Annotated in this window: 151 protein-coding genes and 2 pseudogenes (1 of these 153 cut by a window edge); 66 read left to right on the top strand and 87 right to left on the bottom strand. The window is 74.7% G+C overall.

The genetic code is table 11. The features are described from left to right. Positions 1-1235: the 3' portion of a DUF2252 domain-containing protein gene (locus tag ACIPLC_RS10820; protein ID WP_400472690.1), read on the top strand. It extends 205 nt beyond the left edge of the window; the window shows 1235 of its 1440 coding nt (coding positions 206-1440); its start codon lies off the left edge, out of view; its stop codon occupies positions 1233-1235. A 57-nt stretch (positions 1236-1292) separates the two neighbouring features. Here the strand turns inward: ACIPLC_RS10820 and ACIPLC_RS10815 are convergent, their stop codons facing one another. From ACIPLC_RS10815 to ACIPLC_RS10805, 3 genes are read right to left on the bottom strand one after another with little or no spacing between them, the layout of a single operon-like run. Further along, positions 1293-1979: an alpha/beta fold hydrolase gene (locus ACIPLC_RS10815; RefSeq protein WP_400472612.1), complete on the bottom strand. Its 687-nt coding sequence runs from the start codon at positions 1977-1979 to the stop codon at positions 1293-1295. A 27-nt stretch (positions 1980-2006) separates the two neighbouring features. After that, positions 2007-3485: an MFS transporter gene (locus ACIPLC_RS10810; RefSeq protein ID WP_400472611.1), complete on the bottom strand. Its 1479-nt coding sequence runs from the start codon at positions 3483-3485 to the stop codon at positions 2007-2009. Beyond that, complete coding sequence (locus ACIPLC_RS10805; RefSeq protein ID WP_400472610.1) at positions 3482-4045, bottom strand: helix-turn-helix domain-containing protein; 564 nt, start codon at positions 4043-4045, stop codon at positions 3482-3484. The genes ACIPLC_RS10810 and ACIPLC_RS10805 overlap by 4 nt, the downstream gene beginning before the upstream one ends. Before the next feature lie 268 nt (positions 4046-4313). Here ACIPLC_RS10805 and ACIPLC_RS10800 point away from each other — a divergent pair, with 268 nt between their 5' ends. Next, positions 4314-5633: a DUF5685 family protein gene (locus ACIPLC_RS10800; protein WP_400472609.1), complete on the top strand. Its 1320-nt coding sequence runs from the start codon at positions 4314-4316 to the stop codon at positions 5631-5633. 12 nt (positions 5634-5645) lie between these two features. Here ACIPLC_RS10800 and ACIPLC_RS10795 read toward each other — a convergent pair whose 3' ends face one another. Both ACIPLC_RS10795 and ACIPLC_RS10790 read right to left on the bottom strand, forming a co-directional pair. Continuing rightward, positions 5646-5831: a hypothetical protein gene (locus tag ACIPLC_RS10795; protein WP_400472608.1), complete on the bottom strand. Its 186-nt coding sequence runs from the start codon at positions 5829-5831 to the stop codon at positions 5646-5648. Further along, positions 5824-6015 carry a hypothetical protein gene (locus ACIPLC_RS10790; RefSeq protein WP_400472607.1) on the bottom strand — a complete coding sequence of 64 codons (192 nt, stop codon included), beginning with the start codon at positions 6013-6015 and terminating at the stop codon, positions 5824-5826. Before ACIPLC_RS10790 ends, ACIPLC_RS10795 begins: the two co-directional genes overlap by 8 nt. Before the next feature lie 187 nt (positions 6016-6202). On the opposite strand from ACIPLC_RS10790, the gene ACIPLC_RS10785 reads away from it, so the two are divergent. Continuing rightward, on the top strand, positions 6203-7408 hold the full coding sequence (locus ACIPLC_RS10785) for an alginate lyase family protein (protein WP_400472606.1): 1206 nt from the start codon (positions 6203-6205) through the stop codon (positions 7406-7408). Positions 7409-7567: 159 nt separating this feature from the next. Here ACIPLC_RS10785 and ACIPLC_RS10780 read toward each other — a convergent pair whose 3' ends face one another. After that, on the bottom strand, positions 7568-8407 hold the full coding sequence (locus ACIPLC_RS10780; protein ID WP_400472605.1) for an HAD family hydrolase: 840 nt from the start codon (positions 8405-8407) through the stop codon (positions 7568-7570). Positions 8408-8840: 433 nt separating this feature from the next. Between ACIPLC_RS10780 and ACIPLC_RS10775 the strand changes: the two genes are divergently transcribed. Beyond that, positions 8841-9722, top strand: coding sequence for a chitosanase (locus ACIPLC_RS10775; protein ID WP_400472604.1), 882 nt, complete (start codon positions 8841-8843; stop codon positions 9720-9722). Between the two features lie 242 nt (positions 9723-9964). Next, a complete protein-coding gene (locus ACIPLC_RS10770) occupies positions 9965-11209 on the top strand; it encodes an ROK family protein (protein WP_400472603.1) in 1245 nt (414 codons plus the stop codon). A gap of 23 nt (positions 11210-11232) precedes the next feature. Here the strand turns inward: ACIPLC_RS10770 and ACIPLC_RS10765 are convergent, their stop codons facing one another. Further along, on the bottom strand, positions 11233-11802 hold the full coding sequence (locus tag ACIPLC_RS10765) for a TetR/AcrR family transcriptional regulator (protein WP_400472602.1): 570 nt from the start codon (positions 11800-11802) through the stop codon (positions 11233-11235). Positions 11803-11904: 102 nt separating this feature from the next. Between ACIPLC_RS10765 and ACIPLC_RS10760 the strand changes: the two genes are divergently transcribed. The 3 genes from ACIPLC_RS10760 (at position 11905) to ACIPLC_RS10750 (ending at position 14475) form a co-directional block, all read left to right on the top strand. Then, entirely contained in the window at positions 11905-12375 is a 471-nt protein-coding gene (locus tag ACIPLC_RS10760; RefSeq protein WP_400472601.1) for a DUF1348 family protein, read from the top strand. Positions 12376-12400: 25 nt separating this feature from the next. After that, positions 12401-12955, top strand: a complete 555-nt coding sequence (locus ACIPLC_RS10755) for a hypothetical protein (RefSeq protein ID WP_400472600.1) — start codon at positions 12401-12403, stop codon at positions 12953-12955. 323 nt (positions 12956-13278) lie between these two features. Further along, the gene (locus ACIPLC_RS10750) at positions 13279-14475 is read left to right on the top strand and encodes a hypothetical protein (RefSeq protein WP_400472599.1); all 1197 of its coding nucleotides are present in this window, start codon (positions 13279-13281) and stop codon (positions 14473-14475) included. 82 nt (positions 14476-14557) lie between these two features. Here ACIPLC_RS10750 and ACIPLC_RS10745 read toward each other — a convergent pair whose 3' ends face one another. From ACIPLC_RS10745 to ACIPLC_RS10735, 3 genes are all read right to left on the bottom strand, one after another. Further along, positions 14558-15547, bottom strand: a complete 990-nt coding sequence (locus ACIPLC_RS10745; RefSeq protein ID WP_400472598.1) for a phospholipase — start codon at positions 15545-15547, stop codon at positions 14558-14560. Positions 15548-15922: 375 nt separating this feature from the next. Further along, on the bottom strand, positions 15923-16807 hold the full coding sequence (locus tag ACIPLC_RS10740; RefSeq protein ID WP_400472597.1) for an alkaline phosphatase family protein: 885 nt from the start codon (positions 16805-16807) through the stop codon (positions 15923-15925). Positions 16808-16872: 65 nt separating this feature from the next. Beyond that, a complete protein-coding gene (locus ACIPLC_RS10735) occupies positions 16873-17862 on the bottom strand; it encodes a phospholipase D-like domain-containing protein (protein ID WP_400472596.1) in 990 nt (329 codons plus the stop codon). 250 nt (positions 17863-18112) lie between these two features. Here ACIPLC_RS10735 and ACIPLC_RS10730 point away from each other — a divergent pair, with 250 nt between their 5' ends. Continuing rightward, the gene (locus tag ACIPLC_RS10730) at positions 18113-19381 is read left to right on the top strand and encodes a serine hydrolase domain-containing protein (protein ID WP_400472595.1); all 1269 of its coding nucleotides are present in this window, start codon (positions 18113-18115) and stop codon (positions 19379-19381) included. 96 nt (positions 19382-19477) lie between these two features. Here the strand turns inward: ACIPLC_RS10730 and ACIPLC_RS10725 are convergent, their stop codons facing one another. Beyond that, a complete protein-coding gene (locus tag ACIPLC_RS10725) occupies positions 19478-21871 on the bottom strand; it encodes an ATP-binding protein (RefSeq protein WP_400472594.1) in 2394 nt (797 codons plus the stop codon). Between the two features lie 335 nt (positions 21872-22206). Continuing rightward, on the bottom strand, positions 22207-25005 hold the full coding sequence (locus ACIPLC_RS10720; RefSeq protein ID WP_400472593.1) for a BTAD domain-containing putative transcriptional regulator: 2799 nt from the start codon (positions 25003-25005) through the stop codon (positions 22207-22209). Between the two features lie 352 nt (positions 25006-25357). On the opposite strand from ACIPLC_RS10720, the gene ACIPLC_RS10715 reads away from it, so the two are divergent. After that, a complete protein-coding gene (locus tag ACIPLC_RS10715) occupies positions 25358-28186 on the top strand; it encodes a BTAD domain-containing putative transcriptional regulator (RefSeq protein WP_400472592.1) in 2829 nt (942 codons plus the stop codon). Between the two features lie 67 nt (positions 28187-28253). Here ACIPLC_RS10715 and ACIPLC_RS10710 read toward each other — a convergent pair whose 3' ends face one another. Together ACIPLC_RS10710 and ACIPLC_RS10705 are read right to left on the bottom strand one after the other, a co-directional pair. Then, positions 28254-28952: a sigma-70 family RNA polymerase sigma factor gene (locus tag ACIPLC_RS10710; protein WP_400472591.1), complete on the bottom strand. Its 699-nt coding sequence runs from the start codon at positions 28950-28952 to the stop codon at positions 28254-28256. 206 nt (positions 28953-29158) lie between these two features. After that, a complete protein-coding gene (locus tag ACIPLC_RS10705; protein WP_400472590.1) occupies positions 29159-29509 on the bottom strand; it encodes a hypothetical protein in 351 nt (116 codons plus the stop codon). 572 nt (positions 29510-30081) lie between these two features. Between ACIPLC_RS10705 and ACIPLC_RS10700 the strand changes: the two genes are divergently transcribed. Beyond that, entirely contained in the window at positions 30082-31071 is a 990-nt protein-coding gene (locus tag ACIPLC_RS10700) for a MinD/ParA family protein (protein WP_400472589.1), read from the top strand. A 397-nt stretch (positions 31072-31468) separates the two neighbouring features. Here ACIPLC_RS10700 and ACIPLC_RS10695 read toward each other — a convergent pair whose 3' ends face one another. The 6 genes from ACIPLC_RS10695 to eccCa all read right to left on the bottom strand — a co-directional run bounded on the left by ACIPLC_RS10695 (position 31469) and on the right by eccCa (position 45012). Further along, entirely contained in the window at positions 31469-32698 is a 1230-nt protein-coding gene (locus ACIPLC_RS10695) for a S8 family serine peptidase (protein ID WP_400472588.1), read from the bottom strand. After that, the gene (locus ACIPLC_RS10690) at positions 32695-36054 is read right to left on the bottom strand and encodes a right-handed parallel beta-helix repeat-containing protein (RefSeq protein WP_400472587.1); all 3360 of its coding nucleotides are present in this window, start codon (positions 36052-36054) and stop codon (positions 32695-32697) included. The genes ACIPLC_RS10695 and ACIPLC_RS10690 overlap by 4 nt, the downstream gene beginning before the upstream one ends. 63 nt (positions 36055-36117) lie before the next feature. After that, on the bottom strand, positions 36118-37608 hold the full coding sequence (locus ACIPLC_RS10685; protein ID WP_400472586.1) for a hypothetical protein: 1491 nt from the start codon (positions 37606-37608) through the stop codon (positions 36118-36120). A 67-nt stretch (positions 37609-37675) separates the two neighbouring features. Beyond that, positions 37676-38113 (bottom strand): hypothetical protein, encoded by a 438-nt coding sequence (locus ACIPLC_RS10680; RefSeq protein ID WP_400472585.1) that lies wholly within the window; start codon positions 38111-38113, stop codon positions 37676-37678. A gap of 177 nt (positions 38114-38290) precedes the next feature. After that, positions 38291-41089: a hypothetical protein gene (locus tag ACIPLC_RS10675; RefSeq protein ID WP_400472584.1), complete on the bottom strand. Its 2799-nt coding sequence runs from the start codon at positions 41087-41089 to the stop codon at positions 38291-38293. Next, positions 41086-45012 (bottom strand): type VII secretion protein EccCa, encoded by a 3927-nt coding sequence (eccCa, locus tag ACIPLC_RS10670; RefSeq protein ID WP_400472689.1) that lies wholly within the window; start codon positions 45010-45012, stop codon positions 41086-41088. Before eccCa ends, ACIPLC_RS10675 begins: the two co-directional genes overlap by 4 nt. Positions 45013-45213: 201 nt before the next feature. On the opposite strand from eccCa, the gene eccD reads away from it, so the two are divergent. Next, positions 45214-46596, top strand: a complete 1383-nt coding sequence (gene eccD / locus ACIPLC_RS10665; RefSeq protein ID WP_363631973.1) for a type VII secretion integral membrane protein EccD — start codon at positions 45214-45216, stop codon at positions 46594-46596. Positions 46597-46630: 34 nt separating this feature from the next. Here the strand turns inward: eccD and ACIPLC_RS10660 are convergent, their stop codons facing one another. The 8 genes from ACIPLC_RS10660 to eccB form a co-directional block, all read right to left on the bottom strand. After that, the gene (locus ACIPLC_RS10660) at positions 46631-67828 is read right to left on the bottom strand and encodes a hypothetical protein (RefSeq protein ID WP_400472583.1); all 21198 of its coding nucleotides are present in this window, start codon (positions 67826-67828) and stop codon (positions 46631-46633) included. 67 nt (positions 67829-67895) lie between these two features. Then, positions 67896-68198, bottom strand: a complete 303-nt coding sequence (locus tag ACIPLC_RS10655; RefSeq protein WP_363587577.1) for a hypothetical protein — start codon at positions 68196-68198, stop codon at positions 67896-67898. Further along, complete coding sequence (locus ACIPLC_RS10650) at positions 68191-68643, bottom strand: YbaB/EbfC family nucleoid-associated protein (protein WP_363587575.1); 453 nt, start codon at positions 68641-68643, stop codon at positions 68191-68193. Before ACIPLC_RS10650 ends, ACIPLC_RS10655 begins: the two co-directional genes overlap by 8 nt. A 146-nt stretch (positions 68644-68789) precedes the next feature. After that, positions 68790-71195, bottom strand: coding sequence for a hypothetical protein (locus ACIPLC_RS10645; protein ID WP_400472582.1), 2406 nt, complete (start codon positions 71193-71195; stop codon positions 68790-68792). Between the two features lie 89 nt (positions 71196-71284). Next, positions 71285-71650, bottom strand: a complete 366-nt coding sequence (locus ACIPLC_RS10640) for a hypothetical protein (protein WP_363587571.1) — start codon at positions 71648-71650, stop codon at positions 71285-71287. A gap of 21 nt (positions 71651-71671) precedes the next feature. Further along, complete coding sequence (locus ACIPLC_RS10635; protein WP_363587569.1) at positions 71672-71968, bottom strand: hypothetical protein; 297 nt, start codon at positions 71966-71968, stop codon at positions 71672-71674. Positions 71969-72009: 41 nt separating this feature from the next. Next, complete coding sequence (locus ACIPLC_RS10630) at positions 72010-72321, bottom strand: hypothetical protein (RefSeq protein WP_400472581.1); 312 nt, start codon at positions 72319-72321, stop codon at positions 72010-72012. Between the two features lie 105 nt (positions 72322-72426). Next, positions 72427-73905 (bottom strand): type VII secretion protein EccB, encoded by a 1479-nt coding sequence (gene eccB, locus ACIPLC_RS10625; protein ID WP_400472580.1) that lies wholly within the window; start codon positions 73903-73905, stop codon positions 72427-72429. Positions 73906-74172: 267 nt separating this feature from the next. Between eccB and ACIPLC_RS10620 the strand changes: the two genes are divergently transcribed. Next, a complete protein-coding gene (locus tag ACIPLC_RS10620; RefSeq protein WP_400472579.1) occupies positions 74173-77292 on the top strand; it encodes a phosphocholine-specific phospholipase C in 3120 nt (1039 codons plus the stop codon). A gap of 63 nt (positions 77293-77355) precedes the next feature. Here the strand turns inward: ACIPLC_RS10620 and ACIPLC_RS10615 are convergent, their stop codons facing one another. From ACIPLC_RS10615 to ACIPLC_RS10605, 3 genes are all read right to left on the bottom strand, one after another. Next, entirely contained in the window at positions 77356-78576 is a 1221-nt protein-coding gene (locus tag ACIPLC_RS10615) for an agmatine deiminase family protein (protein ID WP_400472578.1), read from the bottom strand. A gap of 223 nt (positions 78577-78799) precedes the next feature. Next, complete coding sequence (locus tag ACIPLC_RS10610) at positions 78800-79924, bottom strand: agmatine/peptidylarginine deiminase (protein WP_400472577.1); 1125 nt, start codon at positions 79922-79924, stop codon at positions 78800-78802. Between the two features lie 220 nt (positions 79925-80144). Then, on the bottom strand, positions 80145-80723 hold the full coding sequence (locus tag ACIPLC_RS10605; RefSeq protein ID WP_400472576.1) for a TetR/AcrR family transcriptional regulator: 579 nt from the start codon (positions 80721-80723) through the stop codon (positions 80145-80147). 219 nt (positions 80724-80942) lie between these two features. Between ACIPLC_RS10605 and ACIPLC_RS10600 the strand changes: the two genes are divergently transcribed. The 3 genes from ACIPLC_RS10600 to ACIPLC_RS10590 all read left to right on the top strand — a co-directional run bounded on the left by ACIPLC_RS10600 (position 80943) and on the right by ACIPLC_RS10590 (position 84085). After that, positions 80943-82613 carry a serine/threonine-protein kinase gene (locus ACIPLC_RS10600; protein WP_400472575.1) on the top strand — a complete coding sequence of 557 codons (1671 nt, stop codon included), beginning with the start codon at positions 80943-80945 and terminating at the stop codon, positions 82611-82613. Then, a complete protein-coding gene (locus tag ACIPLC_RS10595) occupies positions 82522-83046 on the top strand; it encodes a DinB family protein (RefSeq protein ID WP_400472574.1) in 525 nt (174 codons plus the stop codon). Before ACIPLC_RS10600 ends, ACIPLC_RS10595 begins: the two co-directional genes overlap by 92 nt. Before the next feature lie 130 nt (positions 83047-83176). Beyond that, a complete protein-coding gene (locus ACIPLC_RS10590; protein WP_400472573.1) occupies positions 83177-84085 on the top strand; it encodes a phosphotransferase in 909 nt (302 codons plus the stop codon). Positions 84086-84106: 21 nt separating this feature from the next. Here ACIPLC_RS10590 and ACIPLC_RS10585 read toward each other — a convergent pair whose 3' ends face one another. The 3 genes from ACIPLC_RS10585 to ACIPLC_RS10575 are packed head-to-tail and all read right to left on the bottom strand — an operon-like array spanning position 84107 to position 86281. After that, positions 84107-84508, bottom strand: a complete 402-nt coding sequence (locus ACIPLC_RS10585) for a pyridoxamine 5'-phosphate oxidase family protein (RefSeq protein WP_400472572.1) — start codon at positions 84506-84508, stop codon at positions 84107-84109. Between the two features lie 55 nt (positions 84509-84563). Beyond that, positions 84564-85199 carry an MBL fold metallo-hydrolase gene (locus ACIPLC_RS10580; RefSeq protein WP_400472571.1) on the bottom strand — a complete coding sequence of 212 codons (636 nt, stop codon included), beginning with the start codon at positions 85197-85199 and terminating at the stop codon, positions 84564-84566. Continuing rightward, a complete protein-coding gene (locus ACIPLC_RS10575) occupies positions 85196-86281 on the bottom strand; it encodes an S-(hydroxymethyl)mycothiol dehydrogenase (RefSeq protein WP_400472570.1) in 1086 nt (361 codons plus the stop codon). The genes ACIPLC_RS10580 and ACIPLC_RS10575 overlap by 4 nt, the downstream gene beginning before the upstream one ends. Positions 86282-86902: 621 nt before the next feature. Here ACIPLC_RS10575 and ACIPLC_RS10570 point away from each other — a divergent pair. The 3 genes from ACIPLC_RS10570 to ACIPLC_RS10560 all read left to right on the top strand — a co-directional run bounded on the left by ACIPLC_RS10570 (position 86903) and on the right by ACIPLC_RS10560 (position 89691). Continuing rightward, positions 86903-88120: a cytochrome P450 gene (locus ACIPLC_RS10570; RefSeq protein ID WP_400472569.1), complete on the top strand. Its 1218-nt coding sequence runs from the start codon at positions 86903-86905 to the stop codon at positions 88118-88120. Further along, entirely contained in the window at positions 88117-88380 is a 264-nt protein-coding gene (locus tag ACIPLC_RS10565) for a ferredoxin (protein WP_400472568.1), read from the top strand. Before ACIPLC_RS10570 ends, ACIPLC_RS10565 begins: the two co-directional genes overlap by 4 nt. A gap of 126 nt (positions 88381-88506) precedes the next feature. Further along, positions 88507-89691 carry an MFS transporter gene (locus ACIPLC_RS10560; protein WP_400472567.1) on the top strand — a complete coding sequence of 395 codons (1185 nt, stop codon included), beginning with the start codon at positions 88507-88509 and terminating at the stop codon, positions 89689-89691. On the opposite strand, the gene ACIPLC_RS10555 is transcribed toward ACIPLC_RS10560, so the two are convergent. The 4 genes from ACIPLC_RS10555 to ACIPLC_RS10540 all read right to left on the bottom strand — a co-directional run bounded on the left by ACIPLC_RS10555 (position 89672) and on the right by ACIPLC_RS10540 (position 93964). Continuing rightward, complete coding sequence (locus tag ACIPLC_RS10555; RefSeq protein WP_400472566.1) at positions 89672-90580, bottom strand: LysR family transcriptional regulator; 909 nt, start codon at positions 90578-90580, stop codon at positions 89672-89674. The genes ACIPLC_RS10560 and ACIPLC_RS10555 overlap by 20 nt on opposite strands. Before the next feature lie 9 nt (positions 90581-90589). Then, on the bottom strand, positions 90590-91873 hold the full coding sequence (locus ACIPLC_RS10550; protein ID WP_400472565.1) for a phosphotransferase family protein: 1284 nt from the start codon (positions 91871-91873) through the stop codon (positions 90590-90592). Between the two features lie 83 nt (positions 91874-91956). Further along, positions 91957-92814, bottom strand: a complete 858-nt coding sequence (locus tag ACIPLC_RS10545) for a PhzF family phenazine biosynthesis protein (protein ID WP_400472564.1) — start codon at positions 92812-92814, stop codon at positions 91957-91959. Between the two features lie 52 nt (positions 92815-92866). Continuing rightward, positions 92867-93964, bottom strand: a complete 1098-nt coding sequence (locus ACIPLC_RS10540) for a DUF5937 family protein (protein WP_400472563.1) — start codon at positions 93962-93964, stop codon at positions 92867-92869. Between the two features lie 169 nt (positions 93965-94133). Between ACIPLC_RS10540 and ACIPLC_RS10535 the strand changes: the two genes are divergently transcribed. The 4 genes from ACIPLC_RS10535 to ACIPLC_RS10520 all read left to right on the top strand — a co-directional run bounded on the left by ACIPLC_RS10535 (position 94134) and on the right by ACIPLC_RS10520 (position 98197). Then, positions 94134-95420 carry an MFS transporter gene (locus ACIPLC_RS10535; RefSeq protein ID WP_400472562.1) on the top strand — a complete coding sequence of 429 codons (1287 nt, stop codon included), beginning with the start codon at positions 94134-94136 and terminating at the stop codon, positions 95418-95420. A gap of 117 nt (positions 95421-95537) precedes the next feature. Continuing rightward, on the top strand, positions 95538-96341 hold the full coding sequence (locus ACIPLC_RS10530; RefSeq protein WP_400472561.1) for an MBL fold metallo-hydrolase: 804 nt from the start codon (positions 95538-95540) through the stop codon (positions 96339-96341). A 6-nt stretch (positions 96342-96347) separates the two neighbouring features. After that, on the top strand, positions 96348-96779 hold the full coding sequence (locus ACIPLC_RS10525; protein ID WP_400472560.1) for a nuclear transport factor 2 family protein: 432 nt from the start codon (positions 96348-96350) through the stop codon (positions 96777-96779). A gap of 146 nt (positions 96780-96925) precedes the next feature. Next, positions 96926-98197, top strand: a complete 1272-nt coding sequence (locus tag ACIPLC_RS10520) for an NAD(P)/FAD-dependent oxidoreductase (RefSeq protein ID WP_400472559.1) — start codon at positions 96926-96928, stop codon at positions 98195-98197. A gap of 193 nt (positions 98198-98390) precedes the next feature. On the opposite strand, the gene ACIPLC_RS10515 is transcribed toward ACIPLC_RS10520, so the two are convergent. Then, a complete protein-coding gene (locus ACIPLC_RS10515; RefSeq protein WP_363631946.1) occupies positions 98391-98828 on the bottom strand; it encodes a hypothetical protein in 438 nt (145 codons plus the stop codon). A 403-nt stretch (positions 98829-99231) separates the two neighbouring features. Here ACIPLC_RS10515 and ACIPLC_RS10510 point away from each other — a divergent pair, with 403 nt between their 5' ends. Together ACIPLC_RS10510 and ACIPLC_RS10505 are read left to right on the top strand one after the other, a co-directional pair. After that, positions 99232-99429 carry a DUF397 domain-containing protein gene (locus ACIPLC_RS10510; protein ID WP_400472558.1) on the top strand — a complete coding sequence of 66 codons (198 nt, stop codon included), beginning with the start codon at positions 99232-99234 and terminating at the stop codon, positions 99427-99429. A gap of 145 nt (positions 99430-99574) precedes the next feature. Beyond that, positions 99575-99991 (top strand): DUF3592 domain-containing protein, encoded by a 417-nt coding sequence (locus tag ACIPLC_RS10505; protein ID WP_400472557.1) that lies wholly within the window; start codon positions 99575-99577, stop codon positions 99989-99991. Between the two features lie 527 nt (positions 99992-100518). Here ACIPLC_RS10505 and ACIPLC_RS10500 read toward each other — a convergent pair. Next, on the bottom strand, positions 100519-100884 hold the full coding sequence (locus ACIPLC_RS10500) for a hypothetical protein (protein WP_363587517.1): 366 nt from the start codon (positions 100882-100884) through the stop codon (positions 100519-100521). Between the two features lie 141 nt (positions 100885-101025). On the opposite strand from ACIPLC_RS10500, the gene ACIPLC_RS10495 reads away from it, so the two are divergent. Genes ACIPLC_RS10495 through ACIPLC_RS10485 form a run of 3 tightly spaced genes read left to right on the top strand, consistent with a single transcriptional unit; the run spans position 101026 to position 102790 of the window. Next, the gene (locus tag ACIPLC_RS10495; protein ID WP_363587515.1) at positions 101026-101385 is read left to right on the top strand and encodes a hypothetical protein; all 360 of its coding nucleotides are present in this window, start codon (positions 101026-101028) and stop codon (positions 101383-101385) included. After that, a complete protein-coding gene (locus ACIPLC_RS10490) occupies positions 101382-102404 on the top strand; it encodes a hypothetical protein (RefSeq protein ID WP_400472556.1) in 1023 nt (340 codons plus the stop codon). Before ACIPLC_RS10495 ends, ACIPLC_RS10490 begins: the two co-directional genes overlap by 4 nt. Then, on the top strand, positions 102401-102790 hold the full coding sequence (locus ACIPLC_RS10485) for a roadblock/LC7 domain-containing protein (protein ID WP_400472555.1): 390 nt from the start codon (positions 102401-102403) through the stop codon (positions 102788-102790). Before ACIPLC_RS10490 ends, ACIPLC_RS10485 begins: the two co-directional genes overlap by 4 nt. A gap of 190 nt (positions 102791-102980) precedes the next feature. Here ACIPLC_RS10485 and ACIPLC_RS10480 read toward each other — a convergent pair whose 3' ends face one another. From ACIPLC_RS10480 to ACIPLC_RS10465, 4 genes are all read right to left on the bottom strand, one after another. Continuing rightward, entirely contained in the window at positions 102981-104039 is a 1059-nt protein-coding gene (locus tag ACIPLC_RS10480; protein ID WP_400472554.1) for a Clp protease N-terminal domain-containing protein, read from the bottom strand. Positions 104040-104154: 115 nt separating this feature from the next. Continuing rightward, positions 104155-105726, bottom strand: coding sequence for an APC family permease (locus ACIPLC_RS10475; protein WP_400472553.1), 1572 nt, complete (start codon positions 105724-105726; stop codon positions 104155-104157). Positions 105727-106073: 347 nt separating this feature from the next. Then, entirely contained in the window at positions 106074-106490 is a 417-nt protein-coding gene (locus ACIPLC_RS10470) for a hypothetical protein (protein WP_400472552.1), read from the bottom strand. A 3-nt stretch (positions 106491-106493) separates the two neighbouring features. Continuing rightward, complete coding sequence (locus tag ACIPLC_RS10465; protein ID WP_400472551.1) at positions 106494-107048, bottom strand: universal stress protein; 555 nt, start codon at positions 107046-107048, stop codon at positions 106494-106496. 43 nt (positions 107049-107091) lie between these two features. Between ACIPLC_RS10465 and ACIPLC_RS10460 the strand changes: the two genes are divergently transcribed. Continuing rightward, positions 107092-107445: a hypothetical protein gene (locus ACIPLC_RS10460; RefSeq protein ID WP_400472550.1), complete on the top strand. Its 354-nt coding sequence runs from the start codon at positions 107092-107094 to the stop codon at positions 107443-107445. Here the strand turns inward: ACIPLC_RS10460 and ACIPLC_RS10455 are convergent. Further along, a complete protein-coding gene (locus ACIPLC_RS10455) occupies positions 107406-109799 on the bottom strand; it encodes a DUF4118 domain-containing protein (protein ID WP_400472549.1) in 2394 nt (797 codons plus the stop codon). The two genes, ACIPLC_RS10460 and ACIPLC_RS10455, sit on opposite strands and share 40 nt — an antisense overlap. Before the next feature lie 103 nt (positions 109800-109902). On the opposite strand from ACIPLC_RS10455, the gene ACIPLC_RS10450 reads away from it, so the two are divergent. The 4 genes from ACIPLC_RS10450 to ACIPLC_RS10435 all read left to right on the top strand — a co-directional run bounded on the left by ACIPLC_RS10450 (position 109903) and on the right by ACIPLC_RS10435 (position 113135). Beyond that, positions 109903-110250: a GntR family transcriptional regulator gene (locus tag ACIPLC_RS10450; protein ID WP_400472548.1), complete on the top strand. Its 348-nt coding sequence runs from the start codon at positions 109903-109905 to the stop codon at positions 110248-110250. Beyond that, positions 110247-111260, top strand: coding sequence for a DUF1648 domain-containing protein (locus ACIPLC_RS10445; protein ID WP_400472547.1), 1014 nt, complete (start codon positions 110247-110249; stop codon positions 111258-111260). The genes ACIPLC_RS10450 and ACIPLC_RS10445 overlap by 4 nt, the downstream gene beginning before the upstream one ends. Positions 111261-111392: 132 nt before the next feature. Continuing rightward, positions 111393-112154, top strand: a complete 762-nt coding sequence (locus ACIPLC_RS10440) for a hypothetical protein (RefSeq protein ID WP_400472546.1) — start codon at positions 111393-111395, stop codon at positions 112152-112154. A gap of 141 nt (positions 112155-112295) precedes the next feature. Then, positions 112296-113135 (top strand): SAM-dependent methyltransferase, encoded by an 840-nt coding sequence (locus ACIPLC_RS10435; protein WP_400472545.1) that lies wholly within the window; start codon positions 112296-112298, stop codon positions 113133-113135. A gap of 11 nt (positions 113136-113146) precedes the next feature. Here the strand turns inward: ACIPLC_RS10435 and ACIPLC_RS10430 are convergent, their stop codons facing one another. Both ACIPLC_RS10430 and ACIPLC_RS10425 read right to left on the bottom strand, forming a co-directional pair. Continuing rightward, positions 113147-113839: a response regulator gene (locus ACIPLC_RS10430; RefSeq protein ID WP_400472544.1), complete on the bottom strand. Its 693-nt coding sequence runs from the start codon at positions 113837-113839 to the stop codon at positions 113147-113149. Next, positions 113836-115098, bottom strand: a complete 1263-nt coding sequence (locus tag ACIPLC_RS10425) for a sensor histidine kinase (RefSeq protein WP_400472543.1) — start codon at positions 115096-115098, stop codon at positions 113836-113838. Before ACIPLC_RS10425 ends, ACIPLC_RS10430 begins: the two co-directional genes overlap by 4 nt. Before the next feature lie 132 nt (positions 115099-115230). Here ACIPLC_RS10425 and ACIPLC_RS10420 point away from each other — a divergent pair, with 132 nt between their 5' ends. Continuing rightward, positions 115231-116142, top strand: a complete 912-nt coding sequence (locus tag ACIPLC_RS10420) for an ABC transporter ATP-binding protein (protein ID WP_400472542.1) — start codon at positions 115231-115233, stop codon at positions 116140-116142. Beyond that, positions 116139-116999 (top strand): ABC transporter permease, encoded by an 861-nt coding sequence (locus ACIPLC_RS10415; protein ID WP_400472541.1) that lies wholly within the window; start codon positions 116139-116141, stop codon positions 116997-116999. Before ACIPLC_RS10420 ends, ACIPLC_RS10415 begins: the two co-directional genes overlap by 4 nt. A 34-nt stretch (positions 117000-117033) precedes the next feature. On the opposite strand, the gene ACIPLC_RS10410 is transcribed toward ACIPLC_RS10415, so the two are convergent. Continuing rightward, positions 117034-118503, bottom strand: a complete 1470-nt coding sequence (locus ACIPLC_RS10410) for an MFS transporter (RefSeq protein WP_400472540.1) — start codon at positions 118501-118503, stop codon at positions 117034-117036. 319 nt (positions 118504-118822) lie between these two features. On the opposite strand from ACIPLC_RS10410, the gene ACIPLC_RS10405 reads away from it, so the two are divergent. Further along, positions 118823-120889, top strand: a complete 2067-nt coding sequence (locus tag ACIPLC_RS10405) for an MDR family MFS transporter (RefSeq protein ID WP_400472539.1) — start codon at positions 118823-118825, stop codon at positions 120887-120889. A 21-nt stretch (positions 120890-120910) separates the two neighbouring features. Here ACIPLC_RS10405 and ACIPLC_RS10400 read toward each other — a convergent pair whose 3' ends face one another. Both ACIPLC_RS10400 and ACIPLC_RS10395 read right to left on the bottom strand, forming a co-directional pair. Beyond that, on the bottom strand, positions 120911-121432 hold the full coding sequence (locus tag ACIPLC_RS10400) for a GNAT family N-acetyltransferase (protein WP_400472538.1): 522 nt from the start codon (positions 121430-121432) through the stop codon (positions 120911-120913). A gap of 51 nt (positions 121433-121483) precedes the next feature. After that, the gene (locus ACIPLC_RS10395) at positions 121484-122521 is read right to left on the bottom strand and encodes an aldo/keto reductase (protein WP_400472688.1); all 1038 of its coding nucleotides are present in this window, start codon (positions 122519-122521) and stop codon (positions 121484-121486) included. 147 nt (positions 122522-122668) lie between these two features. On the opposite strand from ACIPLC_RS10395, the gene ACIPLC_RS10390 reads away from it, so the two are divergent. Next, on the top strand, positions 122669-123331 hold the full coding sequence (locus ACIPLC_RS10390) for a TetR/AcrR family transcriptional regulator C-terminal ligand-binding domain-containing protein (RefSeq protein WP_400472537.1): 663 nt from the start codon (positions 122669-122671) through the stop codon (positions 123329-123331). Positions 123332-123966: 635 nt separating this feature from the next. On the opposite strand, the pseudogene ACIPLC_RS10385 reads toward ACIPLC_RS10390, so the two are convergent. Further along, positions 123967-124518, bottom strand: a pseudogene (locus tag ACIPLC_RS10385) (TerD family protein); the annotation flags it as partial. 207 nt (positions 124519-124725) lie between these two features. On the opposite strand from ACIPLC_RS10385, the gene ACIPLC_RS10380 reads away from it, so the two are divergent. Further along, complete coding sequence (locus ACIPLC_RS10380) at positions 124726-125985, top strand: pyroglutamyl peptidase (protein ID WP_400472536.1); 1260 nt, start codon at positions 124726-124728, stop codon at positions 125983-125985. A 26-nt stretch (positions 125986-126011) separates the two neighbouring features. On the opposite strand, the gene ACIPLC_RS10375 is transcribed toward ACIPLC_RS10380, so the two are convergent. Then, positions 126012-126512 carry an inorganic diphosphatase gene (locus ACIPLC_RS10375; RefSeq protein ID WP_400472535.1) on the bottom strand — a complete coding sequence of 167 codons (501 nt, stop codon included), beginning with the start codon at positions 126510-126512 and terminating at the stop codon, positions 126012-126014. A gap of 107 nt (positions 126513-126619) precedes the next feature. Here ACIPLC_RS10375 and ACIPLC_RS10370 point away from each other — a divergent pair, with 107 nt between their 5' ends. From ACIPLC_RS10370 to ACIPLC_RS10355, 4 genes are all read left to right on the top strand, one after another. After that, positions 126620-127438, top strand: a complete 819-nt coding sequence (locus ACIPLC_RS10370) for a hypothetical protein (RefSeq protein WP_400472534.1) — start codon at positions 126620-126622, stop codon at positions 127436-127438. Between the two features lie 194 nt (positions 127439-127632). Further along, on the top strand, positions 127633-127842 hold the full coding sequence (locus ACIPLC_RS10365; RefSeq protein ID WP_400472533.1) for a ferredoxin: 210 nt from the start codon (positions 127633-127635) through the stop codon (positions 127840-127842). After that, complete coding sequence (locus ACIPLC_RS10360; protein ID WP_400472532.1) at positions 127832-129199, top strand: NAD(P)/FAD-dependent oxidoreductase; 1368 nt, start codon at positions 127832-127834, stop codon at positions 129197-129199. The genes ACIPLC_RS10365 and ACIPLC_RS10360 overlap by 11 nt, the downstream gene beginning before the upstream one ends. A 102-nt stretch (positions 129200-129301) precedes the next feature. Continuing rightward, on the top strand, positions 129302-130519 hold the full coding sequence (locus ACIPLC_RS10355; protein ID WP_400472531.1) for a cytochrome P450: 1218 nt from the start codon (positions 129302-129304) through the stop codon (positions 130517-130519). Positions 130520-130576: 57 nt separating this feature from the next. Here ACIPLC_RS10355 and ACIPLC_RS10350 read toward each other — a convergent pair whose 3' ends face one another. The 4 genes from ACIPLC_RS10350 to ACIPLC_RS10335 all read right to left on the bottom strand — a co-directional run bounded on the left by ACIPLC_RS10350 (position 130577) and on the right by ACIPLC_RS10335 (position 134286). Further along, complete coding sequence (locus tag ACIPLC_RS10350; protein WP_400472530.1) at positions 130577-132457, bottom strand: CocE/NonD family hydrolase; 1881 nt, start codon at positions 132455-132457, stop codon at positions 130577-130579. Further along, positions 132454-132879 (bottom strand): cupin domain-containing protein, encoded by a 426-nt coding sequence (locus ACIPLC_RS10345; protein WP_400472529.1) that lies wholly within the window; start codon positions 132877-132879, stop codon positions 132454-132456. Before ACIPLC_RS10345 ends, ACIPLC_RS10350 begins: the two co-directional genes overlap by 4 nt. Positions 132880-133005: 126 nt before the next feature. After that, positions 133006-133740, bottom strand: coding sequence for a Mut7-C RNAse domain-containing protein (locus ACIPLC_RS10340; protein ID WP_400472528.1), 735 nt, complete (start codon positions 133738-133740; stop codon positions 133006-133008). Positions 133741-133944: 204 nt separating this feature from the next. Next, positions 133945-134286, bottom strand: a complete 342-nt coding sequence (locus tag ACIPLC_RS10335) for a hypothetical protein (protein WP_400472527.1) — start codon at positions 134284-134286, stop codon at positions 133945-133947. A gap of 410 nt (positions 134287-134696) precedes the next feature. Here ACIPLC_RS10335 and ACIPLC_RS10330 point away from each other — a divergent pair, with 410 nt between their 5' ends. Continuing rightward, complete coding sequence (locus ACIPLC_RS10330) at positions 134697-137060, top strand: molybdopterin cofactor-binding domain-containing protein (RefSeq protein WP_400472526.1); 2364 nt, start codon at positions 134697-134699, stop codon at positions 137058-137060. Positions 137061-137089: 29 nt separating this feature from the next. Beyond that, a complete protein-coding gene (locus ACIPLC_RS10325; protein WP_400472525.1) occupies positions 137090-137554 on the top strand; it encodes a (2Fe-2S)-binding protein in 465 nt (154 codons plus the stop codon). Between the two features lie 53 nt (positions 137555-137607). Here the strand turns inward: ACIPLC_RS10325 and ACIPLC_RS10320 are convergent, their stop codons facing one another. Then, positions 137608-138000: a hypothetical protein gene (locus tag ACIPLC_RS10320; protein WP_400472524.1), complete on the bottom strand. Its 393-nt coding sequence runs from the start codon at positions 137998-138000 to the stop codon at positions 137608-137610. Positions 138001-138265: 265 nt separating this feature from the next. On the opposite strand from ACIPLC_RS10320, the gene ACIPLC_RS10315 reads away from it, so the two are divergent. Beyond that, entirely contained in the window at positions 138266-139525 is a 1260-nt protein-coding gene (locus ACIPLC_RS10315) for a hypothetical protein (RefSeq protein WP_400472523.1), read from the top strand. Positions 139526-139721: 196 nt separating this feature from the next. On the opposite strand, the gene ACIPLC_RS10310 is transcribed toward ACIPLC_RS10315, so the two are convergent. Beyond that, complete coding sequence (locus ACIPLC_RS10310) at positions 139722-140294, bottom strand: hypothetical protein (protein ID WP_400472522.1); 573 nt, start codon at positions 140292-140294, stop codon at positions 139722-139724. A gap of 70 nt (positions 140295-140364) precedes the next feature. Between ACIPLC_RS10310 and ACIPLC_RS10305 the strand changes: the two genes are divergently transcribed. Further along, positions 140365-140817, top strand: coding sequence for a hypothetical protein (locus tag ACIPLC_RS10305; protein WP_400472521.1), 453 nt, complete (start codon positions 140365-140367; stop codon positions 140815-140817). A gap of 28 nt (positions 140818-140845) precedes the next feature. Here ACIPLC_RS10305 and ACIPLC_RS10300 read toward each other — a convergent pair whose 3' ends face one another. The 10 genes from ACIPLC_RS10300 to ACIPLC_RS10255 all read right to left on the bottom strand — a co-directional run bounded on the left by ACIPLC_RS10300 (position 140846) and on the right by ACIPLC_RS10255 (position 153190). Then, positions 140846-141892: a hypothetical protein gene (locus ACIPLC_RS10300; protein WP_400472520.1), complete on the bottom strand. Its 1047-nt coding sequence runs from the start codon at positions 141890-141892 to the stop codon at positions 140846-140848. Then, positions 141889-142851 (bottom strand): ABC transporter ATP-binding protein, encoded by a 963-nt coding sequence (locus ACIPLC_RS10295; RefSeq protein ID WP_400472519.1) that lies wholly within the window; start codon positions 142849-142851, stop codon positions 141889-141891. Before ACIPLC_RS10295 ends, ACIPLC_RS10300 begins: the two co-directional genes overlap by 4 nt. Before the next feature lie 30 nt (positions 142852-142881). After that, positions 142882-143289 (bottom strand): GntR family transcriptional regulator, encoded by a 408-nt coding sequence (locus tag ACIPLC_RS10290; protein WP_400472518.1) that lies wholly within the window; start codon positions 143287-143289, stop codon positions 142882-142884. Between the two features lie 99 nt (positions 143290-143388). After that, on the bottom strand, positions 143389-144771 hold the full coding sequence (locus tag ACIPLC_RS10285) for a DUF2079 domain-containing protein (RefSeq protein WP_400472517.1): 1383 nt from the start codon (positions 144769-144771) through the stop codon (positions 143389-143391). Between the two features lie 170 nt (positions 144772-144941). Beyond that, a complete protein-coding gene (locus ACIPLC_RS10280) occupies positions 144942-145544 on the bottom strand; it encodes a TIGR03086 family metal-binding protein (RefSeq protein WP_400472516.1) in 603 nt (200 codons plus the stop codon). A gap of 207 nt (positions 145545-145751) precedes the next feature. Then, positions 145752-146507 (bottom strand): SDR family NAD(P)-dependent oxidoreductase, encoded by a 756-nt coding sequence (locus tag ACIPLC_RS10275; protein ID WP_400472515.1) that lies wholly within the window; start codon positions 146505-146507, stop codon positions 145752-145754. Between the two features lie 342 nt (positions 146508-146849). Then, a complete protein-coding gene (locus tag ACIPLC_RS10270) occupies positions 146850-147620 on the bottom strand; it encodes a transglycosylase family protein (protein ID WP_400472514.1) in 771 nt (256 codons plus the stop codon). A 552-nt stretch (positions 147621-148172) separates the two neighbouring features. After that, positions 148173-148841: a response regulator gene (locus ACIPLC_RS10265; protein ID WP_400472513.1), complete on the bottom strand. Its 669-nt coding sequence runs from the start codon at positions 148839-148841 to the stop codon at positions 148173-148175. A gap of 78 nt (positions 148842-148919) precedes the next feature. Next, positions 148920-150572 (bottom strand): sensor histidine kinase, encoded by a 1653-nt coding sequence (locus ACIPLC_RS10260; protein ID WP_400472687.1) that lies wholly within the window; start codon positions 150570-150572, stop codon positions 148920-148922. A 104-nt stretch (positions 150573-150676) separates the two neighbouring features. Continuing rightward, positions 150677-153190 carry a SpoIIE family protein phosphatase gene (locus ACIPLC_RS10255; RefSeq protein WP_400472512.1) on the bottom strand — a complete coding sequence of 838 codons (2514 nt, stop codon included), beginning with the start codon at positions 153188-153190 and terminating at the stop codon, positions 150677-150679. Between the two features lie 91 nt (positions 153191-153281). Here ACIPLC_RS10255 and ACIPLC_RS10250 point away from each other — a divergent pair, with 91 nt between their 5' ends. From ACIPLC_RS10250 to ACIPLC_RS10240, 3 genes are all read left to right on the top strand, one after another. Next, positions 153282-153611 carry a DUF4326 domain-containing protein gene (locus tag ACIPLC_RS10250; protein WP_400472511.1) on the top strand — a complete coding sequence of 110 codons (330 nt, stop codon included), beginning with the start codon at positions 153282-153284 and terminating at the stop codon, positions 153609-153611. A 199-nt stretch (positions 153612-153810) separates the two neighbouring features. Then, positions 153811-155106: a PQQ-binding-like beta-propeller repeat protein gene (locus tag ACIPLC_RS10245; protein ID WP_400472510.1), complete on the top strand. Its 1296-nt coding sequence runs from the start codon at positions 153811-153813 to the stop codon at positions 155104-155106. Between the two features lie 78 nt (positions 155107-155184). After that, positions 155185-155820 carry a uridine kinase gene (locus ACIPLC_RS10240; RefSeq protein WP_400472509.1) on the top strand — a complete coding sequence of 212 codons (636 nt, stop codon included), beginning with the start codon at positions 155185-155187 and terminating at the stop codon, positions 155818-155820. On the opposite strand, the gene ACIPLC_RS10235 is transcribed toward ACIPLC_RS10240, so the two are convergent. Beyond that, positions 155768-156625 (bottom strand): DNA-formamidopyrimidine glycosylase family protein, encoded by an 858-nt coding sequence (locus ACIPLC_RS10235; protein ID WP_400472508.1) that lies wholly within the window; start codon positions 156623-156625, stop codon positions 155768-155770. The genes ACIPLC_RS10240 and ACIPLC_RS10235 overlap by 53 nt on opposite strands. Before the next feature lie 42 nt (positions 156626-156667). Beyond that, positions 156668-157123: a universal stress protein gene (locus ACIPLC_RS10230; protein WP_400472507.1), complete on the bottom strand. Its 456-nt coding sequence runs from the start codon at positions 157121-157123 to the stop codon at positions 156668-156670. A gap of 160 nt (positions 157124-157283) precedes the next feature. Here ACIPLC_RS10230 and ACIPLC_RS10225 point away from each other — a divergent pair, with 160 nt between their 5' ends. After that, the gene (locus tag ACIPLC_RS10225) at positions 157284-157682 is read left to right on the top strand and encodes a hypothetical protein (protein ID WP_400472506.1); all 399 of its coding nucleotides are present in this window, start codon (positions 157284-157286) and stop codon (positions 157680-157682) included. 1 nt (position 157683) lies between these two features. Here ACIPLC_RS10225 and ACIPLC_RS10220 read toward each other — a convergent pair whose 3' ends face one another. From ACIPLC_RS10220 to ACIPLC_RS10210, 3 genes are all read right to left on the bottom strand, one after another. Then, a complete protein-coding gene (locus ACIPLC_RS10220; RefSeq protein WP_400472505.1) occupies positions 157684-158664 on the bottom strand; it encodes a zinc metalloprotease in 981 nt (326 codons plus the stop codon). Positions 158665-158741: 77 nt separating this feature from the next. Next, positions 158742-159398 (bottom strand): AAA family ATPase, encoded by a 657-nt coding sequence (locus ACIPLC_RS10215; protein ID WP_400472504.1) that lies wholly within the window; start codon positions 159396-159398, stop codon positions 158742-158744. A gap of 119 nt (positions 159399-159517) precedes the next feature. Then, complete coding sequence (locus ACIPLC_RS10210; RefSeq protein ID WP_400472503.1) at positions 159518-160444, bottom strand: LLM class F420-dependent oxidoreductase; 927 nt, start codon at positions 160442-160444, stop codon at positions 159518-159520. 166 nt (positions 160445-160610) lie between these two features. On the opposite strand from ACIPLC_RS10210, the gene ACIPLC_RS10205 reads away from it, so the two are divergent. Next, positions 160611-160964 (top strand): DUF6401 family natural product biosynthesis protein, encoded by a 354-nt coding sequence (locus ACIPLC_RS10205; protein ID WP_400472502.1) that lies wholly within the window; start codon positions 160611-160613, stop codon positions 160962-160964. Positions 160965-160976: 12 nt separating this feature from the next. On the opposite strand, the gene ACIPLC_RS10200 is transcribed toward ACIPLC_RS10205, so the two are convergent. Beyond that, a complete protein-coding gene (locus ACIPLC_RS10200) occupies positions 160977-161795 on the bottom strand; it encodes a hypothetical protein (RefSeq protein WP_400472501.1) in 819 nt (272 codons plus the stop codon). A gap of 201 nt (positions 161796-161996) precedes the next feature. Here ACIPLC_RS10200 and ACIPLC_RS10195 point away from each other — a divergent pair, with 201 nt between their 5' ends. Next, positions 161997-162770, top strand: a complete 774-nt coding sequence (locus ACIPLC_RS10195; RefSeq protein ID WP_400472500.1) for an alpha/beta hydrolase — start codon at positions 161997-161999, stop codon at positions 162768-162770. Positions 162771-162840: 70 nt separating this feature from the next. Here ACIPLC_RS10195 and ACIPLC_RS10190 read toward each other — a convergent pair whose 3' ends face one another. Genes ACIPLC_RS10190 through ACIPLC_RS10180 form a run of 3 tightly spaced genes read right to left on the bottom strand, consistent with a single transcriptional unit; the run spans position 162841 to position 165123 of the window. Further along, the gene (locus ACIPLC_RS10190; RefSeq protein WP_400472499.1) at positions 162841-163746 is read right to left on the bottom strand and encodes an ABC transporter permease; all 906 of its coding nucleotides are present in this window, start codon (positions 163744-163746) and stop codon (positions 162841-162843) included. Then, positions 163706-164575 (bottom strand): ABC transporter ATP-binding protein, encoded by an 870-nt coding sequence (locus ACIPLC_RS10185; protein ID WP_400472498.1) that lies wholly within the window; start codon positions 164573-164575, stop codon positions 163706-163708. Before ACIPLC_RS10185 ends, ACIPLC_RS10190 begins: the two co-directional genes overlap by 41 nt. After that, positions 164575-165123 carry a MarR family winged helix-turn-helix transcriptional regulator gene (locus tag ACIPLC_RS10180; protein ID WP_400472497.1) on the bottom strand — a complete coding sequence of 183 codons (549 nt, stop codon included), beginning with the start codon at positions 165121-165123 and terminating at the stop codon, positions 164575-164577. The genes ACIPLC_RS10185 and ACIPLC_RS10180 overlap by 1 nt, the downstream gene beginning before the upstream one ends. A gap of 170 nt (positions 165124-165293) precedes the next feature. Here ACIPLC_RS10180 and ACIPLC_RS10175 point away from each other — a divergent pair, with 170 nt between their 5' ends. Next, complete coding sequence (locus ACIPLC_RS10175) at positions 165294-167306, top strand: glycoside hydrolase family 5 protein (protein ID WP_400472496.1); 2013 nt, start codon at positions 165294-165296, stop codon at positions 167304-167306. A gap of 46 nt (positions 167307-167352) precedes the next feature. Here the strand turns inward: ACIPLC_RS10175 and ACIPLC_RS10170 are convergent, their stop codons facing one another. Beyond that, a complete protein-coding gene (locus ACIPLC_RS10170; RefSeq protein ID WP_400472495.1) occupies positions 167353-167943 on the bottom strand; it encodes an isochorismatase family protein in 591 nt (196 codons plus the stop codon). A 165-nt stretch (positions 167944-168108) separates the two neighbouring features. On the opposite strand from ACIPLC_RS10170, the gene ACIPLC_RS10165 reads away from it, so the two are divergent. Beyond that, complete coding sequence (locus ACIPLC_RS10165; RefSeq protein WP_400472494.1) at positions 168109-169104, top strand: GlxA family transcriptional regulator; 996 nt, start codon at positions 168109-168111, stop codon at positions 169102-169104. A gap of 11 nt (positions 169105-169115) precedes the next feature. On the opposite strand, the gene ACIPLC_RS10160 is transcribed toward ACIPLC_RS10165, so the two are convergent. Then, positions 169116-170630 carry a sensor histidine kinase gene (locus ACIPLC_RS10160; protein ID WP_400472493.1) on the bottom strand — a complete coding sequence of 505 codons (1515 nt, stop codon included), beginning with the start codon at positions 170628-170630 and terminating at the stop codon, positions 169116-169118. After that, entirely contained in the window at positions 170627-171355 is a 729-nt protein-coding gene (locus tag ACIPLC_RS10155) for a response regulator transcription factor (RefSeq protein ID WP_400472492.1), read from the bottom strand. Before ACIPLC_RS10155 ends, ACIPLC_RS10160 begins: the two co-directional genes overlap by 4 nt. 229 nt (positions 171356-171584) lie before the next feature. Between ACIPLC_RS10155 and ACIPLC_RS10150 the strand changes: the two genes are divergently transcribed. From ACIPLC_RS10150 to ACIPLC_RS10100, 11 genes are all read left to right on the top strand, one after another. Beyond that, entirely contained in the window at positions 171585-172940 is a 1356-nt protein-coding gene (locus ACIPLC_RS10150) for a ferric reductase-like transmembrane domain-containing protein (RefSeq protein ID WP_400472491.1), read from the top strand. A gap of 97 nt (positions 172941-173037) precedes the next feature. Next, on the top strand, positions 173038-173580 hold the full coding sequence (locus ACIPLC_RS10145) for an FMN-binding protein (RefSeq protein WP_400472490.1): 543 nt from the start codon (positions 173038-173040) through the stop codon (positions 173578-173580). 30 nt (positions 173581-173610) lie between these two features. Beyond that, positions 173611-174411 (top strand): FAD:protein FMN transferase, encoded by an 801-nt coding sequence (locus tag ACIPLC_RS10140; RefSeq protein ID WP_400472686.1) that lies wholly within the window; start codon positions 173611-173613, stop codon positions 174409-174411. A gap of 153 nt (positions 174412-174564) precedes the next feature. Further along, on the top strand, positions 174565-175098 hold the full coding sequence (locus ACIPLC_RS10135; protein WP_400472489.1) for an EF-hand domain-containing protein: 534 nt from the start codon (positions 174565-174567) through the stop codon (positions 175096-175098). 360 nt (positions 175099-175458) lie between these two features. Continuing rightward, positions 175459-176346, top strand: coding sequence for an SAM-dependent methyltransferase (locus tag ACIPLC_RS10130; protein ID WP_400472488.1), 888 nt, complete (start codon positions 175459-175461; stop codon positions 176344-176346). Between the two features lie 49 nt (positions 176347-176395). Continuing rightward, the gene (locus ACIPLC_RS10125) at positions 176396-177154 is read left to right on the top strand and encodes a DeoR/GlpR family DNA-binding transcription regulator (protein ID WP_400472487.1); all 759 of its coding nucleotides are present in this window, start codon (positions 176396-176398) and stop codon (positions 177152-177154) included. A 219-nt stretch (positions 177155-177373) separates the two neighbouring features. Beyond that, positions 177374-178645 (top strand): extracellular solute-binding protein, encoded by a 1272-nt coding sequence (locus tag ACIPLC_RS10120; protein WP_400472486.1) that lies wholly within the window; start codon positions 177374-177376, stop codon positions 178643-178645. A gap of 43 nt (positions 178646-178688) precedes the next feature. Next, positions 178689-179618 carry a carbohydrate ABC transporter permease gene (locus ACIPLC_RS10115; RefSeq protein WP_400472485.1) on the top strand — a complete coding sequence of 310 codons (930 nt, stop codon included), beginning with the start codon at positions 178689-178691 and terminating at the stop codon, positions 179616-179618. After that, positions 179615-180478, top strand: a complete 864-nt coding sequence (locus ACIPLC_RS10110) for a carbohydrate ABC transporter permease (protein WP_400472484.1) — start codon at positions 179615-179617, stop codon at positions 180476-180478. Before ACIPLC_RS10115 ends, ACIPLC_RS10110 begins: the two co-directional genes overlap by 4 nt. A gap of 51 nt (positions 180479-180529) precedes the next feature. Next, on the top strand, positions 180530-181483 hold the full coding sequence (locus ACIPLC_RS10105) for an SIS domain-containing protein (RefSeq protein ID WP_400472483.1): 954 nt from the start codon (positions 180530-180532) through the stop codon (positions 181481-181483). A gap of 136 nt (positions 181484-181619) precedes the next feature. After that, on the top strand, positions 181620-184280 hold the full coding sequence (locus tag ACIPLC_RS10100; RefSeq protein ID WP_400472482.1) for a TIM-barrel domain-containing protein: 2661 nt from the start codon (positions 181620-181622) through the stop codon (positions 184278-184280). A 152-nt stretch (positions 184281-184432) separates the two neighbouring features. Here the strand turns inward: ACIPLC_RS10100 and ACIPLC_RS10095 are convergent, their stop codons facing one another. Then, positions 184433-185062 (bottom strand): SRPBCC family protein, encoded by a 630-nt coding sequence (locus ACIPLC_RS10095; RefSeq protein WP_400472481.1) that lies wholly within the window; start codon positions 185060-185062, stop codon positions 184433-184435. Between the two features lie 327 nt (positions 185063-185389). Here ACIPLC_RS10095 and ACIPLC_RS10090 point away from each other — a divergent pair. Next, a pseudogene (locus ACIPLC_RS10090) lies at positions 185390-185905 on the top strand (FAD/NAD(P)-binding protein); the annotation flags it as partial. Positions 185906-187162: 1257 nt separating this feature from the next. Here the strand turns inward: ACIPLC_RS10090 and ACIPLC_RS10085 are convergent. The 6 genes from ACIPLC_RS10085 to ACIPLC_RS10060 form a co-directional block, all read right to left on the bottom strand. Further along, complete coding sequence (locus tag ACIPLC_RS10085) at positions 187163-187675, bottom strand: GNAT family N-acetyltransferase (protein WP_400472480.1); 513 nt, start codon at positions 187673-187675, stop codon at positions 187163-187165. 98 nt (positions 187676-187773) lie between these two features. Then, positions 187774-187977, bottom strand: coding sequence for an MbtH family protein (locus tag ACIPLC_RS10080; RefSeq protein WP_400472479.1), 204 nt, complete (start codon positions 187975-187977; stop codon positions 187774-187776). Between the two features lie 76 nt (positions 187978-188053). Next, complete coding sequence (locus ACIPLC_RS10075) at positions 188054-208225, bottom strand: non-ribosomal peptide synthase/polyketide synthase (RefSeq protein ID WP_400472478.1); 20172 nt, start codon at positions 208223-208225, stop codon at positions 188054-188056. A 13-nt stretch (positions 208226-208238) separates the two neighbouring features. Beyond that, positions 208239-227222, bottom strand: coding sequence for a non-ribosomal peptide synthase/polyketide synthase (locus ACIPLC_RS10070; protein WP_400472477.1), 18984 nt, complete (start codon positions 227220-227222; stop codon positions 208239-208241). A 211-nt stretch (positions 227223-227433) separates the two neighbouring features. Next, positions 227434-228783 carry a serine hydrolase domain-containing protein gene (locus tag ACIPLC_RS10065; RefSeq protein ID WP_400472476.1) on the bottom strand — a complete coding sequence of 450 codons (1350 nt, stop codon included), beginning with the start codon at positions 228781-228783 and terminating at the stop codon, positions 227434-227436. A 1041-nt stretch (positions 228784-229824) separates the two neighbouring features. Then, the gene (locus ACIPLC_RS10060; protein WP_400472475.1) at positions 229825-230427 is read right to left on the bottom strand and encodes a hypothetical protein; all 603 of its coding nucleotides are present in this window, start codon (positions 230425-230427) and stop codon (positions 229825-229827) included. Between the last annotated feature and the right edge of the window lie 259 nt (positions 230428-230686).

Here is a 230686-nt window from a genome sequence, read left to right as displayed (position 1 = left end):
AGGCGTCCAACGCGGGCCGGATCGCCGCGTTGGTGCCGATCCGGGTGGGGCGGATGGCCGCCACGCCGTTCGCGTTCCTGCGCGGTTCGGCCGGACTGATGGCCGCCGACCTGGCGGGCACCCCGGCCACCGGGGTGGGCGCCCAGCTGTGCGGGGACGCGCACGCCGCCAACTTCGGGCTGTACGGCGACGCCCGCGGGCAACTGGTGATGGACATCAACGACTTCGACGAGACCGTGCCCGGCCCGTGGGAGTGGGACCTCAAGCGGCTGGCCGCGAGCCTGGTGCTGGCCGGCCGGGAGACCGGGGCCGACGAGACCACCGCCCGGGAGGCCGCCCAGCACGCGGCCGGCTCCTACCGCCGGACGATGCGCACGCTCGCCAAGCTGCCGGCGCTGGACGCCTGGAACGCCGTCGCGGACGAGCAGTTGGTCTCCTTCACCGAGGCGCACGACCTGGCCGAGGTGCTGCGCAAGGTCGGCGCGAAGGCCCTGGGCAACACCAGTGCCAGGTTCGCCGCCCGCAGCACCGCCCGTACGGCGGACGGCGGTTGGCGGTTCACGGCCGCTCCGCCGGTGCTCACCGAGGTGACCGACGCGACCGCGCGGGCCGTCGCGCAGTCGCTCGGCCCGTACGTGGCGACGGTGCCCGCCGAGGTGCGCACCCTGCTGTCCCGCTACCGGGTGCAGGACGTGGCGTTCCGGGTGGTGGGCACCGGCAGCGTCGGCACCCGCTCGTACGTGGTGCTGCTCACCGACCACCGGGACCAGCCGCTGGTACTCCAGGTGAAGGAGGCCCGCCCGTCCGTGCTGCTGCCGCACCTGGAGCGCGCGGGCCACCCGGTGGCCGGTCAGGACGGCCACGAGGGCCGCCGGGTGGTGCTCGGGCAGAAGCACATGCAGGTGGTCAGCGACACGCTGCTGGGCTGGACGACGGTGGACGGACTCCCCTATCAGGTACGGCAGTTCCGCAACCGCAAGGGCAGCGTCGACCCGGCCGCGCTGCTGCCGGGCCAACTCGACGACTACGCCCGGATCACCGGCGCCCTGCTGGCCCGGGCGCACGCGCACACCGCCGACCCGGGCCTGCTGGCCGGCTACTGCGGCAGGAGCGAGGCGCTGGACGAGGCGGTCGCCGCCTTCGCGGTCGCGTACGCGGACCGGACCGAGGCCGACCACGCCGACCTGGTCGCGGCGGTGCGCGCCGGCCGTCTGCCGGCCGACCACGGCGTCTGACCAGGGCGTCTGAACCTGGCCGGACAAACCGGGCCGGACGAACCGGGAACGCCCGCGTCAGACGGACAGGAACGGCGCCACCGCGGCGACGAACTCGGCGGGCCGGGCACTGTGCACCAGGTGCCCGGCCTCGATGGTGACCATCCGGCAGTCCGGGATCAGCCGGGCCAGCTCGGCGAGCCGCTCCTGCGGCACATGGCTCGCCGAGCCGCCCGCGACCACCAGGGTGCGGGCGGTGATCCCGGCCATCCCCGCCAGCCAGGCCGGGTCGGGGGTGTCGACCTGCGCCTTGACGGCCTTCACCACGGCCCAGTCGAAGTGCACCGGCTCGTCCGGCGCGTCCGGCACCGCGCCGGCCGGTCGCGGGTGCGGTGCCGGGATGTCCTCCAGGACCAGGCGGCCGATCCGCTCCGGCCGGGCCTGGGCCACCAGGTAGCCGACCACGCCGCCCATCGAGTGGCCGAGCAGGTCGACCCGCGCCAGGCCGAGCGCGTCGAGGAAGGCGAGCACGTCGTCGCGCATCTCCTCCAGGCCGTACCGGGCGGTGCGGCCGCTGTCGCCGTGGCCGCGCAGGTCGAGCGCGTACACGCGGTGCCCGGGGGCGAGGGCGGGCAGCACGACGTCCCAGTCCGTGGCGCGCTCCCCGAGGGCGTGCAGCAGCACCAGCGCCGGGCCGTCCGGCGGGCCGCTCTCGCGGTAGGCGAGCGCCACCTCGGGCAGGTCCACGATCCGGTTCTCGGTCATGACCGCCACCGTACGTGCGGACTTCCGCTAGCGGACCGCTGTTCGCCCACGGCTCACCGCGACGGGCTCGCCGGTCGCCTCCCGGGCCGCCCGCCGGCCGGCGAACACCGAGGCCAGGACGGCGAGGGCGGCGACCGCCGAGCACACCACACTGGTGGCCAGGTAGGCGGAGCGGTGGTCACCGCCCCCGGCGGTCTGCCGCAGGTAGACGCCGGACAGCGCCGAGACCGCGACCGCCGCCGCGATCCGCTGCGCCATCTGCAGGATGGCCCCGCTCACCCCGGCCGCCTCGGCGGGCGCGTGGCGCAGCACGTACGCCTGGTTGGTGGCGCCCATCACGCCGACCGAGGCGCCGCCGAACAGTTGCAGCAGCGCCAGCAGCCAGGGCAGGACGGCGGCGGGCGCCCAGTGCGCGACCAGCCCGCTCACCAGCATCACCAGGGCGGAACCGGTCATGCCCGCGGTGACGGTGCGCCGGCCGAAGCGCTGCACCACCCGCCAGGCCAGCGCGGAGGCGACGCCCATGGCCACCGCCGAGGGCAGCGCGACCAGCGCCGCGCCCAGCGGGGAGAGGCCCAGGCCGTCCTGGAGGAACATGGTGAGCACCAGTCCGGCGGCGAGCGAGGAGCCGAACTGGGCCATCGCGGTCGCGGTGCCGAGCGCGTACGGCGCGGAGCGGGTGAGCGCCGGGTGGATCAGCGGGTGGCCGCCGGAGCGGGCGTAGCGGCGCTGCCACCAGGCGAGCGTGCCGAGCAGCAGGACGGCGGCGGCCGCGAAGGCCAGCCAGCCGGTCCAGCCGGGCGGTTGGACGAACGGCAGCATCAGGGCGAGGGTGAGCGCGGCGACCAGCAGCAGGCCGACCAGGTCGAGGTCGGCGTGCCGGGTGCTCGGGCGCGGCCGGGGCAGGTGACGCACCGCCAGCGCGACGGTGGCCAGGCCGAACGGCACATTGAGCAGGAAGGTCAGCCGCCAGCCGTGCTCCGGGCCGACGGCCGCCAGGACCGCGCCGCCGATCGGCGGGCCGAGCGCGAAGGCCAGCCCGCCCGTGACGGCGTACATGCCGAGGGCGCGGGCCCGCAGCTGGCCGTCGAACACGTCCTGGAGGGTGCCGATCATCTGCGAGTTGACCAGCCCGGCGCCCACGCCCTGGAGCAGCCGGGCGGCGATCAGCACCCCGGGCGCGGTGGCGGTCGCCGAGACCAGGCTGACCAGGGTGAACAGGGCGAGGCCGGTGACGAAGAACCACTTGCGGCCCTTGACGTCGCCCAGCCGCCCGCCGGGGATCAGCGCCAGGCCGAAGGCGAGCGAGTAACCGGCGACGATCCACTGCAGGTGGGCGGGCTGGGCGTGCAGGCTCTCACGCAGCGCCGGGATGGAGGTGTTGAGGACGGACTGGTCCAGCAGCGTGGTGAAGCCGCCGGCGACGCAGACCAGCAGGACGCGGCGCCCGGCGGCGTCGAAGCGCTCGCGGGGCCCGGCGGCTATCCGGACTTTCGGGCGCCTCACGGTTCCACCACCACCAGTGCGTACCGGGCGTCGTCCGGGCCGGGGGCGCGGAAGCGGCTCGTCCCGGAGACGTAGCGCAGGCAGTCGCCGGGGCCGAGCAGCTGCGGCTCGCCGTCGACGGTGAGCTCCAACGCCCCCTCGAACACCCACAGGTGGTGTTCCAGGTCCGCCACGCAGGGGCGGTCGTAGGCGATGTCGGCGCCGGCGGGCAGCCGGCCCTCGACGATCTCGGCGCGCAGCGAGCCGTGCGGCGGGGAGACGGAGCGGCGGACGAAGCCGGTGGTCTCGTCCCGCCAGATCCGCTGGTCCGCGGCCCGCACCAGCCGGGCCGGCGCCGACTCGACCTCGGCGAGCAGCCGGGACATGGTCCGCCCGTACACGGCGCAGAGCCGTCCGAGCAGCGCGGCGGTCGGACTGACCTCGGCCCGTTCGACCCGCGACAGCGTCGACCGGCTGACGTCCGCCAGCCGGGCCAGTTCCTCCAGCGTCCAGCCCCGCTCCAGCCTCAATTCGGCGAGCCGGTTGGCGAGCCGCTCGTCGGCGGCCGTCTCGATTCCCATATTCGCGATGCTATCCCGGATATGAGATCACTCCCAGGGGCGCGGGCCGCTGCGGCCGGGGCGTGGAGAAGGACGGGAGGCGTGGAGTCGACCGGGACGGCGTGCTGGGTTCCCGTGCGCGCCCCCGTCGACCCGTCGACCCGCTGACCCGTCGGCCCGTCGGTCCGCCAGTCCGCCAGTCCGTCGGTCCGCCAGTCCGGGAGGGGCGTTGATCATATGATGTGCGGCGGATCGGGGCCGGTCGATGGCCCACAGGCGAGGGGGAATCATGTTCGGCATCATCAGACCGTGCAAGCACCGGCTGTCCGAACGGCTCCAGGCGTCGTGGCTGGCGCACCTGTGCGGGCTCTGCCTCGCCCTGCGCGACGACCACGGCCAACTCGCCCGCACCGCCACCAACTACGACGGTCTGATCATCTCGGTGCTGGTCGAGGCCCAGGCCGCCCGCGAGGACGCCTCCTGGCGGCGCACCGCCGGGCCCTGCCCGCTGCGCGGCATGCGCACCGCCTCCGTCGCCCGGGGCGAGGGCGCCCGGCTCGCCGCCGCCGTCTCGCTCGCCCTCGCCTCGGTCAAGATCCGCGACCACGTCGAGGACCGCGACGGCGTGTTCGGCCGCCGCCCGGTCGCCGCCGGGGCCCGCGCGGTCACCCGGCGGTGGGACCGGCAGAGCGCCGGCAGCGCCTCGACGGTCGGCTTCGACACCGGGGTGCTGCTCGAAGCCGCCTCCCGACAGAGTGAGTTGGAGCGGTCGCTGCCGCCCGGCGGCTCCGTCCTGCTGGTCACCGAGCCCACCGAGACCGCCACCTCGGCCGCGTTCGCACACACCGCCGTCCTCGCCGGGCGCCCCGGCAACGCCGCCCCGCTCGCCGAGGCCGGCCGGCTCTTCGGCCGGCTCGCCCACCTCCTCGACGCCGCCGAGGACCAGGCCGCCGACGCCGACGCCGGCGCCTGGAACCCGCTGACCGCCACCGGCACCGACCGCGCCGAGGCCGAACGCCTCTGCCGCGACGCCGTCCACGGCATCCGGCTCGCGCTGCGCGAGGTCGAACTGACCGACCGGGCCCTGGTGCACCTGCTGCTCGCGCACGAGACCGGGCAGGCCGTCCAGCGGGTCTTCGGTCCGGCCGCCCACACCGCCGCCTCCCGCACCCGGAACGCCGGCCCCGCCGCCGACGGGTCCGCGCACGCCGCGAGCGACGGGTCCGCGCACGCCGCCGCCGGCGAGCACCCGCACGATGCGCCGCCGCGCCAGGCGCCGCCCGGGCAGACCCCTGGCCAGGACCCAGGTCAGGCCCCGCTCCCGCCGCGGGTGCCCCAGGGCCCCGGCTTCACCCCGATCGGCGGCAAGCCGCCGCGGCCGCGCAACCTGCTGGCCGGCTGCGCGGTGTGGGCGCTGATGGCCTGCACCTGCCAGCTGCTCTGCTGCGACCACGACGACCCGTTCAGCCGGGAGCGCCGGGACGGCTGGTGCGCGCGGCACGACTGCGAATGCCCGGACTGCTGTGACGGGTGCAACGGGTGCGACTGCTGCAACGGGTGCGACGGCTGCGACTGTTGCGGTGGCTGCGACTGCGGGTGCGACTGCTGACGTGCCGCACCGTCAGCAGTCCGGAGTCCACCGCGCCGCCGGCGGCAGCGGCGGCATCGACGACACCGCCACCTGATCGACCGCCACCGGCCCGGAGTGCCCCCGCGACACCCCGGGCCGGTCCGCCGCCCCGTACACCTCACCGCGCCGCCAGAGCGGCAGCACCACCACCGGGCGCCACTCCGGCCCGTCAGGCATCGGACCCGGCCGCCGCCCGGTCCGCCGCCCGGTCCGCCGCCCGATTCCCCGTTCGGCCCGCCATCCGGTCCGCCGCCAGCGAGTTCTCCAGCCGCGCCAGCAACTCCCGGAACCGCTCGGTGTCCTGCTCCGTCATCCGCCCCTCGGGCGCCGCCCCCGGCCACTCGGCCGTTCTCTCGTTCATGGGTCCGACGTTAGACCTCGACGATCAACAGACGATAAATGCGGAACGCGCGCCTACGCCTGCGGCGGTGGGCGGAGTCGATCCTCTTGGCGTGTGCGGGGGTTGGTGGTTCACTTCTGGCATTAGGAAACTTTCCTAACATGACATCAGCGCACGACCGCCTCCCCCACGAGAGGACCACCTCCCCATGGGCCGTAGCAGCACCAGGACACTGATCGCCGCGGCGGCACTCGCCGCCCTGCTCCCGCTCGCCTCCGCACCGGCCGGGGCCGCCGCACCTGCCGCACCCGCCGCCCGCAGCCCCAAGGCCGCCTTCCAGCACCCCGGCGTGCTGGTCAGCGGGCAGCAACTCGCCTTCCTCAAGGGCAAGCTGGACGCCGGGGCCGAACCCTGGACGTCCGCCTTCGCCGATCTCCGGTCGAGCAAGTACGCCTCGCTCGACTGGCAGCCCCGGCCGCGCGCCAACGTCGAGTGCGGGTCCAGCTCCCACCCCAACAACGGCTGTTCGGACGAGCGCGACGACGCGATGGCCGCCTACGCCCACGCCCTGCTGTGGACGCTCACCCGCGACCAGCGGTACGCCGACAAGGCGATCGCGATCATGGACGCCTGGTCGGCCGTGATCCAGGAGCACACCAACAGCAACGCCCCGTTGCAGACCGGCTGGTCGGGCAACAACTGGTCCCGGGCCGCCGAGTTGATCCGCTACTCCGGAGCGGGCTGGCCGGCCGCCTCGGTCGACCGCTTCGCCACCATGCTGCGCACCGTCTACGTGCCGCTGCTGTCGCCCGGCAGCCCGCGCAAGAACGGCAACTGGGAGCTGATCGAGACCGACGCCCTGATGGGCATCGCGGTCTTCCTCGACGACCGCGGCCTGTTCGACCAGGCCGCCGACATGTGGCGCAAGCGCCTGCCCGCCTACGTCTACCTGTCCTCCGACGGCGACCTGCCGGTACCGCCGCCCAAGGCCGGGATCGAGGGCGAGTCCGCGCTGGTGAAGTACTGGTCCGGCCAGTCGACCTTCGTGGACGGGCTGTCGCAGGAGACCTGCCGCGACTTCGGCCACACCGGCTGGGGCCTGGAGGCCGCCGCCCAGACCGCCGAGACCGCCCGGCTGCAGGGCCTCGACCTATGGAGCGAGGGGCGCGAACGGCTGGTCAAGGCCCTGGAGTTCCACACCGCCTACGACAACGGCGCGAACGTGCCGGACTGGCTCTGCGACGGCTCGGTGAAGACCGGCCTCGGCCCGGCCGTGCAGCTCGCGTACAACGAGTACCACCTGCGCGAGGGCGTGGCGATGCCGCAGACCGAGCGGTACGTGGCCGCGCACAGCCCGTTCGGGGCCAACTACTTCATCGGCTGGGAGACCCTGACCCACACCAGCGCGCCCTGACGGCACGGGCGGGGAACGGCGGTTCCGGGAGCGCGCCCGCCCGGAACCGCCGTTCCGGCTGCGCCCCTTCCCCGCCTGTGCCCCTTCCCCGGAGCGTCCGTTCCGGGAACAGGCCGGCCGGGAACGGGCGTTCCCGGGAACGCCCGTTCCGCGCGTGGCTCACCCCTCGGGGAACAGGCCCTCCAGGACGGCGGCCACCCCGTCCTCGTCGTTGCTGCCGATGACGTGGTCCACCGTGGCCAGCACCTCCGGGTGGGCGTTGGCGACGCCGTACGAGGTGCCCGCCCAGGCCATCATCGGCAGGTCGTTGGGCATGTCGCCGAACGCGACGGCCTGCTCACGGGTGATCCCGCGCCGCCGCGCCAGTTCGCCGAGCGCGGCGGCCTTGCTCACGCCCTTCGCGACGGCCTCGACCAGCCGCTCGCCGTTCGCGTGGTAGACCGTCACCAGCTCGCCCAGCACCGGGCGGGCCAGCGCCAGCAGCTCGTCCGCGGACAGTTCCGGGTGACGGCCGATCAGCTTGGGTGCCGGGCGGCCGAACAGCCGCGCGTCGTCGAGGCGTTGCACGGTGGTGTCGGCGTCCCAGGCGCCCGCCTCGTAGTGCGCGTCCCCGGCCAGCTCCTGGGCGTACTCGACGGCCAGCCCGATCCCCGGCACGGCCTCGCGCAGCCGCCGGGCGCTCTCGCCGAGCACGTCGACCGGGATCGGGTTCTCGGCGATCACCGCGCGGGTGCGCATGTCGTAGCCGAAGGCGCCGTTGGAGCAGATCGCGACGCCCCGGTGGCCGAAGGCGGCCGCGATCTCGCCCATCAGGCGCGGCGGGCGGCCGGTGACCAGGACGACGAGCCCGCCGGCCCGTTCGACCCGGGCGAGGGCGGCGACGGTGCGGGCCGAGACGGTGCGGTCGCCGCGCACGATCGTCCCGTCCAGGTCGGTGGCCACCAGGCGCGGCCGCCGGATCGGGGTGACGGTGGGTGGGGTGGTGCTCGGGAGGCTCATGGGTCGGTGCTCCGTGCTGGTCAGGGTTTCGGTCGGGGCGGCCGGGCGCGGGGGCGTGTGCGGTACACGCGCGTACGGCGCGGGCGGTGCGCACGCGGCGGGCACGCGGTGTGTGCGTGCGCGCGGGGCGCCCGGTTCGGCGGTGCAGGGAGCTCGCGGGCCGGGCCCCGGCGGTGGCCGGGCCGACGGTCGCCAGACGCTCGGACGGTACCACCGGCGTGGCCCGTTCGGCGACGACCGAGCACCGCCTCCGAGCACCGCCTCCGAGCCCTGAGCAATTTCATTAGGAAACTTTCCTTACCTTCTAGACCGCCGTCGGCCGCAGACCGTACTCTGCTGCCGCGAGCTCGCGCTGCAGCCCCCACAGCGACCGGCGCACCGTTCCTCCCCCCACTGCCTCCGGCGGCACCGCCCCGGAGATCGGAGCACACCCATGCGAGTTTCCCGAACCCGACGCCTCGCCACCGTCACCGCGGCGGCCGCCCTGGCCGCCGGCGCGGCCTGGACCGCCACCTCCGCCGCCACCTCCGCCGCGGCGGCCACCGCCCCCGCCCGGGCGACCGTCACGGCCGTGCAGCAGGCGTCCGCCGGCGGGCTGACCCCCGACCAGCACCGCCGGGCCGACCAGCTGATCAGCATCTTCGAGAACAGCACCACCGAACTCCAGTACGGCTACGCCGAGAACATCAACGACGGCCGCGGCGTCACCGCCGGCCGCGCCGGCTTCACCACCAACGACGGCGACGCGCTCAAGGTCGTCCGCGCCTACACCGGTGTCTCCCCCGACAACCCGCTGGCCCGCTTCATCCCCGAGCTGGAGCGCCTGGCCGCCGCCGGCAGCGGCGACACCAGCGGCCTACCCGAGAGCGACTACATCGCCGCCTGGAAGCAGGCCGCCCAGGACGCCGCCTTCCGGCAGGTCCAGGACGACCAGGTCGACCAGCGCTACTTCACCCCCGCCATGGACCAGGCCGACCGGCTCGGCCTCACCACCGCCCTCGCCCGCGCCGAGCTGTACGACGCCTCCATCCAGCACGGCAACGGCAGCGAGTACGACGCCCTGCCCGCGCTCATCGGCCGCACCAACGCCAAGGTCGGCTCACCGTCCAGCGCCGGCGAGAGCACCTGGCTGAACGCCTTCTTCGACGTCCGCGTCGACGACCTCACCAACCCCGCCAACTCCTCCACCGCCGCCGAGTGGAGCAAGTCCGTCGACCGGGTCGAGTGCCTGCGCCGGATCGCCGCCACCGGCAACTACAACCTGGACGGCCCGCTCAGCGTCACCGCCTTCGGCTCCGGCTACACCATCGACTGACCCACCCGCACCCGTCGAGCCCGGGGTCCGGTGGGTGGGACCGGACCCCGGCCCGGCGAAGCCCGCCCGCCCCCCGGACTCCCCGACCCCGGCGGAGCGCGGCCGCGCCGGGCGATCCGACCGCCGGTGGCAGCAGGGAGCCGGGGCTCCCCGCCGCCACCGGCGGTCCGCGCTTCCCCTCCGCCGATCCGCTCACCGCCCGTCCTCGTTCGTCGGCTGACGGGTGCCCTACGATCGACCGAATGAGCACAGCTGGACGGACTACGGCCACGGACGGGGCGCCGCAGCCCGTCACCCTCGCTCCACTGTCAGGACCTGGACAACAGCCGTGGAACCGGCAGCGGCTCCGGAGCAACAACGAGTGGCTCCTGCTGGAGCGGCTGCGCTGCCACGGCCCGCTCTCTCGGGCCCAACTCGCCCGCGACACCGGGCTGTCCAAGCCCACCGTCTCCACCGCGCTGGCCACCCTCGAACTCGCCGGGCTCGCCCGCGAGGCCGGCAGGTTCGCCCCCGAACGCGGCCGCACCGCCGTCCTGTACGAGACCGACCCGGGCGCCGGGCACGTCCTCGGGCTCGACATCGGCCGGGCCCGGCTGCGGGTCGCCGTCGCCGACCTGTCCGGGCGGGTCGTCGCCCGCCGCGACCTGCCCAACCGCGGCCGCTCGGCCGACGCCGTCGCCGACGCCGTGGTCGCGGCCGCCCGCGAGGCCATCGCCGAGGCGGGCCTGCCCGGCACCGCCGTCGCCCACACCGTGGCCGGCACGCCCGGGGTCTGGGACGAACGCAGACGCAGCGTCAGACTCGCCGCCAGCCTGCCCGGCTGGGGCCGCCCCGGCCTGTTCGACCGAATAGCCGACGGCCTGGGCACCACCGTCACCGTCGCCAACGACGCCAACCTCGCCGCCGTCGGCGAGTACACCTACGGAGCGGGCGCGGGCAGCCGACTCTTCGTCTACCTGCTGGTCGGCACCGGACTCGGCCTGGGCGTGGTCAAGGACGGCGAACTGCTGACGGGCGCGCACGGCGCGGCCGGCGAACTCGGACTGCTGCGACTGCCGGGCTGCACCTCCGCCACCGGCACCACCCTGGAGGAGACCGTCTCCGCCGACGCCGTGGTGCGCACCGCCCTCGACCTCGGGATGCGGCGGCCGCTCACCGCCGAGAAGGTGTTCGCCCGGGCCCGGCTCGACGAGCCCGCCGCGGTCGAGGCCGTCCGGCAGGAGGTGGACCGCCTCGGCTACGTGCTCGCCGTCGTGGCCGCGCTGCTCGACCCGGACGTGATCGTCCTCGGCGGCGGCATCGGGCGCAGCGCCGACCTGCTGCTGCGCCCGCTGGAGCAGGCCCTGCACGAGCGCTCCCCGCTGCGGCCCCGGCTGGAGCCGAGCCGGCTCGGCCAGGACGCCGTCCTGCTGGGCGCCGTCGCCACCGCCCTGGAGGCGGCCCGCCCCGAGGTCTTCGAGCGGCGCACGGCCCCCGTCCCGGGCTGACCGGCCGAGCAGCCGACCGGCGGTCAGGTGCGGGCGGGCAGGGCGGCGTCCAGCAGCACACGGGCGGCCGCCTTGGCGTCGGCGGCGGCGCTCGGGTCGCCGTGCACGGCGGCGGTGGTCATCGCCCCCTCGGCGAGCAGCGCCAGTTGGGCGGCGATGGCGGGCGGGGCTCCGGCAGCCTCGGCCAGACAGGCGAGGTAGGCGTTGAACTCCTCCTTGTGGTGCCGGGCGGTCGCCGCGACCGCCGGCGAGACGGCGCCCAGCTCGCCGAAGGAGTTGACGAACGCACAGCCGCGGAAGCCGGGTTCGGCGAACCAGCGGCCGAGCCAGTCGAAGACGGCGAGCAGCTGGTCGCGCGGCTGCACGGCGGCGCCCGCCACGTAGACGGCGAGGTTCGCGCGCCAACGCCCGTCCCGGCGCCGCAGGTACGCCTCGACCAGGTCGTCCTTGGACGGGAACTGCTGGTAGAGCCGGCGCATCGTCAGGCCGGAGGCCGCCCGGACGGCGTCCATGCCGACCGCCTGGATGCCCTGCCCGTAGAACAGTTCCTCGGCCGCGTCGAGGATCAGGCCCCGCGGGTCCTGGTGGTCCATCTGCCGTGCCCTTTGCGTGAGAACGATGGTTCTCCTAGGGTAGCCGCTACGGCGAGAACGACCGTTCTCGCCGTCGGCTCCGCCGTACCCGAGGAGACCCCCGTGACCGAACAGCGCCCTCCCCTGCCCCCGTTCACCCCGGAGACCGCCCGACGGAAGGTCCGCGCCGCCGAGGACGCCTGGAATACCCGCGACCCCCACCGCGTCGCCCTCGCCTACACGCCCGACAGCCGGTGGCGCAACCGCACCGAGTTCCTCACCGGACGCGAGCAGATCGCCGACTTCCTCACCCGCAAGTGGCACCGCGAACTCGACTACCGCCTCGTCAAGGAGCTGTGGGCGCACGACGGCGACCGCATCGCCGTCCGCTTCGCCTACGAGTGGCACGACGACGCCGGCCAGTGGTACCGCTCCTACGGCAACGAGAACTGGGAGTTCGACCGCGACGGCCTGATGGCCCACCGCCACGCCGCCATCAACGACCTGCCGATCACCGCCGCCGAACGCCTCTTCCACTGGCCGCCCGGCCGGCGCCCCGACGACCACCCCGGCCTCACCGACCTCGGGCTCTGACCGCCGCGTCAGGGGCCCCGTCCCGGTGTCGGCCGTCACCGTGACGGCAGCCTTTCCCGGGGGACCCGAGGAGGCCGCCCATGAGAAGGTCATGCGTGCGATCAACCGAAACGGCGACCAGAACCATGAGCTCGTACTGGTGGACGGCATGAGTCCTGCGGACGTCGTGCTCGCCCATCGCGCGGCGCTTCAGGTGCTGCGCCCGTGCATCGAATCGGCCTGCCTCGACGCCTACAGCGACGACGCCTGGCCGCCTGCGGTCCTGCACTCGTACGAGCGTGCGCTGTCCCTGGCCCGAGAGTCCGTGGCGGCGGGCATTCGCCCCCGACGCGCCGATCCCGGCATGGGGATCGAGATCGACGTTCGCGACGACGCACAGTTCGAGCTGCTGTTGGACTTGGCCGCCCACACCATCAACGCCGAAGGGTGGCGGGGGGACCAGTTGGTGTTCGGCGCCAGCGACTCGGGCACCTCGCTCTGGATCGCCGTGACAGCGGAACAACTCGCCGAGCTCCTGTCCCGGCTGGGCGCGCTGGGGATCCCGTCGACCGCGTTCACCGTCCAGTCCCGCGACCGCTGAGACGCCCCCACACCGCGGGCTCGCGGAGCCGGAGGACCAGGGACGACGCATGGCGGAGGGGAGTGCGGCAACTGCACCGCGCCCCCTCCATTGCCGGGTGCCCAGCAGGCTGTTCGCGGTGGAAGTGGCCCATTGAACCGGGACGGTCCGACCATCCGTCTTCACGAGGGACTTGAGGAATCGCCCGCGCGGGTTCGGGTCGGCGCCGAGCAGGCGTAAGGACGACGCAAGGGATGCGTATGAAACGAGACAAAGTGGCGTTTATCGGTCAACCGGAATGCCATATTTTGTCCCGCCCCATACGGAACTTGCAAGGAGAGCACGTGCGTTCGAGGAAGAAGTTGTCGGCCGTGGCCGCAGGGATGAGTGCCGTGGCCGTCCTCGGTCTGGCGGGGCCGGCGATGGCCGACGGCTCGTACGACCCGGCCCAGGAGAACTGCAACGCCGCCAACACGGTGACTCCCGGCTCGACCAGCCTGGTGTGGTGCATCCAGGCGGCGCAGCACACCTCGGAGGTCAAGAACCGGGCCCGCGGTGAGTTCGTCCAGGATCTGCTCGACAGCCTGATCAAGCAGTCCGGCGGCTTCTACAACGTCATGGTCTTCAACATCAAGGGCGACAACGCCTTCGGAGACCCCTGGTACGTCCACAACTACGAGCAGAACCTCCAGAACGTCGCCTTCACGTACGACGTCGACTACCACGACCAGACCTCGCGCGAGGACCAGACCTACCGGATCTGGATCTTCTCCGGCGGCGGCAGCTTCGCCAACGGCTTCGACGGCGGCTGGGGCAACTGGGGGTTCTACGGCCTCTTCAACCGGACCACCCGCGAGCACACCTGGACGTACCCGAGGGGCACGGGCAGCGCCGGCCAGCGGTACAACCACACCGACGGCGTCGTGAACTTCTCCCCGCGGACGATCCCGAGCGTGCCGGCGGACCCCGGCATCCCCGCGCCGAGCGGGCAGCCGGCCACCCAGATCATCCCCGCGATGCCGCAGGACCCCGGTGTGCCGTACGACCCCGGGGTGCCCGCCACGCCGGCCAAGCCCCCCCACACCGGCAAGCCCGGCGGTCCGGCCGAGCCCGGCACCAAGCCCGACCCCGGCACCCCCACCGGCTCCGGCCGGCCCGCGCTCAACACGCCCGTGCACCTGCGGACGGTCAACAACCTCGGCGCCGTCGCCACCGGCTCCGGCGAGGGCGCCTCGGTGATCGCCGGCAAGCCGGGCGACGCGGGCGGCACCTGGACGTTCCGCGACGCGGGCGGCGGCCGCTACCGGATCACCAACGCGCTCGGGCGGGACCTCACCGAGAACACCGGCACCTACTTCGCCAACACCAAGGCGTGGAAGGGCTCTTCGGAGCAGAAGTGGGAGGTGAGGAACGTCTCGGGCGACCGGTACGTGATCCGGATCAGCGACCAGGACTGCCTGACCTACCACGAGGACGGCAAGGAACTCGGGGTCTGGACCTGCGACGGCTCCGCCGAGCAGCAGTGGACCGTCACCCGCTAGCCGTCGCGTCGCGCCGTCCCGCCCGTCGGCCGCACAGGCGGCGGGCGGGCGGGAGCGGTACGGACCCGACCCGACCCCGGCGCTACCTGAACAGGCGGTCGCCGCTGGTGGCCATGCGGTGGGTGCCGCTGTGGCGGTTCACCCAGTCGCGGACGAGGTTGATGGCGTTGGCGCACTGCCAGCTGTTGTCGTACTCGCGCACGCCGGTGAAGGCGCCGTAGCCCGCGATGATGCCGTCCACGCCCGCATCACCGAGCAGTTTGTCGACGTACCACGGGTCGTTGTAGGTGGCCGTCCAGGACAGCGTGGCCGCGAGGCGTCCGGCGGCCCGGTCGCCCGCGCCCTTCTTCAGCTCCGCACACGTGTTGTAGGTGGCCTCCGTGCAGTTGCCGAAGCCCTTGGTGATGTCGGTGTCGCCGTAGTCCATCGCCCGGTGACCGGCCGGGAATCCGGACCCGGACCGGTTGAAGGCGCCCTGGACCTGGTCGCGGGTGCCGGTCGAGGTGATGCCCTCCAGCGGGCCGAGCTTGCCCTCCAGGCTCTGCCAGCCCCTGCCGCCGACGTCCGGGGTGTTGCCGCCGTGGTACTCGAAGAAGCCGTAGAGCACCTGGATCCCGGCGGCCGTCAGCCGCTGCGCCTTGTCGCGCAGCCCGGCGACGCTGCACGTGCGGTTCGGCTGCTCTCCGCAGTAGTTCGGGTCCTTGATGTCCAGCCAGACCAGCGACAGCCGGCGTCCGGCGTTGGCGTTGGCGAGGATGCGGTCGATCATGCTGTCGAAGCTGGGGCCCAGCCGGTTCTCGCCGGCCGAGGAACAGTCGTGGTAGGCGCGCCATTCGTTCGGGTTCCACCAGGCGCAGACATCAATCTCGATGGCGTTGGCGCCGTGGCCGAGCGCGGCGTCCACGCCGTCCAGGGTGTCGACCCGGTGCGCGATGGCGTAGATCGCGTGACGCGAGTCGGCTGCCGCCGCCGGGGTCGTACCGAGCGCGGTGAGGCCGACGATCCCGCACAGTGCCGCCAACAGCGCCAGCACCTTCCGCGCGCCGGTGCCGTGCCTGAGGTGAGTGGTCAAGAAAGGTGCTCCTTCATGTCGGCGCCCTGAAGCCGTCGCCGATGGACGACGCCCCCGACCCAGGACTGGCCATGTCCACCTCAGTCTGCCATTGGTTCGTGCCCGGTACGGGGAAACGGCGCAGATCCCCCGTTGAAGTCCGTCGCGCGAGGCCAACTCGGCCCGGAGCGCGGGCAACTGCTCCTCGGCGGACTCGTGCGGCAGGAACTCGACCGGGTCGAGGAGGCGGAACGGCACCCGGGTCATCGCACGCCCCATCCCGACCGGCCCGCGCGCCGCTGTCGAGCTCGGACGCGGCGGCCGCCCCACGCGGCGGGGCGCGGGGCGGCCGGGGGTCCGGGGGCAGCTCCTGACGGATGGTCCGGGCGGCGGGCCTCAGTTCCAGATGCCGGTGATGTCACCGGCGTTGGCCGCGTTGCCCGCGTGGGTGGTGGCGCCGGCGAGGTCCTCCAGGGTGCGCAGCACGTTGTAGTGGTTGTAGGTGGCGGCGGAGGTGCTGCCGGGGGTGACGTGGGCGCCGTAGAAGACGGTCGGGATGCGGTTGCCCGCGAGGCGGTTGTCCTCGTCGAAGGTGACCACGAGCAGGCTGTTGTGGCTCTTGGCCCAGGCGGCGTAGGCGCCGAGGTTGTTCTTGATCCAGGTGTCGCCGGTGCCGACCGAGCAGTCGTGCATGTCGCTGCAGAGGTTCGGCACGACGAACGAGACGTTCGGCAGGATGGTGTAGTCGGTCGGGAATTGGGCGAAGGTCTTGGCCGAGTTCAGCGGGACGTTGCCGAAGCCGAACCAGGGGTTGTGCTTCTGCGCGTACTTGCCGCTGCTGCACGCGGTGCTGCCCTGGGCGGGCAGGGTCTCGTTGTAGCTGGCCCAGGTCTTGCCTGCGGCGGTGACCTCGGAGGCCAGGTTGGGGCCCTGGAGGGCGCCGACCGAGACGCAGCTGTCGTCGGTGACGCCCTGGGTGGAGCCGGAGAACAGGGCGTAGTAGTTCGGCTGGCTGGGGTGGGTGATGCCGAACGACTGGGTGAGGCTGGCGCCGCCGGTGGCCAGGGAGTTGAGGTAGGGGGCACCGCTGCTGCCGATGACCTGGTTGTAGGCGTGGTTCTCCATCACCACGACGATGATGTGGTCGGGCGCGGGCAGGGCGGCGGCCTGCGCGGTGGAGGCGGTGACGGCCCAGAGGCCGGCGGAGGCCGCGACCAGGGCGGCCGCCGAGCCGAGGGCGGTGGCGGTGCGACGGGAGCCGGGCCTGGTGGACGAAGTCATGACAATTCCTCGGGTAGGGAGCCGCCTGGGCTCGGACGCTCGATCGGGCCGGGGAGGCGAACCGGCTAGTAGGGCGTGCCGTTGGCGAAGTCGTGGGCGACGGTGGACTCGACGGTGGTGAGCACGCCGGAGTCGGTGGTGATCAGGCCCAGCTCGCGGTTGTTGTTCAGCGAGTTGTCGGAGAAGTTCTCCGAACCGGCGAACACCTTGGCCGAGGGGGTGCCGTAGTCGGCGACGATCGCCTTGGCGTGGATGTACAGGCCCGTGGTGGAGGAGTAGGTGACCACCTTGCCGCCGGCCGCGACCACCTGGTCGAAGGAGCTGCCGTAGGACGAGGGGTTCATGCCGACCACGCGCACGGTGACGCCCCGGCCGGCAGCCGCGGCCACCGCGTCCACCAGGGCCGGGTCGCCGAACTCCAGCTGCTGCACGTCGAGCGTGCGCTGCGCGCCGTTGATCAGGTCCAGCAGGCGGGTCTGCGAGTCGGTGGGCGACCAGACCAGGTTGTCACCGTCGGAGGGGGTGATCGAGGTCTGGGCGTAGTCGGCGGCGAAGACCTGCTCGATCGCGGCGACATCGTTGGCGTCGGTGTCGACGACGCCGTAGTCGCGGCTGCTGGAGTAGTAGGTGGAGTCCAGGTTCCCGGTCAGGATGAGGGACTTGGCGCCGTCCACGGTGACGGTCTTCTGGTGGGTGTAGACGAACGCGGAGGAGGAGTACGTCACCCCGACGCCGGCGGCCCGCAGGGCCGAGTAGGCGGCGCCGTTGACCGAGGTGTGCTTGCCGTCGAGGATCACCCGGACCTTGACGCCGGCCTGCTGGCGGCCGATCAGGGCGCTGACGGCGGTGGTGTCGCGCAACTCGTACATCGTCACGTCGACGGAGCTCGTGGCGGAGTTGATGAGGTCGTAGACGACACCGTGGTCCTGGTCCGGAAACACGATCGGCGTGTACGTGGCGGCGGTGGCCGCCTGGGCGGTGCCGGACAGCGGTATCAGGCCGGCGGCGGCGAGCAGCAGCGCGCCGGTGCGGCGCGCGAGGGTGGCCAGGGGCATGCGGGACTCCACGATTGATGAGGTGGGGGGCCTGGGCGGAGGTGCGGGAGCACGCGCGAGGCGCCCGAACAGCATCGGGTGGATCGGTCGACGCGGGTAGACGACGGCAGGTAAAACCTTGACCCCGGGTCGGGAAACGGATGGTGCGGCCGATCGGGTTCACTTTGCCAGCCGCAGGCCCCTCCGGTGATAGTGGATCTTCGAGGACGTGGCCGGACGCCGCGTCAGCCGAGTGAGAGAACAGAGGATCATGGCGAAGATCAGCCTTCTGCGTCCGCTCGCGGTGGCGGCCGCGGGTGTCGTCCTGCTGGCGACCGGAGCCGCGCAGGCCGTGGCCGCCGACCAGGGCACCGGCGGTGCGCCCACCCCGGACACGGCCGCGGTGCGCGCTGCCCTCCAGGCGACCACCGACGCGGGCGCCCCGGGCGCCTTCGCGGTGATCCGCGACCACGGCGACGCCGAGTCCACCCGGTCGCTGACCGTCGGCAAGGCCGATCTCGACGGCACCCCGATGAACTCCTCGTGGAGGTTCCGGGTCGGCAGCAACAGCAAGATGTTCAACGCCGTTCTCGTGATGCAGCTGGCGGAGCAGGGCCTGATCGACCTCGACAAGCCGCTGCGCGACTACCTGCCGGCCGGCACCCTGCCGGACACCTGGACCATGACGGGCCGCCAGGTCATGGAGCACCGCGCCGGGATCTACGACCACACCAACGACCTGCTGGAGCAGGCCGGCGAGGAGACCACCAGCGCCTTCGAGGCGCGCATCCGGACCAACGTGTACGCGCCGCGCGACCTGGTGGCGATGTCCGTCAAGCACGGCCAGCAGTACACGCCCGGGAGCCGCTACTCCTACTCCAACACCGACTTCGTCCTGATGGGCCTCGCGGTCGAGCACCTCACCGGCCGCCCCTACGAGGACGTCCTGCGCGAGCGGATCATCGAGCCGCTGGGCCTGAGCAAGACCTCCTTCGTGGTGCCCGACCAGGAGATCCAGGGCGCGCACGTCACCGGCTACCTCACCAACGACGACCGCACCAAGCCGCTGCTGGACTCCACCGCGCAGACCGGCTCCTGGGTGTGGACGGCCGGCGCGGTCATCTCCGACGCCGCGGACCTCGACCACTTCCTCACCGCGCTGATGGCGGGCAGCTCCGGCGGGCTGGTCTCGGACGACTCGCTGAAGCAGATGACGGCCGCCCTGGCCACGCCCACCGCCAAGATCGGCTACGGCCTCGGGCTGCGCCGCATCTCGCTGTCCTGCGGCGACGTGTACGGCCACGGCGGCATCGTCCAGGGCTTCCAGACCCAGTCCTTCGCCACCCCGGACGGCAAGCGCTCCGTCGTCGTGTTCGCCAACGCCTCCAACAACGGCGCCGTGACGCAGGGCCTGATGAACGCGCTGGAGCCGGCCTTCTGCGGCAAGAAGCCGGCCGTCGCGCCGCGGACCGCGTTCGCCCCGAGCGCCTTCGCCGTGACCGACGCGCTGCTGCCCGTGGTGGAGGACACCCGGATCTGACCCGTCCGCACAGTCTGCCGCTCACGCGCCCGCACGGCCCACCCGCCGTGCGGGCGTGCGCACGTCGGGCCCCGGTGCCCCGCCCGGCGTCGGACCTCAGCCCGCCCGGCGCCGCCCCTGCCGGGGGCCGTCCGCGCTGAGGTCGGTGAGGGCCTCGGTGAGGAGTTCGCGGGCCTCGTCGGCGCGGCCCTGCTCGATCAGGGCGGTGCCGAGTTCGGTGAGGGTCTTGGTCATGCTGTCCGGCCGGCCGATCGCCTCGTAGTGGGTCAGGGCCTGCCGGTAGGCCTTCTCGGCGGCCGACCAGCGCTGCAACGCGGCGCGGTCCAGGCCGAGTTCGTGCGCCGTCATGGCCGCCATCAGGTGCATCAGCGGCGAGTCCCAGCGCTCCACGAGTTCCAGGGCGCCGGCCAGCGCGCGCCGCCGGGACTCCACCGCCTCCTCGGCCCGGCCCGAGTCGCGCAGGCAGTTGGCCGCGCCGCGCAGCGTGACCAGCCTGCCGATCAGGCCGGAGCGGCCGTCGACGGCGGCGAAGGCGTCCGCGGCCCGGTGGTAGGCCTCGATGGCCTCCCGGTGCCGGCGCAGGTGCCGAAGGCCCGCGGCGAGGTAGGTCAGCGCCCAGCCCTCCTGCTCCCGCGCGCCGATCCGGCGGGCCAGTTCCAGCCCCTCGTTGGCCAGGTCGATGCCGCGCTGGTACCGGTGCAGGCAGGTGACGTACGTCCACGCCAGGTAGTTGACGTGGACGGCCTCGGCGAGCCGGTCGCCGCAGGCGCGGGCCGCGTCGACCGACAGCTGGAAGACCTCGGCCCAAATGTCCCAGCTCAGCAGCCGGTCGGAGAACCAGTGCATGGCCTCGGCGGTGTCGATGACCTCCCGGTGCCGGCCGGCGGCGAAGGCCTGGTGGAGGGCGGCCAGCCACTCCGGGTGCTCCTCCTCCAGCCAGCGCGCCGCCTCGGTGAGCGGCACCGGGGGGCCGGTCCGGTCCGGGTCCGCGCCGGGGGCGGTGTCGGTGTCGATGTCGGCCGCCGCGTGGTCCGGGTCGAACCGCAGGCCGAACTCGGCCGCCCGGCTCAGCAGCCAGTCGCCGGCCCTGGCCCGGGCCTGCGCCACCGCCTCGGGGCCCTCGTCCGCGCCGAGCCGTTCGCCCGCGTAGAGCCGGACCAGGTCGTGCAGCCGGTAGCGCTCCGGGGTGGCGAGCTGCACCAGCCCGGCGTCGATCAGCTGCTCCAGGACGAGTTCGGTCCGGACGACCGGCAGGCCCGCGTAGGCGGCGGCGACGGCGGCGGTGAAGTCGTGCCCGGCGGTCAGTGCGGAGCGACGCAGCACCAGCTGGGATTCGGCCGGCAGTCGCCGGTAGGACAGCGCGAAGGCCGGGCGGACGGCCAGGTCTCCGGTCTCCAGCAGGTCCAACCGGTGCTCCTCGGCGGCCAGTTGGCGCACCAGGTGGCTGACCGGCTGCTGCGGGCGGGCCACCAGCCGCTGCCCGGCGATGCGCAGCGCGAGCGGCAGGTATCCGCAGAGCCGGGCCAGTTCGGCGGTGGCGTCGGGCGCCCCGTCGATCCGCTCGCGGCCGGCGATCCGGGCCAGCAGGTCGGCGGCCTCGCCGGGGGCGAGGGCGTCCAGCCGAAGCCGGAGCACCGACTCCAGTCCGGGCAGGGCGTTGCGGCTGGTCACGAGGGTCACGGCGGGCCCGGAGCCGGGCAGCAGCGGGCGCACCTGGCTCTCGTCGGCGGCGTTGTCCAGGACCAGGACGAGCCGGCGCTCCCGCACCAGGGCCCGGTAGAGACCGGCCCGCTCCTCCGTCCCGGCGGGCACCGCGTTGTCGGCGACGCCCAGGGCGCGCAGCACCTGGCCGAGCGCGTCGCGGGCGGAGAGCGGGGTGGCGGCCATGCCGCCGAGGTCGAGCGAGAGCTGCCCGTCGGGGAAGAACGGGGCCAGGGTGTGTGCGGCGTGCAGGGCGAAGGCGGTCTTGCCGAGGCCGGGCTGACCGCTGATCAGCACCACCCGGGGATGGGCGGGCCGGTCGTCATCGGCCAGCTCGGCCAGCAGGGCGAGGGCGTCCTCGCGGGCGGTGAAGTCGGCGATGTCACGGGGCAGCGCGAGGGCGCCGGGCGCGAGCGGGGCGGCGGGCGCGGCGGCCTCGGTCGGGGCCGGCCCGGCGGGGGCGGGTACGGCCGGCCCGCGGGCGGGGACGGCGGCGGTCTGGGCAGGCCTGGTCCCCCGGGGGCGGCCGCACTGCGCGGCCCGGTCCAGCGCGGCGGCCTGCACGTCGTCCAGGCCCAGCGCCTCGGCCAGGGCCCGGACGGTACGCCGCTGCGGCCCGCGGGTGCGGCCGCGCTCCATGTCGCCGACGGCGCGCAGGCTGACCCCGGCCGCCGCGGCGAGCTCCTCCTGGGTCAGCCCCGCCGCCACCCGGTGCCCGGCCAGCAGGCGGCCGAAGTCGCCGGCCCCCTCGGTGTCCGTGCCCGTTCCCGTACCGCTCACAGCCGTCATGTCCCGCCCCTGCTAGCACCGTTACTTCTGCCAGGCGTTGTGCCTGATCGACCGCCCCAGGCAGAAGTATGCCCGGGCAGAAGTATGCCTCGTGTCCACCCCTTTCCCAGCATCGAGGGCCCAGCTCAGGCACCGGGTGCCCCGGTGGAGGCTGCGGCGTCCCACCGGCTGGCGGGACGGTTGCGCGTACTGGTTCTGCCCATAGTTCCGCCGGTGGTTGTGCCGATCGGACGGGTCGGACGGGTTGGACGGGGCGGACTGGTCAGACGAGGCGGACGAGGCGGACTGGTCGGACGAGGCGAGCGGGGCGGACCCGGCGGCGGGTCGGCGCAGCATCAGCGCTCCCCCGCCGCCAGGGCCTGGGCCTGCCGTCTGGCCGCGGCGCCCTCGGTGGTGCGGCCCAGTTCGCACAGCAGGTCGGCCAGCAGGCCGTGGGTGCGGGACTCCAGCCCGGTGTCGCCGACCGTTCGGCCCAGGGCAACGGCGAGTTGGGCCGTCGACAGGGCGGCGTCGCGGCGCCCGAGGGCGTGCAGGGCGCGGGCCCGGCTCTGGGTGGCGAGGACGGCCTCGGCGCCGCCGGAGCGGGTGGTGGCCACCCGAACGGCCTCGTCGGCGTGGACCAGGGCCGGCCCCGGGGAGCCGGCCAGGACCAGCGCGTCGGCGAGGTCGGTGAGCGCGCGGACGAGCAGTTCACCGACGGCCGGGGTGCGGGCCGCGCTCACCAGGTCGGTCATCAGCGGCAGGGCCTGGTCGTAGCGGCCGGCCCGCAGCAGCGCGCCGGCCACCCGGGCGCGGCAGTGGTGGCGCAGCAGTTGGTCGCCGGCCCGGTCGGCGGCGGCCACGGCCCGGTCCAGCTGCTGGACGGCGGTGCGGTGGGCGGCGCGGTCGACGTGCAGGACGGCGAGGTCGGTGGCCAGCCGGGCGACGGCCGCCTGGTCCGCGCAGGTGTGGGCGGCGCGCAGGCCGGCCTCGGTGACGGCGCGCCAGTGCGTCCGGTCGTGGCCGGTGGTCTCGTACAGCAGGCTTATCCGGTGGGCGAGTTGCCAGGATTCGGCGGTGCGGCCGAACTGTTCGGCGCAGACCACCACCGCGCGCAGGGCGCTCTCCTCGCGGCGGAACCAGGCGGCCGCCTCCGCCGAGGCCGCGCCGCCGCCCCCGGGCGCCCGGGCGGCGGTGGTCCAGCCGCCGGTGGTCCAGGCGGCGGTGGTCCAGCCGCCGGTGGTCCAGCCGCCGGTGGTCCAGGCGGCGGTGACCGCGAGGTAGTGGGCGATCAGCCGGTCGAGGGCGACGAACCGGTCGTCGCAGGTGAGTTCGGCGGCCTGCCGGGCCGCGTAGCGCCGGACCAGCTCGCGCCGGGCGTAGCGGCCGGGCGTGGTCTCCTCCAGCAGGTGGACGGCGTCGAGGCGGGTCAGCAGGGTGCGGGTGGTGGCGGGCGGCAGGTCGGCGAGCGCGGCGGCGGTGGCGGTGTCGATCACCGCGCCGGGGTGCAGGCCGAGCAGGGTGAACAGCCGGGCGGGGGCGGGCGGGAGGGTCCGGTAGGTGTGGTCCAGGGCGGTGGTGACGCCGACCGGGCCACGGTCGGTGCCGGCCAGGGTGGCGAGGCCGGCCTGCTCGTCGGCGAGTTCCGCGGCCAGGTCGCCCAGGGACCAGCCGGGGCGGGTGGCCAGCCGGGCGGCGGCCAGGCGCAGGGCGAGCGGCAGGTGGTCGCAGGCCGCGGCGAGGTCGGCGGCCGCCTGCGGTTCGGCGGCGACCCGGGCCGGGCCGAGGGTCCGGGCGAGCAGTTCGGCCGCGTCCTCGGCGCCGAGCACGCCCAGCGGGAGCGGGATGCCGCCGTCACGGACCAGCAGGTCGCGCAGCCGGCTGCGGCTGGTGACGACGGCGACGGGGGTGTCGGCGCCCTGGCCCCCGGTCGGTCCGTCCCCCGGCGGGGGCGGGTCGGGCAGCAGCGGGGCGAGCTGCTCGTACGAGAACGCGTCGTCCAGCACGATCAGCACCCGGCGGCCGGCCAGGAGCTCCCGGTAGCGCTGCTCCCGCTCGTCGGGCGAGCCGGGCAGGGCGTCCGCCCGCTCGCCGAGGGCAAGCAGGAACCCGGCCAGCACGTCGGCGGGTTCGCGGGGCCCGGCCGGGTCGAAGCCGCCCAGCTCGGCGTGCAGGACGCCGCCGGGGAAGTGCTCGGCGGACCGCTGCACCCAGTGCTGGACGAGGCTGGTCTTGCCGACCCCGGCCGGTCCGGTGACCAGGATCGGGTGGCCAGTCCGGACGGCGGCGGCCAGGGCCTCGTCGAGCCGGTCGAGTTCGGCCGACCGGCCGGTGAACCTGCGGTCCGGCGCGCCGCGTCTGGGGAGCCGGGCCGGTCTGGGTGGCGCGGCCCGCTCAGGGCCGTCCGCCGGGCGTTCGCCGGCGCGGCGCAGCTCCGGGCCGGGCGGGCCGGAGAGCCGGGCCACCGACCGGTCGTACCAGTCCGCCGCCTCGTCCCGGCGCCCGGCCTGGTCCAGGCAGCGGACCAGCCGGGCGGCCAGCGTCTGCCGGCTCGGGTGGGCGGCGGCCGCCATGGCCAGTTCGCCGGCGAGCTCGCCGCCGCGGCCGGCGTCGAGGAGGCCCTCGGCGAGCCGGTCCAGGGCGCGCAACCGCAGATCGGTGATGTCCGGCAGGGCGCGTTCGCGCAGCAGGGCGGACCCGCAGTCGACGAGGGCGGGGCCGCGGAACAGGTCCAGGGCGGCGCGCAGCAGGGGCACGACCGGATCGTGCTGGTCGGGCTCCGCGCGCCCGGCGGACGCGGCCGGGGCCGGGGCGGGCCGCAGCACGCCCGCCTGGTCGCAGAGCCGGCGGAACTGCAGCAGGTCGACCCGGTCGGGGTCGCCGGCCAGCAGGTAGCCGGCGCCGCGGGTGTCCAGGGTGAGTCCGGGGCCGTCGAGCAGTTGGCGCAGCACCGCGACGTGCCCCTGGAGTGCGGCGCGGGCGGTGGGGGGCGCCGCGCCGTCCCAGACCAGCTCGATCAGCTCGTCGGTGCCCACCGTCTGGTTGAGCCGGATGGCCAGGGTGCTCAGCAGCGCGCGGCGTTTGGGGGCCGAGGGTGTGACCGCCGTCCCGTCGTCCCGTCGTACGGCGACCGGCCCGAGCAGGTCGATGTGCATGCGGCCTTCTCCTCCCCCTGTCGCCGGCCGGATCCGCCGCCGGTGACAACCGCCGGCGTCTTCCCGGCGTCGTCTGAGGATAGGCCTGGTCCGGTCGCGTGCACGCGGCCGGATGGGGTCTGCGCGGATCTTGTGGATCTTGTCGGGTCGGACGCGGACCCCGCAGGATCCGCGGGCCCCGCCCGCAACGTCCGTTCCACCGGGCGCCGTCACGCGGTGGCGCCCGGGGAACGGGCGTTCTGGCGCGAACAGGACACTTCAGGGCACTACACTGCTCCACCCCGGGGGACACCCCGGACGTCAATGGGGCGGGGGGACGCCCTGGCCATCGTGGGGTGAAGTGGGGGTACTGGTGCGGATTCGGCTCCTCGGCCCGGTGGAGCTGCGGACCGGGACGGACGGCTTCGCCTCTCTCCCGGGGGCGCAGCGCAGGGCGATCCTGGCGCTGCTCGCCCTGCGGCTGGGCCGGGTGGTCGGGGTGGACGGCTTCTGCGAGCTGCTGTGGGGCGAGCGGCCGCCGGCCAGCGCCCGGGCCGCCCTGCAGGGGCACGTGGCCGCGCTGCGCAAGGCGATCGCCGACACCCCGTTCGTGCTGCACACCCGTTCGTCCGGCTACCTGCTGGCCGGTCCGGCCGAGGCCGTGGACGCGCTGCGCTTCGAGGAGCTGACCGACCGGGCCGCCGAACAGGCCGGACTCGGCTGCGGCACGGCGGACGCGCAGGCCATCGCGCTGCTGGAGGAGGCGTTGCGGCTGTGGCGCGGCGAGGCCCTGGCCGACCTGCCCGACACCGCCATGCGCGTGGCCGTGGTCGACCAGCTGGACCAGGCCCGCACCGCCGCCGTGCTCAGCTGGGCCGGGCTGCGGCTGCGCCAGGGCAGCGGGGTGGCGGCGGTGCCGGCCCTGGAACGGCAGGTACGGACCGACGGGCTGCGCGAGGAGCTGGTGGCGCTGCTGATGCGCTGCCTGCACCAGGCCGGACGGCCGGCGGACGCACTGTCCGCCTACCACCAGGCCCGGGTGCGGCTGGACCGCGAACTGGGGATCCGGCCCGGCCCGGCGCTCCAGGCGGCGCTCGCCGAGGTGCTGTCCGGGAGCCTGGCCGGGCAGCCGGCCCCGGCCCGTTCGGCGCCCCCGGCGGGCCCTCCGGCCGCGCCGCGGGTGCCCCGTCAACTCCCGCGCCGCCCGGTCGACTTCGTCGGCCGGGACACTGAGGGCCGCTGGCTGGACGGCGAGTGCGGCCCGGACCGCGCCGGCGACGGCCTGGCGCTGGTGGTCGGACCGGCCGGGGCCGGTAAGAGCGCGCTGGTCACCGCCTGGGCGCACCGCCGCGCCCCGCACTTCCCGGACGGGCAGCTGTTCGCCGACCTGCGGGGCCTCGACCCGGCCGGCCCGGCCGCCCCGGAGGACGCCCTCGGCGGCTTCCTGCGGGCCCTCGGGGTCTCCGAGGGCGCCGTCCCCGAGGACCGGGACGAACGGGCCGCGCTCTACCGCGACCGGACCAGGGGGCGGCGCCTGCTGGTGGTCCTGGACGACGCCGCCGACGCCGACCAGGTCGCCGACCTGCTGCCGCAGGGGCCCGGCTGCGCCGCCGTGGTGACCAGCCGCGGCTCGATTGAGGGGCTGGTGGCCGCCGACGGCGCGGCCCTGCTGCGCCTGCCCCCGCTGCCCGGGGACGACTCCCTGCGGCTGCTGGAGCGCGCGCTCACCCCCGACCGGCTGCGGGCCGAACCGGCCGCCGCCGCCGAACTGGCCGGGCTCTGCGACCACCTGCCGCTGGCGCTGCGGATCGCCGCCGCCCGGCTGGCCACCCGGCCGGACTGGACGATCGCCGAGCTGGTCGCCGAACTCGCCGACGAGCAGACCAGGCTGCCCGTCCTGGACGCCGACGGCGCGACCGGCGTCACCACCGAACTGCTCCTGACGTACCGCCGCCTCTCCCCCGGCGCCGCCGAGCTGCTCACCCTGCTGGCCGCCCACCCGGGCCGGGAGGTGGACACCCTGACCAGTGCCGCCCTGCTCGGCGCCGACCCGGCCACCGCCCGCCAGGCGCTCGGCGAACTCGCCTCCCACCACCTGCTCACCGGTGCGGCGCCCGGGCGCTACGGCCGCGCCGAGCTGGTCCGGCTGTTCAGCGCCGGGCTGCTCGCCGAGCAGCCCGAGCCGCGCCGACGCCTCGCCCGGGAGCGGCTGCTGGACTACTACCAGGCGGCGCTGCGGCAGGGCGGCGAGTTCATCGAGCCGGGCCAGGACCGCTCCGAGACGCCCGTCCACCCGCCGCGGGCCCTGCCACCGACCGACGGCATCCGCGCGGCACTGGACTGGTTCCAGACCGAGGAGCCGGCGATCCGCGCGCTGATCACCGGCACCGCCACCGACCCCGACCGGGTCTGGCGGCTGGCCATGGCCGCCGGCCGGCTGTACTACGGCTCCAGCCGGTTCACCGACTGGCTGAGCTGCCTGCGCGCGGGCGTCCGGGCCGCCGAGCGGTGCGGCGACGAACTGGCCGCCACCCAACTGCACAGCGCCCTGGCGAACGCCCTGCTCGGGCTGGAACGCCGCCAGGAGGCGGCCGAGGCGGCGCGCCGGGCGGTGACCGCCGGCGAGTCCGCGGCCGGTCCCGCGGGCCGCGCCGGGTACGCCCGCGCGCTCGCCACCCAGGCGCTGATCACCGCGATCCTGGGCAGCGCCACCGAGGCGGCCCGGCTGGCGTCCAGCGCGGCCGCGCTGGCCGTGGAGTCCGGCGACCCCCGGCCGCTGGCCGTCGCCCTGGTCCACCACAGCTGGGTGAGCCTGCTGGCCGGGGACCGGCACGGCGCGCTCCGGCAGGCCCGGGAGGCCAGGGAGCTGCTGCCCGCCCGCCCGGTCACCTCGATCCACCTGTGGTCGATGCTGACCGAGGCGCACACCCTGCCCCCGCACGGGCGCAGCGAGGCCGTCGACCTGGCGTGGCACCGGCTGCTGGCCGGCTGCGAGGAGGCGGGCCTGCTCTACCTCCAGGCCATCGCCGAACAGTCGCACGCCGCCTACCTGCTGAGCCGGGGCCGCGAACCGGAGGCCCTGGACCGGCTGCGCTCGGCGCTCGACCGCTTCCGCAGCCACGATCGACTGGCCGGAGTGCGGAGCGAGTTCACCACCAGCCTGGAGGAGTCGCTGAACTCGCGCACACCACAGCGGCGCTGACCGACTAACGGGTACCGGGTACCGGACGGCGATCAGCGACCGCCGGTCAGCGGGACGCGGGAACGGGTCAGCGGGACGCGGCGGCACCCGAGCGGTCGAGCGCGGCCGCCTGCCCACGCCCGTCGACCGGGGCGTAGCCGTGCTCCGCCGCGAGGACCGGGCGCAGCGCCCGGATCGCGTAGAAGTTGCGGGACTTGACCGTCCCCGGCGGCACCCCGAGCCGGGCCGCCGCCTCCACCACCGAGCGGTCCCGCAGGTGCAGTTCGACCAGCACCTCGCGGTGGTGCTTCTGCACCCGGCGCAGGGCCAGCGCGATGTCGCGCGCGACGACCACCTGCTCGTACGGGTCCTCGGCGAGCGGGCGGTCCTCCAGCGGCTCGCCGATCACCTCCTTGGCGCGGGCGGCGGCCATCCGGTAGTGGTCGATCGCGATCCGCCGGGCCACCGTGAACAGCCAGGGGCGGCTCTGCTCGGCACCGGCCGCCAGCGCCTCGGGGTGCTGCCAGGCGCGCAGCAGGGTCTCCTGGAGGATGTCCTCGGCCTTGCCCCGGTCGCCGCCGGTGGCGCGCAGCAGCGCGCGCAGCAGGTAGCCGCCGTGCAGCCGGTGGATCTCGGCGAGCGTGTCCGGGTCGAGGGTCGGGCGGGCCGCCTTCGGCGTGGCCTGTGCAGGGGCGGATCCCGTGGTGGCCGACGGGTCCGTACCGGCCACCGGGCCGGCGGGCGGCTGGGCGACGGACGTGGGCTGGGCGACGGGCTGCTTCGACACGCGCGGCCTCTCAGATCGGGCAAGGGCAGGGCGACACACCGACCGGACGTCCCCGGCGGCTACGGCAGCAGACTGCCCGTGGCCGCCAAGGCCGCACCAACGATCCGCCAACGCCCCGGCCCCGCACGGCCGGGCCGCCGGTCGGAACACCGCACGGCAATTCGCCGGCCATCTCGCAGCCATCTCACGGCCACCCGGCCGCCCGCTCAGGCCTCGTTGAGCGCCCGCACCAGCTCCTGGACCCCGTCCTCCCCCCGGTGCTCGATCAGCACCGCGACCCAGGTCGCCAGCCGCTCCCGCTCCGGCGCCGACCAGCCCGGCGCCGACGGGTGCTCGTCGACCACCAGCGCCGCCGCCAGCTCCCGCAACCCCGGTGCGGGCTCCGGTCTCCACCGCTCGGTCGGCAGCGCCCGCAGGGCGAGCCGCCGGGCGGCGGCGGTCACCTCCTCGGCCGTGCCCTCGGGCACCTCCAGCGCGGGCGGCCCGGGCTGGCTCGGCTCCTCCTGCCGCACCAGCGCCGCGACGACCTCGCGCACGTCCGGCCCGTCCGATTCCATCGTTGCCCCTCCCCCCATCCCGTCGCACGGGACTCACGCCGGCTCCTCCTGCATGGCACTCGACGCGCACCGAGTGCCACCGAAGACGGTATCTACTGACAGCCGGTCCAGCAGAGGGTTTTCCGGTACCGCCGGGCGGCTGCCGCTCAGCTGCCGCCCGCGCGCCGTTTCGGTCGGCGGCGGGGCGCCCGGCCGGGCCGCCGCGCTTCGGGAGCACCGCGCACGCCGGGCGGGCGCCGGCCCCGCACGGCGACGCCGGCCCCGGCCGCCGCCGGAACCGGGCCGCCGCCGGCGTTCGCGCTGGTGGCGCGGGTCACACCGACCGGAAGACCGGCCGACAGCGGCGGACCGGCCGTCGTGACGGCGCGGCTCCTGGTGGCGCGCATGAGCTCCTCCGAGCAGGACGAGGGGCGCGAGGTGCGCCCTGTCCCGCTCAACGGACCTTCCGCCGGGGGCGGTTCACCGATGCGCAGGGTGACGCGCGGTGAACCGGAACGGGCCCCGCGCCCGTAGTCCCGACTGAACGCACCGACGGTCCGGCCCGGCGCACCGTGAACGCAGGAGATCACCCGATGGCTTTCTCCGACGGCACCCCCGACGAGGGGGCCGCCGCCGCCACGGAGCGGCCCGACTACACACCCGCCGCCTGGCCCGAGCCCGTCCCGCTGCTCCCCCGGCAGCCCCTCGACCCGCTCGGCACCGTCCTGATCCCGCCCACCGAACGGCGGCTGTTCGCCCGCACGCCGGCCCCGAAGGCGAAGCTGCCCGGTGCGCCCGCCCTCACGGCCGTACCCGCGGCGCCCGCTCTCGCCCCGGCCGCCGCCCCCGCCGCGCGCCAGGAAGGGGCGGCCCACCCGCGCGCCCTGCGGCTGCCCTTCGGCGGTGGCACGGAGGCCCGGCGCCGCCGCCTCGTGGAGCGGATCCGGACCCCGCTGCGCAGCTGCCACCGGATCGCCCTCCTGGGCAGGCCCGCCGAGGGCGTCCCGGTCACGCTCGGCGCCCTCCTGGCACAGCACCGGCCCGACCCGGTGATCGTCCTCGACCTCGCCGACGCCGCCCGCGTCTCGCACGCCGACCGGCGGATCCTCGACCGGAGCGCGGCCGGTCGGCTCGACATCCTCGCCGTCCGCCCGGACACCCCGGGCCCCGCGTTCCGGGACGCCCTGACCGACCTCAGCGGCCGCTACCCGATGATCCTCAGCGACACCACGGCCGCCGCGGGCGACGTCCAGCTCACGGCCGTCGAACTCGCCGACCAACTGGTCATCTGCGAACACGCCTCCGCCGACGGCGCCCGCAACGCCTCCGCGCTCATCGACCACCTGACCTCCCGAGGCCACGGCGACCTCGTCCGCGGCGGCACCGTCGTCTTCGCCCCCAGCCCGCCCACCGAGCGCCCCGTCGCCGACCACCAGCTCCTCGCGCACTTCCGCACCCTCTGCCGCGACGTCGTCCTCCTCCCCGCGCACACCCCCGGCGCCCCCGGCCGGCTCCGCCCCCACACCCACCTCGCCTACCTCGAACTCGCCGCCCTCGTCGGCGACGCCTTGGGACGTGTCTGACGGCTCCCGCCGGGCGCACGACGTCCGGGCACGCACCTCGCCGCGTCGGCGTCGGTCGCCGATGGCCCCCAGCCTCCGCCTTGCGATGCACGCACCCAAGTGCCGCACCCAGACGCCGCACCCAGACGCCGCACGCTGATCCGAGGCGAATGGTCGGACCCGCCCTCACCATCCGCCGCACCGCCTGAGGCCGCCCGCCCGCCCGCCCGCCCGTCGAGAACGGGTACGAGTGCTCGCCGGGCCGCCACGGCGCTGCCGCACGACCGCCACGGCGCCGACGGTCGAGGGCACGACGCCGCCACTCGGGGCCGCGGCAGGGGCCGACGGTCGAGGGAGCGGCGCCCACCGCCCGAGGAGCGGCACGCCGGTGAGGCGGGAGGACGGCCAGGCCGGCCTCTCACACCTGGCCGTCCTCCGGCCTCCCCGGGCGCCAACCGCGGGCGCGGGCACGCGGCGCGACGGCGCCGGTGGCGGCGACGAGGGCGATGACGGCCAGTGAGGCCAGCGAGATCACCGTGGCCTGGGTGGGGGCGGTGGAGGCGGGTGGGACGGGCGGCATGGCGAGGGCGGCCGGTGTCGCGGTGGGGGGCGCCTGGTCGGGGGCCGTGAGCTGGGTGACGGCGGCGACGGGGTCGACGGTGCCGTAGCCGACCTGCGGGTCGGGGGTGGTGACGGTGTGGTAGGCGGTGGTCTCCAGGCGCCGGATCAGCTGGTCGGCGGTGAGGTCCGGGTGGCTGGCGAGGGTGAGGGCGGCGGTGGCGGCGACGAAGGCGGCGGCGAAGCTCGGCCCGGCCGCGGTGTAGTTGCCGCCGGGGGCCGGGCCGGTGCCGGTGACGGCGTCGCCCGGGGCGGCGAGGTCGACCCGGCCGCCGACCGCGACGGCTCCGGCGCCCGAGGGCAGGGCACCACCGGGGGCGAGGTCGCGAACGGCGAGGACCTCGGCGTAGGCGGCCGGGTAGGCAGGCCCCGGTTTCCCCGAGCCCGGCTGGACGTCGGGGGCGGCGGGCGCGACGATGACCGCCCCCTTGCTCCGGGCCGACCGCACCGCGCCGGCGAGCGCGTCGTTGCCGGCCGGCAGCGCCGCCCCGACCGCGATGATCCGCGCGCCCCGCTCGCTCGCCGCCGTGATCCCCTGGGCGAGCAGGTCCGCCGTCGTGGCACCGCCGTCGTCGGTGACGGACACGGCGAGGATCCTGGCCCGCGGGGCGAGCCCGGCGAAGCCCGTCCCGTCGCGGCGGTCGGCGGCGATCAGGCCGGCCAGGAAGGTGCCGTGGCCGACGCAGTCACGGGCGGGGTCACCGCCTCCGGTGAGTTTGGGGGCGTAGTCGAGGCGGCCGGCGAGCAGTCCGGTGCCGTCGGTCACGCCGGAGCCGAGGACGGCGACGGTGACGCCGTCGCCCTGGCTGAGCGGCCAGACCCGGTCGGGGCGCAGGAAGGTCTGGGGCCAGGGCGTGAGCGGGGTGCGCTTGGTGGACGGGGGCAGGCAGCCGGCCGGCTTCCCGGCCGCGTCGCGCCGCAGCTGGGTGACGCCCGGGAGGCTGTCGTCGCCGGCGGGGGTGTCCGCGAGGGCCGTGCCCGCCGTCGGCAGCAGCAGTCCGACGGCGAGGAGGGCGGCCGCCGTCCTCACGCGAGGCTGCCGATCCGCCCGGCCGGGATGTCCTGGGGCAGCAGCAGGCTGAGTTCGTCCAGGTCCGCCACCTCCAGCCGGGAGAGCCGACCGGCCTGCCGGGTGATCATCGACTCCAGCACCTGCCGGGCGAAGCGCCCGTTCCCGAAGGACCGGTCGCGCGGGACGGTGCCGAAGAGTTCGCCGAGCGCCGCCAGCGTCTCCGGGGGGCAGTGGTACCCGGCGGTCTCCGCCTGGAGGCGGACGATGGTGACGAGTTCGTCGTCCGCGTAGTGGTCGAAGGTGATCTCGCGGGAGAAGCGGGAGGCCAGACCGGGGTTGGAGGAGAGGAAGCCGCGCATCTCCTCCTGGTAGCCGGCCACGATCACCACGACCTCGTCGCGGTGGTCCTCCATCAGCTTCATCAGGGTGTCGACGGCCTCCTGGCCGAAGTCGCCGCCGGTGCCGTTGCGGGGTGTCAGGGTGTAGGCCTCGTCGATGAAGAGCACGCCGCCGCGGGCGCGTTCGAAGGCGTCGCGGGTGAGCTGGGCGGTGTGGCCGATGTAGCGGCCGACGAGGTCGGCGCGGGCGGTCTCGATGAGCTGGCCGGCCGGCAGGACGTCGAGTTCGGCGAGGAGTTCGCCGTAGAGCCGGGCGACGGTGGTCTTGCCGGTGCCGGGCGGGCCGGAGAAGACCAGGTGGTGGCTGATGGTGGCGGCGGGCAGTCCGGCCTCGACGCGGCGGCGGGTCTGCCGGGTCAGGTTGACCAGGTCCTCGACCTGTTCCTTCGCGGCGGCGAGGCCGACCATGCCGCGCAGCCGGTCGAGCAGGCCGGGCTCCTCGGGCTCGTCGGCTCCGGCGGCGGCGCGGGCGACGGCGGCGGCGGCCTGCTCACCGACGTCGGCGGGGAACAGCCGGCTGAGGTCGGCGTTGTCGAAGTCCTCCAGTTCGGCGAGCCGGGAGGCCTGGCGGTCGACCATCTCCTCGAAGACCTTGCGGGCGGCGCGGCCGTTGCCGAAGTCGGCGCCCTTGGGCATCCGGTCGAAGTGGACGGCGAGGGCCTCGCGGGTGCCGTCGGCGAGTTCGTAGCCGTGGCCCGCGGCGGCGTGTTCGACGATGGTGGTGAGCTCGTCGACGCTGTAGTTCTGGAACTCGACGGTGCGGCTGAACCGCGAGGCGAGGCCCGGGTTGGAGGCCAGGAAGTCGCGGATCTCGTTCTCGTACCCGGCGACGATCACCACCAGGTCCTCGCGGTGGTCCTCCATCAGCTTGACGATGGTGTCGATGGCCTCGCGGCCGAAGTCCGGTCCCGTCCCGCCGGAGCCGGCCGACAGGGTGTACGCCTCGTCGATGAAGAGCACGCCGCCGAGCGCCTCCATGACGACCTCGGTGGTCTTGAGCGCGGTGCCGCCGATGATCGAGGCGACGAGGTCGGCGCGGGCGACCTCGACCAGGTGGCCGCTGCGCAGCACGCCGAGTTCGGCGAGGATGGCGCCGTAGAGCCGGGCGACGGTGGTCTTGCCGGTGCCGGGCGGCCCGGCGAACACCAGGTGGCGACTCATCGGGAGCGCGGGCAGCCCGGCCTGTTCGCGGCGCCGCGCCAGCTTGTTGAGGTTGACCAGGGTGGCGACCTGCTCCTTGACGCCCTCCAGGCCGACCAGGGTCTGCAGGACGGCCTGCGGGCCCTGCGGCCCGGGGGCGGCGGTGCCCTCCTTCGGGGTGCCGTCGGCGGACTCGTCCTCGTCCCCGGCGGCGGTCGCCGCGGCGGTGGCCGTGCCGTTCGCGTCGGGCGAGCGGTTGTCCCGGCTGTCGAGGTTCTCGACGGCGAGCCGGTCGGTGGGCTCGCTCTGCCGCAGCCCGGCGCCCTGGTTCTCGGCGGTGACGCAGTCGGTGAGCCGGACGGGTTCGGCGGACTCCGAGCGCAGGCCGTCCACCGTGTTGTCGGTCAGCTGGCAGCCGGTGAGGGTGGCGCGGGCGCCGGGCAGCAGGTGGAGCCCGTGGCGGCGGTTGGCCCGCAGCCTGGTCCTGGTCGCGGTGAGTTCGCCGCCGTGTTCGACGCTGGCGCCGTCGAACGCGTTGTCGGCGGACTCGACGTCGCGCAGGGTGGCGATGCCCTCGGCGCCGATCGAGATGCCGCAGGCCTTGCTGCCGCGCACCAGGCTGCCGCCGAGGTAGGTGTTGGCCCCGTCGGCGATCCGGATGCCGTTCTTGCCCGCGTCGAGCACGGTGGCGTCCTCGATCCGGCCGCGCCCGTCCCGCAGCACCTCGACGCCGTGGCCGCCGGCGTCCGTGACGGTGGCGCGGCGCAGCAGCGGGTTGGCACCGTCGCGGATGACGATGCCGACGCCGGCCGCGTCGCGCACCTCCAGCCGGTCGAACTCGGCGGCGCTCTCCCCGGTGAGTTCGACGCCGTCGGTCTCGCTGTCGCGCACCACGGCCCGCACCAGGCTGGGGCTGGCCGATTCGTCGACGTGGATGCCGGCCTGCGCGGCGGCGGTGACCTCGCAGTCCTCGAAGGTGCCGCGGGCGCGGTCGGCGATGTGCAGGCCGTGGCCCTGGCTGCGGACGGCGCGGCAGCGGCGCAGCAGCGGGTCCGTGCCGTTGGTGAGGACGTAGCCGTGGCCGCGCACGGCGGTGACGGTGCACTCCTCCAGCACGACCCGGGCGGTGGAGCCGAGGAAGACGCCGACCGCGCTGTCGCGGACCTCGGTGCGCAGCAGACGGGTGGTGCTCTGCTCCTCCAGGGCCACGGCGGGTTTGTCGGTGGCGGAGATCTCGCAGTCCTCGATGACGCCGCGCGCCTCCCCGTTGGCGCAGATGCCGTTGCCGCGCGCGTCGCGCAGGACGCAGCGCCGCACGGTGGGGTTGGCCCGTTCGCCGATCACCAGGGCGGAGGTGCCGAGGTGCTCGATGACGCTGTCCTCGATGACGCTGGCGCCGGTGGAGGTCTCGACCAGCCCGGCGCCGGCGGTGTTGACCACCCGGCAGCCGCGCATGGCCAGTTCGCCCTGCTGGCGGGTGAGGACGGCCGTCCAGGCGTTGCCGATCACTTCGCAGTCCTGTAGCGCGAGCTGGCCGCGCGGGACGTCGACGGCGGGCAGGTCGTCGTCCTGCCCCTGGATCACCAGGCCGGTCAGCTGGACGGCCTCGGCCAGGACCTGGACCACCGAGCCACGGCGCGGACTGATCCGCACGCTGCCCCGGACGTCCTCGGCGGTGATGGTCACCACCTTGGTGAGCACCAGGTTCTCCTCGTACCGGCCGGGGCGTACGGAGATCACCGCGCCGCTGCGGGCTGCCTGGAGGGCCTCGCCGATCGTGCGGTAGGAGCCGCGTTCCCGCTGCTCCGCGCAGACCGTCAGCACCGGGCGCGACATGCCTGGGGGTTCCCTTCGTCGTGGGGCGTTCGTTCGTGACCTGCTCGGAGGATGAGGGTCAGGTCAGGGTGTGCAGGTGACGCGCATGGCGCTGGCCGCGTGGTGGGCGTAGGTCTTGTTACCGCCGACCCAGTCCTGGCCGCGGGTGTGCAGGGTGACGGACAGCGAGCCGCGGTACTGGAAGGTGCCCTCGCCGACCCAACGACCCTGGTTGGAGGCCTGGTTGATCTTGAAGTCGCTCGACCCGCTGCCGCTCTGCACGGTGTAGTAGGTCGGGTTCCCGCCGACCTTCTTCACGTCCCCGCTGGCCGGGATGTAGACGTCCAGGGTGCAGCTGGTGACCTTGTCCAGGGTGAAGGTCCACACCACCGAGTTGCCGTCGTCCTTGGTGTCCCCGGACATCGGCACCGACGTGTACGTCCCGTTGCAGCCGTCGCCGCTCCAGCCGCCGGAGTTGCTCCGCCAGCCGGAGTCGCCCTGGTCGAACCAGCCCTTCTGGCTGTACGCACCACTCTTGTTGCCGCAGTACGGGCCGGTGACCACGACGGTGGGCGCGGGCTTCTGCGCGGGCGGCGGCGCGGGGTTCTGCGAAGCCGGCTGCTGGGGCGCGGGGTTCTGCGGGGCCGGCTGCTGCGGCGCGGGGTTCTGCGGGGCCGGGTTGGCGGCGCCACCGGCCGCGCTCCCCGCCGCGCCACCTGCGGCGGCAGCGGCTGCGGCGCCGGATCCGGAGCCGCCCTGGGTACGGCCTGGCGCGGCGTTCGAACTCGCCGTGCCACCGCCGGGGTTGGCGGCTCCGCCGGTTCGACCGGCGGAGCCGCCCGCGCCTCCGCTGCCGGCGGCACCGTTCGGGGCCGAGGCCGGCTGGTCGCCCGGGGTGGGCGTGCCCGTGCCGGCGTCCGCGGCCGGGACCGCCGCGTCGGGCTGCCCGGGGGCGGGGCTGCCGCCGGAGCCGCTGGTACCGCCGTGCTCGTCGAAGTTCGGGACGAAGCCGTTGCCGCCGTCCCCGCCGCTCTGCCCGTAGCCGGGCGGGGCGTCCGCCTGGGCCGGGCCGCCCTTGTGCTCGTTGCCGCCGAGCTGGGTCACCACCACCGAGGTGCCCACCAGCACCAGGCCGACGGCGACGGCCGCCGCGATCATCGGGCGGGAGACCCGGCCCGGCCGGGGGCCCTGGTCCGTGCCGGTGTCGGTGGTGGGCTCGGCGACGCTCGCGGCGGCCACCGCCTCGGGCGTCCCGGCGGCGGTGGGTGCTGCGGCGGCGCGTGCTGCGGCGGCCGTGGCCGTGTCGGGTGCGGGCACGGGCGGGACGGCGGGCGGTGTGGCAGGCCGCTCGCGCTCCGCCTGCGCGGGCAGCACCGCGGTCGCGGCGCCGGAACCCGCCTCCGCCGCTTCGCCCTTCGCCGCTTCACCCTTCGCCGAGGCGGTTCCCTCCGCGGTGCCCGTCGCCGACGCGCCCTCCGCCGGCTCGGCCTCCGCCGCCAGGGCCCAGTTCACCTCCGGGAGCTGGAACCCGGCGCCCGTCCGCCCCGCCTCGCCGCGCTTCTCCTCGGCCACCATGCATCCCCTGCACTCGACGACACTCCTGTGGGGAGGTACGGACGGAGTGACCGAACCGGTTCAGCCGCTACGAACCGACCGTCCAGACCGGCTCCTCGTCGGAGTCGGGCGGGGTCAGGACGAAGGAGACCGCCCGTTCCAGCACCGCCGCGTCCGGCGCCGCCCACGGGCCGCCGCCCTGCGCTCGGACGTGCGCGAGCAGCTCCGGGTCGGGCGCCAGCCCGTACTCGTCGAGGTAGTACGTCACGGTGTCGGTCCAGATCCAGGACCCGTCGGTCCGGAAGCCCATCGGGACGATGGAGCGCCGCCGCCGGTCCACCACGTCGTCCATCAGCATCGGCGTCAGCAGCACCGCCGCGCCCGCGCGCAGGTAGCGGACGAGGGCCTCGCGCTCCGCTCGCTCCTCGATCCTCGGCCGGTCCGGCCCGAAGCCCGGCCCCGTCACCGGGTCCACGGCGTCGAACACCGACGCCAACCGGAAGTCGTCCCGCATCGTCCCGCTCATCCCGCATTCCTCCCGCCGGTTCGCTCCTACGCTCCCTCGTACGGACGGAGGGCCGCCCCGGGTTCACCGCGGTCGCCCGTGCGCCGGTGGACGACTCGACCGGCTGGGTCGGGGTCGGGGCCCGCCACCGGCCGGGGAGAGCGGGAGGGTCCGCCGGGACGCCCCCGCTGCACGGCGTCACCGGCCGGCCGCGCCGCCGAGGTCCAGCAGGTAGCGGGCCGGGTCGGCGGGGCGGATGCGGTCGGCGGGAGCCACGGCGTCGCGCCGGGCCAGCCAGCTGCGCAGACGGTCAGGGCGCGGGCGGACCCCGCCGATCTCGTGGAGCAGCACCCGGGCCGGACGCCCGGCCGTCTCGTCCGGCAGGTCGACGTCCACCACCTCGAACTCCGTCCCCGGGGCGAAGATCACGGTCGGCTGGTCGCCGGGCTCGCCGAAGGCCGAGCTGCGGCGGCCACCGACGGACCAGATGGCGAACTCCACCCCGACGTCCTCGCCGAAGTCCGCGCCCGGCGCCGCCAGGCCGCTGACCGGGGCCCGCTCGGTGAGCACGGTTCCCGGGGTGTAGGCGGCCAGGTCGGCCGACTCGGCCGGGCCGACCACCAGCACGCCGCCGTAGTGGCTGGGCAGCCGCCGGAGCCCGGCCGCGAGGCAGCGCAGGTACGGGCCGAACGGGCCCGGAGCGCCCGACCGCGCGGCGGCGCGGAGTTCGGCGCGTTCGGCCAGGACGGTCGAGTCGGTGTGGTGGAGCAGCACGGCGACCAGTTCGGGCCGCGGATCTCCCTCGTCGGCCCGGGCGCGCAGGCCGGGCAGGCGGGTCGCGACGTCCTCGGCCCGCCGGACGAAGCGCTGGTACGCGGGCCCGAGGAGGGCGACCAGGGCCGCGCGGTCCTCGGCGGGGGTGGAGAGCTCGACCAGGTCGGGCGAGGGGGCGATCGGCGGCACCGGGGTCTGCTCGGGAGCCTGCGCCGGGGCCTGCTCGGGGGCCTGCGCCGGGGCCTGCTCGGGGGCAGAGCCGGCCGCGGGTCCGGGAGTCGAGTGTGCCCCGGCCCGGTCCACCGTGGTTCCCGTGGCCTCAGCGGCCTCCGTGGCCTCCGTGGCCTCCGTGGACACGGACACGGAGGCCACGGGCACGGGCACGGGATCGAGCACCGGGTCGGGGGCTGGCACCTCCTCCGCTGCGGCGGCCTCCTCCGAGGCGGCCGCAGGCGCGGACCCTGCCCCGAGGTCGGGGTCCTCGGTGGGCGGCGTGTGGTCGCCTCCCCCGGGTGCGGCACTCGCTTCCGGCTCCACGGCCCGGCCGGTGCCCGCGTCCGGGGCCACCGTCGTTCCGCCGTCACCCGCCACGGCCGCGACCGGCTCCGGGGCGGGTACGGGAGCGGGAGCGGGGTGTTCCCCGGGCTCTCCTCCGAAGACCCCCATCGTGGCCATGGGGACCGGTACGGCCACCGGATCTGTCCCGGTCTCGGGCTCAGTCGCCGTCCCGGTCTCGGTCCCGGGCTCAGTCGCCGTCCCGGTCTCGAACGCCGGATCGGGCTCGGCCACCGGCTCCGGTGACCAGGACTCGGTGGGCACCGGCAGCGGCGCCAGGTCCGTCTCCGACCCCGCCTCCGCCTCCGGCAACGCTCCGAGCTCCGCCGACGCGGGCTCAGGTGCAAGCTCAGATGCAAGCTCAGCTGCGGGTACGGGCGCAGGCCCAGCCACAAGCGCGGGCGCCACCTCCGGGCCGGGCGCCGGCGCGGCAACCGGCCCGGCAGCCGACGCGGCGGCGGGTCCGACCCAGTCGAGCCCGTACAGCCGGGCGCAGAAACGCCCGACCGCCCCGGACTCGATGTCCAGCGTCCCCGCGACGGCGAGGGCGAGGCGCGCGGGCGCCGGCGGGAGCGCGCCGAGCACGGCCCCGAGGTGGTCCCAGACGCTCTCGGGGACGGGGCGCCCCGGAGACCCGACGACCAGGACGGGGTGCCCCGGGTCGGGTCGGCGGAGGCGGGGGCCGCGGTCCGCGGTGGCGGCCGGGCGGAGCCAGAGCCCTGCCGCGACGGCTTCCAGTTCCCAGCCGGGGAAGGCCGGGTAGCGCGCGGGCCCGGGGGCGGCGGGCAGGTCCGGCCGGCTGCGCCAGCCGACGGCCGTAACGGTGCGGTCGGTCGGGCAGGCGACCAGTTCGGTGAGGTAGGGCTCCCACCCTTCGGTCCCGTCCGCGGCGAGGTGGACGTGGCGCAGCCCGGCCGTGCCCCGGACCGGCAGGCCGACGGCCGCCCGGACCTCCCGGCCCAGCGAGGCCGCCGAGACCGCCGCGAGTTCGATGAGCTCGACCGGCGCGGCCCACGGCGCGCTCAGGGTGAGGCGCGCGTCCTCCGCCACCGTCCCGAGCAGCAGCGCCGCGGCGTTGGCGAGCTGGGCTCCGGTGGGCAGCCGCCCGTCCGGTTCGCCGAGGACGAGCAGCAGCCCGTCGTCGGTCGCGGCCGCGTGGTCCAGCGCGGCGGGCCGTGCCCGGCCCGCGGTTTCGGTGACCCAGTACGCATCGCGCGCCAGCGGGGTGATGGTGGCCGCGGCGGGCCACCGCGCGCCGAGCGGTTCGGCCCGGAGCTGGGCGCCGCCCGGCGGGCAGCGCCACCAGGAGCCGCCCCCGGCCGACAGCGTTCCGTCCGTCTCGATGCTGACCACCGCGTCGGGCGCGACGATCGTCAGCCCGGAGCGGGCGGCGAGCAGTTCGGCGGGCCGCCGTCCGTCCGGCCCGATCGCGGCGAGTCCGGAGGCGGCGAGCACCAGCACGTCGGCGTCGCGCTCACCCGCCGCCCGCACGAGGTCGTCGAGCGAGGCGAGCAGCACGGGCGCGGCGTCCGCGGCGGCGGCCAGCAGCAGCAGTGCGCGGGGTTCGGCCCGGACGGGCGCGAGGGCTTCGGCCAGTCCGGCGGCCTCCGCGCCGGGCGGCGCGATGACGTAGTGCGGGCCGAGCTCCCGCAGCGTGGAGGCGGTCACCGGCCGGTCTCCGGTTCGTCCGCCACGTGCCCGGTCTGCACCTGGACGGTGCGTCGCCGGGTGATGTAGAGGCCTCGCCCGGCGGGGAACTGCCGGGGCTTGACGTTGCCGAACAGGTACCCCTCCGAGGGCGGGCAGGAGAGCAGCAGGGAGGGCGAGTTGACCTCCTGAAGCTTGCGCATCAGCGGGTCGCCGAGGGCTCGCCCGACGCCGTTGGCACCGCGCGCGACGACCAGGTGCAGGCCGATCTCGGCGCCCTGGGAGAGGTCTTCGAGCAAGGCCGCGAACGGGTGGGCGCCGCTGGTGGAGCCGACGAGGTCGTAGTCGTCGACGAGGATGAACAGTTCGGGCCCAGTCCACCAGTCGCGCAGCCTGAGCCGGGCGGGGGTGATGTCCGCGGGCGGGATGCGGTTCTTCATGGCGCGCGAGGCGCCGTCGACGATCTGGCGGAGCTTGTCGACGGCCACCGCGTAGCCGAGCTGGTACTCCTGGGGCACCGCGTCGAACAGGCCGCGCCGGTAGTCGACCAGCATGATCCGCGCCTCGGCGGGGGTGTAGGCCGAGGTGATGGCGTTGATCATGAGCCGCAGCAGGTTGGTCTTGCCGGATTCGCTGTCGCCGACGACCAGCAGGTGCGGGCTCTCCTCGAAGTCGTGCCACAGCGGCGAGACCTCGGTGTCCTCCAGACCGATCGAGACGCGCAGCCGGCCCTCGGGGGCGGGGAGCCCGGCGGCGTCGAGGGTGAGCGGGAGCATCCGGACCTCGGGGGCCCGTGGGCCGGTCCAGTGGGCGGCGACGGCGTCGACCAGGTCGGCGACACCGTCGCCGAGGTCGTCGGTGTTGCCGGAGCCGTCGATCCGGGGCAGGGCGGTGAGGAAGTGCAGCTGCTCGTCGGTGAGGCCGCGGCCGGGCAGCTTGGGGACCTTGGCGGCCGCACGCATGTTGATGACGGAGTCGACGGAGTCGCCGAGCCGCAGTTCGAAGCGGGTCTGCAACTGGTCGCGCAGGCCGCCGCTGATCTCGCCCCAGCGGGTGGTGGCGATGACCAGGTGGACGCCGTAGTTGAGGCCGCGCTGGGAGATCAGGGTGAGCGGCTGGACGAGGTCGCCGAACTCCTGGCGCAGGGTGTTCCAGCCGTCGATGACGAGGAAGACGTCGCCGTGCGGGTCGTCGGGCAGTTCCCCGGCGGCCTTGCGGCGGCGGAAGGACGCGATGGAGTCGATGCCGAGTTCGGCGAAGTACTGCTCGCGGCGGGTGATGATGGCGTTGACCTCGGCGACGGTGCGCAGCACCCGTTCGCCGTCGTGCCGGCCGGTGACGCCGCCGAGGTGCGGCAGTCCGCGCAGGGCGGAGAGCGTGCCACCGCCGAAGTCCAGGCAGTAGAACTGGACTTCGCGCGGGGTGTGGGTGAGGGCGAGGCCGGTGATCAGGGTGCGCAGCATGGTGCTCTTGCCGCTCTGCGGGGCGCCGGCGATGCCGACGTGGCCGCCGGCGCCGGCCAGGTCGGCGGTGAGCAGGTCGCGAAGCTGCTGGAAGGGGCGGTCGACGATGCCGACCGGCAGGCCGAGCGCGCCGTGGGAGCGCTCGTCCTCGGTGGTGAGGCCGCGCTCGGGGTGCGGGACGAGCGGCGGCAGCAGTTCGTCGAGGGTGGGCGGGACGTCCAGGGGCGGCAGCCAGACCCGGTGGGCGGGCGGTCCGGCGTCGCGCAGCCGGCCGGCGGCGACCTCCAGCAGCGAACCGTCGGACGTCTGCTCCTCCTCGGGCTCGGCTGCGGTCGCCGGGAGGTGACGCGGCAGCACGTAGTCGGTGCCGTAGGCGACGACCTGCCCGGCGAGGGCGGCCTGCTGGGAGGCCCGGCGCTTGGGCCGGTACGGCCCGGAGACGTAGGCGGCCTTGAACCGGGTGAGGGTGGAGATGTCGCTGCGCAGGAAGCCGTTGCCGGGCTGGGAGGGCAGCTGGTAGGCGTCGGGGACGCCGAGGACGCCGCGGCTCTCCATCGCGGAGAAGGTGCGCAGGCCGATCCGGTAGGACAGGTGGGACTCCAGCGCGCTCATCCGGCCCTCGTCGAGGCGCTGGGAGGCGAGCAGCAGGTGGACGCCGAGCGAGCGGCCGAGCCGGCCGATCATCACGAAGAGTTCCATGAAGTCCCGGTGCGCGGACAGCAGTTCGCTGAACTCGTCGACGACGACGAAGAGCGTGGGCAGCGGGCGCAGCGCGGCGCCGCCGGCGCGCGCCGTCTCGTAGTCCAGCAGCGAGGCGTAGCCGGCCTCGCGCAGCAGCTCCTGGCGGCGGATGAGTTCGCCGTGCAGGGCGTCGCGCATGCGGTCGACCAGCGCGGCCTCGTCGGCCAGGTTGGTGATCACGGCGGAGGTGTGCGGCAGGCCGTCCAGGCCGAGGAAGGTCGCACCGCCCTTGAAGTCGACCAGGACGAAGTTGAGCACCTCGGAGGAGTGGGTGACGGCGAGGGCCATGACCAGGGTGCGCAGCAGTTCGGACTTGCCGGAGCCGGTGGCGCCGATCAGCATGCCGTGCGGGCCCATGCCGCCCTGCGCGGACTCCTTCAGGTCGAGGTCGACCGGGCGGCCGTCCGGGCCGAGTCCGAGCGGGACGCGCAGCCGCTGCGCGATGCCGCGCTGGCCCCAGAGCCCCTCGACGTCCAGGGTGTTGAGGTCGGGGATGCCGAGCAGGGCGGTCAGGTCGAAGTCCGTGGCGAGCGGCTCGGCGACGTCCACGCCGTCGGCGATGCGGTAGCGGGCGAGCAGCGCGGCGAGGCGGGTCGCGGCGGGCACGGCGAGCGCGTCGGGGCGTCCGAGGTCGGTGACGACGTCCTTGCGGTTGCGGTCGGCGCCGATCATGGCGAGCCGTCCGTCGTCGATCCGCAGCCGCAGGGTGGTGCGGGCCGCACGCCACTCCAGGCTGTCGGACAGGTCGATCAGGACGGCGTTGCGGTAGCCGGTGAGCGCGGCGCGGCTGCCGCTGTGGGCGCCGGGGCCGTCGAGCACCAGGACGGTGAAGGGCTCGTCCCGGCTGGGCACGGCGTCCGGTTCGAAGGCCGGGCGGCTGGTGAACTCCTCGCCCAGCAGCTGCTCGACCTCGCCGAGGCTGCCGGCGACCAGCCGGACCGGGCCGGCGCCGTCCGTGTCGGCCGGGTGCAGGGCGTGCGGCAGCCACTTGGCCCAGTCCCAGGCGGCCCGCCGCTCGGCGTCGGTGACGACGGCGATGCGCAGTTCGTCCGGGCCGTGCACAACGGCGAGTTGGGCGAGCACGGCGCGCACCAGGGCGCGGGCGGCCTCCGGGTCCTCGGCGCGCAGCAGCAGCTGGGCGAAGCCGCGCAGGTGGATCGCCATCGGCTGGTCGGCGACGGTGCCGTAGGCGTGGATGAAGCGGCGCAGCGCGTGCGCGCACAGCGGCTCCAGGTCCTCGACCGGCTTGGTGGCCAGCGGGGCGAGCGGGGTGGCCAGGCGCTGGGCGCCGACCGCGATCCGGACGTCGCTGAAGTCCGGGTGGGCGGCGCGCCGCTCCCACAGCCGGGTGGTGCCCACCAGTGACCACAGCTCGTCCGGGGCCGGGTGCCGCCAGGCGAGCGCCTGCCGCTGGGCGTCGACCGAACGCCGCACCTGGCGGCGCACCTGCGACAGGTAGCGCAGGTAGTCGCGGCGCTCGCCGCGCAGCTGCTGCTTGCGGTCGCTGGAACCGCGGATCAGCTGGGTGACCAGCATGCCGACAGCGGACAGCGCCATCATCCCCATCGCGACGTAGCTGAGGGCGCCACCGCCGCCCTCGCCGCCGCCCGGGTGCAGGAACATGAAGACCATCGACAGCGAGCCGAGCGCCATCGGGGCCATGCTGATCACGCTCGCCATGCCGCTCTGCTTCTCCGGCAGACCCGGCGGCTCCTGCAACTGGATCTCGCCGTCCGGCATCTCGGGCCCCGGGCGCCGGGGCGTCCGGGTGACCAGCACAACGCTCACTCAGGGCTCCTCACTGTGACGGGCTCCTCACTGCGACAGCCGTCCCTCTGGCTCACGGACGGCGTGGCACCCGGGGTTCAACCGCCGTTGAACGCGCCGCGCCGGACCGCCCGTTCAACCGAGCGGAGAACACCACCGAGCCGGAGGACTGGCGTGAGCAGCAGTGTCGTCGCAGGACTGTGCCGATTGAGGTTCCACGCGCCGGAGGTGGTCTTCGAACTGGCCGTCCCGGCCGACGTACCGCTCGGCGACCTGCTCCCCGCCATCCTCGGCCATGCCGGCCCGGACCTCGCCGAGACGGGGCTGGAGCACGGCGGCTGGGTGCTGCAACGGCTCGGCGAGGATCCGCTCGACGAGGAGCAGAGCACCGAGGCGCTGAAGCTGCACGACGGCGACGCGGTCCACCTGCGCCCGCGCCACCAGGCCCTGCCGCCGGTCCACTTCGACGACCTGGTCGACGGCGTGGCCTCCGGCATGAACGAGCGCGGCGACACCTGGCGCCCCGCCCTCACCCGCCGCCTCGCTCTCGCCGTCACCCTCACGGCCCTCGCCGCCGCCTGGGTGCTGCTCGCCCTGCCCGGCCCCGCCGGCCCGCGCCAGGCCGCCGCGGCCGCCGTCGCGGCCCTGCTGCTGCTCGGCGCCGCCAGCGCCTCCCGGGCCATGGCCGACGCCGGCGCGGGCGCCGCGCTCGGCGCCGCCGCCGTCCCGTACCTGGGGCTCGCCGCCCTGCTGCTGCCCAGCGGCCCGGGCGGGGACGACCTGCTCGGCGCCCGGGTGCTGGCGGCCGCCTCCGCCGGGGCCGGCGCGGCGGTGCTGGCCCTGGCGGCGGTGGGCGGGGCCGCCCCGCTCTTCCTCGGGGTGGTGCTGGTCGCGGTGCTCGGGGTGCTGGCGGGGGTGCTGGTCCTGGCGGGGCTGACGCTCGGCAAGCTGGTCGCCGTGGTCGCGGTGGTGGCCGTCCTGATCGGCGCCTTCGTGCCGTCGTTCGCCTTCCGGCTCTCCGGTCTGCGGCTGCCGATGCTCCCGCGCAACGCCGAGGAACTGCAGGAGAACATCGAGCCCGTCCCGGCCGCCGCCGTACTGCCGCGCGCCCTGATCGCCGACGACTACCTGATGGCCCTCTACACGGCGATCGGCGCCGTCTGCGCGGCCTGCCTGACCGTCCTCGCCTTCACCGACGGCTGGGCCGGCCCGGCCGAGGCCTCGGCGCTCAGCCTGCTGCTCCTGCTGCACGGCCGGGCCGTCGGCAGCATCCGCCAGCGGCTGAGCATCCTGCTGCCCGGGGTCTACGGCGGCCTGGTGCTGCTCTCCCGGGCGGCGCACACGGCCTCGCCCGCCGAGCGCCTCGGCCTGCTGGGCGGCCTGCTGGCGGTGGCCGTCGCCCTGCTGGTCGTCGCCTGGACGGTCCCCGGCCGGCGCCTGCTCCCCTACTGGGGCCGGATCGCCGACATCCTGCACACCCTCAGCGCCCTCTCCCTGCTCCCGCTCGCCCTCCAGGCCTGCGGCGTCTACCACACCCTGCGGGGCCTCGGCGGCTGAGCCGCCAAGGCCCCCGGGGCGGGCCCCGGCCGGATCATCCGGCCGGGGCCTCGCCGTCTTCGTCCGACGGGGCCTCGTACTGCTCACGGCAGATCTGGTAGATCCTCTTCAGCTGGTCCTCGGTCAATTTCCGGACCATTTCCTTGACTTCCGGGGTCCAGAAACCCTTCCGCATTTGTTTGATGGTCTTCTCGTCCACCCCGGGGTTGGCCTGCCTCGTCAAGTACTCGGCGAGAGCCTCCTCCAACCCCTCCCTGATCGCCTTGAAAGCGGCGTTGCTGACCTTCTTGTCGATGGTTCCGGTGTAGTCCTCCGCCAGGACCTTCCAGTGGTTGTCGGCTATCCAGGTGACTCCGAGCGCCTTGAGTCCGTTGGCGCCGAACTCCGGCACGGCAGTCGCGCAGACCTTGGCGGCCGCCGACTCGATCTCGTGCGCCTTGTCCTCCGCCAGAGCCAGCTGCCCCTCCACCTGCTCCCACGCGTCAGGAGCGAGGCGCTCCTTGAATTCGTTGAATTCACGCAGGTAGGGCAGGGTCTGCTTCGCCAGTTCGAAGCCGGTCATCTCCTCGACGGCCTTCATCTGATCCAGGCCCACGCGCACGGGATCCGCCAGGTGCGGGTGGGACTCGTGCCCGACTTCCATGGGCCTCTCGTGACGGCCCAGATAGAATTCGATCGCACTTCGAATCACCTTCGGATCGCCCCCCAGGAACTTTCCGGGGAACGCGCCTTCGAGCATCCGGTCATTCGCCCTCGCCTCGGTGATGAATGCCCGGCCGTAGTTCCGCCCCATGGCTTCCTCGAACTTCAGTCCGCGCGTCCATCCCTTGGACTGCTTGAGGTTCGGCAGCCCGTCGCCCTCGTTGCGGTGCGGGCTGATGTCGATCGAGACGATCTTGATTCCGGCGAAGGAGAGCTCGTCCATCACGCCGCTGCGCATGCCGACCGCTCCGACCACCTCGTACGTGTCGGAGAGGTACTTGAGGAGCGCGAGCTCCTTGCGGCGGTTCCCGACCGACGGCCAGTTCCAGTACTCCCGCAGGGCCGGCCCCTCCCAGACGGCGGGCTCCTCGCCCATCGGAACGATCGTGTGACCGTCCCCGAGCGCCGCCTTGGCCTGCTCGATGATCTGCACCACGCCCTCCGTACCGGTGTCGAGGGCCGGTGCGTTGGCGCCGGCCCGGCCGCTGTGACCGCTGCCCCGGTACACCACGAGCACGTACTTCTTCCCCTTCTCGAAGCCCCCGAAGTCCGGATTCGCCAGGTCCCGCCGGAAGGCCTCGCCCTCTTCCGGGGTGTAGTGCCCGTAGCCACGGGCGAACTCCGTCACCCGGGCGTCCTGGAACGTCACCTCGCCCGTCGGATCCTGATAGTTCGCGGTGCGCTTCTCGACCATGCCCACGGCCCGTGTCAGCTCCTGCACCTGCTCCTTGGTCTCCGCGTTCCCCGTCGCGGACGGCACGGCGCTGTTGACCAGTTTCAGATGGTCGGCGACGAGCGGCCGCTTGAGGTAGGCGGCGAGATCCTCCGACGCGTCGGTCTCGTTGCGACCGAACTTGCTCGGCAGTTGCGTCTCGGTCGTGTACACCACCGTGCGCCCCGACCGGATCAGGTCGTCATGCAGATTGATGATCTGTTCGACCTGGCCCTTGGTGGCTTCGGTGACGTTCCAGATCACCAGGCCGCGGCCCGGATAGGCGACCAGGGCGGCGCGCATGTGGTACATGTCGCCGGAGTTCTCCGCCCTGATGGTGTAAGTCGTCTTCGGAAGCAGCTTCAGACCGTCCGCCGACACGTGGTCACCGGACGCCGTCACCCACAGGTGGGTGTCGGGCGTGATCGACGGGGGAACGACCGCGCTGGCGGACTGTTCCGCGTTCTCCTGCGCTTCCCTGGGCTCCCAGCGCAGACCGCCTCCCTCCTCCTCGGTGTTCCCGCGGACGGTCCACACCTCGGCGAAGCCGCCCGGTCGGGTGACGGCCACCGTGGCCACGGTGGCGGAATCACGCAGCCGCGTCTCCAGCGCGGTGCGGGCCGCTTCTCCGGTGCCGTAGTCGTACGCCAGCCGTTCCAGCCTCCTCGACCCGGGTGCGCCGCCGCCGTCCGTCGGGCCGTACACCTCCCCCTCGATCCGGTCCCGCTTCGGCGGTTGGATCAGCTCCAAGGCGCGGGTGCGCTGAACCGACCACTCGGCCGGGGTCTTCGCCACCGGCAGGGGCACCGTCACGTGGAAGGTCATCAGGACCGAGTAGACGGAATCGCCGTCGCTGCTCGAAGATCCGGCGGCGGTCTGGTCCTCATCGCCCGCATGCCCGGCGACGACCTGATCCTCATCGCCCGGATGTCCGACGACGACCTGGCCCACGTCGCCCAGGACGACCGGCACCGGCTGGTCCGGGTCGATGGGGTCGTGCTCGGTGGCCTGGGGGACGGGCTCCTCGTCCGGGCGCAGGAGTTCCTGGCCGTGTGCGGTGGACTGGACGGTGCCGTGCTCGGTGACCGCCAGGTGGTACCAGTCGCCGGCCCCCTCGACCCTCGGGACGCCGTTCCCCGTGTAGCCGACGCGCGCGGCGACGACCATGCGGGGCTGGTCCCCGCCGGTGAGGTGGACCAGGCCCCCGGCGGCGAAGGCCTCGGGGCGACCGAGGCGCTCCAGCGCCGGGCTGAGGGGCAGACCGTTGGCCTCGGCGAAGGCCCGGCGGGCCGCGAGCGCCTCGTGGAGGGCGAGCAGGGTCCTGTCGGCGTAGGAGGCCTGGCGCTCGGCGCTTCCCTCGGGGCCGGGAGGGCGGTAACCGGAGTTGCAGGAGAGGAAGCGCAGCGGCTCGCCCTGCCACTGGCCGCCTTCGGCCAGCCGCAACAGGGCGCCCGCCATCTCCTCCGGGCTCAGCTCCCTGCCGAGCCAGGTCGGCGCCCCGTCGTGCTGGAGGGTGTGGTAGGCGAGGGTGAAGTACCGGGGATCCGCCGGGAGGTGGCTCAGCGCCTCCAGGACGGCCTGCGCGGCGGGGGTGCCCCGCTCGTTCAGGTCGGCGAGGTAGTGCACCCCGTTGGCGGGGCCGGGCAGGGGCGTGGCGAGCGTCTCGGCGACGGCGTCGGAGGTGGAGCCGCGGCTGATCGTCTGCCCCTCGGGGTGCAGGACCGAGTACAGCACCCGGTGGTTGCTCACCGACTGGACGACGGTGGTCTCGCTGATCGGGATCTCCATCTCGATCGGGACGAGGCCCTTCACGGTCTCGGTCCGGTCGCCGTCCCGGAAGGTCAGCTGGACCTCGGCCTGGCCGACGTAGCGGGCGGCCGGGGTGGGGATCTTGGCGTTGGCCACGGTCTTCCCGGAGGAGCCCGCGGAGGGCCCCTCACGCCACCGGTGGCCGCCCCCGCCGACGACGCCGACGGTGAACTCGGCGGCGCCCTTGGTGCCGAACTTGGCGCCGAGCTGGCCCTGGGCGTTCCACCGCCGCCAGTCGAGGCGGGTGTGCCGCCCGCCGCTGGTGACGTCGTTGGCCGGGCTGAAGGCGGCCGCCTGGTTGTCGCTGTGGTACTCCAGCTGGACGATCGAGATGGTGGCGCTGATGCCGGCGTCGTCGACGAACAGGCGCTTGCCGGCCGACGGGGTCTCGATGGTCCGGCCGTCCTGCACCACCGCGTCGCGGCGCGGGGCGTTCGGGTGCTCCTCCGACGGCGCCAGGATCTCCCGGCCCCGGACGACCGACCCGAACAGGGCGGACAACTGCGCGTGGCTGTGGGTGTTCCGGGCGACGGACTCCAGCCAGGACCACGTCCCCTCGCGGAAGAAGCGCTCACCGAACACGGTCAGCAGGTCCCGCACGCCGGAGGTGTCGTCGAGCCAGCGCACGACGCCGGTGTCGTGCAACCCGTTGGTGAACACCGATGCCGGCGGCCGCCGGACGACCTGCGTCGCGGACGGCACGGCCGGGGGGATCGGGGGCAACTGCCGGTTCGGATCGTCCGGGCGCGGCGGCCGGACGGGCTCGCCCCGGCCGGACTCCAGCAGCACGTCGGCGTGGATCCGCGTCTCCACGACCGTCCGCCGGTACAGGCCGACGCGGGCGAGGCGGTCCCCGGTCCTGACCAGCTCCCGGTTGAGGGCCTGGAACTTGGACGGAGCGGCGCTGCCGCCGGCCTCCTGCCGCTCCCTGTCCTGCCGCCGGAACATCTGCTCCCGTGCCTCGCGGCTGGGGCGGATCTTGTGCGGGGAGGCCAGGCTCACCGCCGGCTTGCGCTCGAACTCGACCTTCAGCACCACGTCCGCGCGGTAGGACCGGCCGTCCGTCACCTTGCTCTTGACGGCCGTCCCGCTGGCGGTGCTGGCGCTGCCGTGCTCAAGCCGGTCGACGCCCCACGCCCCGGTGACGCTGCCGCCGCCGACGAACGCCGCCCCCGTGGGCAGGACGTCGGTGGTGGCGAGCAGGCTACCGGTGATCGCGGTGCCCTGGCCGCCGCCGGTGTTGGTCCCGCCGTCGGAGCTGGTGAGCGAGGTCTGGGCGCCGTGGCCGATGTTGAACTCGACCACCGGTGCCGGACCGGTCGGGGTCAGTTCCCGTACCTCGGCGGTGATCCACGCCCGGCTGCGGCCGTGCTTCACCACGATGGGGTGGCCGGCCATCACCGACTTGAGGTCGGTGTGCAGCCGGTCGAAGTCCAGCTCGGCGAGCAGCTTCCGCTGCATGCCGGGCCAGTCCTTGCCCAGGAAGCCCGCGGCCCTGCGGCCCAGGTCCTGGACGACCTCGTGGACCGTCCCCTCCCGGCCCAGCCCCCGGTAGACGGCGGTGACGACGTCGGAGGAGCCGAGCCGGTGGCTCGGCAGTTGCCGCACGGGCGCGGCCGGATCAATGGTGCGGTGCGGCGCGGCCACCACGGCCGGCACCGGAACGGTCAGGTCGTCAAGCCTCGCCGACCGCTTCGACGGCTCGAACGAGACGGTGAACTCGGCGGTGGAGTCGGAGAGTCGGGCCAACTCCGTGGCCTTGGCCCGGCTGTTGGTGCCGCCGGTGCGGTCGATCGAGAGCCCCTTGACGAAGTCCCGGGTGTGCGAGGCCTCCCCGGCGAGGTCGACGTGCGGGACGGAACCCCCGAGCTTGAGCCGGAACCGGAACCGGGTGCGCAGGTCGGAGGTGGTGCCGGTGGTGGTGCGCTGCTGGCTGCCGACCTCGAACTCGAAGCCGGTGACCAGCGTCTCCCTCGGCCGGGGGTTGATCAGCTCGGCCGCCACCACGACCGTTCCCTTCCACCCGTCGAGGTCGACCGGGATCCGGATCCGCTCGCCCCGGCTCAGCCGGGACAGCGCGGCCTTGAGGCCGTACGGGTCGACCGCCCTGGCGAGCCGCGCCAGGACGCGCTCGGGCACCGGGTGGCCGGACTGCCGTTCGAGCGTCTCCCTGATCTGCCTCAGCACGGCGGTGTCGCCCCTGCCGAGGCTCAGCACCACGTCGGACTGGCCGAGCCGGGTGACCGTCCGCTGCGTGGCCACCTGCTCCGCGGCCACCTGCTCCGCGACCTCCTGGTGCGGGGCCGAGGGAGCCGTGAAGCCGTTCCGGTCGTGCTCGCCGACCTGGCGCAGCGCCGTGTGCACCTGCTCCAGGCTCAGTTCGGCGGAGAGCGGGACCGAACCGCGACGCTCCCCGTTGACCGTCACGTCCAGGGTGATCTCCGTCCGGAACAGCTCCTGCGCACTGCCGTACTTGCCGTTCGCGTAGCTCTTGCTGGACTCCCCGCCGCGCCACCCGTCGCGGACCCGCGACTCCACGGAGGCCGTGACGTTGCCCTGCATGGTGTCCTTGAAGGGCTTGCCCGCGGCGTCCAGCACCTCCCGGGTGTGCACCGGGCCCTTGCCGCCGCCCTGGCCCTGCACGGTCTTCGTGTCGGAGCGCAGGTGACGCGACGAGTCGAAGGTGCTGCTCTCGCGGATCGGGTTGAGCTCGGCGTTGCTCTGGGGCCGCACGTGGTCGATCCGGGTGACCCGGGCCGTGACGGAGACGTGCATCTTCTCCAACGGGCCGAGGGTGACCTCGGGACCGCGCAGTTCGGATCCGCGCGACATCCCGACCAGGTGGGCGCTGACGGCGGCGTGCGAGTAGGCCTGCAGGATGTCCTCGCGCACCGCCGACCAGCCCTGCTCGCCGCCGAACACCTCCCGGCCGATCCGGTCGAGTTCGGCGTGCAGCGGGGCGACGCTGCGCAGGTCCCGGACGGTGGCGGTGTCGGGTAGCCCCTGCCAGAACTCGTCCCGGGGGGCCAGGACTTCGTCTCCCACCGCGTGGGCGTGCTCGGGGGGCGTGAGCTGCTGGGCGGCGGTGAACACGGGCGGCTGCGTGCCGGGCACGACCTCCTCGACCGGGGTGACGAGGGTCGCCTCGGCCTGGTCGATCACCACCCGGAAACCCAGATCGACGTGGGCGTCCTGGTCGGCGGGCTGGGCCAGCCTGCTCCGCCAGCCGAAGGTGACGGTCAGGTCGGCCGCCCCCTCGAAGAGCACCGCCGGGTTCTTGACCTTGGTACCGAGCCCCAGGTCGTCACCGGAGCCGTGGAGCTCGACGTCGTCCCGGCCGGCCCGGCCGCCCAGCCCGCCCCCGGCACCGCCGTTCTTGGCGATCCAGTTGCCGACCGAGGACGGCAGCGTCTGCCAGTCCTTGCTGCCGGTCTTCTGCTCGACGTGCGAACGGGTCGTCGCGGTGGCGATGTTGAACTCGGTGCTCGGCAGGGTGTGGACCTGCTGCATCCGGGAGACGGTCCCGCCGCCGATGGTGATCACCGCGGCGGGCCCGGTCAGGCTGTCGTCGACGATGGTCAGCTTCTGGCCGGACATCACCCCCTTCAGCTCCTGGTGCAGGGTGCCGAGGTCGAGTTCCTCCAGCAGCCTGCGCTTGAGGGCGGGCCAGCGGCCTTCGAAGTACTGCTCGGCCTGGCCCTCGAAGCCCGCCACGAACGTGGCCAGGGCCGCCGCGCCGTGCCCGGCCGGCGCGACGGGCTGGTTCACCGGGGCGAGCTCGATGTCGCCCGCGGCGTTCGGCACGGGCGCCGGCGGGCGGGCGGTCGTCCAGACGTCGGTCACGATGTGCGAGCCGGCCAGCCGCAGGTTCTCGGCGGTCTCCCGCGGCACCGTGAAGTGGGCCTGGGCCACCTGGGGCGCGTTCGCGGTCTCCCGCTCCGGCACGGCGACCTGCCCGGTGAAGTCGAGGTCGATCGGTCGCGGCACCTTCCACGGGCCGGGCGCGCCCTGGAGGCGGGCGTCCAGGAACTCCACCCGCACGTTGAACAGGGTGTTGAACAGCGCCGCCGGCTCGACGGTCTTGCCCCGGGCCAGCGTCCTGCTGGCCTCGGCGGTGGCACTGCCGTGCAGCCAGCCGTGCTGATAGCCGAGCGTCTCGGTGAGATCCCCCGAGCTGCCGAACTTCGCCTTGAACTGCACGCCGAGGTTGACCTGCGTCAGCCCGTCGGAGGTGACGCCGATCATGCTCTGCTGCTCCGAGCCGTACTCGAACTCGAAGCCGGACACCGTCTTGACGTACGTGCCCTCCCCGGCACTGCCGGTGATCCGGACCGTGCCGGACCACTGGCCCGCCTGGAAGTCCACCTCCCGGACATCGCCCCGGGACAGCGCGGACACCGTCGGCCGCAGCACCTCGCCGCCGAACAGGCTGTTCGCCAGCGTCCGCGCGGCATCCCGGTCCCCGTGCAGCGCCTCGGCGAACCGGTCGGTGAGCTGGTTCAGAATCCGCACGTCGTCGTGGTTCAGAGCGACCAGGACGTCGTACGCGGCCAACCCGCGCTCGCCGACGCGGGCCGGCGGTAGCGGGGCGGGCGGCGGCGGAGGCTGCACCTCTTGCTGCTGCTGTTGCTCCAGCTGCTGTTGCTGTTGCTGTTGCTGTTGATCCTGTTGCTGCTGCGAACTCTGCGTGACCTCATGGGAGTTCGCTACCGTCAGCGACTCTTCGGTGATCCCCTCAGTGGTCCCCTCAGTGGTCCCCTCAGTGGTCTCCTCGGTGTGCGAGGAGGTCTGCTGGAGCGCAGCCCCCTCATCGTCCGTGGTCAGCGGCAGGTCGCTCTCTTCGGCGACCACCGATTCCTGCGTGGTGGACTCGTCGTGGGAGACGGTGTGGTCGACGGCCTGCTCTACCGACTCGGTCTCGGAGACGACGTGGGAGGTGTCCTGCGACACGACCGCCGTCTCCTCGGGCACGACGATGTGCTGTTCCTCGCCCCTTCCGTCCATGAACTCCCGGAAGCCCTGGAACATCTCCTCTACGCGCTGCTCCTCGGCCCTCGCCTCCATGAACTCCTGGAAGACCTGGTACATCTCCTCCTCGGCCCGGGCCCGGCTGACCTGGTTCGAGGGCCGCGCCTGGACGGACTGCGGATCGGGCCCGTAGAGCTGCTCCAACAACGGCAGCAGCTCGGGCTCGTTCTCACGGACCCAGTCGGAACCGTTGTTGCGGGGCTTCCCGGTCTGCGGATCGTTCCCGTGGTTCGTCCCGAGATACGTATTGCTCAACTGAGCGAAGAACTCATGCACATCCGCCGACGAATAGTTGCCGACCAGCTCACCCGCAGCATTGCGCCGCGATCCATCGGGCCAGACCGTCACGGACTCCTCACCGAACAGATCAGCCAGACCGTCCGCGAGACGCTTCCCCCGGTACGCCTCCTCGACCAGCGCCCTCTTCTCACGACTCAGCCCGAACTCCAGGATCGCGTGCGCGAGTTCATGAGTCGCCGAGGAATACCCCTCAGGCTGCGTGGCATGCGGCCCCACCGACGTCCGCTCGCCGAGCAGGTTCTCCTCGGGGATCGCCACCACAAGCTCGTCGTTCGCCCCCCGCAGCTCGTCAAACCCACGCCCGTTGCCCGCCTCACCGCCGGCCACCAGCCCGCGAAGCTTCTCGAAACCCGCCACCCCGGTCAACGGCACATCACGCGGCACCACCACCACGCGCACACCCGCCGCCACCAGCCTGGCCGCAACCTCCTTGTCCTGCAACATCCGCGCGACCTGCAACTCAGCCTCACGCCGCGAAGCAACCGGCTGATGCACACGGGGATCGACATCGATCACCAACCGCGCCGCCGCCTGCGCAAAGTCCTCCGCCGACAACTCCGACCGCAGACCCTCCACAAAAGCGGTATCGGCCGCGAGCTCCCGCCGGGCCTCCGGACCAAGGTGCTCCAACGCCTGCACCCGCTCATGCAACGGCCCCGGAACCGGCATCCCACCACCATGCTCCACCGCCAGCGGATTCACCACCACCGACTCCTCCGACACCCCCGACGGCGCCGGCCGAAGCCTCTTCCCCGCCTGATCCTCCGGCTCCGAGTCACTGTTGTGCTCAAGCGGCCGCTTCGGAGCCCCATCGCCCTCCTGGGCGCTGGCGGCAGCCGGTGCCTCTTCCGGAGCGGGGACAGGACTCAGCGGGGAGTAGTGACTGTCGGAGAGGAACAGGGACACATCCCTGTTGCCCTCGGGGGCACCGGGTACCGGCGCCAAGGAGTGCCAGTTGACCCCGTCGAAGATGTGCAGCCGCACCCCCAGCGCCGAGGCGACGATCGACGGGATCAGATCACCGTTCGACCCGGCCCACCACCCCCTCGTCTTGACCATCCAGCCGAGATCATCGGGCTTCGCCCCGTGCGTCTGCGCGAACGCGGTGACCAGCTCCATGTTGTGGCCGATCCACCTGGAGACGCGGTTGCGCAGCATCGCCGCGTTCTGAGGGCTGACGGCCGTGTCCATAACGTGGTTGACGGAGTGGTAGAGACAGTCCCCGTCGCGGGGCACCTCGTGGATCTGGTAGCCCATCTCGTACAGGTACGCGCCGTCGTGGAGGCTACGGTGGTACGACTGCAGTTCGGGCAACAGGGGCAGCCCCTCCTCGGCCATCCTCCGGTACACCTGCCACGGGGGGTTGTCGGCGTACCGCGGCCCGTCGGCGAAGACCTCGTCGAACTTGCCCAGGTAATCCTCCACCGCCCGTCCGCCGCCCGAGGCCGTCACGACCTCCTGGCGCAGCTTGCCGTACCGGTTCCGCAGGTGCTGGACGCGGTTGGCGGCGAACTGCCCGGCGTCGAGCGGCCGGTCACCCGAAAGCCCCAGCTGCTCCCGGATCTTGGCCACAGCGTCGTACCCGAAGCCGCGTTCCTGGCCGTAGACGTCGACGGGCTTGCGCCACCGGAGGATGTCGCCCCTCAGGTGGAAACCGTGGTTGGGCTTGGCCTGCGGCTGGTTGCCCTTGCCGCCCCCACCCGACTGCTTCTTCTCCTTGCCCTTACCGCCCGCCCCCGACTGCTTGGAGGCGCCGTGCTTCTCGTCGTACGGGATGGTGTACCGGCCGGACGCGGTGGGCGGGGTGGGGATCACCACACGCTCGTAGCCCGGCGCCATGCCTCCGGCCTTGGTCTTGCCTGCGTCCTGCTCGTGCCACTTCTCCATCCGCTCCCGTCCGCTGGAGCCCTTCTCCTCCAGGTACGTGACCTTGTGGCCGAGCAGCGCGGCGGCTTCCAGGTTTCCGGAGCGGGTCCCCAGGTGGTTCATGTCGTAGTGGCGGTTGAGGAAGTCGTACAGCCTCAACTGCCCGGTCCTGAGGTTCTCCGTCCAGACCGAGGGGTCCGATCCACCGTCCTTCCAGAAGCCGGTGACGTGGTGGATGGTGTCGATCCCGAGCTCCGCGCGCATCTCCGCGACCAACTCGTTCCACTTGTTCTGCCGAGAAGGATGGGGGTCACCGGTGATGAGCACCATGCCCTGCTCACGGGCGACCTCCCGCAGGATCTGCCGCACGCCCTGGAAGCTCGTGTCGTGCTCCATCCGGCCACCCAGGTCGGCCCACTGCGTGGCCTTGCCGGTGAAACGGGACCAGAGCACCAAGACCTTCGAACCCCGGGCAGGCAGCGTGATCCCACGGCCCGTCAGCCAGTCGGCGATCCGCTGATCGTGCGCAGGAGTCATCTTCCAGGCGTCGCGGACGGTCTGGCGCAGTTCGTCCGAGAACACCTTGGCGACCTTGTCAGTACCGAACGTGACGCTCTTGACCGCCGCCTCCTGGTCCTGCTCGGAAAGCACCTCCCAGTCCTCGGCCACGATGCGGCGGGCCTCCGCGTCCATCACCTCGTAGAGGCGGCCCGTCTCCATGGTCGGCACCTCCACGGTGTGGATGCGATCCCCGTCGATCCCGATGGAACGGTAGAAGGCCTCGATCTCCTGGGACTTGTCCTTGGGATTGACGGCATGACCCTCCGCCGTCCGCGGCCCCCGCGCGATCAGAACATGCAGATTCGGGTCGTTCAGCAGCGCCACCGAGATCCCGAACTGGTCACCGGACGAATAGCCCGGCTGCTTGATGAGCCGCTTGTGCTCCGCCGGCAGGTTGTCCTCATGGATGTTCGCCCTCGGCGCGACGTCGAGCGGGCTACCCTCGTGCGAGCCGATCCCGAGCGGAGCCGACACCGGGTCCACCCAGACATGCTCACGGTCATGCACCGCCGCCAACGACCAGGCCTCATCCCAGGTCCGACCATGCGTAGCAGCCGGGTCCAGGTGCCCCACCACCGACGAGATCAGCTGCAAGTGCCGCTCACGCAGACCACCCTGCCGCAACCCCTCCGGCGCCGGAGCCCGGTGGTCACCCAGCAAACTCCCCTCGACCGCCGGACGGTGCGGCAGACCCGAAGCCCGGTACTCGTCCCGCAGACCGATCTGGTGGCCCAACTCGTGCGCGTAGTCGATCGGATCGGCGTCCAGCCACCAGGACCTCTGATCCATCTCCCGGCCCCGCGAGACCAGGTCCACCGTCAGATGCGCCCGCTCACCCGGCCTGGCCGGCAACACCGTGACATGCATCCGGTCACCATTGGCCAACCGGTAACCGGGCGCGTTGAGATACTCCTCCACACCCCGAACGACCTTGTCCCACACCAGAGCCGTGTTGTGCCCCCGACCACCCTCGACGAAGTCGATCCGCACCGTCAGATCAGTGACCGGACCCTCGTGATCGAACCGACGCGCCTCGAACGACGAATGAACGACGAAACGCGGCGTCCGATCCAACACCATCCGCGGCGCCGGAACGGGCGACTCCACGGACTCGTGGACGACCACCGATTCCTGCGGCATGGACTCCTCGTGGGAGACGGTGTGCCGCTCCTCTCCGGTCGCTTCCATGAACTCACGGAAACCCTCGTACATCTCCTCCTCGGCCCGGGCCCTGCTGACCTGGTTCGAAGGCCGCGCCTGGACGGACTGCGGGTCGGTGCCGTAGAGCTGCTCCAGCAGCGGCAGCAGTTCGGGCTCGTTCTCACGGACCCAGTCGGAACCGTTGTTGCGGGGCTTCCCGGTCTGCGGATCGTTCCCGTGGTTCGTCCCGAGATACGTGTTGCTCAACTGAGCGAAGAACTCGTGGACATCGGCCGACGAGTAGTTGCCGACCAGCTCACCCGCAGCATTGCGCCGCGATCCATCGGGCCAGACCGTCACGGACTCGTCACCGAACAGATCAGCCAGACCGTCCGCGAGACGCTTCCCCCGGTACGCCTCCTCGACCAGCGCCCTCTTCTCACGACTCAGCCCGAACTCCAGGATCGCGTGCGCGAGTTCATGAGTCGCCGAGGAATACCCCTCAGGCTGCGTGGCATGCGGCCCCACCGACGTCCGCTCGCCGAGCAGGTTCTCCTCGGGGATCGCCACCACAAGCTCGTCGTTCGCCCCCCGCAGCTCGTCAAACCCACGCCCGTTGCCCGCCTCACCGCCGGCCACCAGCCCGCGAAGCCGCTCGAAACCCGCAACACCGGTCAACGGCACATCACGCGGCACCACCACCACGCGCAGACCAGCCGCCACCAGCCTGGCCGCAACCTCCTTGTCCTGCAACATCCGCGCGACCTGCAACTCAGCCTCACGCCGCGAAGCAACCGGCTGATGCACACGGGGATCGATGTCGATCACCAACCGCGCCGCCGCCTGCGCAAAGTCCTCCGCCGACAACTCCGACCGCAGACTCGCCACGAACACCGTGTCCGCCGCGAGCTCCCGCCGGGCCTCCGGACCAAGGTGCTCCAACGCCTGCACCCGCTCATGCAACGGCCCCGGAACCGGCATACCACCACCGTGCTCCACCGCCAGCGGATTCACCATGACGGAACCCTCCGACACCCCCGAAGGCGCCGGCCGAAGCCTCTTCTCCGCCGAATCCTCCGGCTCCGAGTCACTGTTGTGCTCAAGCGGCCGCTTCGGGGCCCCATCGCCCTCCTGGGTGCTGGCGGCAGCCGGTGCCTCTTCCGGAGCGGGGACAGGACTCAGCGGGGAGTAGTGGCTCTCGGAGAGGAACAGGGACACATCCCTGTTGCCCTCGGGGGCACCGGGTACCGGCGCCAAGGAGTGCCAGTTGACCCCGTCGAAGATGTGCAGCCGCACCCCCAGGGCCGAGGCGACGATCGACGGGATCAGGTCCCCGTTGGACCCGGCCCACCACCCCCTCGTCTTGACCATCCAGCCGAGATCATCGGGCTTCGCCCCGTGCGTCTGCGCGAACGCGGTGACCAGGTCGCGGTTCTCGCCGATCCACCTCGTTACGCGGTTGCGCAGCGTCGTCACACCCTGCGGGCTGACGGCATTCCCCAGCTGATGGTTGACGGAGTGGTAGAGACAGTCGCCGTCGCGGGGCACCTCGTGGGTCTGGTAGCCCAGCCGGTACAGGTCAGAGCGGTCGCGGAGGCTGCGGTGGTACGACTGCAGGTCGGGCAACAGGGGCAGCCCGTCCGCGGCCATCCTCCGGTACACCTGCCAAGGGGTGTTGTCGGCGTACCGCGGCCTGTCCGCGAAGAAGACCTCGTCGAACGTGCCCAGGTACTTCTCCACCTCCGGTCCGCCGCCCGAGTACGTCACGACGTCGCGGCGCAGCTTCTCGTACCGGTTCCGCAGGTGCTGGACGCGGTCGGTGGCGAACTGCCCGGCGTCGAGCGGCCGGTCACCCGAAAGCCCCAGCTGCTCCCGGAGCTTGGCCAGCGCCTCGTACCCGAAACCCCGTTCCTTGCCGTAGACCGCCGCCGGCTTGCGCCACAGGAGGGTCCCGCCCGGCGGCTGGAAACCGTGGTCGACCATGCCCGGCGGCTGGAAGCCCTTGCCCTTGCCCTTGCCGACCGGCGCGAGACCGTTGCCTCGCTCGCCCGCCGACAGGTGGCCGCCGTGCTTCTGGTCGAACGGGACGGTGAACCGGCCGGACGCCGTGGGCGGGGTCGGGATCACCACCCGCTCGTAGCCCGGCGCCTTGCCTCCGAGTCTGGTCTTGTCAGCGTCGTTCGCGTGCCACTTCTCCATCCGCTCCCGTCCGCTGGAGCCCTTCTCCTCCAGGTACGTGACCTTGTGGCCGAGCAGTGCGGCGGCTTCCAGGTTGCCGGAGCGGGCCCCGAGGTGGTTCATGTCGTACTGGCGGTTGAGGAAGTCGTACAGCCTCAGCTGCCCGGTCCTGAGGTTCTCCGTCCAGACGGACGGGTCCGATCCACCGTCCCTCCAGAAGCCGGTGACGTGGTGGATGGTGCCGATCCCGAGCTCCTCGCGCATCTGCGCGACCAGCTCGTTCCACTTGTTCTGCCGAGAAGGATGGGGATCGCCGGTGATGAGCACCATGCCCTGCTCACGGGCGACCTCCCGCAGGATCTGCCGCACGCCTTGGAAACTGGTGTCGTGCTCCATCCGGCCGCCCAAGTCGGCCCACTGCGTGGCCTTGCCGGTGAAACGGGACCAGAGCACCAAGACCTTCGAACCCGGGGCAGGCAGCGTGATCCCACGGCCCGTCAGCCAGTCGGCGATCCGCTGATCGTGCGCGGGGGTCATCTTCCAGGCGTCGCGGACGGTCTGGCGCAGTTCGTCCGAGAACACCTTGGCGACCTTGTCGGTACCGAACGTGACGCTCTTGACCGCCGCTTCCTGGTCCTGCTCGGAGAGAACTGCCCAGTCCTCGGCCACGATGCGGCGGGCCTCCGCGTCCATCTCGTCGTAGAGGCGGCCCGTCTCCATGGTCGATACGTCCACGGTGTGGATGCGGTCCGCGGAGATCCCTATGGAGTGGTAGAAGGCCTCGATCTCTTGGGACTTGTCCTTGGGGTTGACGGCGCGACCCTCCGCCGTGCGCGGCCCCCGCGCGATCAGGACGTGCAGGTTCGGGTCGTTCAGCAGCGCCACCGAGATGCCGAACTGGTCACCGGAGGAGTAACCCGGCTGCTTGATGAGCCGCGGGTGTTCCGGCGGCAGGTTGTCCTCGTGGATGTTCGCCCTCGGAGCGACGTCCAACGGGCCACCCTCGTGCGAGCCGGTCCCGTGCGGGGCCGAAACCGGGTCCACCCAGACATGCTCACGGTCATGCGGCGACGCCAACTCCCGCGCCTCGTCCCAGGTCCGACCGTGCGAACCGCCTCCGGTCGGCACATCGAGGTGCCCCACGACCGACGAGATCAGCTGAAGATGCCGCTCCCGCAACCCGCCCTGCCGCAGACCATCCGGGGCGGGGGCCCGGTGGTCGCCGAACAGGCTGCCCTCAACGGCCGGACGGTGCGGCAGACCCGCAGTCCGGTACTCGTCCCGCAGACCCAGCTGGTGGCCCAACTCGTGCGCGTAGTCGATCGGATCCGCGTCCAGCCACCAGGACTTCTGGTCCATCTCCCGGCTCCGCGGCACGAGATCCACCGTCAGGTGTGCCTGCTCACCCAGCCTGGCGGGCATCACCGTCACATGCATCCGGTCGCCGTTGGCCAACCGGTAACCGGGCGCGTTGAGGTACTCCTCCACACCCTGAACGACCTTATCCCACACCAGAGCGGTGTTGTGCCCCCGACCACCCTCGACGAAGTCGATCCGCACCGTCAGATCAGTGACCGGACCCTCGTGATCGAACCGACGCGCCTCGAACGAGGAATGCACGACGAAACGCGGCGTCCGATCCAGCACCATCCGCGGCGCCGGAACGAGCGGCTCCACGGACTCGTGGACGACCACCGTCTGGTCGGGCTCGTGGACGACCGCCTCGTCGTCGGGCCGGGGCCGCAGCGTGAGGTCGGACGGGGCCTCGGTGCGCGGCGGCGGTGCGGGCTGCTCCTCGGTCCGGTCGGTCCGGGTGGTGGCGCCGGTCAGCGCCGTCTCGATGGACTCGGGGAGGTCGTCCTGCCGGGGGCGTTCGTGCGAATCCGTGCGGTCACCCGAGCCCTCCGGGGTGTCGGGGCGAGCGGTCGTCCGGACCAGCGCGAGCTGCTCCTCGGCGGCCGCGGCCTCCTCCTCCCGGCGGCGGGCGAAGGCGTCCTCGTGGCCGCGTTCGTGGGCGCGCCAGCCGGCCGCGTCCAGGTGGGCGAGCTTCCACAGTTCGCGGTACCGCTCGAAGAACTCGTCGCCGTACTCGCGCTTGAGGAAGGCGATCACGTCGTCGGTGAGGACGTGCGGCGCCGCCCGGTCCTCGAACCCCGCCGCGGCGTCGTGCAGGGCGGGCGCGGCCTCGGCCTCGAAGGCGGCGTGCTCGGCCAGCTCCTCGGTGAGCTCCCGGTGCCGTCCCTCCCACTCCTCCTGCCGGACCTTCAGGTCCTCGGGCTTGCCGAACACCTCGTCGAAGGCCGCGGCGATCCGGTCGCTGTGCCCCTCCTTCAGGCGGCCGATGCCGTGCCCGGTGAGGCCGCCGTGCTCCTGGGCGGCCTTCTCGGCGGCCTCCTCGGCGGCGCGGCGGGCCGCGAGGCGGGCGGCCTGGTGGGTGAGCCGGTCGTGGACGGCGCCGGTGCCGGTGAGCTCGTCGAGCTCCCGCCCGAACGCCTCGGTGTCCTCGGTGTTCCGGTTGAGGTGGTCGGCGACCAGCCGGTCGACGTCCCGGGCCAGTTCGCGGGTGACGGTGCCACGGGCCTGCTGGACGTCGTGCTCGGTCGCCCCGAAGGCGGTGGCCCGGTCCTTGCGCTCGGCGCCGGCGTCCGCGTTCCAGGATTCGGTCGCCTTCTCCGCCTCCGTGGCGGCGCGCCGGATCGCCGCCTCGCGGACCGCCTGGACGGCGAACTCGTGCGGCAGGCCCTGGGCGCGGCCGGCCAGCGCCAGGCCGAAGAGGTCCGCGGCCTGGGTGCGCTCGCGGCGCGGTCCGGCGGCCGTGTCGACGGGGCCGGCGACCTCCTCGAAGTCGGTGCCGAGGCGGTCCCGCAGCTGTTCCCTGATCAGGGTCACGCTGTCGGGTGACAGCTCGGGGCGCTCCGTCACCCCGGCGGCGGCGAGCAGCTCCCGGTCGGCCGGGGAGAGGCGGTCGTACCAGTCGGCGGTGGCCCGCTCGACCAGGTGCTCCGCCTGGGCGAGCGCGGTCTCGTGGTCGGCGCGGAAGTCGAGCTCGCCGCGCAGGTGCTCGGTGAGCCGGTTCAGGGCGTGCTGGGCCTGCGCGTTGCCCGCGCCGGTGAGGTCCTCCGGGCGGGCGTAGATCCGGGCCACCTCGGCCTCGGCCCGGGCGCTGAAGCCGCCCCGCGCCTCGCTGCGGATCAGGTCCCGGGTCACCGCCGGGAGGTCGGCGTGCGAAACGGTGGCGGGGCCGTCGCCGAGGGCGCGCGGCGGGGCGCTCCACTCGGTCACCGTCCGGTCGAAGCGCTCCATCGCCACCCGGACGGCCGCCTCGCGGACCGCGGCGAGGTGGGTGAGGCCGTCGAGGCCGGCGAGGATCTGCTCGCGGTCCTGCGGCCGGGCCGTCAGCTCCTGGTACATCAGGTCCTTGGCGCGCTTCCACACCGCCGTGGGCAGGCCCGGCGGCGCGTCGTCGGGGAAGCGGACGGGCCCCTCGGTGAAGGCCTCGCGGAGCAGTTCCTCGGCCTGCGCGTCATGGACGTGGCCGCTGCCGTCCGGGTCCTGGCGCAGCTTGTCGGCCGCCTCGGCGAGCTTGGCGTCGTAGGCGTCCTGGAGGTCCCGCTGGGCCTGGCGCCACTGCTCCTCGCGCCGGCCGTCCTCGTCGGCGCGGACGTGTTCGGGCGCGTCGGTGTAGTGGTAGGCCGGTGGCGGTTCCTGTCCTGGGGCCGGCTGTCCGTGCTCCTGCGCGGATTTCGCCGCGTCGCCGAAGACCGCGGCCTCCGCCATGTCCGTGTGCTTGGGGCCCGACGTGTAGTGCTCCGGCAGCGGCGAGGGGTACGAGCGCACCAGCGGCTCGCCGGCCTCGACGCGCGCCCGGCCCTCCTCGGACGCGGGGTTGACGTACTCGTACCAGTTCCCGCCGCCCTCGACGACCGGCTTGCCGTCCCGGCCGAAGCCGACCTTCGCGGCGACCACGACGTGACCCGTACCGGGGCCCTCCTTCATCGCGGTCGGGGAGTCGAACCCCGGCACCACCCAGACCGGACCGTCGGCCGCCACCGCCTTGACGTCGGCGAGCTTCGGGTCCGCCCAGACGTGCTCCATCACCTCCTGGACGTACCGGGAGTTGAGCGGCCCGTTCAGGTCGCAGGCGACGAACTCGATCGTGCGCCGGTCCCCGCCGAGGTGCCCGGTCTGGGCGAGCCCGCGCACGACGGAGGCCAGCTTCTCCACCGACAGCTCGCGGCCGTTGTGCATCGGCATCCCGTGCTCGTTGGTGTGGATCACCAGGGCGAAGCGGGACGGGTCGAGGGGCAGGCGCTCCAGGGCCTTCAACGTCTCCTGGGACGGCCTGTCACCGAGCACCCAGCCGGGCTGCCGCTCCGGGCTGGCGGACGGCAGGTGGTGGCCGTGCTCCTTCGGGGCGTTGGACTCGTCGACCTCCAGGTACTGCAGTTCCTCGTTGCGGGCGTGGGTGTTCTGGTTCTCGTGGGTGCTCTGGTTCTCGGGGGTGTTCTGCTGCTCGGGGGTCTTCTGGTTCTCGTGGGAGTTCTGGCTCCCCCGGGGGTTCTGCTGCTCGGGGGTCTTCGGGTTGTCGCGGGTGTTCTCGTTCCCCCGGGGGTTCTGCTGCTCGGGGGTCTTCGGGTTCTCCCGGGTGTTCTCGTTCCCCCGGGGGTTCTCGTTCCCCCGGGGGTTCTCGTTGTCGCGAGTGTTCTCGTTCCCCCGGGGGTTCTGCTGCTCCCGGGGGTTCGGCTGCTCGTGCCCGCCGGTCACCGGGACGTGGGCGGGGGCAGGGACGTTGGATTCGGACGTCGTGGCGGGCGCGGGCACCGTCTCGTGCGCCGGGGGTTGCTGCGTCGACTTCTGCCCCTGCTCGTGCGAGCCGCCGCCGGACGTCGGTACCTTGGCCGGCGGCTCGGGCTTGTTCGACGTCTCCTCGGGGGCCTTGGCCTCCGTCTTGGCCGGAGCGTCCTTGGTCTGCCGCTCCCCCGTCGTGGACGGCTGCGACTTGGAGCCGTCGGAACTGGTGGGCAAGTCCTTCGGTTGGGTGGCGTGCTCGAAGTTCCCCTCCGCCGCCAGCCGCGCCTCGCGGGCCTTGGGCCCCTCCGGCCGGGGGATCAGCAGCGAGGTCGGGTGCCCCATCAGGGTGGACGCGATGGCCAGCAGGGTTCGCGGGTGCCCCAGGCCGTAGTACTTGTCGTCGCTGCTGTTCCTGGACTCCTCGTCCCACGCGCGGATCTTGTCCTGGAAGCGGAGCCGGGCCGGGCCGGTGAGGGTGTGCCCGGCGTGGCCGATCGCGCCCATGGCGACGCCGGCGAAGAAGGTCTCGGCGGTGACCGAGAACGAGCCGTCGCCGAAGATCGAGTTGTAGGTGCCCTCGGTCAGGATGTTCTGGACGCCGCCCTTGAGGTAGCCGCCGATGCCCTCGCCGAACTTGTAGAGCATCTGCAGTCCGGTCTGCGGCCGCAGACCGTCCATCAGGTGGAGCGTCCGGTCCGCGAGGTCCTTGACGGCCTGGTGCTCACCGCCCTTGCCGGCGTCCTTGACCGCCGCGTCCAGGAGCTTGCGGACGGTCCCGAGGTCCACGGCGTAGCGGGCGCCGCTGCCGGCGATCGTCTCGGCGACCTTCCGCCCGGCCTCGTTCGCCAGGTCCTTGGAGATGCCCAGGCTCCCGAGCTGCTCCTCGAAGGACTTGCCCATCTCCTGGGTGAACTTCTCGACGTTGGACAGCTTCTTCTCGGCGGCCTTGACCGCGTCCTCCGCCGCGTCCTTGCCTGCGGTCTTGGCCGCACCCTCCGCCGCGTCCTTGGCCGTGGTCTTGGCCGCGCCCCCCGCCGCACCCTCCGCCGCGCCCTTGGCCGCGTCCTTGCCCGCGGTCTTGGCCGCACCCTCCGCCGCGTCCTTGGCCGCGCCCTTGGCCGTCGTCTTCGTCGCACCCTCCACGGCGTCCTTCGCCGTGGTCTTGGCCGCACCCTCCGCCGCACCCTTGGCCGTGGTCTTCGTCGCGCCCTCGACCGCGTCCTTCGCCGTGGTCTTGGCCGCACCCTCCGCCGCGCCCTTGAGGCCGTCCTTCACCCCGGTCTTGCCGAGGCCCGCCAGCCCGCCCTCACCGGTCTTCTTGAGGGTGTTGAGCCCCGCGTTCTCCAGCGAGCGGCCCGCGCCCTTGGCGAGGTCGGCCGCGGTCTTCAGCTCGGCGCCGGCCAGGTTCTTGAGGTTGTTCTGCAGCTCCTTGCCGATGCCGCCGCCGAACATCTTCCCGAAGAGCTTGCCGAAGCCGAAGGTGAACAGTTCCAGCGGGCCGGTGAGCAGGCCGTTGATCGCGCCGAACTCGATCGCCTGGAGGAAGGTGTCCTTCTCCCAGTGGTCCTTGTGGCCCTGGCCGATCTGGATGCCCTGGATGATCCCGTCCATGATCATGGAGGTGGTGATGTTCAGGAACTCGTGCAGGGCGATCTGCTTGAACAGCCAGATGAAGACCTGCTTCACCAGCTCCCTGGTCGCCACCTCGGCGGCGAAGATGGTGGCCAGCGAAGCCCCGAAGGTGAGCGGGATGTTGGCGATGGCCCAGGCGATCTGCGCGGCCAGCTGGACCAGCTGGGCGATGATCATCCACTTGGCGTACTCGACCTGGTTGGCGGTCTTGTGGGCGTAGTCGCCGAGTTCCTTCGCCGAATCCCCGGAGGCCGTCACGTAGTCGGTGCCGCCGTCGGCGCCGATCAGCTGCCCCATCTGCTGGACGAACCGGTCGGCCGCCTCGCCCTCGAACTCCTCCTTGACGTAGTTCACCAACTCCAGCAGGTAGGAGCGGAGTTCGGGGACCTTCTTGTAGATCTCCAGGTAGTCGTCACCGGCCGTGCGCAGCCGGTCCTCGTTGGCCTCGGGCCACTTCATGCCGGTCACGAACCCGAACAGCTTGGCCAGGGCCGGGGGAAGCATGATCGACACGGGGGCGTACTCCTGGCGTTCGTCGAGGGTTGGGCGAAGCGGGCCGGACCGAGAATCTGACGGATCGTCAGTTCTGGTTCTTGGCTTCCTCGTCGGCGTTCTTCAGCATCTCGGAGGTCTTCTGACCCTTGGTTCCGGCGCCCTCGACCTGGTCGCGCACCTTCTTGAACAGGTCGTCGAGATCGGCGGTCGGCCCGTCCACGTTCTTGTGGTACTCCTTGCCGATGTCGTCGTTGCCCGCCGAGCTCTTGTTGAACTCGTTGATCTCGTCGGTCCACCGGCGGACTTCCTCGATGGTGTCCGAGAGCGGGCCGAACTTGGCGAACTTGTCCTTCAGGTCCGCCATCGCGGTCAGCTGGGGCTTAGCCACGGAACTCCTCCTGCCGGTCGCGCTTGCGGCGGTCCGCCGCGGCGGCCTCGTCGGCGTAGCCGGGCCGCATGTCCCGCAGCGGCGCGAAGAGGTCGTCGAGTTCGGTCCCGCCGGTCATCGAGGCCCGCAGGGCCTCGCCCAGGCCGCTGAACGCGCCCATGGTCTCCGCGACCCGCTCGCCGATGTCGGCCCGCGCGGTGTTCAGCACGTCGGCCAGGACCTGCCCCAGCTGGGCCGGTGCCATCGACCGGTACGCGGTGGTGTGGAAGACCAGGGACACCACCTGCCCCTGCGCCCCGACCGTCGCGGTGACCATCCGGTCCTTGGACGTCACCGAGGCGGTGGCCGCCTGCAACTCCTTGGCGGCCACCGCCATCTTGGCCTGCTGCTCCTCCAGAGCGGCCATGGCCTGTTCGATCTGCTCGGCGTACGACAACGCCTTCACCCGCACTTCCGTCTCGTCCCGAATCCCGATGACGCGTCCCGGGCCTACGGGGGTGAGGCCCGGGACGCGCCGGCTCGTGGGGTCGTACGGTTCTCTCTACGGATGGGCGGGGTCCTGCGGTTCGACCGCCGACGCGAATCGCCCGGTCAGCGGCCGATGACGCCCGTCACGGCGCCCGAGTCGGTGCCCCAGACCTCCTCGTCCTCGGCCAGCCAGGTGGTGCGCTGCCGTTCCTTCTCCCCCTGACCGCCCGCGCCCGCGCCGGCACCGGCGCCCATAGGCGGCATCATGGGGCCGCCGCCACCGGTGGTGGAGACCCCCCGGCCCATCAGCTGGGCCTCCTCGCCGGCCAGCCCGGCCGCTGACGCCCGCTCGGCCGCCATGGTGCGGGAGGCCATGGCCTCCTCGGCGGCCGTCGCCCCCTTGTCGATGCCCAGGGCGGAGGCCAGGCGGTCGCTGACGCCGATGCGCGGCGGCCCCTGAGCGGCGATGCCGCCCATGGTCTTGGGGCCGGAGCCCTGGCCGCTGAAGGGCTCGCCGAACAGGTCGGTGCCGCTCTTGAGGGAGCTCGAACCGCCGGAACCGCCGAAGGAGATTCCGCCGCCGCCGAGCGAGCTCGGCAGGCCGGTCCAGCTGCTGCCGCTGCCGCCGCTGCCACCTCCCCCACCGACGACGAGCCCGCCGCCCCGCCCGGAGAGCGCGTGCTCCTCGTCGGACAGCAGCTGCTCGAACTGCGAGACGGGCCGACCGCTCGCGGTGCGGACGGTGCCGTCCGCGTCGATCTTGTCGTCCTTGCGGAGCACCACCGGGTTGCCGTTGGAGTCCTTCAGCAGGTTGCCCTCGGGGGTGGTGACCGTGCCGTCGTCGTTGATCTTCGAGCCCGGCGGCACCTTGAACGGCGTATTGGACGTCGACCCGCCCGAACCGCCCGAGCCGCCCGAGCCGCCCGACCCCGTGGTCGGCTGGCCCACGACGGTGCCCACCGGCACGTGCCGGGGCTTGCCGTCGGGGCCGAGCAGCGGCTTGCCGTCGGGGCCGATGAGTTCGCCCTTGCCGTTGACCGTCGTCCCCGGCGGGACGTACATCGGCTTGCCGTCCTTGTCGAGGACCGGCTTGCCGTTCTTGTCGAGCAGCGGCGCCTGGCCGTTGCCTCCGCCGATCCCCCCGATGCCACCGATTCCGCCGATGCCACCGGTCCCGGTGCCGCCGCCCTTGCCACCGCCCCCGCCGCCGATCCCGCCGGGCTTCGGCGGCGGGGGCGGCGCGATGCCCGGCGGCGGAGCACCGGCGCCGCCCTTCGGCGGGCCCTTGGTGTCGTCCTTCGGGCCGTCAGGACCGCCGGGCCCCTTGTCGGGGCCGTCCTTCGGGGGGTCCACCTTGTCCGGCGCCAGGTCCATGCCCGGGGCCGCGAACGACATCAGGACCCTGGCCGCGGCCTCGTAGGCGGTCGCCAGGGCGGTCCCGGCGTCGGTGGCCGCCTTGTCGAGCACCCTGACGACCTCGTCCGTCCACTGCTTGGTCGCCGCGTTGTTCAGGACCGTGGCGAAGGCGGCGACCGACGCGGTTCCGGTGGAACCGCTCGTCATGGTCGTAGAGCCGCCGGTGACCGTGGCCTCGTACGAATCCCCTGAGGCGTCGTTCGTCGGGTAGCGGGTCGCCGTCAGCTTCTGGACTTCCTGCGTGAACGCGTAGTGGATGCACAGGTCCGGCCAGGCGTACGTGGCGTGCTTGTCCGGGTCGTCGTTCTTCTTGTACGCCCACGAGCCCGTGGGGTCCGTCAAGGCGCTGTACCCGCGCCAGGGGTTGTACCCGTTGTTGTACATGTCCTGCTGGACCTTGACCAGCGCATCGCCTGCCGCCTTCAGCTTGTCGGCGATGCTGCTGCCCGCGGCCGGCGCGGGGGCGTCGTCCTTGAACGCGTCGAGGTCGCCGCTGAGTCGGTAGTGCAGCGTCTTGAACTCGTTCTGCAGCCCGACCAGGACCTCCTTGAACCGGCCGGCCGCACTGCCCTGGAAATCGCTGCCCGCGCCGTCCACGGACTCGGCCCACTGGTGGATCTTCGCCCGGTTGTCCGCGAAGAACGTGTCCACCAGGGCGAGGATCCGCGCCGCCTCGGTCAGCGTCTTGTAGTTCGTGTTGTCGTTCCCCGGGCCCCCCTGGAAGATGGCCCCGCCGAGGATCTCTCCGGGGTCGGTATGGAACAGGTTCAGCACGCTCCCCGTCTTACCGGAGGGCTTGTCGTCGAAGAAGGGCCAGTTGTAGGTCACACCCAGGATCGTGGTGAACGCGGTGGTGGCGTTGCCGTCACCGTAGTCCCACTCCGCCCACATGTCGTAGCCGGCGTTGTGGGTGGACAGGCCGTCCTTCTTCTTGCGCAGGTTGTTGTTGTACCGGGAGTCCGTCACCAGCTCCTGCCCGGTGATCCACGGCTGCCCCGTGACGTCCCCCCGCTTCACGATGGCGCTGTGGTCCGACCCCGCGAACGCCTCCAGCATCTGTTCCCAGGTGTACGTGACCTTGGGCGGCTCTGTCTTGGGCGGCTCGTCCGCCATGGTTTCCTCCGAACGCGGTGACACGGGTCAGGACATCGGTGTGCCGTCGGATCGGGCGGCCCCACAACCGTCCGATCCGACGACGGCCCTCACTTGGGCGGGGCGGGAGCTCCGGTGACTCCGCCGAGAACGTCCTTGAGGACGTCCATCATCTGGGCCTCCGTCAGGGCTTCACCGTCTCCGAGGTGAAGCTTCTCCCGCGCCTTGATCAGGTCGAGCACGATCTTGTCGACGTCGCCCCGGATGGCCTCGATCGATTCGCCCACGCTCTTGGAGAAGGCGTCGAAGTTGGCCTTCAAGGCCTTCGTCGCGGGGAACGATTCCCGCCCCGGCTTCAGGGCCGGCACCTCGCTCCAGGACGTCTTCTGGCCGTTGACGTCCTGCTCGAAGGCGTTCAGGTCCTTCACGAAGGTCTCAAGACCCTCGACCGTCACCTTGATCGTCGATTCACCCATGGTCGCGTGCCCCCGCCCGGACTAGAACTGCTTGCCGGCGTTGTAGTCCGATTCGATCATGATGTCGTGCATCTTGGTGAGCGTGCCCGCCGCGCCCTCGATGTCCTCGTCCATCTTCGACTCGTTGGCCGCGACGACCCGGGAGAGCTCCTCGAAGGCGGTGGCGGCGACACCCTGGAAGTGCCCGCCGTCGATCACGCCCCTCAGCTTGCCCATGAGCTCGTCCAGGTTGCTGCGCATCAGGTTGCCGGCCTGCCGGAGCTCGGCCGCCGACTGCTCGACCGTCTCGTGGTGGAGCTGGATGTTTCCGAAGTCCATCGGTTCGCTTTCCCTAGTCTTCCTGCTCTTCCGACGCGCCCTCAGGCGCCCTGGAGCCCGTTGTAGATGCCGTCCGCGGCGTGTGCCCGGGCGTCGTCCTCGGCCTGGGTGAGGATCTGGTTGGCGCCCTGGGTGGACTGGACGAAGTGCTCGAAGGCACCGATGACCTGCTGGTAGCGCTGCATCCAGTCGTCGACCCTCGACTGGAACATGCTGCTCGCCCCGGAGATGTAGCCGGCGGCGAGCTCCTCCTTGATCCGCTCGACCGTGCGGCCGGCGGTCACCATGTTCTCGATCTGCTGCTCCAGGCTCGAAAGAACCTGGCGGATCGCCTCGTCTTCCTTCGTCAACATGGACGGTGTGCCCACGGCATGCTCCCTTCCCTGCACGAGCGGGGGCGCGACTGCGACCCCGCACACGTTCCTGACCGACTCAACGGGCCCGCGAGACCGGGTGGTTCAGCTGCACGGGGCCGAACCGGGCGCGGCGGCCGCGGCGGCGGCCGTCGAGGCGGCCGTCGGCGTGGCGGCGGCCCCGTCGGCCACCGCCGCCGGGTCGAGGAGCGGCCCGGCGGGGAGCAGCCCGACCACCGGGGCGGGCACCGAGACCGGCGTGGCGCCCCCGTAGCCGAGCTGTTTGGCGACGGCCGTCGAGGGCAGCGGGTACCGCACCCCGGCCTCGGTGACCAGGTACTCGGTGCTGCCCGTGCCCGCGCCGGAGACCGCCTTGACCAGGGCCCCGCGCCCGGGCCGGACGGAGATCCGGTCGGCCACCGCGCAGGTGCCGCCCGCCGCACCCGACGGGACCGTCGGCGGGCGGCCGGTGTCCGCCGCGGCCGCGTCCAGGAGGGTGATCGCGGTGACCGGGGAGCCGGCGCCGGTGTGCAGGTCGGCGCAGACCCCCTCGCCGTGCAGCGGGGTGACCAGGGTCGGCGGCGTCTCGGGCAGTCCCGTGGCCGGGGCCCCGCCCGGCGCGGTGTGGGCGGCCAGGTCGACCGGGCCGATCAGCGCGGGCGCCGGGGCGTTGTTCGCGTACGCCTCCTTCTGGGTGCGCGGATCGCCGCGCAGCAGCTCGTACAGGGTCGCGGTGAGCGGGACCAGGCCGTCCTTGGTGAGCAGGTAGTGCGCACCGCCGGCGACGTCGAAGAGCTGGCCGATGCGGGTCGGCTTCCCGGAGAGCACCGGGCCGTCGCCGCCGCGCCCGGGGACGGCGGGGGAGGCGAGGTCCGGGCCGGCGGGCAGCGCGTTCAGCACCCCGGCCGGGACGGGGAAGGGCGTCGCCCCGCCGTAGCCGAGCGCCTGCAGGGCCTGGTTGGCGGTGTCGACGCGCAGTCGCTGGCCCTGCCAGAGCAGGTGCACCGTCCCGTCCGGGAGGGAGACCAGCACGGCCTGGCCCGGGGTCAGCGCCTTGCCCTCCTTGACCGGGTCCATCATCAGGCCCAGCCGGGGCGCGGGGGCGCCGGTCGGGCCGGGCTGGACGGTCCCGCACACCAGCCAGGTGCCGCCCGCGAGTTCGGCGGCCGGCGGCAGCCCGTCGGGGGCGCCGACGATCCCGACCGGCCCGCCGCGCGGCGCGTCCGCGAGCGATTCCCGGCCGACCTGGGCCACCGCCATCTGGTCGCCGGCCACCAGCCGGGCGCTGGTGTCGTTCAGCACCGGGTGCAGCTGCCCGCCCACGAACAGGTAGCGGGCACCCGTCTCCTTCACCACCACGAGCGTGCCGGGCTTGGCCCATCCAGCGTCGCCGCCGGGCTTGATGACCCCGTACACCACGACGCCGAGCCCGATCAGGACCGCCACGGCGAGTCCGGTCGTGGTGCCCCGGGTGGTCCGCCCGGTAGGGGTGTCCGGCGCGTCGGGCTCGGCCCGCAGCATGCCGGAGGCCAGCCTGCTCATCACGAACAGGTGGGCCTGCACCTGGTCGCGTCGGGACTGCATCCAGTTCCTCCCGGGTCTCCGGGCGCGCCGCTTCCGCGCCCCCACCCCGGTGCTACGGCCCGAAGGGGCGTGGGAGTTCACCCGGCCTCGTCGACCGCGGTTCTCCGTGGCGCGGCGTCAAGTCAAGTTGTCTGTACAGCTCCGGGCCCCTTGGCGGCCATCGGATCGTCATCGAACTCCCCGGCCCCGGTCACCTCGGTCCCTTAGAACATGGCTGGTCCGGGTCGAACCGATGGTCCGGCGCCCGTCAGCGAGGAGCCCCACCCGATGAGTCCGATGCCCGAACTGTCGCGCCGCAGCCTGCTCGGCGGCGCGGCGGCGGCCGCCGTGCTGTCCGCCCTCCCGATCAGCGTCCAGCAGGCGCTCGCCGCGCCGGCCAAGCCCGGGCGGCTGGCGGACATCCAGCACGTCGTGGTGCTGATGCAGGAGAACCGCGCGTTCGACCACTACTTCGGCACCCTGGCGGGCGTCCGCGGCTTCGGCGACCGGACGGCGGTGCGCGGGGTCAACGGGCGCTCGGTGTTCCACCAGCCCGACCCGGGCCGCAAGGAGGGCTACCTGCTGCCCTTCGCGATGAACGCCGCGCACACCAGCGCCTACCAGCAGGGCGCGCCCGCCTTCGGCTTCGTCGACTCCATGAAGGCCTGGAACGACGGCCTCGCCGACGGCTCGGTCACCCGCCGCTCCGGCGGCTGGCTCGGCCAGGGCTACTACGAGAGCGCCGACATGCCCTTCTACCACGCGCTCGCCTCGGTGTTCACCACCTGCGACGCCTACTACGCGTCCGTCCAGTGCAACACCAACACCAACCGCGACCACCTGATGACCGGGACCAGCGGCGGCACCGTCCGGGACACCCCGGTGACCGACAACACCGAGATCCCCGGCGGCTACGAGTGGACCACCTACGCCGAGCGCCTGGAGCGGGCCGGCGTCAGCTGGAAGACCTACCAGGCGCTGGACAACTTCGACGACAACGCGCTCGCCTGGTTCACCCCCTTCGTCAAGGCCAAGCCCGGCGAGCCGCTGTACGAGCGCGGCATGCGGGCCGTCGGCGACCCGGCGAAGAAGAGCGACCCGTTCGCGATGGGTGACGCGCTGGTCGACGCCTTCGCCGCCGACGTCCAGGCCGACCAGCTGCCGCAGGTCTCCTGGATCGTCGCCCCCGCCGCGCTCTCCGAGCACGCCAACTACGCGCCGCCGAACGGCGAGCACCTCACCGCCCGGCTGCTCGCCGCCCTGGCGGCGAAGCCCGAGGTGTGGCAGAAGACCGTCTTCATCCTCAACTACGACGAGCACGGCGGCTTCTTCGACCACCAGCTGCCGCCCGTCCCGCCGCTGGCCGCCGGGCGCGGCAAGTCGACCGTGCCGGTGGACGGCGAGGTCGTCGTCCGCGTCAGCAAGGGCTCCTCCACCTACCACCGGGTCGTCAGCCAGGACGGCAGGTACCGGGTCAAGGCCGCCGACGGCTCGCTCACCTGGTCCGACACCCTGCCGGCCGGGGAGACCCTGGTCTCCGGCCCGTACCCGATGGGCCTGGGCGTGCGGGTGCCGATGGTCGTGGTCTCGCCGTGGACCCGCGGCGGGGTCGTCGACTCCACCGTCTACGACCACACCTCGGTGCTGCGCTTCCTGGAGCAGCGCTTCGGCGTCCAGGAGTCCAACATCAGCCCGTGGCGGCGCGCCGTCTGCGGCGACCTCACCAACGTCTTCGACTTCTCCGGCCGCAACCCGGCCTGGCCGCAGCTGCCCGACACCAGCGGGAACCGGCAGAAGGTGGTCGACACCGGCAAGCTCCCCGCCCCCACCGTGCCCAGCCCGCAGGCCTTCCCGCAGCAGCAGCGCGGCACCCGCTCCGCCCGCCCCGCACCCTACGACCTGCTGGTCAAGCCCCGGCTGAAGGGCGGCGAGCTCACCCTCGACCTGGTCAACCAGGGCCGCCAGGGCGCGGTGTTCGCCGTCTACCCGGCGACGGGCGGCGCGCCCCGGCACTACACCGTCGGCGCGAAGAGCCGGCTCTCCGACGCCTGGACGGTCGGCCCGGAGGGCTACGACCTGCGCGTCCACGGCCCCAACGGCGCGCTGTGGCACCTGCGCGGCGACGCCGCCGCCACGTACGAGGTGTCGCTGTCGGAGGAGCGGAACGGCAAGGTCCTCGAAGTCGACGTGATCAACCGCTCGCGCACCGCCCAGACCTTCCTGGTCGGCGACCTCGCCTACGGTGACGGGCTGCGCGAGGTGCGGGTCGCGGCCGGCGACGACCGGACCGTCAACATCGCGGTGCGGCCCGAAGGCTGGTACGACGTCGCGGTGGCCGTCCGCGGGGACCTCACCTTCCGCCGTCGGATCGCCGGCCGCTTCCCCTGGGACGACCGGACGGTCACCGACCCGGCCCTGGGCCTGGCCGACCCGCTCGCCGTGGACGTCGCCCTCGGGGCCGCCTCCACCACCATCGACGAACCCGTCCTGCTGCCCGGCCGCCCGGCCCGGGTCTCGGCCGTCCTCACCGCCACCGCCGCGCTCACCGCCGTCGAGGCGCAGCCGGTCGTCCCGCCGGGCTGGACGGTCACCGCCGTCACCGCGCCGCCCGCCTCACTCGCCGCCGGCGCCACCGCCACCGCCGTCTGGGAGGTCACCCCGCCCGCCCAGCTGCCGGACGGCGCCACCCACCGGATCCTGGTCACCGCCCGGGCCCTGGCCGGGGACCGCTTCGCGATCGCCGACGGCGAACTCGCCGCCCGCCCCGCCCCCGTGATGGCCGGCCACCTGCTGGGCGAGGACTTCGAGTCGCTGGCCGGCGCGCTCCAGCCGCAGGACGGCGTGCTCGGCTGGACGGCCCGGGCGCCGCAGGGCTGGTCGGTGGTCAACGCCCCCGGCATGCCACAGGGCACCGTCCGCCTCCAGGGCTGGACCTTCCACACCAAGCGGGAGTGGTCCACCCCGGCCGGGCAGGACCGCGGCAACTTCACCCGCGGCCTGGGCGTCCTCGCCGTCGCCGACCCGGACGACTGGGACGACACCGGTTCCCCCTCCCGCAAGGGCGTCTTCGACTCCACGCTCGTCTCCCCCGCCGTCCGCCTCCCGGCCGGCGCCGACACCCTGTACCTGGCCTTCGACTCGCACTACCGGCAGGAGGCCCCGCAGAAGGCCTCCGTCACCGCCGTGTTCGACAACGGCACGGAGACCCGCCTGGTCTTCTACAGCGCCGACGCCACCGGCAACGACAACGCTGGCAAGGACGTCCAGAACACCCTCGTCACCCGCCGCCTCACCGTCCCGGCCGGGGCGCAGGCGGTGACGCTGAAGTTCCGGATGTACGACGCGGGCAACAACTGGTACTGGGCGGTCGACCACATCCGCCTGGACAGCCGGCCGATCGCGGGCTGACCGGCCGCAGCCCGCCTGAGCGGCCGGGCCGCACCGAGCACCTGCTCAGCGCGGCCCGGTCGCTCAGGCCGGGCCCGAAGCGGAGCCCGAGGAGCCGCCGGAGGCCCCGGCGCCCCCGGCGGCCTCGGGCTGCTGCTGGGTGGCGCAGTGGATGCCGCCACCGCCGGCGGCGATGGCGTCGATGCTCACCGGGACGACCTCGCGCCCGGGGTGGAGGTCGGCCAGCACGCCCGCCGCCCGGTCGTCGGAGGCCTTGTCCCCGAACCGGGGCATGATCACGGCCCCGTTGACGACGTAGTAGTTGAGGTAGGTGGCCAGGAAGTCCTTGCCCCGGTCCGGCTGCCCGCTGAGGTCGGGTTCGACGAGTTCCACGATCCGCGGCTTGCGGCCCCTGGCGTCGGTGGTGGAGCCGAGCACCTGCAAGGCCTGGTCGGAGGCGCGGGACCAGATGTCCGGCGGGGTGCCGGGGCCCGGGCGGTGGATGACGACCACGCCCGGCTCGGCGAACCGGGCCAGGGCGTCGATGTGGCAGTCGGTGATGTCCTGCCCGGCCACGCCGGCGAACCAGATGACCTTCTGGACGCCGAACAGGTCCTTCAGGGCCCCCTCGATCTGGTCGCGGCTCGTGCCCGGGTTGCGGTTCGAGTTGACCCACGAGCTCTCGGTGGCCATCAGAGTGCCCTCGCCGTCGACCTCGATCGCGCCGCCCTCGCCGGTGATCGGCGCCTGGATGCGCCGGATCCCGTAGTGGTCGAGGAGGTTCCGGGCGACCCGGGTGTCGTTGTCGTGGGTCTGCTTGCCGCCCCAGCCGTTGAAGTTGAGGTCGACGCCGGCCAGTCCGCCCGGGCCGGTGACGAAGGTCGGGCCGGTGTCGCGGGCCCACAGGTCGTCCACCGCCAGGTCGAGGACCTCGACGCCGGAGCCGCACAGTTGCCGGGCCGCGGCGCTCTGGTCCGGGCGGGCCATCAGCACGACCGGCTCGAACCGGGCGACGGCCTGCGCGAGGTGCGCGATGTCCTGGCGGACGGCGGGCAGTTGCTCGCCCCACACCTCGGCGAGGGCCGGCCAGGCCATGAACGTCCTGGTGTGGGGGTGCCATTCGGCCGGCATGGCGTACGACGCCGCGGCGCTCGCGGCTCCGCCCGTGCCCGTGCCGGCGGCCGTGGTCGGCTCGTCCTTCGGGGACGAGGCCCCCGACGAACCGCAGCCTTCCACCATCGCGACCACGGCCACGGCCGCCCCGGAGCGCAGCACGGCCCGGCGGGACAGGGCGGGTTCTCTCATGGCAGGTCCCCTCGTCGACACGGATTCCATCCCGAAACGGGCGATATCCGACAGTAGGGGCGGCCGCAGGGTCCACCGGCGAGCCCGCGCGGTGCCGATCGGGCGAATCGGACCAGCCCGGTCCTGCGGCCTCCCGGACCGACCGACGCGGGGAACGCTCCGGCGGGGTGGGGGTGCGGGGCCGCACGGGCGGGGTGGGGCCGCCAGGCCCTGGGGGCACGCCCTAAGGCAGCGGTTCCTGCATCGTGGAGCAGTGGATGCCGCCACCCCCGGCCATCAGGCGGTCGACGTCGAGCTGGACGACCTCGCGCCCGGGGAAGGCCTCCGCGAGGGTGCGCCGGGCGGCCTCGTCCTTGGACGCGTCGCCGAACTGGGCGGCGATCACGCCCCCGTTGACGACGTGGAAGTTCAGGTACGAGTCGACGAACTTCGCGTCGCGCGAGCGGACGGTGTCGGGGCCGTCCACCCGGATCACCTGGAGCCGACGGCCCCTGGCATCGGTGGCCCGGGAGAGGATGTCGAACTGCTCGCGGGCGTCCCGGGCCCAGACGTCGTGGCGGTCCGCCGGGGGCAGTTGCACCAGGACGACGCCCGGCCGGACGAACCGGGAGGTGACGTCGATGTGGTCGTCGGTGATGTCCTTGCCCTTGATCCCGGGGACCCAGATCATCTTGTCCGCGCCGTACACCTCCAGGACAGCCTCCTCGATCTCGTCCCGGCTCATGCCCCGGTTGCGGTTCTTGTTGACCAGGCTGCTCTCGGTGGCCATCAGGGTGCCGTCGCCGTCGGTCTCGACCGAGCCGCCCTCGCCGACGAACTCCGCGTAGGAGAAGGGGAGTCGGAGCATCTCGGCGATGCCGCGCGCGACCTCGGCGTCGTCGCGGTGGGTCTGCTTGCCGCCCCAGCCGTTGAAGTTGAGGCCGACGGCGTCGAGCCGCCCGTAGCCGTCGCGCCGGAACACCGGGGCGGTGTCCCGCATCCAGAGGTCATCGGTGGGGACGGCGTCCGTCACGGTGACGGCGGATCCGCACAGGGACCGGGCCTCCCGGACGCTGTAGTCGTCCGGGGCGCACAGGACCACCGGCTCGAATCGGGCGATGGTCCGGGCGATGAGCGCGATGTCCTGCTGGACACCCACCAGCTGCCGGCCCCAGACGGACTTGCGGGACGGCCAGGACATCCAGGTGCGGGCGTGCGGGACGTCGTCGCGGTCCACCCACCACTGCGGAAGCCCGGCCTCGCCGGCGTACGGCAGCCCGTGCTCCGCCTGGTGTTGGGGCGGGGGCGGCGGCGGGGCCCCGAAGAGGCGGTCGAACAGGGAGCGGTTGTCACCGTGGGTGTTGCTCATGACGATCTCCAAATCAAGTATTGCCCACCGAGTGACCGGTGGCCCCGCAGCCGCAACTCTGACATTGACTGAATTTTCAGTCAAGCTCCAGATCATGGAACTGCCCAGCCGACCCCGACACGGGAAAAGGCCCGACACGGGAAAAGGCCCGGCCCGGAAAGGGACCCGGCACGCGAGAAGGCCCCGGGCCGCCTCGCCCGGGGCCGGAACGCGACGCGCGCTACCCGCGCAGTCGCTCCACTTCGGCCTCGATCGCGCCGGCCATCAGCTCGCGCGCGTGCGCCACCGGCAGGCTGCCGCTGAGCCAACGGACGCTCAGCCCCTCCAGCAGCGCGGTCAGCCGCTCGGCCGAGGCCGCCAGGGCGGCGGCCCCGTTCATCGGCCGCACCTGTCCGAGCAGCTCCGCGACCTCCTGGACCCAGACGAGGGTGGCCCGGGCCAGGTCCTCCCGCAGCTCGGGGTCGAACACCGCACTCGCCCGCAGCTCGCCCCAGGCCGTGCTGTTCTCCCGCACCTCGGGGGTGTCCTGGAGCTCCAGCAGCAGCGTCTGCTCCAGCTCGCCCCAAGCATCCAGCGGCGGCGCGTCCGCCGCGCGCTCCGTCGTGTAGCGCTCGGCCCGGTCGTTGATGAACTCCAGCGTCGCGCGGAGGATCCCCGCGCGGTCCTTGAAGTGGTAGTAGATCAGCGCGGTGGACACACCCGCCTCCGCCGCCAGCTCCTCCACGCGCAGCCCGCGGACGCCGCGCCGGGCGATGACCCGCGCAGCCGCTTCCATGATCAAGGTTCGACGGTCAGCCACAAGGAATCACCTTACCCGGAGGGGGCACCGACCGACCGGAGGACCCCATTCCTGACTGAAATCCCAGTCGGGGTATGATCCGGTGCGCTTCACGACGCCGGCGTCCACCCGGGCCCCGGCCCGCCCGCCCGCCCGCCGCACCCTCGCCTTGCCCCGCCCCGCCTTGCCCCCCGCTCCGCCACTCCCCCGTCCCACCCGCACGACCCGCTGGGAGCCAGCATGACCGCAGAGCCCTTCGGCGCCCCGTCGCCCACGGCGTTCCAGGCGCTGTCCCCGGACGACCCCCGCGAGGTCGGCGGCTACCGCCTCTGCGCGCGGCTCGGCGCGGGCGGCATGGGCCTCGTCTACCTGGCCTACACCCCCGGCGGGCGGCCGGTCGCGCTCAAGGTCGTCCGGCCCGAACTCGCCGAGGACCCCGAGTTCCGGCACCGCTTCGCCCAGGAGGTCGCCAGCGCCCGGCGCATCCACGGCCTCTACACCGCCCAGGTGGTCGACGCGGGCACCGACGCCGCCACTCCCTGGCTGGCCACCACCTTCGTGCCCGGCCCCTCCCTCCAGCAGGTCGTCCAGCACTACGGACCGCTGCCCGAACGGAGCGTCCTGCTGCTCCTCGCTGGCATCGCCGAGGCCCTCCAGGCGATCCACGCGGCGGGCGTCGTCCACCGCGACCTCAAGCCCGGCAACGTCCTCGTCGCCGCCGACGGCCCCCGCGTCATCGACTTCGGCATCGCCCGGGCCGCCGACGCCAGCCCGCTCACCGGCACCGGTCTGCGGATCGGCTCGCCCGGCTTCATGGCCCCCGAACAGGCCCTCGGCCTGTCCGCCGCCCCGGCCACCGACGTCTTCGCGGTGGGCGCCCTGATCGCCTACGTCGGCTCCGGCACTCCCCCCTTCGGCGACGGGCCCGAGCCCGCCTCGCTGTACCGGGCGGTGCACGAGGAGCCCGACCTCTCCCAGCTGCCGCCCGGACTGCACGCACTGGTCCGGCTCTGCCTGGCCAAGCGCCCCGAGGACCGGCCGGGCACCGCCCAGCTGATCGAGGCCGCCCGCCGGCACCCCGCCACCGGCGGCGAACTCCGCTTCTCCGACGACTGGCTACCCCAGCGGGTCAGCAGCGCGATCCGCCGCCACAGCGACCTGCCGACCACGCCCGGCGCACCCGCCCCGCCCGCCACCGCCCTCTCCCCGGCCCGGGCCGCGGCCGACGCCCCGACCACGCTCGGCCTCCCCGCCCCGCCGCCCACCCGGCTGCAACCGGCCCCCGACAGACCCGAGCCCGCCGCCCCGGCCCGCCGGCACACCCGCACCCGCACCGTGCTCCTGACCACCGCCGCCCTCCTCGTCGGCGCCGCGGCCGCGTTCGTCCTGCTCGACCCCGAGTACCTCGACGACCTCGACGACCTCGACGACCAGAACGTCGCCGCCGGCCTCGCCCCGTCCGCCGGCGCCGCCACCACCGCCCCGGCCCCCGGCCAGGCCACCACCACCGCCGCCGCCGCCGCCGCCACGACGGCCACCGGGTACACCGCCGTCCACACCAACCTCGAACTCACCTCCCCCGACCCCACCTACGAGTTCGACCTCAAGGCCGGGAAGGTCACCGCGCAGGACGCCTCCACCTGGTACCTGGGCCGCCACGCCGGCGAGTTCTCCATCCCCGAGGACAGCGACGCCTACGTCGCGCCGACCGGCCGGCTCACCCTCCCCGACTGCGTCAAGGGCGTCGAGACCCAGCCGGTCTCCTCCCTGCCCTTCAACGCCCTGCGCACCGACCGCAGCTTCTGCGTCCGCGCCCAGGGTGGCCAGGACATCGCCATCGTCCGCATCCTCGCCACGGCCGACGACGGCCCGGTCCGGATCTCGCTCACCTCCTACCACCGCTCCGCCTGACGCGGCGCCACCCCGGGCGGACGGCCTGGACGACGAGCAGCTGCGGCGACCGATGACCCCGTCGGGGACGAACCTGCTGGGCCTGGTCAAGCACCTGGGGGGTGCCGAGCTGGGCTGGTTCTGCGAGGCGTTCGGCCGCGGGACGGGGCCCCTGCCCTTCGACCTGGAGGCCGGCGAGACCTCCGACATGAGGGTGGAGCCGCACGAGTCCACCGAGGACGTCCTGGCGTTCTACGCCCGCGCCCGCGCCGCCGCCGACCAGGTGATCGGCGAGCTCGACCTCGACGACCTGGGCAAGGCCTGGTTCGGCGACGCCGTGTCGCTGCGCTGGGTGCTCATCCACATGGTGACGGAGACCACGCGGCACGCGGGCCACATGGACATCCTGCGCGAACTCCTCGACGGCGCGGCCGGCGACCACAACCTGGGCTGAGCCGGGCAGGAGCCGCACCCGCGCCATCCCGCGCTGTCTCCGGTGAACGCCTGACGTGCCCGCCCGGCGCCTTCACACTGGTGGTGAAAGACGCAGGCCGACCTGCGACCGCGAAACCCCGAAGGTGCACATGAGTGAGCGATTCGCCGCGTTGGACGACCTGGCCGAGCGGTGGGGCCTGAGCGGCCTGGAACTCGTCGGCCAGGGCCTGGAGTTCTCCGTGTTCCGGGCGCAGGCGCGGGACGGGCAGCCCGTCGCGGTGCGGCTCGCGCGCCAACGGTTCGACTCGAACGCCAACGACCCCCACGTGGACACCCGGACCCTGCTCCGGCAGGAGTACGCCATCGCCAAGCACCTGGCCGCCCGCGGCCTGCCGGTCGCGCAGGCGAGGGAGCTCGTCCTGGCGGACGACCCGGCGTCCCCCGACGTGCTGCTGTCCGCCTACGTCCCCGACGACGGGTCGGACCTCGACTCCTTCGAGCTGGGTCACCTCCTCGCGCGGCTCCACCGGGTACCGCCACCGCAGCTGAGGCCCGTCGCGGCGGAGGGGACCACCACGGCGGGGGCGATCGCCGCCCGCATCGGGCGCCGCTGGGCCGAGATCGGCCGCCTCGTCGACGACTGGCCCGAGCCGCCGGCCGACTCCCTGGTCGCCGACCACCTCGCCGGCCTCACCGAGGACGGCCTGCTGCACCTCGACGTCCGCAGCGCCAACATCCGCCGCCACCAGGGCCGGACCGTCGCCCTGCTGGACTGGTCGAACGCCCTGCTCGGGCCCCCGGCGGTGGAGTTCGGCCGGCTCGTCGAGTACGCCCGGTACCCGGAGAACGACCTCGACCTGGCGGCCGTCCGCAGCGGGTACGCGAGGACGGCGACCGTCCCGCCCGACGACGATCCGTGCCTGGTCGTGGGCCGGCTGGACGCCGCGCTGATGCTGGCCCTCGTCTTCCTCTCCGAGGCGCCCGACCCCAGCCGTGGCCCGGCGGCGGCCGACCACGCCCGGGAGCTCGCGCTCAGGATGGGCGCCGGCCACCCGTAGCGAAGCCCGGGAGTACGGCGCTCAGGCCCGGCCGAGGACGCGGTCGACGGCGATCTCGATGACCACCCGGTCCGGGTTCACCCGGGGTTCGCGGTAGCGCTCGGTGTAGCGCCGCTCGGCGTCGGAGACCTGCTCCGGCTCGTCCCGGACGACGGCCACGCCCTCCAGGGTCGACCAGCGCGCCCGGTCCACCTGGCAGAGCGCGACCCGCAGGCCCTGCGGGCCGGCCGCCGCCACGTTGCGCGCCTTGCGGCTGGTGCGGCTGGTGATCACCCGGGCCGTCCCGGTCTCCGGCTGGTACGTCACGCCGACCGGCACCACGTGCGGCGAGCCGTCCGGGCGGGCGGTGGTCAGGGTGGCGATGTGACGCTCGCGCCAGAAGGCGAGGAAGGCGTCGTCGAGGTCGCGGGGATCATGGGCCATGGCCGCGATCGTACGGCCCCCGGAGCGCGCCGCGTGCTCCGGGGGCCGTCCGCGGTCAGTGCCCGCGGGCGATCCAGTCCGGCAGGGCCGGGGCCTCGGCGCCGATGGTGGTCGGGTCGCCGTGGCCGGTGCGGACCACCGTCTCGGCCGGGAGCGACAGCAGCCGCTCGCGGATCGAGTCGATGATCGTCGGGAAGTGCGAGAACGACCGGCCGGTCGCGCCCGGGCCGCCGTGGAACAGGGTGTCGCCGGTGAAGACGGTGCCGAGTTCCGGCGCGTACAGGCAGACCGCGCCCGGGGCGTGGCCCGGGGTGTGCAGGACGGTCAGCTCGGTGCCGGCCACCTCGATCCGCTGCCCGTCGGCGAGTTCGCCGTCCGGGAGGCGCTCGGGGTGGGTGAGCTTCCACAGCGGCAGGTCGTCCGGGTGCAGCAGGATCGGCGCGCCGGTGCGGGCGGCGAGGGCCGGGGCGGCGTCGATGTGGTCGTTGTGCGCGTGGGTGGAGACGATCGCCAGCAGCCGGCGCCCGCCGAGCGCGGCCTCGATCGCGTCGGCGTCGTGCGCGGCGTCGATCACCACCGCCTGTTCGTCGTCGCCGACGATCCAGACGTTGTTCTCCACCTCCCAGCTGCCACCGTCGAGTTCGAACGTCCCGGCCGTCACCAGCCGGTCGATGCGCGGGGCCGAGGTCACAGGACCACCACCGAACGGAGCACGTCGCCCTGGTGCATGCGCTCGAACGCCTGCTCCACCGCGTCGAGTTCGATGGTCTCGGTGACGAACGCGCCGAGGTCCAGGCGGCCCTGGAGGTAGAGGTCGATCAGCATCGGGAAGTCCCGCGAGGGCAGGCAGTCGCCGTACCAGGAGGACTTCAGCGCGCCGCCGCGGCCGAACACGTCCAGCAGCGGCAGCTCCAGCGTCATCTCCGGCGTGGGCACGCCGACCAGGACGACGGTGCCGGCGAGGTCGCGGGCGTAGAAGGCCTGCCGGTAGGTCTCCGGGCGGCCGACCGCCTCGACCACCACGTCCGCGCCGTTGCCGCCGGTCAGCTCCCGGATCGCCTCGACCGGGTCGGTGGTGCGGGAGTTGACGGTGTGGGTGGCGCCGAGCCGGCGGGCCGTCTCCAGCTTGCGGTCGTCGATGTCGACGGCGATGATCTTCGCCGCGCCCGCCAGCCGGGAGCCCATCACGGCCGCGCCGCCGACGCCGCCGCAGCCGATCACCGCGACCGAGTCGCCCCGGCCGACTCCCCCGGTGTTGATGGCGGCGCCGATGCCCGCCATCACACCGCAGCCCAGCAGGCCGGCGACGGCCGGCGAGGCCGCCGGGTCCACCTTGGTGCACTGGCCGGCCGCGACCAGGGTCTTCTCGGCGAACGCGCCGATCCCCAGTGCCGGGGACAGCTCGGTGCCGTCCAGCAGCGTCATCCGCTGCTTGGCGTTGTGGGTGTTGAAGCAGTACTGCGGGCGGCCGCGCCGGCAGGCGCGACACTGGCCGCACACCGCACGCCAGTTGAGGACCACGAAGTCGCCGGGAGCGACCTCGGTGACGCCCTCGCCGACCGACTCGACGACGCCCGCCGCCTCGTGCCCGAGCAGGAACGGGAACTCGTCGTTGATGCCGCCCTCCCGGTAGTGCAGGTCGGTGTGGCAGACCCCGCAGGCCTGGATCCTGACCACCGCCTCGCCCGGACCCGGGTCCGGCACCACGATCGTGGTCACCTCCACGGGCGCGCCCTTGGCGCGCGCGATGACTGCCTTGACCTGCTGGGCCATCCGATTCCACCTCCGTCGGCCGATGCGGCTCTGCACCGGCGTGACCTGCGACAAACGACTGCCCACGAAGCGTAGCGCCCATGGCGACGGGCGCCGACGGGACGGGCCCGGTGATCCGGCTCACCGCACCGGCCGCGAAGCCGTCATATGCCGTCGAGATATCCGCCGGACCACCCGGCGCGACCCGGCGGGCAGGGCGCACGGGCGGCGCCGAGCGCCCGTCAACGTGCCTCGAAGTGCCCGGAAAGGAGCGCCGTTGGCTGGAAGTGCCGCTGACGCGCGCACCGCCGCCCACGTACGGTCGTAGCAGAAGCGGTCCACGCGACCACGCTCAGCACATCCGCCCCACCCGACGGTGCGCTACCGCGCGCCGTCCGTGCCGAGGCGTACCGACCGTACGCCGTCGCACGATTCGCGCCATCCCCCGTTCCGTTCCGCCCGCACCTCCGCTTTCCCCTTCGATCCTCCGTTCGTCCCACCGATCCGCCGTTCGTCCCGGTCCGCCGAACCGGCCCGGGCCGAACCGCCCGCCGGCCCGCCCCACCCGTCCCCGCACCATCCCGGTTCCACCCCCCGTCGGGCCGTCACGCGCGGCCCCCCGCCCTGGAGTCTGGAGTACGGATGTCCGCCGAGAACAGTGCGACCGGTGCCGGAACCGGCACCGTCCCGCTCATCCCGCTGCACTGCCTGCGCCGCCTGGAGCCCGGCCCGCCCCGGCTCGCCGCGCTGCCCACCGGCACGCCCGTCTGGCTGGTCAGCCGCCACGCGGACGTGCGGCAGGTGCTGACCGACCCGCGCCTGGGCCGCGCCCCGCTGTACGAGCCGGACGCGCCGCCGATCACCGCCATCCCCAACATCCTCGACGACCCGCAGGGCCTGCTGAACATCGACGGCACCGAGCACCAGCGGCTGCGCCGCACCGTGCAGCGGGCGTTCACCCCGCGCGCGATCGCCCGCTGGCGGCCCTGGGTCGCCTCGGTGGTCGAGGGCCTGATCGACGAGCTGATCGACCACGGCTCCCCCGCCGACATCGTCGCCGGCTACACCCGCCCGCTGCCGGTCCACGTGATCAGCCGGCTGATGGGGCTGAACAACCTGGACGGCAAGAAGCTCGCGCACTGGAGCGACCACGCGCTCTCCGCCACCGCCTACACGGCCGAGGCGATCGGCACCGCCATGGCCGAGTTCTCCGACTTCGGCGCCGCCGTGATCGCCGAGCGCCGCGCCGACCCCGGCGAGGACCTGGTCAGCAGCCTGCTCGCGGCCGCCGCCGAGGACGGCTCGATCACCGAGCGGCAGTTGGTCACGCTGGTCATCGGCCTCGTCGTGGCCGGCCACGAGACCACCATGACCAGCCTCGGCAACGCGCTCGTCTACCTGCTCGCCGACGGCCGCGAGGCCTGGCAGCGGCTCGCCGCCGACGAGGCCAGCGCGACCGCCGCGACGGAGCAGATCCTGCGCGCCGTCCCGCTCGGCGACGCCAAGCACCTGCCCGGCCTGCTGCGCCGCACCATCGAGGACGTCGAGATCGGCGGGGTGGTCATCCCGGCCGGCAGCGTCGTCGCCGCCGACACCGGCGCCGCCAACCACGACCCGTCGGTCTTCACCGGGGACCTGCTCACCGAGCTGTTCTCCCCGCTGGCCGCGCCGATGCTGACCTTCGGGGCCGGGCCGCACCACTGCCTGGGCGCCTGGCTGGCCCGGATGGAGCTCGAACTCGCCCTGCACCGCCTGGCCCGCCGGCTGCCCTCGCTGCGCCTGACCGGGCCCATCGAGGAGATCGACTGGCGGAAGGGCCTGCTCACCCGCAGCCCCGAGACCCTCCAGGTCGCCTGGTGACGGCCCGTCCGGGGACGGGTGCCGACTCGGTGGTCGTCCGGGTCGACCGGGACCGCTGCATCGGCTCCGGGATGTGCGCCCTGAGCGCCCCCGGCTCGCTGGTGCTCGGCGGCGACGGGCTGGCCGAGCCGGTGGCCGACTACGCGGCCGGCGGGGCCGAGTTGACGCAGGCGCTGGCCGACGCGGTCGACTTCTGCCCGGTCGAGGCGCTGACCCTCTACTCGGCCGCGGGCGGCTACCGGATCGCCCCGCCGGAGTGACCGCGCCCCGGCGCCTCCCGCACCACGGCGGGCGGCGCCGGGGCCCCCGGATGGATGAGCCACGCTCATCGACGGATGAGCTCAGCGATCTTGTTCGGCCCTCGGCGCGGCTGATGGGCTGGCCCCATGACCAACGCCGACACCCTCGCGCCCCCGGCCGCCCACGGCAGCCCGCCCCGCTGGGCGCCGATCACCGCCGTCGCCCTCGCCACCTTCACCGTGGTCTCCGCCGAGATGATGCCCGTGGGGCTGCTGACCCCCGTCTCGAAGACCCTCGGCGTCTCCGACGGCGTCACCGGCCTCTCCCTGACCATCACCGGGCTCCTCGCCGCCGTGCTCTCCCCGTTCGTCCCCGCGCTCATCGGGCTCCGGGACCGCAAGCGCGTCCTGATCGCCTTCATGCTGCTGCTGTCCCTGGCCAACGCGCTCACCGCACTCGCGCCCGACTACCCCGTCCTGGCGGCCGGCCGCGTCCTGCTCGGCGTCGCGATGGGCATCGTGTGGGGCATCACGGCCGGGCTGGGCCCACGCCTCGCCGACGGGCCGCGGATCGCGCTCGCCACCACGCTGATCTTCTCCGGCGTGTCCATCGCCTCGGTGCTCGGCGTCCCCCTCGGCACCTACCTCGCGGCCCTGCTCGGCTGGCGCTCCGCGTTCTGGGCCCTCGCCCTGCTCGGCGCGGTGTCCGCCGCCGTCCTCGCCCGCACGCTCCCCGCCCTCCCCGTCCACGAGCGCGGCCGGCTCGACGGGATCGCCGACGCGCTGCGCAACCGGGGAGTCGCCGCCGGGCTCGCCGTCACGGCGCTGGTCGTGCTCGGGCACTTCACCGGCTACACGTACGTACGGCCGGTGCTCGAACTCGACGCGGGCCTGAGCAGCGACGTCATCGCCGCCTGCCTGCTGGTCTACGGACTGGCGGGCGTGGCCGGGAACTTCACCCTCGGCCCACTGGCCGGCCGGCGCCCCGGGGCGGCCGTGACCACCGCCCTCGCGGGCGTCACGCTCGCCACCGCCCTCCTGCCGCTCCTCACCGGGAGCGTGGTGGCGGTGCTGCTCGCGCTCGTCGTCTGGGGCGCCTCGTACGGCGGGGTCTCGATCTCCACCCAGACCTGGGTCCGGATCGCCGACCCCGCCCGGATCGAGGCCTCGGCGGCGCTGTGGGCAGGCGTGTTCAACGCGAGCATCGCGCTGGGCTCGCTCGCCGGCGGGCTGGTCATCGACCGGGCCGGGAACCACGCCGTCCTGCTCACCGCGGCGCTGATCACGGCGGCCGGACTGCTGCTCGCCGCCGTCACGCGCCCACGGCGGTGAGCGCCCGCACGAAGGCCCCGGCCAGCGGGTGCGGCCGCCGCTCGCCCTGCACCACCAGCAGCGTGGACGGCTCCAGGACCGGCACCGGCAGGTAGCGGATGTCCGGCCGCTGGACGTACGCCGTGCTCGCCTCGCACAGCAGCAGTCCCAGGCGGGTGCTGGCCACCGTCGACAGCCCCTCCTGGAGCGTGGCCGCACCCGCCGGGTAGGCCAGCTCCCGCCCGTCCGGCGTCCGCCGCGGGGCGTTCGCCCGGCGCCAGTAGTCCGGGGCGGGCCCGCGCGGTTCGATCAGCCCCAGCCCGGCCAACTCGCCCGCGGAGACGCTCGACGCCCCGGCCAGGCGGTGCCCGGCCGAGAGGGCGACGTACATCGGCTGCCGCGAGAACTCCAGCAGCACCCGCAGGCCGTCCTCCCGGCACGGGGCGAGCACGATGGCCAGGTCGATCTCGCCCCGGCCCAGGTGCGAGAACGGATCCCCCCAGGACAGTTCGACGAGCTGGGCCGCCCCCTCCGCAAGGCCCGCGATCGCCCTGGCGACCGGCTCGTACACGGCGCACTGGAACCCCAGGCGCAGCGGCCGGTCCGTCGAGGCGGCCCGGGCGCGGGCCGCCTCGAAGCCCTCCCGGAGCCGGTCGACGGCGGGCACCACCTGCTCGGCCAGTCCGCGCCCCAGCTCGGTCAACTCGACCCGCCGGCTGGTGCGTTCGAACACCGGGGCGCCGACCCGGCCCTCCAGCCGCTTGATCAGCTGGGAGACCCGGCCCTGCGAGACGCCCAGCAGCTGCGCCGTCCGCCCGAAGTGCAACTGGCGCACCAGGACGGAGAAGCACTCCAGTTCCTGGAGCGGCAGCTCCGGGAGCACGGGGCCTGGCGTCGTCGTCCGATTCACTCCGGCAGTCTAGGCCCGCCCTGGCCAGACGTTCCGCCCCGTGAGGTCGGGGACGCCGCAGGCCAGCGCCGCGCGCAGCTCGGCGGCCGGGTCGCCCGTGTGGTACGGGCGTTCGCTCGCCTCGATGTGGTCCAGGAACTCCTGGTACCGGAGCGCGTAGGACAGGTGGTACAGCGGCTCGACCAGTTGCAGCGCGCGCCACGGCCGGGAGCCGGGCGCGTGCTTGCTCCAGGCCTTCAGCCAGACCTCGACGAGGTGCTGCCAGCGCTCCGGCGCGAGGTAGGCGCGCGGGCGCAGCCCGTCCAGGGCGGGGTGGCCGAGGCAGGAGTCGGCGTAGTCGACGACCACCGAACGCTCGCCGTCGGAGCGCCAGTTGCCGGGGTGGAAGTCGCCGTGCACCAGGGTCTCGGGGAGGCCGCAGGCCGCCAACTCCTCCAGCAGCGCCGGAAGTTCGGCGACCAGTCGGCGGACGCCGGCCAGTTCTCCGGGTGTCAGGTCGGTCTCGCCGGGGAGCCGCTCCAGCAGCGCCTCCGCCTGGGCGAGCAGGGTGCGGGGCGTCCGGTCGCGCAGCCCGGCCGTCGCCGCGCGCCCGTCGGCGGCCAGCGCCGCCTGGGCGGCGACCAGCCGGGGCACCACCTCCTCGACGGTGTCGAGGGACGGCGACCAGCAGTCCTCGCCGGGCACGTGGTCCAGCAGCAGCCGCCCGCCCGCCGGGTCGGCGGCCAGCACCGGCGGCACGAGGCCCGGGTCGACGCCGCCGAGCAGCGCGATCACCTCGCCCTCCCGGGCGTTGAAGGCGGGCGTCGTGGTCTTCAGCCAGGCGTCGCGGCCGGTGGCCGTCGGGAGGCGGAAGAGGCCCGAGAGGTTCCAGGTGCGGATCTGCCGCGCGGGGCCGGTGGCCGGACGGCCGGCCCCGGCCAGCTCCGCCTGCGCCCAGGCCAGGGCGTCCGCCAGCCCGGCCGGCGTGGCCCAGGCCGCGCGGCGCTCGGCGGGGCCGAGCAGCGCGGCGGTCCCGGCGTCCAGCGGCCGGGCCTCGACGGCCGTCGGCCGCTCCAGCGCCTCGGCGTGGTAGCACACCTGCCCGCCGTGTCCGCCGTGCCCGCCGTGCTCGCTCCGGCCCTCCACCAGCCGCAGCAGCAGCATCGGCACCCCGGCGAGTTCGGCCGCCCGCGCCACCACCCCGTCCACCGACGACCACCACCCGCCCGCCGCCTCGAACGGGCCCACCGGACCGAAGTACTCGCCCCCGTGGGTGAGATGGACCGTGACGGTGCGTTCGCTCGCTCGCTGCATCCGGGCAGCTTCGCCCACCCGGGCCCGGTATGCGAGCGAATTTCCGGACGCCTCGGGCCGGGGCCGCGCCGCGTGGGCTCGCGCTAAGGGATCGCCACCGCCGCACCGGACACCCGGATCCGGGTGTCCTCCGCCCGCAGTTCGACGTGCAGCACGCCCGGGCGGCCCAGGTCCTCGCCCTGGTGGAGGGTCAGCAGCGCCGGGGCCGCCACCGCGCCCTGCTCCCGCAGGTAGGCGCCGAAGGCGGCCGCGGCGGCGCCGGTGGCCGGGTCCTCGACGACGCCGCCGACCGGGAAGGGGTCGCGGACGTGGAAGACGTCCTGGGCCTCGCGCCAGACGAGTTGGAGGGTCACCAGGTCGCGGGCCCGGGTGTAGGCGGCGAGGCCGTCGAAGTCGTAGTCGAGGCGGGCCAGCCGGTCGCGGGTGGCGGCGGCCAGGACGAGGTGGCGGGCGCCGGCGTAGGCGATCCGGGCCGGCAGGGCCGGGTCGAGGTCGGTGCGGGCCCAGCCGAGCAGGGCGAGGACCTCGTCGACGTCGGCGTCGGTCACGCCCTCCACCCGCGGCTCGACGCTGGTGAGGGTGGCGCGCAGCACGCCCTCCGCGTCCTGGTCGACCTGGACGGGGACCTCGCCCGCGGCCGTCGTGAAGACGTACTGCCCGGGGCCGGTGCGGGCGGCGAGCGCGACGGCGGAGGCGACCGTGGCGTGGCCGCAGAACGGCACCTCGGTGAGCGGGCTGAAGTACCGGACGCCGTAGGCGCCTTCGGCCGCTCCGGCGGTGAGGAAGGCCGTCTCGGAGTAGCCGAGCTCGGCGGCGATGGCGAGCATCCGCTCGTCGGTCAGGCCGGCGGCGTCGAGGACGACGCCCGCCGGGTTGCCGCCCTCGGGGCGGGTGGTGAAGGCGGCGTAGCGCAGGATGCGGGGTGAGGCGTCGTCGGTCATGCCCGGACGAACGCGTTCCGCTCCCCCGCTGTTCCCGGTCACCTGCTCCCGGTCACCGCAGCACCGCCTCCAGGAAGTCCGAACCGAGCCGGGCGCTGCCGGACAGATCGAGCTGGTAGAGCATGTACCGCCCGCGCCGCTGGGTGGTGAGCAGCCCCGCCTTGCGCAGGACGGCCAGGTGCCGGGACACCTCGGGGGCGCTGAGCTGCCAGGTGGTGGCGAGTTCGCCGGTGGTGTGCGCGCCGCGGGCCATGGTGCGGGCCAGGCGCAGCCGGACGGGGTGGGCGAGGGCTTCCAGCCGCTGCTGGACGAGGGCCAGCGAGACGGGTTCGGGGATGCCCGCCTCGGCGACGGGGTACTGGAGGACGGGACGCCAGCCGGGGGTGTACACCACCACGAGGTGGGGCCGGCCGAAGGCGGTGGGGATGAAGGTGACGCCGCCGCCGTCGGTGCCGCTGGTGGCGTTGTCCTGGAGCTTGTCGATGACGATCCGCCGCCGCCCGTCGGCGCCCTGGTCGAAGGTGACGGAGGGTGAGATCGCGGCCAGCGCCTCGGCCGAGCCGCGCCGGGCCAGCAGGTCGGCCTTGCGCCGGGCGTCGGCGGCGAGGGCGGGCAGGACGCGCTGCCAGGCGTCGGCGAAGAACGCGGACTCGCAGTCCTCCAGCATCCGCCGGACGAGGGCCCGCACGGCGGGCGGGTCGGCGAGCAGCCGGTCCGCGAAGGCGGCCTGCCGGGGGCCCCGGGCGAGCGCGAGTTCGCGGGCCCGCTCATTGGCCACCAGGTCGGTGAGCGGGGAGGGCGCCCGGCGGGCCGACCGGGAGGAGCCGCAGGTGGTGACGAGGGCGGCGGCGACGTACAGCTCGTCGTCCATCCGGTCGACGGCGTCGAGCTCGGCGGCCAGGGTGGCGCCGGGCAGGCCGGGGACGAGGAAGTCGGCGCGGGAGGAGCGCCAGAGGAAGTCGGCCTCCAGCAGCCGCTCGGACAGCTCCGGCGGGATCGTCGCGGCGGTGCTGGACGCCCAGCCGTGCAGCGCGGGGTGGTGCGCGGGCTCGGCGAGGACATCCAGCATCGCGGTCAGCTCGCCCAGCGGGGACGGTGTGAAGAGCAGGCGCTCGTCCGGCAGGCCGGTGATGTCGATGGTCACGCTCATGCGCCCGCCGTGCTCCTCCCGGCAGGGGCGCTCGCCCACCCGCGCCTCTCGATGATCGGTTCGCTCACGACGGCGATCCTGCCACCCGCCCGGATCCGCTCCCGCGTCGATTGACGGTTAGTGTCAATCGACGTGCCCGGCGGGCCGGGCAGGGCGGACGGTACCGGCCATGAGCCTGATCCAGGAGAAGTCCGTCCATGACCACGCCGCCGTCCGCGACGGCGTGCCGCCGGCCCCGCCGATCGGTGCGAGCCGCGGGGGCCCGTCCACGCTGCTGCGGCTGCTGACCGCCGCGGGCGGGCCCCGGTACGCGGCCGCGCTGGTGGTGGACGCGGTGGGCTCCGGCCTGCTGCGGCCGTTCCTGCTGCTGTACGGGATCGGGGTGCTGCACCTGGGCACGGCGGCGGCGGGGCTGACGATGTCGGCGGGGATGGTGGCGGGCCTGCTGGTGGTGCCGCTGACCGGCCGGTGGATCGACCGCGGCGCCCGGACCCTGCCGGCGGCGGCCACGTTGGCGGTGCGGGCGGCGGGCGCGCTGGCGCTGCTGGTCTCGGACGGCCTGCCGGGGTTCGTGGCGGCGTCGGTGCTGATCGGGGTGGGCAGCCAGTCCTGGCCGACCACGCACGCGGCGGTGGTCAGCACGCTGACCGAGGGCCGGCTGCGGGACGCCGCGCTGGCGGCCGGGCGGTCGCTGCGCAACGCGGGACTGGGCGCGGGGGCGCTGCTGGCCACGCTGGTGGTGACCGGCGGGGCGGGCGCGATCCGGGTGCTGGCCGGGGTGACGGGCGCGGCCTGCCTGGCCGCCGCCGCGCTGGTGCTGTCGCTGCGGGTGCGCGCGCCGCAGCGGGCCGCCGACCGTGCGGTGCAGGAGCAGGAGCAGGAGCAGGGCGAGTCGCTGCGGCGGATCAGCCTGCTGAGCCTCGCCAACCTGCCGTACGCGTTCTGCTTCGACGTGCTGGAGGTGGCGCTGCCGGCGCTGCTGGTGCTGCACCTGCACGCTTCCCCGGCGTGGTCGTCGGGCGTGTTCGTGGGCAACACGGTGCTGGTGATCGCGCTGCAGCTGGTGCTGGTGCTGCGGCTCGCGGACCGTTCGCGGCGGGCCGTGCTGGCCGCCTCGGGGGTGACGCTGGCGCTGGCCTACCTGGGGTACTGGGCGGCCGGGTCGCTGGGCGGCACCGCGGGCGCGGCGGGCGTCGCGGCGGTCTCGGTGGTGTTGACGCTGGGCGAGATCCTCTACACCGGTGCGGGGACGGCCCTGGTGACGGCCGCCGCCCCGCCGCACCTGCTGGGGCGGGCGCTGGCGCGCTGGGAGCTGTCCTCGGGCGTGGGCCGGGCGGCGGCGCCGGCGGCGCTGATGGCGCTGCTCGCGGCCGGTCCGGGGGTGCTGTGGCCGGTGCTGGCCGGGGCGACCCTGCTGGGGGCGCTGGCGGTGCTGCGACTGGCCCCGACGACGTGACGCCCACGGCGCGGGTCGGATCGGGCCCGGCCCCGCCCCTCCTCCGGATGCGGAGCGCACCCGCAAGGCCGATGCTGGCGGCGAGGCGTGCCCGGCAGGAGGAAGGACAGCAGACCCATGAGTGCTCTCGACTTCGAGATCATCGACGGCCCCGACAGCTCGCTCAACAAGACCTCCGTCCTGGTCACCGGCCCGCAGGACGCCCTGCTGGTGGACGCCGGGTTCACCCGCTCCGACGGCCGCCGACTGGTGGAGCGGATCCGCGCCGGCGGCAAGCGGCTGGCCGCGGTCTTCGTCAGCCACGGGGACCCGGACTTCTACTTCGGCGCCCAGGAGGTCCAGGACGCCTTCCCGCAGGCGCGGTTCCTGGCCACCGCCTCCACCGTCGAACACATCCAGGAGACGTTCGAGGACAAGCTCAAGGCCTGGGCCCACCTCGGCCCCGAACTGCCCACCCGGCTGGTCCGGCCCGAGGTGCTGCACGGGGACGAACTCGTCTTCGAGGGGCACCGGTTCGAGCTGCGCGGCGCCGACTTCCACCTGCCCGACCGGCACTACCTCTGGCAGCACCACCACCGCGCCGTGCTCGGCGGGGTGCTGCTCTTCGAGGGCCTGCACGTGTGGACGGCCGACACCCCCGCGCCGGCCCAACGGGCCGCCTGGATCGACCTGCTGGACGGGATCGAGGCGCTCGAACCGCAGTTCGTCGCGGCCGGCCACCGCACCGCCGACACGGCCACCGACCTCACCTCCGTCCGCCGCACCCGGGACTACCTGCGCGCCTTCGAGACCGAGATCGGCCGGGCCCCGGACGCGGCCGCCGCGAAGGACGCGCTGGAACGGCGCTTCCCCGACCTGGGGCTGCGGATCGCCGTCGACCTCGGCACCAAGGTCGCCATGGGCGAGATGGCCTGGGGCTGAGCGACGATGATCGAGATCCCGAGGGACACCGCCTCGTTCGCCGAGTCCGCCGCCCCGGCCGACGTGGTCCGCCGCCAGTACCTGGCCTCCGCCCGCGGCGACCTGGCCCAGCTGCGCGCCACGCTCGCCGACGACGTGGAGTGGACCGAGATGGCCGGCTTCCCCCTGGCCGGCACCTACCGCACCCCGAAGGGCGTCACCGCCAACGTGATGGAGCGCCTGGCCGCCGTGTGGGAGAACTGGACGGCGCACGACGACACCTACGTGGTCGACGGCGAGAACGTGGTGGTGCTGGCCCGCTACACGGCCGTGCACAAGGCCACCGGGAAGCCGCTCGCGGTGCGGGTCGCCCACCACTTCACGGTGCGCGGCGGCCGGATCGTCCGCTTCGAGCAGTTCACCGACACCGCGCTGGTCCGGGAGGCGATGACCCCGTAGCGGACCCCGTGGCTCCACTGCGCAGCGGTTCGTCGCGTTCACCCGTACGGGGGAGCATGGCGCGGCGCGCCCGGCACGCCCTCGACACGCCACCCGGACGGCGGCAGGCTGGCCCCTGATTCCGGCCGGAGAGCGAGGAGTTCAGCATGGGCACGGGCACGGCGGGAACGGCGGGAACGGCGGAGGGCGGCGGGCGCGAGCGGCCGATCGTGATCGTCGGGGCGTCCCTGGGCGGCGCGAAGGCCGCACAGGCGCTGCGCGAGGCCGGGTACCGGGGCGGCATCGTCCTGATCGGCGACGAACACGAGCGCCCGTACGAGCGGCCGCCGCTGTCGAAGGGGTACCTGCTCGGCAAGACGCCCCGGGAGAAGATCTACGTCCACCCGCCGCAGTGGTACGGGGAGCAGGACGTCACGCTGCGGCTGGGCACGGCGGTGGCCGCGATCGACCCGGCCGGGCACACCGTGACGCTCACCGACGACGGCCGGATCGAGTACGCCAAGCTGCTGCTCACCACCGGCTCGACCCCGCGCCGGCTGCCGGTGCCGGGCGCGGACCAGGACGGCGTGCTCTACCTGCGCCGGGTCGAGGACAGCGACCGGATCAAGGCCGCGCTGCACCCGGGCGCGCGGGTGGCGGTGATCGGCGCGGGCTGGATCGGCCTGGAGGTGGCGGCTGCCGCCCGGGAGGCCGGCGCCGAGGTGACGGTGCTGGAGGCCGCCGAACTGCCGCTGCTGCGGGTGCTGGGCCGGGAGGTGGCGCAGGTCTTCGCCGATCTGCACCGCGACCACGGCGTCCAGCTGCGGTTCGGCGTCGAGGTCACCGAACTGACCGGCTCCGGCGGCGCGGTGAGCGGCGTGCGGCTGGCCGACGGCACGACGGTGCCGGCCGACGCGGTGGTGGTCGGCATCGGCATCACCCCGGCGACCGGCCTGGCCGAGGCCGCCGGGCTGGAGATCGACAACGGCGTCAAGACCGACCAGCAGCTGCGCACTTCCGACCCGGACGTCTACGCGGCCGGCGACGTCGCCAACGCCTACCACCCGCTGTTCGACACGCACCTGCGGGTCGAGCACTGGGCCAACGCCGTCAACCAGCCGCAGACCGCCGCCCGCGCGATGCTCGGGCACCCGGACGCGGTGTACGACCGGATCCCGTACTTCTTCAGCGACCAGTACGACCTCGGTCTGGAGTACGTCGGCTACGTCGAACCGGACGGCTACGACCAGGTGGTGTTCCGGGGCGACCCGGCCACCCGCGAGTTCATCGCGTTCTGGCTGGCCGACGGCCGGGTGCTGGCGGGGATGAACGTCAACGTCTGGGACGTCACCGACCCGATCCGCGAACTGGTGCGCTCCAGGCGGGTGGTGGACCCGAAGGCGCTGGCCGACCCGGACACCCCGCTCGGCGAGGTCTGACACAGGGAGGAACAGCCCCGCCCCCCCCAGATGGCGGGGTCTCCTGGCCGACCGCTCCCTGATGAAGCTGTTGAAAGCACGCCCGGCCTGTACCAGTTCGACCTGATCGACACTTACCGGCAATCCGGGGTGAGTCGGGCAGTCAGAGCAAGATCTTCAAGAGGCTTCCAGGGATCCGGCCAATGGCTTCGGGTCAGGTCCGCTTGCGGCTCGCGATCTCGTCAGCGAGCTGCTGCACGTGGGCGGGGTCCGCGTCCCGGGCAAGGGCGACGTAGTGGTCCATGACGGCCGGCCGGTAGCGCACGGGGAACGTCTGTCCTGGGGCGAGTCGGGTGAGCTCGGTGATCGTGAGGCCTTCGTCCGCGATACCGCGGAACGAGATGCCGCCGGCGGTCTCCACGTCGAGCATCAGGACCACGCGTGGACTGCTGTTGACCTCCCGCCAGTCGACGAGAACGCCGAGCGCAAGCGCCCCCGTACGCAGTTCCGCGTTGCGCTTCCGTGCATCACTGCTCAGGAACGGGTTCGGGGCGACGCCCGGGAAGTCGGGCCCGACACCGAGCGATTCCCGACTCAGGTCGGGCCTGAGCTGCGCCATCAGATCGTTGAGCTTCTTCTGCGAACCGAACATCCTGGCCCTCCCTCACACCGGTGCCGGAATCTCGGCCTGGCGCTTCGTATTCACTGCGATGGTATGTCGCGGCCATTCCCGACCTCCGGCGCATCGCCCCGTCCCGATGGGGTCGCCGTCTGCGGTCGCGGACGGACTCGGTCGGTGCACCTGTCTGTCGGACGAGCCACGTCCACACGCCGACAGGAGGACCAAGCCGTGAGCGATACTGACCCCAACAGTGCGTCCCGGGCAAGACCGTACGGTGCCGCGATCCTGTGCGGAGCGGCCGTCACGCTGATCAACTTCTTCTGGACCGTCGGCCAGTGAACATCAACGCATAGAGCTCGACGATCCCGTCGTAGGCCACCCTGGTCTCATCCTGGTGTTTCAACACAGGCAGGAAACCAAGAGAGGACCTACCGTGACCACCGAGCCTCCGTGGTTCAAGTCTTCGTACAGCGACAACGGCGGCGCTTGCGCAGAGGTGGCCGCCAACGTCCCCGGTGTTGTCCCCGTCCGCGACTCGAAGGACCCCGAGGGCCCGGCCCTCGTCTTCTCCCCCGATGGCTTCGCGGCCTTCGTTGCCGCCGTCCGTACCGGCGAGTTCGGCGACGTCTGACGTACGCGCGGTGCCCTGAGGGCCCCGTCACCCCTTTTTCCGGAGTGGCGGGGCTCCGCCGTGAACTGGGCGGGTTCCAGGCGTCAGGAGTCCCTGCGGTCGGCAATACTGGGGTGTCCGGGGGCGATTCGGACAGGGAGGCGCGGTGGGCGGGACGGCCGGATTCGCCGTGGTGGTGTTCGGCGGCCTGGGCGGCGTGGTCGCCTACCTCGCCGGGGTGGTCGGCCTGCGCGACCTCCGGCGGCTGCGCCGGGTCGGCGTCCCGGCCCTGGCCCTGGTGCGCGCCCGCGTCCCCGCCCCGGAGGACCGCGCGCTGCCGCCGCGCCCGCTGCTGCAGTTCGAGACCGAGGACGGCCGGGTGGTGGAGGTCTTCTCCCCCGTCCCGTCCACCCCGCGCCACCCGCTGCCGGACGGCGGCCACGTGCAGGTCCGCTACGACCCGGCCGACCCCCGGCAGGTCCTGGTGGAAGGCCGCGAGCGCAGACCCCTGGAGTACGGCTTCGTGGCGCTCGGGCTGCTGATGGTGCTGGCCGCGATCACACTGGCGGTCGCCGTCCCGTGAGGCTGCCCGCCTGGATCGTCTTCGAGAACGAGGCCGGGTTCGCGATGACGCCGCCGCGCGCCCGCACCTGGGGCCAGCGCGGACACACACACCCGTCGTCCGCGTCCGGGGACGCTCCCGCCGCCGGATCTCGGCGGCGCGCCTTCGTGCCGCGCGCGGCGTGGTCGAGCCGATTCCGCGGCACCGCCGAAACACCGGCGCTCCGGCGGTTCGACCACGGTATTCCGGCGCTCCGGCGCCGGCCGGAACAGCCGAGGCGAATATGACGCCCAGTCATCGGAAAGTCACGCATTTTCATGGTCGGCGCACACCCGCGATATTCGCGGCCCGATTCCCACGGACGGATCTCCGTAGCCGGTTCGTCACGTCCCGCATTCGCTCCGCCCGGAATTCCACGCGCGACACGCGGCCCGCGCGGGCCTTCCGGGTGGGCCTTCGGGCAGTCCTTCAGGCAGGGCTTCAGGCAGGGCTTCCGCGCAGGCCTTCCGGACGGGGCGCGGACACCCGGGCCGTCGGCCCGACCTCGGCTAGACGTCGAGAGCGGCCTCGATGCGCTTGAGACCGTGCCGGGCGAGCGCGAGGTTGGCGCGCGAGCGGTCCAGCGCCAGGTAGAGGAAGAGCGAGCCGTGACTGCGGGTCAGCGGGCGGATCAGGTGGTACTGGGTGCCGAGGGTGATCAGGATGTCCTCGATGACATCGTCGATCGACAGCGCGGCCAAGGCGCGTATCTTCGCACGAACGACCTCGGTGTTGGCGGCGGCCGCAATCTCCAGGTCGAGCTGCTGCCCCCCGCCGAGGAACCCGAGCGACATGCCGCTATCGTAGTCGGCCACAGCCACTCCGATGGCCCCCTCGATGGCCATCGCGTCCTTGAGTGCGTCGTCAATGTTCATGCGCTGTTCGTCCTTTGCGTGACTTCCGGGCAGAACTCCCGTGTGCAGGAACAAAATAGCAAGAAGTCACCGGTTGTGGTCGCCTCGTGAAAATGATGGAATAAAGTACGCTACCGGGGTTCAGAACGTGAAGGGGTACTGGTGCGCGCACTCGAAGCTTCCCTCTCCGATGTGCTCGGCTCCCCCGGAGTGGTCGGCGCCGCGCTCGTCGACGCCGTCACAGGTCTCAGCTACCAGTCCGCCGGGGACCACCGGCTGCTCGGGACCGGGGCCGAACTCGCCGAGCTGACCAACCTGATCGGCGAGCGGCTGTACGAGGCAGGGGCGGAGAGCGAGTTGGAGAGCCTGGTGGTCACCAGCACCCGCCATCACCAGGTCGTCCAGGTGGTGTCCCGGAAGGGCGACCCCCTGCTGCTGGCCACCGTGCTGGACCGGGAACGGACCAACCTGGCGCTGGCCGTCCGCCAGACCGCCGACCGCGCGCAGGACTTGCTGGCATGACCGACCCGTCCCACGACACGGCGCCGCCCGCCATCCCCGCAGCTCCCACGACGCCGGCTCCGCCCACCGCACGCAACGTGCCCGCGCTGCTGCTCGCGCTGCGCCGGACGGAGTTCACCGGCTCGGTCACCGTCTCCAGCGCACCGGGCGGCACGATCCACCTGGAGCAGGGTCTGGTCACCGCGATCGAGACCCCCGGGGCCCCGACCGCCGCGACCCTGCTGCTGAAGTCCCGGCGCGTCGGCGAGGAGGAGTGGGCGTCCGCCGAGGTGGCCGCGTCGGTCGGCCGGCCGACCGGCGCTCCCCCGACCTGGGGCGGCGACCTCGGCGCGGCCCTGGTGGCTCAGGGGTCGATCGGCGCCGCCGAGCTCGAAGCCGTCTGCGCCGCCGCCGCCTTCGACGGGGCCTTCGCCCTGGTGCTGAGCCCGCCCGGCAGTTGGGAGACGGCCGAGGCGGCGCCGCCTGCCAGGATCGCGCTGCGCCCGGGCATCGAGCCGGAGCGGCTCTTCGCGGAGACCGCCCGGCGGACGGCCCTGCTGACCCGCCTCTGGGGACCGCCCGGCGAACTGGCCCGCATCCGGATCCGTCCTGCCGCCCGGGCCGAATCCGGCGCGCTGCGGATCCCGGTCCGCTACCGGGAGATCCTGGCCGCCGCCACCGGCCGCCGCACCGCGCGCGACCTCGGCTTCGCCCTGGGGCGCGGTGTGTTCGCGGTGCTCCTCGACGTCGTACGGATGGACGCCCGGCACCTGCTCCACCGGGAACCGGCGCACCCGGCTCCCCTGGCACCGAGCGTGGCCCCGCGCATGCCGACGAGCGAACCGCCGCCGGCCGATACCGGGCCGCTGCCGCGCCGCGTCCGCAGCGGACGCGGCGCGGGTGGTCCGGGCGGCCCCGGCGGCCCGCCCGCCCGATCCGAGGGAGCGGCGGCAGCTTCCGACGGTCCGCCGAACGCACACCGCGCCGAGCACACCGCGCGTACCGAGACGACCGAGCAGAGTGAGAAGAGCGCACCATGAGCAGCCAGACACCGACCGCCGTACTGGTCGACGAGTTGAAGTCCCTCCGCGACCGGGTCATGGGCATCTCGGAGAGTGTCGTCTCCACCGCCGACGGCCTGTTGGTGGCCGCCGACACGGCTGCCGTCCACCCCGAGTCGGCCGCCGCCCTGTCGGCCGCCATGCTCGGCCTCGGCCGGCGCACCGCGGCCGAGGTCGGCGTGGGCGGCCTGCGCGACGTGGTCACCCGCTGCAACAGCGGCTACGTCGTGGTGCTGGCGATCGGGGAGCAGGCGCTGCTGATGATCCTGGGAGACGAGGGCCTCGACGTCGCCGGCCTGCACCGCGAGTCGCCCGCCACGGTCCGCCGCCTGAGCGAGCTGCTCGGGATGGTCCCCGCGGTCTAGGGCGTGTTTCATAATTCCCGCCGGGCGCGCGACGCCGGGCATCCCGCCTGGACGCACCGGCGAAACGTCCAAGTACGGCCCAGTACGAGGACGCTTCGCCGGCACGCCCAGCCGGGCGCCCAACGCCGCGCGCTGATCCGACGCGAATTATGAAACACGCCCTAGTCCCAACGCCGTTCAGTTACAGCAATCAGGGGCGATCGGGCCGGTCGCCGCACAGGGCCTCGACCAGCCGCCGGGCCCGGGTCTCCTCCGAGAGCAGCGCCTCCACCAACGGCCCGGTTCCCTGCCTGTCCGCCGCGCCGGACAGGTAGGCCTCGACCGCCCGCGGGTCGGCCGCGAGCGGCACCCGCCCGGCGGTGAGCGCGGCGTGGGCCCGGACGTAGTCCAGGCCGAGCCGGGCCAGCCGCACCCCGCCCGCGTGCCGCTCGGCCGGGTCGACGCCGCCCTCGCCGGCCAACTGCGGGTGCCGGCAGGCGACTTCGTGCACGGCGAGAACGGCCAGCAGCACGTGCTCGGTGCCGGGCGCACGGCGGCCGAGGCGCTGCGCCTGCCCGTCGGCCTCCAGCCGGACCCAGGCCATCGGCGCGGCCGCGATGTTCACCTTGGCGAAGCCGGGTACCAGCAGCCGCTTCCAGCGCGGCAACCGGTACGGCGTGCGGCCGAGCAGCGCGTCCCGGGTGGGCCGCAGCAGCGGGTCGAGGTCGTCGAGGTCGTCGGGGGCGCCCGGGGCACCGGGACCGTCCGGCGCGTCGGGGCCGGCGGGCGCCGCCAGTCGCTCCAGCACCGCTCCCGGCGCGACGCCCGCCGCGCGCAGCAGTTCGGCGGCCCGGGCGTGCGGATCGGCGAGCAGGGCGCGCAACAGGTGTTCGGCGCTGAACTTCCGCTCGCCGTCCTGCCCGGCCCGCTCCATGGCACCGGTCAGGGCACGGGCGGCGGCGCCGCTGAGCAGCACGCCGCGCTCCCCGGTCGGGCCGAGCGCGTCGCGGGCCGGCACGCTCGCACCGGCCCCGTCGTCCGAGTCCCAGCGTGTCGCGTCGGCCCCGCCCTGGCGGTCGCGCAGGACGGCGAGCAGGGCGGTCGCGGTCGCCCCGGCGGCCGCCAGGGCCTCGCCGGCCGGGCCCTTCGCCCCGGCGACAGCGGCCAGCAGGTGTTCCGTCCCGAGGCGGCCGTCGCCCCCGCCGCGCGCGCCCCGGGCCGCGCCCAGGACGCCGAGCGTGCGCCAGTCCGGTTCCAACGTCGTCTCCATCCGGCCCCTCCCACCACGATGCTTTGCCCGAACTATATGCCTGCTTTGCTCGCCCTTTACACGTGACCGCGCGTCAAGGAAACGTCAGAACCAGCCGGTTCGGGGCACCGGCAACTCAGGGCGCGGAGGCCGGGTCGGCGGCGCTCACCGGGACGTCCGGGTGGCGGAACCAGGACCCCTGCACCACCCGCTGCACCAGCATCAGCACCGCGCCCAGCAGCAGCGCGCCCAGCCCGATCACCGTCACCCCGCCGACCCGGCCGATGCCCGGCAGGTCGATCGAGGTGGCGCCGTAGCCCGGGTCGGCGTAGACGTCGAAGGCGCCGTAGGCGAAGAAGTACAGCAGCATCAGGCCGCCGGCCAGCGGGAGCACGCCCTTGAAGACGAAGTCCCGGACGCTGCGGGTGAGCGCCCGGCGGTAGTACCAGACGCAGGCGAAGCCGGTCAGGCCGTAGTAGAAGGCGATGCCGAGGCCGACCGAGGCGATCGAGTCGGCCAGCACGTTGCCGCTGATCGCGGTCAGCAGCACGTAGAAGGCGATCGACGCCAGGCCCATCGCGACCGTCGACCAGGTCGGGGTGCGGTGGCGCGGGTGCACCCGGGCGAAGCCGGTCGGGATGGCCCGGTGGGTGGCCATCGAGAAGGTGGTGCGGGCGGTGGGCAGGATCGTCGTCTGGGTGGAGGCGGCGGCCGAGGTCAGCACCATCAGGATCAGCAGCCGGCTGAGCACGACGCCGATCCCGGTGGTGCCGAACACCGCGTCGCCGAGGCCGGACAGCACGTCCCCCGAGTGGGCCGGGTTGCCGAGCCCGATGCCGTCCGCGCCGACCCCGGCGAAGGACTGCGCCGAGGTGGCCACCAGGGCGTAGATGAAGAGCAGCAGCACGGTCGAGATGACCGCCGCGCGGCCGGGCGTGCGCGCGGAGTCGGCGGTCTCCTCGTTGACGGACACGGCGGTGTCCCAGCCCCAGTAGATGAAGACCGCGGCCAGCATGCCGGCGGTGAACGCCGAGGTCGAGGGCACGTTGAACGGGTTGAACCAGGACGCGTCGACCGGGACGGCCGTCGGGGGCGCGGCGGAGCCGTACACCTTGACGAGCGCGGTGACCGAGAAGACGACCAGCATCACCACCTCGACGGCCAGCAGGCGGCGCTGCAGGGTGGCGGACAGCTCGATGCCGACGTAGCAGATCGCGGTCATCAGGACGATCCACACCACCCCGGCGGTGGTCGTCCACGCCCGGCTGCCCGCGAGCGAGTCCAGGCCGACCAGCCGGAAGCCGTACACCCCGGCGATCTGTGCCAGGTTGGCCATCACGATGACGTCGGCGACGACGATGCCCCAGCCGCCCATCCAGCCGGTGCGCGGACCGAACGCCCGGGCGGCCCAGGTGAAGGTGGTGCCGCAGTCCGGGTCGGCGGCGTTGAGCTCCTTGTAGGCGTAGGCGATCAGCAGCATCGGGATGAACGCCAGGACGGTGACCACCGGCGCCTGGAGGCCGACCCCGACCACGACGATGCCGAGGGTCGCGGCCAGGCTGTAGGCGGGGGCGGTGGAGGCGAGGCCGATGCACACCGAGGACAGCAGGCCCAGGGCGCCGCTCTTCAGGCCCTTCTCACCCGCACCGGAACCGGTCGGAGCACCGGCCGGAACACCGATTGGGGGGTTGGTCGGAGAGACCGACACTGGCCCCACCCCCTTGAGTGCGCAGCGGGGGCCGCGAGGACCGATCTGGTCGTCTCAGCGTAACGCCGCCCGCAGCGGGCGGCCCGGGGCGGCGGGCGGCCCGGGGGCGGCGGGGCTTCCAGGGTGAACGGACGACACGCGGCGCGGACGGTGGTGCGGTCACGGCGGTGCCCGCCTGGCTCGGCGGACCCGCTGTCCGAACGGCGACCGCTCCGCCGCCACGGCGCCGCGCGCCTCCTACCTGTTTTCCACCGGTTGCCGAGGGCTCCGGAGTACCGGCCGGAGCCCTGGTTTCGGTGTGGTCCGCCCGCCGGCCCGAAGGCCGGTGAGGGACCGTCTCTGGGGTTTCACCCGAGCTGGTCGAGGCGCAGCCGCGCCACCCGGACCGTCCGGCGCGGCAGGGCGGTGGGCAGGGCCACCAGCAGGGCGGTGACGGTGAACATCGCGAAGTGCGAGCCCTCCGGCCAGAGCCCGGACCAGCCCAGTTCGCCGCGCCGGTGCTCGGCGAAGGCGTTGCAGCACAGCCAGGCCGCCAGCCCGATCAGCGGCGCCGCCCGGGGCCGGGAGAAGCCCCCGAGGATTCCGCACAGGGCGAGGTAGGCGGCGAAGGCGAGCCAGCCGGAGTGCAGTTCACCGAGCCCGCCGAGTGCCATCGACAGGACGCCGCCGGCGAGCAGGGCCACCGTGCCCGAGGTCGGGGTGGAGAGCCGTTCCAGGACCGGGTGGTAGCGCCGCCCGCCGGGCCGGGTCGCGTACATCCGCACGAACTAGCCCTTCGCGACGACGAGTTCGGGCGCCGGGCCGACCGGCAGGTGCCACCGGGTGCGCCGGTGCAGCGCCTCCAGGTCGTGCAGCAGCTCGGGCACCGGGACGGTCAGCACCGGGCAGCCCGCCTCGCGCGCGCAGTGCGCCGTGACCGAGCGCCGCAGCCGGCGGCGCAGCAGGCCGCCGCTCTGGCCGAGGACCAGCAGGTCGTCCGGCCGGTCGGCGGCCCGGACGAGGGCCGGCCCGGTCTCGCCGCGGATCACCAGCGGGCGCAGCGGCACGCCGGGGTCGGCGCCGCCGAACGCCGCATCGAGGGCGTCCCGCAGTCGCTGCTCGGCGGCCTCCCGCACCGCCGCGAGCAGCGGCGGGCACGGCGAGCGACGGTAGCCGAGTTCGCCGCCGGGCGGCTCCCAGGCCAGTGCCGGGACGAGTTCGGCGCCACGGCGGCGGGCCTCCGCCACGCCGCGGTGCAGGGCGGCCAGGCTGCCCAGCGATCCGCTGACCCCGACCACCACCCTGCCGGTGCCGCTGCCCTCGTGCCGCCCGTTGCCGTGCATGGTCCGTCCTCGCGTCGTCGTTCCGTACCTGGCGTGTCGCCTGGTGTCTCGTCCTCCACCCAACCGCCGCGCCGACCGCCCGCCGCCCGTCCTTGACGCCTTCCTGACGCCCCGGGCCGCCTTCCCAACGCGGTCCATACGCGGACCGCCCGCCCACCTCCCGTCCACCAACCGCGCGCCGACCGCCCGACCTCCCGACCTCCCGACCTCCCGACCGACCACCCGGCTGCGCGACGGCGCCGAACCGGACCCGCCGGGGCCGGAGTCCCGGCGCCGCCGACTGCTGCGCCGGGAGGAGGAGGCCACCGCGATCGGCGCGCCGCTCCAGGAGTCCGGCCTGGTCGAGGACGACGCGCCCTACGCCGGGTGCGGGGCGCGGGCGAGGTCGAGGGTGTAGGCGGTCCCGCCGGCGGGGGACGGTTCGGCGGTGAGCTCGCCGTTCATCGCCTCGACGAAGCCCCGCGCCACGGTGAGGCCGGTGCCGTCGGCAGCCGGGCCGGGGGCCGTCACCCGGAGGCGGACCCGCCCGGCCACCGTGCCCGCGTCCACCAGGGCGGGCCGGGCGGCCCCCGCCAGGATGTCCGCGAGGGCGCGTTCCAGCAGGCCGGCGTCGGCGAGCACGGGCGGCAGGCCGTCCGGGAGCGCGAGGCGCACACCGCCCCGCTCGCCCGGCAGGGCGGCCAGCGCGGCGGCGAGCACCGGGGCCAGCGCCGTGGGGCGCAGCAGCACCGGTTGCTCGCCGGCCCGCAGCCGGTCGAGGTCCAGCAGGTCGGCGACCAGGCGTTCCATCCGCCGCACCTCGGCGGCGATCCGCCGCCCCGGCGGCCCCGGCAGGTCGGCGGCCTCGCGGCGCAGCACGGCGAGCGGGGCACGCAGGTCCTGTCCGACGGCCTCCAGCAGCGCGGTGTGCAGGGCGTCGGTGTGGGCGAGGGTCTCGGCGGCCGCGGCCTGGGCGGCCAGCCGTTCGCGCTCCCGGGCCAGTCGCAGCTGGGTGACGTAGGGGCCGAGCAGCCGGGTGTCCTCCTCGGTGAGCGCCGGTCCGCGCAGCGCCAGGACGGCGTCCGGGCCGAGGTCGACGGCGAGCGAGGCCTCCTCGGGGCGTTGCGGGAGGGCGGTGCCGGAGGCTGCGACGGGGCGCCAGGCCTGGCCGGTGCGGACCAGGACGACGGCGCCCTCCAGGCCGAACACCTGGCGCAGGTCGGCGACCAGGTCGGGCAGTGCGCGGGCACCGGACTCGACCGCCGCGCCGGCCAGCCGGGCCAGCACCGCCGCCTCGGCGCGGGCCCGGTCGGCCTGCTGGGAGCGGCGGGTGAGGACGTCGATGAGGTGGGAGATGATCCCGGCGACGGCGAGGAAGAGCAGCAGCGCGGCGAGGTCGGCGCCGTGGGTGACGGCGAGGCTGTGCCAGGGCACGGTGAAGAAGTAGTCGGCGGCGAGCGCCCCGGCGGCGGTGCTGGCGGCGGCGGGCAGCAGGCCGCCGAGCCGGGCGGTGGCGGCGACGGCGAGCAGCAGGCAGAGCAGGGCGCCGGGGAGGGCGAGCGAGTCGCGCAGCGGGGAGAGCGCCCAGGCCAGGGCGGCCGTCGCGGCCGGGCCGGTGAGCCAGGCCAGGCGTCGGCGGCGCACCGGGACGGCGGCCGGGCGGCGGCGCCGGGGTGCGGGCGGGACGGCCAGCAGGCCGGGCTGGGGCGGGGGGACGACCCGGACGTCGATCGGGCCGGCCAGCCGGATGACGCGGTTGATCACCGAGCCGGAGACCAGTTCGCGCAGGCGGCTGCGGCTGGTCGGGCCGAGCAGGATCTGGGTGGCGCTCTCGGCGTGGGCGAAGTCCACCAGGGCGCGGGCGGCGTCGTTGCCGTCGACCTCGATGTAGCCGCCGTGGAGCTCGTGCAGCAGGGCGCGCTGTCCGGCGAGGGCGGGCGGCTCGTGGACGGTGGTGCCGTCGTCGGGCCGGACGTGCACGCCGATCAGGTCCCCGTGCACCCGGGTGGCGGTGCGGGCGCCGCGGCGGATCAGGTGCTCGCCCTGCGGGGCCCCGTTGAGGGCGACGACGATGCGTTCCTTGGTCTCCCAGGGTGCCCGGATGCCGTGCCGGGCGCGGTAGTCGGCGAGTTCCTCCTCGACCCGGTCGGCCAGCCAGAGCAGGGCGAGTTCGCGCAGGGCGCCGAGGTTGCCGGCCCGGAAGTAGTGGTCGAGGGCGATGTCGATCCGGTCGGGCGGGTAGATCGCGCCCTGGGCCATCCGGGTGCGCAGGGCCTGCGGGCTGAGGTCGACGAGTTCGATCCGGTCGGCGGCGCGGACCACCTCGTCGGGGATCCGCTCGCGCTGGGCGACGCCGGTGATCTGCTCGACGACGTCGTTGAGGCTCTCCAGGTGCTGGATGTTGACGGTGGTGGCCACGTCGACGCCGGCGTCGAGGAGTTCCCGGACGTCCTGCCAGCGTTTGGCGTGGCGGCTGCCGGGGGCGTTGGTGTGGGCGAGTTCGTCGACGAGCGCGAGCTGCGGGCAGCGGGCGAGCAGGGCGTCGACGTCGAGTTCGGTGAGGGTGGTGCCGCGGTGGCCGACGGTGCGGCGGGGCAGCACGGGCAGGTCGCCGAGCTGGTGTTCGGTGCCCCGGCGGGCGTAGGTCTCGACCAGTCCGACGACGACGTCCAGGCCTTCGTCGTCGCGCAGCCGGCGGCCCTCGGCGAGCATGGCGCACGTCTTGCCGACCCCCGGCGCCGCCCCCAGGAACACCCGCAGTCGTCCGCTCACCGCCGTGCCGCCACCTCCTCGGTGTCCATGCTGCGCCCGGAGGCGGGGGCGCGCGAGAGGGGAACCACCGTAAGATCCGGATGGTGCTATCGTCATTAGCACCATGTTGCTGAAGCTGGACACCGGCGACGCCCGCCCCCTGCACGAGCAGGTGGCGGGCGCGATCAGACGGGCCGTCGCCGAGGGCGAGTGCGCCCCCGGGGACAGACTGCCGCCGGCCCGGGAGCTCTCCCGGGCGCTGGGGGTGAACACCAACACCGTCCTGCGCGGGCTGCGCACGCTGCGCGACGAGGGCGTGCTGGAGTTCCGCCGGGGCCGGGGCGTCACGGTCGCCGCGGAGGCCGACACGCGCTCCGAACTGGCCGAGCGAGTACGACAGTTGGTCGCCGACGCGGCCCGGTCTGGCTACAGCAGGAACGATCTCGTGGACATGATCAGGGGGATGTCGTGACGGACGAGGGACTCATAGCGAAGGAGCGCCGGGAGCCCGGGGCGGGGCGCGGCGCGCTCTGGGGCGCGGTGGCCTGGTCGGCCGGCGTCCTGGCCCTGCTGATCACGCTGCCGTGGGCCGCGCGCAACCGGCTGCCGGACCCGCTCGCCACCCACTGGAGCGGGCAGGATCCGGACGGCTCCATGTCGCTGACGGCGGCCGCGCTGTTCCCGGCGGCGGTCTGGCTGGTGCTGGTGCTGGCGACCGCGGTCGCCCGCCGGTTCCCGGCCTTCTCGGCGCGCGGCGCCACCGGGGCGACGCTGGCCGCCGGCGGCGTGCTCCTGACGGGGGCGCAGACCTCCGTCGTGCACGCCAACCTGGACCGCGCCCGCTGGCAGGAGGCCGCGCCGATGGGCTTCGAGGTGGTCGCCCTGATCGTGGCGGCGGGCCTGGCCGGCCTGCTGACCTGGCTGGCTGTCCGCCCGCGCGGCGACTCCCCCGCCGGGGCGCGCCCGGCGACCGGGGCGCCGACGCTGGCGGCCGCGCCGGGCGAGCAACTGGTCTGGCTCTCCCGGGCCGCCAACCCGTGGCTGCAACTGACCTCGGCCGTCCTCGCCCTGGGTGGGCTGGTCGGCGTGCTGGCCCCGGCCAGCGGGCTGATCGCGCTCAACTGGTCGCTGATCGTGCCGTTCGCCTCCACCTCCGTCATCGTCCTCGGCTGCTCCTCGGTCACGGCCCGGGTGACCGCCGACGGCCTGTCCGTCGGCTTCGGCCCGTTCGGCCGGCCCGCCCGGCGCTGGCACCCCGCCGACCTGGACTCGGCCCGCGCCGAGTTGCGCACCCCCGCCCAGGCCGGCGGCTGGGGCTACCGCGTCAACGGCCTGGGCACCACCGTGATGCTGCGCCGCGGCGTCTGCCTGGTGGTCCGCACCCGGCGCGGCCGCGAGTTCGCCGTGAGCGTCGACGACGCCGAGCGCGGCGCGGCCCTGCTCAACTCCCTCATCGCCAAGGCCGCCAGCCCCATCAGCTGACCCCCGTCCCGCGCCCGGGGCCCATCCCTGGGGTCCGTCTTCAAACCGCCCGTTCCGGTGGTGTGGGCAGGGGCCGCGGCGTGGGTACACCAGCTGACAGCTGCTCATTGTGCAGAGGGCAAGGAGGCGTCCGTGACCGACGAACGGCGGACGGCAGGAACCCCGGGGCGCGACGCGGTCGACGCCCGGGGAGACACCAACCAGGACGAACGGACCATCACCTTCCTACGACTCGGCGTCGGGCTGATCGGCATTCTGCTGCCGCTCGCACTCCCCCTGGGGAACTGGCTGTTCGCCGAGCTCAGGGGCCAGAGCACGGCGGGGTTCTGGCCGGCCTCGATGAGCGGCTCGTACTACACCAGCACCCGGAACCTCTTCGTCGGCGGCCTGTGCGCGCTCGGGGTGTTCCTGATCTGCTACCGCTTCGACCGCCGGGACGACCGCTGGAGCACCGCCGCCGGCGTGTTCGCGCTCGGGGTCGCCCTGTGCCCGACCGCCCCGCAGGGCGCCACCGCGTTCCAGAGCGCGGTCGGCCTGCTGCACTACGCCTTCGCCGGACTGCTGCTGTTCGTCCTGGCGATGTTCTGCGTCCACTCCTTCCGGAACCCGCGCTCCGCGCAGCCGCCCTGGGTCAGCCGGGCCTACCTGGCGGCCGGGGTGCTGACCCTGGTGCTCCTGCTGCTCGCCGTCGTCGCCGGGGCGGCCGGCCTCGGCAAGGACTGGGCCGTCCACCCGCTGTACCTCTGCGAGTGGTTCTCGACCTGGGCCTTCGGTGCCGCCTGGACCGGCGCCGCACTCGAACTCGCCGCCGCCGGTCGATCGTACGGACACCACCCCGTTCTCCCGGGGCAGTCCGGCTCCCCCGCCGCCGGCAGCCCGGCCGCCCAACCCTAGGCTCCGCCCGGTCGCCGGCGCAGCGGGAAGCCCGAACCCTGAGCAATCGTCATCTTGTCGTACCAGAACACCGTTACCATGCGCACCAAGGCCCGCCATCGGGGCGGCCGGTGACGGAACCCCAGCAACGGGAGGACAAGCATGTCGAACGAGGTCCGGGCAGGGCGCGGTCCGCAGGAGGAGTACCCGTCGGTGGATCTGCGGATGGACGTACCGCACTCGGCGCGGGTCTACGACTACCTCATCGGCGGCAAGACCAACTTCGAGGCGGACCGCGTCGCCGCGCACGCCTCGGTGCAGGCCTGGCCGTCGCTGCCGATCTCCATGCGCACCACCCGCGACTTCATGCAGCGCGCCGTCCGCCACCTCACCGAGGAGTACGGCGTCCGGCAGTTCCTGGACATCGGCACCGGCATCCCCACCTCGCCCAACGTCCACGAGATCGCCCAGGCGATCACCCCGGACGCGCGGGTCGCCTACGTCGACAACGACCCGATCGTGCTCACCCACGCGCGGGCCCTGATGTCCAGCACGTCGCAGGGCCGCACCTGTTACGTGGACGCCGACTTCCGCGACCCGGATTCGATCATCCAGAACCCCCGGCTGCGCGAGGTCCTCGACCTCTCCCAGCCGGTGGCGCTGTCGCTGATCGCCATCGTCCACTTCGTGCTCGACGAGGACGACCCGCAGGGCATCGTGCGCCGATTCATGGACGCCCTGGCGCCGGGCAGCTTCCTCGCCCTGACCGTGTTCACCGGGGACACCGACCCGGTGGGCGTGGGCGGCGTCGGCCGGGAGTACAACGCGCGCGGCATCCCGCTGCAGATCCGCGACCAGAAGGAGACCGCGGCCTTCTTCGACGGCTACGACCTCCTCGACCCCGGCGTCAGCCTGGTCCACCACTGGCGCCCGGACGCCGGGGCCGCGCCGATCCGCGACCAGGACATCGCGATGTACGCGGGCGTGGCGATCAAGCGCTGAGCCGGCGGGCGTCAGCCGGGGACGGAGACCAGGCCCGCCTCGTAGGCCAGGATGACGAGGTGGACCCGGTCGCGGGCGTCGAGCTTGGCGAGCAGCCTGGTCATGTAGGTCTTCACGGTGGCGATGCTGAGGACCAGGTCCGCGGCGATCTCGGTGTTGGACAGGCCCCGGCCGACCAGGGTGAGGATCTCCCGCTCCCGGTCGGTGATCGCGCCCAGCCTCCGGGCGGCCGGGGTCGGCGCCGACGCGGCCTCCGCCGGCACGGCCGGGCCCGGCGCCGGCCGCTGGTCCGCGAAGGAGGAGATCAGCCGGCGGGTGACGCTCGGGGCGATCAGGGCGTCCCCGGCGGCCACCACCCGGACGGCGGCGAGGATGTCGTCCAGCGCCATGTCCTTGACCAGGAAGCCGGACGCCCCGGCGCGCAGCGCCGCGTACACGTGGTCGTCGTCGTCGAAGGTGGTGAGCACGACGACCCTGGTCGGCCCGCCGCCCCCGGTGATCAGGCGGGTGGCCTCGATGCCGTCCATGCCGGGCATCCGCAGGTCCATCACGACCACGTCGGGCCGCAGTTCGCCGACCAGCCGGACGGCCTCGGCGCCGGTGCCGGCCTCGCCGACCACCTCGACGTCGGCGGTCTCGGTGATGACCATCTCCAGCGCGGCCCGGACCAGCGGCTGGTCGTCGACCAGCAGGACGCGGGTCATGCGTTCACCTCCACGGGGATCGGCAGTCGGGCGGCGACCCGGAAGCCGCCCTCGGGGCGCGGCCCGGCCTCGAACTCGCCGTCCAGCAGGCCGACCCGCTCGCGCAGCCCGGCCAGGCCGAAGCCGCCGCCCCGAGCGGTGCTGGTACCGGTGCCGGTACCGGTACCGCGGCCCCGGTCGGTGATCTCCACGGCCACCTCGCCCGCCGTGCGGCGGTCGACCAGCACCCGGCAGGAGCGGGTGCCCGCGTGCCGCACCACGTTGGTGACGGACTCCTGGATGACGCGGAACGCCGAGAGGTCGATCTCCGGTGGCAGCGGGCCCTGTTCGCCCCGCCGCCGGACCTCGACCCGGACGCCGGCGGCGGTGGTCGCGGCGGCCAGCCGGTCGAGGTCGGCCAGGCCCTGTCCGGTGGATCTTGTCGGGTCAGCGAGATCCGCCGGACAGGGACTGGGGCCCTGCGGGGTGATCGCCGACGTCTCGCCGTCGGCCCGGCGCAACGCGACGAGCATCCGGCGCAGCCCGGCCAGGGTCTCCCGGCCGGCGTTCTCGATCTCGGCCAGCGCCTCCCGGGCCCGGTCGGGGCGGGTGTCGATGACCCGGCGGGCGGCGCCGGCCTGAAGGGCGACGATGCCGATGGTGTGGGCGACGGTGTCGTGCATCTCGCGGGCGATCCGCAGCCGTTCGGCGGTCACCGCCTCGCCGGCCGCCCGCTCGCCCAACGCCCGGGCGTGCTCACGGCTCTGCCGCACCGAGCGGCCGACCAGCCAGGCGACCAGGGCGAGCAGCGCGGCGCCGTCGGCGGAGCCGATGTGGGTGCCGGTGAAGATGCCGACGGTGTTGCCGCGCACCAGGCCGATGTGCAGCACGAGCAGGCCCATCACCAGCGCGAACGCGGCCCGCGAGCTGCGGCGCGGCCGGGTGGCGGTGATCAGGCAGAGCGCGACGTCCACGGCCAGCAGCGAGGCCGGCGGCACCTGGGTGCCGGCGGCCCAGCCGTCGGTCTCCGTGAAGGTGGCGACGAACAGCAGGGCGACCGCGAGCACCGGCAGGCGGCGCACCAGCGCGGCGCCGGCGAAGGCCACCACCGTGGTGGCCAGGGTGAAGGACAGGCCGCCGTGGGCGGCGGCCCCACCGTGGTACCGGGCGTTGCCGCCGAGCAGGACGGCGGGGTAGGCCGCGGCTACGCACCAGGCGAGCCCGACCCAGACCTCGGGCGGGATGCGCCGGAACAGGGGCGGAGAGGGCGTCGCAAGCATACGAAGATCGTATCGACGGGCCGAGTCGCCGTCATCGGACCGTGGTTGTACGGCCGGGGGTGACAGCCGGGGCCCGCGGTGTCAGCGCCGGTCCGATGCGGCGGCCCGGCCCCGCCCGGCACCGTTGAGCCCATGATCGAAGTCACCGAGCTGACCAAGCGCTACGGCCGCACCACCGCCGTCGAACGCCTCACCTTCACCGTCCGGCCCGGCCGGGTGACCGGCTTCCTGGGCCCCAACGGCGCGGGCAAGTCCACCACCCTGCGGCTGATCCTCGGCCTCAACGACCCGACCGGCGGCACCGCCACCGTCGGCGGCCACCCGTTCCGGGCGCGGCCGCGCGGGCTGCGCCACGTCGGCGCGCTGCTCGACGCGGGCGACGTCCACGGCGGGCGCACCGGTGCGGCCCACCTGCGGGCGCTGGCCCGCGCCAACGCGATCCCGGCCGCGCGGGTGGACGAGGTGCTCGCCGAGGTCGGCCTCGGCAAGGCCGCCGGGCGCCGGATCGGCGGCTACTCGCTGGGCATGAAGCAGCGGCTCGGCATCGCCGGCGCGCTGCTCGGCGACCCGCCGGTGCTGCTGTTCGACGAGCCGCTCAACGGCCTCGACCCGGAGGGCGTGCTGTGGGTGCGCGGCCTGTTCCGCCGCCTCGCCGAGGAGGGGCGGACGGTCTTCGTCTCCAGCCACATGATGGCCGAGATGGAGCACACCGCCGACCGCCTGGTGGTGATCGGCCGGGGCCGGCTGATCGCCGACGAGAGCCTCACCGAGTTCGCCGCCCGGGCCGGCCGCGGCGGAGTCACCGTCCGGGCGGCCGAACCCGACCGGCTGGCGGCCGTGTTGACCGCGGCGGGCGCCGGCGTCCGGCCCGGCCCGGACGGCACCCTCGCCGTGACCGGCCTGGACGCCACCCGGATCGGCGAACTCGCCCTGGAGCAACGCCTGTTGCTGCACGCCCTGACCACCCGCTCCGCCTCCCTGGAGGAGGCGTTCATGGAACTGACCGCCGACAGCGTCGACTACCTCGCCGGAGAGCCCCGATGACCACCCCGACCCCGACCCCGACCCCGGCCGCTCCTTCGACCGGCGCCGACACCACCGCGCGCACCCGCTTCCGCGATCTGCTGGCCGCCGAGTGGATCAAGTTCTGGTCCCTGCGCTCGACCACCTGGGTGCTGGGCCTGAGCGCCCTGTTCATCATCGCCGCCAACCTCAAGGCGGCCCGGTACACCTACGACCACTACACCGTCGGCGACGGCGATCCGGCGACCATGCTGCAGGTCGCGCTCGGCGACTCCTTCACCATGATCGCCGCCGACGTCGTGATGATCGTCGCGGGCAGCGTCGGCGCGCTCGTCCTGGTGGGCGAGTACGCGAGCGGGCTGATCCGCACCACGCTGGTGGCCGTCCCGGACCGCCGGGCCGTGATCGCCGCCAAGGCCTGCGTGCTGACCGCGGTCATGCTCGGCTACGGCGCCGTCACCGCCGGCGTCTCCTTCGGCGCCTGCCAGGCGGTCCTCGCCGACACGCACATCGGCGTCTCCGTCACCGACCCCGCCGCGCTGCGCTTCGTCGCGGCCGCCGTCCTGTTCGCCCCGGTCTGCGCCCTCGCCGGATTCGCCCTCGGCGCGCTGATCCGGCACACCGCCGGAGCCGTGGTGGGCACCGTCCTGGTGCTGTTCTTCCTGCCCGCGTTCTTCAACGAGCGCTACCGCTGGTCGGCCGACCTCCTGCACGCCATGCCGCTCCAGGCCTGGCGCCGCCTGGCCCAGGCCGACCAGGCGCACACGCTCCCCTCGGCCCACCCGGCCACCGTCGCCGGCTCCTGGGCCACCTTCGCGCTCTGGGCGCTCGCCTCGGTGGTGGTCGCCGCGACCGTCATCCAGCGCCGCGACCACTGACCCGCCGTCCGGCGGGCGCCGCCGGGAACGGCGCTCACCCGTCGCGCCGGTCCGCCACGACATCGGCCAAGGCCACCAGCAGCGCCGCCAGGACCAGGCCCGCCGCCACCGTGACGCCCAGTTGGAAGGCCAGCGTCCAGTCCGGGTGCGGGCCCTGGGCGTGGGCGAAGAAGACCGAGCCGACGACGGCGATGCCGACCGCCGAGCCGACCCGCTGGGCGGTCTGCATCACGCCGCCCGCGCTGCCCGCGCGGGCGATCGGCACCCACTGGAGGGTCAGGGTCTGGTTCGGGGCGACCACCAGCCCGCTGCCCACCCCGGCGACCAGCAGCGGCGCGACCGTCGCCCAGCCGATCGCCGCCCCCGCCCACAGCTGCACCGCCAGGGCCGAGGCCAGCAGACCGACCAGCACCAGCAGCAGGCCGAGCACCACCAGCCGGCGGCCGAGCCGGTGCACCAGCCGTCCGCCGATCGCCGCGGACACGCCCGAGCCGACCGCGAACGGCGTGATCGCCAGGCCCGCCGTCAGCGCCGAGTAGTGCAGGCCCGCCTGGAGGTACAGCGTGAAGATGAAGAAGATCGCGGTGAACCCGGCGAAGTACACCAGCGACAGCCCCACCCCCGCCGCGTACGGGCGCACCGCGAACAGGGCCATGCTCACCAGCGGCTCCCGCCGCCGCGCGTAGTACCGCTCCCAGCCGACGAAGGCCCCCAGCAGCACCGCGGCCAGCGGCAGCAGCAGCCAGCGCGCCGCGCCGTGCCACTGCTGCGCCTGGACGAACGGCAGCAGCAGCGAGACCGTCCCGGCGCCGAGCAGCAGCACCCCGACCGGGTCGAAGTCCCGGTGCCCGGCCCGCTCGGCCGCCGGCGGGGGCGGCGGGAGCAGCCGGTAGGCGATGGGCAGGGCGGCGACGCCGATCGGCAGATTGACCAGGAACACCCAGCGCCAGCCGTTCTGCGGGCCGAACAGGTGGATCAGCAGGCCGCCCATCAGCGGGCCGACGGCCGTGGACAGTCCGATGGTCGCGCCGAGCGCGCCGAAGGCCCGGCCGCGTTCGGCACCCTGGAACAGGACCTGGATGAAGCCGGAGACCTGCGGCACCAGCACCCCGCCGGCCGCGCCCTGGAACAGCCGGGCCAGCACCAGCCACTCCTGGTTCTCCGCCGCCCCGGCCAGCGCGCTGGCCGCGGTGAACAGGGCGAGCCCGGTGAGGAAGACGGCCCGTCGGCTGCGGGCGTCGCCGAGCCGCCCGGACGGGACCAGCACCAGGCCGAAGGCGAGCGCGTAGCCGCTCAGCACCCACTGCAGGCCGCTGTCGGACATGTGCAGTCCGACCCGCACGGTCGGCAGGGCGACGTTGACGATGCTGACGTCCAGCAGCGTCATGAACCCGGCGACCAGGCAGACCGTCAACGCCCGCCAGCGCCTCGCCTCGGCCCGCCTGCCCGCGGCGCTCGCGCCGGGCTTCCGTTCCGGGGTGCTGCACGGGGGTTGGGCCGTCATGGGAGCACCTTCCGGGCGTCCGGCGGTCGTCTGGCTTCGCGTCCGGCGGCCGGCCGTCGTCCGGCCTTCCCGCCCGCCGCGCGGACCCCCTCCGAACGGCCATCCTGGACGGCGCCGCCCCGGCGCCGCCAGCCGGGCTGCGCCGCCCGCGCCACCGCTCACCCGGACGGCCGAACCCGTTCGCGGCCTTCCCCGGCGCCCCGGAGGCTGGGCACATGAGCGAGCGAAGCACGAGGGTCCCCCCGGCCGGAGGCCGGGGGAGAGTCGTCAAGGGGCGCGCGTGGGTGGATGCCGCCGACGAGCGCAGCGAGGCGGGCGCATGAACGCCGCCACCGAAACCCCGCCGACCGCCCCGCCGGTGCTGGACGTCCGGCAGCGCAACGTCGTCTTCGCCACCATCGTGCTCGGCATGCTGCTGGCCGCGCTCGACCAGACCATCGTCGGCACCGCGCTGCCCACCATCGTCGCGGACCTCGGCGGGGCCGCGCACATGTCGTGGGTGGTGACGGCCTACCTGCTGGCCGAGACGGTGGCCACCGTGCTGGCCGGCAAGTTCGGCGACCTGTACGGGCGCAAGCTGCTGTTCCAGGTCTCGGCGGTCGTCTTCATCACCGGCTCGTTCCTCTGCGGCCTGGCGACCAACATGACGCTGCTGATCGCCTGGCGGGCGCTCCAGGGCATCGGCGCGGGCGGCCTGATGGTGACGGCCATGGCCCTGATCGCGGACGTCATCCCGCTGCGCGAGCGCGGCAAGTACCAGGGCGCGATCGGCGCGGTGTTCGGCGTGGCGACGGTGATCGGGCCGCTGCTGGGCGGGCTGTTCACCGACCACCTGTCCTGGCGCTGGGCGTTCTACGTCAACGTGCCGATCGCGATCCTGGTGGTGATCGCGGCCGCCCGAACGATCCCCTCGGTGCGCTCCGCGGCGCGCCCGGTGATCGACTACCTGGGGATCGCGCTGGTCTCGGTCGGCGCCAGCGCCCTGATCCTGGCGACCAGTTGGGGCGGCAACGAGTACGCCTGGGGCTCCGGGGTGATCATCGCCCTGTTCGCCGGCGGCGCCGTCGCGCTCGGGCTGTTCTGCTGGGTGGAGAGCAGGGCCGTCGAACCGATGCTGCCGATGCGGCTGTTCCGGAACCCGGTGTTCGCGGTCTGCTCGGTGCTCAGCTTCATCGTCGGCTTCGCGATGCTCGGCGCGCTGACCTTCCTGCCGACCTTCCTGCAGTACGTCGACGGCGACTCGGCGACCGTCTCCGGGGTGCGGACGCTGCCGATGGTGATCGGGCTGCTGCTCGCCTCGATCGCCAGCGGCAACGTCGTCAGCAAGACCGGCAGGTACCGGGTGTTCCCGATCGTCGGCACCCTGGTGATGGCCGTCGGCCTCTACCTGCTCTCCCGGCTCGAACCCGGCACGGGCACCGCGCTCGCCTCCCTCTACATGTTCGTGCTCGGCGTCGGCATCGGGCTGAGCATGCAGGTGCTCACCATCGCCGTGCAGAACACCGTCGACTACGCGGACCTCGGCACCGCCACCTCCGGGGTGACCTTCTTCCGCACCATCGGCAGTTCCTTCGGCACCGCCGTGTTCGGCACCATCTACGCCAACAGCCTCAAGACCGAACTCACCGAGGGCGTGGCCTCCTCCGCCCGCCTCACCGGCGCGGACCCGGCCCTGCTCGCCCGGGCCGCCGAGAGCCCGCAGGGCCTGCACCGGCTGCCCGCCGCGCAGGCGGCCCCGATCGTCCAGGCCTACTCCGACGCCCTGCACACCGTGTTCCTGTGGACGGTGCCGGTCGCCCTGGTCGGGTTCGTGGTCGCGCTCTTCCTCAAGCAGGTGCAGCTGCGGGACACCGCCCGGGCCGGCTCCACCGACATGGGCGAGGGCTTCGCCCAGCCGACCACCAGCGACTCCGACCCGCACCTGGAGTACGCCGTCGGCAAGATCGTCCGCGGCGTGGACCTCGACACCGTCCGCTCGATCGTCGACGACGCCGACACCCGGGTCGACCTGGCCGGGGCCTGGGCGCTGATGGAGGTCGCCGGCCACACCAAGGCCGTCGGCCAGGCCTCTCTGGACCTCATCGCCGCCCGCAAGCGGGTGCCGCCCGAGGTCCTGGAGCCGGTCTTCGACCGGATGGCCGCCGAGGGCTACCTCACCCGCGACGGCGACCGGCTCTCCCCCACCGAGGCCGGATCCCAGGAGGTCCGCGTCCTCGCCCAGGCCTGGTCGGACTGGCTCAACGCCCGGCTGGACGCCGACGCCGGCCGCCCGCGCAGCCCCCAGCTGCGCACCGCGGCGACCGCCATCGCCTGGCGCCTGATGGTCGAGGACCTCGCCAACGGCCTTCCGGCCCACGCCCGTTCGAAGGTCACCGCCAGAACCTAGGGATTGTCAGACACGCCCCAGCTAGAGCCTCCGCGCCAGGATCAGTTCGCGCCGCACGCCGTCGGCCATCAGGTCACCGGGCTCGTCGGTCTCGGTGAAGCCGTTGCGGAGGTAGAGGGCGATGGCCGCGTCGTTGTCGGGGTTCACCGCCAGCTTGAGGGTGGTGAACCCCTGCCCGGCGGCCCAGCGGGCGATCGCGCCGATCAGCCGGTCCCCCACGCCCCGGCCGCGCGCCGCCGGGCCGACCCACAGGGAGATCAGCTCGGCGGCGGTCCCGTCCTCGTCGGCCGGGACGCCACTGGCCATCGCGGCCGGGCGGCCGTCCAGCACCGCGACCAGGTCGAGGGCACCGGGGATCTCCAGGCGGGAGCGCCAGCGGGCCTCGTGGTCGCCGGCGCCCTGCCAGTCGGCCAGGGTGGAGCCGAAGGCGTACGGCGCCTCGGTCAGCGCGGCCAGGCGCAGTTCGCGCCAGAGCGCCCAGTCGTCGGAGGTGAGCCGGCGCAGTTCGGGTTCGCGCAGTTCGGGTTCGTGCAGTTCGGACATGGTGCGGACCTTGCCGCAGACCGGACGGCGGGGCAAGCCGATTACCCCGGGTCAGCCCGCGAGCGGCGGGTTGAGACGGGCGAAGGCCTCCTGCCGGCGGTAGGGGAAGTACGGGTAGGGCGCGGTGCGGGCACTGGCCGCGTCGAGCCGGGCGGCCTGCTCGTCGGTCAGCGACCAGCCGACCGCGCCGAGGTTCTGCCGCAACTGCTCCTCGTTGCGGGCGCCGATGATGACCGAGGAGACGGTCGGGCGGCGCAGCAGCCAGTTGATGGCGACCTGCGGGACGGTGCGGCCGGTCTCGGCGGCGATCCCGTCGAGCGCGTCGACCACCCGGTACAGCAGTTCGTCCTCGACCGGCGGGCCGTAGTCGGCGGTGTCGTGCAGCCGGCTGCTGGCCGGGAGCGGCTGGCCGCGCCGGATCCGGCCGGTGAGGCGGCCCCAGCCGAGCGGGCTCCACACCAGGGCGCCGACGCCCTCCTCCTGGGCGAGCGGCATCAACTCCCACTCGTAGTCGCGGCCGACCAGCGAGTAGTAGACCTGGTGGGCGGCGTAGCGGGGGCGGCCGTAGCGCTCGGCGACGGCGAGGGACTTCATCAGCTGCCAGCCGGAGAAGTTGGAGACGCCGATATAGCGGATCTTGCCGGCCCGGACGAGGTCGTCGAGGGTGGCCAGCACCTCCTCGATCGGGGTGCCGGCGTCGTAGGCGTGCAGTTGGAAGAGGTCGAGGTAGTCGGTGTCGAGGCGGCGCAGCGCGTCGTCCACGGCCCTGGTGAGGCGGGCTCGGGAGGTGCCGGCGTCCTGCGGGCCGTCGCCGGTCGGCAGGCCGGCCTTGGTGGAGACGAGCACCTGGTCGCGGCGGCCGCGGATGGCCTGGCCGAGGACCTCTTCGGAGGCGCCGTCAGAGTAGATGTCGGCGGTGTCGAACAGGGTGACTCCGGCGTCGATGGCGATGTCGAGCAGGCGGCGGGCCTCCTGGACGTCGGTGGTGCCCCAGGCGCCGAACAGCGGTCCGCGGCCGCCGAAGGTGCCGGTGCCGAGGCTGAGCGTCGGGACCTTGAGGCCGGACGAGCCGAGTCGGCGGTATTCCATGGCGGTTGCCGTGCCGGTTCCGGCGCTGGTTGCCGTGCTGGTTTCCATGGCAGTTCTCCCCTCGGAGCCCTTAACGGGACTCCCATTCCGTTAGGATGACTCGACCCTAACAGAGCCCGTCGACCTAATGGAACAGGAATCCCGTTAATGACTGCCGAGTCCTCCGCGCCGGACGCTCCAGGCACCCCGGGCACCCCGGAGACCCCCACCCCCGGGACGCGGCGCCCCGGCGGGCGCACCGCCCGGGTCCGCGCCGCCGTCCTGCGGGCCGCCGAGGACGCCCTGGTCGAGCACGGCTTCAGCGGCCTCGACCTCGGCAACGTCGCCCAGCGGGCCGGGGTCGGCCGGACCACCGCCTACCGCCGCTGGGGCACCACCACCGCACTGGTCGCCGACCTGCTCGCGGAGATGGCCGAGCAGTCCCTGCCGCGCGCCCGCAGCGGCTCCCTCGCCGAGGACCTGCGGGCCAACGCCCGGCTGGTCCAGCACACACTGGCCGATCCCCGACAGGGGGCGCTGTTCCGCGCGGTGATCGTGGCCGCCACCTGTGACCCGGGCGCCGCCGAGGCGCTGCGGCGCTTCTACCTGCGCCGGGTCGAGGAGTGGGCGCTGTGCGTCACCGAGGCCGTCGAACGCGGCGAACTCCCGCCGGACACCGACGCGTTCGAGGTGGTCCGGGCCGTCTCCGCGCCGCTCTACTACCGGATGCTCACCACCGCCGAGCCGCTCGACGAGGCCGCCGCCGACCGTGCCGCGGCCGCCGCCGAGGCGGCCGCCCGGGCGGGGGCGTACCGGCGGGAGCGCGCCTGACAACGCCTGACAGTGCCTCACAACGTCCGAGAACGCCGCCGGCCGTGCAGTTCGACGAACTGCACGGCCGGCGGGAAGGCGGACGGTCCAGGGGCGCCCTGGGGAACGGCCTAGAAGAAGCTGTCGTCGTCGCCCTCGTAGTAGTTGTTCACGACCACCTCGGGCGTGTCGTCGCTGAACGCCTCGTTGAGCAGCGCGCCGCCGACCAGGCCGGCCGCGCCCGCGCCGATCAGCGCGCCGGTGCCGAAGCGGCGCCCGCCCTGGCCCGGCTGGCCCTGAGCGGGCTGGCCCTGGCCCGGCACCTGCGGGTAGCCCTGCTGGACCGGCTGCGGGTAGCCCTGCTGCGGGGTGTAGAACGGCGGCACAGTGGTCTGCACCCGCTGGGCGCAGGCGGCGCAGGTCTCGATCTGGCGCGGCACGCCCCACTGCGGCGACCACAGCACCGCCGTCGAGCCGAGGCCGTGCGAGGGGTCGAAGAAACACGTCACGGGGGAACTCCCTGGTCCTGGCTGGGTCATCGGGACAGCGGGCGCCACGGCGGGTACGGCGGGCGCCATGGCCGGCGCGGCGGGCACGACCGGAGCCGGCGGAGGCGCGGCGGGCGCGGGCGCGGGGGCGGCGGGCGCCGGTTGCAGGACGTCCACCCCGAAGTCGGCGGCGATGCCCGCGAGCCCCGACGCGTACCCCTGCCCGACGGCCCGGAACTTCCAGTCCGCACCGTGCCGGTAGAGCTCGCCGAACACCATCGCCGTCTCGCTGCCCGCCTCGGCCGCCACGTCGTAGCGGGCCGTCTCGGCGCCGCCCTCCGGGTCGGTGAGCCGGATGTACGCGCCGCGGACCTGGCCGAAGCTCTGGCGCCGCTGCGTCGCGTCGTAGACCGCGACCGCGAAGACGATCTTCTCCACCCCGGCCGGGACGTCCGCGAGCCGGACGTCGATCCGCTCCCGGTCGTCGCCGCCACCGGCGCCGCCCTGGTGGCGGACCGAGCCGTCCGGGCTCTGCAGGTTGTTGAAGAAGACGAAGTGCTGGTCCGAGACGACCTTCCCGGAGGCGTCGCAGAGCAGGGCGCTGGCGTCCAGGTCGTACCCGGCGCCGGCCGTCCAACCGAGGCCGACCCGCACCACCCGCAGCCCGGGGGCCTGCTTGCCCAGGGAGACGTTGCCGCCCTTCGTCAGGGCCACACTCATGGGACTCCTCCGCAACCGTTCGAATTACCGCTGTTTCCGCTGTTCGACCACGACAACGCTGTAGAACTCGCGCCGGTTCCCGACCGCCCGTCAGGACCGGACGGGACGTTCCAGCAGGCCACGGGCCCGCAGCGCGGCCTTGCCGGCCGGGGCGCTCGGGCCGGGCGCTCTGGCGGGGCGCCACCTCCCGACCTATTGTCAGGGAACATGACACGCCTTCGCCGCGCCGCCACCCTGGCCGCCGCCCTCACCGGCACCCTCGCCGCCCTGCTCGCCCCGGCCGCCGCCCAGGCGGCACCGGCCGGCTGCCGGGTCGTCGGCACGGCCCCGGTGGACGCCGAACAGGCCCGGCTCCAGGACCAGCGGACGACCGCCTTCACCGAGCGCTCCGGCCTGCGCGACCTGCTCCGGGGCTTCCCCGCCGCCCTGTGCGCCGCCCGGAACGCCCGGCAGGCGGAGCGGGTGGCGGGCGTCTGGGGCCGGGCGCTCTGGCAGGCCGGGGTGGACCGGGCCCAGGGCCGGCGGCCCAGCGGCGAACTCCCCGCCCGCGACGACCGCCCGCTGTACTGGACCAGGCTCGCCATGACCGTCCAACTGGCCCGCTGGCAACCCGGGTTCGAGGTCGACCCGGCCGACCTGCGGGCCCGCTTCGAGGACGCCTCCCGAGGCCTCGACGACGGCTTCACCGCCGCCCCCGGCGTCCGGCGGATCTTCGTCAGCGGCTTCGACCCGTACGGCCTCGACACCGAGCCGCGCCGCGCCAACCCCTCCGGCGCGGCCGTCCTGCAACTGCACGGGCAGCGGATCACCCTCGCCGACGGCAGCCCCGCCGAGGTCCGGGCCGTCCTGCTGCCGGTCCGCTACGGCGACTTCGACGACGGCGTCGTCGAGCGCGCCTTCGGCCCGCACCTCGTCCCCGGCCCGCAGGCCGCCGACCTGATCACCAGCATCAGCCAGGGCTACCCGGGCCTGTTCACCCTGGAGGACTGGGCCGGGCGGGCCCGCTCCGCCGATCCCGCCACCGACAACACCGGCACCCTCTCCGGCGGCACCCGGCAGCACCCGGTCACCGCCCCGGGCCTGGCCGACGGCCCGGAGTTCATCCGCACCACCCTGCCCACCGACGCCATGACGGCCGTCCAACAGCCCTACCCCGTCCGCCTCAACACCACCGTCACCGAGATCCCCGAGGGCGGCGTCGACCCCGTCGACCGCGCGGACGGGCCCACCCCCGGCTCCCGCGCGGTCGCCGGAGGCGGCGGCGGGTACCTGTCCAACGAGGTCGCCTACCGCTCCAACCGGCTGCGCCTGGACCTCGCCCCCGACCTCCCCGGCGGCCACCTGCACACCCCCGTGCTCACCGGCCTGCCCGCCCAGCAGGACCGCCTCACCGCCCCGGAGTTCGAGCAGAACGAGGCCGCCATCGCCGACCAGGTCCGCGAGATCCTGCGTCACGCCCGGTTCTGAGTCCGGGGCCCGCGCGGCGGGCCCGGCTACACCGGCCCGGCGAAGCGCGTCCCCGCCGCGCGGGCCCGGGACTCGGCGATCTGCGCGTACGCGTCCTCCCGGCCCGCCCAGTGCGAGCCCTCGACCGCCTTGCCGCGCTCCAGGTCCTTGTAGACCTGGAAGAAGTGGGTGATCTCCAGCAGGTCGAACTCGCGCAGGTCGCCGACGTCGCGCAGGTCGGCGTAGCGCGGGTCGTGGGCGGGGACGCACAGCACCTTCTGGTCCGGCCCACGCTCGTCCCGCATCACCCACATGCCGACCGCCCGGCAGGTGACCACGCACCCCGGCACGGCCGGTTCGCCGCCGAGCACCAGCGCGTCCAGCGGCTCCCCGTCGCCGCCGAGGGTGCCTTCGACGTAGCCGTAGTCCGCGGGGTAGCGGGTGGCGGTGAACAGGGTCCGGTCGAGGCGGATCCGGCCCGCCACGAAGTCCATCACGTACTTGTTCCGCGAACCCTGCGGGGTCTCGATCAACACCTCGAACTCCACCGCGGCCTCCTCCTCTGCTCCTGGGGAGATTGTCCGCCGTCCCGGCCGTCCGGGCACCCTCCGCAAACGCCCTCCGCGGCCCGGTGGCGTCCGTTAGCATCCGGATCATGGGGAGTTGGCGTGCCACGGTCCAGAACCACCACCGGCGCAGCGGAGGGCGGCCGCAGGGGCGCCCGGAGGGGCCGCTGGCCCGCCAGAGCGGCCTGGCGCTGTACGGCCGGGACGGCGAGATCAGCTGTGTCGACACCGAGGGCCTGGTCCGCTGGCGCCGCCCCTGCGCGGGGCGCCCGAACGCGGCCCACCTCTCCGGCGGCCGGGCGCTGGTCACCACCGACTCCTTCGAGTACACCGCCTGGGGCCACCTCGGCCCGGCCCTGCTGCTGGACCTCGACGACGGCGCCGTGGTCGCCGAACTGCGCGGCGAGCGCGGCGCGGCCCTGGACGGCGGCCGCTTCGTGCTCGGTCTGGAGGGCTACGGCGCCTTCGACACCTGGTCCTACGACCGGGACGCCACCCTGGTCGACTCCTGGCGCAGCTACGGCCACTACGTGGTCGGCAGCGGCCTGCGCGTCGTCGAGACCGACCGCCGCCGGCCGACCGGGAGCCGGGTGGTGCGGCTGCTGCCCGGCGGGGGGATCGAGAGCGGCCCGCTGCTCGCCGACCCGCAGGCCCCCGCCCCGGTGGTACTGGCCGACGGCACCGTCCTGGTGCTGGACGCGGGGGTGCTGCGCGCCGTCGGGCGCGACCTCGACACCACCGTGCTCGCCGAGTTGCTCCCGCTGTCCGGCGACGACCTGCAACGGTTCACCGGCACGCTGCGCCGCACGGCCGACGGCCTGGCCGTGACGCTCGTGGAGCGCCACCCGACCCGGATGGGCGGCTACACCACCCACCGCTGGACCCTCGGCCTGGAGTCGCCGAACTAGGGGCGTGTCTGACGACGGCGTGTCGTCAGGGCCGCCAAGGGCCTTCCGGCCCTCCGCGGGCGGCCCCGTCGGCTGGTCCCGGGCCGCCTGCGTTCCTCGGCGGCCACTCTCCGCGACCGCTCCCACGGAGCAGTACCGGGCGCGCGGCCGTTCCGGCGGCGGTAGGACGGACACAGACGCCGGGAGGAGAGACCGTGAAGATCGTCGTCGACCTCAACCGCTGTCAGGGCTACGCACAGTGCGCATTCCTCGCCCCCGAAGTGTTCGAGCTGCACGGTGAAGAGGCCCTGCTGTACACCCCGCAGGCCCCCGAGGACCAGCGTGACCGCGTCCGGCGGGCCGTCGCGGCCTGCCCGGTGCAGGCCATCCTGGTCGAGGAGGAGGCCGAGTCCGATGCCCGATGACCTCAAGAGCGGCCGGATCGTCATCGTCGGCGCCTCGCTCGCCGGTCTGCGCGCCGCCGAGACGCTGCGGGACGAGGGCTTCACCGGGCAGCTGACCCTCGTCGGCGAGGAACGCCCTCCCCCGTACGACCGGCCGCCGCTGTCCAAGCAGGTGCTGCTCGGGCGGGTGCGAGCCAACGAGACGGCGCTGCCCCGGCGCCGCGAGGTGGACGCGGAGTGGAAGCTCGGCGTCCGCGCCACCGGGGTGGACGGGGCCGGCCGGCAGGTCCTGCTCGCGAACGGCGAGCGGCTGCCCTACGACCGGCTGCTGATCGCCACCGGCACCCGGGCCAGACCCTGGCCGAAGGCCGAGCAGGCCGCACTCGACGGGGTGTTCACCCTGCGCACCGCCGAGGACGCGGCCGGCCTGGCCGCGCGGCTGGACGCCGGCCCCCGGCGGGTGCTGGTGATCGGTGCCGGGTTCACCGGCTCCGAGATCGCCTCCGCCTGCCGGGAGCGCGGTCTGGCGGTGACCGTCGCGGAGCGCGGCCCCGCCCCGCTGGTCGGGGCCCTCGGCGGGGCCTTCGGCGCCCTCGCGGCCAAGGTCCAGCTCGCCCACGGCGTCGACCTGCGCTGCGGGGTGACCGTCTCCGCGCTGACCGGCCGAGCGGGCCGGCTCACCGGCGCCGAGCTCTCCGACGGCAGCCGGATCGACGCGGACGTCGCCGTGGTCGCCCTGGGCGCCGTCCGCAACACCGAATGGCTGGCCGACTCGGGGCTCGCCGCCGGTCCGCGCGGCGTGGCCTGCGACGCGGGCTGCCGCGCCTTCAACATGTACGGGATCGTCACCGACGACGTCTTCGTCGCGGGCGACGTCGCCCGCTTCCCGCACCCCCTCTTCGAGTACCAGCTGCTCTCCCTCGAACACTGGGGCAACGCGGTCGCGCAGGCCGAGGTGGCGGCGCACAACATGGTCAGCCCGGGGCCGCAACGGCGGCCGCACCTGAGCGTCCCCTCCTTCTGGTCCAGCCAGTTCGGGCTCAACATCAAGTCCGTCGGCGTGCCCACCTTCTCCGACCACGTGGTCCTCGCCCAGGGCTCGGTCGAGGAGCGCCGGCTCGTCGCGGTCTACGGGTACCGGGGCCGGATCACGGCCGCCGTCAGCGTGAACCGGGCCAAGTGGCTGGAGCACTACCAGCGGCTGATCGAGGCCGCCGCGCCGTTCCCGCCCGACTGGGACGGCGTGGAGCAGCCCGCCTCCCGCATTCCGGTCCCCTCCGACGTGCCCGACCCGAAGGTCCTCTCGCACGGCCCCACCGTCGCCCTCACCGGCTACCTGCCCGACCGGCGGCTGACCCTGAGGCACTGGGGCGGCTGAGCCACCCGCCGCCGTTCGACGGGCGCCCGCCCACCGGACGCGCCGCCCGTCAAGGACCACCGCCGCCACCCCCGCCGCCGCCACCCCCGAGGAGCCCCGCGCATGGCCGCCGCCGACACCCTGTTCCGCCGGATCACCGACTACGCCAACCGCGCCGACCCCTACCCCCTCTACGCCGAGCTCCGCGACCACGGCGTGGCCCGCCAGGACGACGGCAGCTACCTGGTCGGCACCTACCACGAGGTCGCCGCGCTGCTCCACGACCCGAGGATCAGCTCGGACCGCCGCAACCGCACCGTCCCGGACGAGGCGTCCGGGGTCGTCCCGGTCGCCTTCATCGGCCGGGACGACCCCGAGCACGAACGGCTGCGCAACATCGCCATGCGGCCCTTCGGCCCACCCCACGCGCCCGCGCGGGTCGACGCCATGCACGACGAGATCGCGCAGATCACCCGGGAACTGATCGACGGGCTCCGGGGCCGCGACCGGATCGACCTGGTCGAGGACTTCGCCTACCCGCTCCCGGTCACCGTCATCTGCCGGCTGCTCGGTGTGCCGCGCGAGGACGAGCCTCGGTTCCACGCCTGGTCCGAGACGCTGATCGCGGGCTTCGACCCCACTCCCGACAGCGATCCGGCCGAGCGGCAGCGCCTGGCCACGCAGGCCCGGATGGAGATGGGGACGTACCTCGGCGAGCTCGCCGAGAGCCGCCGGGGCAAGCCGTCCGGCGACATGCTCTCCGCCTTCGTCAACGACCCGGGCCCGTCGGGCGGCTTCACCCAGCCGGAGCTGATGGCCACCGCGGTCCTGCTGCTCATCGCCGGGCACGAGACGACCGTCAACCTGATCACCAACGGCGTGCTCACCCTGCTGCGCCACCCGGAGACCCTGGAACTGCTGCGGGACAAGCCGGAGTTGATGCCGCGCGCGGTGGAGGAGCTGCTGCGCTACGAACCCCCGGTCCAGCTGTTGCCGCAGCGCACCGCACTGACCGACATCGAGGTCGCCGGCGTCACCGTCCCCAAGGGCGCGCCGCTGATCCTGGTGCTCGCCTCGGGCAACCGGGACCCTCTGCGGTTCCAGGAGCCCGACCGCTTCGACCCGAACCGCCAGGACAACCAGCACCTCGGCTTCGGCAGCGGCGTGCACAGCTGCTTCGGCGCACCGCTCGCCAGGGTCGAGGCGCAGCTCGCGCTCACCGCGCTCATCCACCGCCTGGACGGCCCCCGGCTGCTCCAGGACCCGCCCGAGTACCGGCGCAGCCCCGTCCTGCGCGGGCCCCGGCACCTGCCGCTCGCACTCTCGGGGGTCAGGGACTGAGCGGCCCGGGCCCGCGGAACCACGGCGGCCTCCCGGGCCCGCGCGCGTTCACGAAGGCTACGGAGTCCGCACCACCGGCAGCTCCAGGTAGGACGGGTCGGCTCCGCCGTGCCCGATCCGGTAGCTCGCCCGGCCGTCGGCCGGGAGCAGTTGGAAGGAGTCCGGGTTGGCGGCGGCGACGGTGAGCCGGATCCGCTCGCCGGCCCGGAAGAGCACCGCGACGGGCTGGAGGTCGATGGTGACCTGCCGGGCCCGGCCCTGCGGGAAGGGCGCCGCGTCGGTGGCCGCGTAGCTGCGGGGCGTGCGCAGCCGGCGCCAGTCGGGGTTGTCGTCCCGGTCGGCCACGGCCCGGTCAGCGAGGGCGAGTTGGCCCTCGGTCAGGTAGGTGACCCGGCCGTCGGGGGCGACGTCCTCCAGGTAGACGTGCAGGGCGCCCCGGGCGGTGCCGTCGAGGCCGGTGACGTCGAGCGTGACGCGGCCGTTGCCGGCCACCCGGGTGTCTCCGGTCAGCGGCGGGGTGGTGTAGCTGAGGAGTTTGGCGTCCACGGCGGCACGGTCGGGGTAACTGACCTGGTTGCCGGTGAGGTTGGTGTTCCAGCGGTCCAGCGGGCCGGTGCCGGCGGTGGGGTCGAGGCGCAGCAGGTCGGCGCCGGGGCGGTCGTCCGGCTCGGGCCGTCGGCGGCTGAGCGTGGCGTCCTCGCCGAGGTAGAGCCGTTGCGGGCGGGTGCCGGGCAGCGGCCAGCGGGTGGTGGTGCGCCAGACGCCCTCGTTGAAGGTGTAGTAGTGCAGTTGCCGGGTGCCGTCGGGGCGGCCGTCGGCCCGTACGTAGCGGTCGAAGAAGTCGAACGTCCGCTGGGCGAGCTGGGCGCGTTCCTGGTCGGTGAGGTGGCGGGCGGGCTGGAAGGGGTCGGCGAGGTAGCCCTGGCCGTGGCTCCACGGGCCGATCCAGGCGTCCTGGGTGTTGGAGAGGCCGGTGAACTGGGAGAGCACGCCGTTCGCGGTGCCCGCGTCGAGCCAGCCGGCGTCGGTGAGCACGGGGACGCCGCCGGCTTCGACGGCGGCGGCCCGCTCGCCGACGCTGCCGACGGTCCAGCTCTTCGGGCCGTCCTGGTAGTCGCGGTACACACCGGATTCGGCCATGTCGACCAGGTTGGCGTTGCCCGCGTGCTCGGCGCGTGCGGCGGCGAGCAGGGCCGGTCCGTCCGGGCCGTCGACCGGCCGGGGCACGGCGCCGGTGAGGCCGGTGGCCGCGCAGACCTGCCGGGTCCGTTCGTCGGTGTCGCAGGTGGTGCCGCCGGCCTGGTCGAGGATGCGCAGCAGCAGCGCGTACGGGGCGATCCGGGGCTCGATGAGCAGGCCGCCGGGGCGCACCAGGTCCTCGTACGGGTCGAAGTCGTAGGAGATCGGGGCGGCGGCGGTGATGTGGTGGTTGCCCAGGGCGGTGGCGAGCATCGCGGTGTCGCCGCCGTAGGAGACGCCGGTGGTGCCGACCCGGCCGTTGGACCAGGGCTGGGCGGCGATCCAGTCGCTGAGCGGGCCGCTGTCGGCGACGGTGTCGGCGCCGAGTTCGGAGCTCAGGGTGCCGAAGGAGGCGCCGGTGCCGCGCAGGTCGGCGACCACGTAGGCGTAGCCGCGGGCGTTCCAGCCGTCGGCGTCGTTGCTGCGGCCGTCGTTGCCGGGCGCCCCGGGGTAGACCCGGGCCCGCCAGTAGCGCTGGGTGACCAGGACGGTGGGCAGGTTCGCGCCGGCCCTGGTGCCCTCGGGCAGCCAGACGTCGACGGCGAGGCGGACGCCGTCGGGCATCGTCACGTAGCGCGACCGCAGGTGCGGCTCGGTGGTCGGGGCGGCCGCGGCGGGCGCCGCCGCGAGTCCGAGGACGGCCGCGGTCGCGACCAGCGCCGCCAGCGGGCGGCGCGGGATCCCCCCTGCCCGGCTCACCGGGAGGTCGCCTTCCAGGGGCCTTCCTCGGGCCTGGCCTCGGTGTCGGTGCCGGGCCAGGGCGGCATGGTGACGGCCACGATCCGCAGCGGCCGGTCGGCGTCCTCCTCGGCCCGGAACTGGAACGCCGTGCCGAGCGGGATCGAGGCCGCCGTCCCGGGCGCGAGCCGGACGGTCTCCTCCCGCCCGCCCTGGCGGCGCCACAGCCGCCCGGCGCCCTCGACGACCTGCCACAGCTCCTGCACGGTGGCGTGCGACACCGCGCGCGACACCTGCCCGGGGGCGAGCTCGAACACGGCGAGGCTCCCCTGCCCGTCCAGGACCAGCAGCGGGAACACCGCGGCTCCGTCCGGTGCGGTCACCACCTGGACGTCACCGACGTCCGCTGTCTGGAACGGTTGTTGCGCTGGCTGACTGCTCATCCGACCCGGCCTCTCTCGCGTCACGGAGTACCTTGGTCCCGCCCCCCACCGCCGATGAGAACACGCCCCGGCGCCCGGCCGCCACCCTGAGATGTCCCGGAGTCCGACGCGCGGCCCAGACACGCCCTAGCCGCCGGCGGGCGTGCCGAACTCGCGGAGGGCGTCGGTGACGATCGCGTCCAGCCGGGCGTGGTGGGCGCCGCGCCAGTAGGCCTGGCCGCAGTCGACGCACTGGGCGAAGACGTCGTAGGAGCGCTCGGTGCCGTCCCGCAGCTGCTCGCGCACCGAGGTCTTGTCGACCTCGCGCAGCGTGCCGTTGCAGGTGGTGCAGCGGCTCCACGGGACGAGCGGGGGCGCGAAGCGGGAGAGCACGTCGCGCAGCTGCTCGTTGGGGCGGTGGCTGTAGACGTAGGCGCCGGCCCACAGTTCGCGGCGGCGCAGCAGCCCCCGGTCGCGCGAGAGCAGGACGCGCTGCTCGGCGGCGGAGCGGGCGGCGAGCGCGGCGTCGCCGATGTCCGGGTTCTCGTAGGCGGCGTCGACGCCGAGCAGGCGCAGCCGGCGGGTGAGGGTGCCGAGGTGGACGTCGAGCAGGAAGCGCGGTGGGGCGGGCGAGGGCTGCGGCCGGTCCACGGCCCGGACGGTGACGTGTTCCTCGTCGACCGGCACGTGCGACCCGGGCACCGGCCGGCCGTCCACCAGCAGGGTGCCGACCTCGGTGAGCGGGACGCCCAGGGACTCGACGACGTGGCCGAGCGTCGAGGTGCCGTCGGTGCGCAGCGCCGAGCGGCCGGCCCGCCGGGGCCCGGAGACGAAGAGGTGCAGCTCGGGGGCGAAGTCGAGCCAGATCTGGGGTCGGTCCACGCGGCCAGCATGCCAGCGGGCGGCGGCCCGGGCCACCGGTTTCCGGTCAGCCGTCGGAGCATTCTCGGGCGGGTTCGCGGCGGCGGCGGCCGGCGCGGGCCCCGACCGGGGCTGAGCAGCCGGGTCGGGGCGGCGCGCAGGGCCGGCTCGAGGGGCGTCGGCCCTGCGGGGAGGGCCTGCGGGGAGGGCCGGCGAGGAGGGCCGCTACGGGACCGCGACGGCGGAGGTGACAGGCGTCGGGCAGCCGCCGGCCCGGTCGCGCTCGGCCCAGCGGACGACCGGCCCCATCGCGTACCCGGCCGCCAGGAAGAGGCCGCCCAGGACCAGCCAGCCCGCGAGCCCGCCGTCCAGCAGCAGGGTGGTCAGCAGCAGCGGCCCGAGGGTGCGGGCGACGGCCACGCCGGTGCCGAAGAAGCCCTGGTACTGGCCGATCCGCTCGGGCGGGGCGAGGTCGAAGCTGATCTGCCAGGAGCCCGCCGACTGCCGCATCTCGCCGATCACCTGGAGGACGGAGGCCGCCACCAGCAGCGCGGCGACCGCCCGCACCGGCCAACTGGGCTGCGGTGAGGGTCCGTTGGGGCCCGGCGGGCGGGATGAGGGCGAGCGCCGGGGCGCTGCTGGTCGACACGGGTCTCCTGGCTGGGGGCGGCGCGCGGGCCGGGTGTTCGCAACCGTTCGCGGCCCAGCCCAGGGAGGGAGCGGACCGGCGGTAAGGTCCAGTGATCACGGAACTCCTTGGTCCACTTCCGGGCCCCACCGCACCGGCGGGCGAGCGCTGAACCCCCGTACGACGGCGGCGAATCGCTCCTCGCGCGGGCCCCGAACCGGGCCCGCCCGTACCTCCGCCGCGCCGTCCGTACCCGCTCCGAATCCGCCTCGCCCGGGGCCCGTCGGACGCCGACGACCCCGTCGAAGGGCCAAGTTTTGCCGTATTGACCGGTCAGTAACGCCCTCCTATGCTCAACGGCGTTCGCGATCCGGCACCGGGCCCGGCGCCGTCGTGCCCGCCCGATCCGCCGCCGTCATCGGCTCGAAGGGCTCTTCCCATCAGCACCTCCATCGCCCCCTCGGACGACACCGACCACCCGGGCGACGCACGGGACGGCGCCGGCACTCGCCGCCGCCGGTTCCTCACCTACCTGCTGGCCGCCCCGACCCTCACCGTCGGCGCCCGGCTCGGCCTCGACGCCGCCGCGCCCGCCACCGCGCAGGCCGCCGTCCGCGCCGCCGCGGCCACCCAGGACGCCGCCGCCCCCTCGCAGTTGATCGGTCTGCCCGGCATCCCGGACATCCTCGACCTGGGCGACGCGCTGATCATCGCCGGCCTGCCGACCTCGCACCTGCTCGTCCTGGAACTCACCGCCGCCGGGCGCGCCGTGCTGCACCTGCCCCGGCTGGAGGTCGGCCAGGGCCTCACCACAGCCATCGCGATGCTCGTCGCCGAGGAACTCGACGCCCGGCTCGGCGACGTGGACGTCCCGCTCTCCGACGGGCGCCCCGAACTGCTCTTCAACCAGCTGACCGGCGCCTCCAACTCGGTGCGCTCGCTCTACGACCCGGTGCGCGCCGCGGCGGCCGCCGCCCGCGCCCGGCTGGTGACCGCCGCCGCGCGGCGCTGGAACGTTCCGGCAGACACCCTGCGCACCGCCGACTCCGCCGTCCTCGCCCCCGACGGCCGCCGCGCCGGCTACGGCGACCTCGCCGCCGACGCCGCCGCCATCGCCCTGCCCGCCGTGTCCGGCTCCCCCAAGACCGCCGACCAGTTGCGCCTGGTCGGCAAGCCCACCGGCCGGATCGACGCCCGCGACATCGTCACCGGCCGTGCCAAGTACGCCGGGGACCTCGCGATCCCGGGCGCCGTCCCCACCGTGGTCGCCCGCCCGACCACCATCAACGGCACGCTCAGGACCCTGGACGCCTCGGCCGCCCGCGCCATGCCCGGCGTGCTCGGCGTGGTCCGGATCCCCAGCGGCGTCGCCGTCCTCGCCGAGACCTTCGACCAGGCGCTCAAGGCCCGCGACGCGCTGCGCACCTCCTGGAACCCGGGCCCGGTCGCCAACCTGTCCACCCCCGACATCCGCACCCGACTGCGCGCCGCCCACGCGCCGTTCCTCATCCCCCCGCTGCTCACCCAGTACGTGGACGGCGAGTTCGACTTCGCCTTCGTCAACCACGCGCCGATGGAGGTGCTGACCGCCGTCGCCGACGTGCGGCCGAACCGGGCCGAACTGTGGTTCGCCTCGCAGACGCCGATCGTCGCCCAGCAGACCATCGCCGCCGAACTCGGCCTCCCGCAGAACGCCGTGACCGTCCACGTGGTGCGCGGCGGCGGCTCCTTCGGCCGCCGGCTGTTCTTCGACGCCGCCCTGGAGGCCGCCCAGATCTCCAAGGCCGCGGGCCGGCCGGTCAAACTCATGTGGACGCGCAACGACGACATGCGCCACGGCCGGATGCGCCCGGCCAGCCACCACCGGATCCGGGCCACCTACGCGCTCGGCCAGGTGCTCAGCTACGAGCACCGCGCCGCCACCGTCAAGACCGACTTCCGGCACGGCCTCGGCGAGATGCTCACCGGCGCCGGCTTCAACCTCTCGCTCGCCGGGCTCAGCCTCGCCCAGGCCTTCTTCCTGCTCAGCGAGAAGAACCCGTACAACGTCGGCATCCCCACCCAGCTGCTCGCCGAAGTACCGCTGGACGTGCCCACCGGCAGCTGGCGGTCGGTCTACTCCGGCACCGTCCGGGTCGCCGACGAGATCATGATGGACGAACTCGCCCGCCGGATGGGCCAGGACGCCGTCGCGTTCCGCCGCGCCCGGCTGCGCAGCGCCGCCGGCCGGGCCGTCCTCGACACCGTCGCCAAGGCCGGCGACTGGGGCCGCCCGATGCCCCCCGGCCAGGCCCAGGGCATCGGCTACCACGACGAGAACAGCGGGTGCGCCGCCTACCTGGTCGAGCTGGACGCCACCGACCCGACCGACCCCCGGGTCACCAAGGCCGTGATCGCCGCCGACGTCGGCCGGATCATCAACCCCCGGGGCCTGGAGGCCCAGCTGACCGGCGCCCTGATCGACGGCATCTCGGTGATCCTGCAAGCCGGCAACCACATCGACAACGGCGCCGTGCGCGAAGGAAGCTACGCCGACTTCCGGTACGCCCGGCAGCGGCACACCCCGCCCGTCGTCGAGATCCACCTCATGCCGCCGAGCGGACCGCCCGGCGGCGCCGGCGAGTTGGGCGTCCCGGCGGCCTCCGCCGCGGTCGCCAACGCCTACGCCCGCGCGACCGGCACCAGCCCGCGCTCCTTCCCGATCAACTTCTGACTCCCCCAGCCAAGGAACCCCACCACCCCATGCCCACCCACACCTTCGTCCTCAACGGGCACCCCGTCACCGTCGAGGCCCCGGACGACATGCCGCTGCTCTGGGTGCTGCGCGACAAGCTCGGCGTCACCGGCCCCAAGTACGGCTGCGGGGTGGGCGTCTGCCGCGCCTGCACCAGCCACCTGGACGGCGAGGAGTTCCAGCCCTGCACCCGCTCCGTCAAGGACTGCGAGGGCCACAGCGTCACCACCATCGAGGGCCTGGCCGACGGCGACACCCTGCACCCCGTCCAGGAGGCCTGGCTCGGCTGCGACGTCGCCCAGTGCGGCTTCTGCCAGCCCGGCCAGATCATGACCGCCGTCGCCCTGCTGCGCCGCACCCCGAACCCGACCGACGCGGACATCGACCAGATCCAGAACATCTGCCGCTGCGGCAGCTACCCGCGGATCCGCGAGGCCATCAAGCAGGCGGCCGCCCGGCAGGTGTCCGGCTGACGGCACGCCGCCCCGCCCGGGGCGCGGGCGGGGCGGACGGGTTCAGCCGGTCGTCAGCACGCCCGCAGGCCGTTGTGGAAGTACCAGTTGCCGTCGGCGTACGCGCCGTAGACGTAGGCCGGTCCGAAGAAGTTGCCGTTCGTCCCGCCCACCTGGTACCAGACGTTGCCCTGGCTGTTGATGTCCTCGCCCCTGGTCCAGCACTCGATGTAGATCTCGTCGGACGACCACGTGTACGACCCCAGGTCGCCGGCGACCTTGGCCGTCCAGGAGTACTGCTGCGCGTAGACGCCCACACCGTGGCCGCTCGCGTGGTAGCGGAGCTCGTACCAGCCGTCGGCGGACGCGCTGCCCGCCGAGACGCCCACCGCGCCGGCGGCCAGCGCCACCACGGCCGCCGCGGTCGCGCCACGGCGGCCGATCTTCTTGAGGATGCCCTTGGCCATGTCGATTCCCCTGTTCGGTCGGACCGTTGCGCCGCCCCGTTGGCCGCGGCGACTGGGACAGCTGACCCGACTTCCCACGGTGTTCGGTACCGCCTGACGGAAACTGACAACACCTGACACCGGCCGACGCCCGCCCCGAACACCCCGTCCTGCCAACCGGAGTCCGTCGATCACGTAACGCCGCAGCCACGCGTCACTATGATCCGTACGCGACAAGCACATGCCGGTCGCCGTTGGATCTGACATCTGACAACAGGGGGACGCCATGGCGGAACAGGAGTCGCAACCCGCGGAGCGAGAACAGGCCCCGAGCGCGGCGGAGGCCCTCGCCGCCGACCTGCGCCGGTTGCGCCTGGGGGCGGGCCAGCCCTCGTTCCGCACGATGGCGAAGACGGCCGGCTCCATCTCCCACACCACGCTCCACGAGGCGGCCTCCGGCTCGCGCCTCCCGTCCTGGACCACGACCAGGGCCTACGTCCGGGCCTGCGGCGGTGACGAGGCCGAGTGGCACCGCCGGTGGAGCGCCGCCGCCGACGGGGGGTCGGTACCACCGGCACCACCGGCACCGGCGGCACCACCGGCACCGGCGGCACCACCGGTCGAGCCCTCGGGGCCGCCGGTCGCCGCCGACACCACGGCCGACACCAGGGTCGACACCGCCGCCGAGCCCCCGGCCGCACCGGGCCGGAGCCGCCGCCGGATCTGGACCCACGCGTTCTGCCTGCTCCTCGGCGTGGTGCTCGGCGTCGGCAGCACGCTCGGCGTGGTCGGCTTCCGCGCGCCGAACGCCCAGCCCCCGTCCGCGCACGGCTGCCCGTCCGGGGACACCGAGGCCGAGACCGCCGAAGCGGCCGCCCGCCCCGCACCGGGCCCCCGGCCGGCGACGGAGCGCACGGCCAGCGACGACTCCGGCCCGTCCTGGGCCTCCCGGGTCGCCTTCGACCAGCAGGCCGTCTCCGGTACCGAGGTCGTCCTTCCGGTGCTCTCCCCCGTCACCCGGGGTGACGCCCTGGTGGTCACGATGATGCTGACCAGCACCTGCCCCGGGGCGGTCACGGTCACCGACAGCCAGGGCGACCGGTTCCGGACCGTCGGGGACGTCACCGACTCGCTCCGGCACCGGGTGCTCCTCCTCGCGGCCTTCGGGGCGGGCGCGCTGACCACGGAGGACTCGATCCGCGTCGCCCACCCGCGGGCGAGCAAGTACCACGTCGCCGTCGACGAGTTCCGCGGCGTCTCCGCCGTCCGGGCCGTCGGCCGCGCCTCCGGTGACGCCGGCGGGACCACCTTCTCCACCGCGGCCAACGCCGCCGCCTGCGCCCCCGGCGACCTCCTGGTGGGCACGGTCGGCAGCAACAGCGGCAGTGCCCCCGAGTTCGGCACCGGCTGGACCGGCCTCCCGGCGCTGCGGCTCTCCTCCTACCGCCTCACCACCGCCCACCGGATCGCGACGGATCCGGACCACTGCGCCGCCACCGGGCAGACCACCTCGCAGTGGGGCGCCGTCCTCGCCGTCCTGCGCTGACGACCGCCCCACGCCCACCACCACCCCTGGCCCGGCCGGTCCGGACCACCTAGGCTGACCCCACCTCAACCACCCCGCCACCAAGGGATGCTGGATGATCAGGCGCCGTTCACTGCTGGCACTCGCGGGCCTGGGCGGCGCCGCAGCCCTGCTGCCCGCCGGGCCCGCCCAGGCCACCCGGCCGCGCACCATCGACCTACCCGCCCCCACCACCGGGCGCCCGGTCGGCACCACCACCCTGCACCTGATCGACCACGCCCGCGCGGACCCGTTCGTGCCCGCCGCCGGCCCACGTGAACTGATGGTGCAGCTCTGGTACCCGGCCCGCACCACCGCCGGCCGCCCCCGCGCGCCCTACACCACGCCCCGGGTCGCCGCCGTGCTCGACCAGCGCCTGTCGCTGGATCCGGGCACCATCGCGGCCGTCCGCGCCACCGCCCGCACCGACGCGCCCGCGCTCCCCGGCCCGCTCCCGCTGCTGTTGCTCGGCCACGGCCGCACCGGCGCGCGCAGCAACTGCACCGCGCTGGCCGAGGAGCTGGCCGCACACGGCTACCTCGTCGCGTCGGTCGACCACACCTACGACGCCCTCGCCGTCGAGTTCCCGGACGGCCGCCTGGTGCGCACCGTGCTGGAGGACGAGCCGGCCGACTGGGAGGCCTCCGAGCGCCGCGAGATCGCCGCCCGGGTCGCCGACCTCCGCTTCGTCACCACCGAACTGACGCGCCGCCGAGATCGCCGCCCGGGTCGCCGACCTCCGCTTCGTCACCACCGAACTGACGCGCCGCCGAGATCGCTTCCGGATCGACGAGGACCGGATCGGCGCGCTCGGCCACTCGATGGGCGGCTCGGCGGCCGCGGAGGCGCTGCGCCAGGACGAGCGGTTCCGGATCGGCCTCAACCTGGACGGCGGCCTGTTCGGCTCGCCCGTTGCGGACCTCGGCCTGGACCGGCCCTTCCTCCTGCTCACCTCCCTCGCCGACCACGAGACCTGGCAGCGCTGGCGCAGCCACCAGCACGCCTGGGGGCGCCAGTTGCAGACCCTCGGCGCCGGACACCTGAGTTTCACCGACCTGCCGCACACCGCCCTCCCCGGCAACCTGCCGGGCCGCATCCCCGCCGACGCCTACGCCCGTCTGCTCGGCACCCTCGACCCCGCCCGGGCGACCGCCGTCACCCGGGCCTACACCCTGGCCTTCGTCGACCACTTCCTGCGCGGCCGCCCGGCACCCCTCCTCGACGGCCCGTCGCCGCGCTTCCCGGAGATCGAGGTCCGCTGGAGCCGCGACTGACGCCCGACCGGGGCCACGACGCCGGACGTCAGACCCGCCGGGTCGCCCGCAGCGAGTTGCCGTCCCGCCGCACCCGGAGGAAGAGCACCGCCAGCGCCACGGCGGTGAGCGCCACCAGGATCCCGGTCTCGACGAGCTGGATCGGCACGAAGTGCCCGACGGGGTGGTACTCGATCCAGTTGCCCGTGGCGTTCTCGCAGCCCCGCGTCCGCTCGCCGTCCCAGCAGAACTCGCTCGAGACCCACCGGCCGTCCGGGAGTACGTACCCGTGGTCGACCAGCCACGCGTTGTCGGGCTGACCGAAATAGGTGCCGCGCGGGGTCATCTCCCTGACCGACGGGTAGAAGGAGGGGCGGCCCCACCGGAGCACGCCGTGGGTGACCGCCAGCAGCACGCCGGTGACCAGGACCGAGGCCACCGTGCGCCGCAGCACCTGCCCGACCAGCAGGCCCAGCGCCAGCGCGAACAGCGACCAGGCGACCGGCACCACCCCGAGGACGGGGTAGGTGAGGCCCTGGAACGGCGGATCGAAGGCGAACGGGCGGTGCACGATGTCCGCGCTCCACACCCAGGTCGCCAGGACGGCGAGCACCCCACTGGCGGTCAGCACCGCCAGCCCGGGCAGGGCGATCCGCGCGGTGAGCCAGCGCAGCGGGCTGACGGACTGGGCCCAGACGAGGCGGACGGTGCCGCGCTCGTACTCCTGGGCGAGCATCGGGGCGCCGAGGAACATGCCGATCAGCAGGGGGAGGGCGACGAAGACCGGCTGGACCCACGCGGTGTACAGGTAGGTGCGACGGGTGACGGGCGAGAGCATGCCCCGGCAGCCGGCGTCGGCCCAGCTGGTCGGGTTGTAGCACTCGGCCCGGCGCAGATCCGCCATCAGCGGCTGGAGGGAGAAGTGCAGCCAGAGCAGGGCGGCCGAACCGGCGACGAGCAGTGCGGCGATCGCCCACAGCGCGGTGCGGCTCTGGCGCCGGCTCAGCCAGAGCAGCCCGCCCGGGCGGCGCCCGGCCCGCTGCTCGCGCGGTGGCGCCGCGGTGGTGGCGCGGTCGGCCAGGACGTTGGTGCTCATGCGGCGATCCCGTTCTCGGTCGTCTGCTCCTGCCGGCCCGACCCGGTGGCGGCCCGGGCGGTGCCGGCCGGGGTCCGGAGGTAGCCGAGCAGCAGTTCCTCCAGACTCGGCCGGCTGCCCTCCCAGGGGCCGTCCACCGGATCCCCATCCCCGGTGCGGACCAGCGCGTCGATCCGGCGGCCGGTGGAGCGCTGCTCGACCAGGACGTCCTCGGGGAGCGCGCTGCCGGCCGGGCCGGTGAGCAGCTGGTGTCCGTCCAGCAGGTCCTCGACGTCGCCGCAGAGCCGGATCCGCCCCGACTGCACCAGCAGCAGGTAGTCGATGACGCCGTCCAGTTCGGGGATGATGTGCGAGGAGACCACGATGGTGGTGCCGCGCTCGGCGGCCTCGGCCATCAGGGTGCCCATCAGCTGGTGCCGGGCGAGCGGGTCGAGGTCGGACATCGGCTCGTCGAGCAGCAGCAGGTCGGGGCGCTTGCCGAGGGCGAGCGCGAGGGCGACGCGGGTGCGCTGGCCGCCGGAGAGCGAGCCGACCTTCGCCCTCGGCCTCAACTCGCCCTGGTCGATGACCTGTTCGGCGAGGCCCTGGTCCCAGGCCGGGTTCAGCTCCCGGCCGAGCCGCAGGGTCTCGGCCACCGTGAAGCCGGGGTAGAGCGGCTTGTCCTGGGCCACGTACGCGACCCGGGCGCGCAGGTCCTCGGTGGCGGCGGGCTCACCGAACACCCGCAGCTCGCCCTCGGTGGGGGTGAGCAGACGGGCGGCGATGCCGAGCAGGGTGCTCTTGCCCGCACCGTTGGGGCCAGCCACCCCGCAGATCCGCCCGGCCGGGACGGCGAACGTGCAGTCGCGCAGCGCCCACTCGCCCCGGTACCGCTTGCCCAGGCCGTCGGCCGCGAGCGCCGCCGGGCCGCACGGCGCCGGTGGTGCCGGTGGTCCCGCTGGTGCCGGTGGTGTGTTCATCGGGTCGTTCACCCGGTCCCCCCGCTGTCCTTAACTCGGTGTTGCCGGGGAGACCCCGGTGTCGAATCGCTGCTCCAGGACGGAGGCCATCAGCGCGGCGATGTCCTCACGCTCCAGCCCGGCCCCGCGGGCCTGGTCCACCCAGCCGACCAGGTCCGCGCGCAGCGGCCCGTCGGCGGCGGCCTCCGGCCGGGCGAGCGAGCGCCGGACGAAGGTGCCGAGCCCCGGCCGGGGCTCGACCAGGCCCTCGCGTTCCAGTTCGCGGTAGGCCTTCAGCACGGTGTTGGGATTGATCGCGGTGAGCTCGACCACCTCCCGCGCGGTCGGCAGCTTGTCCCCGGGCTGGAGCAGCCCGAGCCGCAGCGCCTGCTTGGTCTGCTGGACGATCTGCTGGTACGTGGAGACGCCGCTGCGCCGCTCGATGCGGTACTCGATCACACGCGATTCGACCTTTCACTAGTGCAATAGTGGAATGGTGGCCCACCGGGGCGCCCGGGTCAAGCCGGACCGGGGGGCGGCCCCGGGCCGTGCGGACGATCAGGGCCGTTGCAGCAGCACGAGGGAGTCCTGGTCGACGACCCGCCGGTAGCCGCGCCGCTCGTACTCGACCAGCATCCGGGCGGTGTCGGCGGTCGCGCACGGGGACTGCACGCTCGGGTCCGTCCGGTCCACCACCACCCACTCGGGCCCCGGCCCGGTCGGCTCCCGGCAGACCAGGGTGACGGTGGCCCGGCCGGTCAGCTGCGCGGCGAGGCGGTTGGAGGCGGCGACGGTCGCGCCGTCGGGTATCGAGCCGAGCAGCGCCCGGGTGTGCACGAGCCGGGGCGAGGTGCGCCACGCCTCGGGCATCACCACCTCGTGCAGCGGATAGACCGGCACCGTCACGGCCGCCACCAGGGCGCTGACGGCGAGCGCGCGCCGCGCCCGGCGCGGGTCGGTGCGGGTGAGGGCGTCCACCAGGGCCGCGATCACCAGCGGCATCAGCACCGCGCTGTAGTGGTAACTGACGCCCCAGTAGTGCGGGTTGGCCGAGAGCAGCCGCCAGCCCAGGGTGGGCGCGCAGAGCAGGACCAGCGGCGAGCGCAGCCCGAGGAAGCCCGCCGTCGCGGCGAGCAGGAACAGCAGCAGCCACTTGATCGGGGGCCAGCCGACCCGGGCCGCCAGCGACCAGGGCGAGGGCTGCCCGCCACTGCCCAACTGCTGCCAGTAGTCGAACCCGCCGTGCGGGTTGAACGAGGGCAGCACCACCGTGACGGTGAGCACGGTGGCCGCGACGCCGACGCCCGCGAGCACGAGCCCCGGCAGCGGGCCGCGCCGGTCCCGGCGGGCCTGCCAGGCGATCAGCACGCCGAAGGCGGCCACGGTCAGGCCGAGGTCCTCCTTGACCAGCAGCAGCGGCAGCGACCACAGCGCCGCGGCCAGGTGGCGGCGCCGGCCGAGCGCGGTGGCCGCGAAGGCCAACAGCGGGACGGCGAAGGCGATCTCGTGGAAGTCGTCGCAGACGGCCCGGACGATCCCCCAGGACGCCCCGGTCACGCACCCGATCACCAGCGCGACCCGCGGCCCGCCCGTCTCGTACGCCCACCGGGTGAGCGGCACGACCGCCAGCGCCATCAGCAGCGCCTGTGCGACCAGCAGGGTGACGGCTCCCGGAAACAGCCGGTAGACCGGGGCGAGCACGGCGATCAGCGGGTGGAAGTGGTCCCCGAGCAGGTGGTACCCGGGCCCCTTGAGCGGCACGATCGGCGCCTGGCCGTGCGCGTACGCGCGGACGGCCTGCTCGAAGATGCCCAGGTCATAGGCCTTGCTCAGGCCGCGCCGGTAGCGGTTGACGGCGACGCAGGCGTAGAGCGCGGCGAACCCCGCAGCCAGGCCCCAGGCCAGGACGGCGGGTCGACGCGGCGGGCGGAACAGGCGCATCGGCAAAGTACCCTTTCACTATTCGATTAGTGGAAGGGTGGTGGAAGGGCACACCGTCGTCAACCCCGGTCCGGCCGCGCCGACCGGGCCTCTGACCTGCCCGGATGCGGTCCGCTAGGCGGGCTTTGTGAAGCCGATGGAGCCGGTGGAGCCGATCGACTCAGCGGGCCTCAGGACCGCACGGCCTCCGGGTCGCGGCCGAAGAAGCCGGCGAGCCGGTCGTACGGTGGGGCGTCCTCGGGCACGGCGACCTCGAGGCCGAAGGCGTGGCGCTCCTGCTCCGCGCCGCGGTACTCGGGCGCGAGGGCGCCACGGGCCCAGGCCAGGGCGACGAGGGCCACCTCGTGGTCCAGCCCATCGGTGGACTGGCCGGTGGCATGGGCCAAGTCCCAGCCGTGAACGGCGAATTCGGCGATCTGCTGGTCCACCGGGAAGCGGGCCGGAAGCGCGCCGACGCCCGGGGCCTCCAGCGTCCCGGTGAGGTCGCCCGCCGCCCGCCAGGCGTCGACCAGCTCCTCGGCGCCGGCCTCGAAGGCGTGCAGCCAGTCCTCCTCCACCCGCTCGAAGGGCTGCGACCAGTCCGGCTGCCCGCCCTCGGCCCGGACGGTGAACTGCCGCAGGTCGAACAGCAGATGGCTGATCAGGTCGCCGACGTCCCAGGAGCGGCAGGCCGTCGGGTGGCCGGCCAGCTCGACGCCGACGCCGTCGATCAGCCCGGCGGTCTGCGCGAGGGCCCGGGCGAGCAGCTCGATCGGGTCTTCCGCTGCGGTCATGGCACACCTCTCGGTCGGGAGCGCGTCGCCGGCGTGGCCGGGTGCGGTCGGGAGCACCGCTCGGACCGGGCGATCGTAAGCGCGTCCACCGACGACCGCCCGCCGCGACACCGGCCCGGCGGTCGCACCACCGGGCCGGTCTCCGTACGGCGAAGCGCCGCGACGTCCTGCGACGTACCGCGACGTCCTGCGACGTCCCGCGAGCCGTCAGGCCGCGAACCCGCCGTCCACCGCGAGCTCCGCGCCCGTGACGTACCGGCCGTCCTCGCCCGCCAGGTAGGCGACGGCGGCGGCGATGTCCGCGCCCGTGCCGAAGCGGCCGAGTGCGGTCAGGCTGCTCTGGAGCTCGGCGGCCTCACCGTCCACCGGGTTCATGTCGGTGTCGATCGGGCCGGGGTGGACCACGTTCGCGGTGATCCCGCGCGGGCCGAGCTCCCGGGCCAGCGCCTTGGTCAGGCCGATCACCGCCGCCTTGCTGGTCGCGTAGAGGGTGGCGCCGGGGAAGGCGACCCGCTTGGCGATGCAGCTGCCGATGGTGACAATCCGCCCGCCGTCGGCCAGGTGCGCGGAGGCGGCCTGGGCGAACAGGAACGGCGCCCGGACGTTCACCTCCAGGACCCGGTCGACGTCGTCGAGCGCCAGGTCACCGATCGGGCCGAGCACGCCGACGCCCGCGTTGTTCACCAGGACGTCCAGCCGCCCGAACCGCTCCGCGACCTCCGCGACCACGGACTGCACCGCCTGCGGGTCGGCGCTGTCCGCGCGGACCGCCCAGCCGCGACGCCCCATCGCGGTGATCTTCGCCGCGACCTCCTCGGCCCGCTCGGCCCCGCCCTGGTAGGTCAGGGCGACGTCGGCGCCGTCCTCGGCCAGCCGCAGCGCGACCGCCGCCCCGATCCCCCGGCTGCCGCCGGTCACCAGGGCCACCTTGCCGTCGAGCTTCGCCGCACCGTTCATCGTCATATCTCCAGAACTCCTCATTCGGATGTGATCCGACTCGTTCCGATCAGAACCCCCGGTTCCGATCTCGGACATGACTCGATCCTGGGCTGCGGCGCCGGAAAGCTCCGGCGGTATTCAGACGTCGCGTTCAACGTTCAACTACCACCCGAAGCGCCCACGCACACGGCCTCACGCCCGCTCGCGCGCCCCCTCCCGGTCGTACGAGCCGACCGCCGGCCGCCCCGTGCGGTCCGGCCCCCTCGCGCCTGCCCCGGCAACGCACCGGCAACGCACCGGCAACGCACCGGGCCGAGCGGCCGACCCCGGGGAGGGGCGGCCGCTCGGCGCGGGTGCGAGGAGGTGTCAGACAGTCAGGGTCTGGCCCGGGAAGATGAGGTCCGGGTCGCCGCCGATGGTGCGGACGTTCTTGCCGTACAGGCTGTCGGTGTCGGTGCCGAACTTGGCCGCGATGCCGCTCAGCGTGTCGCCGCTCTTGACGGTGTAGCCGCCGCTGGAGGTGTTCTTCTCCGAGGTCGGCGCCGACTGCGCCGGCTTGGCCGACTGCTGCGGCTTCGACGCCTCCTGCTGCTTCGGCGCCTGCTTGCTCTTGGGCGCCTGCTGGGCCTGCGACGCCTGGGTCTTGGACGCCTGGGTCTTGGACGTCTGGGCCTTGGACGCCGGCTTGGCGGCCGGCTTCGACGGCGTGGTGTCCGAGGGGTCGACGGCGGCCGGGGCGCCGCCCTTGCTCAGTCCGGCCTTCTGCGAGCAGACCGGCCACGCGCCGGGCCCCTGCGAGGCGAGGACCTTCTCGGCGACCGTGATCTGCTGCGCCTTGCTGGCCTGGTGGGCCTGGGGGGCGTAGGCGGTGCCGCCGTACGCCTTCCAGGTGCTGGGGGTGAACTGCAGTCCGCCGGAGAAGCCGTTGCCGGTGCTGGTGCTCCAGTTGCCGCCGCTCTCGCACTGGGCGACGGAGTCCCAGCTGGAGGTGGTCGCGGCGGAGGCCGAGGTGGCCGTGACGAGGCCGGCCACCGGCAGGGCCGCGACGGCGGCACCCGCGACGACCGCCATCCGCACGCGGTTGCGCTTGGTGGCGGTGGTGTCGGTGGCAGCGGCGGTCTCGTGACGGGAAGTCATATAAGTCCTCTCGGCAAGCCCCGGGCGGGCAGGCGGAACCAGACCCATGACGGGCCGGTCGTCGCGCTCACCTCGCTCGATGGGCGGCCGGACACGTGTGGGACGCGCCGTGCCGCCCCGGCCACCTCCACTCGCCGACGACCTGTTCGAGCTGGTCGCGTCGGCGGGCACGGCCCTCGCGCCGGGGGTCAGGTCGGCGGGCCGTGCGTCGGGGTGAACCCGGGTGGTGCTCGTTGCACCGCCAATGAAGCTACGGGCCACCTCGGGGTGCAGCAAGCAATTCTTGGTCTCCGCAGGTCAGTTGACTGTTACCGGCGGTATTGATCAAGGGGGCGTGCCCAGTTCGACCAGGTTTGACCGCATTTTCAAGATCAAATGATCAACTTTCACGCCCCCGTTCACCTCTGTCCACCTGTGAGGCCGAGCACACCATCCACCCACCGCGAGCATGAGTTGACGTACCGTCACCGCCGAAGCCGGAGTTCCCTGTTCCGCACCGCCGCCGGGTGGCATTCACCACACCCGACACGCTCCACGACCGGACGGACGCGCTCAGTCCCGGGCGCCGAGCTCCGCGTCCCGCGCCAACAGCGCCGCCTGCACCCGGTTCTCGCAGCCCAACTTGGCCAGGATCCGGCTGACGTACGTCTTCACCGTCGCCTCGCTCATGTGGATCCGCGCCCCCGCGTCCGCGTTGGACAGCCCCTCACCGAGCAGCGCCAGCACCTCCAGCTCGCGCGCCGTCAGCACCTCCAGCCGGCGCCGGGCCTCCGCGCCGCGGGCGGCCGCCGAACCGCTGCGACCGGAGGCCAGCGAGTCGACGATGTGCCGGGTGGCGGCCGGGGACAGGAAGGCGTTCCCGCCGGCCGCCGCGCGCACCGCCTGGATCAGCTCGTGCGGCGCGGTGTCCTTGAGCAGGAATCCGGCGCCGCCCTCGGTCACGGCGCGCAGGACGTTCTCGCGCTCCCCGAAGGTGGTGAGAATCAGCGCCCGCGCGCCGGGGGCGACCTTCGGCAGCTCCCCGAGCGCCGTCAGCCCGTCCATCACCGGCATCTGGATGTCCAGCAGCACCACGTCCACCCGGTGCGCCCGGGCCAGCTCCAGCGCCTCCCGCCCGTCGGCGGCCTCGGCGACCACCTCGATGTCGGCGGCAGAGCCCAGGATCATCCTGATCCCGGCGCGGATGAGCGGCTCGTCGTCGGCGACGAGGACTCGGATCACGGCTGGTCATTCCCCTCGAACGGTGCTGCGGCAGGAACACCATCCTCACATCCCGGTCGAACACCGCGTTCCACCCGGTCAGGACTTCGTGAGGTAGTGCTCCTTCTCCACCAGCGCCCCGTCCTTGAAGCAGAACCGCATCACGTTGTCCTGGCCCCAGGCGTCGCTGAGGTCGGCGGACAGGTACCAGCGGCAGTGCGAGCCCTCCGGGGTCTTCGGCCCGCTGCCCCGGTAGTCGTCGGTGAAGAAGGAGTTCCCCGGCGGCAGCCGGTGCAGCACGTCGGCCTCGGGCGTGCCGATCTCCAGCTCGTCGTACACCGACTTCTGCACCGTCGCCTCGTCGGTGCCCTGGACGAAGGCCACCACGCCCCAGATCAGCAGCCCCAGGACGGTCAGGCCGACCGCCCCCACCCCGACCGCGCAGCCGATCGCCGGACTGCGCCGCCCGCCCTCCACCCCGGCCACCGGCGGCAGGCCGTCCAGCACCCAGTCGTCGACCCCGGCGATCGCCGCGCCCCCGTCACCCGCGCCCTCCGCCCCCTCGTACGGCAGCACGCCGGCCAGCCGGAACCCCTGGTCCGGCGTCGGCCCGGCGTGCACCATGCCGCCGACCAGCCGGGCCCGCTCGCGCAGGCCGGTCAGCCCCTGACCACCGCTGACCGCCGGGCCCGCGCCGGCGCGCACGCCCACGGACTCCGGCGCAGACGGGTTGACCACCTCCACCACCAGCGCGTCCGGCTCGTACCGGAGCGCGACGGTGATCGGCGCGCCGGGGGCGTGCTTGTGCGCGTTGGTGAGTGCCTCCTGCACCATCCGGTACGCCGCGTGGTCCACCGCGGCGCCCAGCGGGCGCGGCTCGCCCTCCCGGGAGAAGGAGACCAGCGCCCCGGCCGCCCGCGAGGATTCGACCAGCCCCTCGATCCCGTCCACCCCGCCCCGGGCCGGCGCCGCACCCGCCGCCACCGGCGGCACCGCCGTCGACTCGTCGTGCAGGACGCCGACCACCTCGCGCAGCTCGCGCATCGCCGCGACCGCCGCCTGCCGCAGCACCCCGACCGCCTCGCGCTGCCGGTCGTTGAGCGTGCGGTCCACCTCCAGCGCGCCGGAGTGCACGGAGATCAGCGCGAGCTGATGGCCCAGGCTGTCGTGCATGTCCTGGGCGATCCGGTGCCGCTCGCGCAGCCGGGCCTGGTGCACCACCATCACGCGCTCGCGCAGCAGTTGGTCGTTGCGCTCGCGCAGCGCGTCCAGCAGGGCGTGGCGCTGCGCCCGGTAGCGGCCCCACAGCGCGGGCAGCACGGCGACCAGCAGGAAGCCGCCGAGCGAGAGCCCGACGATCAGCTTGGGCGAGGCCGAGCCGGCGTCCTTCAGCACCCCGGTCACCATGAACAGCGCCCAGCTCAGCACGAAGGTGCCGACCAGTGCGGTCACCCGGCGCAGCCTCGCCCCGGCCGACCAGCCCGCGCAGACCAGCAGCGGCAGCGGCCCGGCGGCCCAGCCGGTCGCGGCCGAGGTGAGCACCAGCACCGTCGCCGGGAAGGCCGGCCGCAGCAACGACAGCAGCGCGACCCCCAGCCCCAGCAGGACCGGGTGGCCGGAGCCCGCGGCCACCTCCAGCAGGGCCGCGACCCCGCCCATCACCAGGGCGAGCGTGCCCTGGCCCGCCACCCGCCGGGGCGGCCAGGGCCCGGGAAACGCCGTCCGTACCGCCTTCTTCCAGACCCGTGCCATCGCATCCACCCGTCGAGGCTATCGGGCCGCCCCACCCGGCCGCCGCCACCGTTCGTCGCCCCCGCCACCGACGAAAGTCGCCGCTCACACGCCCTGGGCGTGTCCTAGCCGAAGGCCGTGAGCAGCAACGCCACGTCGTCCACCCGGTGCGAGGGGCCGACCTCGCGCAGGATCCGGTCCGCCAGCAGCTCCAGCCCGTCCGGCCCCTGCGCCCCGCCGCGGGCGAGCGCGGCCCGCAGCCGGTCCACCCCCTGGTCGATCGCCACCGCCGGATCCTCCACCAGCCCGTCCGTGTACAGCGCGACCACCGTGCCGGGCGCCAGGCGCAGCTCGCTGACCGGGTACTCGGCCCGCTCCGCCACGCCCAGCAGCGGCCCGCCCGGCACGTACAGCGCCTCGGCCCGCCCGTCCGGGCGGCGCAGCACCGGCGGCAGGTGCCCGGCCCGGGCGATCCGGGCGGAGCCGTCGGCGGGGGTGAGGCGGACCAGGCAGCAGCTGGCGAGCAGCCCGGGGTCGAGGTCGAGGAGGAGCCGGTTGGTGCGGGCGAGCACCTGGTCGGGCGGGTCGTCGCCGGTGGCGAAGGCGCGGACGGCGCTGCGCAGCTGGCCCATGGTGGCGGCCGCGCCGACGCTGTGGCCCTCGACGTCGCCGATCACCAGGGTGACGTCCCCGTCGGTGACGATCGCGTCGTACCAGTCGCCGCCGATCTCCATGCCCTGGGTGCCGGGCAGGTAGCGGGCGGCGATCCGGATGCCGGGCACGTCCGGGAGGCGGTGCGGCAGCAGCGCCTGCTGGAGGCCCCGGGCCAGGGCGAACTCGGCGTCGTACAGCCGGGCCCGTTCCAGGGCCTGGGCGATGAAGCCGCCGAGGGCGGTGAGCAGGCCTCGGTCCTCGACGGTGAAGGGTCGCGGCCGGTCGAAGCCGAGGATGCAGCTGCCGACCGGGTGGCCGGAGGCGATCAGCGGCAGGAAGGCCCAGGCGCCCATCTCGTCGAGCGCGATGCCGGGGTAGGCGGCGGCGAGCTCGCGGACCGACTCGAAGAAGATCGGGGTGCCGGTGCTCAGCGTCTCCGCGCCGGGGATGCGGGCGGCGACCGGGGTGCCCTCGAAGGCGTCCAGGAAGCCGTCCGGGTAGCCGGTCTGCGAGATCAGGTGCAGGTGCTTGTCGCGCACCCCGTAGATGGCGAGCTCCTGGCCGCCGAAGGCCGGCAGGATCTCCTCGGCCACCGCCCGGCAGACGTCGCGCACGCTGACGGCCTCGGTGAGCGCGCTGGCGAGCTGGAGCAGGTGGTAGGTGCCGCCGACGCCGGTGGGGGCGTCGGTCCGGGTGCCGTCGCGGGCCGCGGGCGGCGGGGGTGCGGCCTGCGGTTCGGCCGCGCCCGGCGGGGCGTCGGCGGCCACCACCCTGCCGGTGACGCCGTGCGTGTCGGGGTAGAGCGAGAAGGCGAGCCAGCCGTCCGGCGGGCGGGCGGCCAGGAAGGCGGTGGGCTGCTGGGAGAGCAGGGCGGCCCGGTAGCGGTTCTCGAAGAAGGGGTCGGCGAGCCAGGGCAGCACGTCCCACAGGTGGTGGCCGACCAGGTCCTCGCGGCGCGCCTGGAGCAGTGGCTCGGTGCCGCGGTTGGCGTAGCTGATCCGGCCGTCCGGGTCGAGCGAGAAGACGCCCTCGCGCAGCCGCTCGACGGCGGCCGCGGCCGCGGTGAGGGTGCGGGCGTCGAGGACGGCGCCGACCAGATGGGTGCGGCCGTCCGAGATCGCCGCGGGCACCCGCGCCCAGAGCTCCACGGGGTAGGGGCGGCCGTCCGGCCCGAGCACCCGGACCTTGGCCGCCAGCACCTCGCCCCGGGCCAGGGCGATCCGGGCGGCGGCCCGGAACTCGGGCAGGTCGCCGGGGGCGATCCGGCTGCGGAGGGCGGCCACCGTACCGTCGAACTCGCCGGGTCCGACTCCGAAGATCGCGAGGAACTGCTCGTCGGCGGCCAGCGCCCCGGTGGCGACGTTCCAGTCGAACAGCCCGACCCGGGAGGTCGGTGCGGAGGGCGGCGGCAGCTCGACCACGGCCGCGTCGCCGCCCGGCTCCACGGGGTGCCCGGCCGCCGCCAGGCCCGCCAACCCGGCGGCCAGCCGCTCGGCCACCTCCGCCAGCCGCGGCGGAGCGTCCTCCGGGACGCCGTCGTCGGAGGCCGGCCAGAACACGCTGAGCACCCCGAACCGCTCCTCGCCGCCGGCCACCGGCACGCAGGCGGAGGCGAAGTCGTACGGCATGCCGACCGCGAGCTGCGGGAAGCGCCGCATGGTGTCCTCGGTGTCGGCGAGGGTGATGGACCGCCCGGTGCGGAAGCTGACGGCGACGGGCAGCGGGCCGGCGGCGGCGATCCGCCGGAACGGGCTCATGATCGACAGCGGTACGCCCGCGATCGTGCAGAGCACCAGCGAGCGGCGGTCCCTCGACCGCAGGTACACCATCGCCCCGTACGCCCCGGTGCCGCCGAGCGCCCGGCGGACGGCGCCCGCCAGCAGGTCGTCCCGCTCCACCGCCGCCGGGGCGGCGCCGGGCTCCTGCGGCCGGTGCGGGCCGGGCCGCATCGCCCGGTCGCGGCCGCCCGCGTGCGGATGGCGCATGCTCTTTTGCTACGCCGGGCCCCGGGGCGTGTCAAGGCGAGCCCCGGGGCCCCGGGTGCCCGTCGGCCCCGGTTGCGCCAGCATGGTCGGCATGCCGACCACCCCCGGCCGCACCACCGTGGTCAACCTCAAGGGCCACCGTGACGACCCCGGCCACGCCGACGTCGTCTACGTCGGCCGCGCCATGCACCGCGGCGGCTGGCACCTGCCCGACTCCCCGCTGCACTGCCCCTACCGCCCCGGCCCCGACCTCACCCGCGAGCGGATGGTCGCCGAGTACCGCGCCTACCTCCTCGCCCGCCCCGACCTGCTCGCCCTCGTCCCGCCCCTGCGCGGCCACCGCCTCGGCTGCTGGTGCGCGCCCCTCCCCTGCCACGCCGACGTCCTCGCCGACCTCGCCGACCACCCGCCGCAGCACTGACGCGCGGACGCCTCACAGCCCGGAGGGCTCGGCCTCCACCGCGTACGGCACCAGCCACGCCGTACCTCCCCTGGGCCTCAGCGCTGAGGGCCTCAGCCCAGTACGGCCCCGGTCGGGGCTTCGGTTGGTTCGGGGACTGTTCGATATCCTCCGGGCGAGTGGTGGCGCGTGGGGCGCCCCGGGGGAGGTGGGAGCCGGTATGCAGTCGCCGTCGTCCGAGGGGCCCGTGCGCGAGGCGTCGTGGCAGTGGGACGGAGAGGCGGACGGCACCGAACGGGAGCCCGCGGACGTGGTCGGCGGGGGCGGGGGCTGGCCGCGGCCGAGCCGGCGCGGGGTGCTGGCGGGGGCCGGGGTGCTGGCGGCGGGCGCGGCGGTGTGGGCGTTCGGCCGTTCGGGCGCGGACCAGCCGGCTCCGCCGCCGAGGCCGCAGCCGACCGCGCTGTCCGGGCCGACCCCGCTGTGGACGTACTGGGGGCCGGAGGCGATGACCCCGGAGCGGCTGGCCGGCCCGCCGACCCGGCCGGTGTTCCTGTCCCGGGCCGGGCTCCAGGTCCTGGACCCGGCCACCGGCGAGCCCGCGCGGCTGCTCACCTTCGACCCGCCCCGCGCGAACTGGCCGAGCGACGTGGAGGTGCTGGGCAAGGTGGTGCTCGGGCCGGACCGGCTCTTCACCACCTCCCCGGGCCACCTGGACGCCCGCCACCTCGGCGACCCCGCCGCCGACTGGAGCCTGCCGCTGCCCGACGACCTTCAGGGCACCGTCCTGCTGTCCGGCACCGACGACGGCATCCTGTACGGCTACGTCTGGGACTGGGGGCTGGCGAGCTCGACACCGAACGGCCGGCTCTTCGCCGTCCGGGTCGCGGACCGCTCGGTGCTGTGGCACCTCTCCATCGACCGGAACGAGCGGCCGTTCACCCCGGTCGCCGCGCCCGGCGGCCGTCTCCCGTGCCTGCGCAACCTGGGCGACCGCACCGAGTTGGTGGTCCGGGACGCCGCCGACGGCCGGGAGCTGTGGACGGCTCCCGGCTGGGACCTGAGCTGGTGCGTCGGCGGTCCGGTGAACGTCTACGTCCCCGACGGCGCCGGCGGCGTCCGCGCGCTGCGCCCCGGCGGCGAGCCGGCCTGGACGGTCTCCCCCGCCCGGGGCGAGTCGTGGCGGGCGATGCCCCCGCTCTCCGACGGCCCGCGGGTCTACCTGACCCGCGACAACGGCCTGGTCACCGGGCACGACGCGGTCACCGGCGCACTCCAGTGGTCCTACCGGCTGCCGTTCCTGCTGGACCTCCGCAGCCATCCGCTGGTGGCCGGCGGCACGCTGTTCGTCCCCGGTCCGGCGGCGGCCGGGGTGTGCGCGATCGACACCGCGAGCGGCACGCCGCGCTGGACGTTCCTCGACTCGGGCCCCGGTAAGGACGTCTGGTCGCTCGCCACCGACGCGGACCACCTCTACGCCGGCCACGACGACGTCCTGCACGCCCTCCCGCTCACCTGACCGCCCGGCACCACCGGCACCACCGGCACCAAGCACCACCGGCACCGCCCGGCACCACCGGCACGACAGGATGGCCCGATGCAGGTACACCCGATCTCCCCCGACCGGCTGGCCGAACTGCTCGCCGACCGCATCACCGCGCTGCCCGGCTCCGGCGACCGGTGGCTACGGGTCGCGGTGGACGGCGCGCCCGCCGCCCGCCCCGACCTGCTCGCCGACGCCCTGCTGGAACCGCTGCGGCTGCGCGGCCGCCCCGCGCTGCGGGTGTCGGCGGCGGACTTCCTGCGCCCGGCCTCGATCCGGCTGGAGTACGGCCACCAGGACGCGGACGCCTTCCACGACCTCTGGCTGGACGACCGCGCCCTGCTGCGCGAGGTGCTGGACCCGCTGGAGCCCGGCGCCAGCGGCCGCGTCCTGCCCTCGCTGCGCGACCCGGTGACGGACCGCGCGACCCGCGCCGCGTACGCCGAACTGCCGCCCGGCGGCGTGCTGGTGCTGGACGGCGCGCTGCTGCTCGGGCGCTGGCTGCCGCTGGAGCTGACCGTCCACCTCGCGCTCACCCCGACCGCCCTGGCCCGCCGCACGCCCGCCGACCAGCAGTGGACGCTGCCCGCCTTCGCCCGCTACGAGGCGGAGACCGGCCCGACCGAGGCCGCCGACGTCACCGTGCGGGTGGACGACCCTCGTCACCCGGCCCTGGTCGAGCGGGCCTGACGCCCGTACCGGCCGGGGCCGGGCCACGCTGGCAGTAGGGGCACCAGTACGCCACCCGGTCCTGCGGGGGCGCGCCCTGGCGGGCGGTCCGGACGAGGGTGCCGCAGCGCGGGCAGGGGCGGCCGGCCCGGCCGTAGACCCAGTGCTGGTGGCCGCGCCGGGTGTCGCCGGTGGTGACGTGGCCGGGGCGCAGCCGGTTGGCGTCGAGGAGGTCCCGGGCCCGCGCCACCAGCCGGTCAGGGCGCGGGAGTTGGCCGACCTCGGTCCACGGGGTGACGCCGGCCAGGTAGCAGAGTTCGGCGGCGTAGACGTTGCCGATGCCGGCGAGGTTGCGCTGGTCGAGCAGCGCCTCGGCGAGCGGGCGGCCGGGGTGGGCGAGCAGTCGGCGGACGGCCTCCACCGGGTCCCAGTCGGCACCGAGCAGGTCGGGGCCGAGGTGGCCGACGGCGCGCTGCTCGTCGGTGGTGCGCAGCAGGTCGACGACGGGCAGCCGGTAGCCGACGGCGGTGCCCCGCTCGGTGCCGAGCACGGCGCGGATCTGCCAGGCGGGGCCGCCGACCCAGCGCTCGCCGGGCCGGTAGACCTCCCAGCGACCGTCCATCCTCAGGTGGGTGTGCAGCGTGAGGCCGCCTTCGAGGCGGGTGAGCAGGTGCTTGCCGCGCGGGACGACCTCCAGCACCCGGCGGCCGGCGAGTGCGGCGGTGGCGTGCGCGGGCACCCGCAGGTCGGCGCTGGTCAGCACCTGCCCGGCGAGGACCTCGTGCAGCCGGGCCGCCGCGCGGTAGACGGAGTCACCTTCTGGCATGTCTCCATCCTCCACCGCGCGGCGGCCCGGCGGGGCGGCGCACTACTCGCCTTCGGCCACCTGGCCCTCGCGGACGACCACGACCGGGCAGGGCGCGTGCTCGGTGAGGTGGCGGCTGACCGAGCCGAGCAGCACGCCGGAGAAGCCCCCGAGGCCGCGGCTGCCGACGACGAGCAGCGCGGCGCCGTTGGCGGCCTCCAGCAGGGCCTGGGCGGCGTTGCCGGGCATCACGCTCTCACTGATCCGCACGCCCGGGTCGTCGCCGACGACCCTGACGACGGTGTCGGAGAGGGTCTTGCCAGCCAGTTCCTCGGGGTTGAAGACCTCGGCGGACGGCACGCTCGGCGCGGCCCAGCCGTAGAACGCCGGGTACTCCCAGGCGGCGATCGCGTTGATGGTCCCGCCGACGGCCCGTGCGTAGTCGACTGCCCAGCGCAGCGCCTGCTCCGAGGCGGGCGAGCCGTCCACGCCGACGACGATCCGGGGGTTGGCACTCATGGCGTTACTCCTTGGCGCTCAGTTCCTGCTCGGTCCCGACACCCCGAACATAGATCAAATCGGACATGTAGCCGGTATTTGCCACGCCATGATCGGCATTTCACATTCAGATCGAGGGCGGCTGACCCCGGCCGAGCCGCGCTTCTGCGAGGATGTCCGGATGCCGAGCAAGCCCCGCCGCCGCACCGGCGGCTTCGCCGACCTCCTCGTCGCCCTGCCGCCCCGGGAGGAGGACGACGGGTTCCCACTGGGCCCGCACCCGCTCGCCGCAGGCGGTTTCGTGGACGCCGACGGCTGCCGCTGGCGGCTGGCACGCGGTCCGCTGCACCCGCGCAGGGCAAAGCGGTTGGCCGTGGAGGCCGACGCGATGACGCTGGGCGCCTGGCACCAGGACTTCCCCGACGCCCTGGTCCCGGTCCTGCTTGCACCCGAGGAGCGCCCGGCCGCCTGGCTGGAGGTCAGGGACCGGTTCGACGCTCCCGATCCACCCTCGCACCAGGCGTACGAGTTCGTCGCCGCGGACGGCCGGACGCTCCTCTACATCAACACCCGGTGCTGACTCAACTCCGGTACGCGGCCCAGGAGTCGGCCATCCGCTGGACCTGACCGGGGGTGAACTGGCTCATGCAGGAGTCGTAGCTGTAGTCCATGAAGTTGTGGATCGGGTCCAGCCCGGGCCCGGTGCAGGTGTGGCGGCCCTCGGGGCAGCCGTAGGCGGGGCTGCGCTCGGCCGGGGTGTCGTCCACGTAGTCGCCCGGGGCCATGCAGCCGCCCTGGAAGGTGTGGAAGAGCCCGAACCAGTGGCCGATCTCGTGGGTGGCGGTGCTGCCCTCGTTGTAGTGGGCGGCGCTGCCGCCCGGCAGGGAGGTGTCGAGGACGACCACGCCGTCGTCGGCGGGGTTCGAGCGGTAAGCGCTCGGGAAGGTCGACCAGCCGAGCAGGGACTGGCCGAGCTTGGCGGTGTAGAGGTTGAGGGTGCCCGCGTCGCCCTTGCGCAGCGCGGTCTTCATCTCCCTCTCGGCCCCGGAACCGGGGGTGATGCCGTTGTACCAGGAGGCGTTGTCGGTGTAGTCCGTGCCGGCCAGCTCGAAGTGGAACTGGCTGGGGGTGTTGCCGTCGCCCTGGCCGCCGTAGGTCGCGTTGAGGTGGTCGATCTGCGCGGCGACGACGCCCCCGTCGAGGCGGCCGGTGTCCCCGGCGTGGATCACGTGGACGAAGACCGGGACGGTCGTCGGGGCGCCGACCCGGGCGTGGGCGGAGGCGAGTTGAGCGAGCCGGTCGTCGAGGTCCGCCTGCATGGCCCGGGCCTGGGCCGGGGTGACGGCGTTCGGGTCCCGGCCGGCCTGGCTGCCGGCCGGCTTGCGGGCGGCGGCGTCGGAGTCGGACCCCGCACAGGCCGCCGTCGCGGTGGTCGCGGCAGTCGCGGCGGCGGGGTGCGGGGCCGGGGCGGCGAACTGGCCGAGGCCGGCGGCCGCGACCAGCGCGGCCGCACAGGGGAACAGGCGGGGGGCACGCGAGCGCACCCGGGCAGTACGGCGCATCTGCGCTCCTGACAAGGGAGTTGACGGAGTGTCGGCCGCGCCCCGGGCCCGCCCGGCTCGGCGCGGACTCGCCGAGACTACGACGCGATGAAGACGATCTCCCGCAGGGCGCGCGCGGCGGCCCGGTCGAGTACCACGGCCGACGCACAGCCCTCCGGCGGCCGTCCCGCCCCGGTGAGCCGGCGCCGCAGCCCGTCGACGGCGGCCCGGTGCCGGGCGAAGGCGTAGCGGGAGACGCTCTGCCCCCGGCTCTGCTGCCCCTCCCGCGCCTCGGCCGGTTCGGCGTCCAGCAGCAGCAGGTGCACCCGGCGGCCCTGCCGGGCGGCGGTGCGGGTCAGCCAGGCCCGCACCCAGGACAGCGAGCCGCAGTCGTGGACCGCGAGCGGCCCGCCGGCCAGCACCGCGCGCCGCAGCCGCCGGTAGTGCGCGATCCGCGCCAGCGGGCGGTAGAGGGCGTACGGGAGGCGGCCGGGCAGCCTGGCCGCGTACTCCTCGCGGACCAGCTGGGAGTCGACCAGCGGGGCGCGCACGCAGCGGTGCATCAGGGTGCTCTTGCCGCTGCCGGGCAGCCCGGAGACGACCAGCAGGTCGCCGGCGGGGTAGTGCAGCGCCGCCGGGGCGGGGCCGGCCCGCAGGTCGTGCAGGCCCGGCTGCACCCGTAAGGCCTGCGGGGCGGCGGGGCGGGGCGGCGGCACCCGGGGTGCCGCCGCCTCCGCCGTTCTCGTCCTGGTCACCGGTCCTCCCCCCGCCCTTCCCTCCCTGGGAGCATTACGCATTCCCAAGAACGAGTAAAGAGCGGTGGTCACCGGGCCCGGCCGGCCGGTGCCGGATCAGGGCGTGTCGTGCGGGCCGGTCAGCCGAGCTGGGGGGCGACCCGGGAGGCGATGAGCTCCAGGTGGTCGAGGTCGTCCAGGTCCAGGATCTGCAGGTAGATCCGCTCGCTGCCGACGGCCGCGTACCGGCCGATCCTCTCGGCGACCTCGTCCGGGGTGCCGGCCAGGCCGTTGGCCTTCAGCTCGTCCACGTCCCGGCCGATCACGGCCGCCCGGCGGGCCACCTCGGCGTCGTCGCGGCCGACGCAGGCCACCAGCGCGTTGGAGTACACCAGGTCGCCGACCGAGCGTCCGGCCTGCTCGACGGCGGCCTTGACCCGGCCGAACTGGGCGGCGCTGTCCTCCACCGAGGCGAACGGCAGGTTGAACTCGTCGGCGAAGCGGGCGGCCAGCGCCGGGGTCCGCTTCGGGCCGAGCCCGCCGACCAGCACCGGGATCCGGTCCTGGGCCGGCTTGGGCAGCGCCGGCGAGCCGGTCAGCGTGTAGTACTCACCGGCGAAGTCGAAGGTGTCGCCGAGCTTGGTGTTCCACAGGCCGGTGATGATCGCCAGCTGCTCCTCCAGCCGCCCGAACTTCTCCTTCGGGAAGGGGATGCCGTAGGCGGCGTGCTCGGCCTCGTACCAGCCGGCGCCGAGGCCGAACTCGACCCGGCCGCCGCTCATCGCGTCCACCTGGGCGACCTGGATCGCGGTGACGCCGGGCAGGCGGAAGGTGGCGGCCGTCATCAGGGTGCCGAGGCGGATGGTGCGGGTGTCGCGGGCGAGGCCGGCCAGGGTGATCCAGGCGTCGGTCGGCCCGGGCAGGCCGTCGACGTCGCCCATCTTCAGGTAGTGGTCGGAGCGGAAGAAGGCGCTGAAGACGCCCAGGTCCTCGGCGGCCCGGGCGACCGTCAGGAGGGTGTCGTAGCTCGCGCCCTGCTGCGGTTCGGTGAAGATGCGGAGATCCATGCGGACCATTCTGGTACAGACCACCCGTGGATCGGCGCAGAGAACCGGCCAAGCCGCCGAACCTGCTCGGGGCGAGTGCGAAGACACGCCCCGAGGTGGCCAAGGTCTCAGTACGGAACCGTCACGACCTGCCGGTCCGGGCGGTCGGCTCGCCTACCGTGGACGGATGTTCGCCACCCCCGACGAGTCCTTCCGGCGCTCCCCCGACGAGCCGGCCGGCTGCCCGCTGCCCGGCATCGTCGCCGCGTTCACGCCCCGGCTGGCCGAGTTCGCCTTCGAGCCCGGCTTCGTCGCGATGGTCGACCAGCACACCGCGATGCTGCGCGAACTGCTGGACGCGCAGGGGCCGGAGCTGACGCCCCGGCCCCTGGACCGTGAGGAACTGTCGGACTACGCGCTCGGTTTCCTGGACGCGCTCACCGAGATCGGCTGGCGGGAACCGGTGGGGTACGACTACGCGGTGCACCGGCTGACCGCGATCTGCTGGCTGGTGCGCGAGCAGGACCTGCTGCGGGCCTGAACCGCAACCGCGCTAGCGCGGCTGGTCGCCCGGGCGGCCCGGGTCGATGCCGGGCGGCGGCGGGGTGCCCGGGGCGGCCTGGGTGGTCGGCCGGACCGGCTGGTTGGCCAGCGCGTCCGCCCGGCCCGCCTGGTAGGCGCTGCCGCGCAGCTTGGCGGTCTCCTGCTCGGCGCTGTTCAGCCAGCGCTCCCAGCGCTGGCGCATCGGCGTGATCAGGCCGCCGCCGACACCCACCACCAGCACGCCGGTGATGGTGGCGAGCCCCGCGATCAGCACCGGACCGGTGATCGCGGTGGCGATCCCGGCCTGGCCGAGCGCCGCGATCACGCCCAGCGCCACGATGAACGCCCAGGCCAGCGTGGAGACCGTCCGGCCGTACGAGGCACCGGAGAGCGCGTTGCGCACGATGTCGCGGACGCCGTTGGCGATGGCCATCGCGACCACCACGATCACGACCGCCACGATGCCCTTGGGCAGCCAGGCGACGATGCTGTGGATCATCACGCTGATCGGGTTGGGCCCGAAGACACCGAACGCCAGTTGCAGCACCATCAGCAGGACCGCGTAGTAGACGATCTTGCAGATGATGCCGGTCATGTCGTACTTCGACCCGCTCAGGTGGCGGGCCATCCCGGCCCGCTCGGCGACCTTCTCCGAGCCGACCCGGCGCAGCACGCGGTCCAGGACCTTGGCGATCGCCTTCGCCACGATCCAGCCGATGACCAGGATCGCCAGGAAGGCGATGAACTGCGGAATGAATTTCGCGATCTTGGACCAGGCATCGGTGAAACCCGATCCGAAGTCCACGGAGAGTGCGAGCTGCTGAGCCACGGAGTCCTCCACTCGGTGACACGGCGCCACGAGCGGCGCGGGCGACCCCCCACCCTTCGTGAATAGCAGCCCCCCGCCCGGCCCGCGCGCGCCTGGTCCCCGGGCTGCTCCCCTCGGGTGAATCGGGCCCGTAGACGCCCCGCGTAAAGTGATGTTCAAGAGGCACGGGACGGGGGCGGGACGGGACGGGACGGTGCGGGTGTGAGCAGCGACACGGTGGACGGCGGCACGACGGCCGACAGCACGACGGCAGGCGGCACGGCCGGGCACCCGGCACTGCGCTGGCGGGTACGGCCCGAGGCGGCGCGCGCCGCCGTCCTGGTCCTGCACGGCGGCGAGGAGCACAGCCTCTCCCGGCCCGGGCCGGTCAACCTGCCGCTGCTGCGGATGCACGGCTTCCTGCGCTCCCTCGCCAAGGACACCGCCGGCGCCGACGTGGCCGTGGGCACCGTCCGCTACCGCCACCGGGGCTGGAACGGGCAGCGCGCCGACGCCGCCCGGGACGCCCTCGCCGCCCTCGACGAGTTGGCCCGGGAGCTGGGCGAGGTGCCGACCGTCCTGATCGGGCACTCGATGGGCGGGCGCGCGGCCCTGCGGGCCGGCGGTCACCCGGCCGTCACCGGCCTGGTCGCCCTCGCCCCCTGGTGCCCGGCCGAGGACCCGTGCGAACAGCTGGCCGGGCGGGACGTGCTGCTGCTGCACGGCGACCGGGACAAGGTCACCCCGCCCGCCGAGACCCGTGCCTTCGCCGCCCGCAGCCGGGCCGCCGGCGCCCGCGTCTGCGGCTACACCGTCACCGGCAGCGGCCACGCGATGCTCCAGCGCATCCCGGACTGGCACCGGGCCACCACCCGCCTGGCCACCGCCCTGCTCGGCCTGCGCCCGCTCCCCGCCGAAACCGCCTCCGCCCTCGCCCTCCCGCCCGCCTCCCCCGAGGCCCTCACCCTCGCCCTCCCCCGCCAGCCGCGCGACTGACCCCCGCGCGGGCCGGAGCCGGGAGCGCGGGGGCCTCGGTCGGACGTGCGGGGGCGCGACGGCGGGGGCCTCAGCGGGCCAGGCGGCCGAGGAGGGCGGAGGCCGCGGTGATGCCGAGCACGGTGGCCACGGTCAGGACGGCGAAGTCGAGCGGGAGGTGGGCGCGGGTGCCGATCAGCAGGCCGCGCAGGGCGTCGACCTGGTAACTGAGCGGGTTGGCCCGGCTGACCACCTGGAGCCAGCCCGGCATCAGGTCCACCGGGTAGAGGGCGTTGGAGCCGAAGAAGAGCGGCATGGTGATCGCCTGGCCGATGCCCATCAGGCGGTCCCGGGTGAGCACGATGCCGGCGATGGTCATCGAGAGGCAGGAGAAGAACGCCGAGCCGAGCAGCACGGCGACCACGACGCCGAGCAGCCGCAGCGGGTTCCAGGTCATCGCGACCCCCAGCAGGGCGGCGATCACCACCACGACGACGGCCTGGATCACCGCCTTCACCCCGGCGGCGAAGGCCTTGCCGGTCACCAGCGCGGCGCGCGGGGTGGGGGTGACCAGCAGCTTGGTGAGCACCCCGGAGTCCCGCTCCCAGATGATCATGATGCCGTAGAAGATCGCGATGAACATCGCGGACTGGGCGATGATCCCGGGGGCCAGGTAGTCCAGGTACGGGATGCCGCCGGTGGGGATGGCCTTGAGCCGGGTGAAGGTCTCCCCGAAGATCAGCAGCCACAGTGCGGGCTGCACGGCCCGGGTGTAGAGCTCCGTGCGGTCGTGCCGGAGCTTCTGCAGCTCGACGGTGCACATCGCCAGCGTCCGGGCGGGCACCAGCCGCCAGCCGGTGCGGGCGCGCGGGGGGACCAGCAACAGGCCGAGATCGGGACGGGCGACGGTCGCGGTGGCAGCGGCGGTGGCGGTGGCGGTGGCGGGGCCCGGAGGCTCAGCCGACGCGGGAGGCGGTGCGGCGGGTACGGCGGACATCGCTGAACTCTCCTCCCGGGGCCTCGCCGGGGGCCAGGTCGCGGCCCGCGAAGTGGCGGAACACGTCGTCCAGACTGGGGTCGGTGTGCTGCGGATCCTGCTCGCGGACCATGGTCTTCAGCTCCTCGGTGGTGCCGAGCGCGCGGATCCGGCCGCGGTCCATCAGGGCGATCCGGTCGCAGTACCGGTCGGCCTCGTCCATGTAGTGGGTGGTGACCAGCACGGTCATCCCGGTGGCCTGCCGGACCGCCTCGACGCACTCCCAGACGCCGGTGCGGGCGATCGGGTCCAGACCGATGGTGGGCTCGTCCATCACCAGCAGGCGCGGGGCGCTGACCAGGGCCTGGGCGAGCTCCAGCCGGCGGACCATGCCGCCGGAGTAGGTGCCTGCCATCCGGTCGGCCGCCTCGGCGAGGTCGACGGCGGCCAGCGCCTGGGCGACCCGCTCGCGGCGCTCGCCGTGCGACACGTCGAAGACGCGGGCGAACAGCGCGACGTTCTCCCGACCGGTCAGCCCGGCGTCCGCGGACAGCTGCTGCGGCACGTAGCCGAGCAGCCGGCGGACCTCCATCCGCTGCCGGGCGGGGTCGTGGCCGAAGACCCGCACCATGCCGGCACGGACCGGGAGCAGCGTGGTGATCGCCCGGATCGTGGTGGTCTTGCCCGCGCCGTTGGGGCCGAGCAGGCCGAACACCTCGCCGGTGCGCACGGTCAGGTCGACACCGTCGACGGCCTTGGTGCTGGTGCCCTTCCCGCGCCCGTGGTGGAAGGTGTACTCCAGGCCCTGGCAGACCACCGCCTCGTCGCCGCCGTTCTCCGGGAACGTCATCACTCCTCCTCCCCCGGCTCCCCCGGCTCCCCCGACTCATCCGGCTCATCCGGCCGGGTGCGCAGGCCCGTCGCCACGTCGCGCAGCGCGGGCAGTGCGGCGGCCAGGGCCGCCCGGGAGTCGGCGGGCAGCCCGGCCACCACCTCCCCCACCAGCGCGGTGCGCCGGGCCCGCCAGACCGCGAGGCGTTCGACCGCCTCGTCGGTGGCGTACAGCAGGGCGGCCCGGCGGTCGGCCGGGTCCACCTCGCGGCGCAGCAGCCGCAGCGCGACCAGCTGGTTGACCAGGGTGGAGACCGAGTTGCCGGCCAGGCACAGTTCCTCGGCCGCGTCGGAGACCCGCAGCCCGGGGGTGTCCGTCACCAGGCGGAGCAGTTCGATCTGCGCCCCGCGCAGCCGCGGCTCGGTGAGCCCCTGCCGCAGCTGGCGGCGGACCAGGCGCTGGATGCCGACCAGCAGGGCGGAGAGTTCGTCGGCCACGTCGGGGCCGGGGGTCGTCGGAAGGTCGACGGCCGGTGCGGGGGTGAGCGTTTCCGGTGTCGCACTCATACCTTCGATTTTAGCTCTCAGTGAGAGGTATCCGTCCAGAGGGCGGACGGGGCGAATCGTAGGACTGTCGGACGGGATGAACCGGAGGACTGCCGGGCGGAGCGGGGCTGTGCCAGGATCCCGGGTGACCGTGTACGGACACCCACCCGCCCTCACTGCCGAGGACCACCATGAGAAGACTCGCGCTCCGCGTGCTGCCCGTGGCAACGGCACTGTCCGCCTTGCTCGTTGTGCCGACGACCGCCCCGGCGGCCACCCCGGGCGCCGCCGCTCCGGCCGCCGCCTCCTCGACACCCACCTCCTCGTCCCCCGTCGACACCCCCGCTGCCGCCGCCCCGGTGCCGCTCACCGGCGCGCAGTTGGCGGCCTCCTGGACGGGACCGCTCAGCACCCGGGGGCGGTACGTCGTCGACGCGTCGGGCGACCGGTTCAAGTTGAAGTCCGGTAACTGGTCCGGCGCGCAGGGCACCTGGCAGGGCAGCGGTTCGACCACCGATCCGGCGAACAACCAGGCCGGCCAGGTCTCGTACAACCTGCCGCTCGGCCTCGACCGGGCGCCGCTGTCCGAGATCACGGCGGGCTTCCACAGCCTCGGACTGAACAGCGTCCGGCTGCCGTTCGCGGACGCGATGATCCGGGACACCGCCGCCGTCCCGGACGCCGCCGTCGCCGCCAACCCCGGGCTGCGCGGCAGCACCCCGCTCCAGGTGTACGACGCGGTGGTGGCGGCGCTCACCGCCGACGGGTTCGCGGTGATCCTCAACAACCACACCACCGGGTACCGGTTCTGCTGCGGCCTGGACGGCAACGAACGGTGGAACAGCGGCCAGTCCACGGAGACGTGGGAGCAGGACTGGCTGTTCATGGTGGACCGGTACCGGGCCAACAAGCGCGTGGTCGGCGCCGACCTGCGCAACGAGGTCCGCCGCGACACCTGGGACGACCCCAACTGGGGCCTGGGCGACGGCCACGACGCGTACGCCGCCTTCGAGGAGGCGGGCAACCGGATCCTCCGGTCCGCCCCCGACCTGCTGATCATCATGGAGGGCATCAACTGGCAGGGCGTCCCGCTGGCGGGCCTGCCGCACGGCCGCCCGATGCTCAAGCCGGTGGCCACGCTCTCCCACACCCTGATCGACTCGGGCAAGCTGGTCTACTCGGCGCACTTCTACGGGTACACCGGCTCGGCCAACACCGGCGCGGGCAGCGGGCCGGGCGCCACCGGCGACCCCCGCTACCAGGACCTGACGCCCGATCAACTGGCCGCCGTGGTCGACGAGGAGGCGCTCTTCGTCACCCGCGCCGGGCAGCACTTCACCGCTCCGGTCTGGATCAGCGAGTTCGGTGCGGGCGGGCGGGGCTCGACCGACGCCAAGGAGCAGGCCTGGTTCGACCGCTTCACCGCGATCCTGGCCGAGCACGACACCGACTTCGCCGTCTGGCCACTGGTCGGCTGGCACAACGACGGCGTGCCGCAGGACAGTTGGGCGCTGCTCCACTACGACCGGGCGGGTCGGCGGCTGAGCGTCGAGGACCCGGGCGACTGGCGCGCCGCGTACTGGAACCGGCTGGTCGCCGCCCCCGGGCACACCGGCCCGGTACCGGTATCCGCCCGCTGGAACCTGCTCGACCTCGACCACACCGACCAGAACACCTCCCGGCGGATGCTGGCCCTGCCCGACTGGAGCAGCGGCAACCGCAAGGGGAACTGCCCGGACGGCCAGCGCCTGATCGGCCTCGGCCGCGGGTCCGGCCGCGGCCTGTGCACCGACGCCGGGCAGCCCGCCGCCGGGGCGGACACCTGGACGACCGTCACGGACGAGCGCTACGTCACCGGCGGCGACTGGGCCTCGGGGTACAACAAACTCCAGTGCCCGGACGGCCGGTTCGCGGTCGGCTACAGCGTCCGCGCCGACGCGATGGCCGCCCTGCTCTGCGCCCCGGCCGCGGCCGCGCCGCCCGCCGCGGCCGACCGGGTGCTCTGGTTCGACCACGGCGACAACCGGCCCCCGGCCGCCACCGGCGCCGACTCGGCGGCCAGCGACTCGGCGGCCAGCGACTGGGCGCCCGGGGCCTACAAGGGGCAGTGCGCCTCGAACGAGTACGTCGCGGGGGTCGCCTTCACCTGGCGCTGGCTGCACGCCGGCGTCCCGGACGCGCTGCTCTGCCGCCCGCTGGCCTGACGGACCTGAGGCCTGGCCCGTCGGCCAGGCCTCAGCGGGGAGCGGTTCAGCCCAGCTCGGCCTGGGACTCCACGACCACGCCGTACAGGTCGCCGATCGTCGCCAGGGCGCTGCGGTGCAGCTGGGCGGCGGTCACCCGGGTGCCCGCCGAAAGGAGCGGGCGGGTCGCGCAGGCGTCGGCGACGACGGTCGGCCGGTTGCCGCGTAGGAAGGCGCCCGCGGTGGTGAAGGCCACGCACATGTGGGTCATGAAGCCGGCGACCACGACGTCCTGGTGGCCGGCCTCGTCGAGCAGGGCGCCCAGGTCGGTGCCGACGAAGGCGTCCGGGGCCTGCTTGACGACGACGCGCTCGCCCTCGGCCGGCGCCACGGCGGGGTGGATCCGCCCGATCTCGGCACGGACGTCGTACGGGGTGCCCGCGCCGCCGTCGTTGACCACGTGGATGACCGTGGTGCCCGCCGCACGTGCCCGGGCCAGCAGGGCCGCGGCCGCGTCGAGCGCCTCCCGCCAGCCCTCCAGCTCCATCACGCCGCGCACGTAGGTGTTCTGGTAGTCGATCAGGATCAGCGTGGACGCGGCGAGCGTGGCAGGCGTCTCGTCGAAGCCGTTCAGGGCGCGCAGGGTCGTCGTGGGCATGGGGGGACCACCTTCGGTTCGGTACACGGGTAAGGGCGGGCGGCGGCTGCGACGGCCGCGGCGGCCCGCCTCCGGAACGCTACGGCCGGCCACCGGAGGTCGGCAATGCCGTCTAACCTGCAGATTCCGACATCGAGAGAGCGTGAAGAGAGCGCAGGTGGGGCCGTGGGCGCCGTACAACGACTGATCGTCATCGTCCTGTTCGAGGGCGTCGACCTGCTCGACGTCACCGGACCGCCCGAGGTGTTCTCCCTCGTCCGGCGGGAGACCGACGACGCGACCGGCTACCGCGTCGTCCTCGCCGCCGCGACCACGGACCCGGTCACCACCGCCGCCGGCGTGCGGATCCTGCCCGACCTCACCTTCGACGAGGCCGCCGCGGGCGGCATCGACACCCTGCTGGTCCCCGGCGCCGTCGAGGTGGACGACCTGCGCCGGGTCCACCCGCTCACCGACCCGGCCGTGGTCGCCTGGGTGCGCACCCTCGCCGGGCGCTCGCGCCGGGTCGCCTCGGTCTGCGTCGGGGCGCACCTGCTCGCCGCCGCCGGGCTCCTCGACGGCAGGCGCGCCACCACCCACTGGTCGACCGCCGCGCAACTGGCCGCCGAGCACCCGCAGATCGAGGTGGACGCCGACCCGATCTTCATCCGCGAGGGCGACATCTGGACCGGCGCGGGCATCAGCGCCTGCCTCGACCTCTCCCTCGCCCTGGTCGCCGAGGACTTCGGCGAGGCGCTCGCGCTGAGGGTCGCCCGCCAGCTCGTGATGTACCTCAAACGCCCCAGCGGCCAGAGCCAGTTCAGCGTCCCGCTGGAGCCCGTCTCCACCACCCGGCGGGTCGAGGAGCTGCGCCACCACATCCTGCGCAACCTCACCGACCGGCTCACCGTCCCCGACCTCGCCGCCCACGCCCACGTCAGCGAACGGCAGTTGACCCGGATCTTCAAGACCGAACTGGGCACCACGCCCAGCGCCTACATCGAGTCGGCCCGGGTCGAACTCGCCCGCCACCAGCTCGAATCCACCGACGCCACGCTCGAACGCGTCGCCAGCGACTGCGGGTTCGGCACCACCGACACCCTGGTCCGCGCCTTCCGTCGCCGGCTCGACACCACCCCGACCGAGTACCGCCACCGCTTCCGCACCACCACGCCGGGCTGAGCGCCCCGCCGCTACGGCCTGTCCGGCAGCCGGACCGTGAACGCGGTGCGGCCCGGCCGGCTCGCCGCGTCCACCGTGCCGCCGTGCGCCCGGACCACCGCCCGCACGATCGACAGGCCGAGCCCCGTCGACCCGGTCGAGCGCGAGCGCGCGCGGTCCCCCCGGACGAACCGCTCGAACATCCGGTCCGCCAGCTCCGGCGCGATCCCCGGGCCGTCGTCGGCGACGGCCAGCCGTACCCCCTCCCCGGTCCGCTCCAGGCTCAGCTCGACCTCGGTGCCGGGCGGGGTGTGGGTCCGGGCGTTCGCCAGCAGGTTGACCACCACCTGGCTCAGCCGGTCCGGGTCCCCGCGCACCAGCACCGGCTCCTCGGGCAGCGCCAGCCGCCAGCGGTGCTCCGGCCCGGCCGCCCGGACGTCGGCCACCGCGTTCAACGCGATCCGGGTCAGGTCGACCTCCGCGTCGGCCAGCGGCCGGCCGGCGTCCAGCCGGGCGAGCAGCAGCAGGTCCTCGACGATCGCGCCCATCCGCACCGCCTCGGCGTCGATCCGCTCCAGCGAGTGCCGGACCGGCCCGGGCACCGCGCCCGGGTGGCGCAGCGCGAGTTCGGCGTGGCCCCGGACCGTCGCCACGGGGGTGCGCAGTTCGTGGCTGGCGTCGGCCGCGAACGCCCGCAGCCGCTCCTCCACCGCGTGCCGACGGGCCAGCGCGTCGCCCACGTGCCCGAGCATCCGGTTGAGCGCCGCACCGACCCGGCCGACCTCCGTCCGCGGGTCGTCGTCCGGCACCCGTTCGGCCAGCGTGACGGCGCCGCTGGCGAGCGGCAGCGCGGCGACCCGCTCGGCCGTGCCCACCACCCGCCGCAGCGGGCGCAGCGACCAGCCGACCCAGACCGCGCCGGCCGCCCCCGCCCCGGTGACGGCGATCGCGAACACGGTCAGCTCCAGGGTCGCCAGCCGGTCCACGGTGTCCTCGGCCGGGCGCAGCGGCAGTCCGCTGACCAGCACGTCGCCGTCCCGGCCGGCCACCGCGCGCACCCGGTAGTGGCCCTGTGCACGGCCCAGGTCGACACTGCGGGCCGACCCGCCGACCGGCAGGGCGGCGAGGGCCCGCTGCTCGGCCGGCGAGAACACCACCCGGTCGTCGGCGTTGGTGGGACCGTTGGCGTCGTCGGCGTCCCCGTCGACCACGCCCGCCGCGGTGACCCGGCCGTCCAGCAACCGGGCGCCCAGGGTGCCGGGGGTCTGCGCCCGGGTGTCGGTGCCGCCGCCCTGGCCGACGTGCTCCAGGCTGGCGGCGTAGCGCCCGCCGGCGTCGGCGAGCTGCTGGTCCAGGCGGTCCACCAGGAAGTGGCGCAGCGCCGCCGTGGTGGCGAGTCCGACCGCGGCGCAGGTCACCACCAGCAGCACCAGCAGGCCGGCGATCAACCGGGCCCGCAGCGTCCGCGGGACCAGCCGGGCGGCCCGGCGGCGTGCCCTGGTACCCGGCCGGTCGCTCGGCCGGCCGGTCACCGGGCCGCCGGTCACCGGGCCGCCTTGATCAGGTAGCCGGCGCCGCGCACCGTGTGGATCATCGGCGTCCGGCCCGCGTCCAGCTTCTTGCGCAGATAGCTGATGTACAGCTCGACGACGTGCGCCTGCCCGCCGAAGTCGTACGACCAGACGGCGTCCAGGATCTGCGCCTTGCTGAGCACCTGCCGCGGGTGGTGCATCAGGTGGGCGAGCAGCGCGTACTCGGTCGGGCTGAGGTCGACCACCTCGCCGCCGCGGGTGACCTCGCGGGCCCGCTCGTCGAGGACCAGATCGCCGAGGACCAGGGCGTGTGCGGGCGGTTGCCCCGCAGCCCCCGGCGGGGCGGCGCGGCGCAGCAGCCCGCGCAGCCGGACCACCACCTCGGCCAGGCTGAACGGCTTGGTCACGTAGTCGTCGCCGCCCGCCGCGATGCCCGCGATCCGGTCCTCGACGGCGTCCCGGGCGGTGAGGAAGAGCACCCGCACCTCGGGCCGCTCGGCGTGGATGCGGCGCAGCACCTCCATGCCGTCGAGGTCGGGGAGCATCATGTCGAGCACCACGGCGTCCGGGCGCCAGTCCGCCGCCGCCCGGACGGCGGCCAGGCCGGTGGTCTCGCCCAACGCCTGCCAGCCCTCGTAGCGGACCGCGCCGCAGACCACCTCCACCAGGTCCGGTTCGTCGTCGACGACGAGGACCCGCCAGTCCTGCCGGTCGGCGGCCAGGTCGGCGGTGTCGTCCATGGTGCTCCCTGCAGGTATGCGGTCGGCCACCGTCATTCTGGCCTACCGCGATGAGAAAGCGGTGAGACCGGGAGCCGCACGGAAGACCGGCTTCACCGGTCCTGACCTGCGAAGACGCCTCGGGAACGGCAGGGCCGGCGGCCCCGGTTCAGAGCCGGCTCAGAGGTTGCGGTGCGATCGTGGTGCGCCCCGGCGGTGCTCGCCCGCCGGGCCCGAAGGAGGATCCCCGATGGCCACCGCCGCCCCGCCGAGACCGGCCGCCCGCACCCACCGGGCGGCTCCGCGCCGCCCGGCCGCCGCCCGGCCGGCCGCGGTGCTGGGCCTGATCGCCGCCGGGGCGCTCGGCGTCCTCGCGCTGTGGTGGTCCGACACCCCGGCGGTCGCCGGCGCGGCCGGCTGGCTGACCGGGGCCGGCCGGATCACCGGCCTGCTCGCCGGGTACGCGGCGCCGGTGCTGCTCCTGTTGATGGCCCGGCTGCCGCCGGTGGAGCGCGGGGTCGGCGCCGACCGGCTGGCCCGCTGGCACGCGTTCGGCGGGCGCTGGCTGGTGGCCCTGGTGACGGTGCACGTGCTGTCGGTCGTCTGGGGGTACGCGCTGACGGACGGGCGCGGCCTGTTCGGCGAGGGCATGGAGATCGTCTTCCACTACCCCGAGATGCTCAAGGCCGCGCTGGGCACCCTGCTGATGCTGGGCACCGGCGCGGTCTCCGCCCGGGCCGCCCGGCGCCGCCTCTCGTACGAGGCCTGGTACTACCTGCACCTGGCCACCTACCTCGCGGTGGCGCTCGCCTTCGGCCACCAACTGGCCACCGGCGCCGACCTCGGCGGCGGCCCGGCCCGCGCCGCCTGGTACGCGCTCTACCTCGGCACCGCCGCCCTGCTGGGCTGGTACCGGCTCGCCCGGCCCTGGCTGCTCGACCGCCGGCACCGGCTGCGGGTCGCGGAGGTCCGCCCGGAGGGGCCGGGAGTGGTGTCGCTCTTCCTGACCGGTCGGCGGCTGGACGGACTCCGGGCCGAGCCGGGCCAGTTCTTCCGCCTCCAGTTCCAGGCGCCCGGCCTGCGGTGGGCCGCCAACCCGTACTCGCTGTCCGCACCGCCGCGGCCGGACTTCCTGCGCTTCACCGTCAAGGACCTCGGCGGGCACAGTGCCGCGGTGGCCGCGCTGCGCCCGGGCACCCCGGTGCGCGCGGAGGGCCCGTACGGGGCGTTCACCGGGCGGCTGCAACGGCGGCGGCAGGTGCTGCTGCTCGGGGCGGGGGTGGGGATCACCCCGCTGCGCGCGCTGTTCGAAACACTGCCGGGCGAGCTGACCCTGGTCCAGCGGGCCGGGCGCCCGGAGGACGTGCTGTTCCGGGCCGAGCTGGCGGAGGTCGCGCGGCGGCGGGGCGCCGCGGTGCACGAACTGGTCGGCCCGCGGGCGCGGATCGGCGACCTCGGCCGCGCGCTCGCCCGGCTCGTCCCCGACCTCGCCGAGCACGAGGTCTACCTGTGCGGGCCGGACGCGCTGGCCGAGGAGGCCGTCCGTTCGCTGCGGGCCGCCGGGGTGCGGGCGAGGCGCATCCACCGGGAGTCCTTCGACTTCTGAGCCCGCCGAACCTGCTGCACCCCTGCTGCACCCCTGCTGAAACCTGCTGAAACCTGCTGAAACCGCTGAACCCTCCGGACTCCGAGGAGCCCCGCCCATGCGCCGAGCCGTCGTCACCAGCGCCGCCACCGCGGCCGGAGTCGTCCTGCTGCTGTCCCTCAAACCGCACCAGGCCGCCGGTCCCGCGCCGGTGATCAGCTCCGGCACCGCAGGCTCGTCCGGCGGGACGGGCTCGTCCGGCACCGCGGGCTCGTCCGGCACCGCCGCCGGGGCCTCCGACGCCTCGCCCGCACCGTCGGGCTCGCCCACCGCACCCACCGCACCCGCCGGTGCTGCCGCCGGCGGCACCGGCGGCACCGGCGGCACCCGGAAGGTCACCGGCGACACCGTGAACACCCGCTACGGGCCGGTCCAGGTCGAGGTCACCCTCGCCGGCAGCCGGATCACCGCCGTCGCCGTCGTCAAGTACCCCACCGAGGACCGCCGGGACCGCGAGATCAACGGTTCCGCGCTGCCCCTGCTCAACCAGGAGGCGATAGCAGCGCAGAGCGCCGGCATCGACGTGGTCAGCGGCGCGACCTTCACCAGCGACGGATACGTCCGCTCCCTACAGAGCGCGCTCGACCGCGCCGGGCGGTGAGGCGCGGTGCTCCGGCACGCCGAACCCGTCATGGGCACCGTCTTCTCGATCGTCGTCCGCGATCCCGGCCCGGACGCGCCAGCCGTGCTCCGCCGGATCACCGACCGGCTGCACCGGATCGACGCGGTGTTCTCGCCCTACCGGCCGGACAGCGACATCAGCCGCCTCGACCGGGGCGAACTCGCCCTCGCCGACTGCGATCCGGAGGTCCGCACCGCCCTGGCGGCCTGCCGCGAGGTCGCCGCGCAGACCGACGGCTTCTTCACCGAACGGCCCGGCGGCCGGCTCGACCCGAGCGGCTGGGTCAAGGGCTGGGCGGTCGAGGAGGCGGCCGGGCTGCTGCGCGCCGCCGGGGCCCGGCAGTACTGCGTCAGCGGCGGCGGGGACGTGCAGACCGCCGGCGGGCCGTGGCGGATCGGGGTCGCCCACCCGCTGCGGCCGGGCGCGCTGGCCGCCGTCCTGGGCGGCGGCGACCTCGCGGTGGCCACCTCCGGCACCGCCGAACGCGGCGCGCACATCCTCGACCCGCACACCGGCCGGCCGGCGTTCGGCCTCGCCTCGCTGACCCTGGTCGGCGCCCCCGGCACCGGGATCGCCCGCACCGACGCCTGGGCCACCGCCGCCTTCGCGATGGGCCCCGACCGCGCGCTCGCCTGGGCCGCCCGGCGGCCCGGCGTCGAGGCCCTCGCCGTCCTGCCCGACGGGACCAAGCGCTGGACACCCGGCCTGCCCCGGCACCTCCCGCCCGCCGGCCCCGCCGACTGGCGGCCGGCCGCCCCGGCGGCCGAAGCAGGGCCATTCGCGCGCCAACTGGCTTTCGAACGGCGATAGTTCACTCCATCAGGTGAAGAACTCGATCATGACTCATCCGCCCCGACCCAGGTGGCCGATAGTGGGGAGACCGATCGGACGCAGACCATCCGGTTCCACCGGAGCGCGTGAACCCACGAAAACGCGCGACCCCACGGAAAGAGGTAGCGGCGCATGCTCACCGAGGCCACCCGGCGGATCGACCTCGTCTTCTCCCTGTTCGACGCCAACCGCAACGGCGTCATCGAGGCCGACGACTTCGACCTGATGACGGCCCGCGTGGTCGCGGCCGCCGCCGATTCGGACGCGGCCGCGAAGGCCGCGATCCGCGCCGCCTTCCAGCGCTACTGGACCACCCTGGCCGGCGAGTTGGACACCAACGGCGACGGCGTGATCAGCCGCGAGGAGTTCGGCGGCTTCGTCCTCTCGCCCGAGCGCTTCGGCCCCACCGCCGGCCAGTTCGCCGACGCCCTGGCCGCGCTCGGCGACCCGGACGGCGACGGCCTGATCGAGCGCCCCCTGTTCGTGGCGCTGATGACCGCGATCGGCTTCGAACACGCCAACATCCACGCCCTCTTCGACGCCTTCGGCCCCACCCCCGAGGACCGCATCACGGTGGCCGTCTGGGCCGACGGGATCCGCGACTACTACGCCCCGGACAAGGCAGGCATCCCCGGCGACCGGTTGGTGGGCCGCCCGGCCGCCTGAACCTCCCGAGGGCACGGACCCGTGGACCGGACCCGTGGACCGGACGCGTCAGCGACGGAGCACGGCGGAACCCCGTCCTCGCACTCGCCGTGGGCAGGGGAACGGGCGCGGGGCCCGCGACCGTCTTCGAACGGACCCTGCACCGGATCGCGGGCCTGCACGACACCGCCACCGGCACGAGCACCGGCACGGGCACAGGCACCGACGCCGCGCCGGCGGGCCGGCCGTGAGCGGCGCGACGAACCGGACCGCGCTGGTCGTCGTCGACCTGCGGTGCGGCGCCCGCGTCACCACCCCCACCCACGACCGATCCGCCGTCTGGTCGCGGCTTCCCGAAGTCTCCGAACACCAGGAGGGACCATGGCCACCGCCGCCCGCCCCCGTGCCGGCGTCGACGAGGGCGTCAGACTGACCGCCCTGATGGTCGCCGCCGCCCGCGCGATCGAGACCCACCGCCCCGACGCGCTCGCCCGGGACGCCTACGCCGAGCACTTCGTCCGCGCCGCCCGGCCTTCCGCGCACTGGCCGGTCCACCCCCGGGACGTCCCGGACGGCGAGGCCGACCCGCTCTGGGGGCGGCTCGGCCGCTACTTCGCCCTGCGGACCAGGGCGTTGGACGACCAGCTGCTGTGGTCCGCCCACCTGGGCGTCCGCCAGGTGGTCCTGCTCGGCGCCGCCCTGGACACCCGGGCCTTCCGGCTGGACTGGCCCGCCGGCCTGGCCGTCTTCGAGGTCGACCGGCCCGAGGTCCTCGCGTTCAAGCAGCACGTCCTCGACCAGGTCGACGCCCGGCCGACGGCGCGCCGCGTACCGGTGGCCGCCGACCCGCGCCTCGACTGGGCCGACGCCCTCACCGCGGCCGGCTTCCAGCCCGCCGAACCGACCGCCTGGCTCGCCGAGGGCCTGCTGCTCTACCTGCCCGCCGCCGCCGAACAGCGGCTCGCGGCCGGCGTCGACCAGCTCAGCGCCGCCGGCAGCACCTTGGCGTACGAGGCCAAGCTCGGTCCGGAGTCCGCGGCGGTCCGCGACAATCCCGTCTACACCTCCGCCCGCGAGCGGATCGGCGTCGACCTGCTCGCCCTGTTCGACGCCGATCCCCGACCCGACACCACCGCCGACCTCACCGCGCGCGGCTGGTCCACCACCGTCCACACCCCGTTCGAGTTCACCCGCCACTACGGCCGCGGCCCCCGGCCCGAACCGGACGACGCCCTCGCCGCCAACCGCTGGGTCTTCGCCACCCGGTGACGCCCCCGCTCCCGGCGGACACGCCGGGGACACGCCCTAGACTTCCGCCATGCTCAAAGCCGACCGTACCGCCCGGATCCTCACGCACATCACCGAGGCGGGCAGCGCCGATGTGCACGAGCTGGCCGGCCTCCTCCAGGTGTCACCGGCCACCGTCCGCCGGGACTTGCAGGAACTGCACGACCAGGGCCTGCTGCACCGCACCCGTGGCGGGGCGGTCACCGGTGCCGTCAACCTCGAACTGCCGCTGCGTCACAAGCACGGGACGCGGCAGGCGGAGAAGCGACGGATCGCCCTGGCGGCCGACCGGCTGGTCCCCGACGGCGCCGTGGTGGGCCTGACGGGCGGCACGACGACGAGCGAGCTGGCCCGGGTGCTGGCCGAGCGCGGCGGGATCACCATCGTGACCAACGCGGTCAACATCGCGGCGGACCTCATCGTCCGGCCGGAGGTCCGCCTGGTGGTGGTCGGCGGCCTGGCCCGGACCACGAGTTACGAGCTGGTGGGGCCGGCCGCCGACCGGATGCTCGCCCAGTACCACCTGGACCTCGCGTTCATCGGGGTGGACGGCCTGACGCCGCAGGAGGGCTGCACGACGCACGACGAGATGGAGGCCCAGACCGACCGCGCGTTCCTGCACGCCAGTGCGCGTTCGGTGGTCCTGGCGGACAGCACCAAGATCGGCCGGGTGACCTTCGCCAAGATCTGCCCGCTCGCCGAGGTGCACGACCTCGTCACCGACGACGAGGCCACCGCGGCGCAGGAGAAGGCGATCGCCGCCTGCGGCGTGCGGGTCGCGCGCGTCTGACCTGTTCACGCGGGGTGCCCGGCCGGGGAGAACCGGCCGGGCCTTCTGTTGCGCCGTCAGTTGTCATGCAACGGTCCGATAACGACATCCGGACGACACCTCGACCCCGCCGGTCCGCCTCGTGAATACTGCCCGACGCGACACGCTCTTTCGAATCTGCTCAGAACAAGCGTTCTTCAAGCAATTGGGATCAAGCGGCGTACGAAGGCGGTAACTGCGGTGAACACACGTGTACGCGCCCTCTGGGCGGTCTGCGCCGCCGGCGCACTCGCCCTCACGGCATGCGGCGGCAGCAGTGGCGGCGGGTCCTCCCCGAACGGCGCCGTGACGCTCAAACTCGTCGCCGCCGACTACGGCGAGAAGGAGTCCAACAGCTCGAAGACCTACTGGAACGGCATCGCCACCGCGTTCACCGCGGCCAACCCCGGCATCAAGGTCGACGTCCAGGTGATGAACTGGAACGACATCGACAAGCAGGTCAAGACGATGATCCAGAGCGGCAACGTCCCCGATGTCCTGCAGACCGGGGGCTACGCCGACAAGGTCGCCGACGACCTCCTCTACAAGGCCGAGGACGTGCTGTCCGCCGAGACCCGGGCCGACCTGATCCCGAGCTTCGCCGAGGCCGGCCGGGTCGACGGCGTGCAGTACGGCATCCCGTTCGTCTCCTCCGCCCGCGCCCTCTTCTACAACAAGGCCGTCTTCCAGCAGGCCGGCATCACCCGACCGCCCGCCACCTGGGACGACGTGCGCCAGGACGCCGAACTGATCAAGGCCAAGGTGCCCGGGGTCACCCCGTACGCGCTGCCGCTCGGCCCGGAGGAGGCCCAGGGCGAGAGCATGATCTGGGAGCTCGGCAACGGCGGCGGCCCCACCGCCAAGGACGGCACGTACGCCATCGACAGCCCGGCCAACATCGACACCTTCCGCTGGCTCAAGGCCAACCTCGTCGACCCCGGCCTGACCTACGCCAACCCGGCGACCACCGACCGCAAGACCGCCTTCGCCGACTTCGCCGCGGGCAAGGCCGCCATGGCCGACGGCCACCCGTCGCTGATCCAGATGGCCAAGGACGGCAAGGTCGACTACGGCGTCGCGCCCGTCCCCGGCCGGACGGGCCCGCTCGCGTCCACCCTCGGCGTCGCGGACTGGACGATGGCCTTCAAGAAGAACGGCCACCGCGACCAGATCAGGAAGTTCCTCGACTTCGCGTACGCCAAGGACAACACGCTCACGTTCGACGAGACCTACAACCTGATGCCGGTCACCCAGGACACCCTCCGCGAGATGACCGCCAGCGGCAAGCACAAGGACCTCGAACCGTTCTTCGCCCTCCTGCCGAACGCTGCCTTCTACCCGCTCGGCAACACCAGTTGGGACGCGGTCTCGGCCGAACTCAAGAAGAGCATCGGCACCGCCGTCGCCGGCGACCCGGCCAAGGTGCTCGGCGATCTGCAGAAGAAGGCCCGGGACGCCGTCGCGAACAAGTAGGGCACGCCCGCCCTGGCCCGCGCCCCGTCCGAAAGGCACCGCCGTGTCCCTCGACTCCCCCACCCCCCAAGCCTCCAGGCCCGGCCGGCGCGCACGGGCGGGCTCCGGCCCCGGCCGGCTCGGACCGCTGCCGTGGATCGCCCCGGCCGTCCTGCTGATCCTGGCCGTCGTCCTGTGGCCCGTCTACGAGATGGTCCGCACCTCGTTCCTGCGCATCAGCACCAGCGGATTCGTCCGCGGCACCGCCGGGCTGGACAAGTACCGCAAGCTCCTCGGCGAGGCCGACCTCGGCCGCGTGCTGCTCTCGACGGCGGTCTGGACGGTGGCCGTCGTCGGCCTGACGATGGCGCTCTCGCTCGGCCTGGCCCAGCTGTTCAACCAGCGGTTCCCGGGGCGCAGGTTCGCCCGCTGGGCCCTGATCGCCCCCTGGGCCGCGTCCGTCCTGATGACCGCCATCGGCTTCCGGTGGATGCTCGACCGGACGGCCGGCGTGCTCAACACCGCGCTGACCGACCTCGGCCTGGTCGACGGGCCCCGGGACTGGCTCGGCGACCCCTCGACCGCCTGGCCCTGGATGGTCCTCGTCGCCGTCTTCGTCTCGCTGCCGTTCACCACCTACACCCTGCTCGCCGGCCTCCAGACCGTCCCCGGCGAACTGTACGAGGCGGCCCGGGTGGACGGCGCCTCCCCGTGGCAGGCCTACCGGAGGATCACCCTGCCGCTGCTGCGCCCGGCCTTCCTGGTCGGCCTCGTCATCAATCTGATCAACGTCTTCAACTCCTTCCCCGTCATCTGGGGCATGACCCAGGGCGGCCCGGGCAGCGCCACGGCCACCAGCACGGTGTTCATGTACCAGCTGAAGAACACCGACATCGGCGAGTCCGCGGCCATGTCGGTGGTCAACTTCGCCCTGGTGGTGCTGATGGTGCTGGTCTTCCTCAAGGTCGGCCGCTGGAACGGGGAGGAGCGGTGACGGCCCGCCCGCCCACACGCCGGATCCGGGCGCAGACCCGGCCGCGGATCCGGCCGCGCACCCTGGTCATGGCGGCGGCGGCCTGGCTGCTGGCGGCGGTCTTCCTGCTCCCGTACCTGGAGATGGCCGTCACCGCGCTGCGCCCCGCCGACGAACTGCGCGACGCGGGCTACCTGCCGCACCACCCCGCCTGGTCCAACTTCGTCGACGTCTGGCGCGAGTCGACGCTCGGCGCCAACCTGAAGGTCACCCTGCTGGTCGCCGGCGGCTCCACCGTGCTGGCGCTGCTGGTCGCGCTGCCCGCCGCGTACTGCACCGCGCGGTTCAGGTACCGGGGCCGCAGGCTCTTCCTGCTGCTCGTCCTGGTCACCCAGATGTTCCAGCCGACCTCGCTGCTGGTGGGCCTCTACCGCGAGTTCTACCAGCTGGACATGCTCAACTCGGTCTGGACGCTGATCCTCTGCAACGCCGCCTTCAACCTGGCCTTCGCCGTCTGGATCCTCACCGCCTACATCGGCTCCATCCCGGTCGAGTTGGAGGAGGCCGCCCTGCTCGACGGCCTCGGCCGGCTCGGGGCGCTGCGCCGGGTGGTGCTGCCGCTGGCGCTGCCCGGCGTGGTCACCGCGGTGATCTTCACCTTCATCTCCGCCTGGAACGAGTTCGTGATGGGCCTGACCCTGTCGACGGCCCCGGAGAGCCAGCCGCTGACCGTCGGCATCAACGGCTTCATCGGCAACTACACCGTGGAGTGGAACTACCTGTTCGCCGGATCGGTCGTCGCGATCGTGCCGGTCGTGGTGCTGTTCGCCGTCATCGAGCGCCACGTGGTCTCCGGGCTGACCGCCGGATCGGTCAAGTAGCCCGCGCCGTCCGGTGACCCGCGCCGTCCGCCCCCCTTCCGAAGGAGTCGCATGACCTCCACCACGCCCTCCCACACCGCCACCGAGATCGCCTCGCAGCCCGAGTGCTGGCACCGGGCCGCCGAATCCCTGCCCCGGCACGCCCCCGCGCTGCCCCACCGGGGCGAGCGGGTCGCCGTCGTCGGCTGCGGCACGTCCTGGTACATGGCCCAGGCCTACGCGGCGCTGCGCGAGGGCGGCGGCCACGGGGTGACGGACGCGTTCGCCGCCTCCGAGTTCCCGCCCGGGCGCGGCTACGACCGGATCCTGGCCATCTCCCGCTCCGGCACCACCACCGAGGTGCTGGACCTGCTCGGCCGGGCCCGCGCGGCCGGGGTGCCCACCTCCGCGGTCACCGCCGATCCCGCCACGCCGGTGATGGCGGTGGCCGACACCGTGGCGGTGCTGGAGTTCGCCGACGAGCGGTCCGTGGTGCAGACCCGCTTCGCCACCACCGCGCTCGCCCTGCTCCGGGCGCACCTGGAGGCCGAGGGCGCGCTGCCGGACGGGGTCCGCCCGCTGGCCCGGGCGGTCGAGGACGCCGAACGGGCCGTCGCGGCGCCGCTGGCCGCCGAGGTGCGCGGCGCCGAGCAGGTCACCTTCCTCGGCCGCGGCTGGACGTACGGGCTGGCGCTGGAGGCCGGGCTGAAGATGCGTGAGGCCGCGGGCGCCTGGACCGAGGCGTACCCGGCGATGGAGTACCGGCACGGACCGATCAGCATCACCGCGCCGGGCCGGGTGGCCTGGATGTTCGGCCCGCTGCCCGCCGGGCTGACCGAGGAGATCGCCCGGGCCGGCGGCCTGCTGGTCGCCGAATCCGGCGACGCCGCAGCCGACCTGGACCCGCTGGCCGACCTCGTCCGGGCCCAGCGGCTGGCCGTCGCGGTCGCCTGGTCGCGCGGCTGCGACCCGGACCGGCCGCGCCACCTGACCCGGTCCGTGGTCCTGCCCGACCGCCCTGCGTGAGCCCGAGGGCGTCAAGAACGGCACTTCCATTGACATGTACCGGTAATCGCTGTGAATGTTGCTTGTATTCCCCCATGTTCAAGCAGCTTCGCGCAGTCAGTGAACATCTCTTGCTCATCCGACGGGAGAACACACCGTGCGCTTGGTACGACATCGCCTCCGCCGGGCCGCCCTCACCGTGGCCCTCACCAGCATCGCCGCCGTGGCCGGGCCCGCCCTTCCGGCCCGCGCCGCCGCCCCCGGCTCCGCCGTCCTCGACGGCAGCCACCAGAGCACCACCTGGCAGAGCCCCACCTACGCCAAGGGCACGCTCGGCGGCGCCGCCTCCTGCCCGTCCGCCGCGCAGGACCCAGACGGCACGGTCTGCGGCCGCTTCGACCTGACCGTCGATGTCCCCGCCGGCTACTGGGACGACAACCCCGAGGGCGGCGTCCCGCTCTCGATCCAGTGGCAGAACCCCACCGACGACTTCGACCTCTACATCTACGGCGCCGACGGCAAGGAGGTCGCCGAGAGCGCGGGCACCGCCGACCCCGAGGCCACCGTCATCCCGAAGGCCTCGGGCACCTACCACGTCCTGGTCGTCCCGTACGACGTGCACGGCGGCTCCTTCACCGGCCGCGCCTACCTGCCGCAGACCGCCGACGCGGGAGACCTCACCTCCTTCTCCGGCGGCCAGGGCAGCTACGACATCGCCGCGGGCACCCTCAAGGCCAAGGTCGACTTCCTCGCCGACGACCAACTGCGCCTGCGGGCCGCCCCGGACGGCGTGCTCACCGACCCGGCCGGCAGCACCATCATCCGCAAGCAGCCCGAACTCCAGCGCAACACCGGCACGTTCGACGCCGGCGACTACTACGGCATCCGCGCCAAGGACCTGGTGCTGCGGGTCTACAAGCACCCCCTGCGGTTCGGCCTGTACAAGGCCGACGACCGCACCGCCGTCTGGCAGGAGGACGCCCCGCTGCGCTGGTCCACCGGCGGGCTGCGGCAGAGCCTGGTCCGCGGCGCCGACGAGCAGTTCTTCGGCGGCGGCGAGCAGAACGGCAGCTTCTCCCACCGGGACCAGACCGTCCACGTCGCCAACAGCACCAACTGGAACGAGGGCGGCTACAACAACTCGCAGCCGTTCTACGTCTCCACCGCCGGCTACGGCGTCTTCCGCAACACCTTCGCGCCGGGGATCTACGACTTCGGCTCGCCGGTGCGCACCGGGCAGCAGGAACGACGCCTGGACGCCTACTACTTCACCGGCGACGTCAAGTCGGTGATCGGCGCGTACACCTCGCTGGTCGGCAAGCCCTTCATGCCGCCCGTCTACGGCCTGGAACCCGGCGACTCCGACTGCTACCTGCACAACGCCAACCGCGGCGAACGCCACACCACGGATTCGCTCAAGGTCGCCGACGGCTACGTGCAGAACCAGATGCCGCTCGGCTGGATGCTCGTCAACGACGGCTACGGCTGCGGCTACGAGAACCTCGCCCAGACCGGCGAGGGCCTGCGCAAGGACCACGCCCAGCTCGGACTCTGGACCCAGAACGGCCTGCCCGACCAGGCCGCCGAGGTCAAGGCCGGCGTCCGGGTGCGCAAGCTCGACGTCGCCTGGGTCGGCAACGGCTACGACTTCGCGCTGAACGCCTGCGACCAGGCCAAGGCCGGCATCGAGGACGGCAGCGACGCCCGCGGGCTCGTCTGGCTGCCCGTCTCCTGGGCCGGCGCCCAGCGCTGCGGCGTCCTGTGGAGCGGCGACCAGAGCCTGTCCTGGGACTACATCCGCTGGCAGATCCCCACCTACGCCGGCGCCACCATGTCCGGCATCGCCTACAACACCGGCGACGTCGGCTCCATCTACCGCCGCGACCCGAAGATGTACACCCGCGACCTCCAGTGGAAGTCCTTCCTCCCGGCCATCATGACCATGGACGGCTGGGCCAAGGACATGGCCGGCAAGGAGCAGCGCGACCAGCAGCCGTGGCTGGACGGCGAGCCGTACACCTCGATCAACCGCAAGTACCTGCAGCTGAAGGAGCGGCTGCTGCCGTACATGTACACCCTGTCGGCGGAGGCCACCAGGACGGGCATCGGCGCGGTGCGCCCGCTCGCCCTGGAGTACCCGGACGACCCGGCGGCCCTCGGTCCGAACGCCACGTACGAGTTCCTGGCCGGGCCGGACTTCCTCGTCGCGCCGGTCTACTCGGACACCGCGGTGCGCGACGGCATCTACCTGCCCAAGGGCACCTGGACCGACTACTGGACGGGGCGCACCTACCAGGGCCCGACCACGATCAACGGCTACTCCGCGCCGCTCGACACCCTGCCGCTGTTCGTCAAGGGCGGCTCGATCGTGCCGATGTGGCCCAAGGGCACGCTGTCCTGGGAGAACCGGGACCGCGGCGAACTCGACTACGACCTCTACCCGCAGGGCGACTCCTCCTACACCCTCTACGAGGACGACGGCGTCACCCGCGGCTTCACCGCCGGCGCCTCGGCCACCCAGCGGGTGGACGTCCGCGCCCACGGCCCGGTCACCGTCGTCAAGGTCGGTGCCAGCGTGGGGAGTTACACCGGCAAGCCGGCCACCCGGGGGTACCGCTTCGCCGTGCACGGCAAGCCCGCCCCGCGCCTGGTCGTCACCGGCTCCGGCCCGCTGCCCCGGCTGGACTCGGCGGCGGCGCTCGACTCGGCCGCCTCCGGCTGGTTCTACGACGCCGCGACCGGGGTCACGGAGATCAGGACGCCCGCCGTCTCCACCGACCACGGCTTCTCCGTCGAACTGATCCACGGCGCCCGCTGACCGGTCGGACGCCCGCAGGCCCCCTCGCAGCGGTTCGCGAGGGGGCCTGCGGGCGTCCGGGGCCTGCGGGCGTCCGGGGCCCGCCGTGTTCGGGCATTCCCCGGCCGCGACGCCGCCCGGGCCGCCCTCGCAACCCCGGTCCCGCCGGAGTGCTAACCCCGTTCGGTGCCGGCCTCGGCGGTGGTCTTCAGGTCGTGCAGCCACCCGTCGAGGCCCTGGCGCAGGATCGCGGTCGCGGTGGGGACGTCCGCGTCGACCTGGGGACCGGTGTGGGTCTCCTCGGTGCTCACCCGGACGCCGCCCCTGACCTCGGTGAAGTTCCACACGTGGACGCCATCGATGTGCAGCCCCTCGGCGACGGCGGGGCCGGTCCAGCGGATGCAGGACTCCCGCTTGAGCTGCTGGACGGTCGAGGTGATCTCCAGGCTGGTGGCGGTGGTCGCGGGGTTGGGCGGGAGCGGGGTCGTCCACCGGAACGCCGAACCCGGGCGGAGACGGCCGTGGTCGAGGCGCTCCGCGCTCGCGACCGGGCCCTGCCAGGACGGCCAGCGCTCCACGTCGGTCTGCAGCTTCCAGATGGTGTGCAGCGGCGCGTGGATCACGGTCTCGGTGCGGTAGCGGACCAGGGCGTCGGGGTCGACGCCCTGGCCCCGGCAGGTCAGGGACGCACCGGGGTGCGAGGTGGCGGCCCCGGCGGGCGCGGACGCCGTGCCGAGGAGGCTGACGACGAGCGGGACGGCGAACAGGGCGGCGCGGACGCCGGTGCTGCGGATGCCGGACATGGGTTCCCCTTGGTCAGTTGGCGGGCGGGCGTTGCCCGTCGAACCGCGCACGCGGCTGCGGCGGCCCCGCACCCGATAGATGCTTGCGCGTTCGTTAGAAGTTATAACGCGAATCCGCGTGAGAGGTCAACAAGTTTCGTGACACCTTCTCACCAACCCGGGGGCGCGCGGCGGACCCTCCCGACACCTCCCAGGGCACCCAAATTCTCCTTATGGAACGGAATGTGTCGAACCCGGGACCCTCGGTGACCAGCGCCCCCGCCCGCAGTCGGCGCGTCGGCACGCCAGCGCGCCACCGGCTCATAAGTCCCGCTTGGCAAGGGGTCTATGAACCGTCGTTGGACGTGGCGGCGCGGTCGGCTCGATGTTGGCCGCATGAAGTCTCCCGCTGCGTCCGACGCGGCCACCGAGAACCACCGCAGGGCCCCGCGCGAGATCGCCGTGGTGGGCACGGGAGCCGCCGGCACCCTCACGGCGCTGCGCCTGCTCCACCACGCGGCCGCCGGGCGGCCCGCACCGGCCCGGATCTGGCTCATCGGCCCCGGGCCCGCCGGCCCGGGACTGGCGTTCGGCACCGACGCGCCGCACCACCTGCTGAACGTCCCGGCCGGCCGGATGAGCGCCCACCGGGACGACCCCGGCCACTTCGTGCGCTGGCTCGGCGACCGCGGCGGCGAGCACGACTTCGTCCCCCGGCGCCTCTTCGGCCAGTACCTCGCCGAGAGCCTGGCGGCGGCGGGCGAGCGCGGAGGCACCCCCGACCTGGTCCGGGTGCCCGACCGCGTCGTCGCCATCACCCACCGGCCGCAGGAGACCGGCCCGCCGCTGAACCCGCCGCTGCGCCTGTGGCTGAACGGCGGGCGGCCGCTCGACGTCGACGCCGCGGTGCTGGCCCTGGGCAACTTCGCGCCCGGCCAGGCCTGGGCACCGGCGGCACTGCGCGACTCCGGGAGGTTCCTGGCCGACCCCTGGGCACCGGGCGCCCTGGCGGCGGTCCCCGAGGACCGCGACGTCCTGCTCGTCGGCACCGGTCTGACCATGGTCGACATGGCGCTCAGCCTGCACCGGCCCGGGCGCGTCGTCCACGCCCTGTCCCGGCACGGCCTGGTCCCCCGACCGCACGCCACCACCCCGCGCGCCGCCCCGGCCGCCCCGGCCGCCCCGGAGCTCGACGCCCGCTCGGGGCTGCCCGGGCTGCGCCGGGCGGTGCTGCACCAGATCGCCCGCTGCCGTCGTGTCCACGGCGACTGGCGGGCCGGCATCGACAGCCTCCGCCCCGTCACCAGCGCCCTGTGGCAGCAGCTCTCACCCGCCGACCAGGCCCAACTGCTGGCCCAGGACCTCCGGCGCTGGGAGACCCACCGCCACCGGATCCCGCCGGTCAGCGCCGAGGCCCTGCGCACCGCCGTCGACGCGGGCCTGGTCAGCATCGGCCGGGGCACCGTGGCCGATGCCAAGACCACCGCGGACGGCCCCGGCGAGGTCGTCGAAGTCCGACTGGACGACGGCCGTGGGCTGCGGGTCGGGGCGGTGCTGAACTGCACCGGCTCCGAGGCCGAACTCACCCGGATCGACGACCCGCTGATCACCGACCTGCTCACCACCGGCCTCGGCTCCCCCGCCCCCGGGGGGGGGGGGGGGGGCCCCCCCCCCCCCCGCCCGGGGCGCCCCCCCCGCCGCCCGGGGCCCGCCCCCCCGGGGGCGGCGGGGGCGGGGGGGGCCGGGCCCCCGCGGGGGGCCCCCCCCCCCCCCCCCCCCCCCCCCCCCCCCCCACCCCCCCCCCCCCCCCCCCCGCCGCCCCCCCCCCCCCCCCGGGGGGGGGGCCCCCCCCCCCCCCCCCCCCCGCCCGGCTGCTCCCCACCGGCGGCCGGGCGCCGGCCCCGCTGTGGACGCTGGGATCGCTGCGGCGCGGCAACCTGCTGGAGACGACCGCCATCCCGGAGATCCGCTGCCAGGCCGACGACCTCGCCCTGCTGCTGGGCCGCACCGCGGTGGGGGCGCCGCACGCGCCGGCACCGGCCCGCTGAGCGGGCGGGCCGGACCGGTCCTGTCCGGACCGGTCATACCCGTCCGGGCCTGGTCAGGCCGGGCCGGTCGTGGTCAGGCCGGGCCGGTCGTGGAGATCGCCACCAGCAGCGCCACCGAGCCGTCGTCCCCGACGACATCGCGCAGGTGCCGGAAGCCCAACCGTCTACACAGCGCCAGGCTCGGGGAGTTCTCCGCACCCACCATGCCGTAGACCTCCTTGAGCCCCAACTCGTCGGCGGCGTACCGGATCAGGCCGTGGATCACCTCGGTGCCCAGGCCCCGGCCCCAGAACTCCGGGGCGAGGGCGGTGACCAGTTCGTGGCCGTCGACGTTCCCGGTTCTCTTCACCTCCGCGTGGCCCGCGTACGTCCCGTCCAGCCACAGGCCCCACACGTCGAAGAGCTGCCGGGGGTACACGTCGGTCAGGATCGCGCGGAACAGCGCGCGGATCTGCGGCTCGGGCACCAGGTCCTGGCCCATCCAGCCGCACACGTCAGCGTTCCGGAGGAGCGAGACGAAGCCGTCCTCGTCCTCGGCCCGGTAGGGGATGAACTCCAGGTGCGCGGTGCGCAGCGAAGGGGTCACGGTGAGCTCCTCGGGGGGGGTGGGCGTGGGACGGACGTGCCGTGGTCGGACGGGGCCGGTCGCTGGACGCGCGACCGGCGGCCCCGTCCTACGGCCGGTCAGGATCCGGCGTTCTCCATGCGCTCGCGCAGGCTCCGCGGCCGCATGTCGGTCCACACCTCGTCGACGTAGGCGGTGCACTCCGCCTCGGTGCCCTCCTGGCCGACGGGCTGCCAGCCGGCGGGCACGTCGATGTCGACCGGCCAGAGGGAGTACTGCTCCTCGTCGTTGCGCAGCACCTGGTAGCGGGTGTTCTCGTCCATGACGTGCTCCTTCGTCGTTGTCGGGTTTCCAGCGGTGGGTTCCAGCGGTGGTCTCACAGCGGTGGGTGGTCGTCCGTCACCGTCCTCCCCGGGCGTGCCGGGCGATGTGCCGCAACGCCGCGGCGAACTCCTCGGCCGCCCGGCGCACGGTCGCCGTGCCGTGGAGGGCGGGGCGGTGGTGCCAGGTGAAGGCGAGCCGCCCGTGCTGCGCCGCGCCCACCACCTCCACCGGGTGCGAGCCGCCGTCGCGGGGGTCGTGGTCCTGCCCGAAGGAGCCGTGCTCGGCGCGGACCAGGCCGTCGCCGGCGGTCTCGGGCCGCGCGTCCCACTGGCCGAGGTAGTTGAAGACCACCTGGCCGTGCGCGCCGGCGGCGAGGCGCTCGCGGACCTCGGGCGGGCCGAAGGTGCGCAGGGCGCCGAAGCCCAGCCCGTTCCCCGGCACGGCGCGCAGTTGGCGGCGGACCGACTTCACCAGGGCCCGCCAGTCGCGGTCCGGGCCGAGGTCCTCGGGGTCGGGGACGTGGAAGGTCACCGGGTGCATGGTGGTGAACCAGCCGACCGTGCGGGACAGGTCCACGCCCTCCACGACGTCCTCCCGGCCGTGCCCCTCCAGGTCCAGGCGGATCCGCTGGCGGCCGGTCCAGCGGGCCAGCGCCAGGGCGAGGGCGGCCAGCAGCACGTCGTTGACGCGGGTGCGGTAGGCCGCCGGGGCTGCGCGCAGCAGCGCCTCGGTGTCCGCCTCGTCCAGTTCGACGGTGACCGTCGCGGTCTCGACGGCACCGGTCTCGACGACAGCGGGCTCAACGGCAGCGGGCTCGACGGCACCGGACTCGGCGGCACTCGGCTCGGCGGGTCGGCCGGGCAGGGCCTCGGCGGCGCCCACCGCCTCGTCCCAGTAGGGCAGTTCGTGGTCCAGGCCGCCGTCGGCGACATGGGCCGCGAGCCGGTGCGCCCAGTCCCGGTAGGAGGTGCCGCGCTCCCCCAGCGTGATCGCCGTGCCCAGGACGGCCTGCCGGTAGGCGCTCTCCAGGTCGTCGCGCAGCAGGCGCCAGGAGACGGCGTCGACGACCAGGTGGTGGGCGACCAGCAGCAGGAGCGCCGGGCGGTCCGGGGCGCCGGTGAACAGGGCCGCCCGCAGCAGCGGGCCCCGGGCCAGGTCGAAGCCGGCGTGCAGTTCGTCGGCCGCCTTGGCCATGGCCGCGTCGGCGGCCTCGGCGCTCTGCCCGGTCAGGTCGTACCGGACGAGGACGTCCTCGGCGGCGGCCGGCGGCGGGTTGAACTGGTGCCAGCCCGTCCCGTCGTGGGTGAAGCGCATGCGCAGGGCGTCGTGGTGTTCGAGCAGGGCGTCCAGCGCGGCCCGCAGTGCCCGCGGGTCCGGGTCGGTGCCGAGTTCGAGCAGGGTCGATTGGTTGAAGTGGTGGTGGGCGGCGCGCGGGGTGGTCAGGAACCACTCCTGGATGGGGGTGAGCGGCACGTCCCCGGTCACCGGACCGTCGTCCTCGCGGTCGGGGGCGGTACGCACGACGGTGGCCAGTTCGGCCACCGTCTGGTGGGTGAAGAGCTCCCGGGTGGCCAGGTACAGGCCGTCCCGGCGCAGCCTCGACACCACCTGCATGCTGAGGATGGAGTCGCCGCCGAGCAGGAAGAAGTTGTCGTCGGCGCCGACCTCCTCGATGCCCAGGACGTCGGCCCAGATCCGGGCGATCCGGCGTTCGGTGTCGGTGCCCGGCTCCCGGCGCGGACCGGCCGCGGCCTGCGCGGGCCCGGGTTCGGGCAGGGCCCGCCGGTCGGTCTTGCCGTTCGGGGTGAGCGGCAGCCGTTCCAGCGGCACGAACACCGACGGGACGAGGTGCGGCGGCAGCAGCCCGGCCAGGTGGGCGCGCAGTTCCACGGCGGGTACGCCCCCGGCGGCCTCGTCCCCGCCCCTGCCAGTCCCGCCCGCGCCGTCCGCACCGTCCGCGCCAGGCCCGCCCGTGCCGGCCCCGTCCGCCGGAACGACGTAGGCGACCAGCCGCCCGGCCCCGGAGCCCGTACCGTTCCCGGGGGAGTCGGCGCGCACGGTGACGACGGCGTCGCGCACCAGGGGGCTGCGGCGCAGCGCGCTCTCGATCTCTCCCGGTTCGATCCGGAAGCCGCGCAGCTTGATCTGGTCGTCGACGCGTCCGGCGAAGCGCAGTTCGCCGTCGGTGCCCCGGTGGGCGAGGTCGCCGGTGCGGTACATGCGCTCGCCCGGCGCGCCGAACGGGTCGGCGAGGAACCGCCCGGCCGTCAGCCCCGGGCGGCCGAGGTAGCCGCGGGCGAGGCCGGGGCCGGCCAGCCAGAGCTCTCCGGTCACGCCGGGCGGCACCGGCCGCAGGGCGGCGTCCAGGACGTAGCCGCGGGTGGCGCCGCTGGGGCGGCCGATCGCGGGTGCGCCGGTGCCCGGCGACAGCGGGCCGGTCCAGGTGGCGACCACGGTGGCCTCGGTGGGGCCGTAGGAGTTGATCATCCGGCGGCCGGGGGCCCAGGTGTCGACCAGATCGGCCGGGCAGGCCTCCGCGCCGACGACCAGGGTGCGCAGGGCGGGCAGTGCCGCGGCCGTCTCCGGGTCCACCGTGGCCAGGGCCGCCGGGGGGATCAGGGCATGGCTGATGTGCCGTCCGGCCAGGACTTCGGCCAGCCGCTCGCCGACGAGCGGCCCCTCCTCCCCGGTGACCAGGGCGGCCCCGCTGAGCAGCGAGACGCACAGCTCCAGGACGGAGGCGTCGAAGCTGGGCGAGGCGAACTGGAGCACCCGGTCCCCGGGGCCCGCGGTGTACTGCTCGGCGGCGGCCGCCGCGAAGGCGGCGAGTCCGGCGTGGGTCACCAGGACGCCCTTGGGCGTGCCGGTCGATCCGGAGGTGTAGATGACGTAGGCCGGGTGTCCGGGGGTGAGCGGGGTGACGCGGTCGGCGTCGGTGGGCGCGGTGTCGCGGTCGGTGGCGCGGTCGGCGTCGGTGGGCGGGGTCTGCGGCCCGTCGGCGGACCACACCTCGGCCGGGTCGTCGAGCACCAGGTGGGCGCCCGCGTCGCGCACCATGAACTCCCGCCTCGGCGCCGGATAGTCAGGGTCCACCGGGAGGAAGGCGCCGCCGGCCTTGGCGACGGCGAGCTGGGCCACCACCGCCGCCGCCGAGCGGGGCAGGGCGAGGGCGACCAGCCGCTCCGGCCCCACGCCGCGCCGGATGAGCCGGTGGGCCAGCCGGTTGGCCGCCCGGTCCACCTCGGCGTACGTCAGCTCGCGGCCGCCGTCGAGCAGCGCCACCGCGTCGGGGGTGCGGGCGGCCTGCCGCTCGAAGAGTTCGGCCAGGGTCGCCTCGGGGACGGGGCGGAAGGTTCCGCGCGCCCGGTCCAGTTCGACGGCCAGCTGGTCGCCACCGGCGAGCGGCAGCGCACCGATGGCGCGATCTGGGTCCTCGGCGACGGCGGTGAGCAGGGTGGCGAGCTGCCCGGCCATCCGCTCGGCCGTGGCCGGGTCGAACAGGTCGGTGTTGTAGGTGATCAGGCCGTGCAGCGCGCCGGAGTCGGCCTCCGCGAACTCCAGCGCGAGGTCGAAGGCCGCCTGCGTGCTGTCGGTCTCGACGTCGGTCACGTGCAGGCCCGGGAGGTCGAGGTCGGCGGCCGGGGTGTTCTGGAGGACGACCAGGGCCTGGAAGAGCGGGCTGCGGCTGGTGTCGCGCACCGGCTGCACCTCGTCGACCACGCGCTCGAACGGCACGTCCTGGTGGGCGAAGGCGTCCCGGACGGTCTGCCGGACCGCGCCGAGGAAGTCGCCGAAGGGCTGCGCGGGTTCCACCCGCGAGCGCAGCACCAGGGTGTTGACGAAGAAGCCGACGAGGCTCTGGGTCTCCGCCTGCTCGCGGCCTGAGGTGACGGTGCCGACGGCGATGTCCTGGTCGCCGCCGAGCCGGGCGAGGTAGGCCTGCGCGGCGGCGACCAGGGTGGTGAACAGGGTGGCGCCGCGCTCCCGGCCGACCCGGGCCAGTCGGCGGGCCGTGTCGGCGGGCAGCTCCAGGCGGGCGGTGGCCCCGTGGGTGGTGCGCACGGCGGGCCGAGGCCGGTCGGTGGGCAGGCGCAGCGTCGAGACATCGGCCAACTGCTCCTTCCAGTAGGCGAGTTGGTCGACCCCGACGGCGCCGACCGTGCGCTGCCAGTGCGCGTAGTCGGCGTACTGCACCGGCAGCGGCGCCAACCGGCTCTCCCCGGAACCGAGTTCGGCGCGGTAGAGGTGGGCCAGATCGGTGAGCAGGACGGCGGTCGACCAGCCGTCGGTGACGATGTGGTGCAGGGTCAGGGCCAGCACGTGGTCGCCCTCGGCCAGCCGCACCAGGGCGGTGCGCAGCAGCGGTCCGCGGCGCAGGTCGAAGGGGCGGGCCCGTTCGGCGGCGAGCAGGCGGCGCAGGGCCGCCGCTCGCGGCTCCTCCGGCAGGCCGGACAGGTCGTGCAGCGGCAGCGGCACGTCCTGCGGCGGGTGGACGAGCTGGACGCCGTGGCCGTCGACGCTGTCGAAGGTGGTGCGCAGCGACTCGTGCCGGGCCGCCAGGGCGCGCAGGGCCGCGCCGAGGGCGTCGGCGTCCAGGGCGCCGCGCAGGCGCAGCGCGAGCGCGGTGACGTACTCGGCGCCGCCGGGCGCGAACTCCTCCAGGAACCACAGGCGTTGCTGGGCGTAGGACATCGGTGCCGCGCCGTCGCGGGCGACCGGGAGGACGGGCGGGCGCCCCGGGCCGCCCCGGTGGCCCTGCTCCTCGGTGAGCAGGCGGGCCAGGCCGGCCGGCGTGGGGTGGTCGAACACGGCGCGGGGGGTGAGGTCGGCGCCGAAGGCCTCGGCCAGGCGGGCGGCGAGCCGGATGCTGAGGATGGAGTCGCCGCCCAGCTCGAAGAAGCCGTCCTCCACTCCGGGCGGCCGGATGCCCAGGACGTCCCCGAAGACCTCGGCGGTGCGGCGTTCGGCCTCGGTGCGCGGCTCGACCCGCTCGCGGCGTCCGCTCCCGTGCTCCTCGTCCGGCGCCGGGAGGGCCGCCCGGTCGACCTTGCCGTTGCGGCTGAGCGGGAGGGCGGCGAGCGGGACGAAGGCGGCGGGGACGAGGTAGTCGGGCAGCGCGCGGGCGGCGAAGGCCCGCAGCTCCTCGGGTTCGGCGCCCGCCGGGCCGACCACGTAGGCCACCAGGCGCCGGGCGCCGGGCCGGTCCTCGCGGGTGACCACGGCGACGTCGGTGAGCCGCGGGTGGCGGGCGAGTGCGGCCTCCACCTCCCCGGGCTCGACCCGGAAGCCGCGGATCTTCACCTGGTCGTCCGCGCGGCCCAGGAACTCGACGGTGCCGTCCGGGCGCCGCCTGGCCAGGTCGCCGGTGCGGTACATCCGGGCGCCGGGCGGGCCGGAGGGGTCGGCGAGGAAGCGGGCCGCGGTCTCGCCGGGCCGGCCCAGGTAGCCGCGGGCCACGCCCTCGCCGGCCACGTACAGTTCGCCCGCGCAGCCCGGCGGGACGGGCCGCAGGCGCCGGTCGAGGACGTGGACGCGGCGGTCGTCCAGGGGGTGGCCGATCGGCAGGGTGTCGGGCACCGCCGCCGCCTCCGCGACGGCGAAGGCGGTGGCGAAGGTCGTGGTCTCGGTGGGCCCGTAGCCGTCCACCACGGTCAGCCCGGGGCAGGCCGCCAGGACGCGGCGCACCGCGGCGGCGGGCACCACGTCCCCGCCGGTCCACAGCGTGCGCAGGCCCGCGAAGCAGTCCGGCGCGTCCTGGGCGAGCAGCCGGAAGAGCCCGGCGGTGAGCCACAGCGCCGTCGGCCCGTCCGGTCCGGCGAGCCGCCGCAGCAGGGCGGCGTCCACCGGCCCGTCGGGGGCGACGAGCACGCAGCCGCCGCCCAGCAGCGGCGCCCAGACCTCGAAGGTGGCGGCGTCGAAGGCGACCGGCGAGTGCAGCAGCACCCGTGCGCAGCGGCCGTCGGCGAAGCGGCTGTCGGTGGCGAGCGAGGCCACGTCGCGGTGCCGTACCGCCACCGCCTTGGGCACCCCGGTGGAGCCCGAGGTGAACATCACGTACGCCAGCCGGTCGGGGTCGGCGGGCGGCAGCGCCGCCGCCACCGGCCCGGCCGCGCCGGTGCGCGCGGCGGCGACCTGCTCGGCGGTGAGCCGCAGGGCGGCGCCGACCTGGTCGAGCAGGGCGCGGCGGCGCTCCTCGGGGGCCCGGAGGTCGACGGGCAGGTAGGCACCGCCCGCCTTGAGGACGGCCAGCTGGGCGGCGACGAGTTCGGCGGAGCGGTCCATCAGCAGCGCCACCCGGTCTTCGGGGGCCAGGCCGTCGGCCAGCAGCCGGGCCGCCAGGCGGTCGGACCAGTCGTCGAGTTGGCGGTAGGTCAGCTCGCGGTCGCCGTCGCGCACGGCGGGCGCGCCGGGGGTGCGCCGGACCTGCTCGGCGAAGACCTGGAGCGGGCTGCGCGGCGCCGACGGGCGGGCGGTGCCGTGCCAGGAGGCCAGCACGGCCCGGTCGGCGGGGGTGAGCCGGTCCAGTTCGGCGAGGTCGCCGTCGAGGCCGTCGGCGAGGGCGGCCAGCAGCAGGACCAGGCGGTCGGCCGCGTCCTGGGCCGTCCGGTGGTCGAAGAGCGCGGGGTCGTAGGCCAGGTCGAAGCCGAGCCGCTCGGCCAGGTGGGCGCGCAGGCACCAGGGGAAGGTGGTGGCGTCGTCGGCGCGCACCTCGACCACCCGCACCCCGGTCCGGTCGGCGGCCGACTCGTCGACGGGATAGTTCTCGAAGACCGCCATGCTGTCGAACAGCGGCTCCCCGGCGGGCAGGTCGCTCAGGGCCTGGACGCGCGGCAGTGCCAGGTGGTCGAAGCGGCGGCCGTCGCTCTGGCGTTCCTGAAGCTCCCGCAGCCAGGGCCGCACGCCGCCGGAGGCCAGCCGGACCCGGGTCGGCACGGTGTTGATGAACAGGCCGATCATCGACTCGACGCCGGGCAGTTCGGCCGGGCGCCCGGACACGGTGGTGCCGAAGACCACGTCGTCGCCGCCGCTGTAGCGGGCCAGCAGCAGCGCCCAGGCGCCCTCCACCACGGTGTTGACGGTCAGTCCGGCAGCGGCGGAGTTCTCGCGCAGCCGCCGGGAGAGCGCCTCGTCCAGTTCGCGGTGGACGGCGGCGCTGGAGCGGGCGCGGTGGGCCCGGGTCGGCGGGCGGTCGTACGGCAGCGGGGTCCGGCCGGTGAACCCGGCCAGCAGGCCGCGCCAGTGGGCCTCGGCCGCCTCCCCGTCCCGGTCGTGCAGCCAGCCCAGGAAGTCCGCGAACGGCCGTCGGACCGGCCGGGGCGCCTGCGGGCCGCCCGTCAGCGCGGCGTACTCCTCGCACACCTCGGTGAGCAGTTGTCCGGTGCTCCAGCCGTCCAGGATCAGATGGTGGGTGGACCACAGCAGCAGGACCTCGTCGCCGGGCAGCGCGGCCAGGGCCAGCCGGGTGAGCGGCGCGGTGGCGAGGTCCATCCCGGCGGCGCGCTCCTCGGCGAGCAGCCGTTCCGTCCGGTCGGCCCGCCGTCCGGGTGCCAGGTCGCGCCAGTCGAGGTGGCGGACGGGCAGTGCGGCGTGCCGGGCGACCACCTGGACGGGGTGCGGCAGGCCCCGCCAGTGAACACTCGAACGCAGTGCCGGGGTGCGGTCGGCGACCTGCTGCCAGGCCTCGGCGAAGGCCCGCGGGTCGGCGACGCCGGCCAGGCGCACCGCGATCCGGTCGACGTAGGCGCCGTCGGTGTCGACGAGCCCGTGGAAGAGCATGCCGGACTGCAACGGGGTCAGCGGCAGCACGTCGTCGGTCTCGCGCCCGTCGCCGACGAGCCGGTCCAGCCGGTCCTGGTCGAGTCCGGCCAGCGGGAAGTCCGAGGGGGTGCGGCCGCCGGCGTCCGGGCGGGCGCAGTGCGCGGCCAGCTCGTGCAGCGCGGCGCACATCTCCTCGGCGAGCCCGCGGACGGTCGCCTCGTCGTAGACGGCGGCGGGGTAGGTCCACGCCAGTTCGAGGCGGCCGTCCTGGACCGCGCCGGTGATGTCCAGCAGGTAGGGCCGGGGCTCGTCGGGGTCGGTGTCGCGCCCGGCCGGGGGCAGCGCACCGCGGACCAGGCCGTCGGCGCCGCCGCGGGTGTCCCACTGGCCGTGGTAGTTGAAGCCGACCTGCGGCGCCACCGCACCCGTGAGCGGGCCGTCCGGCCGCAGGTGGCGCAACGCGCCGTGGCTGAGTCCGCGCAGCGGGACGGCGCGCAGCTGCTCCTTGACCGAGCGCAGGGTGTCGTGCCACCCGGCGTCGGGGTCGACCCGCAGGGCGAGCGGGAACTCGGCGGTGAACCAGCCCACCGTCCGGGCGAGGTCCAGGTCCTCGAAGAGGTCCTCGCGGCCGTGCCCCTCCACCCCGACCAGCACGGTGTCCCGGCCGCACCAGCGGGCCAGGGTGCGGCCCAGGGCGCTGAGCAGGACGTCGTTGACCTGGGTGCGGTAGACCTCGGGGACGCGGCGCAGCAGTGCCCCGGTGGTCCGTTCGTCCAGCGTCACTTCGACGGTGGCGGCGGTGGCGTGGGTGTTGGCAGCGGTGGCGTGGGCGTTGGGGGCGTCGGCGTCAGGGACGGGGCGGCCGGCGGGCAGGTCGGCCGGGGCCGCGCCGGTGCGCGTCCAGTGGCCGAGGTCGCCGTCCAGGGCGCCAGCGCGGGTGTGCCGCTCCAGCCGGGTGGCCCAGCGGCCGTAGGACGTGCCCGTCGGCGGCAGGGCGACGGGTGCTCCGGCGCGGGCCGTGCGGTACGCCGCTTCGAGGTCGGCCAGCAGGATGCGCCAGGAGACGCCGTCCACGGCCAGGTGGTGGACGGTGAGGACGAGTTGGCCCGACTGTCGGGGGCCGGGGTCGAAGAACAGGGCCCGCAGCAACCGGCCCTCGACCGGGTCGAGGGAGCGCTGGGCCTCGTCGGTGGCGCGCTGGACCTGCGCCTCCGCGTCATGGCCGGCGAGGTCCGGGCGGCTGACGTCGTGGTGGGTGAAGACACCGTCCGCCCCCTGCGCGAGCACCTCCTGACGCCAGCCGGCCTCGGTGCGGTGGAAGCGGGTTCGCAGGGCCGCGTGGTGCTCCACCAGGGCCAGCACCGCCCGGCGCAGGGCCGCCGGGTCGGTGCCGGGGGCCAGTTCCAGGCGCTGGGTCATGGTGAAGCGCAGGGCGTCACCGGGGCGGCGGCCGTCGAGGTACCAGTGCTGGATCGGGGTGAGCGGCGCCTCGCTGGGCTCGACCTCGCCACCATCTTGACGCTCAGTCAGATCTCCTGCACACAGCGCGAGTTCGGCGATGTTCTGGTGCCGGAAGACATCCTTGGTGGTGAGGGCGAGCCCGGCGGCGCGGGCGCGGGAGACGATCTGGATGCTGAGGATGGAGTCGCCGCCGAGCGCGAAGAAGTTGTCCCGGGCGCCGACGCGCTCCACGCCCAGCACCTCGGCCCAGATCGCGGCGAGCCGCTCCTCGACGCCGGGCCGCGGCGCGACGTACGGGGTGGTGCGGTCGGGCTGGGCGGGCGGCGCGGGCAGCGCGCGCCGATCGGTCTTGCCGCCGGTGGTCCGGGGTATTCGGGCCAGCGGGACGAACGCGACGGGCACCAGGTGGTCGGGCAGCGTCCGCCGCAGCCAGGCCCGCAGTTCCTCGGCGGTCGGCACGCGGCGGCCGGCGGGCACCGGGTAGCCGACGAGCACCGTACGGCCGGCGTGCTCGCGCGCGGCGACCGCGCAGTCGGCGACGTCCGGGTGGGCGAGCAGGGCGGCCTCCACCTCCCCGGGCTCGATCCGGAACCCGCGGACCTTGACCTGTTCGTCGGCCCGGCCCAGGAACTCCAGGTGCCCGTGCGCGTCCCAGCGGGCCAGGTCGCCGGTGCGGTACATCCGGGCCCCGGGCGGGCCGTAGGGGTCGGCGAGGAAGCGGGCGGCCGTCAGCCCCGGCCGGTTCAGGTAGCCGCGGGCCACCTGGTCCCCCGCCAGGTACAGCTCGCCCGGCATGCCGGGCGGCACCGGCCGCAGCGCGCCGTCGAGCAGGTAGGCGCTCAGGTTGCGGCCGGGGCGGCCGATGACCGGGCGCTCGGGGTGGTCCGCGCACCGGGCGTAGGCGGCGTCGACGGTGCACTCGGTGGGCCCGTACATGTTGTAGGCGGTGACGCCGAGGTCCGCGTGGGCCGCGCAGAGTTCCCGCCAGGTGGCGGCGGGGACGGCCTCGCCGCCGACCAGCAGCAGGCGCGGGTGGTGCGGGCCGGGGGCGAGCAGTCCGGCGGTGGTGAGTTCGCGCAGGAAGGAGGGGGTGACGTTGACCAGGTCCAGGCGGCGTTCGACGACCTGGGCGCAGAACGCCTGCGGGTCCAGCCGGACGTCCTCGTCGATCAGGTGGAGTTCCTGGCCCAGTGCGAGCAGCAGCGGGCCCTCCCAGCTGGTGTCGAAGGAGAACGAGGCGCTGAGCGCGGCCCGCAGCCGCCCGCCGTCGGCGGTGTGCGGCGCGACCAGGCCCTCCTGGTGGTCCCGGCAGAGGTTGACCAGGTGGCGGTGTTCGACGACGACGCCCTTGGGGCGGCCGGTCGAGCCGGAGGTGTGGACGAGGTAGGCGGCGTGCTGCGGCAGCAGGGGGGTGGTCCGCTCGGCGTCGGTCAGGTCGTGGGCGGGCAGCGCGTCCCACGGCACCTCGCGCAGGGCCTGCCCGGTCAGCACCACCCGGGGCCGGGTGTCGTCGAGGAGGAGGGCGGCCCGTTCCTCGGGCAGGTCCGGGTCGACGAAGAGCAGGGCGGCGCCCGCCTTGAGCACCGCGAACAGCGCCACCAGCAGGTCCGAGGTGCGCGGCAGCCGGACGGCGACCACCTGCTCCGGGCCGGCGCCGAGGGCGGCGAGGTGGCGGGCGAGCCGGTTGGCCCGCGCGTTGAGGGCGGCGAAGTCGAGGGTGGCGTCCCGGGCGACCAGGGCGGTGGCGTCCGGGGTACGGGCGGCCTGCGCCTCGAACAGGGCGGGGAAGGTGGTGTCCGGCGCGGGCAGCGGCGTGCCGCGCCCCTGCCGCAGCACCCGGCGCCGTTCGTCGGCCGTCATCAGCGGCAGCGCCCCGACGGCCGTCTCCGGTGCCTCGGCCGCGGCCTCCAGCAGGGTGCCCAGCCAGGCGGCCAGGCGCTCGGCGGTCCGCGCGTCGAACAGCCCGGTGTTGTACTCCAGGTAGCCGGTCAGGCCGCCGTCGCGCTCGACGAAGTCGAAGGAGAGGTCGAAGGTGGCGCCGTGGACCGGCGGGGTGACCGGCTCCACCGCCAGGCCCGGCAGGTTCGGCACCTCGGCGCCGAGGTTGTGCAGGGCCACCATGACCTGGAAGAGCGGCGTGCGGCTGGTGTCGCGCTCCGGCTGGAGGGCGTCCACCAGCCGTTCGAAGGGCACCTCCTGGTGGGCGAGGGCGTCCAGGACGGTGCCGTGGGCGGCGGCCAGCAGCTCGCGGAACGACAGCTCCGGGCGGACGGTGCCGCGCAGCACCAGGGTGTTGACGAACATGCCGACCACGTCGTGGAGTTCGCCGTGCTCACGGCCCGAGGTGACGGTGCCGACCGCGATGTCCTGCTGCCCGGACCAGCGGGCCAGCAGCACCTGGCAGGCCGCCAGGAGGGCGGTGTAGAGGGTACCGCCGGCCTCCCGGCCCCGCTCGCGCAGCCGCGCGGTCAGCCCGGCGGGCAGGGTGAAGGCGGCCAGTGCGCCGCCCCGGGTGCGCACGGCCGGGCGCGGCCGGTCGGTGGGCAGCTCCAGCGGGGGCAGGCCGTCCAGGGCCCGGCGCCAGTGGGCGAGGTCCGCCTCGGCGAGGTCGGTGCGCGCGCGCTGCCAGGCCGCGTAGTCGGTGTACCGCACGGGCAGCGCGGGCAGCCGCGGCGGGCGCCCCTCGCGGGCCGCCGCGTACAGCTCGCCCAGGTCACGGCCCAGGACGCCCATCGACCAGCCGTCGGTGGCGATGTGGTGCACGGCCAGGGCGAGCACGTGCTCGTCCCCGGCCGTCCGGACCAGCCGGGCGCGCAGCAGGGGCCCGCCGGCCAGGTCGAACGGGGTGGCGGCGATCCGCTCCAGCAGCGCGTCCAGGGCCGCCGGGGGCGCCCCGGCGAGGTCTTCGCACGGCAGCTCGACCGGCTGCGGCGGGCGCACCACCTGCCGGGCGCGGCCGTCCCGCTCGGCGAAGGTGGTCCGCAGTGCCTCGTGCCGGGCGACCAGGGCGTCGAGGGCGGTGCCCAGCGCGGCCCGGTCGAGCGCTCCGCGCAGGCGCAGCACGGACAGCGAGGTGTACTCGGTGCTGCCCGGCTCGAACCGGTCGAGGAACCAGATCCGCTGCTGGGCGTACGACAGCGGCGGCTCGGCCGCCGGGTCGGCGGCCGGGATGACCGGGACCGGCGAGCCGTCCGACCCACCGAGGGAGCCGAGGGCGTCGAGGGCACCGAGGGCGTCGGCCAGGTCCGCCAGCACCGGGTGGGTGAACAGCAGCCGGGGCGAGAGGTCCGCGGCCCGGAACGCCGCGCGCAGCCGGGCGGTGACCCGGACGGCGAGGATGGAGTCGCCGCCCAGGGCGAAGAAGTCGTCCTCGACGCCGATCTCCCCGGTGTCCAGGACCTCCGCCCAGGCCGCGGCGACCAGTTGCTCGGCGCGGGTGCGGGGCGCGGTGCGCTCCCGGCCGGCGGCGAAGCCCGCCGGGCCGGGCGCGGGCAGCGCGCGCCGGTCGAGCTTGCCGTTGGGGGTGAGCGGCAGGGCCGCCAGCGGGACGTACGCGGCGGGCACCAGGTAGGCGGGCAGCAGCCGTTCGAGGTGGGCGCGCAGTTCGGCGGCGGCCGGGGGGTGCGCCGCGCCCTCGCCGGGGAGGACGTGGGCCACCAGCCGGCGGGTGCCGGAGGCGTCCTGGTACACGCCCACGGTGGCGAGGCCCACGCCCGGGTGGGTCTGGAGGGCGGCCTCGATCTCGCCGGGTTCGATCCGGTAACCGCGGATCTTCACCTGGTCGTCCGCGCGGCCCAGGTAGCACAGGGTGCCGTCGGCCTGCCGGCGCGCCCGGTCGCCGGTGCGGTACATCCGGGTGCCCGGGGCGCCGAAGGGGTCGGCGAGGAAGCGGGTGGCGGTCAGGCCGGGCCGGTTGAGGTAGCCGCGGGCCAGGCCCTCCCCCGCCACGTACAGCTCGCCCACGGCGCCCGGGGGCACCGGGGCCAGGTCGGCGTCGAGGACGTACAGCCGCAGGTCCGGGATGCCGGTGCCGATCGGCGCGGGGCCGCCGGCGGCGGCGGTCGCGCGGTCCAGCGGGGCGTGGGTGACGTGCACGGTCGTCTCGGTGATGCCGTACATGTTCACCAGGCGCGGCGCGTCCTGCGGGTGGCGGTCGTACCAGTCGGCGAGGCGGGTGGCGTCCAGCGCCTCGCCGCCGAAGACCACCGTGCGCAGCACCAGCCGGCGGGAGAGCTCGGGGTGTTCGGCGTCGGCGCGGGCCAGCGGGTGGAAGGCGGACGGGGTCTGGTTGAGGACGGTGACCCGTTCGTCGGCGAGCAGCCGCAGGAAGTCCTCCGGGGAGCGGGCGGTGTCCTCGGGCACGACGACGAGCCGGCCGCCGTGCAGCAGCGGGCCCCACAGCTCCCAGACCGAGAAGTCGAAGGTGTAGGAGTGGAACAGCGTCCAGACGTCCTGCGCGCCGAAGCCGAGCACGTCCCGGGTCTGCTCGAACAGCCGCACCACGTTGGCGTGCGGCACCACGACGCCCTTGGGGCGGCCGGTAGAGCCGGAGGTGAAGATGGCGTAGGCGGGGCTGTCCGGCAGCGGGCGGTGCCCGGGTGCGAGCGGGGCGGCCGGGCGCCCGGCCAGGTCGGCGCGTAGCTGCGGGTCGGCGAGGGAGAGCACGGGCACCCCACTCTCGGACGGCCCGCCGGGCGCGTGGGTCAGCAGGGCCACCGGGGCGGCGTCGCCCAGCAGTCGGGCGCGGCGTTCGGCGGGCAGGCCCGGGTCGAGCGGCAGGTAGGCCGCGCCCGTCTTGAGGACGGCGAGGACGGCCACGACCAGGTCGGCCGTGCGGGGCAGCGCGAGGGCCACGAACCGCTCGGGCCCGGCGCCGAGTTCGGCCAGCCGGTGGGCGAGCCGGCCGGCCCGCGCGTCCAGGGTGGCGTAGTCGAGGTGCTCGTCGCCGCAGGTGACGGCCTCGGCGTGCGGGGTGCGGGCGGCCTGCGCCTCGAAGAGGTCGACCAGGGTCCGGTCGGGGCGGCCCTGCGCGGTGCCGTTCCACTCGGTCAGCAGCCGCCTCCGCTCCTGCGCGGTCGTCCACTCCAGGGCGCGCAGCGGCCGGTCCAGCCCGGCGGCCAGTTCGGTGAGCAGCAGGCAGAGCCGCTCGGCGAGGGCGCGGACCGTCGCGGCGTCGAACAGCTCCGGGTCGTAGGCGAGGTCGAAGCCGAAGTGCCCGCCCTGGTAGGCGCGCAGGACGAGCGGGTAGTTGGTGGCGTCCCGGGAGGTGACCTCCACCAGGCGCACTCCGCTGCCGGCCGTGCGGGCGTCGTCGAAGGGGTAGTTCTCGAAGGCGACGATGCTGTCGAACAGCGCGCCGCCGGACGGCACGCCGCTGAGGCCGGTGAGTTCGGCGAGGGACACCGCGGCGTGGCGCCGGGCCTCGGCCTGGGCCTCCTGGAGCTCGCGCAGCCAGGCGGCGGCGGTGCGGCCGCCGTCCACCCGGACCCTGGTGGGCAGGGTGTTGATGAACAGGCCGATCATCGACTCGACGCCGGGCAGGTCGTCGGGGCGTCCGGAGACGGTGGTCCCGAACAGCACGTCCGGCTCGCCGCTGTACCGGGACAGCAGCAGGGCCCAGGCGCCCTGCACCACGGTGCCGAGCGTGAGCCCGGCCCGCCGGGCGGTGCGGGCCAGCCGCTCGGAGGCCTCCTCCGACAGGCCGGCGGTGTGCGTGCCCGCCGAGCGGGCCCGGTGGGCCTCGCGCCGGACGCGGTCGGCGGGCAGCGGGGTGGCGGTGCCGAAGCCCGCCAGGACGCCCTGCCAGTACGCACGGGCGGCGGTGGCGTCCTGCCCGGCCAGCCACCGCACGTAGTCGGCGAAGGGCCGGCGCACCGCCGGTTTCGGCACGCTCCCGGTGGTGAGGGCCGCGTACTCCTCGAACACCTCGGTGAGCACCTGGGCCAGGCTCCAGCCGTCCAGGATCAGGTGGTGCGAGGTCCACAGCAACTGCAGGCGGGCTTCGGGCAGTTGGACCAGGGTGAGCCGGGTGAGCGGCGCCGTGCCGAGGTCCAGTCCGCGGGCGAGGTCGTCCGCGCGCAGCCGGGCCAGCCGGTCGGCACGCTCGCCCGGGTCGACCGCCCGCAGGTCCAGGTGGGTGACCGGCAGCCGGGCGCCGCGGTGCACGACCTGGAGGGGCGCGGGGACGCCCTCCCACACCACCGAGGTGCGCAGTGCGGGCGTGCGGTCGGCGACCCGCTGCCAGGCCAGGGCGAAGGCGTGCGGGTCGCCCACGCCCTCCAGCAGCAGGCCGGCCTGGTCCACGTAGACGTCGTCGGGGCCGCCGACCAGGCGGTGGAAGAGCATGCCTTCCTGGAGCGGGGTGAGCGGCAGCAGGTCCTCGACGTCCCGCCCGTCGCCGGCGATCCGGTCCACCCCGGCCTGGTCCAGGCCGGCCAGCGGGTAGTCGGAGGGGGTGCGGCCGCCGGCGCCGGGGCGGGCGCAGTGCTCGACGATGCCGGTGAGCGCCGCGGCCGTGGCCTGCGCCAGCGCGCGGACGGTGGCCGCCTCGTGCGCCTGGTCGCTGTAGTGCCAGGTGAGCTCCAGTTCGCCGTCGGCGACCACGGCGGAGACGTCGAGCAGGTGGTCCAGCGGCTCCTCGGGGGCGAGGTCCCGGCCGGGGGCCTCCCCGGCGGGGGCGAAGTCCCCGGCCGCGGGGGCCGTCCACTGCCCGTGGTAGGTGAAGCAGACCTGCGGCAGCGGGACGTCCCGCAGGGCGCGGGCGGCCGCGGCGGGCGAGCCGAGCCGGGCCAGGGCCTCGTAGCCCAGGCCCCGGCGGGGCACGGCGCGCAACCGCTCCTTGACCTGCTTGAGGGTGGCGGCCCAGTCCGGGGCGCCGGCCGGGCCGGCCGGGGCGAGGGTGACGGGGTACTGGGTGGTGAACCAGCCGACGGTCCGGGAGAGGTCGACCCCGTCGAACAGTTCCTCGCGGCCGTGGCCCTCCAGGGCGACGGTCACCCGCTCGGCGCCCGTCCAGTCCGCGAGGGCCCGGCCCAGCGCGCTGAGCAGCACGTCGTTGACCTGGGTGCGGTAGGCCTCGGGGACTCTCCGCAGCAGGGCCTCGGTGGTGGCGCGGTCGAGCCGGGTGCGCAGGGTGCGCACGGAGCCGGCCGTGGGGGTGCCGGGGTGGTCGACGGGCAGCGGGGCGGCCGGTGCCCGGGTCTCGGCGCTCCAGTAGGGCAGGTCGTCGTCGAGGCCTCCGGCCCGGACCCGTTCGGCGAGGTGGTGGGCCCAGTCGGTGAACGGGGTGTGCTCGGGCTCCAGGTGCGGGGTCCCGCCCGCCGCCGCCTGCCGGTAGGCCTGTTCCAGGTCGGTGAGCAGCACCCGCCAGGAGACGCTGTCCACGGCCAGGTGGTGGGCCGTCAGGAAGAGCTGGGGCCGAGCGTCGCCGCGGGAGCGGAACAGGACGGCGCGCAGCAGGGTGCCGGTGGCTGGGTCCAGGGCGGCGCGGGCGGCTTCGGCGGCCTCGACCCGGGCGGCCTCGGGGGCGGTGCCGGGGGCGGGCGGGTCGAGCCTGGTCAGCAGTCCGGTGCCCGGGTCCGCGACCGGCTCCTGGCGCCAGGTGTCCTCGGCGCGGGTGAACCGGGTGCGCAGCGCCGGGTGGGCGGCCGGTAGCGCCCGCAGCGCCTGTTCGAGGGCCGGCTCGTCGAGGTCGCGCGGCAGGTCGAGCAGCATCGACATGCTGAAGTGCCGCAGCGGGCCGTGGGCGGCGAAGAACCACTCCTGGACCGGGGTGAGCGGGGCCGGTCCGTCCTCGCGGCGCACCCGGGGGGCGGCCTGGGCAGTGGCCGGGCGGGCGGCGGCGACCAGGTCGGCGACGGTCTGGTGGCGGAAGACGTCCTGGGAGCCGATCCACAGGCCGGCGGCGCGGGCGCGGGAGACGGCCTGGATGCTCAGGATGGAGTCGCCGCCGAGTTCGAAGAAGTTGTCGGTGACGCCCACCCGCGCCACGCCCAGCACCTCGGCCCAGATCCCGGCGAGGGTCTCCTCCTCGGGGGTGCGCGGGGCGACGAACTCCCCTTCCCGTCCTTCGCCTTCGAGGTCGGGGGCGGGCAGTGCGCGGCGGTCCAGCTTCCCGCTGGTGGTGAGCGGCAGGGTGTCGAGCGCGGTGAAGGAGGACGGCACCAGGTGGTCGGGCAGCACCCGCCGCAGGGCGGCGCGCAGGTCGGCGGACGGACGGGCCGCGCCGTCGGCGAAGACCAGGTAGGCCGCCAGCCGGGTGTGGCCGCGCGCGTCGGGCACGGCGGCGACGGCGGCCGCGGCGACCTGCGGCAGGTCGAGCAGCGCCGCCTCGATCTCGCCGGGTTCGATCCGGTGGCCGCGCACCTTGACCTGGTCGTCGGCGCGTCCGAGGTACTCCAGGCTCCCGTCGGCCGTCCAGCGGGCCAGGTCGCCCGTCCGGTACATCCGGGCGCCGGGCGGCCCGTACGGGTCGGCGGTGAAGCGGGCGGCGGTCAGCCCCGGGCGGCCGGCGTAGCCGCGGGCGACCTGGGCGCCGGCGAGGTGGAGTTCGCCGCTCACCCCGGGCGGCACCGGCTGGAGCCGGTCGTCGAGGACGTAGGCCCGCAGGTTGGGCAGCGGGCGGCCCACCAGCGGACGGCCCCCGCCCGCGATGCGGCAGGCGAGCGCGTCGACCGTGCACTCGGTGGGGCCGTAGTAGTTGTAGGCGGCGACGTCCGGGTGCCCGGCGAGTTCGCGCCAGAGCCGGGGCCCGACGGCCTCACCGCCGAGCATCAGCACCCGGGGGCGGTGGCGCGGGTCGTCGAGCAGCCCGGCGGGCAGCAGCTGGCGCAGGTAGGAGGGGGTCAGGTCGAGGAAGTCGACGCGGTGCCGCACGACGTACTCGACCAGCGCGGCCGGGTCCATCCGGGTCGTCTCGTCGACCAGGTGCAGCGGGTGGCCGTCGGCCATCAGCAGCACGCCCTCCAGGGAGGTGTCGAAGGAGAACGAGGCCGTCAGCGCCACGCGCAGCGGCCCGCCGCCCGCGTCGGCGACGAAGCCCGCCCGGTGGGCGGCGAGCAGGTTCACCACCGCGCGGTGCGGGACGGCGACGCCCTTGGGGCGGCCGGTGGAGCCGGAGGTGTAGAGCACGTACGCGGTGTTCGAGGGGTGCAGCGGGGCGGTCCGGTCGGCGTCGCCGGGGTCGGTGTCCGGGCCGGTGGCGGGCAGCGCCCGGAGCGCCTGCTCGTCCAGGACCAGGGCCGGGCCGGCGTCGTCGAGCAGGTAGCGGAGGCGTTCGGCCGGCAGGGCCGGGTCCAGGGGCAGGTAGCCGGCTCCGGCCTTCCAGACGGCGAGGATCGCCACGATCATGTCGGCGGTGCGCGGCAGCCGCAGCGCGACCAGCCGTTCGGGGCCGGCGCCGCGGGCGATCAGGTGGTGGGCGAGCCGGTTGGCGCGGGCGTCGAGGGTGGCGTAGTCGAGCCGCTCGGCTCCGGCGACCAGGGCCGGGGCGTCCGGGGTCAGGGCGGCCCTGCGCCGGAACAGTTCGGGGTAGGTGGTGTCCTCGACGGGCAGCGCGGTGGCGTTCCAGTCCGCTGTGACCTGCCGGGTCTCGCGGGCCGAGAGCAGCGGCAGGGTGCCGAGCGGGCGGTCCGGTTCGGCGGCGGCGCCGTCCAGGAGCAGCAGGAGCTGGTCGGCCATCCGGCGTGCGGTGGGCGCGTCGAAGAGGTCGGCGCGGTACTCCAGCAGGCCGGTGAGCGCCTCGCCGTCCGGGACGAACTCGACGCTGAGGTCGAAGGTGGCGGCCTGCCGGGGCACGGCGACCGGGGTGGCCGCCAGCCCCTGCGGGGTGGTGGCCTCGGGCGGGGCGGGGTGCAGCAGGACCAGCACGTCGAACAGCGGGTTGCGGCCCGCCTGGCGGGGCGCGCCGACCGCCTCGACGATCCGTTCGAAGGGCGTGTCGCCGTGTGCGAGCGCGTCGTTGCCGGTCTCGGTGGCGGCCGCGAGCAGGTCGCGGAAGGATCCGGCGGGCTCGACCCGGGTGCGCAGGACGACCGTGTTGACGAAGCAGCCGACGGCCCGCTCCAGCTCGGTGCGGGAGCGCCCGGGCGTCAGGGAGCCGACGGTGATGTCCTGCTGGCCGGACCAGCGGGCCAGCAGCGCCTGGGTGGCGGCCACCAGGGCGGTGTGCAGGGTGCCGTGCCGCTCGGCCGCGAGCGCCCGCAGCCGGGCGGTGAGCGGCGCGGGGACGGTGAAGGCGTGGACGGCGCCGGGGCCGGCCTCCTCGCCGCGCCGCGGGTGGTCCAGCGGCAGCTCCGGCGGCACCGCACCGGCCAGCTTCGCCCTCCAGTGGTCCAGTTGGCCCTCCAGCCGGGCGCCGGAGAGCTGCTCGCGCTGCCACACCGCGAAGTCCGGGTACTGGACCGCCACCGGGGGCAGGTCCGGGGCGGCGCCGCGGGCCAGGGCCTCGTAGCCGGTGCACAGTTCGTCCAGGACGACGCCCATCGACCAGCCGTCGGTGACGATGTGGTGCGCCGTCAGTTGCAGGACGTGCGAGCGGTCCGACTCGCGCACCAGCAGGGCCCGCAGCAGCGGCCCCTGCCGGAGGTCGAAGGGGCGGGAGTACTCCTGGAGCAGGATCGCGTCGAGGGTCTCCCCGTCGGCCGGCTCCCGGACGGGCAGCGGCACCGGCCCGGCCGGCCGCACGGTCTGCACCGGGCGGCCGTCGGCCTCGTCGAAGGTGGTCCGCAGCCCCTCGTGGCGGGCCACGACGGCGGCCAGCGCCCCGGCGAGCGCCGCGCGGTCCAGCGGGCCGGTGAAGCGTACGGCGACCGCGCTGTTGTAGCGGGGGTCGCCGGGGCGCAGCCGGTCCAGGAACCACAGGCGCTGCTGGACGAAGGAGGGCGGCAGCGGTCGGCTGCGGTCGGCTTGCGGGATGGACCGGTCGGCGGCGGCCCGGGCGCCGCCGGACCGCCCGGCCAGCCGCAGGCGCAGCGCTTCGCGCAGGTCGGCGGGCAGGGCCTCGGCGCGGTCTCGCTTCGAAGGCGTCATGGTCGTCGGATCCTCACCGTTCGTCATCGTCGGGGCCGCCGGACGCGGCGTCTTCGAGTTCGCTCAGCACCTGGTCCTCCACCAGTTCCGCCAGGGCGGCCACGGTGCGGGAGACCAGGACGTCGCGGGGGGTGAGCGTGACGCCGAAGGCGTCGTTGGCGCGGGAGGCGATCAGCAGGGCCCGCATGGAGTCGCCGCCCAGTTGGAAGAAGTCGTCCGTCACGCCCACGGCCGTCCGCAGGGTCTCGGCCCAGATCTCGGCCACGGCCTCCTCGGTGGGCGTGCGGGGCGCCAGCCGGCCGGTCCGCTGCTCCTCCTCGGGGTCGGGGGCGGGCAGGGCGGCGCGGTCGGTCTTGCCGCTCGCGGTGAGCGGGAAGCGGTCGAGGACCGCGAAGGCCGAGGGGACGAGGTGGCCGGGCAGGGAGCGGGCGGCCAGGGCGCGCAGTTCGGCGCCGGTCGGCGGTTCGGTGCCGGGGGCCGCGAGCAGGTGCGCGACCAGGCGGGGCAGCCCGGGTTCGTCCTCCCGTACCGTCACCACGGCGTCCAGGACGGCCGGGTGGCGCACCAGGACGGCCTCGACCTCGCCCGCCTCGATGCGGTGGCCGCGCAGCTTGAGCTGGTGGTCGGTGCGGCCCAGGTAGTGCAGTTCGCCCCGGTGGTCGCGGCGCACCAGGTCGCCGGTGCGGTACATCCGGGTGCCGGGCGACCCGTACGGGTCGGCGGTGAAGCGGGCGGCGGTCAGGCCCGGCCGGCCGAGGTAGCCGCGGGCCAGGGCCGGTCCGCTCAGCCACAGTTCGCCGGTGACGCCGTCGGGCACCGGCCGGAGCCGGGCGTCGAGGACGTAGGCACCGGTGCCGGGCAGCGGGCGGCCGATCGGCGGCGCGGCGCCGTCCGGGGCCAGCGGCGCGGACCAGGCGGCGACCACGGTGGCCTCGGTGGGGCCGTAGGAGTTGACCATGCGGTGGTGCGGGGCCCAGCGGGCCACCAGGTCGGCGCCGCACGCGTCGGCGCCGACCACCAGGGTCCTGAGCGCGGGCAGCGTACCGGGGGTGTCGGCGGGCAGGGTGGCGAGGGCGGCCGGCGGCAGCAGGGTGTGGGTGATCCGCTCCGCCCGGAGCACCTCGGCCAGCTGGGCGCCGAGCAGCGGTCCGGGCGCGGGAACCACCAGCCGGGCGCCGTGCGGCAGGGACATGCACAGTTCGAGCACGGAGGCGTCGAAGCTGGGGGTGGCGAAGGCCAGCACCCGGTCCCCCGGCGCGACCCGGTAGTGCTCGGCCTCGGCCGCGGCGAAGGCCGCGAGCCCGCGGTGGGTGAGGACCACGCCCTTCGGGGTGCCGGTGGAGCCGGAGGTGTAGATGACGTAGGCGGGGTCGTCCAGGTCGAGCGGACGGAGCCGGTCGGGGTCGGTGGGGCGGTGGTCGGGGGCGCCGTCCGGCGGAGCGGCCAGCAGCGCCGCGACCTCCTTCGCGTCCAGGGTGAGTGCGGGAGCCGCGTCACGCAGCATGAACTCGACGCGCTCGTCCGGGTAGTTGGGGTCGACCGGCAGGAACGCGGCGCCGGTCTTCGCGACCGCCAGCTGGGCGAGCACCATGTCCGCCGAGCGCGGCAGCAGGAGGGCGACCACCTCGCCGGGGCCGGCGCCGCGCGCGATCAGCCGGTGCGCCAGGCGGTTGGCGTGCGCCTCGGCCTCGGCGAAGGACAGCTCCAGGCCGGGGGCGCTGACCGCCGGGGCGTGCGGCCGGCGGTCCACGGCGGCCTCGACCAGGGCGGGCAGGGCCGCCGGGGGCACCGGGCCGCGCGCCGGGCGCGCCGGCCCGTGCAGCAGCCGCTCGCGTTCGCCGGGCGGCAGCACGTCGAGGTCGTCCAGCCGGGCGGTGCCGTCCGAGCCGGCCAGCGCGGAGAGGGTGTGCAGCAGTTGGGCGGCCAGTTTCCCGGCGGTGGCCCGGTCGATGTACCGGGGGTCGTGGCCGAGTTCGACGGCGAGCCGGTCACCGGGCGAGACGACCACGGTGAGCGGGTAGTTGGTGGCCTCCCTGGCGTCCAGTTCGCGGATCAGCAGGCCGTGGGCGCCGGCCGTGGCGTCGCCGACCGGGTAGTTCTCGAAGACCACCAGGCTGTCGAACAGCGCCGTCCCGGGCGGCAGTCCGCTCAGGCCGTGCATCGCGGCCAGCGGCAGGTGGTCGAACCGGCGGTCCTCGGCCTGCTCCTCCTGGAGCGCGCGCAGCCAGGCGGCACAGGGCTGTGAGCCGTCGACGGTGACGCGGGCGGGCAGGGTGGTGATGAACAGGCCGACGATGGCGTCGGCGCCGGCCAGGTCGGCCGGGCGCCCGGAGACGGTGGTGCCGAAGCACACCCGCGGCTCCCCGCTCCACCGCGACAGCAGCAGCGCCCAGGCGCCCTGCACCAGGGTGTTGGGGGTGAGGCGGTGGCGGCGGGCGAACTCCTGGAGCCTGGCCGTCCCGGCCTCGTCCAGGCGGTGCGAGAGCCACCCGTCGGAGCGGGCCGTGTCGCCCTGGGCGGGCCTGCGGTCGTAGGGCAGCGCGGTGGTGGTGAGGCCCGCCAGGACGCCGCGCCAGTGCTCCTCGGCGGTGCCGGTGTCGCGGGCGGCGAGCCAGCCGACGTAGTCCGCGAAGGGCCGGCGCTCGGGCAGACCCGGCCGTTCGCCGCGGGCGAGCGCGGCGTGGGCGGCCAGCACGTCGGAGAGGACGTGGAAGACGCTCCACCCGTCCAGCAGCACGTGGTGGAAGGTCCACACCACGCGCGCCGCGTCCGGCCCGAGCCGGATCAGGTCGAGCCGCATCAGCGGGGCCCGGTCCAGGGCCAACGGGCGGGCCCGCTGGTCGGCGAGCAGCCGCTCCAGCCGGGCTTCGCGCTCCGCCTGCGACAGTTCGCTCCAGTCGTGTTCGGTGACCGGCAGCGTCACCTCCCGGTGGACCACCTGGAGGGGGACGGGCACGTCGCGCAGGACCACGGCGGTGCGCAGCACGGGGGTGCGGTCGACGACGTGCTGCCAGGCGGCGGCCAGCGGCCGCAGGTCGCGGGCACCGTCCAGCACGAAGGTGATCTGCTCGACGTACAGGCCGTGTTCGGCCTCGTCCAGGCCGTGCAGCACCATGCCGGTCTGGGTGGGGGTGAGCGGCTGGATCTGCGTCACGTCCCGTCCGGTGCCGGCCAGCCGGTCGACGGCGGCCTGGTCCAGGGGAGCCAGCGGGTAGTCGGAGGGGGTGCGGCCGCCCGCGCCGGGTTCGGCGCAGTGGCGGACGATCGCCCGCAGTTCGTCCAGCAGTTCGGCGGCGAGCCGGGCGACGGTCGCACGGTGGTGCACCGCGCGGGAGTACGACCAGGTGAACGCCAGCCGCCCGTCGCTCACCCGGCCGAGCACGTCCAGCAGGTGCGGCCGGTCCGCGGCCCGGTCCATGCCGCCGGTGAGCGGGCCGGCCGGGGCGTGCAGCAGGCCGCCGGGGGTGGGGTTCCAGTCCTGTCGGCCCAGGTAGTTGAAGCCGATCTGCGGCAGGTCGGGCAGCCTCTCCGGCAGGTCGGGCAGCTTGGGGTCGGGCAACTGGGGGTCGGCGGCGGGCCGCAGGTGGCGCAGTGCGCCGTGGCCGAGCCCGCCGCGGGGTACGGCGCGCAGGTTCTCCTTGACGGCCTTCAGGGCGGTGCCGGTGTCCGCGTCCCGGGGCACGTCCAGGGCCACGGGGTACAGCGTGGTGAACCAGCCGACGGTGCGGGCCAGGTCGACCCCGTCGAACAGTTCCTCGCGACCGTGGCCCTCCAGCGCGACCGTCACCCGGTCCCGCCCGGTCCAGCGGGCCAGCACCCGGCCCAGGGCGCAGAGCAGGACGTCGTTGACCCGGGTGCGGTAGACCTCCGGGACGTCCTGGAGCAGCCTGCGGGTGTCCTCGGCGTCCAGGGTGAGGTCCAGCGACTCCTCGGTGGCGGCCGTGTTGGCACCGTCCAGGTCGGTCGGCAGGGCGGTCGCGGCGCCGTGGTCCAGGGCGTGCCAGTGGGCGAGCTCGTCGTCGAAGCCGCCGCGCGCGGTGTGGTCGGCGAGCCGTTCGGCCCAGGCCCGGAAGGAGGTGCTCTTGGGGCCGAGGTCGGGGCGGCCGCCCGCGCGCAGCGCGCGGTGGGCGGTGTCCAGGTCCTCCAGGAGCACGCGCCAGGACACCGCGTCGACCACCAGGTGGTGCGCGGCCAGCAGCAGGACCGGGTGCCGCTCACCGTCGAAGCGGCACAGCGCGGCCCGCAGCAGCGGCCCGGCGGCCAGGTCGAAGCCCGCGGCCAGGCGCTCGGCCAGCTCGCGCAGCGTCGCGTCGCGCTCCGGCGCCGCGACGGCGGGCAGTCGGTGCGTGCGCAGCTCCGGTGCCTCGCCGGGCGCGGTGCCGTGCTGGCGCCACCGGCCGTCGCCGAGCGGCTGGAACCGCAGGCGCAGCGCGTCGTGGTGGTCCAGGACGGCGGCGAGCGCGGCCCGCACCAGGGCCTCGTCGGTGTCGGGGGCGAGGGTGAAGGAGACCGACTGGGTGAACTGGGCGGCGTCCCCGCCGAGGGTGTCCAGCAGCCAGTGCTGGACGGGGGTGAGCGGGGCGTCGCCGACCACGGCGCCCTGTTCGGCGGCGACCGCCGGGCTCGGCGACTCCTCGGCGGCGAGGGCGAGTTCGGCCAGGGTCTGGTGGGCGAACAGGTGCCGGGGGGTGAGTGCGAGGCCGGCCCGGCGGGCCGCCGAGACGATCTGGATGCCCAGGATCGAGTCGCCGCCGAGCGCGAAGTAGTTGTCGTCCGCGCTCACCCCGGGCACGCCGAGCACCTCGCGCCAGATCGCGGCGAGGGTGCGTTCGGTCTCGGTGCGCGGAGGCCGGGCGCCGATTGCGGCCGGGGCGGCCCACACCGGTGCGGGCAGCGCGCGGCGGTCCAGTTTGCCGGTGGCGCCGAGCGGCAGCCGGTCCAGCGGCACCACCAGCGCGGGCACCAGGTGGTCGGGGAGGGTGCGCCCGAGGAAGGCGCGCCACTCGGCGGGGTCGGGCAGCCCGCCGTCGCGGGCCACCGCGTAGCCCACCAGGCGCCGGTGGCCGTCGTGGTCGACGACCCGGGCGGCAGCCGCCGACACCTGCGGGTGGCCGGCCAGGGCGGCCTCCACCTCGCCGAGTTCGATCCGGAAGCCGCGCACCTTGACCTGGTCGTCCGCGCGGCCGAGGTAGCCGAGGTCGCCGTCGGCCGTCCAGCGCACCAGGTCCCCGGTGCGGTACATCCGGTGCCCGGCCGGGCCGAAGGGGTCGGGCAGGAACCGGGCGGCGGTCAGGCCCGGGCGGCGCAGGTAGCCGCGGGCGACGCCGGTGCCGGCCAGGTACAGCTCCCCCGGCGCGCCGACGGGCACCGGGCGCAGCCGGTCGTCCAGGACGTAGGCGCGGGCGCCGCCGACCGGGCGGCCGATCGGCGGGTCGCGGTCGGGGTCGGCGGGGTCGCAGGCGAAGGCGGTGGCGTAGACGGTGGCCTCGGTGGGGCCGTAGACGTTCAGCACCCGGCAACCGGGGACGGCCTCGCGCAGCCGGCGCACGGTGCGGGCGGGCAGTGCCTCGCCCGCCAGGACGACGGTGTCCGCGCCGAGGTGCACGGCGTCCTCCGCGAGGAGCCCGCCCAGGGCGGAGGGCACCGCGCTGAGCAGTCCGGCCCGCCACGGTCCGGCGCGCTCGGCCAGGGCCAGCAGGTCCCGGACGAGTTCCACGCAGCCGCCGGCGAGCAGGGGCGAGAAGATCTCGAACACCGACACGTCGAAGTTGAGCGAGGTGGCGGCCACCACGTGGGCCAGCCCGTGGTCGGCGAACTCGGCGGCGGCCCAGTCGGTCAGGGCCAGGACCGAGGCGTGGGCGACCACGACGCCCTTGGGGCGGCCGGTCGAGCCGGAGGTGTGGATGACGTACGCGGGGTGCTGCGGCAGCAGGGCGCCGAGCCGGTCGCCGTCGCGCACGGCGTCGGCGCGGGCGGCGGCGAGCCGTTCGGCACACCCGGGGTCGTCGAGCACGATCCGGGTGAACGGGCCCGCCGGCAACCGCCCTTCGGTCTCCGCGCAGGTGACCACGGCGTCGGGCCGGACGTCCGCGAAGAGGAACGCGATCCGCTCGGCCGGGTACCCGGGGTCGACCGGCAGGTAGGCGGCGCCGCTCTTGAGCACCGCCAGCAGCGCCACGGCCAGGTCGGCGGTGCGGGGCAGCGCGAGCGCGACGAACCGCTCGGGCCCGGCGCCGGCCGCGATCAGCAGCCGGGCCAGCCGGTTGGCCCGTTCGTCGAGCTCCCGGTAGGTGAGCTGCACGTCGCCGCAGCGGACGGCCGGGGCGTCGGGCGTGCGGGCGGCCTGCCGGGCGAAGGCCTCGGGCACGGTGCACTCCGGCGCCTCGACCACCGCCCCGCCGAAGCGTTCGACGAGTTCGCGCCCCCGCGGCGGGTCGAGCAGCGGCAGGTGCGCCGCCGGCCGGTCGAGGTCGGCCGCCATCGCCGTCAGCAGGGTATGCAGGCCCGCCCCGAGCGCCTCGACGGTCGCGGTGTCGAAGACGGCCGGGTCGTGGTCGAGGTTGACCTCGATGGCGTCGCCGGGGGCCACCACCACGCCGAGCGGGTAGCTGGTCGGCTCCAGGACGTGCTCGGTCTCGACGCCCAGGCCGTGCCGGGTCAGCGCCTGCGCGTCGAACGGGTAGTTCTCGAAGACCACGATGCTGTCGAACAGGGCCGTGCCGCCCGGCAGTTCGCTCCAGCTCTGGAGCTGCGCCAGGGAGACGGCGTCGTACCGGCGGGCCTCCGACTGGGCGTCCTGGAGCTCCCGCAGCCACTCCAGCAGGGAGCGGCCGGCGTCGATCCGCACCCGGGTCGGCAGGGCGTTGATGAACAGCCCCACCATCGAGGTGACGCCCGGGAGTTCGGCGGGCCGGCCGGAGACGATCGTGCCGAAGACCACGTCGTCCCCGCCGCCGTAGCGGGAGAGCAGCAGCGCCCAGGCGCCCTGCAGCACGGTGTTGACGGTCAGCCCCGCCTGCCGGGCGGTGGTCCGCAGCCGCTCCGACACGTCGCTGCCGAGGGTCACCCGCACCGACGCGGAGGAGGAGCCGCGGTGCGCCTCGGCCGGGCGCCGGTCGCGCGGCAGTTCGGTCGGGGCGGGGAACCCGGCCAGGGTGTCGCGCCAGTACCGCTCGACCCGCGCCGGGTCCTGTCCGGCCAGCCAGCGCAGGTAGTCGGCGAAGGGGGCGCGCGCGGCCGGGTTCGGCCGGCGCCCGGCGGCCAGGGCGGCGTACCGCTCGCACACCTCGTCGAAGACCTGGGCCGCGCTCCACCCGTCGAGCAGGACGTGGTGGAAGGTCCACACCACCCGCACCCGGGTCGGCGACAGCCGGACCAGGGACAGCCGCATCAGCGGTGCGGCGGCCAGGTCGAGGCCGGCCGCGCAGTCCTCGGCGAGCAGCCGGGCGGTGTCCCGCTCGATCCGGTCGGCCGGGCGGCCGGTCCAGTCGTGGTGGGTCACCGGGACGGTGGCCCGGTGCTGGACGACCTGGAGCGGCTCGACGGTGTCCTGCCAGGTGAGCCGGGTGCGCAGCACCGCGTTGGCGTCCACGGTCTGCTGCCAGGCCGCGGCCAGGGCGTGCGGGTCGGTGACGCCGGAGAGGACCAGCTGGACCTGGTTGACGTAGGTGTGGCCGTCCGGGTCCAACAGGCTGTGGAAGAGCATGCCCGCCTGCATCGCCGTCAGCGGGTACACGTCCGCGACGGAGCGGCCGTCCCCGGCGATCCGGTCCACCGCCGCCTGGTCCAGCCGGGCCAGCGGGAAGTCTGCGGGGGTGCGGCCGCCCGCGCCGGGCTCGGCGCAGTGGGCGACGAGGTCCTCCAGGGCGCGCAGCATGGCGTCCGCGAGCGCGGTGACGGTCCGTTCGTGGTGCCGTCCGGCGCTGTAGTACCAGCCGATCTCCAGCCGGTCGTCCTCGACCCGGGCGACGACGTCCAGCAGGTGCGGGCGCTCGGTGCCGGGCGCCTCCGCGCCGCCGAGGCCGCCGGGGACGGCGCGGACCAGGGCGGCGCCGTCGGCGGACCAGTCGAAGCGGCCCAGGTAGTTGAAACTGATCCCGGGGGCCGGGGCGTCGGCGAGCTGCTCGTCCCGGGCGAGGTGGCGCAGCGCGCCGTAGCCGAGGCCGCGCTCCGGCACCGCCCGCAGCTGCTCCTTGACGGCCTTCAGCGCGGTGCCCCAGTCCCCGTCCGGGACGTCGAGGGCGACGGGGAAGAGCGAGGTGAACCAGCCGACCGTGCGGGACAGGTCAACGTCCTCGAACAGCTGGTCCTCGCGGCCGTGCCCCTCCAGGCCGATCGCGACGGTGCGCCGTCCGGTCCACTCGGCGAGCACTCGGCCCAGGGCGGTGAGCAGGACGTCGTCGATCCGGGTGCGGTAGACCCCGGGGACCTTGCGCAGCAGGTCCCCGGTGCGCTCACGGTCCAGCCGGACGGTGACGGCGCGCAGGTCGGCGGCGGTGTTGCCGCCGTCGCCGTCCACCGGCAGCGCGGCCGCGCAGTGCCGGGCGGCCGCCGCCCAGTGGGCGCGCCGGTCCGCGAAGCCGCCGGCCGCGGTGTGCTCGCGCAGGCGGCGGGTCCACTCCCGGACGGAGGTGGTGCGGGCGGGCAGGCGCAGCGGCCGGCCCTCCACGGCCTGCCGGTAGGCGGTCTCCAGGTCCTCCAGCAGGATCCGCCAGGAGACGCCGTCGACGACCAGGTGGTGGACGGCCAGCAGCAGCCGGGCGGGCCGGGTGCCGTCGGTGGTGAACAGGCGGGCGGTGAGCAGCGGGCGGGTGTCCAGCCGGAACGCGGCGTGCGCGGCCTCGGTGGCCCGGGCCTCGGCGGCCTCGGCCGCCGCCCGGTCCAGGGCGCCGAGGTCGACGACCTCCAGCAGTTCGGGGGCGGCGGCGTCCGCGGGGGCGCAGTGCTGCTGCCAGGCGCCGTCCTCCCCGGTGGTGAAGCGGGAGCGCAGGGCGTCGTGGTGGGCCCACAGGGCGGTCAGCGCGCGGCGCAGGGCCTGCGGGTCGACCTCGCCGGGAGCCTCCACCACGACGGACTGGTCGAAGGACGCGGCGTGCGGCGGGTGCGGGTCGAGGAACCAGTGCTGGATGGGTGTCAGGCCCACCTCGCCGCTGACCGGTTCGGTCCCGGCGACGGTGACGGCGGTGCCGGCGGCGGCGGCCAGCGCGGCGACGGTGGGGTGCCGGAACAGGTCGCGGGGGGACAGCGCGAGACCGGCGGCGCGGGCGCGGGAGACGACCTGGATGCTCAGGATCGAGTCGCCGCCGAGCAGGAAGAAGTCGTCGTCGACCCCGACCCGCTCCACGCCGAGCAGTTCCGCCCAGATCGCGGTGAGGACGCGTTCGGTGCCGGTGGTCGGGGCGCGGTGGGCGCGGTCGCCCGTCGCCGACCAGTCGGGGGCGGGCAGCCGCCGGCGGTCCACCTTGCCGTTGGCGGTCAGCGGCAGTTCGGAGACCGTGACGAAGGCCGCGGGCAGCATGTAGTCCGGCAGGTCGGCCGCCAGGTGGGCGCGCAGCGCCGTGGCGGAGGGCGGCTCGGCGCCGCCGGCCGGCACCAGGTGGGCGGCCAGCCGCTTGCGCCCCGCGTCCTCGTGGAGCGAGACGACGGCCTCCGCGACGGCCGGGTGGGCGGTGAGCCGCGCCTCGATCTCGGCGGGTTCGATGCGGAAGCCGCGGATCTTGATCTGGTCGTCCGCACGGCCCACGAAGTGCAGTTCGCCGTCCTCGCTCCACCGGGCGGTGTCGCCGGTGCGGTACATCCGGCCGCCGGGCGGCCCGAAGGGGTCGGCGAGGTAGCGGGCGGCGGTCTCGCCGGGCCGGCCCGCGTAGCCGCGGGCGACTCCGGCGCCGGCGATGTACAACTCGCCGGTGATGCCGGGCGGTTGCGGCTGGAGGGCGCCGTCCAGCACGTACACCCGGGTGCCGTCCAGCGGGCGTCCGATCGGCAGGACGGCGGGCAGCCGGTCCCCGGAGCGGAAGGCCCGGCGGGTGGCGAAGGTGGTGGTCTCGGTCGGGCCGTAGCCGTCGACCACGGTGAGGTCCGGGCAGGCCTCCAGGACCCGGCGCACGACCGCGCCGGGCACCGCCTCACCGCCGGTCCACACCTCCCGGGCGCCGCGCAGGCAGCCCGGGTCCTCCTGGGCGAGGAGGCGGAACAGGCCGGCGGTCAGCCACAGGCAGCGCACGCCCTGCTCGGTGACGGCGCGGCGGACGGCGGCGGCGTCCAGGTCGTCCGGCGGGGCCAGCACGGCGGTGCCGCCGCGCAGCAGCGGCACCCACAGCTCGTACGTGGCGGCGTCGAAGGCGTGCGGGGAGTGCACGAGCACCCGGTCGTGGCCGGTGAAGGCGCGGTCCAGGGCGAGCGCGGCGACGTCGCGCCGGCGCACCGCGACGCCCTTGGGGGTGCCGGTGGAGCCGGAGGTGAACATCAGGTACTGGACGTTGTCGGGGTGGAGCGCCGGGGCCGCTGCCGGGGCGGCCGGGCCCGGCCGGTCGGCGGCGTGCGGCCGGTCGGCGGCCTCCGGGCCATCGACGCGCAGCACCCGCCCGTCCGGCCTGTCTGGACCGACCGGCCCGTCGACGCGCAACACCCGCCCGTCCGGCCGCAGTTCGCGGGCCGTCCGGTCCCAGTGCGCGTCGGTGAGCAGCAGGTCCGCGCCGGCCTCGGCCAGCATCCGGTGCAGCCGCTCGCGCGGCGCCCGGCCGTCCAGCGGCACGTAGACCCCGCCGGTCCGGACCAGCGCCAGCTGGGCGACGACCAGGTCGGCGGAGCGCTCCATGAGCACGCCGACCGGGCGCTCGACGCCGACGCCGAGCGCGGCCAGCCGACCGGCCAGGCCGGCGGCGCGGGCGTCGAGGTCGCGGTAGGTGAGGTGCTCGTGGCCCGCCTCCAGGGCGACGGCGTCCGGGGTGCGGCGCACCTGCTCGGCGAACAGGTCCGCGATGTCGCGCTCGGTCCGTTCGACGGCGGTGGCGTTCCAGTCGACGAGGATGCGGCGGCGCTCCCCGGCGGTCAGCAGCGGCACGCGGGCGGGCGGGCGCCCGGCGCCCTCGGGCAGGCCCGCCAGGACGGCCGTGAGCTGCCGGGCCGTCCGCCGGACGGTGTCCTCGTCGAACAGCCGCGGGTCGTAGCACAGCCGCAGGGCCAGCTCCGGCCCCGGGTAGGCCAGCAGGGCGAGCGGGTAGTTGGTGGTCTCGATCCCGTCCAGATCGCGCAGGCGCAGGCCGTGCGCGGCGGCCGCGTCGTCGTCGACCGGGTAGTTCTCGAAGACGACGATGCTGTCGAACAGGGCGGTCTGCTCGGGGAGGACGGTGGCGGCCCGCAGGCGGGTGAGCGGGACGAAGCCGTGGCGCCGGTCCTCGCCCTGCTCCCTTTGCAGCGTGCGGAGCCAGTCGACCAGGGTGCCGTCGGAGGGCACCGCCGTCCGGGTGGGCAGGGTGGTGATGAACAGGCCGGTCATCGTCTCGACCCCGGGCAGCTCGGGCGGCCGCCCCGACGAGGTGGTGCCGAACACCACCTCGCTCCGGTTGGCCTGACGGCCCAGCAGGATCGCCCAGGCCCCCTGGACCAGGGTGTTCAGGGTCAGGCCGGAGCTGCGCGCGAGGTCCTCCAGCGCCCGGGTCGCGGCGGTGGGAAGGGTGAACGGCACGGCCCGGGTGGACTCCGCGCGGTGGCTCTGGCGCGGCTCGCGGTCGTACGGCAGCGGGGTCGGCTCGGCCAGCCCGGCCAGGCGCCCGCGCCAGTGCCGCTCCGCCTCCGCCTGGTCGCGCCCGCGCAGCCAGGCCACGAAGTCGCGGTAGGGCCGGCGCTCCGGCACCGTGCCGTACGGGACTTCCCCCGCCTCCGGCCCGGAGCGGGCCAGCGCGGCGTGCCCGGCGAAGACGTCGGACAGCACCTGGAAGAGGCTCCAGCCGTCCAGGACGAGGTGGTGGAAGGACCACAGCACGCGCACCCGGGTGTCGGAGAGGCGGATGAGCAGCAGGCGCTGGAGCGGGGCCCGGGCCAGGTCGAGGCCGCGGGCCCGGTCGCGGTCCAGGAGCTCGGCCAGCCGGCCCCGGCGCTCGGGCTCGGACAGCTCGCGCCAGTCCAGGTGGGTGACCGGCACGGCCGCCCGCCGCCGCACCACCAGCAGCGGCTCGGGCACCTCCTGCCAGCGGACGTGGGCGCGCAGCACCGGGGTGCGGTCGGTGACCCACTGCCAGGCGGCGGCGAGCCGCCCCGGGTCGGGCACGCCGTCCAGAACGAAGTCCAGCTGCTGGAAGTAGGCGCCGCTGTCCTCCTCGGCGAGGCCGTGGAAGAGCATCCCGGACTGGGTCGGCGTCAGCGGGAGGACGTCCTCCACCGCGCCCGGGTCGTCGCCGGTGATCCGGTCCACGGCCGCCTGGTCGAGCCGGGCCAGCGGGAAGTCGGACGGGGTGCGTCCGGCGGCGCCCGGGCGGGCCGCGTACCGCGCGAGGTCGGCCAGCTCGGCGGCGAAGCGCCGGGCCAGGGCCTCGACGGTGTCGCGCCGGTGCACGGCGCCGGAGTAGAACCAGCTGAACTCCAGTGCGTCGCCGTCGAGTCGGCCGACCACCTCCAGGGCGTGCGGGCGCTCGGTGCGCGGGTCGGCGTCCAGCTCCAGGGGCCGGAAGGTGCCGCGGTAGAGCCCGGCCGCGTCCTCCGGGAAGGCCATCCGGCCGAGGTAGTTGAAGCTGATCCGCGCGGCCGGGGCGTCGGGGGCCGTCCCGGGGCGCCCCAGGTGGCGCAGGGCGTCGAAACCGAGGCCGCGCCGGGGGACGGCGCGCAGCTGCTCCTTGACCCGCTTGAGGACGCCGTCCCAGTCGGCCCCGGCGGGCACGGCCAGCGCGACGGGGTGCCGGGTGGTGAACCAGCCGACCGTACGGCTGAGGTCGAGGTCGGCGAACAGCTCCTCGCGCCCGTGCCCCTCGACGTCCACCACGACGCGTTCCAGCCCGCTCGCCCCGCACAGGGCCCGGCCGAGGGCGCTCAGCAGCACGTCGTTGGCCTGGGTGCGGTAGGTGTCGGGCAGGGTGCGCAGGAGGGCGGCGGTGTCGGCGGGGTTCAGGCGCACGGTGACGGAACGGGCCGAGGCATGGGTGTCGGCCCCCGCGAGGTCGGCCGGGAACGGTTCCGCCGGGGCGTCACCGTCCTGCGCGGGGACGGCCCGCGCCCAGTACTCCGTCTCGTCCTCGAAGCCGCCGGCCGCCGCGTACGCGCCGAGCCGCTGGGCCCACTGCCGCAGCGGCGAGGACTTCGCCGGCAGGGCCGCCGCCCCGTCCCGGCCGTCGCGGCGGGCGCGGTAGGCCGTGTCGAGGTCCTCCACCAGCACCCGCCAGGAGACCCCGTCGACCACCAGGTGGTGGACGGCCAGGTGCAGGACCGGCGGCAGGCCCGTGCCGCGCTCGTGCAGCACGGCGCGCAGCAGCGGGCCGCCGCCCAGGTCGAAGGGGCCGAAGTGCGGGGTGTCGCCGTCCGGGCCGGTGTGCCGGCCCAGCCGGATCCGGGGCGCCCGGTCGTCGATCCGCCAGCGCGCGCCGGCGCCGGTGCGGGGCTCTGTGTCGCCGGGCTCTCCTGTACGGGACTCCGCGTCGCCGGATTCTCCGGTGTCGGATTCTCCGGTGCCGGGCTCGCTGGTGCCGGCGGCGAAGGCCGAGCGGAGCGCGTCGTGGTGGGCGACCACGTCGTTCAGGGCGTCCTCCAGCGCCGCCCGGTCCACGTCGGCGTCCAGCAGGAAGGAGAGCGCCTGGTTGAAGTGGCTGGCGCGCCCGGCGGCCCGGTCGAGCCACCAGCGCTGGATCGGGGTCAGGACGCCCGCCCCGGTGGCGGCCACCGGGGCGGTCGCGACCGGCCGTTCGGCGTCGTCCGCGCACCGGGCCAGCGCGGCGACCGTCTGGTGCCGGTAGAGGTCCCCGGAGGTCACCGCCAGCCCCGCCTGCCGCGAGCGGGCCACCACCTGGATGCCGAGGATGGAGTCGCCGCCGAGGTCGAAGAAGTTGTCGTCCGCGCCGACCCGTTCCAGCCGCAGGACCTCCGCCCAGATGGTGGCGAGCGCGCGTTCGGCGGGGGTGCGGGGGGCGACGTGGCGGACGGCGCGCACGGCCGGCCCCGGGTCGGGCAGCCGGCTCCGGTCGAGCGTGCCGTCGGGGTCGAGCGGCAGCGCGGGCAGCGGCACGACGACCGCGGGGACCAGGTGGTCGGGCAGCGCCAGGCCGAGCGCCCGGCGCACGGCCTCGGGCTCCACCCGGCCGCCCGGGGCGGGGACCACGTAGCCGACCAGGCGCCGGTTGCCGTTGCCGTTGCCGTCGACGACGGTGGCGGCCGCCTCCGCCACGCCCTCGCAGCGCCGCAGCGCCTCCTCCACCTCGCCCAGTTCGATCCGGAAGCCGCGTACCTTGACCTGCCGGTCGATCCGGCCGAGGTACTCCAGGTCACCGTCGGCGTTCCACCGCACCCGGTCTCCGGTGCGGTACATCCGCTCCCCCGGTCCGCCGTACGGGTCGGCGACGAACCGGGCGGCGGTCAGACCGGGGCGGCCCAGGTAGCCGCGCGCCAGGCCGCCACCCCCGAGGTACAACTCGCCTACCACGCCCGGGGGTTGCGGGCGCAACCCGGAGTCGAGGACGTACGCCCGGGTCAGGGCGAGCGGCCTGCCGATCGGCGGCGCCTGCTCCGGCAGCCGTTCACCGGCGAACCAGGCGGTGGCGCACACGGTGGCCTCGGCGGGGCCGTAGACGTTGGCGATCACGCTGCCGGGCAGAGCGCGCCGCAGGTCGCCCACGGCCTGGGCCGAGAGGGCCGCACCGGTCAGCACGACCGTGCCCGCGTCGACCGGGGCGGCGCCCCCGGCGAGCAGCCGGGAGATCACCGAGGGCGCGCCGCCGACCAGGCCGACGCGGCGCGGGGCCGGCTCGTCGGCGAGAGCGGCGAGGTCGGCGAGGTCGGCGACCAGCTCGACGCTCCCGCCCGCCAGCAGCGGGCAGAGCAGCTCGAAGACCGACATGTCGACGTTGAGCGAGGTGGCGGCGACCACGTGGTCCAGCCCGCCGGGCCCGAACCGCTCGGCCGCCCAGCGGGCGAGGGCGACGACGCTGCGGTGGGTGACCACGACGCCCTCGGGGCGGCCGGTCGAACCCGAGGTGTAGCTGACGTAGGCGGGGTGCTCCGGCAGCAGCGGCCGGAGCCGGTCGGCGTCCGTGAGGTCGGCGTCCTCGGCGTCCTCGGCATCCTCTGCATCCGTCGGCTCAGCGTCGATCGAATCGGGGGCCGTCGGGTCGGCGTCGATCGGGTCGGGAGCGAGGGCGGCGCCGTCCTCCAGTAGCAGGACGGGCCACCCCTCGGGCAGGGCGGCCGCAGTCTCCCGGGTGGCGAGGACCAGCACGGGCCGGGCATCCGCCAGCACCAAGCGGACGCGCTCGGCCGGGTCGCCCGGGTCCACCGGCAGGTACGCGGCCCCCGACTTGAGCACCGCCCACAGCGCCGACGGCAGGTCGGCGGAGCGCGGCAGGCACAGCGCGACCAGCCGCTCGGGGCCCGCGCCCCGGGCGACCAGCAGCCGGGCGAGGCGGTTGGCCCGCCGGTTGACCTCCGCGTAGTCGTAGTCCCGCCGAGCCGGGCCGCGGACGACGGCGGTCCGCCCGGGCGCGCGGGCCGCCTGCGCCTCGAACAGCCCGGGCAGCACGGTGTCCGGGAGGTCGTGCCCACCGTGCGCGGGCGGGTTCCAGGAGTCGAGCAGCGTGCGCTGCTCCTCCTCGGAGAGCATCGGCAGTTCGGCGAGGGTGCGCTGCGGGCCGTCCGCCATCCCCGCCAGCAGGCGGTGCAGGTGGCGCGCCATCCGGGCCACGGTCCGGGCGTCGAACAGGTCCGTGTTGTACTCCACCGTCAGCGCGCAGCCGCCGGTGTCCTCCGGGGTGAACTCCAGCACCAGGTCGAACCGGGCGGCCGGGCGGGGCAGCGGATGGTCCTCGAAGCGCAGGCCCCCGGCGGGCGGCGGGGCGGTGGGGGTCTGCTGGACGACCATGACCTGGACCAGCGGGGTCCGGCTCGGGTCCCGGGGCGGGGCCAGTTCCTCGACCACCCGGTCGAAGGGCACCGCGGCGTGGGCGAAGGCGTCCAGCAGGGTGGTGCGCACGCTCTCCACGAACCGGTCGACGGTGGCCCGCTCGTCCACGTCGCCGCGCAGCACCACGGTGTTGACGAAGAAGCCGGTCACCTCCTCCAGCTCCCGCCGGTCGCGCCCGGTGGTGACGGTGCCGAACGCCACGTCCCGCTGGCCGGAGTAGCGCGAGAACAGCAGCGCGGACGCCCCCGCGAACAGGGTGAACGGCGTCGTACCGCGGCCCGCGGCGAGGTGCCGCAGCCGGGCCACCAGCTCCGCCGGGAGGCGGTGGCGGTGCGCCGCGCCGTTCGTCGTGCGCTGGGCCGGCCGGGGCCGGTCGGTGGGCAGTTGCAGGGGTTGCAGCTCCGCCAGGCTCCGCTTCCAGTAGGCGAGGTCCGGCGCGTCCGCGCCGCCCCCGTCGGTCCGCCGGCGCTGCTCCCAGAGCGCGAAGTCGGGGTACTGGAGGGCGGGGGCGGCCAGCGCGTCCGGCTCGCCGGAGACCTCCGCCCGGTAGAGCGCGGCCAGTTCGCGGGTGAGGACGCCCACCGACCAGCCGTCGGTGATGATGTGGTGCTGCGCCAGCAGCAGCAGGTGCTCGTCGGCGGCGAGTCGCACCAGCAGCGCCCGGGCGAGCGGGCCGTCCGTCAGGTCGTAGGGCCGGTTCAGCTCGTCGGTCAGCAGACGTTCGGCCGCCTCGGCGCGCTCCCCGGCCGGCCGGTCGCCGACGTCCGCGGTGCGCAGCGGCAGGACGGCCGCCGCGGCGACGCGTTGCACGAGCTGTCCGTCGACGGTGGCGAAGGTGGTGCGCAGCGAGTCGTGGCGGGCGGCGAGCCGGCCCAGGGCCCGGCGCAGGGCCTCCGGGTCCGGCGTTCCGTGCAGCCGCAGGGCCACGCCGGTGTTGTACTCCGTTCCCCCGGCGGTGAGGTCGTCGAGGAACCACAGCCGGCGCTGGGCGCTGGACAGCGGCAGCGGCTCCGCGCGCGGGGCGGTCGGGATCGGCTCCGGCGACGCGGCGGTGTGCCGCTCGCCCAGCAGCGGGGCCAGGGCGGCGACGGTCCGCGCGGTGAAGACGTCCCGGAGCGTGAGCCGGACGCCCAGCCGCTCGGCGATCCGGGTCAGGGTCCGGGCGGCGAGGATCGAGTCGCCGCCCAGGTCGAAGAAGTCGTCCGTCGCCCCCACCGCGTCGACGCCGAGGACCTCGGCCCAGATGGCGGCCAGGGCGCGTTCGCGCTCGGTGCGCGGGGCGACCGGTCCGGCCGACGCGGGGCGGGCGGGCGCGGGCAGCGCCTGCTGGTCGATCTTGTGCTGCGGGGTGAGCGGCAGCGCGGCCAGGACGACCACGGCGGACGGCACCAGGTGGGCCGGCAGGGCGGCGGCCAGTGCCGCGCGCAGCTCCGCCGGGTCCGGGGCGCGCTCCGGGTCGGCGGGCGTGGCGTAGCCGACCAGGCGTGCGCGGCCCGGTTCGTCCTCCCGGACCACGACGACGGCCTGGTCGACGGCGGGGTGCGCCCGCAGCGCGGCCTCGACCTCCCCCGGCTCGATGCGGAAGCCGCGGATCTTCACCTGCCGGTCGAGCCGGCCGAGGAACTCCAGCTCCCCGTCGGCGGCCCACCGGGCCCGGTCACCGGTGCGGTAGAGCCGGGCGCCGGGCGGGCCGAAGGGGTCGGCGACGAAGCGCGCGGCCGTCAGACCGGGGCGGCCCAGGTAGCCCCGGGCCACACCCTCCCCTCCGACGTACAACTCGCCGTCGGTGCCCGGCGGTTGGGGCCGCATGGCCGCGTCGAGCACGTACGCCCGGGTGTGCGGCAGCGCGCCGCCGATGGGGGGCGCGCCGCGGCCGGCGGTCAGCGGGCCGGTCCAGGTGGCGACGATGGTGGCCTCGGTCGGGCCGTAGGAGTTGATCATGCGCCGGCCGGGCGCCCAGCGGTCGACCAGTTCGGCGGGGCAGGCCTCCGCCCCGACGATCAGCGTGCGCAGGTGGCGGCCCGCGCCGCCGGGCACGGTGGCCAGGGCGGCCGGCGGGATGAGGGCGTGGGTGATGCGGTGCTCGTCGAGCACGGCGGCGAGTTCCTCGCCCAGCCAGGGGCCGTGCGGGGGGATCACCAGCGTGGCGCCGGCCAGGACGGAGATGAACAGCTCCAGGACGGAGGCGTCGAAGCTGGGCGAGGAGAACTGCAGCACCCGGTCACCGGGGCGCACGGCGTAGTGTGCGCGGGCCGCCTCGGCGAAGCCGCCGATCCCCCGGTGGGTGACGACCACGCCCTTGGGCGTCCCGGTCGAACCCGAGGTGTAGATCACGTACGCCGCGTGGTCGGTGCCGGTCGGAGCCGGCAGGGCGGTCCCGACCGCGGTGCCGGTCCTGTCCGCAGTGCCCGCCGGGTCCGCGGTGCCGGTCCCAACCGCGGTGCCCTCCGGGTCCGCCTCCAGCACCGCGCGGACCCGGGCCGGATCGTCCAGGACGACGACCGGGGCGGCGTCGGCGAGCATCAGCGCCCGCCTCCCGGCGGGGTAGGCCGGATCCACGGGCAGGAAGGCGGCGCCCGTCCGGACGACGGCCAGCTCCGCCGCGACCAGTTCCATCGAGCGCGGCAGGACCAGCGCCACCGTCCGGTCCGTCCCGGCGCCGCGCCGTCCGAGGTCGTGGGCCAGGCGCTCGACCCGGTCGGCCAGTTCCCGGTACGTCCAGGTGCGCCGGCCATCGGTCACCGCGGGCGCGTGCGGTGCCCGGGCCGCCTGGGCGGCGAACAGCGCGTCGAGCGTCCGGTGCGCCGACGGCGGGGCGGCACCGTTCCCCGGGGCCCCGGAAGTGTCGCCGGCCTGCGGCGGAGCGGACGAACGCACGGGCCGGGCAGGCCGGTCGGTCATGGCGGAAGGTCCTTCCGGACGGCGAGGAGGCGATGCGGGCACCGGGGCAGGCGTGAGCCGGCCCTCGGGCCCGGAGGGGGCGGGGGGAACAGGCGGAACGGGGGAGCGGAGCGGGCGGGGGGTGAGCCCGATGGGACGGCGCCGGTCGGACAGCGGCGATGGGATGGCGGCGGCGGGACCGCGACCAGCGACTCCGACGGGGTCGGACGACTCAGGCGGGATCGGCGCGGCGTGCCGTGCGCCCGGACACCTGCACCCGGTCGATCACCCCGGTCGCAGGATCGCGGTGAAAGCGCCCGCCCGGTTCGGGGCGGCCGGTGTCGGGGGCGACCAGGTCGTAGGAGAGGTCGGCGAAACAGCGCAGGGGTAGCGGCGGGTCACCGTCCACGGAGAGCGTGGCCGATCCGTCGCCCGCGGGCTCGACGCGGTACCGGATCGAGCCGTTGCGGTAGGTGCCCGCGCACTCGGGCAGGGAGACCGGCTCGCCCCCGCCCACGGGCTCGATCGCGGCGGGCACCCGGACACCGGCCAACTCGGCCAGGTCGGCCGCGAGCTCGCGCCAGAGCGCGGTGGCGGCCCCGGCGTTACCGGTGAAGGCGACCACCACGCCGCTGTCCGGGTCGGCCCGCAGGTGGCAGGAGGTCCCCATGGCGTTGCCGTCGTGGCCGCACCACAGCTGGCCGTCCTGCTGGTAGAGGGCCAGGCCCGGGCCCCAGCCGTCCGCGAGCGCGCTCGGCCGGGCGCCCGGCTGCGGGCTGCGCATCTCCTCGGCGACGGCGGGCGGCAGGGCCTTGGCCCGGCCGACCAGGGCACCGCCGAGCGCGGCGAGGTCCGCGGCGCTCGCCAGCAGGGCTCCGGCCGGGGCCTCCAGCGGTGCCAGGTTCTGCCGGACCGGCCGGGCCCGGCCGGTCGCGGCGTTGAGCGCGTGCCCGGCGGCGACCGGGCGGGCGGGTGCGCTCGCGTCGACGAACACGGGCACGGTGCCGAGCGGTTCGAGCAGCAGGGCGGCCACGGCCTCGTGCCAGGGCATCCCGGTCACCGTCTCCACCAGGCGCCCGGCGGCGACGTAGCCGGCGTTGGAGTAGGAGAAGTCCGTCCCGGGCGGGAACAACTCGTCCCGGGCCGTGCACACGGACGACAGGTAGTGCGCCGTGGTGGTTCGGGCGGCCGCGTCGGAGTCCGGCCCGGTGGGCAGTCCGCCGGTGTGGCTGAGGAGTTGACGAATCGTTACTGCTGGCATTCGCCGGAGCTCGGGCAGGTGATCGGCGACCCGGTCGTCGAGGTCCAGGTCGCCGTCGTCGGCGAGGAGCATCACCAGGGCGGCCGTGTAGGGCTTGGTGAGCGACCCCACCGGCACGGCGGTGTCCCCGCTGAGGGCCGCGCCGGTGGCGGCATCGGCCACACCGGTGTGCACGGCGACGATCTCCGCACCGGTGTCCAGCACCAACTGGGCGCCGGGCACCCGGTGAGCGCGCGCGAGCGTGTCCAGCCGGTGCTGCAGTTCGCGGCGTAAGAGGAACGGCGCGCGCTCGCGGACGGGCGCGGAACTGGGGTACGGCATGACGGAAGCTCCCGTTGACTGGTTCTCAGATGCGGGCGCGGCGAGCGTCCGCGGATGAATTCCTGATTGCTGTGGAGCACCCCGCGAAATTTCCGGTCACCTGCGCTCCTCGGCTCAAGACCCGTGGGAACAACGGGAATCGACGGAAGCCCTGCCGATGGCGGTCGGCGGGGCGTGAACGGGAATCCCGGGAGGCACCGACAGGGCGCCGCACCCGCCCAGGCGGAACCGCTCCGGGCCGCTTCAGCGCACCCCGACCGGACGGTGCGAATGCGACCCGAATTCCACGCCGTTCCGGGAACGACGAGCGGGGAACGAGGAACAGGCAACGGCGGGCAGCGGATGGCGGGCGGCGAACGGCCGGCAGCCGAATGCCCTCACCCCGCAGGCGGGGCCGGACAGGAATCCCGAACACTCCAGTCGGCGGCGCCTACGGCCCTGACCTGCTCAATCGTCGCACCCGGCATGCCAATCCCCCCTGCGAGCCCTCCCCGCAACCATCGTGCGGAACCTGCCACAACCGCCGCGAGGACCGTGCAATACCTGACGGCCCGAACGCTCGGAACGACGAACGCGGAACAGTCTTCACGGCGGGTCACCCGCTCGCAACCCCTGACGATTGAACGGAAAGCAACTCTCCCCGGAATCGGAGCCACAAAATCGCTGGTGTGACTCCCGGCCCCGCCCGGAGCGCCTGATGACGGGTGTGAATTCTTTGGCCGAAACTGTGGCACTCGGTTCTCCCGGGCCACGCCCGACCAGGGTTTCACGGGAATGTCCGAGTGATTCCGCTGACGCCTGGGGCGGTTGTGCAGGAATACGACGGGATCGTCGGATGTGCTGCGAGTGAATCAGTGGGGGCCCTGGTGCGGGTGTGACCGGGGGTGCGTTTGCCCTGATGCGCGCGTGCTTGGAGCTACGCGGAATACGTCCGGCGGCGATCGGGCCGGGTTCACGGAAAGGGCCGCCGCACTCGGCCGCCCCGGGGGCGGCCGAGCGGATCCACCGCGCGCCGGACCTCGGACGGGCTCAGAACACGCGTCAGCCCCGCCAGGAGCCGCCGGTCGAGGGCCGGGGCGCCGTGGCACCGGTGGACGTCACCGCACGCGACGGAGCGGCCGGGCCCGGGGCGGCCGGCCCGGCCCCCGAACCGCTGGTCCGCACGGTCGGCGCCGACGAACCGGTCGACGTCCCACGCACCGGCGCGGCCGAGGTGCGCGGGGCCGACGCCCCTGGCGCCGCCACCGGCCGGCCCGTCGAGGTGCGCGGCGCGGTCGCGCGGCCCTGCCCGGCCACGTCCACGGGCGCGGCACCGCCCGGTTCGACGCGCTCGATCCGCAGCACCAGGTTCCGGTCGTTGCGGTCGCCGCCCCGGTCCCGGTTGCGGCTGTGCACCAACTGCGTCAGTACGCCCCGGACGTCCTGCCAGCGCCCCTGTACCGCGCGGATGTTGGGGCACCACTCGCCCTCGTGCCGGTGCTCCAGGTCGAGCTCCCAGCGCTCGGCGTCGACGAGGTGGCTCGCACCGACCGTCCCGGGGATCTCGACCGGACGGCCGCCCCGCACCGTCACCACCGCCCGCTGCGGCCACTGCCCCTCCACCGCCGTCACCGTGATCCGGCTCTGCCCCTGGTACCAGGCCATCGCTGTCCTCCCACATCCGTCCTCGTGCCGGCCGCCGACCGGCCTCCGCCGATAAAACGGACAGCGCCCCCTCCCGGGTTCGAATGCCGGGCGCGACGGCGAACGTCAGGCAAGCCACCACCGCCCCGCCTGCCACACCCGGGCCGGATTCAGGTTCAGCAAGGCCCCGGAAACGCGAAAAGACCCCCTCCCGGACGGGAGGGGGTCTTTTCGGAATGATTGTTCGGCGGCGTCCTACTCTCCCACAGGGTCCCCCCTG

The sequence above is a fragment of the Kitasatospora sp. NPDC086801 genome (assembly GCF_044745805.1).
Classification (GTDB): Bacteria; Actinomycetota; Actinomycetes; order Streptomycetales; family Streptomycetaceae; genus Kitasatospora.
Note: the sequence above shows the minus strand (reverse complement) of the source record. Positions and strands in the feature narration are given on the sequence as shown.

Bases quoted from the DNA above. Each gene is read 5' to 3' on its own strand.
- ACIPLC_RS10815 (WP_400472612.1), bottom strand. From the start codon at position 1,979: ATGACCGAGAACCGGATCGTGGACCTGCCCGAGGTGGCGCTCGCCTAC.
- ACIPLC_RS10805 (WP_400472610.1), bottom strand. From the start codon at position 4,045: ATGGGAATCGAGACGGCCGCCGACGAGCGGCTCGCCAACCGGCTCGCC.
- ACIPLC_RS10800 (WP_400472609.1), top strand. From the start codon at position 4,314: ATGTTCGGCATCATCAGACCGTGCAAGCACCGGCTGTCCGAACGGCTC.
- ACIPLC_RS10795 (WP_400472608.1), bottom strand. From the start codon at position 5,831: ATGCCTGACGGGCCGGAGTGGCGCCCGGTGGTGGTGCTGCCGCTCTGG.
- ACIPLC_RS10790 (WP_400472607.1), bottom strand. From the start codon at position 6,015: ATGAACGAGAGAACGGCCGAGTGGCCGGGGGCGGCGCCCGAGGGGCGG.
- ACIPLC_RS10785 (WP_400472606.1), top strand. From the start codon at position 6,203: ATGGGCCGTAGCAGCACCAGGACACTGATCGCCGCGGCGGCACTCGCC.
- ACIPLC_RS10780 (WP_400472605.1), bottom strand. From the start codon at position 8,407: ATGAGCCTCCCGAGCACCACCCCACCCACCGTCACCCCGATCCGGCGG.
- ACIPLC_RS10775 (WP_400472604.1), top strand. From the start codon at position 8,841: ATGCGAGTTTCCCGAACCCGACGCCTCGCCACCGTCACCGCGGCGGCC.
- ACIPLC_RS10770 (WP_400472603.1), top strand. From the start codon at position 9,965: ATGAGCACAGCTGGACGGACTACGGCCACGGACGGGGCGCCGCAGCCC.
- ACIPLC_RS10765 (WP_400472602.1), bottom strand. From the start codon at position 11,802: ATGGACCACCAGGACCCGCGGGGCCTGATCCTCGACGCGGCCGAGGAA.
- ACIPLC_RS10740 (WP_400472597.1), bottom strand. From the start codon at position 16,807: ATGACTTCGTCCACCAGGCCCGGCTCCCGTCGCACCGCCACCGCCCTC.
- ACIPLC_RS10735 (WP_400472596.1), bottom strand. From the start codon at position 17,862: ATGCCCCTGGCCACCCTCGCGCGCCGCACCGGCGCGCTGCTGCTCGCC.
- ACIPLC_RS10730 (WP_400472595.1), top strand. From the start codon at position 18,113: ATGGCGAAGATCAGCCTTCTGCGTCCGCTCGCGGTGGCGGCCGCGGGT.
- ACIPLC_RS10725 (WP_400472594.1), bottom strand. From the start codon at position 21,871: ATGACGGCTGTGAGCGGTACGGGAACGGGCACGGACACCGAGGGGGCC.
- ACIPLC_RS10720 (WP_400472593.1), bottom strand. From the start codon at position 25,005: ATGCACATCGACCTGCTCGGGCCGGTCGCCGTACGACGGGACGACGGG.
- ACIPLC_RS10705 (WP_400472590.1), bottom strand. From the start codon at position 29,509: ATGGAATCGGACGGGCCGGACGTGCGCGAGGTCGTCGCGGCGCTGGTG.
- ACIPLC_RS10700 (WP_400472589.1), top strand. From the start codon at position 30,082: ATGGCTTTCTCCGACGGCACCCCCGACGAGGGGGCCGCCGCCGCCACG.
- ACIPLC_RS10690 (WP_400472587.1), bottom strand. From the start codon at position 36,054: ATGTCGCGCCCGGTGCTGACGGTCTGCGCGGAGCAGCGGGAACGCGGC.
- ACIPLC_RS10685 (WP_400472586.1), bottom strand. From the start codon at position 37,608: ATGGTGGCCGAGGAGAAGCGCGGCGAGGCGGGGCGGACGGGCGCCGGG.
- ACIPLC_RS10680 (WP_400472585.1), bottom strand. From the start codon at position 38,113: ATGAGCGGGACGATGCGGGACGACTTCCGGTTGGCGTCGGTGTTCGAC.
- eccCa (WP_400472689.1), bottom strand. From the start codon at position 45,012: ATGCCGGACGGCGAGATCCAGTTGCAGGAGCCGCCGGGTCTGCCGGAG.
- ACIPLC_RS10645 (WP_400472582.1), bottom strand. From the start codon at position 71,195: ATGGCGGACGAGCCGCCCAAGACAGAGCCGCCCAAGGTCACGTACACC.
- ACIPLC_RS10640 (WP_363587571.1), bottom strand. From the start codon at position 71,650: ATGGGTGAATCGACGATCAAGGTGACGGTCGAGGGTCTTGAGACCTTC.
- ACIPLC_RS10635 (WP_363587569.1), bottom strand. From the start codon at position 71,968: ATGGACTTCGGAAACATCCAGCTCCACCACGAGACGGTCGAGCAGTCG.
- ACIPLC_RS10630 (WP_400472581.1), bottom strand. From the start codon at position 72,321: ATGTTGACGAAGGAAGACGAGGCGATCCGCCAGGTTCTTTCGAGCCTG.
- eccB (WP_400472580.1), bottom strand. From the start codon at position 73,905: ATGCAGTCCCGACGCGACCAGGTGCAGGCCCACCTGTTCGTGATGAGC.
- ACIPLC_RS10620 (WP_400472579.1), top strand. From the start codon at position 74,173: ATGAGTCCGATGCCCGAACTGTCGCGCCGCAGCCTGCTCGGCGGCGCG.
- ACIPLC_RS10615 (WP_400472578.1), bottom strand. From the start codon at position 78,576: ATGAGAGAACCCGCCCTGTCCCGCCGGGCCGTGCTGCGCTCCGGGGCG.
- ACIPLC_RS10610 (WP_400472577.1), bottom strand. From the start codon at position 79,924: ATGAGCAACACCCACGGTGACAACCGCTCCCTGTTCGACCGCCTCTTC.
- ACIPLC_RS10600 (WP_400472575.1), top strand. From the start codon at position 80,943: ATGACCGCAGAGCCCTTCGGCGCCCCGTCGCCCACGGCGTTCCAGGCG.
- ACIPLC_RS10590 (WP_400472573.1), top strand. From the start codon at position 83,177: ATGAGTGAGCGATTCGCCGCGTTGGACGACCTGGCCGAGCGGTGGGGC.
- ACIPLC_RS10585 (WP_400472572.1), bottom strand. From the start codon at position 84,508: ATGGCCCATGATCCCCGCGACCTCGACGACGCCTTCCTCGCCTTCTGG.
- ACIPLC_RS10575 (WP_400472570.1), bottom strand. From the start codon at position 86,281: ATGGCCCAGCAGGTCAAGGCAGTCATCGCGCGCGCCAAGGGCGCGCCC.
- ACIPLC_RS10570 (WP_400472569.1), top strand. From the start codon at position 86,903: ATGTCCGCCGAGAACAGTGCGACCGGTGCCGGAACCGGCACCGTCCCG.
- ACIPLC_RS10560 (WP_400472567.1), top strand. From the start codon at position 88,507: ATGACCAACGCCGACACCCTCGCGCCCCCGGCCGCCCACGGCAGCCCG.
- ACIPLC_RS10550 (WP_400472565.1), bottom strand. From the start codon at position 91,873: ATGCAGCGAGCGAGCGAACGCACCGTCACGGTCCATCTCACCCACGGG.
- ACIPLC_RS10545 (WP_400472564.1), bottom strand. From the start codon at position 92,814: ATGACCGACGACGCCTCACCCCGCATCCTGCGCTACGCCGCCTTCACC.
- ACIPLC_RS10540 (WP_400472563.1), bottom strand. From the start codon at position 93,964: ATGAGCGTGACCATCGACATCACCGGCCTGCCGGACGAGCGCCTGCTC.
- ACIPLC_RS10535 (WP_400472562.1), top strand. From the start codon at position 94,134: ATGAGCCTGATCCAGGAGAAGTCCGTCCATGACCACGCCGCCGTCCGC.
- ACIPLC_RS10530 (WP_400472561.1), top strand. From the start codon at position 95,538: ATGAGTGCTCTCGACTTCGAGATCATCGACGGCCCCGACAGCTCGCTC.
- ACIPLC_RS10525 (WP_400472560.1), top strand. From the start codon at position 96,348: ATGATCGAGATCCCGAGGGACACCGCCTCGTTCGCCGAGTCCGCCGCC.
- ACIPLC_RS10520 (WP_400472559.1), top strand. From the start codon at position 96,926: ATGGGCACGGGCACGGCGGGAACGGCGGGAACGGCGGAGGGCGGCGGG.
- ACIPLC_RS10515 (WP_363631946.1), bottom strand. From the start codon at position 98,828: ATGTTCGGTTCGCAGAAGAAGCTCAACGATCTGATGGCGCAGCTCAGG.
- ACIPLC_RS10500 (WP_363587517.1), bottom strand. From the start codon at position 100,884: ATGAACATTGACGACGCACTCAAGGACGCGATGGCCATCGAGGGGGCC.
- ACIPLC_RS10490 (WP_400472556.1), top strand. From the start codon at position 101,382: ATGACCGACCCGTCCCACGACACGGCGCCGCCCGCCATCCCCGCAGCT.
- ACIPLC_RS10485 (WP_400472555.1), top strand. From the start codon at position 102,401: ATGAGCAGCCAGACACCGACCGCCGTACTGGTCGACGAGTTGAAGTCC.
- ACIPLC_RS10480 (WP_400472554.1), bottom strand. From the start codon at position 104,039: ATGGAGACGACGTTGGAACCGGACTGGCGCACGCTCGGCGTCCTGGGC.
- ACIPLC_RS10465 (WP_400472551.1), bottom strand. From the start codon at position 107,048: ATGCACGGCAACGGGCGGCACGAGGGCAGCGGCACCGGCAGGGTGGTG.
- ACIPLC_RS10450 (WP_400472548.1), top strand. From the start codon at position 109,903: ATGTTGCTGAAGCTGGACACCGGCGACGCCCGCCCCCTGCACGAGCAG.
- ACIPLC_RS10435 (WP_400472545.1), top strand. From the start codon at position 112,296: ATGTCGAACGAGGTCCGGGCAGGGCGCGGTCCGCAGGAGGAGTACCCG.
- ACIPLC_RS10430 (WP_400472544.1), bottom strand. From the start codon at position 113,839: ATGACCCGCGTCCTGCTGGTCGACGACCAGCCGCTGGTCCGGGCCGCG.
- ACIPLC_RS10425 (WP_400472543.1), bottom strand. From the start codon at position 115,098: ATGCTTGCGACGCCCTCTCCGCCCCTGTTCCGGCGCATCCCGCCCGAG.
- ACIPLC_RS10420 (WP_400472542.1), top strand. From the start codon at position 115,231: ATGATCGAAGTCACCGAGCTGACCAAGCGCTACGGCCGCACCACCGCC.
- ACIPLC_RS10415 (WP_400472541.1), top strand. From the start codon at position 116,139: ATGACCACCCCGACCCCGACCCCGACCCCGGCCGCTCCTTCGACCGGC.
- ACIPLC_RS10410 (WP_400472540.1), bottom strand. From the start codon at position 118,503: ATGACGGCCCAACCCCCGTGCAGCACCCCGGAACGGAAGCCCGGCGCG.
- ACIPLC_RS10405 (WP_400472539.1), top strand. From the start codon at position 118,823: ATGAACGCCGCCACCGAAACCCCGCCGACCGCCCCGCCGGTGCTGGAC.
- ACIPLC_RS10400 (WP_400472538.1), bottom strand. From the start codon at position 121,432: ATGTCCGAACTGCACGAACCCGAACTGCGCGAACCCGAACTGCGCCGG.
- ACIPLC_RS10395 (WP_400472688.1), bottom strand. From the start codon at position 122,521: ATGGAATACCGCCGACTCGGCTCGTCCGGCCTCAAGGTCCCGACGCTC.
- ACIPLC_RS10390 (WP_400472537.1), top strand. From the start codon at position 122,669: ATGACTGCCGAGTCCTCCGCGCCGGACGCTCCAGGCACCCCGGGCACC.
- ACIPLC_RS10380 (WP_400472536.1), top strand. From the start codon at position 124,726: ATGACACGCCTTCGCCGCGCCGCCACCCTGGCCGCCGCCCTCACCGGC.
- ACIPLC_RS10370 (WP_400472534.1), top strand. From the start codon at position 126,620: ATGGGGAGTTGGCGTGCCACGGTCCAGAACCACCACCGGCGCAGCGGA.
- ACIPLC_RS10360 (WP_400472532.1), top strand. From the start codon at position 127,832: ATGCCCGATGACCTCAAGAGCGGCCGGATCGTCATCGTCGGCGCCTCG.
- ACIPLC_RS10355 (WP_400472531.1), top strand. From the start codon at position 129,302: ATGGCCGCCGCCGACACCCTGTTCCGCCGGATCACCGACTACGCCAAC.
- ACIPLC_RS10345 (WP_400472529.1), bottom strand. From the start codon at position 132,879: ATGAGCAGTCAGCCAGCGCAACAACCGTTCCAGACAGCGGACGTCGGT.
- ACIPLC_RS10330 (WP_400472526.1), top strand. From the start codon at position 134,697: ATGCTCAACGGCGTTCGCGATCCGGCACCGGGCCCGGCGCCGTCGTGC.
- ACIPLC_RS10325 (WP_400472525.1), top strand. From the start codon at position 137,090: ATGCCCACCCACACCTTCGTCCTCAACGGGCACCCCGTCACCGTCGAG.
- ACIPLC_RS10320 (WP_400472524.1), bottom strand. From the start codon at position 138,000: ATGGCCAAGGGCATCCTCAAGAAGATCGGCCGCCGTGGCGCGACCGCG.
- ACIPLC_RS10315 (WP_400472523.1), top strand. From the start codon at position 138,266: ATGGCGGAACAGGAGTCGCAACCCGCGGAGCGAGAACAGGCCCCGAGC.
- ACIPLC_RS10305 (WP_400472521.1), top strand. From the start codon at position 140,365: ATGGGCGGCTCGGCGGCCGCGGAGGCGCTGCGCCAGGACGAGCGGTTC.
- ACIPLC_RS10300 (WP_400472520.1), bottom strand. From the start codon at position 141,892: ATGAGCACCAACGTCCTGGCCGACCGCGCCACCACCGCGGCGCCACCG.
- ACIPLC_RS10295 (WP_400472519.1), bottom strand. From the start codon at position 142,851: ATGAACACACCACCGGCACCAGCGGGACCACCGGCACCACCGGCGCCG.
- ACIPLC_RS10285 (WP_400472517.1), bottom strand. From the start codon at position 144,771: ATGCGCCTGTTCCGCCCGCCGCGTCGACCCGCCGTCCTGGCCTGGGGC.
- ACIPLC_RS10280 (WP_400472516.1), bottom strand. From the start codon at position 145,544: ATGACCGCAGCGGAAGACCCGATCGAGCTGCTCGCCCGGGCCCTCGCG.
- ACIPLC_RS10275 (WP_400472515.1), bottom strand. From the start codon at position 146,507: ATGACGATGAACGGTGCGGCGAAGCTCGACGGCAAGGTGGCCCTGGTG.
- ACIPLC_RS10270 (WP_400472514.1), bottom strand. From the start codon at position 147,620: ATGACTTCCCGTCACGAGACCGCCGCTGCCACCGACACCACCGCCACC.
- ACIPLC_RS10260 (WP_400472687.1), bottom strand. From the start codon at position 150,572: ATGGCACGGGTCTGGAAGAAGGCGGTACGGACGGCGTTTCCCGGGCCC.
- ACIPLC_RS10255 (WP_400472512.1), bottom strand. From the start codon at position 153,190: ATGCGCCATCCGCACGCGGGCGGCCGCGACCGGGCGATGCGGCCCGGC.
- ACIPLC_RS10250 (WP_400472511.1), top strand. From the start codon at position 153,282: ATGCCGACCACCCCCGGCCGCACCACCGTGGTCAACCTCAAGGGCCAC.
- ACIPLC_RS10245 (WP_400472510.1), top strand. From the start codon at position 153,811: ATGCAGTCGCCGTCGTCCGAGGGGCCCGTGCGCGAGGCGTCGTGGCAG.
- ACIPLC_RS10240 (WP_400472509.1), top strand. From the start codon at position 155,185: ATGCAGGTACACCCGATCTCCCCCGACCGGCTGGCCGAACTGCTCGCC.
- ACIPLC_RS10235 (WP_400472508.1), bottom strand. From the start codon at position 156,625: ATGCCAGAAGGTGACTCCGTCTACCGCGCGGCGGCCCGGCTGCACGAG.
- ACIPLC_RS10230 (WP_400472507.1), bottom strand. From the start codon at position 157,123: ATGAGTGCCAACCCCCGGATCGTCGTCGGCGTGGACGGCTCGCCCGCC.
- ACIPLC_RS10225 (WP_400472506.1), top strand. From the start codon at position 157,284: ATGCCGAGCAAGCCCCGCCGCCGCACCGGCGGCTTCGCCGACCTCCTC.
- ACIPLC_RS10220 (WP_400472505.1), bottom strand. From the start codon at position 158,664: ATGCGCCGTACTGCCCGGGTGCGCTCGCGTGCCCCCCGCCTGTTCCCC.
- ACIPLC_RS10210 (WP_400472503.1), bottom strand. From the start codon at position 160,444: ATGGATCTCCGCATCTTCACCGAACCGCAGCAGGGCGCGAGCTACGAC.
- ACIPLC_RS10205 (WP_400472502.1), top strand. From the start codon at position 160,611: ATGTTCGCCACCCCCGACGAGTCCTTCCGGCGCTCCCCCGACGAGCCG.
- ACIPLC_RS10190 (WP_400472499.1), bottom strand. From the start codon at position 163,746: ATGTCCGCCGTACCCGCCGCACCGCCTCCCGCGTCGGCTGAGCCTCCG.
- ACIPLC_RS10185 (WP_400472498.1), bottom strand. From the start codon at position 164,575: ATGACGTTCCCGGAGAACGGCGGCGACGAGGCGGTGGTCTGCCAGGGC.
- ACIPLC_RS10180 (WP_400472497.1), bottom strand. From the start codon at position 165,123: ATGAGTGCGACACCGGAAACGCTCACCCCCGCACCGGCCGTCGACCTT.
- ACIPLC_RS10175 (WP_400472496.1), top strand. From the start codon at position 165,294: ATGAGAAGACTCGCGCTCCGCGTGCTGCCCGTGGCAACGGCACTGTCC.
- ACIPLC_RS10170 (WP_400472495.1), bottom strand. From the start codon at position 167,943: ATGCCCACGACGACCCTGCGCGCCCTGAACGGCTTCGACGAGACGCCT.
- ACIPLC_RS10155 (WP_400472492.1), bottom strand. From the start codon at position 171,355: ATGGACGACACCGCCGACCTGGCCGCCGACCGGCAGGACTGGCGGGTC.
- ACIPLC_RS10150 (WP_400472491.1), top strand. From the start codon at position 171,585: ATGGCCACCGCCGCCCCGCCGAGACCGGCCGCCCGCACCCACCGGGCG.
- ACIPLC_RS10145 (WP_400472490.1), top strand. From the start codon at position 173,038: ATGCGCCGAGCCGTCGTCACCAGCGCCGCCACCGCGGCCGGAGTCGTC.
- ACIPLC_RS10140 (WP_400472686.1), top strand. From the start codon at position 173,611: ATGGGCACCGTCTTCTCGATCGTCGTCCGCGATCCCGGCCCGGACGCG.
- ACIPLC_RS10135 (WP_400472489.1), top strand. From the start codon at position 174,565: ATGCTCACCGAGGCCACCCGGCGGATCGACCTCGTCTTCTCCCTGTTC.
- ACIPLC_RS10130 (WP_400472488.1), top strand. From the start codon at position 175,459: ATGGCCACCGCCGCCCGCCCCCGTGCCGGCGTCGACGAGGGCGTCAGA.
- ACIPLC_RS10125 (WP_400472487.1), top strand. From the start codon at position 176,396: ATGCTCAAAGCCGACCGTACCGCCCGGATCCTCACGCACATCACCGAG.
- ACIPLC_RS10105 (WP_400472483.1), top strand. From the start codon at position 180,530: ATGACCTCCACCACGCCCTCCCACACCGCCACCGAGATCGCCTCGCAG.
- ACIPLC_RS10095 (WP_400472481.1), bottom strand. From the start codon at position 185,062: ATGTCCGGCATCCGCAGCACCGGCGTCCGCGCCGCCCTGTTCGCCGTC.
- ACIPLC_RS10080 (WP_400472479.1), bottom strand. From the start codon at position 187,977: ATGGACGAGAACACCCGCTACCAGGTGCTGCGCAACGACGAGGAGCAG.
- ACIPLC_RS10075 (WP_400472478.1), bottom strand. From the start codon at position 208,225: ATGACGCCTTCGAAGCGAGACCGCGCCGAGGCCCTGCCCGCCGACCTG.
- ACIPLC_RS10070 (WP_400472477.1), bottom strand. From the start codon at position 227,222: ATGACCGACCGGCCTGCCCGGCCCGTGCGTTCGTCCGCTCCGCCGCAG.
- ACIPLC_RS10065 (WP_400472476.1), bottom strand. From the start codon at position 228,783: ATGCCGTACCCCAGTTCCGCGCCCGTCCGCGAGCGCGCGCCGTTCCTC.
- ACIPLC_RS10060 (WP_400472475.1), bottom strand. From the start codon at position 230,427: ATGGCCTGGTACCAGGGGCAGAGCCGGATCACGGTGACGGCGGTGGAG.